Consider the following 230,686-nt stretch of genomic DNA (forward strand, 5'->3'; position numbering starts at 1 on the left):
AGATTTTGAGCTGCTTCTGAAAAACTTCCTTCTTCTGATAAAATAAATTGATTTTTTAGAGGAATTTGCTTATATTTTTTATTGAATGATAAAATCCCCACTTCATTAATTTCTAATTCTTTACTTGCTTCATATTCTTTCAACATTTGCTCAATATTTCCCAAACGCATTTTTATTTTAGGTGCATAATGACTCAAAAGCATTCCAGAAGAAGCTACTTTTGTGATTTCTTCTTTTTTATTTTTGTCTTGAGCTTTATCAGAATGAGGATTTGAATTTGAATGTTCTTTCACAATCAGTTTTCCTATAACTTTCTCTAGTTCTTCTATTGCTATTCCTCCTTTTCTAAAAACTGTCAGTTGTCCATTTTCTTCGCCTACAATAGTAGATTCTACACCTATTTTACAGCTTCCTCCATCTAAAATATAATTTACTTTTTTGCCTAATTGCTCAAAAACATGGTTTGCTGTTGTCGGACTAATGTATCCAAAAGGATTTGCACTAGGTGCAGCTAGTGGAAAATCAAGACTTTTGAGAAGCTCCAAAGTAAGACCATGGTTTGGAATACGAACAGCGACGTGTGGAAGTCCACTCGTTACAAGGTCTGGAATAATTGATTTTCTAGGTAAAAGAAGCGTCAAAGCACCTGCCCAAAACTGTTTTCCTAGTTCTTCTGCCCAACTTGGAAAATCAGTTGTCCAGCTTTTAATTTTATCGATATTGTCTGTATGGACAATCAGAGGGTCAAAAGTAGGACGATTTTTGGCTTCAAAAATTTTGGCAACAGCCTTTATATCAAAAGCATTGGCTGCCAAACCATAAACTGTTTCAGTAGGAATAGCAACTAAATTTCCTTTTTCTAAATTTTCTTTCGCAATTTTTATATTGCATCCAATAATTGATTTTTGATTCAAAATGTAATCTAGTTTTTTCTTTAAAATGAATGAAAGATTATGTATTAATGTTATGTGTCGTTGGTGAGACACCAACAACAGCAAAAATTATATTACTTGTCTTGTAGAGGATGTCCTATACTAAAAAAAAATGTTCGTAATTTATCAAATATTGTACAATCTGTTTTTATGTTATCTTGAGAATCATTTTCTATTCTATCACAAGACAAACAAACATTTAATAAAGATATTATATTGTGATTACTATCATAAAATACAATCATTTCTCTAAAAACTGGCGCACACATCCAATCATATTGTTGACTAAAATCTGTACTTAAAATTTGCTGTAAAACTTCATATTCGGTACTATTTTTTATAAAAACACCAGTTTCTTTTGCTGTTGGATGAGGAAGACCTGTTTTTACTAACAGTTCTTTTGTTCCCCTAATCATTAGGCTTAATACTTTACTTCTTTCTATTTCATCTATTATATTTTTTAGTTTGACATTCAACTCATCATTATAACTTCTACTTTCTTCTAATCTAAGAAGAGAATAGGTTTTGAAATATGAAAAGTTTAAATTTTCAATAAATTCTTTTGTAGTCATAATTATTTTTATACCCTAAGATTCTTCAAAGACTCTTAGGGTTTGAGTTTAATCTATTTTCCTTCCAAATAATCTCTCAAATACTCAAATTCTGCTGTCAAATCTTTGTCTTTGGTAAGATTTGCTCTAGCAATTCGGTTTCCATCTGTAAAATTATGCTCTTTCAAATAAGAAGGATTATCTTCAAATAATAAATACGGCAAAACTTGATCTATAAGTTCTCTACCAAAATCTCTTGAGGCATCTCTAGGAAGTTCACAAGGCAAATTATCAACTGCCATAACTGTTATATTTTTTTCATCAGAAAATGGTTTTTCTTCACTTTCTGTTTCTACATTATAATCATAAAATGGCTCTGCAATAGTAGAAGGACGACTTGTAGAAGGAATAGAACCTTCAATATCACACGTAATATCTGCTATCACTTTGATTTTAAAATCATTTTGTTTCATTTCTTCTTTAGTAAACAAAACAGGCGATTTTGGATTCCAATAGGCAGCAGCAATCAGTAAATCAGTCTTTTTAGCAAAGTCTGAAAAATGACTATTGTAGTCTGTGGCATTATTATAAAAATCTTTCAAGTCAAAATCTTTATTTTCTTTTGTTTGTCCTTTTTTAAAATGATAATCCTGTGAGCGAAGACGAGTAAAAACAGCTTCATCAAATTCTTTATTCAAATAATCTTCTGGACTGACTTCCTTTATTTTCATTCCTTCCAAAACTTCTACCGAACCTTTTGCAACTCTTCCACCTCCTGTAACGGCAATTTTGATAGTTGGAAGTTTTACTTTCTCAAATTCGCTCCACATTTCATCCATATCAAAACATTCATTGGCAGGTTTCAAATCAAATAAATCAAAACGCTTTCCATAGGTCAAAATCCCATTATATGCTCCTACAATTCCTGCATAACGACCAAAAGCAATCACTCTTTGTCCTGCTGCATTTGTCAGAACCTCATAATCTATAAGACGAATATTTTTTTCTATAATTTTTTCTAATAAATCTCTATTATACGGCTGTTTTTTGATGGTATGAGAGAAAAACAAATAGGTTTTGCCTTCAATAAGTTGAGGTTTAGGAACTTCTTTTACACCTAAAAGAATACTCGCTTCATTTATATCTTCTGTAACTCTACAACCTACTTTTTCGTACTCTTCATCTGAAAAACAACGAATTGGACTAGGCTGAACCAATATTTCGAAATCTTTATCAGTAATTCTATATTTATCTAAAACTTCTTTGCACTGTTTGGGAGTAAGGGCGACACGACGGTCTGGTGGTGTTTTGCCTTCACGAATAAGAGCTATTTTTTGCATAAAAAAGAAAAGGTGTTTTTGTGTGTTAAATTCAATTTTGATGCAAATTACAAAAAAATATTCCTTCTTTTACTCCTCTGTTTACTCATCGTCTAAAGTTTGTAAAAAAGCAATTACATCTTTGATTTCTTGTTGTGAAATGTTTTTACCTTTCTTTGTCATTTAAAAGATAGAGATTTATAGCTCCAATAGGTTCAGTAATTTTAAAGTTTCTATCATTTATTTGTACCAAAAGTAATAATTTTTTTCCGTGAGCAAATTTTTGTCTGCCTTGCTCTGCAAAAACATCCAAAAGCATTGTTATACTCCATTTATCTAAGTGGTTCAAGTGTCTGAAAACTATTAATGTACCTTCATCACTTACCTCATAATCACGTAAACAATCATTGAGAGCATCAAAGTTTTTACCATAATAATCTGGGAAGTTTAATTTATGTTGAAGGTCATAGTGTAACTCTGCTTTATTTGATAAAAAATCTCCTTCAAACTCTATTATCTCATAATTTTTATCTTTCAATAATTCAATATCATAGTCCATGATACTTTCTTTATGGTATAATCTTACACAACCATTACTTATTATGTTTAAATCTATATTCTTATCTCGTATCTGTTGCCATTTTTTGGCTTTTTCTTCGTAGGTTTCCATTTAAAAAAATTAAAAAGTATACAACTTAAGTTTATGCAAATTACAAAAAAATATTCCTTCTTTTACTCCTCTGTTTACTCATCGTCTAAAGTTCGTAGAAAAGCAATTACATCTTTGATTTCTTGTTCTGATAGATTCAAAGGTTCGGCTGGTAGAGTTTGATATTCCAAATCAATTCCGATTCCTGCGCCTCCACCACGGTTATAAAAGTCCATTACTTGTTCTAATGTTTGATAAACGCCATTGTGCATATAAGGAGCTGTTTTTGAGATATTTCGAAGTGTTGGAGTTTTGAAAAAATGCTTTCTTTCTTCGGTCTGAAAAACGTTGTATCTTCCAAAATCAGTATCAATTTTTGCATTGAGAGTATCGTTTTTTGAAGGAACACCAATAAGCTCAATTTCAGATTCTCTAAACGAAGAAGGAACAGTTCCATTGAAAAGAGGTGCAAAATGACAGGTCGCACAAGCAGCTTTTCCCATAAAAAGATTGAAACCATTGATTTCATTTTGTGTAAAAGAATTTTCTGTTCCTTTCATATTTCTGTCTAATTTAGAAGAAAAAGGCGAAAGACTACGGATATAATCTGCCATTGCTGTTCTGATATTTTGTTCTGTCAAACTATCTGAATAAAGTTTTGAAAACTGCTGAACATAAACAGGATTTTCTTTGACAGCTTTTAATAAAATTTCTGCATTGGTATGAAATTCTGTTTCATTATTGATAACTGATACAATTTGCCCTTCCAAGCTTCCTGCTCTATTATCATAAAAAAAACCTTTTTGAAGTGCTGCATAAGTTAGTGTTGGACTGTTTCTTTTTTGTCCTTCAGGAATTTTCTTTCCATCTGTAAATGCTCGGCTTTGCTGATGACAGGTTGCACAACTCATTTTTTTGTTGCTTGAAAGATTTACATCATTAAAAAGCTGTTTTCCCAAAACGATTTTATCTTTGGAAATTTGTCCTAATTTTTGGTCAGAAAAGAAATTTAGATTGAATGTAGAATCTGAAAAAAGCGAAGTTGCATCGTTTTGAAAGGCAAGTTCTAAAGGAAAATCTATTTTCCAGTCTTTTACTGTTTTGTTCCAAAGCTGAATTTGTGATTCTGTGTGATTTTTTATGAATGAATATCTATCAAAATTTTCAAAATTGGTTTTGTCATCTTCATTTAAAAACTGAATACTTTTCTTTAGTGATTCTTTCCATTCTTGATAAAGTTGCTGGTCTTCAAATTGAGTTTCAAAGAAAGATAAATAGTTTTCTAACTCTTGATAAACGATTTTATTGTCATAAAGAGAAATTCCAGAAGGCGAGTCAAAACCTGTAACTCCTGTCAAGGCAACTCTAAAAATAGCATCTCTAAAAAGCCACAAAAAATGATAATTTTTATACACAGAAAGATTTGTATTCCTTTCAATCAATCGAAGACGTTGAAGCGTTTTGTCAGCATTTTTTTGAATTTTTTTGACTATTTCTTTTTCTATATTTCCAGTTGGATTGATTTCTAAAAACAAAAGCTCTTCCAATACTTGAAAACCAAAAGGCTCATTTATTTTGATATTGGTAGCATCTTCTTCTTCTACTTTCAAAAGATTTGGAGAGATAAGTGTTTTGTAATTATTTGCATCCACAAAAGATAAAATCGGTTCTATTTTCTTAAAATTATTTCTCGCTTCTCTATAATGTTCTTGACTTTTTTGGATATGAATTTTATTATAAGCTGTGTCTTTATCAATAAAATTGAGTGCTTTTTTGGTAGCTTCTAAATTATTGATACAGTTTTCTATATTCGATAAATAGATCGCTTCTATTTCTTTGAATGGATTTTTAGTTTCTTGAAGATTATTTTTTTGAGAAGTTTCTTTTTGTGAATTGGTACAAGAAACAACAAAAAGTAAACTAGAAAATAAAGTAAGGAGGGAAATTGGGAATTTCATTTGAGGTAATTAAAAAATCCTCGCTGACGGTTCAGACCTCAACGACGGTTAGTATTTGTAATATAAATTATCAAAAACCCTAAGAAAAAATTGAATAATTCAATAGTTTCTTAGGGCTGTTTTAGTAAATAAGAATAGAAAAATTATCTTCCTAAACCATTTACAATAAATAACATACTTCCTTCTTTTGTACTTGCATCCACATCTGAAACAGCATTTGGATCTGTAAAAGGAATTCCGTCAGCACTTTCCCAACCGTGATTTTGAGTAATTACTAAGAATGTTTCATCAACTCCTACAATATCAGAAACATCAATCATTCCTGTAATTTCCCAAACTCCATTTTCTGTTCCATACCCTTGTGCTGCTGCTGTAACTTGGTCACATTCCAAAACTACTTTTAATGCTCCTGTTCTCAAATCATATTGATATAAACGTGCGTAATGTGTTTTGTCTTCTGTATCAAAGTAGCCATTTGGATCTTCTTGAATATAAGCATAATTTTCAGTTACTAGGATATTATCTGGGCTATGAAATGCTTTTGCTTTTCCATCTAATTTGTCACCATCTAATACACAAGTGATTTTACCTGCCTTAGTTGGATCTTCTGGATTCATTTCTAGTTTATAAACACGTCCATAAAAAGTTCCTTTTCCTTCTAAACCATCTTTTTTACGACCTGTAACACAAAAATAAACTTCTCTGTTGTTGTTTGCAGAACCTCTTCTCCAGTCAATATCTTCTACTCTTGAGAATCCCATTGTACCTTTTTGTTTGGCTTCTGCATCTAACAAATCAATATTTGTTTCATTGAGTTCTACGAATTCCATGTCATAAGAAGTCCCTTCTTTCATATCCATTTCATAATTGATACCATTTGAAGTTACTTTTAGTCCGTAAAGTTTTCCACCTTCTAAATCACCTCTATCACCAACATACATTCCTAATTGTCCTGATGGTATAGCATCATCTGAATGATCATCACCAATAAAAACAACTGTTTTGTTAGCATAAGCATCTTTTCCAATTGGAACAGCATTTTCTGTCGACCATTGTCCCATTGCAGTAAGCATACGAGGCGAAGAAGCCGAAGTTGCACTTTTGAAAGGGTCAGTAGCAAAAACACCTTTAGATGCGCCTCCCCATTCTCCACCAGACAAATACAAAGGACCAAAACCATGTTCTTGAGGAGTAATAAGAGTTCCCGAACATTGAGCTGTTGAAGCTGTTGCTTGTGCGTTGAGGATATACTCACCTTTTACAGGTTTGAATGTTTTGTCAAGCGTAATTCTAGCAATAGAATAATCAGATTCAATATTATTGATGAGTGTAAAAGTTCCATCAGCATTTTTCAACAAGCCAGCACCATCAGCCATTGAGCCATAAACGAAATTAGGACTTTCGCTTAATTTGTCTTCTGAAGTAAGCAAAGGCATCACTTTTACACTAGAAAATTCAGAAGAAAGTTTTAAAAATGAAGGTGTAATAGAATGAGCAGCCAATTCTACATCTGTAGTGATTACATCAGGTGTATCATTATCGTCGTCTTTACAAGCTGTTGTTAGATTTAAACCTACAAAAGCAAGAGTTAATAAAGTAAATTTTGAAGTTTTCATTTTGATAATATTGAAATAGTAAATTTTTGAATGAGCATTTAGTGTTTTTGTTTGATGCTGCAAACTTACTATTCCAGCCTTACCTACTGATTAACTTCTGACTAAGAAATTGCACTTTTTTGATATACTTTGTTTGGTTTTTCTTAACAAAAAATTTATCCTTTACATAAAAAGAATTCATTAAAATCGGGTTCTTCGCTGATTTCTAGCTTAATATCTCCTACTTGGATAAGTTCTAAGATTGCCAAAAAGTTAAAAACGACCAAAACACGGTTTCCACTTTCTTTCAAGACTTCCAAAAAATTTACTCTTTCATTATTCAAAACCTTCTGAATCAAATAGGCTCTTTGATTATTTACGCTGTATGGATAGGGTTTTATATTACTTAGTTTTGGCTGTGAAAGCTCATGCAATTCCATTACGTTTTGGAAGGCTTTCAATAATTTATATAAATCTACATCTTCCAAATCTACATCTTCTGGACGTACTTTTGAAAGGGTTTTGAGTTCTGAAATAATATTTCCTCTCGTTTCTCTAGCCAAAGAATCATCTTCCAAATTAGAAAGCTGCTGAATAACAGGGCGATAACGCTTGTATTCTAAAAGCTGTTGGATAAGTTCTTTTCTTGGGTCAATGATATTTCCTTCTTCATCTACCTGCTCACGAGGAAGTAACATTTTTGCTTTTATCTGCATGAGTGTTGCAGCCACTACAATAAATTCACTTGCCAGTTCGATATTCATTTTTTCTAGCGCACGAATGTACTCCAAAAAATCAGTCGTTACTTTGGTAATCGGAATATCATAAATGTCTAATTCGTCCCTCTCAATAAAGAAAAGTAACAAATCAAATGCGCCTTCAAAAACGGGTATTTTTATTTCGTACATGGATGCAAAGTTAGAAGTATGAAGTTAAATTTTAGAAGTTATTTGATAGGTGTAATAAAAAAATAAGTCTAATTAAATTTCTGTTATGTAGATTTTACTTCATAATATCGATTAATTGCCTTATTAATTACTAATAATAAATCATTTCCATGGTATTGAATTGTGCCTTCTATAGATTTTACCCTACTAATTACAACTGTAATTGTATCTTTTTCTCTCGCTCCATCAAGTTTAACCAGAACAATATTACTCTCTTCTTTTATTTTTTCTAATTGCTCAAAGGCTTCTTCTAGGTTATACTTCATTGTTTTTTAGTTAAAAAAAGTAATTAAATTTATGACTTCTTTCTATTCTCAATAAATAATTTTTCTCGTTCTAATTCTGCTTTTAGTTCTTCTTCGGTAGGGAGATAAAGCATGTATTTTAGAATTCGTGACGCAGTGCGTCACAAATTGATAAAAGAGAATAGAATCAGAATTTATCTAATTTCTACTCTCTCTTTTTTCAATCTTGAAAGAAATATTAAAACTCCAAATCGTCTTCATCGAATTCTAATTTTTCGTCGCATTCAAAACAAAAGAGTTCGATTGCACTGTCATCTTCTACCAACATCGATTCTTGAAAGATAAGTTTTCCATCTTCTGCCGAAAACACATCAAAATGATTGGGTTTGGTTACAAACTCGTTGCTACCACAAGATTCACAAATATATTTTTCTGTTGCCATATTTTTTAATAAACTGGTTTTTTAGTTCTTTTTCCAAACGCTAAAGTGTATGGTACATTTTTGCACATTAAAAATGTACGCTACATATCGATACATTTTTTTTCAAATTTACACACAAAAAAGCGTATTGTAGTAAAATACAATATGCTTTTTTTATAAAAATCTGTGTTATGTAATTTTTTAATTTTCAATAACAAGTTTGCGTTCGATAATCTGATTTCCAATTTTAATTTTGAGATTATAAATACCATTTTTCAAGAAATCAGTTTGGTATTTAATGGTTTGTTTTCCTACTTCGTATTCTCCTTTTACAACTTCATAACTCTCTAAAGTTTGAAGGTTATACATTTGGATTTCTACTTCTGATTTTTCTTTTATATCTAAATCAATATTTACAAAATCTGAAGTAGGATTAGGGAAAATATTTATTTTAATTTCTTCTACTGGCTTTTCTATTTTCTCTTCTTTGATTTCTTTCTTTTTGGTTGTGATAATAATTACACCATTTACTGCTCTACAACCATAAAGAGCTGTTGCAGTTGCTCCTTTTAAAATAGTAATTGATTCAATATCATTTGCATTAATTTTAATTAAAACTAATGAATCATTTTCTTGCGGAACTCCATCTATTACATATAAGGGTTTACCATCATTAGCAACAAATGATGAAGGACAAAATCTTGGATTACGTTCAAAAATTCTCTCTTCTTTGTTATTATTTATAGCTTGAGTTGTATCCTTTACTATTTGGTTTGTACTGTCTGTTTTAGTAGAAGATGATGAGATTTGAAAACAGCTTATTTTACCTTCTAACATTTTGACTATTTCACTTTGCCCAAAAACTAAATTTTCCTGTTCTCCAATAAAAAATAAAACAGAAATTATAAAAATGATTTGATAGATTTTTTTCATAAGATTAATTTTAAGATAATTTGTATTTCATTCTTAAATCATACGCACAAAAAAAGCGAATTGCAGCAAGGCAATTCGCTTTTTTTGTGATTTATAAATTAATCGGCTAATAAATGATTATTAAATTCGTAATTTTTAATTCGTAATTCGTAATTGTTCCTTATCTTCTAGTTTTGATATTTGCAATTGAATCAATTCTATCTTGAGCAATCTGAATGGCTACATCTTGAGCATTTTTGTTTTCAGAAACAGAAGTATTGATTACCTCCAAACACATATCGTATAAACGCTCTGTTTTCTGAACCACCCACTCACGAGGCAGTGAAGCAAATTCAGAATAAACATTAATAACACCACCTGAATTAATCAAAAAGTCGGGAACATAAATAATTCCACGCTCAAGACATGCATTTCCATGAATCGTTTCGTCTTTAAGCTGATTGTTTGCACAACCTGCAATAATTTGACATTTCAAACGGCTCAAAGTCTCATCATTTACAGTTGCTCCCAATGCACATGGAGAATAAATATCTACATCTAAATCATAAATTTCTTCTAGACCTACAATTTCTACTTTGTATTTTTTTGCAATATCCATCAAACGATCTTCATAAACATCAGTAACATAGATTTTTGCACCTTCTTTTGATAAATGTTCGATGATATATTCGCCTACGTGTCCAGCACCTTGAATAGACACTTTTTTGCCTTCTAAACTATCACTTCCATACATTTTTTTGGCTGCTGCTTTCATTCCCATATAAGTTCCAAGAGCTGTAAATGGAGAAGGGTCACCCGAACCACCACGATTTTCATCTAAACCAGTTACGTGTTTGGTTTCCATAGCAATATAACTCATATCAACTGTTGTCATTCCTACATCTTCGGCTGTGATGTATTTTCCGTTAAGGCTTTCTACGAATTTACCAAAACGACGCAATAAAGCTTCATTTTTTTGAGTACGTGCATCGCCAATAATAACAGCTTTTCCACCACCTAGATTAAGTCCAGCGATAGAGTTTTTATAAGACATACCACGAGAAAGACGAAGTGCATCAGTTACAGCTTCATTGCTAGTAGCATAATTCCACATTCTAGTTCCACCCAAGGCAGGTCCTAAAACAGTAGAGTGAATACCAATAATTGCACGAAGACCAGAGTGCTCATCTTGACAAAAAACGAGATTTTCGTGTCCCATTTTTTGCATGATTTCCATTACAGAATCATTTGTCGGAGTTGTGAGTGTTTGTACCATAATATAAGAGGAAAAAGTAGGTGTGTGTTTAGCTTCGCTGAGGGCTAAAGCCGTTGAGTATTTTTTATTGGAAAAGATTAAGTTTTATTTTTTCTATTTTTTTGATAAAGTAATTTCAGAAATTAATCACTATCAGTACACCTTTAAGGGGGTCAGATAGTTTTTGTTAGAACTGTACTGACACTTTTGATGTGTCTAACAGCTTACTTTACGATAGTTGTCTATACAACTAGTGATTAAAAGAATTAAATAACGTGGTTTATATAATTTATTACACCAAACCAAATATAATTTTGAAGTCCGTTTTTTAATAGAATTTTATTTGTAAAGATACGTTTAGTAACTCTTAGTTCACAAAAATATAATAATTATTGAATAAATCGCTATTTCATTGATAATCAGTTAGTAATAAAAGCATTTTTTACAAAAACTCTATTCTGCAAAATCTATTTATTACAAAATAATAATCTATTAACAAGGAACATAACATTGTTAATAAATTGTTAAGCAAATTAAATTCAATAGGAAATTTTTTTTTGATTTTTTATAAAAAATTTCGTTTTTTTTATTCTGAATTAACCTTTGTGATGAATTTTGCGTTAGTTTGTCTTTATTATCCACTCAAAAATGCTATGAAATACATTCGGAAATTATTGAATCCACTTATTCCTTTTCTTGTTTTGCTTCTTATTGTTGCTAAGATGAGCTATGACCATTTTTCAAAGTTAGAAGATTATACGGTACAAGAGAATGAACTTTTAGATGCTAACATTAAGCAAATCAGAGAAATACAGAAAAAATATCTGCATAATCATGAATATTATGAAGCCCTTTTTCCTTCTATAAGTGGGTATTGTTCTATAAACAAAAGAACACGAGGAAAAATTGATTCTCTTAAAATTATATATGAGATTTACTCCAAATATCTACAAGAAAATAGAGAGAAATTTATTATGCATAAAACTACTTTCGGAAATACTAAATACAGGATAGATGGACAGATTGTAGAACTTTTTGAAAATTATATTTCTGATATGAAAGCATTAGACAACACTCTTTCTATATTTTTCAAAGGTTATAAATTTAATAATGCCATATCAGCAACTGAAGTTCAACGTCTGTATGTATGCACTAACGAACAAAATTTACTCTATATTTTGAATTTATTTGAAGCAGAGATGAGTAAAATATATTATGATGCAGTTGTAGAACTTGTTTACCAAAAACTTTACCTATCTGAGGCTGATTACATACAAAAAAATGCTAAAGTTGTTCCATTTTTAAAGACAGACAGTAGTCTTTTGAACATAGAAAGTTCTATATTTTTTCCTTTAGACTCTCAAGAAGGTAAAATATCAAGTCCTGATAAATTAAATTATAAACTTTCAGAAGACAATTACTTTATAGTTTTGAAAAGTTACAAAAACGGAGATAGAATAGCTTTTACAAGACAAATTAATGATTGTGATACTACAGTAATTACTCGCCTTAATAAATAGATAAATTTATGAAAAAGTTTAAACTCATATTAGGAGCTATACTATGGATAATAGTGATTTTTTCTAGTATATATCTTTACGATTTTTCAGAACAAAAAGAAGATTTTATTTCTATATATACTCGCACAGATAGCACTTTTTTGAAAGATATTTTAGCTAATTATGATATAGATAAAAGTAGAGAGAAATATTATTGGCATATTACAAAAACTGATAATGGTTACTTTTCTCGTCGTAAACTTGATACATTTTCTGTAAAAAATATAAAATCTTATTCTGTTTTAGATTCTTTAAAAGAAAATCATTTGATTACTTTAAATTCTATTTTGGATAACCTTCCAAATGATGTAGATAAAAACTCTATCAAACAAAATAAGGTAACTTCAATAGGAGAGAATACAAATAATCCAAAAATAAAAGAGCTTTATGAAATTTGGCTTTCTAGAATATACGAAAAAGCTTGGATAGATAAGATGAAAAAATATAAAAGCTATAGTGAAGGTATTTATTTATACAAACTAGAAGGCGATTCACTAGGACTTGGGCTAGATGTCGCAAATATTTCAAAAATATACCTAAAACAAGAAACAGAAATCAATGAAGACCAAAATAAATTCTCCATTACCACGCATTATTTTGGAAGAGATACATTGACAGTGAAGAAAAATTATCGCATCACAACTCCAAAAGGACAGAAAATAAAGCCTTTTGATTATGAAGAAATAAAATAAAAATTTATGTCAGAATATATTGTATCAAAATCATATCAAAACGAGGATTTTACAGAAAATGAGTTGCCAAAAGGAGAATATGAAGAATGTACTTTTCTGAATTGTATCTTTTCTCATAGCAATTTATCACATAATACATTTATTAATTGTAGCTTTGAAAACTGTGATTTGAGTAGTGCAATACTAGGAAATACCTCTTTTCAAGAAACAAAGTTCAAAAACTCTAAACTCTTAGGTCTTCAATTTTCAGATTGCAATCCTTTTTTATTGGTTTTACATTTTGAAAACTGTTTGATTGATTTTTCTTCCTTTTATCAACTCAACCTCAAAGATGCTACGTTCAAAAACTCAACACTAAAAGAAGTAGATTTTACAGAATGTAATCTCAAAAATATAGCTTTTCAAGACTGTGAACTAGTAGGAGCAGTTTTCGAAAATACAATTTTAGAAGGAACAGACTTTAGAAATGCAACTAATTATTCTATTAACCTAGCCAAAAATAAAGTCAAAAAAGCTAAGTTTTCAAGTTATGGAATAAAAGGACTTTTGGATAGCTATGATATTTTGATTGAATAATTGATGTTACGCAAGAATAAAACTTTTATAAATTACTTTCATAAATAAATGAAACGCACGATTTTAATCGTGGTAAAACAGGTAGAGAAAGGTAGAAAACAGCACGCTTTGTTTTGTTTTACCATAACTAAAGTTATGGGTTTCATTTTGGCTGCGTAATATCATTGAATAGTTTTTAAAACTAAAAAAGTCCTTTCCCATTTTAAAAACAGAAAAGGACTTTATCTTTTTATAAAAATAGCTCTGTTTACTTTACCAAATGAGGATCTACCATTGAGCGAAGACCTGCAAGAGGCATCATACCCGACTGACGAGCCACTGCTTCTCCGTTCTTGAAAACGATAAAAGTAGGAATTCCACGCACATTAAATGTAGAAGCAACAGCAGGATTGGTATCTACATTTATCTTAATTACTTTTACTTTTTCTCCCATCTCAGAAGAAAAGTCAGTAATCACAGGTGTCATTGCCTGACAAGGACCACACCAGTCTGCATAAAAATCTACTAAAACAGGTGTTTCTGATTGAATAATATCTTGAAATGATGGTTTAACGTCCATAATATTAAGTTTTTAATGTTTTATAATTGAGTTGAAAAAATGAGTTGAGAAATTTGATGCTCCTAACTTAATTCAAATTAAGTTATACAAACATATCAACATTCTTTCATATATACGTTTTTTATCATAAAAGGTTTTATTGGGCTAAACTATTTCTCTCTTCAGATTATTAAAGTAATATAAAAAATCTACTCCTGAACTGATAAGCTCTATTTATTCAAAATCCGTTAAATCTTATTAAAAGCCTTCAAAAATTGTTTTTATTCTATTTGCTTGAGTGAAATATGAGTTATCTTAGGAAGAATTACGAATTAAAAATCACGAATTGTGAATTTAAATCTCTGTTTATCAACAAATTAAAAATAGCAATTTATTTAATTTCTATTGCTCAGTAACATCATCAGATTTTTTATTAAAATAATTTTCTATATAAAATTGTTTTTCAACAACTTTACTTAATTTTGTTTGATTAAGAAGAAGTTAACTTATAAAGATAAATCAGTAAATCAATTTAAGAATCAATCATTATCTAATTTATAGTATAGTTTTATGTCAGAAAGTAATTCAGAGTCTTCTAATGAGCGTCTTATCTACACACGTAGTACGCCTAAAGAAAATAAAGCAAAAACAAAGTCGGATACTTCTATTTCAGCAGCTCAAATCAAATTACCAATTTTTACAGCCATTGCTTTAGGAGTAGGATTAATTTTTGGCGCACGTTTTTTTGGTAGTCAAGACAACTCATTTACAACTTCCTTAATTGGTCTACAAACAGAAGAGAGTGCATCTGACCAAGCAAAAAAAATGCGTCAAGTGCTTTCTTATATTGAAGATTATTATGTAGATACTGTCAATTTAACAGATATTACAGACCACGGAATAAAAGAAATGCTATCCAAACTTGATCCTCATACAAGTTATATTCCTGCAAAAGATGTAGAAATAATGAACTCTCAATTAGAAGGCGATTTTGAAGGAATAGGTGTTGAGTTTGTGCTTTTTGAAGATACAATTCAAGTGATTATGCCAATTCCGAACAGTCCATCTTCACGAGCAGGAATAGAAGCAGGAGACAGAATTATAAAGGTAGATGATACGCCAGTTGCCAATGTAAAGATTGATAATAGAAAAGTTTTTGATTTGCTACGTGGAAAGAAAAACTCAAAAGTAAACTTGACTGTTTTTCGTCCTTATCAAAATAAAGAATTAGTTTTGACCGTTGAGCGTGGCACAATTCCTACCCATACAGTAGAAGTAGGTTATATGCTTACTCCAAAAACAGGTTATATAAAAGTTTCTCGTTTTGGAATGAATACTTTTAAGGAATTTGAAACACAATTAAATAAACTTCTTCGTGAAGGAATGAAAGATTTAGTTTTAGATTTGCGTGGAAATCCAGGTGGTTATATGGATCAAGCTGTCAGAATGGTTGATGAGCTTTTGGCAGGAACAGAAATGATTGTTTATACTGATGGAAAAAAAGACCGTTTTGATAGTGAAGAAAAAGCACACCGAAAAGGAAATTTTGAAGAAAATGCTGTAATAGTTTTATTAGATGAAGGAAGTGCTTCTGCTTCTGAAATTGTAGCTGGTGCTTTACAAGACAATGATAGAGCTTTGATTGTTGGAAGGCGTTCGTTTGGTAAAGGGTTGGTTCAGAAACCAATTACACTTCGTGATGGCTCAGAACTTCGTCTTACTATTTCAAGATATTATACACCAAGTGGTCGTAGCATTCAAAAGCCATATAGCGACACAACAGATTATAGTTTGGAGATTATGGAACGTTATACCAATGGCGAATTATATCAAGCTGATAGTTCAAAAATGAATACAGAGAAAAAATATAAGACGCTTCATGGAAGAACTGTTTATGGAAGTGGTGGAATAATGCCTGATATTTTTGTATCAAGAGATACTTCTTATTTTACGCCTTATGTCGATTCACTTTACTCTAAAAGTGTGGTAAGAAACTGGACAAGTACCTACTATAATCTCAATAAAGAGAAATTTAAAGCGATGAAAGTGAATGAATTTATTTCTAACTTTACTATTGATAAAAAACTAGAAAACGACTTTTTAAATTTTGCCAAAAATCAAAAAGTAATTTTTAATGATGCTCAATATCAAATTTCAAGAAGTTTTATTTTGAATCAAATAAAAGCAAGTTTAGCAAAACTAAATTGGCAATATGAAGGATATTATCCTGTTTTAAATCAAGAAGATAAAGAAATCAAAGTTGCTTTAGAAAACCTTGGAAAAGCAGAAGAACTCAAAAAATATTATTTGATAAAGGAATAAATATTTTTTTTAGAGAATAGTTTGAATTTTTTTAAGACAAAACCTTCTTAATTATAAAATTGAGAAGGTTTTGTGCTTTTTCTTGAAGTTGTCGGTGTGGACACCGACAACGGCTTATAACCATAACCTGCTTTTACACAAAAAACTGCCTTTGTTTCACCAATGAGAAAGGCAGAATCCTCAAATTCGCTTTAGTAGTACTTTTATTTATAGTCATCTATTTTTCACTTTCCTTCTTTTGTTAATACTCAACCGTCGTTGAGACTCAAATGAAGTCGTCAACGAGGTTGTGATACTTTAAAAAGGAGGTTCATCATCAAAATCTACTGATTTTTTATTCTTCAAATCATCAGCAATTGGATTCATATTATTTCCTTTACTTTGGAGAGTCGTAAATCCATCATCTATTGGAGGCATATTTGAAAGATTATCATTTGCATTTGGAAAACCACTATCATAACCTGTATTTCCTGCTGAAAAGCTTCCCTCATCCAAATCTTGAAATTTTGTATATTTTCCTACAAACTGTAAAGTAACCGTTTCCAAACTACCATGACGATTTTTTGCAATTATTACTTCGGCTGTTCCCTGTGTAGGATTTCCCATTTCATCTTGCGTAATTTCATAATATTCAGGACGATAAAGGAAAATTACCATATCTGCATCTTGCTCAATACTTCCACTTTCCCTCAAATCTGAAAGCATTGGTTTTTTATCTCCACCACGAGTTTCTACGGCACGAGAAAGCTGAGAAAGTGCCATTACAGGAACGTCAAGCTCTTTTGCAAGCTGTTTTAAAGCTCTTGAAATACCTGCAATTTCTTGCTCACGATTTCCTCCTCCTTTTCCAGAATCGCCAGACATAAGTTGCAAATAATCAATGACAATCATATCCAAATTATGCTGAGATTTTAATCTTCTCGCCTTTGCACGAAGTTCTAACATCGTGATAGCTGGGGTGTCATCAATAAAAATCTTGGATGCTGAAAGTTGAGTAGTTCGGTGGACAAGTTGCGCCCATTCGTGGTCTGCAATACTTCCATTACGCAATTTCTGACTTTCTACTTCTGCTTCTGAGGACATCATACGAGTCAAAAGCTGTTCGGCTGACATCTCCAATGAGAAAATAGCAACACAATGGTCATATTTTACAGCTGCATTTGCCAAAGCTGAAAGAACGAAAGCTGTATTATGTGTAAGTGTAAAATCATCAGTTACATACAAACTATCAGCACTATCAATTTTGATACAGGCAGCTTCTTTTTTTCCAACAAAATCTATTTTGGTAATGTACTTAAAGAGTGGCGAGAGGCTATTATTAGTAGTCGTTTGTGCGCCTATTTCCAAATCTAAAAGATTAGCAGGAAGTTCAAACTCTAAATAAAAATAATTCTCTCCTTTTTCATTTTTCTTTTCTGCAACAAGAACCATTCCTCCCAAAGAGCGAATCAAAAAAACAAAATCATCTTTAATTCTGATTGAATCTGTCTTATATTTTCCTTTTGAATCATTATCCAAACGCCCTGAAAAAGCCAACATTCCTTCTAAAAGTTCGGTTCGTTGTCGCACACTTGACCATAAATATTCTTTAGGAATAAAAGGATCTTCTGAAAAATTGACCATTTGGTCACCAAAGGCATTTTGTAGTTTTTCGTATGTTTCTGCCATTCTTTCGCTGGTCTTAAATGCTTCTTTATTGGCTAAAAGACTCGTTTGACTTTGATTGGCTACAAAAAGACCTACTAAATAACTACTCAAAGGCAACTTTTTTTCTTCCCATTGAATGGGCATAACCATCGGAATATAATGGTTTGGTTTGCCTGAGCCTGTCAGAAGTGTATTTTTGATTTGAGATAAAGAACGAACAGCTAGTTTATTTTCAGACTGTTGAAAAGTTATCCATAAATGTTCGTCACAACATTCAGTACTTGTATTATCTTCAAAAGTTACCTTATAAATTGATTTTTTACCTTGTGGAAAAACGTCTTTTACTTTATGGAATTTGCCATCACTTCCTGCCAAAACATCATCTTTTTTTACTTCTCCCATTGTTTTCCAACCATTTTGAGAGAGAAGTTTTGCATCCACAGGTTGTGCCTTTCCCATACCAGGGCGAGCTGCCAAGATAATCAAATCCGAACGCTGCCAACCTGCTGTTATTCTATCCAAAGCTGTAAATCCACTCTGAATTCCTGTAATACCTGTTTTATTTTTTCGCTTTTCTTCTAAATCTTTGAGTGTGTTTAAGTACACGGAAGCCATATCAGAGGTTCTTTTTCTGACATTATCTTCTGTTATTTCGAAAAGTTCACTCTGAGTTTCATCTAAAAGCTCAAAAGCATCTTTTGTATCTTCGAAGGCATTTTGGCGAACTGTCGAAGCGACGCCAATCATTTTTCTTTTGATAGCACGTTCCACCACTTCATGCGCATGATAGACAACATTTGCAGACGAACTTACTTCTGTTGTCAATCGAACAAGCGCATACGCACCTCCAACAATTTCTAAATTTCCATTTTTTTCTAATTGTGTTCTGACTGTCAGAAGGTCAATTGGAGAACCTTTTGCAGAAAGTTCTAGCATCGCTTGATAAATAAGCTGATGGGCATCTTTATAAAAACTATCTGCCTTCAAAATATCGACTACATCTTCAAAAGCCTTTCTTTCTAATAAAAGCGCACCCAAAATAGCCTCTTCCAAAGGAATTGATTGAGGTGGAAGTTTACCCATTTCATTGGATAAATCGTTCGCAAAACCATTTTGCTTTTTTTTATTGAAAGAACCTTTTTTAGAAAAATTATTGGTTTTATTATCCATTTTTTTGAAGATGTATTTATATAAAACTATTTTGACTATTCTAACGCTTAAATCTACGTCACAACTATTTATTTTTTTGGAAGCGTTTTTAATACAAATTTACTAAAAATAATAGCACAAACTAAAAATTTTTGGGTTTTAATTTGTTGTTAACTTTAGGGTACTGAAAAAATATATAGGCACAAAAATAGAGCTTCACTTTTGAAACTCTGTTTTTTTGATTTGGAATGGATATTATCAACTACAAATATCTAGTTTTTTAAGTCGGCAGAGCCGAATTGGAATTGGAATTATTTAATGCTAACTTTTATCTAAAAAACCATCATAAATCCATATTAAAAGTCTAAATAGTAAAATTGAAGATATGTAAATAGATAATCCTATTATAGGAACAGGATAGTAATCTTTAAAATTCTTATTATTAATTATCAGTAAATAAATACTACCAACACCATATGTAATAGTCATAAACATATTAACTGCTAACCATACTGATAAAAGTCGTAAAAGACCTTTATTTACAGTATTAAACCTTTCAAACCAAATCAAAATAAATTTTCTTTCCATAAAATAAATTATTAATTAAAAAAACAAAATAATGTATAAAATATCTCAATAGTTTACATTTCTTCATAATCTATATTTATACTATTTTCAACATATTTAATATTTGAATGTCCTATTTTTTTAATAGCCTCTTTTTTAATAGACTCGAAATGTCCATCTTCAATGTCTCTGATAACATAATCTTCATTCGCAGTTGCTTCTTGTGAATTATATGATATGATGTGAAATTGATTATTCTTTTTATCAAGCCATTTACTTGTAGAGTTGAATGAATAGTGAGGCATAATCTGATTGTTTTAATTATAAATAAAAAAACTGCACTTGAATCATTTTTTTTTGTAGTAGTATGCTAACGAATATAACCCACAATTTTTCTACAAAAGCTAGGCAAGTAATAAATTAAGAGATAAGAACTTTTGGATAGCCTAGTAAGGCAAAGTAAAACTATTTAATAGCCATTTTAAACTCTACTTCAATATTTAGTTCTTTATAGAATTCTTTCAAATCTGTTAGCAAACTTTCTTTTTGGGATTGATATTGCTCTACTCCAAACTCGTCTTTAATTTCCTTTTTAATGGAAATCATTTGCTCTGTTTTTAAAACCCATTCAAGATTTTCAGTAATAGCACTAATTAAATTTTCTTTTTTGTTAGTTATTTGAAAACTCATTATTTATTTATGATTAATTTGAATAAATGATTTAAGATATTTTCTTCTCCTCCTATCGTGTTTAGGATTAGTTTTACTAAACCAGTTATACCAGTATGCTGAATCTGCTTGAAAAGAAAAGTATTTTGGATGATTTTCAGGATAAATGGCTACAAAACGAGTATCTAAATTAAATTTCTCTTTAATAATCTCATTTTTTAGTTTATTTGAAGAAGCTGCAACTTTTTCATAAACTTCAAAATCTACAAAACTAACTATGTCAATATCTTTTGGGTCAGTTTTTCTCGTTACATAACTTCCATCAATCCACTGATAGAAATCTATTTTACCTAAAATATCTATCAAATAGCTATTATACTTTACGTAATTATCCGATAATAGTTTTCGTTCTTTAGTAAAAGCAAATGTTTCAACAAAAGTATCGAAATCAATTTGTATAGGAGAAGTTCCTATTAAATTTCCTCTTGAATTAAAATCTAAACTCATTTTATAATTTGTGTTTTTGTAGTATAAACTAAAAACTTGTGCGTAAATTTGTTGTATCATTATTTCCCTAAACTACATAAAATAATTCATAGACTAAAGTCTATGGTACGTTTTCGCACTCTAAAGAGTACGCTACATTTTATTATGAAAAAATTATCTTATTCTCTACTTATAACTTTCTTATTTCTAATTTCCTTCAAAAGTCATTCTCAAAATATTGGTCTTGGTTTTTTGTTTCGTCCTAATATTACGCTCGGAACGGCTATTGTTCCTACTCAAAACGTAGAAGATAGTTTGAAATTTGGAATCAATCGTTTTTATGCAAATTTAGTTGTTCCGTTGAGTGGAAAATTGAAGTTAGATTTAAAGAATATCAATGCTTCTTTTACGCAGCATTTTCTGACAGTCAATACAGGTTTGAGATTACCACAAGGAAATTTAGTAGAGGATAATACTAAAATTTATAATTTCTCGGCAGGAATTACAGGCGTTCATGCAAATATTCGTAGTGGTGTTTGGTTTTATACAGTCAATGGTGGAATTGTACAAGATATTCAGAAACTAAATGAGTCTAGTCCATTTTTTACGGCTGCTGGTGCGTATATTCGTGTAAAAGGAATTTATAAGCACAATATTTATGGAGTAGCTTTGCTCTATCAATACGAACGTTTTTTGCCTGTTCCTATTTTGGGAATCAATCGTAGATACAATAAAAAATGGTTTTTGGAGCTGCTTTTACCTGCACAAGGTGCAATGCGTTATCAATTTAGCAAAAAGTTTAAAGCTGGTGTTTTGGTCGGTTTGGGGAGTTTTCGTGCTGGTGTAAATAGTTCTACAAGTATTACTTTACCAAGTTTAACTTCAGGAGGAAAAGGAAATTTGAATCTTAATTATACTGAACTTAAAATTACTTCAGTATCTGAATTGAAAATCAAAAATGGAATCTTTTTAAGTAGTGAAATAGGCGTTTCGACAGCTCGTTCTCTTTCTTTTTTGCGTACTGCTGAAAATCAAATTAGTTTTGGAGCTTCTACTGTTCCTTATGGGGCAATAAATCTGCATATTGATTTACAAAAAGCTAAAACCAGTCCGATTAGTTCTCGTCTTTTTGGGAATGATTTTTAAGTAATATTACTGGTTCAAGCGTCGACGCTTGAACCAGTAATTTACACTACTTCTCCACCACAGCAAAGAAATCAAAACATTTATCAGCATCCTCAGAGATAAAATAATCATCCATTGTAACCGAGCCCACTAAAGAATTATCTTGTTCTTGTAATTTTTTACGGTTCATTCTATTCAAAATATCATACGGAATTTGAAGAATTTGTCTAGGCAAGTTTTGTTCTAAATTAAAAATATCTAGCTTTTTGTATTTAGCAACTGATGCCTTGTTTTGATTGTAATATTCCCAAACTTTTTCATTTCCTGTAATTCCTTTCAAATCTACTTTAGAAAAATATTTCTTTAAAAGTGTTTCTAATTCCTGCGCTGTATATTCTCTTGTGTGCCACGGATTGCGAGTAAGCGAAAGTTTGATATTTGGCGTTGTCAGAATCATTTTGCCCCCTTTTTTCAAAACTCGTTGAATTTCTTTTAGGTAAAAATTATCATCTTCGATATGCTCAATGACTTGTTGTGTAACAACAGTATCAAAACTTTCATCTGCTTGATTGGCAAACGGAGGAATATTTTGATTCAGAAAAGTAAATTCTGGATGCTGTTTTTGTAAGTGATTGATGAGTTCTTGGTTTTTGTCAAGAGCTGTATAATGCGTACAATGAGGTTTGAAAAGCTCTGCACCTTTCCCTACACCACAACCCGTTTCCAAAATGCTTCCACTTACATGTTTGACAGTTTGGTGATAAGCAAAAAGCAAACGCTGATGAATTACGTTATCGCTAGGAATGGTATAAGCTGTTATTTCTGTTGTTTTGAACATATATGTAGTTGACAGTTTAGCTTCGCTGATTTACAATTCCAAACTGTCGTTTTTTTGAAAGATTATTAATTTCGAACACTTAAAAAGTATTCGCTACTTATTACAAAGGTCTTAATTTTTCTTGTAAAAACGCTATAAAATGGCTTGATAAAATCTCAAATTCACATTTTATAGATTTTTTGACTACATTTTAATAGAAATTGATGAAAAATTTAAAATTTATTTATGCAAATTTCTAATTTCTTGCATCTGCTTAGTATAAAAACAGAAAAATTACGAATCACAATCAAACAACTATCAGAAACCTTAAAAAATTTAATTATGAAAACTACTTTGAAATTTTCGCTTTATGTTTGGATACTTTTTATTCCATTTTTGAGTGCTTGTGGTCAGTCAGGTTCTTCTTATAAAACAGAATCTACTGCTGATTATGCTGCCACAGAAGAAGCCACAATGGCTACATTTGTAAATCAACAAGACGGAACAGAAGGAGGTACTTCTAATGAACCTATTGTACAAGGTTTACATGTCATCAAGACTGGCAATATGCAGATTCAAGTACAGGATTTGGATAAAGCAAAAGAAATAGTCTTGCAGAAAGTAAAAGCAAATAAAGGATTTACATCAGCAGCTAATTATAATGATTATAGCTATCAAAAAACACAAAATATAACAATTCGTGTCGCTTCAAGTAACTTTGAAAACTTAATGAAAGAGCTTGCTAATATTGGTTTTGTAGAAAACCAGTCACAGAATTCACAAGATGTAAGTGAAGAATTTGTAGATATTGAAGCTCGTTTAAAAACAAAAAAAGAAGTAGAAAATCGTTATACTCAGCTTTTAAAAGATGCCAAAACTATTTCTGAAATTTTGGAAATTGAAGACAAACTACGTGTCATTCGTGAAGAAATAGAAGCAAAAGAAGGGCGTCTGCGTTATCTGAAAGACCAAGTTTCATTAAGTACAATTAATCTAACACTTACTCAAAAATTAGAGAATTATTCAAAACCACCAGAACGTTCATTTTTTAGTCGTCTCTTCGAAAACATGGGTGAAGGTTGGGATGATTTCTTGATGTTTGTAGTTGGAGTAATGCGTCTGTGGGTATTTTGGATTGTCTTGGCAGGAATTATTTTTATTATTGCAAAATGGAGAAAGGCTAGGAAGAAATAAATTTTGATTCTGCTAACTCTTTAGCGAAACACTGTGTTTTCAGTTGAGGTTCGCTGAGGACTACGTCATTCTCAGCCTAAGAAATACTAGAATCATGATGTAGCTTGAATTAAGTTGCGCTTAAGTCACTGTAAAAACATCTTGTTCTATTTTTTTAACTACTTGTCTAGTTATAAAAAAAGCCTTCATGTCATAAATGAAGGCTTTTTTGTACTTATTTATAAGTTATGCTATAAATTAGTTTCTAACAACTCTGAGAACTTTAGTTTGTTTGTTAGAAATAACTTCTATAAAATAGACACCTACTTTTTGATTTTGTAAATTAAAGGTAGTTTCTAAATTTGCACCTTCTTTATTTTGCTCTTGTACTTCAATAACTCTACCCAATACATCCATCAGACGAAGAGTTACTGCTCCTTTAACTTCTTGGTTTGTCCAAGCTACAGTTACTTTTCCGTTACTTGGATTTGGATAAGCTGTTAATTTTTCATTCAAATCTACTTGATTTTGATTAGCTACTTTAGATGCTATTCTACCAGAAGTTTCACAAAAAGATGTTTGTACCTGACCTGTATTTCCTGATGCTGAATAAATAGCTACATCAGCTACTAAGGTTTCGCTCTCATCAATAGCATATTCTTGCACAACAACTCCATTTTTATAAAATTTCATTTGGCTACCTTCTCTTGCTACCGTAAATACATCTCCTTTTTGATAAGGAACTGGTGTACCACTTTGGTAATTATAACTTGGAACAGCACTTGAATTAGCTACAAAATACCACGCATAATTAATAGATGTATAAGATGCTACTGTATTAGGAGTTGCTAACCCTACCATATAGTAAGTTTTGTTATCAACAATAGTATTACTTACCCATCCATCATTGTTACTTGCAATCTCTTGTGTTGAAGTAGCTCCACTTGTCCAACTTGAAGTAGCACTTACTTTAGTGAAGATATTATTTGATAAACCTATATCTACTGCATTGTCAATACCAATAGAGTAACCAATAGCCACATATTTGGTACGAGAGCCATATGTTCCAGAAGCTGTAACAGAGTAAATACCTGTATTCTTATTTGAAACATTAGGAGTAGTTTCTGCCCCTACTCCTGACCATAAATAACTAGTAATACCTGTCTCACCCAATAAAGTTGTTGTTGCAGCACCCATTCCATCAGTAGGACAATTATTAGAAGTAATAGAACTAACTTCTAAAGTTATAGGACAAGTTATAAATTGTATTTGAGGAATAATAGTACCACTAGTATATGCTGAAACATCAACTATTAAATCGCCTGTTGTGACTCCAGGAACTGTTCTAAATGCCACTCCATTTTTAGAGTAAACAAGAGTTGTTCCTGTACGCTCTATGCTGAAAATATCTCCTATATCATAAGTACCAAAAGAACCATCACCACCATATAAAAGTCCATTTTCATAAACTACAAAACTTCCCGCATTAGTAAGGTAAATAGCAAAACGAATCTGATTAAAACCTACTCTTCCCTTATTATAGGAAAGCCCAACCATATAGTTATATGATTCAGAATCTGATGCAGTAAATGCTATACCTCCGTTACCTGTAACCTTTTCTTCTGAAAATGCTTTACTTGTCCAACCTGTAGTTGCTGATTTAACAAGCTCTTTATTTGCATTTACAGTAAATTGGGTTAAGTCTGATGCATTCCAAGTTAAATCATATCCTACTTCATAAGTAGCTGTATAGTCAACACCATTATCAGTAATAGTAACTGTATATTCTCCTGCTGAAAGTCCAGAAATAGTTGATGTAGTAGCTCCTCCTGGAGACCATGAATAAGTTGCACTACCACTGCCTCCTGTCACTACTAGTTCTATCTCACCAGTAGATGTTCCTGCACAACTTGCTCCAGTTATTCTAGCAAAATAAGTTGGAGGAGTTACTATAACTGGACAAGTAAATTCTATTTTTGGAAGAGTAGCAGGATCATAAGATGATACATCAGCTATCAAACCACCAGTAGGTACACCAGTAGTAACAGTTCTAAATACAACTCCATTTTTAGAATACTCAACTGTAGTTCCAATACGTTCTACCTTGAAAATATCTCCAATTTGAAAAGAGCCAAATGAACCTTTACTTGACCCAGACTCATATACTTCAGCTTGACCACTACCTAAATAAAGAGCATAGTCGATACTAGCAAAACCTGTTGCTCCTTGATCAGGTGAAAGTCCCATCATATACCTTTTGTTAGTAGCAGTTGCTGTCAAGACAATACCACCATCACCTGTGATTTGCTCATTGGAAAATGCCTTAGTATTCCATGCTGTAGTACCAGCTTTAACTAATTGATTATTTCCATTGACAGTAAAACCTACCTCTCCAGTCCAAGTTAATGTAGCACCTACAAAATAGCTACTTGTATAATCGATACCTAAATCTGTAATAGTAACTTCATACTCTCCTACTGTCAAATTAGAGATATCTTTATTAGTAGATATTTCTCCATCTGATGGTACTCTAGTCCATGAATACGTTTGTGCTCCACTAAAGTCATTTAAAGTTAAAGTAATTGCTCCTGTACTAGCACCACAGCTTGTACCAGTTATGTTGGCAGAATAAGTTGGAGGAATAACTGGAGGAGTAGTTGAACAAGTAAACTGTACTTGAGGAAGGGTAGCAGGATCATAAGATGATACATCAGCTATCAAACCACCAGTAGGTACACCAGTAGTAACAGTTCTAAATACAACTCCATTTTTAGAATACTCAACTGTAGTTCCAATACGTTCTACCTTGAAAATATCTCCAATTTGAAAAGAGCCAAATGAACCTTTACTTGACCCAGACTCATATACTTCGGCTTGACCACTACCTAAATAAAGAGCATAGTCGATACTAGCAAAACCTGTTGCTCCTTGATCAGGTGAAAGTCCCATCATATACCTTTTGTTAGTAGCAGTTACTGTCAAGACAATACCACCATTACCTGTGATTTGCTCATTGGAAAATGCCTTAGTATTCCATGCTGTAGTACCAGCTTTAACTAATTGATTATTTCCATTGACAGTAAAACCTACCTCTCCAGTCCAAGTTAATGTAGATCCTACAGCATATCTAGCAGTATAATCAGTGCCTGCATCTGTAATAGTAACTTCATACTCTCCTACTTCTAAGCTAGAAATATCTTGATTAGTAGATATTTCTGAAGTTGTTGGTACTGTGTTCCATGAGTATGTGGTAGGTCCAGTTAACCCTGTTACTACCAAATCAATAGCTCCTGTAGATCCTCCTGCACAAGAAGTACTTGTTATATTAGCAGAATAATTTACTTGAGCAAAACTTGTTGAGGTAGTTATGAGTAAAAATAAAGTCAAAATCCAATATCTTTTACAAGATAAATAACTAGAAAAGTAATTCATAAAAAGGTGTTTTAAAGTAGACAAATAAAAAAACGTTTCAAAAAAATCGTATAACTTATGAACTAGGAGTTAGTATAGTATTCTTACACTTTTAATTACTTTTAAATTTAGGAACAAAAATTTAGTATTTAGCTAAGTTTGAGTAAAGTATTATAATGTTTATAAACCTAGCACTATTTTCTCAAACAAATATATCAAAACTAAATTCATTATTTAAACTTAAAAGGTTATTATTTACATAATAAGTTTATATTAAAATTGAAATATAACTTTTCTAATTTTTTTTCTAAAGTAAATCATAGTTACAAAAATTTCATAAAACCTGTTTGTAAATTACCTCATTTTTAATTAAAAAACAAGCCTATCGACTAAGTATTATCATATATATATTGTAGATAATTATTATGTCTTTAGTTTCTAAAAATGAGCATTCATACTCAAGGTTTTGAGGTAAAATATTTATTTTTTTCTGATTAGAGTACAGCTGAAAAATATAGACTAAGAATTTAATTATGGTACATTTTCATTAAATCCTTTTCTTTAGTGAGATTAATGCTAGGTCAAAAAAGACACAACTTTCACATTAAAACTTATTGTCTCTATCGCTAGATACCAATATATGTATTACACACTCTAAATTTTAAAGTCTAGCCGTTACTTTCGATTTATCAAACTTTCCTTTAATATCATAAATCACTGTCTTTTCATGTTTTAGATTTTCAAAATCTAATGATTCAAACTCTTTGTGAGAAACAGCCAAAACGATAGCATCATAATTATTAGTAGGTTCTTTTATCAGATCAAGATTATATTCATGTTTTACTTCGATTGCATCTGCCCAAGGATCATGAACTTCTACATTTGCACCAAAATCTTGAAATTCTCTGATTACATCAATTACTCTTGAGTTTCTAATATCAGGACAATTTTCCTTAAAAGTAATTCCTAAAACTAAAATTCGTGCCCCTTTTACACTACTACTTCGTTGAATCATTAGCTTTACCACTTTTGCAGCTACAAAAACGCCCATAGTATCATTGATTCTTCTTCCTGCCAAAATCACTTCTGGATGATACCCTAAACTTTCAGCTTTGTAAGTCAAATAATAAGGATCTACTCCTATACAATGTCCACCTACTAACCCAGGTCTAAAGGGTAAGAAATTCCATTTTGTACCTGCAGCTTCCAAAACCTCTAGTGTGTCAATGTCCATTTTATCAAAAATAAGTGCTAGTTCATTGACAAAAGCAATATTCAAATCTCGTTGTGCATTTTCTATAACTTTTGATGCTTCGGCTACTTTGATGGAAGAGGCAAGATGTGTTCCTGCTGTGATAATTGAGCCATAAAGTATATTGAGTTCTTGAGCAATTTTTGGAGTGCTCCCACTCACTACTTTTTTGATTTTAGAAATTGTATGTTCTTTGTCACCAGGGTTGATGCGCTCAGGAGAATATCCACAAAAGAAATCTTTATTAAACTTAAGTCCACTTTCTTTCTCTAAAATAGGCACACAATCTTCTTCTGTACATCCAGGATAGACTGTTGATTCATAGACTACAATGTCACCCTTTTTAAGAACCTTTCCTACTGTTTTTGAAGCTGAAAGAATAGGTTTTAAATCAGGCTTTTTATACAAATCAACAGGTGTGGGAACAGTTACAATATAAATTGTAGCTTCTTTGAGCTTTTCAACACTAGCAGTAAAAGAAAGTTGGTGGGACTCTTTTAATTCCTCAGTATTTACTTCAAGAGTTCGGTCATATCCTTTTTTGAGTTCGTCAATACGTTTTTTATTAATATCAAAACCAATAGTAGTATATTTTTTACCAAACTCAACCGCCAAAGGCAATCCTACATAACCCAAACCAATAATTGCTAATTTATATGTCATAAAAAGAGGACTTTGTTTTATCTCTTAAATCAAGGGAAGAATTGAAAACAAATTATATGTGTTTTCAATCTACAAAGTAGCTAATTTTTACTTATATAAAAAAATGAGTAAAAAATTATTTAATTATCCCTATTGAGATTTTTTCAACTCCTCTATTTGTTTTAGTATTTGGTCAGCTTCAGCAGTCTTGAGGTCACTGGCTTTTCTGTCTGAACGAGAAAGTTTGAAGGCTTCTTCTATGTTTTTTTTATATATTTCTGTTAATTTATCAATTTTTGCTTGAATTGGGTCTTTTTTCTTAAATAAGTCAAACATATTTTTAGTTAGTTAATGGTTTTATATAATGATTTCATTCTTGATGTTCTGCTAACGGCTTGTATATCTTTTTGTTTTAATGCTTTCTAAGCCCACAAAAAAAGTCACCAACAAAATAAATTTTGCTAATGACTTTTACATAAACATACTAAAATCTATATTTATACTGTTTAGAAGCGAAGTTCTACTAATTCCCAAAACTCTTTTACTTCATCATTCTGAAAATTCCAATCATATTTCATAATATAATTATTTTTCAAGAACATAATTGCCTCTTTATGTGTAGCACAACGATCAATTCCTGTAAGTGCATCTTCTAACTCATCTTGATTATTACCAAATAATTTCTTAGTAAAAAGAAATTTTTGATTAAGTGTAATGAGTTCCTTTATCGTCTTTCCAGAAGGAGCAAAACGCTCTGCAAAAGTAGGTGCATCAGCATCAGCACCTGTAGTATATTTATCAGCAAAAGTAGTAGCTTTAGCTTCCTCAATTGGTTTAGAAATTACATTTGTAGCTGTTACTGGTCTAGTATTTTTGTTCTCTTCGCTCATAAAATAGGGTGCAGCATAACTATTTTTTTCTTCAGCTACTTCCTCACGTTTATAGGATTTGAACAATGGAGCATCTTCCTTTGGACTTTCTTGTATTTTTCTCTCTACTGGCTCTACTGACTTTTCTATTTTCTTTTCTATATGCATTACTTCAGAGGGAGCAAAGTTATTACTCTTTTCGGTTTCTTCTTCAAAGGAAGTATCAAAAAAACTTTTAGCTTCTTCCTTTTGAATATTTTTTTCAATAACAGGTTCAGGAGCTTTTTCTTCTACTTTTTCAGGTTGCTTTGCTTGGTCAGTAAATGTTACAAACTCTTGAATTTTAAGAGGTACAATATCTCCTAATTGACGCAAAACAGTCTTTGGATCATCATATTCTACGTTATTATCTACAATATTTCCAATTGTATCAATTGCTTTTGTGACCGAAATCATTCCAGCATCACTTTTTTCTTCTAGTCCTTTTACAATCTGCTCAAACAAAACTTTATGTGTCTTGACATATTTCAAAGCAGGTTTGAATTCTTCATTGATACGGATTGTAGCACCATTTTTTGCTAATTTCTGAACTTCTTGTTCATAAAAGACATAAGGAGCTAAAAGTAATTGAATGGTATCAGCAACAGATTGTGTAACTAACTTTTCAAAAGTGGACTCATCAATAGAAATATTTCTAGAAAGCATATTCATAAGTTTCTCTAAGAGAGCCTTAATTTCTGGATTTTCATAATCAAAAAATGGACTTTTGATTTTAGCATTATCAGCTTGCCAGTTTTCGAAAAGTATTTTGATAATAAATAAATTTACCTGTTTGATTCCACAAAAATCTGTAAGTTGAGAACCTGTTATGCGCTGATGTTTTGCAAAAAACTCCGAACAAACGGCTTTAGCAAATGATTCAGCATAAGCCAGAACAGCGTTATTATTTAATTTACTTGCCATAATTTTATTAGTAATTGGGTTTGGATATTATTTTTTGATGGATTGAATTCTATTTTTTGAGTTTTAGATATATTAACTTTTTACTTGAAATTGCAAGTTCGTAAAAATGATAATTAATACCTTATTTTGATGTATTTTTCAAAGACTTTTTTTAAATAATTTCTTTAAAAACTTTAGTTTTATAATTTTTGAGAGTTAAATCTAAAATTTTATCTAAAAATACAAAAACAATTTGAACTCTATTTCATTTTAATAGGCTAAATAATGAAGCTACCTAGAGCTATTATTTTTCAAATAGTATACAAAACATTTTTTTCTTATTCTGTTTTTAAATTTAGTTTCTTAATTTCCAAAATATTGCCAACAATGCCAAAAATTACAATTCAGAACATGAACGCCGTAGAATTTTCGGCAGACACAAAAAAAAGTTTGTTACAAAACATTTTAGATGAGCAAATAGACTGGCTGCACTCTTGTGGAGGAAAAGGAAAATGCACAACTTGCAAAATGATTATTAAAGAAGGTGGCGAAAATCTTACACCAAAAGGTAGTGTAGAAAAGAACTTTTTTGCATTAGAAAAGCTAAAAGAAAATGAGCGTTTGGCGTGTCAATGTAGCTTTAAAAATAAGGTAGAACAAGACACAAAATTAGTAATTTGTGTAGGTAATGAAAACAAACTACCCCATATTGAATATTCAGCTTGCTAGAAATATAACACACTGAAAATAAAAAGATTATCGTTAGTTCAAAAAGCCACATTCTATTTTAAGAATATGGCTTTTTGTTTTCGAACAGACTGTTAAGACTCTCACCTATTACTTTGCAAAGAGTTGGTCTATATTTTTAAAGGCTTTAAACTCTAAAGCATTATTTTCTGGATCTAAAAAAAACATAGTTGCTTGTTCGCCTACTTTTCCTTCAAAACGCAAATAAGGTTCAATAACAAACTTTATATTTTGAGATTTTAATTTTGCAGAAAGTTCTTCCCAAGTATCCCACTCCAAGACCACTCCAAAATGAGGAACAGGAACATCATGTCCATCCACAGGATTCGAAGCTGTTTTTTCTGCTACAAATTCACTTTGTGGTTTTTGATGAATAACAAGCTGATGACCAAAAAAATTAAAGTCTACCCAATGTGTATCACTTCGTCCTTCCGAACATCCCAAGACATCTCTATAAAATTGACGGCATTTTTCTAAATCAATGACAGGAATAGCTAAATGAAAAGGTTGCATAGAAATGGTAAATTATTAATGGTAAATGAATACAAACAACTAACTAAACTTTTAATTAAAAAGTTGTGTAGTTTATTTATTTCTCATTCCATAGGAGTAATTATGAATTAAAGTATTAGAAATTATTTTTTAATAAATTTCTTTGTCAAAACCTCTCCTGTCTGTACATTAGAAACTCTCAAGATATATAATCCTTTCGAAAAGTTAGATAGGTTTTGATTAAAATTCTGAATTCCTTTTTGATAACTTTCAGTAGTTGCAGCAACAGACTTTCCATTGCTATCAAAAATTTCTATTTGAAGTTCTGAATTAGAAGAAGGAACTGCAAAAACAAAATTAATTGAGTTTTGAGCAGGATTTGGATACATCTTTTGAATCTCAAAACTTGTAATTATACCTTGATTATCAATGGCTATTGTTTTGGTATAAGTAAATGTTCCATCCAAATCTACTTGTTTCAATCTATAATAGTTTATTCCTATCTGTGGTTCAGCATCCCAATACTGATAGAGTTGATTTTCCATTTTTTTATTTCCAGACTTCAATTCTCCAATTTTGATAAAATCCATTGCATCACTACTTCTTTCTATTTCAAAATGAGAAGTATTAAACTCTCTAGCTGTTGCCCAATGCAATAAGTTTTGTTCTTTTACTTTTTCGCCTCCAAATTCGGTTAGTTCTAAAGGTAAGACAACACAATCTAAGCCTGCTGTTCCTGAAAAACCAATGTCAAAACCAATACCTGTGGCACTAAAGTTATTAATTACAATATAATATCTTTCTCCAGCAATTACATTCAAATCACTGTTAAAAGGATTTCCTGGACCAGGTGGTTGAGAGTTATTTGTTCCTCCGTTTGCTGTACTTATACCTGTTGTTCCTCCTGCTCCAGTACTAGAACTAGCATTACAAGACACACTATTTCCTCCAACTACATCTGCACACGTATTAGCACGAAAAAGATTAAAATCATAGTCATCTCCTCCTGGATTTTGAGAATCTATTATTAATCCTAGAGTTCCAGTAGTTTGAATCTCAAAATTTAGCCAAATAGATTGTAATTCTGTTTCGTCAACCCCTCCTGTAAAACAATTTCCAATATTGCTATCTACTGCACCAGGACCAAAACTATTTGTATTAAAAGAAGAACTGCTACATAAAGGAAAACTGACATCACAATCTGAATATTGGTTTTGAACACAAATATTCATTGTTCCTTCTCCACCATTTTTTCTCCAAACTCTCAAATAATAGGTATTTCCACCTACTAATCCATATTCTAATATTTGAGACATATTTCCTGTTCCACTATTGTCATCACAAGCGACAAAAGTAAGTGTACCACAAGTTCCATCTGTTGAACGATACAATTCCATTCCACTATCTGTAATAGAGCCAGCTTGTGTATTTATAACAGCTTGACCTCCAGCAGGAGCAATAAATTTATACCACACATCTTGAGAACCCGTTCCTCCTCCACAAGTAGGATTTGGCAAACCACTATAAGTAGCATTTACATTGGTGATTGAAGAAAATGTACACTCAAATTGCCCCACAGGTAAATCAAATGCTCCTGTACATTCGTCATTGGCTGGTGGTGGTGGTGGTGGATCTCCAAAAACACACATATTCCCAGTCATATTTCCACTACTACCATCATTAAAACGTATTATTCTTATCAAATAAGTTACTCCTACTACAGTAGTTATCACCATTGACTCTGTTCCTCCATTACCGAAAGCATCTGCACAAGCACCTGCTATCTGTGTACCTCCACAACCACCTTGATAAACAGCTATGGCAACGTCTCTAGCACTAGCTGCTGCTACAGTTGTCGAAGTAGAATTTGCTACAAAAGAGACCCAACCGTCTTCTCTAATATTACCATTAGTGACACATGATGTGTTGGCAACAGTATTATCCCTTGTGAAACTTCCAGGAACAGAAAATGGAATAGCTACACAAGTAGTTGAAGGGGAAATGGAAGTAGCAGTAGCACAAGTATTAGACTGTGCATTTGTATTTGTAGTGAAAAAGCAAAACAGTAAAGTAATTGCTAAGTAATAAAATAAGTAGTTTCTATTTTTCATATTTTTTCTAATAATTAAGCGACCTCATGATATAAAATAACGTAGAGCTAGTAATAGGTATTGCACTATGCCTGAACAAATTACACTTTTTAGTAGCTTCAAAAAAATTACTTTTTAACGAATTTCTCTGTCAAAACTTGCCCTGTTTTAAGATTTGAAATTCTCACAATATATAACCCTTTTACAAAAGAAGATAGATTTTGATTAAAACTCTGAATTCCCTTTTGATAATTTTCAGTAGTTGCAACAACAGACTTTCCATTGTTATCAAAAATTTCTATTTGAAGTTCTGAATTAGAAGCAGGAACTGCAAAAACAAGATTAATTGCATTTTGAGCAGGGTTTGGATATATTTTATGAATCTCAAAATTTGTAATTATTCCTTGATTATCAACATTAATGGTTTTGGTATAGGTAAAAGTGCCATCCAAATCTACTTGCTTTAGTCTATAATAATTGATTCCTATTTGTGGTTCTTTATCCCAATACTGATAAATTTGATTTTCATTTTTTTTATTTCCACATTTTAGCTCTCCAATGTTTATAAAATCCATTGCATCATTACTTCTTTCAATTTCAAAATGAGAGGTATTGAATTCTCTAGCTGTTGCCCAATGCAATAGATTTTGATCTTTTACTTTTTCTCCTCTAAATTCGGTAAGTTCTAAAGGCAAGACAACACAATCTAGTCCTGCTGTTCCTGTAAAATCAAGATCAAATCCTGAACTAGAATTTTCAAAGTTATTGATTAATAGAAAATAACGTTCTCCTGCTAATACAGGAATATCTGCATTAATATTTGTTCCTCCTGCATTTTGTGAATTAGAACTACCTCCATTTGCTCCTGTATCTCCAGGGCTTACATCATCTGAATAGTTACAAGATATTACTGTACCATTTGCATTGATATTCGTACAAAAAGAACCTTCATCTCTATATAAAATAAAATCATAATCATCCGAATCTACTTGTGGAGAAATAATAAATTGCAAATCACCAGAAGTTTGTATCTCAAAATTTACCCATACAGATTGTCTTTCTGTATTATCACTTCCTGTGAAACAATTCCCTACATTAGTATCTGTATTACCTTCGCCAAAACTATTTGTATTAAATGAGGAACTACTACATAAAGGCAAACTTACATCACAGTCTGAATATTGATTTTGAACACAAATGTCCAATGTTCCTTCTCCTCCTCCAAACTCCCACACACGTAAATAATATGTATCTCCTCCTGTTAAATTATATTCTAATATCCTTGGCATTGTTCCAGCTCCCCCATCATCATCACATTCTACTGAGGCAAGTGAGCCACAAGTTCCATCAGGAGCGTGATAAAGTTCCATTACAGCGTCTGTAATAGAGCCTGCTTGTGTATCAATAACAACCTGCCCTCCAGCAGGAGCTACAAATTTGTACCAAACATCTTGAGCACCTGCTGCAGTACATGAAGGGTCACCACCAAAAGTATTACTATATGTACCTCCTGTATTTGTTATTTCTCCAAAAGTACATTCAAACTGTCCTACATTTAAATCAAAAGCTCCTGTACATTCATCGTTGGCTGGAGGAGATGACAGACAAATATTTCCATCCATTGAATTTGTAGCTGCAAGATTATTTCCTCTACGTGTGAGTCGGACAAAATAAATATCTCCATTTATGGTAGGAACAGTTAATATTTCTGTTTGATTATTTCCTCCTCCTGCATTTGTACAATTTTCTTCTACTAAAGCCCCACAAGCTCCTGAATAAACTGCTAAGACTAAATTTCTATTAGTTGTTGCTTCAATTGTAACATCATTTCCATTTCCTTGAAAAGAAAACCAACCATCTCTCACTGTGTTAGTTGCATCTAATCCTCCACAACTTATAGTTTCTCCACTAGGAGTAAATGCTGGAAAAGTTATTGAATACGAAGGATTAGCACAATTTGGCAAAACATCAAGCAATGGAGCTCCTGCACAAGTATTTGATTGTGCATATATATTTGAATTGAAAAAGCAAGGCAGTAAAATAATTATTAAAAATTCAAGTAAGTATTTCTTGTTTCTCATAAGTAGTTAAGTGTTTTAATTTATGTTTTTGCTAAAAATAATCATAAATTTTATTTTTAGAGTAATTTTATCATAAAAAACACTAATTTACTAAAAAAAGAATCAAACAATCACAATATCAATCAGTTACGCTGAGTTATTTTGAAGCCAACACGAGGAATATTCTCTATTTGGATAGTATCATCTTCTTTCAAATATTTGCGAAGTCTTGAAATAAAAACATCCAAACTCCTTCCCAAAAAATAATCATCATCACCCCAAAGTTTGTTTAGAATAAATTCTCTTCTCAAAACTTGTTCTTTATTCTGACAAAACAGATTTAATAATTCGCTTTCTCTTGAAGTAAGTGTATATTTTTTTTGAGAAGGAGAAAGTAAAGACAAATTTTTCACATCAAAAAGATAACTTCCTAATTCTATAGTAGTATTTTCTGAAATAAAATTTTGAGCAGAATTAGCTTGAGAGCCAACTGAACGCCTTAAAAATATTTCTATTTTCAAAACTAACTCTTCTATGCTAAAAGGCTTTGTAAGGTAATCATCAGCACCAATTCGGAGTGCATGCAGACGGTCTTCTTGAAGAGATTTGGCAGTCAGAAAAAGAATAGGAATGTCTTTATTTTTTGCTCTTACTTTTTTGGCTAACTCAAAACCATCTAGTTTTGGAAGCATAACATCAAAAATACATAAGTCAAAATTATTTTCTACAAAAATTTCAAAGGCTGTTTGTCCATCTTTTATCCATTCAATTTGGTAGCCTTCTAAACTCAAGTGGTCTTTTACTACAAAACCTAATGTAGCATCGTCTTCTACAAATAATATTTTTTTTTGACTTTGTATGTTCATTTTATAGATAATATTTATTTCAAATGAATACGAATAAAGGCTGTAGATTTTTCAAGTGCATCTAAAATATTAGCTTCATTAAATCCATGTCCCTCTTCTGGATAAATATAATATTCGTTTGTAACATTAAACTGACTTAGAGTTTCTTTTAACACTTCGCCTTGTTGAAAAGGAACTAATGTATCTACACCACCATAGAACATAATAGTAGGAGGAGATTGAGAATTAATAGCATACTTTGGACTAATATTTTCAAAATAAGTAGCATCATTTTCAACTGTTTTTCCTGTCAAAAGTTGTATTGCTAAAGCAATTTGTTGAGTTTCTGGATTTGGGCTATTCGTGTAGGAAGAATGTAGAAAATCAGTAGGCCCTACTACATCACAAACTACCTTTACTTGATTTTCTTTATCATACTTATAACTGTACAACATGGATAAATGCGCTCCTGCACTTACTCCCACAAAGGCATATTGATTCAAAATTCCGTATTCTTGACTTTTATTTTTTAAATCCTCAATTATACTTTTTATATCCTCAATTTGCATAGGAAAAGGTTCTCTAGTGAAATTGGCTAGTCTATAATTGATATTTACGACTGCATATTCAGGTGCAAAAGTTTTTAGATAATCATAAATTCCATTCATATCAGCCTTATCTCCTTCTACCCAAGCTCCTCCGTGTACTAAAACAACTACTTTGGTTTTAGCAGAACTACGTTGTTTGGGCAAATAAATATCGTATTTTTGCTGTGCGTCGTCTCCATAAGCAACATCTTGAAGTTCTTTTTCTTGTTCAAAGGTAGTAGTTTCTTTTTCAGAATTAGTGTCTTCACAAGATGACAAGAAAATCACAAAAATAAATAGATATAAAAAATATTTTTTTTTCATTATTTCAAAGTTTAATTAATTCAAAAAATTCGTTTTTGCTCAACTGTCAACAAGGTCTGAACCGTTGTTGAGGATTTATGAAACCTTATCTTACCCTAGAAAAAGCCTCAAAAACCCAGTTCAAAATCACCATCATAAATGCTTGAAGAGGAACACCAATCACAAAAGGTACAAAATAATTCATCAGTCGCCATGACTCTTCTACTTTATAATAATGTTTTCTACTCCACCAACAATACCAGTATTCAGAACAACAGGTGCGACACAATTCATCTGTTCCAAATAAAAATTCACTCAAAACAAGCGAAGGGATAACAACAATAAGTGTAGCAAAAATAACTTTATTATGGAAGACAAAAGGTAGACTTTTACCTTTTTTCTTACGATTTCTTGCTGTTCTTTTTTCTGTCAGTTTGGGGAAAAGTTTGCGTTTGAATCCCCACATTATCACTAAAGTAGTCAGAATAGGCACAAACCAATACAAATGACCATAATGAATATGTTCTTTTACAAGCCAACGAGTATGATTGTCAATTTGTGCGGTCAGCACTTTTGCATTAAACCAACTTAACATAAAGCCAATAAAAACAAATACAAAGGTGAAAAGCAAAAAATCAGAAAGCCAAGGTTTTTTGGTTTGAGGAAGAATATAGTTTTTATAAAATGCTTTTAATGAGTGTTTTATTGTCCAAAAAGTTTCGTTAAATGCTCCAGTAAACTTTGAAGAAGTAGAAAAAGAAGGCAAATTATCGATTTCTATATATTGCCTTCCATTTTTTTCAGGTTTGGTTTTATAATACGCATTTAATTTTTGAGAAGTAACCCAAACATATTTTCCATAGAGTTGATTATCATAAGACTTGCCTTGCTCAACAGCTTCTAAAAATGCTCTTTTTCCTACATCTGCACGTTTGCATTCTATAATTACCTCATCGTTTTGATGCTGATTATCTGAAAAAATCACAATATCCACAAATCTATAGCTAGAACCCATCTTTACTTTGCGTTCAAAAGCTATTCTACTAGGAGAGTATTTTTTTTCAGTCACCAATTTTATATATGCCCATGCTCTGACTTCTTCTTCAGGTTCCCAACGTAAGCGCATAGATTGATGAGGATAAAAAACATAACGGTCTGTTCCTGTTCCATCGAAACGAATGAGTCCTTCCAAAACACCTTGTTTGAGTATTTCAGTCATTTTGTAAGGGTCTAATGATTTTACAGATTTTCTATTGTTTCTTTTTGAAGTAGAATTTGTAGCCAATTTATTGAAAGAGTTGAATGTGTAAGTTGGATAGAATTGAGCTAGGATACAGCTAAACTAAAGTTAATACTAAAAATCCGTTTTTTTTACTAAAAATCCTAACTTTCATTTATCAAAATGACATCTTTTGCTATTTTTTTTGGCAAAAAAGCAAATTATGTGATTTGTTATAAGCAATTTTATCCTAAAACTCTCTCCCTTTCCATTTTACTTTTTTAGTTTTCAAAAAATGAATTCCTACTAAGAGATATAAAAATTGTTCTAGTAGACAAAAAAGAAAAACTTGCAAAAAAATAGACAAAGAAATTTTGAGCTTTAATTTTACCAAAAATGAAAGAATTAATAAATAATTAATCCCCAAAATAGTAAAAACAGCTAGAATCAAATAACTATTCCCACCCAAAAATATTCCTACTACTATCCCTATAAAAAAAATAATTCGAAACAAATAAGTAATTAAAAGTCCTTTTTTGATAAAATTAGAAAACTGCCATGCACCACAAAACCAACGATGATGCTGCAAAATCCAATCTTTTAGAGTGAGTTCGGCTTCTGTAAAAGCTAGAGATTTTGAATTGAAAAGTTGAAGGAAAAATTGATTTTTATTTTTTTGTGGATTGCTTACTTGTCTGACACTCTGAAGTGTCTGACAATTTTGTTTTTTTTGCTGTTGTCTCCACCAACAACCATTTATATAATTTTGAAAGGCTTTAAAAAGAGCTACATCTTCGGTTACTGAAAATTGAATGTTTTCGTAGCCTCCTAGTTCTTGATAGATTTTTTTATCAAATGCAAGATTATTTCCCATTGCTGTTTGTGGAAAACCTAACTTTGAGAAAATAGCTAAAACTCCCTGTCCGAAAATCCAATCTATTGTTTGAAAATTAGTAAAAAATGATTCTTGATTAATCTTGGGAATTGTCGTTCCCATTACCATTTTTATACTCTCTTTTTGATAGTATTTTTTTATTAATTCTTGCAGCCAATTTTGGTTTACAAGAATATCAGCATCAAGCAAAATAAGCGTTTCTCCTTCTGATTGATTAATTAATTGATGAATAACATTTACTTTGCCTTTCAGATTATTTTGATTTATTTTATTTAATACTTTATCAATTTTGAAATAGGTATAATTTGTATTCTGATTTTTCTTAATAAATTCATTTATAATTTCTGCGCTTTTATCATCAGAATTATCATCTCCAAGTAGAATTTCTATTTCAAAATTATTTTTATTCTTTTCACCTTGGTAAAACTCGTTTATAGCCCTTTTTAAATTCTCTAAACAAGACAAAATTATTCTTTCTTCATTTCGTAGAGCTATTAAAATACTTATTTTTTTCATTTGAAATTATAAGTTATGGGTTGTCACTTTAGAATAGAGGGAGAATGATAATTAAAAAACTCTTGCCTTATCCTTTTACAAAATACCTTCAATTTCTCTCCAACAAGCAATATCATAACTAGCGACAGAATGTTGAGGTGTTTTTTTTAATGGATTATAAAAAATAGTTTTCATTCCTAAAGAGCGTGCGCCCAAAATATCAGCGTCAAAACTATCTCCAATCATAATAGAGTTTTGAGGTGTAGCGTTAGAGATAGCGAGTGCATGATTGAAAATAATAGGATTAGGTTTGGTAAATCCTGTACAATCTGATGTAACAATATTCTTAAAAAAATGCAAAATACCTGAATGTTCTAATTTTAGTTTTTGGCTTTCCTCAAAACCATTGGTAAGGATATGAAGTTGATAACCTTTAGATTGCAAATAAGTAAGCATTTCTAAAACAAAAGGTAAAAGATTGGTCTGACGAGGGCAATTATATTGATATTCGTTTTCTAATTCTTCCAAAAGATTAGTGTATAGATTCCTATCAAATAGTTCTTCTTTCTTTTTCATTTTATGTAGCTCTTCAAAGATATGTGTAAAACGACGTTGTCTTATCTTTACTTTGTCTACCAAGCCTTCATGATGTTGTTTCCAAAGAAATTTAGTCGTAGTTTGGAAGGCTTTCAAAAAATCGTCAAAACTTATTTTTTCATTATTAATAATTTTATCAGATAATTCATACTTTTGATACAAACTAAATAAAGTTTGTTTAGAATTTTGCTCAAAATCCCATAATGTATGGTCGAGATCAAAGAAGATATTCAACATAATATTCCCAGCAGAAATACTACGCTCAATATGGCGAGTAGAGGTGATGTGGTTCATACTAAATTTGCGTGGCGAAGGTTATGGATTCATGTAAGTCATAAAACAATTTCTTACCTAGAACAACTAAAAATAGGAAAAGTTATTTTACGTCTGTTTGTTTTTTCATTTATTATTTTTAGTATTTGGGTCTGTAACCTAATTTGGTTTAAACCTTTTAGTGTTGAGCTATTTTATGAGCGCATGTTTATAGAATATGGACAAGATGACCCAGAGCTTATGAGTCGTCTGCATCTTTTAGACAATTATGGAATAACTTATTACAATAGCCTCTTGACAGATATTTCTGATGAGGAACGTGATAGGCGTTATGAAGAAAGTATTGTTCGCAATTTTGAAATGCTCAGAACTTACAAACGTTCCCAACAAAACGAAGAAGAACTATTATCCACTGAAATATTAGACTGGTATTTAGAATTAGAAATTTATAGAAATGCTTTCCGTCAGTACGAATATCCTGTAAATCATATTACAGGCATTCAAGTGGAGCTACCTCGTTTTATGATGGAGGTACATCAAATTGAAACGCTTGGAGATGCAGAAGACTATTTAGAACGTTTATCAAAATTTGATGATAAATTTGACCAACTTATTCAGCTTTTACAATCAAGAAAAGAATCAAATGTAATTCCTCCTCGCTTTATATTAGAGCGTGTAATCGAAGAAACAAAAGATTTTATTGCTAGAAATGTAGAATATAATGTATTGTATAGAGATTTTTCTCGTAAAGTAGAGTATTCAGACCGAATTTTGCCCCTTGCAAAACATGAACTACAAGTAGAAGCAAAAGAAATAATAGAAGATGATGTTTTTCCTGCTTATCAAAAACTATTAAATTATTTAGAAGAAGAAATTGAATTATCAAATAATGATGCTGGAGTTTGGAAATTGGGCTATGATAGCGCAACAGCAATCATGTATTATAATACAATGCTGATGGTTCATGCTCATATTTCACAAGAAGAGTCGGCAGAAGAATACCATTTTAGAGGATTAGGAGAAATTAGTGATTTAAAAGAAGAACTAACAGGTATTTTTGATTCCTTAAATTTCCCACAAAAAGATTCTATTTCAAAAAATTTAGCTAAAATAAATAATCGTTTGCCTACTGATTTCAATATTGGTAATAATGATAAAAATTATTTAGCCACTTATCAGCACTACTCAGATTCTGCTTTTGAGGCTTTTGATAATTTCTTCTTGCATCAACCCAAAGACCCACTTAAATTAGTACGTGTGCCTTTACCTTTAGAAAATAGTGCGCCTTTATTGGAGTTTCATGGAGGACACGATAAAACACGCCCAGCCTTATATATTAATCTAAAAAATGCTGAAACTATTCCTCAAAATAAGATTCCAGTTTGGGTATATGAAAAAGCAGGAGGACGTTATATACAATCTTGGTACGAACAACAACTTACAGACATACCTACTTTTAGAAAAGTTTTGCAGTTTGATGTCTATTATGAAGGATGGGAGGGATATTTTGCTGATTTACTGACCGAACAGAATAGGAATTCTATTAATTACTACGATGACTTATATGTCAAGATTGGAAAAATTCAGAATGAACTTTTTATTACTTCGCTTTTGGTAGTGGATACGGGAATCCATCTAAAGCAATGGACTAGAGAAGAAGCGATTGATTTTTTGGTAGCAAATACAGGACTTCCTAGAGAAGACATGAGAGATGAAGTTGATAAAATAGTAGTTCGCCCTGCACAAGCTACCATTTATAAAATAGGGAAAATATACTTCAATAACTTAAGAGAGTATACAGAAGATGCCTTAGAAGAAAATTTTAACCTTAAAGAGTTTCATGAAATTTTATTAAAAAATGGACATATTCCTCTTCCTGTTTTGAAAAAGCAGGTAGAACATTTTGTTACTGAAAAAAAGAAACTCATCAGAGAAGCAGAAATGAAACAAGAAGAAGCTAAAGAAGAGGAAAAGGGAAAGTCTTAATAAATATTTTAAAAAAACTTCATAAAAACTTGCATTATCAAAATTTAATTTCTATATTGTATCAAGTTACAGAATTAAAAAACACAAACGGTGATTTTTAAAGAATATCAAATCATTTACTTTTAAGATTTGTTTCTAATAAATATATTAAAATCGTTAATCTATTTTAGAAACTCTTACTAAATTGTTGATAAGTTTCATCTCATCTAAATTAAAGTAGTATTACTTTTGAGACCTTCAAATTTGTTTGAAAAGGTAATAGTACAAAACAATTTTGCTACACATATAAAGTAAATTATTGTAACTCTCAGTTTATGTAGTTCTTTCTAATATAAATCATTCAATCGGGATTTTTTAGTTTTAGAAAACCTACTTCATTTTTATTCGTATTTTTAATTTCAATTAAAATTATATGGTATAAAAAATATTCAGATTTGTTTTTTAGAAAAAGTTTATCTGTGCAAAAATAGAATAACTTGATGTTTTGTTAGAAAATTAGTAGTAAAAAGACTTAGGTAAAATCTAAGTATATATAGTTATGAATAGCTTAAATAACTCTTCATAAATTCTTTTAAGAATCTTTTAAAAATAATTTTCTGTTTCTAATTTTATATGAATAAGAAAACATATAAAACGATAACAAAACTCTTATGAAACGTTCAAAATAATAATGCAGCATATTATAGTATGCAATTATTTCCTTTGGAGAGTAATGAAAGCCAAATACTTTGCTTTTAACCTTTCATATCAAAGCGACCACATTAGTTTTAATTTTGAAGTCTAGTAATTTGTGATTCTTGTTTTAGCATACATTAAAAAAAAGATAGACAGTTTATTTTCAAAAAACATTTCAATCTGTTATTATTTACTCAATTTATTGATAGTAATAACTTCATTTGTATCTTTACTTATGTTTCACCTTTAGAGCCCCGAAAATTTGCTCAACTTATTTGTTAATTTCAACTTGAGATGTATTTCTCTTGCTCTAAATTCAGGTCTCAACTAATAAAGTAAGCACACAGGAAATCAGATAATGTATCATTGATTTAATATAGTAAACAAGTAAAATTTGTTTTCGTATCCTTTACAAAATCTATTTCACGATAATTCGTCATTCTCGCTTACTTGTCAGATAAAATGAAATTTATCTAGTTGTATTTTATCCTGTCTAACCTACCAAATCAATTTTATTTGACTAATAGTTATTTATGTATTGATAGTTTGAGTTAGAATCAATTTAGGACAAAAAAACAGCGAACAAAGTCAGTTTTATTTATTGTATTTTTATTAAAATTTGTTCATTTGTTATGAAAGCATCTTATATAGAATAATCCTTACTATTTCATAAATAGTAGGGATTATTTTTTTGTAAAAAACATTCTGTAGAAAAAATCAGTTTATGAGTAATAGTACTATTTTTCATTAAAACTAAATCAAACAATGTTTATCAAATCAATTTTTTTATCTGTTATCCTAATTTTTTCAACTTCTATTTTATTTTCAAGCTGTAAAAGCAATAAGAAAACATCAAATCTTACTGACAACCAAAAATTAGCTAGAGTTTGGATGATGACAGATATGAATCTAAATGATGGAAATAATTTTTCAAAAGAAGACTTTATAAAAGCTAAAGCTAAAGTAGACCTTACAAAACTAAAAGAAATCACGACTGACTTGGATGGTAAAAGAATTGCCCAAGGAAATGCCTTTATGGGTTGTAATAGTATTTTTTTCACAGTCTCTACAAGTGCACAAAATGAAAATAAGAACAATATAACTTTTTCACAAGCAGGAATGACCAAAATGGCATGTCAGGAAAATATGGAGTTAGAAGCCAGCTTTGGAAAAAATATTTCTAACATGACAACTTACCAATTAGAAGGTCAATTTTTAACTCTTTCTTCGGAAGACGGAAAAAGAATGAAATTTGTGGCTCAAGATTGGGATTAATCAAAATAGAAAAAAGGAAATAATTTTTAACCTTTTTATTTCTATTCTCTATCTCTATTCTTTGCCTATATTTGTGCTATGCAATCAACACTTTACTTTTTAGATATTTTTTTAGCTGATTTTTTTTCTTATTCAAGAAAAGTCAGCTTTTCTTTGTTTATCTTTTTTTTTGGAATCTTTTTTTTACCTTCTCTATCAAAGGCACAAACGAATACAAATGTTCTTTGGGCAAGCGAAGTAATTGATTTTTCTTCTGAATATTTCGATGAAAATAATCCTACTCAAAACACAGCAAAACAAATTTTGGGCAAGCCTAATGTTCTTCCTGCTATTTGGCAAAGTCCGTGTGCTTGGTCACCAGCTCGTCCAGAAGCTCGTCAGGATGAATGGATAAAAGTAGGTTTTGAAAAAGCTATTTTTGTAAAGCAAATTGCCATTGCCGAGAGTTTTGGTGCAGGTGCAATTTCAGCAATTATTCTTTATGATTTGCAAGATAAAGGACATTTAGTTTATAAAAATCAGCGAACTCAGCCAGCTCCTATACAAGGACAGTTACTCAACATTTATCTAAAACAAAAGACTACTTACAAAGTAAAATCTGTAAAAATTAAACTCAATACAATTGATGTTGGAGGTTGGAATAATATTGATGCGATTGGAATTTCTGAAAGTGATATTCCTATAAAAGCAGAAATAAATATTACAAAAGATATTCCTTTTAACGAAACAGAACGTCTTCCAAGAACTGTAAACTCTCCATATAGTGAAATTTTGCCTATTATTTCTCCTGATGGAAAAACACTTTTTTTTGATAGAAAAGATCATCCACAAAATACACCTTCTATCTCAGCAGGAAAAGAAAATGATGATGTTTGGTTTTCTCGTCATATTTCAGATACGGTGTGGAGTGAAGCACAGCGATTAAGTGAACCTGTCAATAACAATCAGCATAATTATGTTTGCTCGGTAACACCTGATGGAAATGTTATTTTGCTTGCCAATGCTTATTTGCCTTCTGGAAAAATGGAACAAGGCGCATCAATTTCTTATAAAACGATTGATGGTTCGTGGTCATATCCTGAGCCTTTAAAAATAAAAGATTTTTATAATACTGATAAATACGCAGAGATTTGTCTTTCGCCAAACCGAAAAGTTTTGATTATGGCAATACGTAGAGAAGACACTTTTGGCTCAAGAGATTTGTATGTTAGCTTTCTACAAAAAGATAATTCGTGGTCTGTTCCAAAAAATATGGGTTCTATGCTCAATTCGGCAGCTTCTGAAATTACTCCTACACTTTCATCAGATAACAAAACACTTTATTTTGCTTCAGATGGCAGAAGTGGTTATGGAAGTTTTGATATGTATGTAAGTAGAAGATTAGATGATACGTGGACAAATTGGAGTGAGCCATTAAACTTAGGAAATGTCTTAAATTCAGCAGGTTGGGATGCAGGTTATTCCATTGATGCCAGTGGAGAATATGCCTATTTTGCATCTTCAAAACATTCAAACAAAACTACTGCTTCTGAATTGGATATTTATCGTGCAAAACTTCATGTAGAAGTTCGTCCAGATCCTATTTTGCTTATTTCGGGAACAGTTTATAATTCCAAAACGAAAGAACCAATTGGTGCAGAGATTTTTTATGAGATGTTGCCATCAGGAGAAAATGCAGGAACAGCTCAAGCAGACCCACAAACAGGAAATTATAAAATTGCTCTTCCTCCAAATTCAAATTATGGTTTCTTGGCAAAATCAAGAGGTTTTGTTTCGGTAAGTGAAAATATTGATGCCACAGGAAATGAAGTATATAAAGAAATAAAAAGAGATTTGTATCTTACTCCTATTGAAGTAGGACAAAAAATTCGTTTGAATAATGTCTTTTTTAGACAAGGTACAAATAAATTATTGACAGAGTCTTATCCCGAACTTGACCGATTAGTTTTATTTATGCTAGAAAACCCTACCATAACTATTGAAGTAGAAGGACATACAGACCTTGAAGGAATACCAACTATGAATATGAAACTTTCTGCACTGCGAGTAAAAGCCATTCAAGATTATTTAGTTAATAAAAAAATTGATAAAAAACGCATCGAAACTCGTCCGTATGGAAGTACAAATCCAATTACAAGAAAACGAGATGAAGAAAGTAAAAAACTGAATCGTAGAGTAGAATTTAAGATTTTGAGTTATTAAACTTTTCAAAGTTTTTTATTTATATAGAATACCAACGTTTCAAAGACGACAGAGACCACAATAGAGAACATAAAGCCAATGCAACTATGTAGTATTTGCACATTTTGAGGAAGTGATTTTAGTTTCAAAAAAAAATAACATTGCAAGCAAAATAAATCACAAATTAATTTCTATCTTTGCAGTCTGTTCAACTACATCTAACATATTATCTAGGTCTTAAAAGGCTAACTATACTTATTCAATCCACATAAGTAATGCACTACAAATCCACAAATTAGTGCAATTAGATAATCATGTCTGTATTTTTATAAAAATTAATTTACAAATTAATTCCTTTTATGTTTTGTCTGATTTTTCGACGAAAATAGAAGTTAAATATAAAAAAATGAATAGCAAACAACTCATAAATAGAGATATAGAATTATTTTATGAAAAGGCATCTGAAGAAACTAGACTTGAAAAAGGAATGGGAGTATTCGAATTTGAACGAGTAAAAACTTTAATTACGAAATACCTTCCTTTATCGTCATCTGTAATACTAGATATCGGAGGGGGAACAGGTAAATATGCTGAATGGCTTTCACAAAAAACACACATAGTACATTTGGTAGAGCCTGTTCGAAAGCACGTAAAAATAGCTATAAGTAGAGCAAATAAATTGAAAAATAAATATTCTGTTCATCTAGGTAAAGCTCAAAGTTTAGATTTTCCAACTAATTTTGCTGATATAGTGTTATTACACGGTCCTCTTTACCATCTTCAAAATCAAGAAGAACGAGAAAAAGCTATTTTAGAAGCAAAAAGAGTAGTAAAACCGAATGGTATTATTTTAGGATTTGCAATCAATTATACAGCATCAACTTTAGTAGGGCTTTTACAGGGATTAATTCACAAACAATCCTTTTTTGAAATGTGCAAAGAAGAAATAACAAAAGGTATTCATAACCCTCCTTATAATTTTCCTTGGCTTTTAGCAGAAGCATATTATCACACACCAAAACAGTTAAAAGAAGAATTTGAAAATCAAGAACTTATATGTTTAAATATGTATGCCGTTGAGGGTATTATTTGGTTGGATAAAAATTATTTTGCTAATATGTTAAATTCCAAAAAAAGGCAGACGTTATTAGAGTTACTAGAACTTACTCAAAACGACTCTAATTTATTGTCTATTAGTCCTCATATAATGATTGCTGCACAAAAACTTAAAACTTAATAATATGAATGATAAACAAAAATATTACAACGCCTTAAAAATAAATAATCGATATCATAACGAAATCGATATTGGAGAGCAGCTTGGTTTTGATGAAGAAACTACAAGAAGAATAATTAGTATTCTCCTTAAAGAACACAAAATCCAATATGTTACAAACGGTATATGTAATTACAAAGTAATTAAAAAAAGAGCTAAAAAATAAATTGTTAATTGTTGTTGGCGTTTTTGATACAATTACACCAACAACATATTTAAACCTTCAAAACCTCCAAACTCTCCTCTTTATCTCTAGCTAGTTGTGCTTTTAGCTCATCTAAAGAACTATATTTTTCTTCTGGACGCAAATATTTCACAAACTGCAATGTCAGATTTTTATCACAAATAGCTGTATCAAAAATGTTTTAAAACTATTTCAAATCCTCAATCAATCCTTCAACTACTTTCATTAATTTATCTGCTGTTTCAAGGTCACTTTGATTTGTAATTACAGAAATTCCTAAATCATATTTTGGTAAAATAAATAACCAATTTTGACTTCCAAAAGCTCCTCCATGCATACTAAAGTAGGTTGCGTGTTCTTCACTATTTCGAATAGGTAAATAATAAGCTATTTGTCTATTTCCATTTTTATAAAGAACAGTATGTGCTTCTAAAACAATACTATTAGAAGTATCTAATTGGAGTTCCATATAGTTTACCAAATCAGGCATTGTTGTTTTCACTCCCCCATCAGCACCAAACAAGACAACTTCATGAGGTACAAGTTTTCCTGTCATTCCATAACCATTAGCTAAATAAACTTTTTGCTCATCTGAAAGATTAATTTGTGTATTTTTCATATTAGCTTTACTGCTAAAATATTCTTTTACTATTTCATTAAATGATTTATTATAAACATTTTCTAGTATTTTTGCCATAAGTTCTGTATCAACATTAGAGTATTCGTATGTTGAGCCAGGAATAGTATCTAATTTAATTTTATGTAAATCTAAGAAAAAGTCATTTTTACTATAATTTTTTTGAATCTCATAAACTTTAAATGGTAAACTTTCATTAAAGTCAGAGAATAGGGCATTTATACTTTCAGGTAAAAATTTTGACATTCCACTCGTATGTGTTAGTAGATGTTTAATTTTTATAGGTTTTCCATCGTACTCAAAATTTGGAAAGTCTTCTTTTAAATATTTTCTTATATCATCTTCTAGGTTTATTTTTTCTTCAACAACTGCATTTGCTACCAAAATACCAGTAAAAGTTTTGCTTACTGAAGCAATTTCATAGATAGTTTTATCTGTAGGTTTATTAGCTTTACCTTTATCTAACTCTCCATAATGTCCTGTATATTTTTTACCATCTTTGCATATTCCAATTGATGCAGAACTAATTTTGGGGTCATCAATCAAAGAACTTGCATGTCTATCCATAGAGATTTGAACTGAATCAACAGAGGAATTAGATGTTATTTTTCCTGAACTCTTACAATTGGAAAGTAAGATAATAATTAGAAATAAAGTGATTTTGAGTTTCATTTGAGAATGTGTTTAAGTGATTGTTAGTGAGATGCCTTTTTTGTAGTTATGGTTGCAAACAATTAAATTTCACCTAAACCTTCAAAACCTCCAAACTCTCCTCTTTATCCTTAGCAAGTTGTGCTTTTAGCTCATCTAAAGAACTATATTTTTCTTCTGGACGCAAATATTTCACAAACTGCAAAGTCAAATCTTTATCATAAATATCTTTATCAAAATCAAAAATATTTACTTCAATGGTTTGTTTAAGATTTTTTCCTATCGTCGGACGAACACCAATACTTAGCATTCCACCATAATATTCATATTTATGATAAATTCGGACGGCATAAATTCCCTGTTTTGGAATAAGTTTGTGTTTGTCGGTCAGCTTTAGATTTGCTGTTGGATAGCCGATTGTTCTTCCAATTTGCTTTCCTTTTACTACTTTTCCAGTAATTGAAAATTCATAGCCCAAAAGTTCGTTTGCTGTTTGTATATCTCCATCAAAAAGAGCTTTTCTAATTCTTGTACTACTGATTGCATTGTCTTCAATGTCTTGTCTTGGAATTTCTTCTACTTTAAATCCAAATCTATCTTCATTTTCTTTCAAGTAATCAAATCCTCCTTCTCTATTTTTCCCAAAACGATGGTCGTAACCAATCACAAATTGACGAGTTTGTAGCTTTTTTTGAATAATTCGTTTGATGAAATTTTCAGAAGAAGTTTCTGCAAACTTTTTAGTAAACGGAATTACACACAAATGGTCAATTCCTAAATCTTCTAACAAAATGATTTTTTCTTCTAATGAAGTCAGTAACTTTAAGTCTTTTTGGTCTGGGAAAAGAACCAAACGAGGATGAGGGTGATAGGTCAGAACCACAGTTTGAGCATTTGGAGTGCGTTTTTTGAGGTCGACAACACGCTGAATAATTTTTTGATGTCCTAAATGTACGCCGTCAAACGTTCCACTTGTCAGGATTGTATGTTGAAGTTCGGGAAACTCTGAAACCTTACGGTAAATTTTCATCTAGGAAGAAACAGATTTATTAGTAGAAATTTGGAAATAAAAGCAAAGATAAAGTATTCAATTACGAATAAAAAACTAAAAATCCAAAGCAATAACTAAAATACGTATTTTTTCGTTAGTCTACTACTTTTACAGACTTTCAAATGAGATTGAAATTTGAGTTGAAATTTTGTACTTTTATAATAAATTAGACTATAAAAATTACACTAAGAACAGAAATAATAAATTGATAACAGAATGAAATTAGACGAAGCAAAAGCAAAATTTATTCAAGCTTGGGGTGTTTTGGGAACAAGTTGGGGGATTAGCCGAACAATGGCACAGATTCATGCACTCTTGTTAGTTTCTGCTGAGCCTCTTAGCGCACAAGAAATTATAGATACTTTATCAGTTTCTCAAGGAAGCGCAAATATGAATTTGAGAGCCTTAATAGACTGGCAACTTATCGAAAAAACAGTCAAGATAGGAGAACGAAAAGAATATTTTTCTGCTGAAAAAGATATGTGGGAAATTACAAGACGAGTAATGAGAGAACGCAGAAAACGAGAATTAGAGCCTATTTTGAAAATGTTGGAAGATGTGAAAAATATAGAACTTTCAGAAAAAGATAAAAAAGAATTAGAAACAAATGGACTGTTAGAACAAAAAAATAAAGAAGTAGAAGAGTTTAAAGAAATGATGGAACAAATCGATTCATTTGCTAGTCGTGCCGAAAAAGCATTAGATGTAATGATAAAAGCCTCTGAATCTAAGATTGTTGAGCGATTCTTGAAATAACGATTAGTTGTTAGTGATAAATTATTAGTTAAATACAAATTACCTTTATAATTGAATATTATTTAAAAATGAAAAACTCTTGGAATCTTAAAAATAAAAAAGCCTTTGTTACAGGTGGCTCAAAAGGAATCGGAAAAGCAACTGTTATTGAGTTTTTAGAACTGGGTGCAGATGTTTTATTTTCGGCTCGTAATGAAGATGAAATTCAAAATTTAGAAAAAGAACTTAAAAAAGAGTTTCCAAACTCGTTTGTAAAAGGACTAAAAGCAGATGTTACAAGCAAAAGAGAGCGAAAAACTATTTCTGATTGGATAGAAAAAAACTTTCAAAAACTAGATATTTTGGTAAATAATGCAGGAATAAATATCAGAAAATCAGCTTTAGAATATAGCGAAGAAGAATATCGTAAAATACTGGAAATCAATTTGATAGCTCCTTTTGAAGTTTCAAGAATTTTATATCCATTACTCCAAAAATCTCAAACTGCATCTGTTATCAATGTGGGTTCAGTAGCAGGAAGTCAGGATGTAAATAGTGGTTTACCGTATGCAATGTCAAAAGGTGGAATCAATCAACAAACACGTAGTTTTGCCGTTGAGTGGGCAAAAGAAAACATTCGTGTAAATACTGTTTCGCCTTGGTACACCAAAACACCACTTACAGAAGCAGTATTTGAAAATAAAGAAAAATTAGAAAATATACTTTTAAGAACGCCCTTGGGAAGAATAGCTGATGCAGAAGAAATGGCTTCTGTAATTGCATTTTTGGCAATGGATAAATCTTCCTATCTGACAGGACAAAATATTACTATGGATGGTGGAATGAGTGTGAGTGTTTTTTAGGGTTTACATATTGGAAATTTTCTCTTCTTCTAATTCAATATTGTTTATTAGATTGTCATAATCTTGCTTATTTTCCATTGTAAGCCATTTATATATAAATGTATTTCTCTTTTTTTGAGTTATATTGAATGCAATCTTGTCAGTTCTCCTAATAAACTCACTTCTAAGTTTTTGAATATACCTTTGGGTTGAATATTTAACAATAAGTATGAAAGTAAAAAAACATATGATATATATTGTATATTTATAAATATTGAGTTGTTTCTCTTCGTGCTGACTTATATCTTCTTTGGCTATTATTAGACTTTTAGAAATTGAATCTAAATGATTCTTTCTTTGAGATGACTCATAGTTTAATACCAGTAAAGAATCCTTTGATAAATATGAAGTGTTTTCAATAGAGTCATTTATCAAATAACTTAGCCTATTTTGTATATTCCTATTATGGTCAAGATTTTCTTCAATATTCTGCTCCACAAAACTAATTTTATTTTCTAAAATAGATGACATTAATAATGTCATTACTGAACCAGTCATCACTAAGTTAATTGAAGTAGATAAAAAAATAATAACTAAGATATGACCTATTAAATTATCACTTTGAGGATAAATATTTTTAGCAGCTTCTACTATAAGAAAATTTCTATAAGATTTAGAAACATGACTTAAAGTTTTTACCATCCAATCGCCTATTTTACGGAAGAAAGGAACTAAAATAAATGTAACTACTAGACTTACTAATATAGCTGATAAACTAATTTCTATTTTTGTATTTATAAAATCCATTTTCTTGTTTTTTATTTTTTTATCAAAAATAAACAAAATAATTTATTTCATCTTAGGATAACAAAAATAGTTTTTAGTAACAGCTTGTGTAAGTGACTGTAAATAAGGAATATCGGAAGCATTTGTAATGTCTATCACTTCGCCATTTTTTTTCAAAATACAAATTTCTTCGCCTGTTCCCAGTGCGTAAGCTGAGTTACTAATCTTTCCTTCACAGACTAAAAAAGACAATTCTTTATCGCTTATTCCAAACTGTTTTTTCACCTTTTCTTTTATTTCTTGTTTAAAATTTTGGTCTAATTCTTCTGTCGTTAAATGCGTTTTGAAAAGACGACGATTGACTAACATATTACTAAGAGAAGACAGAATTTTATCCTCACTTTTTGTCCAAACTTTTATACTTGTCCAAATATCATAATCATCTAATTGAACAAAATAATCTAAAACGCTTTTATCATTTTTAAATTGATTTAAAGTAATTTCATTTTCTAAGAAAAAAGAAAGTGAAGGAGTAGCAAATAATTTTGTATCATTTTGCACCAAAAATCTAGCTCTTCGAATGGTTTGAATGAGCATTTGTTCCGTCGAAACAGTTGTTTTGTGTAAATAAACCTGCCAATACATCATTCTACGAGCATTCAAAAAATGTTCGATGCTATAAACACCTTTTTCTTCTACAACTAATTTGTCATCACTCAGATTAAGCATTCTGATAATTCGTTCTCCTCCAATTGTTCCTTCCGAAACGCCTGTAAAAAAACAATCTCGCTGCAAATAGTCCATTCTATCTACATCTAACTGTCCAGAAACAAGCTGATGAAAAAATGGACGATGATAATTTCCTTTAAAAATTTCTATTGCTGTTTTGAGTTGTCCATTAAATTCTTCATCTAATTTTTCCATGAGCAAAAGTGATAATTCTTCATGATGACAATCTTTCAAAATCGTACATTCTAGCGCATGAGAAAAAGCACCATGACCAATATCGTGCAGCAAAATAGCAATCAAAGCCGATTCGTATTCTTTATGAGAAATTTTATGCTCCTTTAATCGCAATGTATCCAAAGCCATTCGCATCAAATTCATTGCGCCCAAAGCATGATGAAAACGAGTATGCAATGCCCCTGGATAAACAAATTCTGTAAGTCCTAACTGCTTTATTCTTCTCAAACGTTGAAAATAAGGATGATTGATAAGTTTCAGAATTAGTTTTGTAGGAATTCGAATAAAACCATGAACAGGATCGTTAATGATTTTTCTTTGTTGTGGATAATCGCTCATAAAGGAATAAATTTTTGTTTTTTATTCTCAACGAGGTCAACGCCTTGTTGACGGTTGGAAATATAGCAAAATAAACTGTCGTTGAAGTTCAAATGAAGCCGTCAACGAGGATTAAAAGAATGATAGAATAGATATACAAAAATACAAAGAAAAAAACGCTTCGAAGTTTATAAATTTATTTTTGAGTTCTCACAATATGCCACAAAATCATAGTAAGGAGAAAGACAATATTCTCCTCCTTGAGTTCACTTAATCCTAAGTTCACGTTATTTGTCTATTCGTCTTGCTAATTTTGAAGCTATTATGCTTATTATGAATATTTGTAAGGCGTGAAATAACATGAGTGGCAATAATATTAATCCTACTGGGTAAGTGGCAGGAAATAAAATTTTAGAAAATATTGTGCCGTGTACTAATGATTTTTTAGTTCCACAAAATTGTGCTGTAATGCTATCTTCCTGATTAAAATTTAATTTTTTAGCAAGATAGCCAGTCAAATAATACATAAAATAAAATAGCAAAATTACAGCTAAGGCAATAATTAAAAGGTCTTTTACTTGTAACGAACTAAATACATTGTCTTCAAACGACTCTGAAAAACTTCGATATATAATCAATAAAATAATAGATTTGTCGAAGGTAGCTAACTGTTTTTGATATTTTATCGCATATTTCCCTAGAAATTTTTGTAACACAAATCCCATCACAACTGGAATAAGTATCTCTGTGAAAAGTTTAATGTAAATGACTCCTAAACTAAAATCGGTATTTTCTTGTGTTAAAAACAATCCCATCCAAAGTGGCGTAATGACAATACCTATCAGTCCTGAAATACTTGCATTAAATATAGCTGCTGGAATATTTCCTCTTGCCATTGAAACCATTACTACTGAAGATGATACAGTGGATGGTAATGCTGCTAAAAAGAATAAAGATAACCACAATGTTTGACCTTGTTCTGTATTTATAAATGGATAAAATAACAGTACAAGTAGTGGAAAAACAAAAAATGTGGAAAGTTGCACTACAATATGTAGTTTCCAATTTTTCAAGCCATTCTTTAGTTTTTCAGGACTTAATTTTAATCCATAAAAGAAAAAAATCAGTGCAATACCAATACTTCCAATTATATCAAGAGGTATAGGGCTTGTTTTGCTTCCCCATTGAGGTATAAAATAGGCAATTACAATTACACTAATTATTGCCAAAATAAATTTATCAATCTTTATTTTCATTTGCTATACAAAATTTGAAATACAGTTATGTGTTGGGATTATATAATTAAAGTTTCAATAAAAATACTCAAAAAGACAAAGTCAGTTGCATACCTATTTTGTTACTTGTTTCTGTATTTGGCTGGCTGCTTAGATTAGAAACTTGTAAACCTAATAATCTAATACCTATTTTTAATGGAAAAATACTTCGAAGTAATGGTATATAAATTTTTGCTAAATCGTCTTCAGTCTGTAATCCTTCAAGGCTGGTCTGACTACGAGTAATCTGTTTAAAATCTGCATATTTTATTTTGAGAGTAAGTGTTCTGCCTTGTATATTTCTGTCTAAAAGTAGTGGCGATAATTTTTGTGTAATTTTTTGGAGAGCTTCTATCATTTCATTTTCTTCAAACAAATCTTCCGAAAAAGTCCGTTCTGCTCCAATAGATTTGCGAATACGATTTGGATTTACAGGACGGTAATCTTGTCCTTGAGCAATATGAAAATAAAACCCTCCTGCTTTACCAAAGTGTTTGAGTAAATCGTTCTTTTGCCATTTTTTCAAATCTTTTCCTGTATAAATACCTAATTGGTGCATTTTTTTGGCTGTTACTTTGCCAATGCCATGAAATTTTTTGATAGGAAGTTCATCTATAAACATTGAAGAATCAGCAGGAACAATAGTAAATAATCCATTTGGTTTGTTAAAATCAGAAGCTATTTTGGCTAAAAATTTATTGAAGGATATTCCAGCAGAAGCTGTTAATTGAGTTTTGGCTTTTATTTCTTCTTTAATTTGACGAGCGAGCAAAGTAGCAGAAGGAAATTGCTTTTTGTTTTGTGTTACATCTAAATACGCTTCATCTAAAGAAAGAGGTTCTATCAAATCTGTATATTCTGAAAAAATTTCTCTAATCTGTAACGAAACTTCTCTATATACTTCAAAACGAGGACGTACAAAAATCAAGTGAGGGCATTTTTGCAATGCAATTTTAGAAGACATGGCAGAATAAACTCCATACTTACGTGCTTCATAACTTGCTGCTGCTACTACACCTCGTTTGCCATCTCCACCCACAGCAACAGGTTTTCCTTTTAGTTCGGGATTGTCTCTTTGCTCTACTGAAGCAAAAAAAGCATCCATATCTATATGTATTATTTTACGAAGTGAAGCTGTCAATTTACTTTATATTTTGTGATAGGCTAAAAACCGAACTCAACAAGAAAAGGTTTAGCTTTTATTGGTCTTAATTATGATTCTGAGTAGCTCAAAAAGAGTAGAATTTTATTTAGAAGTTCTTTTTTATTTTTAATTATAAAAATGATTTTAGTGGAAATTCATAAATTGCGTAACTAAAATAAACTATCAAAACTAACAAGGATTCGACTACTTAAATAAAGAAGGCAACTAAAAGGATTCGACTACTTAAATAAAGAAGGCAACTAATCAAAAATTAAATTCATAAAATGGAGATTAAATACATAAATAGAGCTACTGGTAAGATAAAAATTGAGCATCCTCCAGCAGAGGGATTAATAAACTTTTTATATAATAATTCATTTGGAGAAAAATTAATTTTACCTATAGCCAAACAAAAATTTATAACACAATTGTATGGCAAAATGATGGAGAGTTCGTCTTCTATAAATAGAATTCAATCCTTTATTGATGCTGCAAACATAGATATGAGTCAGTTTAAGAAAGATGTAAGCGCATTCAAATCTTTTAATGATTTTTTTTATAGAGAATTGAAGGAAGGTGCTCGCAAAATTGAGGAAGGTCTTGTTTCACCTGGTGATGGGAGGATTTTAGCTTTTGAAAAGATTTCAGAAGTCAATAGTTTTTATGTAAAAGGACGAGAGTTTACGCTAACAGAATTTTTAAAAGATAATGAATTGGTAGATAAGTATAAAGATGCTTCAATGGTTATTTTACGTTTAGCTCCTGAAGACTATCACAGATACCATTTTCCATTTAAAGGAATTCCATCAAAATCAAAGGAGATAAAAGGAACATATTATTCGGTTTCTCCAATTGGTTTGCGTGATAATTTTACGAAAGTTTTTTGTGAGAATAAAAAAGAAACATGTGAATTAAAAACAGAAAATAAAGGGGATATATTAATTATTCCTGTTGGTGCTACAATGGTTGGAAGTCTCAATTCGACTTATCAACCCAATACAGTTGTAGAAAAAGGAGATGAGATGGGCTATTTCGCCTTTGGAGGTTCTACTATCGTATTGTTGTTTGATTCTACTTATTTTAAAATAGATGAAGATTTACTCCAAAACACTAAGAATGATTTGGAAACGTATGTAAAAATGGGTGAAAAAATAGGACAGGTAATTTAAGCTGATAGATATTTTTGTAGTAATAATTCTTATTTCTCTCTTCCACTAATCTAAGGAAGACTAAAAAATAAATTTACATTTTTAGCTATCTATAAAAACAGGGTTGAAACCCTGTTTACTAATGCCTGAATTTTTCAAAGTGTAAATTTATTCATTTTATATTCCTAAGCAAATTCTTGCTCTTGTCAGTTTCTCAAAAAACATAGAAAAAACAAAAAAGCATTGTTCATACAAACAATGCTTTTTTCAGTAAGGGGAAAGATAATACAGTCTTGAATTTCTTTAAAGCATACCTTTTGATGAGTTGCTTTACTTCTTTATACCCAAAACTTATTTTTATCACCCTCTGATTTTAAAATATTTTACTAAAAAATGTTAATACAAAGTAAAACAGACATCCTGTCTGTTGAATTTCTAAACAGACAGAGATGTCTCTTTTACAAAATACTATTTACAATCTCCAAAATCTGTTCTGTTTTTATGCTCTCTGCACATTCAAAATGACCTTTTGGACAAGATTTAAAGCCGTGCAAACCACAAGGGCGACAATCTAACTGTTTTTGAGTTTCGACAATAAATGATTTATCAGAAAGAGGAGTAAATCCAAAAGCAGGAACAGTCGAACAAAAAACGGCACAAACAGGCGCATTGACAGACGAAGCCAAATGCAAAGGCGCAGAATCATTTGCCAAAACAAGTTTTGCATGTTCCATTAAAGCAGCCGATTGCATCAAGGATAATTTTCCTGCTAAGTTTACAACTTTGAATTTTAAATTATTTTGATTTAATTCTTTTAATTTTGTTTCTATTGTATCAATTATTTTCTGACAATTTTCTGCATCTGATGGCGCACCTAACAAATAAATGGTAAAGTTTTGAGGTAAAATAGTTTCGTTTTCTAAAAGAAATTTTTCTATAAAGTCAATCCATTTATGCAAAGGAAATTGTTTGGTAAACCAAACCGAAGTAGGCGCAATACAAATAAAATCATTTTTGATAAACTCCTTTATTTTATCTTTATCAGACTGAGAAGGATATAATTTTGGCTTCAAAATTTCATTTATTTTTATACTCTCTAATACTTTGCTATTTCTCTCTATTTCATGAGGCGAGTTTTTGTCTGTCGTAATTACGTGTTCATATTTGTGCGTAAAAGCCCAAGAAAACGGATTTTTCTTAAATCCAGCTTTTATTTCTGCCTTCGAAAAAGCTGTCAGAAGTCCTGTTGCTCCAAAACGCTGTAAGTTCAGAACAGCATCATAATTAGTTTTTCTGACCTTTTTTATAAGGTCAAAAAGACTTTTATATTTATTTTTTTTATCCCAAATCAAAACTTCATTCAATAAAGGATGTTCTTGAAGTAAATTTTCGTTTCCTTTTCGCAATAAAAAATCAATTTTTGCAGAAGGATATTTTTTATAGATAGATTCAATAAGCGAAGTAGCCAAAATTACATCGCCTATAAAAGCTGTTTGTATTAGTAGAATTTTCATTAAATTATCATTTTACTAGCGCAAGATTCTATCTTGTGCTTATCACTTCGCAAGTATATGCTTGCTGCAACAGAGCGTCCAAGCAACATGCTTGAACGATTATATTTTTTTCAAATTTACTCTATTCTTTTCAAATGTTAGATTATAAAATTTCATACACACAAGCGCATCATCATTTTATCAATATTGAACTTACCATAAATCACGTAGATGATATTATGGAAAAAGAACTTTCACTTCAACTTCCTGCGTGGCGACCGGGGCGTTATACACTTCAAAATTTTGCCAAAAATATAGCTCAATTTAATGTTTTTGATGAAAACGACAAGCCCTTAGAATTCTCAAAAGCTACAAAAGATAATTGGAGAGTAAAAACAGATGGCGCAAAGACAGTAAAAGTTCATTATACCTACTATGCCAATCAAATGGATGCAGGAGGTTGTTATGTAGACGAAAAACAAATTTATTTGAATTTCATTTGTTGTTGTTTAGAAGTCAAAAATCGCCCAGATTCTATGTACAGAATGCATGTAGAAATGCCTTCTCGCTATAAAATTGCCTGTGCATTAGAACAAAAAATTGAAAAAACACAAGACAAGGACAAGAGTTTTCTGATTGCTGAAAACTTCTTTCATCTTATAGATTCGCCTTTAATTGCCTCTGACACATTACAACATAAAAGTTATAAAGTAGCCAATTCGGAAGCAAATTTTCATATTTGGATTCAAGGAGATTGGAACATTAATTTTGAAAAAGCAGTAGATGAATTTCAAAAATTTACGCAAGACCAAATAGCTCTTTTCAAAGATTTCCCAAGTACAGATTATCATTTTATGTTCCAGATTTTGCCATACCCAAAGTATCATGGTGTAGAACATTGCCATTCTACTGTCATTACATTGGGAGCAGATTATGATATGGATGGAGTAGTTCGTTATAACGACTTTTTGGGAATTAGTTCGCATGAGCTTTTTCACTTTTGGAATATTATGCGTATTCGTCCGAAAGAACTTATGCCTTACGATTTGTCTAAAGAAACCTATTTTAAGACTGGTTTTGTAGCTGAAGGATTAACTACTTATTATGGCGATTATATTTTGTGTAGAAGTGGTGTTTGGTCGCAAGAATATTATCTTAAAGACTTTGAAACTTTACTAAAAAGACATTTTCATAATAATGGAAGACTTAATCTTTCTGTTGCTGATTCGTCGTATGATTTGTGGCTTGATGGCTATGAATTGGGTATTCCGAACCGAAAATCTTCAATTTATGTAGAAGGTGCAATGGCTGCTTTTATCTTGGATATGAAAATCAGAAAGTCTAGCAATAATGAAAAATCATTGGATAATGTAATGGTAAAAATGTGGGAAGATTTTGGCAAAAAAGAAATTGGATATTCGTTAGAAGATTACCACAATGTAGTTGATGAAGTAGCAGGCGAGCATATCAAAGATTATTTTGAGAAATGTATTTATTCACCAAATGCTTTAAATACCTATTTGAAAGAAGCCTTTGACTATATCGGAATTGAGAAAGAGTTTATCCATAACGACAATGAAATAGAAAGAAGATTAGGCTTAAAAACAGTCTTTCAAACCAATGGAGTGAATAATGGATATTTTGTAGTGGGCTTTTCTCCAACAAGTGAAGTAGCCAAATTCTTGACTGTCAATGATGAGATTGTAGCTATTGATTCTTATAAATTGGATGCTATCAATCCAAATACAATTTTGAAAAAAGCTGTTAAAGAAGGAAAATCAGAGATAGAAATTTCATTTTTTAGAGATAATCAACTTCATACTATCAAAACAAAATATGATGAAAATCAATATCCCAATATTAAATTGACTGTAAAGGAAGATGCAAGTGAAGAACAAAAAGAGAACTTGAAAAAATGGCTGATGCCTTTGGTATAACTTCGAAACCCTAAGGGTCTTGAAGACCCTTAGGGTTTAAATTTCGCAAAATTGAATAAATATGAAAAATAAAAAAAGAACAGGTTCGATATTACTTCTAATTGGAGTTTTTATTCTCTTTAGAAAAGTAAAAGTTCACTTTAGGTGTTTTGGAGGATATTCAGATGATTCTTTAGGAATACTTTTTAGTAGTTTGATAGTAATTATAGTTGGTTTATTTTTTCTTCCTATAAAAACCTTAAAAAAAAATTATTTTACCTCAGTCCACAATATTCTTATTTTTTTTGTATAGATTGGTGGAGATATTTGAAATTAATACCACTGAAATTAACTACAAAATAATGAAGCCTAGGATACAAATAGTGTTGGTAATGAGTTTGTTTTTTTTCTTACCACAATTTACAAATGCTCAAAGCAATAAAAACATTCAATTTTTATCAAAAGCGGGCGTTTTAGATAGTTTATATTCCAAAACTCTAAAAGAATATAGGCAGTTTTATGTGCAACTTCCTCAGGGGTATGATGCTACTAAAAATGACAAATATCCCGTTGCTTTTATTTTAGATGGAGAAGTATTTTTGCCTACTGTTCATAATGTGCAAAATTTTTATAGTGGTGGGTTTACACCTGAAATGGTTCTGATTGGCATTTCAAATGCTGATAACAGAATGAGAGATTTGACAACTTCCAAAATAAAAGAGATGAATGGAATGCCATTTAATCAAGAAAACGGAGAAGCAGCTAATTTTAGTAATTTTATAGAAAAAGAACTAATTCCATTCATAGAAAATAAATATCCTGTAACTAATTTCAGGACATTAATTGGTCATTCCTATGGTGGTTTGTTTACACTTCATACATTTCTCCATAAGCCAAATTTATTTTCTAATTATATTGCCATAGACCCAAGTGTGGATTGGGATAATCAAAAGTTATTAACTAAAGCTAAAGAAAAACTGGCAAGTAATGATTATAAAGAAAAGTCTTTATTTATGTCTTTAGGTGGACAATTACACTGGCAGAAACCAGAAATAACTATTGATAATGTGATGAAAGATACATCAGATTTTACTTTGTTTGGAAGGTCTAATATTATGTTTTCAGATATGATAAAACAAAATAAGGTAGATGGGTTAGCTTTTGAATGGAAATTTTATCCTAGAGATTTGCACGGTACAATTCCTTTTCCTTCTATAATGGATGGATTAATTTCTGTTTTTCAATGGTATCAAATGGAAAACACTCAAAAATTTAACCTGCCAACAACTTCAACAGAAGAGTTATCCAAAATAATAAAATATCGTGCAGAGAAGCTAGAAAAGTATTTTGGATATTCAGTTCCACCCTATCCTGAATTTCTTTTAAATATGTCTGGTTATATGAGTATGGATATGGAGCAAATGAAAAGAGCTAAAATGTTCTTTGAGTTTGCTATTGAATATTATCCAAAAAATGCCAATGCTTATGATTCTATGGCTGATTATTACGAAAGAAATGGTGATAATACTACTGCTATAAAATTTATTGAGAAGGCTCTTGAAATAAATGATGATGAGTATTACAAAAAAAGAATGGAAGAACTAAAGAAAAAATAGATAATTATTTACTCTAAAGCAAGGGTTTAACTTGTATCTAGCACTAGAATAATTATTCTTTTCTACTCCAAAAAATAGCACTACTAACACCTCAAGTATTGCGTTTTCTTAAATGGCAATTAGATAATCGCCACTCATTCTCATGGAAAGCTCTCTAAAAGCTATGTTTTTTTCGTAGTTTTGTACTTTCAATTTTCTCCAAAAACAAAAAATTATGACGCTCTACGAACGCCTACAAAAAGAAACTTTCCTTATTGCTGGTCCTTGTGTAATCGAAAACGAAGAACTACTCTTTGAGGTAGCCGAACACATGGTTGAGCTTTCCAAAAAAATGGGTTTTCTTTATATTTTTAAAGCCTCTTTCGATAAAGCAAACCGTACTTCTATGGAATCTTACCGAGGTCCTGGTTTAGAAAAAGGATTGGAAGCTCTAGTCAAAATCAAAAATAAATATCAAATTCCGATTACTACTGATATTCATGAAGCCTATCAAGCCGAAATTGCTGCTGAAGTAGTTGATATCCTTCAAATTCCTGCTTTTTTGTGCCGTCAGACCGACCTTTTAATTAAATCAGGAGAAACAGGAAAAATTGTAAATATCAAAAAAGCACAATTCTTAACAGGTAGAGATATGGTTTATCCTGCAAAAAAAGTAGAAAGTACAGGCAATCATCAAATTATGCTAACTGAACGTGGAACAAGTTTTGGAAATCATAATCTTGTTGTTGATTTTAGAAATATAATTGATATGAAAGAAATGGGTTATCCTGTCGTGATGGATGTAACTCATTCAGTTCAGAAACCAAGCGCAAACAACGGAACAACTGGAGGAAATAGAGAATATATTCCTTATTTTTCGAAGGCTGCTGCTGCTATGGGAGTAAAAGGCTTTTTTATGGAAACACATCCTAACCCTGACAGCGCACTTTCTGATGGTCCTAATATGGTAGAATTGGCAAATATGGAAAATGTATTGAAAGAAACTTTCAATCATATTATGGTATAAATAAAATTTTAAAAAAGCCTCATTTTTTGTAATAACAAAACAAAAAGTCTTTTAAGTAATTCTATAATGGAATTACTTTTTTTTATTCTAAAAATTCTGAAAAAATAAATACATCATGAAAACGCTTTATTTTATCACAGGTACAAGCAGTGGCATTGGCAACGCACTTACAAATCATATTTTATCAACTGAACAAGATATTTTGGTAGAAGGAATTTCTCGTACTCAAACTATTCATCATGGCAACTACAAACACCATACTTTTGATTTATCAAAAATAGATGAATTAATTGGCTTCTTTGGAAAGTTAGATTTAGAAAAAAGAATAAAAAGTAAAATTGAGAAAGTTGTTTTGATAAATAATGCAGGAACTTTAGGACAAGTAGGTCATGTAGGCAAAATTCCTAGTCAAGATATTGTCAAGACGATGAATATCAATACAATTGCTCCCTTCGTTTTGATGAATGAGTTTTTGCATACATTTGATAATCAAACTTTTGGAAATATAGAAAAAGTAATAATTAATATTTCTTCTGGTGCTGGAAAGCGTCCGATTGATGGGTGGTCTGTCTATTGTGCGTCTAAAGCTGGTCTGAATCTTTTCGCAGAAGTAGTTAAGGAAGAAGAGAAAATATTGAATCAAAATACGCAAATCTTTAATATTTCGGTAGGTGTTGTTGATACAAACATGCAAGGAGAGATTAGAAAGACGACTCAAAATGAATTTTCAAGTGTAGAATACTTCAAAGAATTAAAGGATAATAATCAACTTGCAAGTCCTGAATTTGTAGCTGAAAAAATTTATTCTATTATAGAAAAACCACAAAACTTTGAGGATATTTGGCAGAAATTGCAGTAACAAACAATTACGAATTTTGTATGATTTGGCTTTACCAAAGTTTTGGTTTTATGATAAAAGGCAGGATAATGACGAATTGCAACTTCTTATTTTAGAACAAACCTGTCTAATTAACCGTAAAATGATAAAAAAACCTCAAAATTTTTGCAACAATGAAACAGCATCAAAATAAAAAAGAAGACAAAGAAGTAGAAAAAAATTCTACTCAAGAAGAGAAAACTCATATTGAAAATTCAAAAGATAAAATTACAGAACTTTCAGAAGAAGAACAAGAAGAGTTGAGAGCAGAAGCTAGAGAACGTTATAATCGTTTGTTGGGGTGTGGTGGGTAATTTTTTTCAAAACAAACCCTCGTCGTAGTTCAATAGAAACCAACGACGAGAGCTTGTTAGGTTTACATTTCGTAAGGAAAAGGGTCAATAAATTTGGCTTTCGAATCAAATAATTTTTGTTCATTTTGTTGTAATAAACAGTCTTCAAGTTCGGCTATCATTTTTTCTTTGTCTATATCTTGTCCAATAAATACAAGTTCGTTCATTCTATCTCCCCATTTTTTAGTCCATCTACTTTCAATTTCTTCTCTATTAAAAGCAAAAGATTGATATTTCATTCGTTCTGAAAAAGGCATACTTGCCCACCAAACACCTGCTCTTTCGATACGAGAAGAACCTCCAGCTTGACTAAAATTAATCGCATCGTTAGGTCTTGATGCTAACCAAAATAATCCTTTTGCTCTAATAACTCCACTTGGATAGGCTTTACTCAGATAATTCCAAAATCGTTGTGGATGAAATGGTTTTTGATTCCTAAATACAAAAGATGAAATACCATATTCTTCCGTTTCAGGAGTATGTTCTCCTGCTTGTAACTCTTTCTGCCAACCAGCCGAATTTTGAGCTTCTTCAAAGTCAAAAAGTTTAGTATTCAAAATTTCTTTTGGTTCTATTTTGCTAAACGATGAAGTAATTATTTTTGCAGCAGGATTGAGCTTTTGAAGCATTGCCTTTAATGTGCCTAATTTAGTCTCATCAACCAAATCTGTTTTGTTCAAAATAATTACATTAGCAAACTCTATTTGGTCAGTCAGTAGATTTACAATAGTACGATAATCACCTTCCATATCGGTTAGTTTTCTGTCCAAAAGCAATTCATTTGTTCCAAAATCTTTAAAGAAATTAAAACAATCTACAACGGTTACTAATGTATCTATGTAACTAAATTTAGATAAATCAATTCCTTTTTCCTCATCTACAAAACTAAATGTTTGTGCCACAGGAACAGGTTCGCCAATGCCTGTATTTTCGATAAGCAAATAATCAAATCTATTTTCATTAGCAAGTTTTTCTACTTCTACCATCAAATCTTCTCGCAACGTACAACAAATACATCCATTACTCATCTCTACGAGCTTTTCTTCTGTACGTGAAAGCGTATTTTGACTTTTTACTAAGTTGGCGTCTATATTTACTTCACTCATATCATTGACAATAACGGCTACTTTTAAGCCTTCTTTATTGTGTAAAATGTGATTGAGAAGTGTCGTTTTTCCTGCGCCCAAAAAGCCACTCAATAAGGTTACAGGGAGTTTTTTTACTGTTTTTGTGATTTTCATTTTGAATAAAATAAATATGTTATTAATGAATAAAATTAATGTTGAGTAGTCGTAATTTTACATGTCTGACAATATCTTATATTCAAAATATGTCCGATAATGATAAGTATCGCAAAAAAATAAGCTACATATTCTAATCCTTCATGAGCATCTTCAAATAAAGTAGAAAGTGAAAAAGCAATAAAAGAAAACCACAATAGAATATTTATTTTTTTATTCGAACTCTTCTTAGTCGTTTTTAGAATTGCCAAAAAAGAAATTAAAAGAAAGAAATAAGTAAAAATGGGTTGAGTAACAAAACTCATTTCAAAGGCTATAAATACAGGAGTAAGCATACAATGTATCATACAAGTACAAGAACTTATTATGCCTGTTATATCTGCCAAATTATATTTTTTCATGAGGTTATTTTTTTGGTATCAGAGTATTCTATCAAATAAAAGCAGTACGAATTAGAATAATTCTGATTTTTTTCAAAAATTATTACTAAATGCAACAATGTTGCAAAAATAACATTTATATTTTTAAATGCAACATTGTTGCAAAAACAAAGTCAATATAATTTGTATTGACATAATTTATTTTTATTTAATGTGCAGCATTCATGAAAAATACCGTAGCAAAAACCCAAATTAAAGAATTAATTGAGTCTTCGTCTGTGGCATTATCGCCCAACGAAATAAAAAAAATAGTAAAAAAAGTATGTAGTAAAGTAACAGTCTATCGTATTTTGGATAGATTAGTAGATGAGGAGTTCATTCATAAAGTCATGACACCTGAAGGAGGAGTCAAATATGCAGCGACTTCTAAGTATTGCGAAAATTACAAACCTAATCATGTTCATTTTAGCTGTAAAAAATGCAATAGAATTACCTGTCTCAAACATATTGAAGCTACTTGTAAATTACACAAAGCATACGAAGTGGAAGAAGTATATTGTACAATAGTGGGAATTTGTCCCAGATGTGAAAAGTAATAAAAAAGGTCTTTTATTTCTAGTTTACCTAAAATCACTGGCAAGAGCTTTAAATAATTGAGTTTTTTTCAACCGTCAACGAGACATAAAGCCGTCGTTGAGGGTTGAAGAATTGTATTTAACTGGTAACTAAATAACTGATTACTGGTAACTGGCTAGTATCCTCCTTGAAATTTACGTACTCCCCACTCAAAACTTGCAAAACCAACAATCAAAAGCATAATCCACCACAGATTAATGACATCTGAAAGCTGTTCACTTCTAAAAACAGTTGGTGTCGGAATCTGATTTTGCAGAGAGTCTTGTAAAACTTGTAGATTAGAAAGTGTATAAAAATTACCTTTATTTTGCTGTGCGAGTCTTCGCATGACACCAAAATCTGCTGTTGCATTTAGGCTTTCCAGTTTTATTTCTTTTACTGTAAATTGTCCGATTGAAACTTCTGTTTTTCCGTCTAGTTGAGTAGTTGCTTTAAAGGAATATGCACCCTCTGGAAGCGCAGAAGCCGAATATCTAAATGGCGAAGAATTGTTTGTAAAGGTATAAGTACTTGTTTTTCCTTCTTCATCTTTGATTTCTAAACGAATATTTTGTCCTAAAAGAGGTTCATAAATCGCATTATAAACTTCTACATCAAAACTTACTCCATCAGAAGTAGAAAATTGAGAAGCTGTTGGGGCAACTCTAAAACGTCTTTTATCTTCTTTTGTAGAAAGATATTGAATAATTTTACTCAAAAGGGCATCATATCCTTCTTGGTTTTTATTGTCTGCATATTCATTCAAACGCCATTTCCATGTGTTTTCAGCAAGCCACACTCCTGTTTTTTTGCCATTTTGTTCACTCATCACAACTAAAGGTTTTTTAGTCTGAATATTTCCCACTCGTTGATACAGCATTATTTCAGCCTGTGAAGAAATTTCATAATCAGCAAAAGGAACGAGTGCAGGAGGATAGGAAGCAAAACGACTTTTTTGTTCATCTGTCAGATAAAACTTTGAAAAATTAGAGTTCCAAAACGGAATTACTTTATCGGATTGATTTCCTAAAGGACGAATTTTTACGCCAGTATTTAATGAATTAAATACATTGTAGTTGCTTTGCGCTCCAATAATGAAGAGTTCGGCAGAAGTCATTTTTCTAAGTTTTTCTAAAATAGGCAACGGTTTTCCCATTTTATCAGGAAATTGATGATAAATAATAAGGTCATATTTATCCTCTAATTTAGTTGAACTCAGATAAGGCAAATAAATATAAGGCAAGTAAATATCAAACTTATAATTTTCATTTTTTTCTATTGCTGCACGAAAGGCTTTTATATCTGGATGAGGCGCAGCAGCCACCAAAAGAATTTTTTCTTTACTATCAATTATATCAATATAAGCATGTGCTGTGTTATTTTGAGTAGTAAACTCTCCTTCTTGTGGCACAATTGTAACAACATAATGCTGAATACCTTTTGAGATTGCTTTTACCAAAAACTCAATGCTTTTAAGGTCGTTTTGATTCGAACTAAACTTCACTTTTTGAGTAGAAATAGTCTTTCCATTTTGTGATAAAACGGCTGTAACTTCCCTGTTTTCAAAACCTGTATGCGTAACTTCTGCTACTATTGGAAATTGATTTCCTAAATAAGCCATTTTGTTATGAAAAAGACTTTTAAGAATAATATCCTTTTTTGGAACAGTATCTCCCACTCCAATAGTTTGAAGTGAAAAAGAATAAGGAGAAATATCAGGCGCAAGTCCTTGATTATAAGCACCATCAGAAAGCAAAACTACATTTGAAAGATTGCGATTTTCGAATTCACTTTGAATGCTTTTTAATAAATCACTAATTGGCGAAGAAGTATAATTGAAATTTATTTTATCAGAATTATCTTTTATACTGTCATTTTCTATATTATTTAGTGTCTTAAACTCTACATCAAATCCTTTTTCTTGCAGGTTTTGAGCCGTTTTTTGGATAGAATTTAGAGCTTCATTTATTTTGGTAGAATCTTCTTGTAATAAAATAGAAGCCGAATTATCAATCGCAAAAACAACCGTCGGATTTTCGTAACGAGTAATAAATTGCTGCATCAAAAGTCCTATCAACAGGATTGCAAGAACAGAAACCCACAAAAAACGAATGGCAGCCAATACTTTTTGCCAGCTTTTGCCCCAAGGCGAACTTCTTTTGTAATACAACAAAGCTGCATAACCTGCTCCTAAAAGCAAAGCTACAATTATCCAAGCACTAGAATATTCTGTTAAAAAGATAGGCATTTATGTTAATGAAATTACGAATGACAAATTAAAAATTACGAGAAAATACATTTTTAACCACAGAGAATGAAGAGTTTAAGGAGAAATGAAAATCAGTGTGGCTAAAATACATTTTCCAAAACGAAAATACACAATTCTACTTCTTTTAAGAAACAAAAAACAAAACCTTATGAATTTTTGAGGTTCATAAGGCTTTATCTATTCTTATAAAGTACAATTCTGAAATTAATTGTTACTATTATAACTTCCAAGCGAAACCTAAAGTTGGAGCTAATGATGGAGTAAATGGACTTATCTGTACTGGTTTGAAAGTAAGTGAAGAAGGTTTAATATTTTGATAGAAGTTTTTTTCTGTTTTATCATCCAAACGAGAGTTATATTCTGCTAGACGATTTTTTATAGGAGTTCTTGAAAGGATGACTAATTGCCTTCCTCCATACCACCCTGCTCCTCCCATTAAAATACCAGCTAACCCTATTTCAGAACCACTACCTAATGTAAGTATGACTCCTGAAACACCCACAAACAACCCTACTCCTTGAAAGGCTCTTCCTACTCCTGTTCCTATTCTAGACTTATCGATTGCTTGTACTATTTTTTTTTCGCCTAAATCTTTCATTAACTTTCTCCCTTCTGTCATAGAAATAGCTTTTTTCTCACCCTCAATATAAAAAATAGCTTTTCTTCTATGAAACTCTATAGGCTGTTTTTTCCAATCACTGTTATATATATCAAATAACGCATATATCTTTCCATTAATATCAATAGTAGATATTTGAATACTGTTCTCAACATTGATAGTTGAATTTATATTTTTTTCTCTCTGTTCGTTTCCATACACTCGTTGTTTAAAAAAGACTTGTGCTGACACTGAAAAGCAAATTAAATTACTTAAAAAAAGTAAAATGAAATATTTCATGGTTGTATATTGTTTTAGTAAATAAATAATTCTTTTAATTTTTTCTGCCAAGTATCTTCTTCGTCATAGTAGGAACTACCTGTTCGTATAAACTCCTTTGTAACTAATCCATTTTGTAGATTTTGTACTTGCATAAATACACCATAATCGTCTTTATCTAAAATGACAATTATACGAGCTAAATATTTTGTGCTGTATTTTTCTTGTAATTTTTTGAGCTGAGGAATATCAACTAGTTTCATTTGTTGTACTGCATCTCTACTATAATATGAACCTAATGAAAAGTAAAGACTAGCCAAATCATTATATTTTTCTACATCTTGAGCTGTGAAAGCATCAGGTGCTATGCAAGAGAACCTACGCTCTTCGTTTCTCATTACATTGTATTCTTTTACTTTTGTTGTTAGCTCTTTTTGTTCTTTATCAAAAAAATCTATCCAAGACTCTTTCTTTTTCTTTGCACCAATTTTGACTAAAACAGGACGCACTAAAAGCATATTTTCTTTTAAAATAAAATCGGGAGTACCAGGAGTTACTCTGAAAGAAGATGTAGAATGATCATAAATATCTGCTTCTTTAGTAATGTATTCGTTAAACACTCTATCAATTTCTTCTTGTTCCTCAAGGGTGTTTATTTCTGAATATCCCAATTCGAAGAGTTTTTTCAAACCTTTTTTTAATCCACTCCCTTCATGTAATAGCTCTCCATCCTTTACCTTTTGATTGTTTTTTATTTTTATCAAAGCCTCTTTCATTACTCCTAGTTCCACTAATTCTCTAAGAGAAACAATGTAATTTCTATCATCAGTAGATTGGTACATATACTCACCAGTTATACTTTCTTCATTGAGATTTAGTGTCCCAATTTGTAATTTTTCTTCAAAAAACAATTTTGGAACAAAATAATAAAAATACTCATACTCCTTATACTTATCAGCAAATTCTATCAAATGAGAAGCTGCCAAAACGGCTAATTGGTCGTGATGTAAATCTTCTAAAGCATAAAACCAATTTCTACCTTTCCAATTAATCTCATTATAAGGATGTTCTAAATAAATTCGTGTTCCATAAATATCATAAGCTGCCAAACCGTACAGAGCTTTTACAATACAAAGTTCTGAATATTTACTTTTGCCGTATTGAGATTCCAAAATCAAAGCTGTATAGATAGCATCTACAAATTGTTCTTCTTGTAAATAAAGATTACAAAGTTCGAAACGAGCTATTTTTTGAGCTAACTTAAAACGGTCTTCTGAAACTAAATATTTATCGCCTTTATTTTCAGATTTTGAAGCCATTTTTGTCAAGGCAATTTTCTTTCTTTCTTCAATATCTGGGTGGGTTTGTAGTGTTTTTATTTTTTCTATTTCCTTCGCACTAAGTTTTGGCATTTCTACAAAATGAGTAACATCTCTATAATAAAAACTATCAGGTAGATTGACATACGAATTATTTAGAAACTTACTTTCAAAAACAAGTGTATCAAAAGGATAGCGAGAGTTTTTCAAGGCTTCAAAAGCAGCTACGGCTTCTGATAAATCATAAGAGGTTTTACTAAAAATATCCCATCCTTCATCATCAGCTTCTATTTCTTGTTCTTTGGAATAAGAACTCTTCTTTGCCTGTTCTTCGTAAAGTGATTTTGACCTAGAAAGCAAACGGGCAATACTTCCTTTACTTTCATTTCTTACTTCTTCATTATAAAGAAACTGATTAATACTATGTTTTTTGGTAAAATGAGTAATTTCATGAGCTAGAATAAAGGCAAGTTGTGCTTCATTATCTAAGTGAGCCAAAAGTCCTAAATTGACAAAAATAAATCCTTCTGGCGTAGTAAAAGCATTTACAGAATGTTCTTTGGTTACATAAAAATAGATTTTTCCCTGTAAATCTGGGTAGTTTTCTAATACTTTATTACCTACCTCTTGTACATAAGTAGTAATTGTGTCTCCAAACAAAACCGAACCACTCCAAAGAAGTTGATTCAAATGGTAACTAGAAATCACATCAAACTTATCTTTATTCTCTTCTAAATCTTTATCGACAGTAAGAATATTCTTTTCTCTTTTTGTTTCATAAAAATCACTCGTACGTTTCAAAAATGGCTTTGGAATTTCTCCTTTTGCTTCTAAAGTTTGGTAGTTATTGAAGTCTAAAGTAGTCTTTTGAGCAAAACTATGCGAACTAGTAAACAGAAGCAACAAAAATATGCTACTAAAAACAATGCGATAAATAGAAGTAGAATTCATTCGACAGAATATGAAACTTTTTTGATAAATAAATTAAGAACTACAAAAGTAAGGTTTTATTTAAAAAATAATCTGTAAATTTTAAAAAAAATTAAAAAAAAGAATCTTCTAATTTTTCAGCAATTTTCTCAAACGACCAATTTTGAATAATTTGATAAGATATTTCACCCATTTCTTTTGCTTGTTGTTGCGATTTAATTTTATTCATAGCTTCTTTCAAAGATTCTATATTTTCACTTTGAAAAACAAAACCATTTTCATTATTTTCTTTGTCTGATTGAATCAAATCTACTGCACAACCTACTTTTGTACTGGCAATAACTGCTTTTTTGGCTGCCATTGCCTCATTGATGGCAAGCCCCCAAGTTTCGCCAGCACCTTTTGAAGGAAGCACAAACACATCACACAACAGATAAACAATTGGCATTTTAGATTGATTCTGAAAAGGCAAAAAATAAATATTTTGATATGATTCTGATTTTTGTTTTAGTTCGTTTTCTAATTCTCCATTTCCTAAGAAAATCAAATATTCTTTATTTTTTTCTTGCTCTTTTTTTTCATTTTGCCTTTGAATAAATGCTTCTAAAAGTAATAGAGGTGATTTTTTGGGTTCAAATTTTCCTGCAAAAAGCCATACTAATTCAGTTTCTTTTATCCCTAATTCTTTTCTCCATTGTTTTGCTAATTCTGTGTTTTTTTCTGTTGGTTTAAAGCGAGAGTTGTCGATGGCGTGTGGAGCAAAAGTGAGTTTTTTGTCATTTAATGCTGCCTGTTGGTAGTAATTTTTATTATTTGTTCCGACAAAAAATGCTTTATCAATATGAGAATAGAGCCAAGTAAGAAAGACTTTACGAGCTATCTTTTTTGGAAATGAAATTTCATCTAATAGATGAGAATCGCCACGAAACCAAATAGGAGTTTTATTTTTGAAATGACGAATAACTTTCAAATGACTTTTATAGCTCCAACCAAAAACCAAAATTGCATCAGGATTATAGTTTTTAATTTCTTGAATAATAATTGGGTTATCAATTCCTTTAAAGTGATGTGAGCCTTTATCTTCTGCTATGTTTTCTAAAAACTGATACTTATATCCTTCCAAAAGAGGAATATCCCATTCTATTTTTTTGCCAAAACCTTTATCAAATTTATCTTTTAAGGCATCTTTTCCCCACGTATAAAAGACACAGATTTCTATCTTTTTTCGATCAGAAAGCAATTTGAAAATAGGTGCATAATACTGAATTGGATGAGTGGTAATAATGGCTAGTTTTTTCATATTTTTTTAAGTCACTTCGTTAAAGTGTTTGCTAGTTTATTATTTTATCAAAAAATTCAGCTTGTTTTCTTGTCATTTCTTTAGCTGTATAAGGTTCAAATTCTTGCCAATTGGTTTTTGGTTTTTGGACAATATTTCCTAAAAAATCAGTAAAAATTTGATAAGCCTCTTGTATTTTTTCTTGGTTATACTTTTCTTCCAAAAAAGGAATTACTACTCCAGCATTTGTCTTTCGGAGAATAGTAACAGCACTACTTTTTTCATAAAAAACAGCACAGATTGGTTTTTTAGAAAGAATATAAGGATACAGTTTTGAAGCAGTATAATCTTTATCAATAGTTCCAAATATCAAAAGTCCGTCAGCTTTTTGCAAAATATTTAATACCTTTAGGTAATCTATTCGCTTTACATGTTCGTTTACAATGCTCTCTAATCCAAATTCTTTGGCAATAGTCAGAAGTCTAGGAACAGGATTTAAAGGGTCATAATTTGTACCAATAAAATAAAGTTTTAATTTCGAATAAAGCTCTTTTTTCTCTATTAATCCTTTTTTAATTACTTCAAAAAGAATACTTGATGAAGTTCGCATATACTCGCCTGCTACACCTGCATATACTAAATTGATATTTCCTTCATTTTGAGTAAAAAATGGGTTTTGATATTCTAAAGTAGCAGCTACTTCAAAATCTTTATCAAAAGCTCCAAAAGGAAGTGTGATACAATTATGAGGTGTAATATTTTGATAGCGTTCTTGTAATGTCTTGCAATATCCTTCCGAAACTGAAACGATACCATTTACTTTTTTCATAGCAATCGGTTCAAGGAATTTATGTAAACGATACGAAAACCAAAACTTTGCAGGACGTTCAGATTTTGGACGAGACAGATAATACTCTGAATGCCAAGGGTCTTGCATATCAATTATATAAGGAACATCAAACTTTTTTTTCCAATATGCTCCCAAAACACAGATAGGAAAAACAGTAGTAGAAAAGTAAATAAGCTCAATCGGATTACCTTCTTTTTTCTTTTGTCTGATAATCTGATTTACTTTTTTTCTATAAAAATACATAGAACGCAAAGCCAAATCTCCTAAACCTACTTTTCGTGTATATTTGGTAGAAAATGCTTTTACATGATGAATTTCTAAATCATTAGGAATAGTTTTCAGCAAAATTTCTTCTTTTGGAAATTCTGTAAAATTAGGCTCTACACCTACTATAATCGGATTCCAGCCAAAGTCTTTCCAATAATTTACACCTTGTCGAACACGATGCATATCGACAGCATTATTAGGAACAAAAGTAGGAGAAATAATAAGAAGGTTTTTCATTTTATGCTATTAATTCAAAGTCTTTTCTAGTAGTTGTATAAATTTTTGCCCTTCAATAGTCCAATTATATTTGGTTTCAGAGAGTTTTTTAGAAGCTCTTTTTTGATTTTCTAATAAGGTATTTTCTTTATTCTGTTTGCTATTGGCTAGTAACTCTATTTTATGAGCAAAATCTTTTGTGTTTTGAATATCTATCAAAAAACCAATTTCAGTATGTTTTGCCATAATCCATTTTTGAGCCTGTGTATCAGAAGCCAAAATAGTTAAACCTGTGTTTATATATTGAAAAATTTTGTTTGTAATACATAAATCTCTATTTACAGTTTCTATAAGTTCCAATGCTAGTCCTACATCATGTTCAGCTGTTCTAGAAGCAAGTTCTTGATTAGAAACTAATTTATGAAAGAATATATTTTGTCTTACATTTTGAGATTTGGCTAAAGAATGAAAATAGGCTATCGTTTCTTTACTTGCCTCTCCTCTTAAATGTAGTTCTATATCATTTCTATCTAATAAATTTAGTGCTTCAATGACCTGTTCGATACCTCTTCCCTTTCCTGTAGTTTGAGAAAACCAATAGAGAGATAAATTATTAGTGTTTTTTCGGTCTTTATATTCTTTACGTTCTGCATCTTTTATATCCTCAAAAACATTTAATATTGGAGTGATTATAGGTAGATTTTGATAGAGGTTATTATAAAAATCTATATATAAAGGGCTTGCAGCCGTAATATAATCAGCTTTTGGAAAATATTTTTTTTCTATATCTATAATATTCTTTTCTCCTTCTTTTAGTGTTTTAGCTGTAATAAAAGCGTACGCATCTTCGATATCTATTGCAAATTTTGCCTTATTTTTTTGTGCTACTTTATAGACTAATGGTGTAAGATAAATATTATGATTAATATACATATTAGCTTTTATATTCTTCAATAAAGTGTAAAAAGGAAGCCAAAAAGGAGTATTTATACTTATTTTTCCATACTCAAAAGAATTTGCTAAACTTGGTGCTAGTTTGGCTATATGATGAAAAAGTGTTCCAAAAATATAAAGTAATTTCTTTTTGTAGAACGGATAAATATAGGTTTGCCAAGACGGATTTTGAGCTAAGAGTTGGTTTTCGAAAGGCACTAATTTTTCTAGTGTTTGGATAGACACAATAGAAACAGTATATCCTTTTTGAGTAGCTAAAGTAGCCTCTTTGATTAATCTAGGATTAGAAGAAAGATGTCCTGCCGAAATAAAGCAAATATGTTTTTTTGTATTATTTAGTTCTTTGTTTGTCATGATGAATCAAAATCTGTTCTTTTACTGTTGTAGCTGTTTTGTTTCTAAAATTTTCCCACTGCCAATTTTTGGCTGTTTGTATGGCTTCATAGCCTATTTTGGGAAGCAAATTTCTGTTTTCTACACACCATTTCATTTGTTGTAATAAAGCATCTTCATCTCCTACTGGCACAATCCAACCATTTTTTTGATGTGTTATAAAATCAGGTGCCATACTATTTTGAGTAGTAATTACAGGTACACCTTGCGACATAGATTCAGAAATAACCATGGCAAAACCATCAGCTAAAGTAGGCAGTACAAAAACATCAGCTTCTTTATAAAGTTGCATCAATTCATCTCTAGGAATGCTATCTTTAATCTTGACACTTCCTTGTAAGTCGTGTGTCAGATTTTTAGGCAAAGAGCTTCTGCCAATGAGCCACAATTCAGCTTCTTGTGATGAAAAATTTGCTTTTCGCCACGCATTATACAACAAATGTACACCTTTCCGAAGATTTTGAGTTCCTGCATTTAGAAAAATAACTGGTTTTTGCTTTGTTGCTCCTAATTTTGATTTATTATCTGTATTTATTTCTGTTAAAATTTTGGGAAATCCATGAGGAATAACTTGTATTTTTTTATCATCAATATCAGCAGCAATAAGAGTACGCTTAGTAAAAGACGAATTACAGATTACTAAATCAGCTAACTGAAGCTCTTCATCTTTTCGCTGATTGTACTTATCATATTTTTTATCTACTAAAATATTAGTTTCATCAGATCGTAGTTCAGGATACTTTTCTAGCTGTTGTTTAACAATGGGAGCAAAGAAAGAATGGTGCTGGCTAGGTTGTTCGAAAATAGTAAAGATTCCTTTTTGCTTTGCTTTTTGAAGACTAGATAGAGCAGCATGTTCATAGACATGAATTGCATCAATTTTTTGTTTTTTAGACTCTTGTGCAATTACACTTGCTACCCAATTATCAAAGGCAAGTTCTGACCACTCCCAAATATGATGAGTAACCATAGGAGAAGCATAACGACTTGAAAAAAGGCGAATTAATTCTCTGTAAGGATATAATTTTAGTTTTTCGAAAGGTAATTCATTAATTGCTTTCCGACTTATATCTCTTTTGAGCTGGGGAACTATTTTTGTAATAAAATTGGATAGAAAATATTTTTCATGAGATACAAAAGTAGTCAAGAAATACTCTAGCATATCATTTTCTAGATAAGACAAAGCTGATTGTCTTACAAAAATACCAGCTCCTGGGTGGGCATGTATAACTTTTACTTTTTTACTCTCTTTATTTTCCATCATTTACTTCACTTATTTTTTGATATATATTTAGTCTCTTTGCCTACTTCTTTAGTAGTTTTAGAGGACTTTATATTTCTCTCAAAGTAGAGATTAATTTTGGCTATGTTGCTATTTTTAGTGTTTTTTTAGAAATCTATAGCATTAAATTATAAGACTCCATTTTTTATCCTCTACGAGTTCTAGCACTCTTTATATAAAGAAGTTATTTAAGAATAGAATACGTGTATTTGTTGATGTCACTACGCTAAAACACCAACAAAAGCTAGTTTATTTTTCCTTAGAATTAGGTTTGCAAATCCAATTCTAAGGAAAAATTTGCATTCTTAAACAATTTCAAAATATAATTTTTATAAGTGTTATACTAAAAATAAAGACTTAATTGCTTATTTATTTTTAAAACAACCTCTAAGTTATATACACAATGAATTTTGTTCCTCTATTTAAAAGTAATACTTACTAACCAATATTCTTCCCATATACATTACTCCTGACATGCTATGCAAAGCTATTAAAAACCATATAATTATTTTTTTAAAATCTAATGGTTCTGTTAAGGTACGTTTCATAGACTCTATTCCAAATACCAAAAACATAATATAATTACACATAGTAACTTGCCAAATAAAATTACCAGATGGGGCAATAGAACCATTATGTACTTCTGCAAATAAAATAAAGATAATAAGAGCAAGTATAGAAAAAATCAGAGATAAATACACTATACTACTACGTTTTTTATAAAAAATAAGATATAAAATTGGTAATATAGCCACAGAAAAAAATGAAAGTATAGGAGCTAATATAGGATTACCCAGTTGCAATTGCCATACAGAAAAAGGAGAAAATATAATACTTGGTTGGTTTGCTTGTGCATAATCACCTCCATAGGTGGAGTGGAATAATATTATAGAATGTACTAATAATAAGACAAAAGGGATTATACAAGCTGGTAGAGCCAACCAAAAGTTTTTTGTTAATTTATACTTATAGAAAATACAACAAAAATAAATAGGCGAAAAACATAAAGTAAAGTTCGGTTTGACAAAAAAACAAGTTACAGCTAGTATAATAATTAAAGTATTTAGTCCTTTTCGATTCAGAAAGACTTTTTTATATGCCAAATAAAACAGAAGCACACAAAAGGGTAACATAAAAGTAGTGGTAGAATTATGCCAAGTATTAGGAGATAATTCACCCATATAGAAATTTAAGTGATTTCTATTTAAAATGGTATTAAATGGAATATGACCTACAAAACATATTCCTATCGCTAAATAAGTAATATACTTATCAAAAACCTTTGTATCTATGTTGTAAATAACTAAATAATCTTCTATAACCCATTTACTTATGCTATATTTTGCAGCCCATGATAAAGAAAGCACAATAGCAGAAACAAAACCCAACCATTGAAGATTAGCATAAAACCCTCCCAATACTATGATTGTACCAAAGTATAAAAAATTTAGAGGAGCATGAGATAACCCTTGTTCTATCCATAGTTTGGCAAATCCAGCATGTGGTTTTATGTCTGTGAAATTTTTACCTGCTAAAGCTGGATGCAATAAATAAACATACATTAAAAATGCAACAAAAAATATTACGTAAAAAAATTTATCTTTCAAAACAAATTTTACTATTGCTGATATTTTTTCTTTATTCATTTTTTTCTTATAAATAATATAGATTCACAAAGATAAATATATTTTCACCATTTCTCTTCCTACCTCTTTCGTAGTTCTAGGAGCTTGCAGGTTTCTTTTAAGTTTACGAACTAATTCTGTTTGATGAGCTACTTTTAGTAGTATATTTTTAAGTCCATTATTATTGTTGTGTGCATACAAAAATCCTGTTTTATTATCTTCAACAAGTTCTGCCAAACCTCCAATATTTGCCCCAATAATCGGAATTTGATTTGCAAAAGCTTCATAAGCTACAATAGGACCTGTTTCTAGCCACGTAGAAGGAATACATAGATAGTCTAGTTTTGCCATAAATAGACTTACCTTTTCTGCTGGTAGACTTTCTTGATAAATTATATTAGGCAAAGATTTTATTTGTTCTTGTAGTTGCTTGTAATAATCAAGGTGAAGCTCTTGCTTGACGGCTACAATATGAAGTTCAAGTTTTATATCTGTATTTTCTCTCACTACTTTTTCATAGGCATCTAACAAAATATGAAGTCCTTTTATGGGTTCTAGTCTTCCAATAAAACCTATTTTGATGTTGTGAGAATCATCTTGCAGCTCTACGCTTTCTGTTTTAATTTGACTTTCTAAGTAGCTTGTACTTACTCCTTGTCTACAAATTTTCAAATGATTTGGAGAAACATTATTTATCAAAAAGGCATTGTAGAGCCACTGACAAACTGCAATAATATGATTTGTATTTTCTTCTAATTCTTGAAGCGTGTTTTTTTTCTGACTAACAATGCTAAATTGAGGTATTTTTTTTTCTAATAAACTAGATACAAAATTTGATTTAGCAAGCGTTCCTGTAACTTCTGCCACTATTTTATTTTTGTGTCTCTGTTGGGCATAACAATATCCACAAGTCGAATTGTGTAGTTTCCCATTACAGACTTTATTAGGATATTGTATAAAATCACCTTTAGGACAAATAATACCTGGGATATGTGCCGTAAAAAGTGTTTTGATTCCTTTTTCTTTTGCTATTTTGAGATGACGATAATTGAGTGTTGTGGAAAGTGTATGCAAATGAAAAATATCAGGTTTTAGTTTGTTCAATAACTCTTCAAAATTTTGCCACCCTCTACAAATTACTTTATCTGTTATTTCTTCGTGGCTTAATTCTTTAGGAACTTCAAACCTGTATACTGTATATTCTTTTCCTTTTACATCATTATTTTGATAAGAATAATTTCCTGTTGCTTTACAGTCTTCGGACGAACTAGGCGCAATAATACTAACTTCTATATTTTGAGAAACAAGATAAGTAGCCAAATCGTGTACATATTTTTCTGTTCCTCCAATAGAATCGGGATAATAATAACCTACACCTAATGCAATTTTCATGACTTAAATAGTTTTTTGAATATCGTTTTTTTTAGTGACTTTATAATTTATTTCTCCCTAACTTTTCGATATTTGTTTGCTAATCTTTCAGCCTTTGCGTAGCCTAAAACAGAACTCAAATATTTCATTCCTTTTGATTTTTGAGGAATAAAATGAGGTTCTATTTCATAAATTTTAGAAATTGCTTCTTCGAAAAGTCTTTTTTCATCATTCAATCCAAATACCTGAATACAATATCTATAACAAGAAATAATAGCATCTGCTTTATCTTTTCTAGTTGCTAGTTCTGCTTTCCATAACTCATGGATTTGTTTGGCATTTGTAAAAACATCAGTTACAAACTTTACTTCGCCATGGCGTTGTGATAGTGATGTACCTTCTGAAACTCTATATTCTGCCATTACTCCCTCAGTATAAACAAATTTACCTTTATGAATAGCTGCATCTAAAAAATAACGAGCATCTTGAATGATTGGTAAATCCATGTTCCAACTTCCTATTTTATGGACAATAGATTTAGAATATAAAATAGTCGCAGGAGGACACCAAAAGTCTGTAAAAAGAGCCACTTCTTCATCTCCTTCTATTTGTCTTTCTGTTTTATCCAAAAGGGTTTTAGTATTATTTCTTTCAGAAAATTTTTGCCAATCTCCATACGCTATATCAGCTTTATTTTCTTCCAATGCTTTATATTGAATTTCTATTTTTTGAGAAGTAAGCAAATCATCACTATCCAAATATTGAATATATTCTCCTTTTGCTATATTTCTACCTGTTTCTCTAGCAGCACTTACTCCTCTATTAGGTGTATCTATCAAAGTAATTTGATCTTGCTTCTCATATTCTCTTAAAATAGATAGAGTATTATCTGTTGAGCCATCATTAATCAGTATTATTTCTAGATTTTCTATTCCAATACTTTGATTAAATACACTCTCTAAAGTTTCTTTTATAAAAGATTCACAATTATAAGCAGGAATAATAACAGAAATGAGTTTCATAGTTGGTTGTGTTTTTGTTGGTGTCGTTTCACTAAAACACCAACAAAGGCTGTGGAAATGAGTTTTACTTTCATTTTTTTAAATATTATTCTACATCTAAAAATACTTGTTCTTTAAGCCATTTTGTCGTCAGTTCCATTCCTTCTTGAAAATCAATTTTTGGATTCCAATTCAATTGGTCTTTTGCTTTTTGAGAAGAGAATTTTGTTGGAGTATCAGCAAATAAACTATTGAGCCAGTTTGGAGGATTGAAAGTTGGTTCACTTGGCTTCATTATAGAAGTAAAATCTGCTGTATTTTCTCTATGTTGATAGACTGTTTGCTTTACGTTTGGTGTAATTGATAAAGCTATTTTTTTGAGTGATTTCAAAGAAGGATTACGATTTATGATTTCCATCATTTCATAACTTCCAAGCAGACTTTTGGCTGTAACTATAAGATTTTCTGATTTAGTAAAACTTCCTTTTTCTAGTTCATTTTTCGTCAGAGAAGGAATATTCTGAGCTTTATCTAATAGAAGAGGAGTCAAAAACTCTTTCCAAGTCGTATATCCATCATTGATAATATAATTTTCGCCATGTGCCTTTGGTGTATGCAAGGCTAGTAACATTGCTTCTAAAAGATTATCAATATAGACATAATTTGCAATTCCTTGTCCATTGTTTATCCAAGTAAAACGATTTACATCTCTTAAAAAATAAGGCAGTGTTGTATAAGTTTTGCCCTCTACTCCATATACACACGTCGGATTTACGATAGAAAGATGTAATTCTGGGTGTTTTTTTGCCCAGTTTAACGCCCATTTTTGCATAACAGCTTTAGTCGCACCATAATTTTGCCCCGCAGGAACTACTTTTTTATCATTCCAAGACTCATCGACAACTCCATTTGTAGCTGGTGATGTAGGAAATCCATATACATTCATAGTACTTGTAATGACTATTCCTTTTACTCCATTTTCTGTTGCAGCTTTTACTAAATTTTTTGTTCCATTTACATTTACTTCATAGGCATTACTTCCATCAGCAGCTACTGCCAAATGAAAAATATACTCTTTTCCTTTTGTAGCTTCTTTTACAGCTTCATAATCTAATAAGTTTAGACGAGGCATTTCTACATTTTCCCATCTTGAAATAGAAGCACAATTTCGGTAATGTCTGACAGGTGCAGTGATTTGATGTCCTTCTTCTGCCAAACGATTTATTAAAGCTGTTCCTATGAAACCTGTTCCTCCTGTAATGAAGTATTTACTAGCCTCTTTACTTATAAAAGAAGTAGAAGTATTTCGTTTTTTGTATGCCCATTCTACTAAAGCTACTGTTTTTGAGGCTTGCTTAGCATCCACATAGTTAATTTCTTTTTCACCTTCTTTTTTAGCTTTTACTGCTTGAGCAAAGTCATAAATTTGTTGTACAAAGGCAGCTTCAAATGTATGAGTAAGTAGATCAGAAGCTGAAAAAGGTTCTTCATTTCGTAGTGTGCGAACAGATAAATCTTTTTTGTTTTGAAAGAATGCTTTTTCAAAATTATCTTTTGCTATCCATGCTTTCCCATTCTCTCCAATTATTTCAAGTCTATTTTTTAACGTATGTGTACGAGAAAACTCTAAAGTAACAGGAACATTTTCTTTTGTTTTAAGAGAATAGGTACAATTTGCTTCTGTTCTCCCTTTCCAATCTTCTTGATATTCAATAGGTTCTAAGTCTCCAAAAAGGCTATATAACATATCCAAATAATGAATACCCATATCAGCCAAAACGCCTCCATTTTTTCCATTATAAAAATCATAACTATCAGCTACCCAAGCAAAATTTCCTCCATCAGCTACTTTTATCTCTTTTATATTTCCTATTATATTATTCTCAACAATAAACTGTAATGATTTCAGACTTGCTAATTTTCTTCTAACCATGGCAGCAGCTACAATTACATTTTTTTGTTTTGCTTGCTCATAAAGCTCTAAAGAACTCTCTTTATCCAAAGTCAGAGGTTTTTCACACAAAACATCAAGTCCTTTTTCAATACAGATTTGCATTGCCTTAAAATGCAAAAAATTAGGTAATGCAATAATTACTAATGTTGGTCTATCTTTCTTTGGAGTATACTTATTCAAAAAGCTTTCAAAATCTTCTTGAACTACATTCACACCAAAATGATTCAATTTTTCTTGCTCTTTTTCAGAAGGTTCTATGATAGATATATTCTCTTTTAGGTCTAAATCTGTTTGTAGAATTTGAAAAACTGGAATATAGAATTCTTGAATGACAGCTCCACCTCCTAGTATAACCCAATCAAAACTTTCAATCATTTTTGCTTTATTTTTTATGCTTGTATTAGAAGGAGAAATTGTAGTCATGAATAGTGAAAATTAGTTCGTATTTTAAATTAAATGATTTCGTATTATTTTGTAATACTATTTTATAAATAATGATTTTACTTTATTAGCTTGAAAAAACAATTTCATTCCTTTTTCTACACCAAAAAAATAACACCAGCCTGTTAGTCCTGTGCTTTTGAAGTTGGAAGCTGTTTTGAGTTGTTTTCTTTGTATGCTTTGATAGATATATTTTTCAATAGTCAAATTGTTTTGAAATGCTTGATATACAAAATTCATAAGTTGATAATTAAGAGCTTCTGTCTTTTGATAATCAATTTTATTATTTTGTTTCAACATTTGATAAAGACGAGCAAAAAACTTTGCTGAATTAATTGGCTCATAATGATTATAAGCTGTTGTGATTCTATCCTCATTTTCATAGTCGTTTATTTGGCTGACGTAATAGTCTGTAAAAGTACAAGAAAAATTATACTCTAGCAGAAGTCTGAAGAAATAATCTACTACTTCCCATACTTTCATGGTTTCATCCCATTTTATTTTATTGTTTCTCACCATTACAGCAGAAATAGGCCACCATTTTTTTATAAGACTTGCTATTGGGTTGTCTAAATATTCAAAAAAAGAAAAATCATTTTTTAAAAGTTCTTTCTTTGTATTTAGTGTTGTAAGCCCTACTACAACATCAGTATTTGTCTCTTTTTGTAATTCTACGAGATGAAAAATTGAATTAGGAAGTAGAATATCATCAGCATCTAAAAAGATAAAGAAATCTCCTTTAGCAATTTCTAATCCTGCATTTCGGGCAGCACAAACACCTTTGTTTTCTTGAAAGATAGGTTTGATTTGAGATAATTGGTGTGATAAATTTTCAACTACTTTCTTAGAAGTATCTTTAGAGCCATCATCAATAACTATTATTTCTACATTCTGATATGTTTCCTGAATACAAGAGTGTATAGCATTTTCTATAAAATGTTCTCCATTATAACAAGGAATAATTATAGAAATCAAAGGCGTTTTCATATAAATAATTATTTTCTTAAAAAGAGATTATAGAATTTTTTTTGAGGAAAAAATCGCATTGGAAAACTATGGTTTATTAAAAAATTGTACATTTTTAAATATAGAAAGCTGATATTTTTTTTACTTTCAAACCTATTATTTTTTGTAAAAAGAGGGTATTTATAATGCTTTAAATCCTCTCCTCTTTCGCTAATATAATAACCATAAATAATTGCAGCTTCTTTAGATAAAGGCTTGAGAGTTTTGTTTTTTAGTGTTTCTATCAAATTTTCAAAAGAGCTTGGAAAGTAGGCAGCATTTGGAATATTTTTATAAAATGCTGAACCATATACTATTGAAGGTTTTCCCCAAAAAGTTGCTTCTATCCCTGTCGTAGACCCAAAGCTAAGTACTTTATCACTCTCTTTCATAAGTGCATAAGTATCTATATCTTCGGCTGGAAGAATAACTTCTACATTAGTATATTTTTGAGGTATCTGAATTATTTTTTGAACTTCAGCTGAATCAATTAAGTTTTTTTGATTCGGATGTACTCTGATATAGAAAACATAGTCTGGATTATTTTTATTAAAGTCTTCTATTACTTGATTCATAATATCACTCTGTCTTCCATACGTTTTCCAAATATCATTGCCTAATGAAGCTATTTCATCTTCTGATGAATTAAAAATAGAAATGATATGTTTTCCGTCTTCTTTATACTTTTGGAAACTTTCTGGTAATTTATGTTTCTTTTGATGTCCAATATAATTAATATCTATTTTATCTTTGGCAACGCTTCCTTGTTTTCTGTTTATAAACCAATCTGTTCCTTTTTCTTGAGATTCTTTAGGATTTTTATTAGTAAAATCTACTGCAAGTTGTCCACTTAAATTAGTATCGTGAGGCAATGTATTTTCAAAAGTTGTATATTTATTAATTGTACTTCCTACCTCATAAGTGGTAAAAGGTATATTTTGATTTTTACAATATTCTAAAACAGTTCTATACTCTACAACTCTTCCATTATAAAAATATACCTTATCAGGTTTTACCTCCTTAAATATTGGAATTATCGAATCAATTATTGTATGGGCTGTATTTGTTATGGCTTTTAAGAGTTCTTTATTGTCCTTTATATCGGCATCTACATCTCTTGTAGAAGAAATAAAAGAGGAAGCAATACCTATTCCTAAATTTATATCTCTATAGGTATAAGATTTTACTTCTTCTATATGTTTTGAGGCTTCGAAAGGATAAGGTTTGGCTGTATTTTTCTTTAAAAAAAACATATTCTTCTCTCCTATTTGTAAATCTTTTAGAATTGTTCTTTGTTGATATTGACATTTGATACAAGTGATATGAGACTCCTTATTTTTGATGGCAAAACAGTGATCTATACTTGCATTACAACCTATAAAATAGATTTCATTACCTTTCTCTTTTTCTAGTTTAACCAATTCTGCTGTTTCAGCTAACATATCCTCATATGAAGCTACAGTATTAAAGAACAAGCTTTTCATTAACTTATAGTTTTAAATATTTTTTCATTCATTAACTCTAAAACTCTCTCCACCTGCTCTTCAAATTCTAAATTGGTAGTATCGATTTCAATAGCATCATCAGCTTTACGAAGAGGACTTTCCTGACGAGTAGAATCTATCAAATCTCGCTTTTCAAGATTATTAATGATTTCAGAAAGCTCTACATTTTGTCCTAAACCTTCCAATTCCTTTTGACGACGTAAAGCTCTAGTAGCCACTTGTGCCGTCATAAATACTTTAAGCTCTGCATTAGGAAAGACAACTGTTCCGATATCTCTTCCATCCATAACAATACCTTTGTTATTTCCCATCAAACGCTGCTGTGCCACCAAGAAATGACGCACTTCTGCAATCGTACTTACCTGACTTACACGCTCTGAAATGTGCATTTGACGAATAAGTGATTCTACATTTTCGCCATTTAAAAAAATATGGCTACTTTTAGTTTCTTCATCAAACTTAAATTCTAATAAAATAGAAGTGAGTGCTTTTCTGACCTGTTCTTTGTCTGTATGTTCGATACGATGACGATAAAAATAGAGTGTTACAGCTCTATACATAGCTCCTGTATCAATATAGGCATAACTTAAACGAGAAGCGACAGTTTTTGCAGTGCTACTCTTACCACAGCCTGAGTAACCATCAATGGCAATGATGATGTTTTTAGTTTGTATATCCTGATTAGAGTGACTCATAACTTTTAATATCTTTCTATTTAAAAAATAACATGGTGCAAAGGTACAAAACTTATATAAATAATTTTACACTGTCCCCATTTCAAAACAAAGTCATTTTGTTAATTCTAATTTATAAATGTAATTTTACTGTATTGATTCTAAAAATATTTTTTTTGCTAAAAACCTAAATGAAAAACTACCTTTCAATTTTAAAGCAATCAGCAAATAAATTGCGTTTATTATTCAGTTTTCCAAGAGGAGAATCGAAGATAATACGTTTTTGTCGTGTGTTGTGGTGGATAACAGGCATAGGACTTATGAGTATAATCTTATTTTTTGCTGCCATTGCTTTTAATTGGTTTGGCTTTTTTGGTACAATTCCATCTTTGAAAGCTCTTGAGAATCCAAAAACGCCTTTACCTTCTGTCGTTTATACAGCTGATAGCATAGAAGTAGCTCGTTATTATAGTCAGAACAAAACACCTTTAAAATATGAAGATATAGACTCAATGACAATCTTTTCTCTTTTGGCTACCGAAGATGCTCGTTTTGAAAATCATTCAGGTATTGATGCAGAGGCTACTTTTGGTATTTTCTTAGCTCTTTTAAAAGGAGATAACAGAGGAGGCAGTACAATCAGTCAGCAACTCGCTAAAAATATGTTTGATACTCGTTCGCAAGAAAACGTAGGAAAACTAGGCGATAAAGGACTATTAAGTACCATTGTAGCAAAGGCAAAAGAATGGATTATGGCTGTTCGTTTAGAGCGTTCCTATACAAAAAGTGAGATTTTGACAATGTATCTCAATGAAGTTACCTTTGGAAATAATACTTTTGGACTTCATGCAGCAGCAAAGAAATATTTTTCTACTTCTCCTGATAGTTTAGAAATTCATCAATCAGCTCTACTAGTTGGTCTTTTGAAAGCTCCTTCTACTTATAATCCTCTTCGTAATCCTGAAAAGGCAATAAATAGACGAAATACGGTTTTGAATCAGATGAGAAAATATAAGTATCTAACTCGCCACTTAGTAGATTCTCTTAAAGAGTTACCTTTAGACTTAACTATTTTTTATGAAGTAGCCGAAACAGGAAATAGCACCTACTATAAAAACTATGTCACACAAAAGTTGAAAAATTGGTGTGATAAAAACGGATATGATTTATATGCAGACGGATTAGAAATTTACCTTACCATTGATTCCAAAATTCAAGCCCATGCAGAGGCAGCCATAGCCAAACAAATGCCTGTTCTTCAAGAAAAATTTCATCAGCAATGGAAAGGTTTAGTTCCTTGGACAGATAGTAACAAAAAACCAATTGAAAATTATATTGAGAATAATATAGCCAAAACAGATTACTACAAATATTTAGTAGAAAAATATGGAAAACAAAGCGATTCTATTCAAATTTTGCTAGAAAAACCTAAAAAAATGACGGTTTTTAGTTGGGAAAATATAAGTCATAGAAAAGACACTACACTTTCTAGTATTGATTCTATAAAATATTATAAGCAAATTATGAGGGCAGGAATGGTTTCTTTAGACCCTTATAGTGGACATATAAAAGCGTGGGTAGGTGGTCTTGATTTTGAATATTTCAAGTATGACCAAGTAAAACAAGCCAAAAGACAACCAGGTTCGACATTCAAAATGTTTGTCTATGCAACTGCTATTGATTCATTAAATATGTCTCCTTGTGATACAATTTTAGATACCAATCCTATTATTAGATACGAAGAAAATGGCGAACAGAAAATTTGGACTCCTCATAATGCCGACTGGACAAACACCAATAGAAATATGACTTTAAGACATGCTATGGGGCGTTCGATAAATACTGTAACAGCCAAACTAACCGAGAAAGTAGGTTGGACAACTGTTGCTCATTATGCTAAAAAAATGGGAATTACTTCACCTTTAGCAGAAGTTCCTTCTATTGGATTAGGCTCTAGTGATGTATCACTCTTCGAAATGGCTGGAGCTTATGCAACAATTATGAATGGTGGAATGTGGCAAGAACCTCAGATTTTATGGCAGGTAAAAGACAAACATGGCAAAACCCTTCATTATTTTCATGGCGAATCTCATCGTGCTTTATCCAAAGAATCAGCTTGGCTAATGGGTTATATGCTCAAAGGAGGTACACAAGAACCACACGGAACATCATTAGGTCTGTGGTCGTATGGCATTTTGGGAAATAACAATGATGTAGGAGGTAAAACAGGAACTTCTTCCAATTTTGCAGACGGTTGGTATATGGGTGTAACAAGAGATTTGGTAACTGGTGTTTGGGTAGGAGGAGAAGACAGAGCTATTCGTTTCCGTACCTCCGATGTAGGAGAAGGCTCAAAGACAGCACTTCCTATTTTTGGACTCTATATGCAAAGTCTTTATGCTGATAAAACTTCTGGAATCAGAAAAGCTCCTTTTTTACAGCCTTCTGTCGAAATAAAACGTCGTTATTATTGTCCTACACCTTATTATGAGCGTTATCCTGAAAAAGATAGTACATTAGTAGAGGAAGCTGTTGAGTAAAAATTGAATAAAAAAATATTTTATGCAAGGAATATACAAACTACCAAAAGGTTGGGCTATATTTATGGGTATAGCAGGAGTTTTATTTATAGGGTTAGGCATAGGACTAATGCTGATTCCTTATTATTCAGAAAGCAAAGGAGAAGATATTTGGATAGCTTACTTATTATTATTCTCTATATTTACTTTACCCATTTCAGCATTGGGAATAGTAAGTCTATTTGAAGTTTTTTATGCAAAATTTGTCATTGAAGAAGACAGAGTTTATTCAAAAGGACTTTTTAATAATTATTCTTTTTCCTTTGATGAGATTACAGGATTTAATAAAACTCAAAACTATGTTTCTGTTTTTTCTGGTAAAAAGCGTATGCGAATTTCTAAGTATTTAAAAGATATTGATAAGATACATGCTTGGCTAGATACAAAGTTTCCCAACCTAGATACCATAAGACAAGAGGAAGAAAAAGCAGAAGTAATGAAAAATGCCGATGTTCTTCTTTCTCCATCTTATCAACAAAAATTAAAAACGGCAAAATATGTAACTTATTCATACAATGCTTTAGCTATTGGTAATTCAATGTGGTTAGCTTTTTATCCAAAACCTTATAATTTTGCTGTTTTGGCAGGTATTATTGTTGTGTTGATAGGCATCTTAATTCCCAAATTTTCGTCTGGTCTAATCGCTTATACAGATTCGAAGAGTGATAAAAGACCTACTACAGCGATAGGTTTTACTTTACCGTGTTTGATAGTAGGCTTACGGGCTATGCTTGATGTAAATATATTTGATTATTCTCCTATTTGGACTCCTTCTCTTGTATTAGCTACTCTACTGACTTTAGTAATATCAATAGGAAAAGATTTTATTGTAAAGAAAGTAAGTAGTTATTTTCGTGCTTTGTTTCTTTGGGTACTTTTCTTTGGATATAGTTTTGGTGCAATAACACTCACTAATACTATTTATGATGACACTCCAGCAAAAAAATACAAAGCCCAAATTATAGATAAAAGAATAAGCTCTGGTGATGTAACTACCTATCACTTTGAACTAAATAAATGGCATGAAACAGCTCCAGCAGATGATATACAAGTTTCAGAAGATATGTATTATGAGTTAGAAAAAAATGATAGTATAGATATATATCTAAAAGAAGGAAAATTTGGTATTCCTTGGCTGATACCTAATTAGATAATTTCTAAAAAAATAACCAAAAACCCTCAACGTAAAACCAAATCATTACGTTCTACTTTTATAAACTTCAAAAAAAATGTATATTCTATAAAACAGACATTTATCCTATCTAAAAAATAAGCTGTAAAAGTTTTCTATGCCTTCTACAAACCGTTCTCGTAGTTCACGAAGAAGAAAAGTAAAATATGACTCTTGGCGCAGACGAAATGCACGTCGTACATTTCGTTTTATCAATAGTCTTATTTTGGTAATTTCGGTAATTTCTTATTTATCGGTTCTTGTTTCCCCTGAATATTTTTGGATTTCAGGTTTTGTATCAATGCTTATTCCTTTTTGTTTAATAGCCAATGTATTTTTTGTTTTTCTTTGGTGGTGGCGCAAAAGATGGTACGCACTTTATTCCTTATTTGTTTTGATTATAGGTTTTCCATTTTGGCAAGCCAGCATAAGTTTGGGAGGAGTTTGGAAAGAAGACGTAGAAAAAAGTAAAAAATCTTTATCTGTTTTGTCTTATAACGTACGAGAATTTGATGTCTATCAAGAGAGAGATAATAAGCATACAATAACAAAGAATACAATTAAGTGGATAAAAAATGACACTTCAGAGATAAAATGTATTCAAGATTTTTATAATTCAGAAAGTGCCAAAACGTTTAATACTAGAGAACAATTATCAGCACAAGATTCAGACAACCCTTATTACTTTCATGTTCGTTATACCTCTGCTAATCATAATAAGGGACAGTTTGGTATAGCTATTTTTTCAAAATATCCATTTATAAGTAAAGGAGAAGTTCCTTTTAGAGTTCGAACTGATAATGGTGCTATTTTCGCTGATATAGTAAAAGGAAAAGATACAATCAGAATTTATAATGTTCATTTAGAATCAATGAGTATCAATCAAAATGAACTTCAACTCATAGACCAGCCCGAACAAACTTTTTGGTATGCAGGCAAACGGCTCAAAAGAGGCTTTTCTATGCGAGCGCAGCAGGTTCAGACTATTATCAATCATATAGCAACAAGTCCATATCCAGTTATTTTGTGTGGCGATTTGAACGATTTGCCTTATAGTTATACCTATTTCAAACTTCGTAGAAACCTCAAAAACTCTTTTGAGAGTAAAGGATTAGGAACAGGATTTACTTTCAATGGGAAATTATTTTTTCTTAGAATAGACAATCAGTTTTATGATAGTGAAAAGTTAGATTGTATTTACTTCAATACTCATAGAGAAGTTCCTTTTTCAGATCATTATCCTGTTCGTGCAGTTTATGAAATAGAATAAGAAAAAAATTATGTTTTTGAGCATAAATGACTTTCGAAAGTTAAAATGTTTTGATTTTTTGGTATTCTATTCTTTATTTTTGCTTAAAAAAAGCGTTATTTGTAGTATGAAAGAAGAAAAAGAAAAAATAATAGAAGTAAAGGCAAAGCTCAATTTTGAAGAATATCTTCGACTAAATTTTTCGCTATTATTACGTAGCAAAATGGTTTGGTTGAGTATTTTTTTAGCGACCATGCTCATCGTAATGCTTTTAGAGAAACGTATTACAGATGGACAATGGGCTGACTCAGACCTAAAACTTGGTTTACTTTTAAGTTTGATGGTGGTTTTATTTTTAGTTTTACCCATCCTTACTTATTTGAGGACAAAGACGTATTTCGAAAAAAATCCTTCTCTTTCAGAATTAACTACATTTTATTTTGAACCTGAACGCATAGAAGTAGTTACTTTAGAGAGTCATACCACTCTTACTTGGCGAAGAATATATAAAATAAGAGAATTCAAACATTATTTGCTTATTTATCAAAATAGGCATATTGTGTATGTTGTTCCAAAAAAATCATTTGATTCTGTTTCAGATATGGACGCAGTAAAAGAAATGATTCGCACCAAAACAAGATTAGGATATAGGCTCAAGGACTAATTTTGAACCAATAAAAATTTATGAACAGGTCGAAATAATAATTTTTCTCTAATTTATAATTAATTCTATATGCTTTGTTCTGTTTCTAGTTTTGGTTTAGTTTTACTTTTTTTAATTATAGGAGCTTTTTTTGCTCTAATTTCTTTGAGCATTGGAAAAATCTTTCGCCCCCATAATCCAACAAAAGAAAAACTATCTACTTATGAATGTGGAGAAGAAACTGTAATTGGAAGTTGGGGTAAGTTTAATATTCGTTTTTATTTGATAGCCTTAGTTTTTGTACTCTTTGAAGTAGAAATTATATTTTTATTTCCTTGGTCAAAAATCTTGATTGATTCTAAATTACAAGCAATAGAAAGTAGTTGGAAAATATATGCGTTCACAGAAGGGTTATTATTTATTCTTATATTAGTAATTGGTTTGGCGTATCTTTGGAAAAATAATTTGTTAGATTGGCAGTTTGATTTTTTACAGAAAGATGAAAAACAAGTATATATATCCAAAAACTTGATACCATCTCAACAAGGCACAAACGAAAAACTAGATATAACAAAAGATTCTAAAAAGGCTATTCCTAACTCTATTTATCAAAAAATAAATACACGTTACACCTAAAGAATTATTATTTAATTAAAATGAATTTGAACAGATAACATCTCACTTTTTATCAAAATCATTATCTAATAACCTCATTATGACTTGGATTAAATTACTTCTTAGCCTAGGTACTGCTTTTGCAGTCTGTTTACTCCTCATTCCCGAAATCATCAAGATTGCTAATGCTCGCAACATACACGATGTACCCAATGAACGAAAAGTTCATACTGGTAAAATTTGTTCTTTTGGAGGAGTAGGAATTTTTTTTGGTTTTATTATTTCTACATTAGTATGGTCTTTTGTAGATATGACGCTGAATATGGAATTTTTACTTGGTGCTGTCTTGGTTATGGTAGTAGTAGGTATGCGAGATGATTTTTTACCTTTGAGTGCTTTTTGGAAATTGATAGGGCAATTTGTAGCAATAGCTGTACTTCTAATTGGGGATATTCGTATTTATTCTCTATATGGTTTTTTGGGAGTATATGAATTACATATCATTTTTAGCTATTTAGTTACTGGTTTTATAGTCATTGTAATTACAAATGCTTTTAATTTAATTGATGGAATTGATGGATTAGCAGGTTCGGTTGCCTTAATTGTTTTTAGTTTTTTCGGACTTTGGTTTGCCTTAGAGGGTAGTTTTGCCCTTTCGGCTATGTGCTTGGCTGTTTTGGGAAGTGTAGGAGGTTTTTTGTATTATAATTACAGTCCTGCCAGAATTTTTATGGGCGACACAGGCTCTTTAATGCTTGGTTTTTTAGCTACTGGTCTTTTAATTATTTTTCTGAATAAAAATGCAGCTTTACCTGAAACAAGCGAGTTACATATTGTTGCTCCTTTGGCTTTGCTTTCTGCTCTGATGGTTTATCCTCTTTTTGATACTATTCGTGTCTTTATGCTGAGAGCTTTGTCTGGGCGTTCTCCTCTTTCACCTGACCGTAATCATATTCATCACTTGCTTTTAGACATCGGTTGTAGTCATTATTATATTGTAGGAATTGTGATTTTTTTGAATATTTTATTTGTGTTTATTTTTACTTTTATCGGACAAATGGGCTATTTATCTGATAATTGGCTAGTTCCTATCATTGTTCTGACAGCAAGTAGTTTAGCTGTTTTTTTACATAGAAAAGTAAAACGAAAACGAGAAACAGTAAATATTTAAAGAGGTCTATAACAGATTTATTCATCTGAGTAAATCTTAGCTACTTGTAATTTATAATTCAAGCTAAATAAAAAAAACAGTATTCCATTTCAGAGAATACTGTTTTTTGTTGAAAAATGTTATTTTATTATCAATTCTTGTTTAGGCTTCTTCCTGTTTTTGTTCTGCCATAATAGTTTCTTTGTCTTGAATTTGATAGTTCTTTAACCACTCTTTTGCTTCCTCAAGATTATCGAAAAAGTGCATAGTATAATTATTATCAGTCATCTCTTCTCCTATCTTTTTGACAGCAAGTTGATTGAAAACATCTTTTGACATCACCACAGCAGCCGTTCTGATGCCAGACTCTAAAAGACGAGGAAACCAATCTTCATTTGTCCATTTTTGGTCTTCTGGCGTAATAGCTCCCATTTCTGCCATGTTTGCAAGCCACCTAGTAACTTCTTTTTCTTTCACTTTCTCCAGTCCTGTATTCATTCCGTGTCTGTACTTTTGGGAAGTGGCAAAACCAATCCATTGCATATGAATACAATTTGTATCTTCGTCATGATGAATAGTAAGGTGTTTTTCTTCAAATAAAGGCATATTATAAAAATTAATATAAATAGTAGTAGTTGATTAATCAAAGCAGAATTTGTTTATCACTACAATTTATATATTTTACTAAAGAATTAAAAATTTAGATTTCATTATTTATTTGCCATATTCCATCAAGAAATCAGCTACCTGTTCTATGAGTTCTTTAGAATGAGTTGGGAAATTAGCAATACGGATTTGAGAATCTTTAAAATTCCCATATCCTTTTCCAATTATAATTCCCTTTTTTTCTAAAAAAGCAACCACATCAGAAGAAGTTCCTTTCTCTACATTTGCTACAATAACTGTTTTAGAGCGTTGAGATTTTTCTTTTACTAAAGGCGATAAAAACTCAGATTGCTCTAAAGTATGATACAATAATTCTGCTTTATAATCAGTTTCTCTTCGAATCATCGCAATTCCCTTTCTATTCATTGCTTCAATTACTTTTCCCAATACAAAAATGGCTAAAACATTTGGCGTTTCAGGAGTTTGATTGTCTTTAGCATATTTATCAAGTTCTAAAAGAGAGTGATATGTTCCGATGCTTTTACCTTTGGCTTCTAATTGTTGAGCTTTATCAATCATTTTTTGATTATAAACCCAAACACCTAATCCAGCAGGAACACCAAAACCTTTTTGTACAGAAAAATAAACAGAATCTATTACAGAAAAATCAAGATTGGCGTAAGGCAATGAAGAAACAGCATCGACAACGATAAGTTTGTCTTTATTTAGTTCTCTAATCTTTGCAATATTTTCGATGGTAAACTGAACACCACTGCTTGTTTCGTTCTGAATAACAGCAATAAGCTCAGCAGAATCAGAAACATCAATATTTTCTACTAAAAAACCCTCACTAAACTCAACTTCATATTTAGATGGGCTAAGATTGAGCTGCTCAGCAAACTGATAAAATTTCTTTGAAAAAGACCCATTTACTAAATGAAAACTTTCTTTTTCTACACAATTTTGAAGAATTCGTTCCCAAATTTCATTGGCAGAACCTGTAAAGGCAATAGAAAAATTATCAGGAATTTGTAAAAGTTCTCTAAGCTGTGTAGTTGTATGCTCAAAAATTGCTTTAAAATCTTTACTACGATGCGAAATTGCCGTTATTTTTTTTTGTAAGGCTTCTTTTATAGCTTCTTCTACTATAAAATAATTTTCAGATGGTCCAGGTGTAAGATAGATTTTCATAAATTATTTAATTTTTCAGATAAGCATTTTGCATCATTTCAAAGGCTTGCAATTTGAGTTTTTGTAGGTCTTGAATCGCCATTCCTTCAGTAGAAATAGGTTCTAAAAATTCTACTTCAACAAATCCTGCTTTTACTCTCCAACTATTTTTAGGAAGCATTTTTCGTGTATTTTTTATTACAATAGGCGCAATAGGAGTTTGGGTTTCGATAGCAACTAAGAAAGCTCCTTCATGAAAACGCAACATATCATGCCCTGAATTATTCATTGTTCCTTCTGGAAAAATCATTACATGAATCTGTTTTCTTAGTTTTTCTTTTACTTGTCTTAGACTACGCCTTTTACTTTCCATACTACTTCTATCAACGATAACACCAATGTATTTGAATATTAGACCAAAAACAGGCATTTTCAAAATCTCAATTTTTCCTAAAGCTCTAAACTGATTTGGAATAGCAAGAGTAATAGCTGGTGAATCTAAAAATGAATTGTGGTTAGCTACAAAAATATAGGGTTGATTTTTTTGAAGTGTTTTTTTGTTTTTTATTTTATAAATAATTCCACTCAAGAAACTAAAACTAAAACCCCAAATCTTCATGATTTTGAAAGCAAAAGTTCCACCTCTTTTCTCATCAATCAAGATTGGAATAATAATAAAAGGCGCACAAACGACCATAATCCAAAAAAAATTAAAGAACGTCCACATCGAAAATGCAATTTGAAAAAGGGTAGTAAAAGGACGCATCAAAACTGTAAGTCCTCTATCTTCAATATAAAGCAAAAATGAATTTCTCAATTCATATAATTTTTCCTGTATCATAATTTAAAAATTCGTTTTTTTTTTCTAGCAAGAAATAGAGGTTATTGTTGTTTATTGGTATTGTTAAGCTAAAATACCAACAAAGATTATGTTAGTTTTTTGGTCAGTTTTACTAAAAACGGTTAGAAAAAGAAACTTCAAACTAACCTATTTTAAAATACTATAACGCAAAAAATTCAATAAAAAATCAAATAATTACAAATATAAGTACAAATAAAGTATCTACCCACAAAAAAACTACTTGAAATAGTTAAATTATTTTTTATAATTATTCTTTTACTGCTTTTGGCTTCCACTCTTCCAAAAACTGCTCAATGGTCTGTGCTTCTTCAATGTTGAAGTCGCCTATTTTTGTACGACGAAGTCCTGAAAGATGTGCGCCTGTTTCTAATTTTTGTCCTAAGTCATGGGCTAAACTTCTGATATAAGTTCCTTTACTACAAACAATTCTCAAAGAAATAATTGCTTCATTTTCTGATAAATTGGATTCTGTTATTTCTAATTCTGAAATTGTTACTTTTCTTGATTTGAGTTTGACTTCTTCGCCTTCTCGGGCAGATTGATAGGCTCTTTTTCCATTTACTTGAACAGCCGAAAAAATAGGTGGAATTTGGTCTATTTCTCCCTGAAAGTCTTTTAATGCACTTTCAATTTTTTCTAGGGTAAGATTAGAAACCTCTTTTTGATTTTCTAATTCTGATTCCAAATCATAAGAAGCTGTCGTAAAACCAAAGGTAATTTGAGCAACATATTCTTTTTCTTGTCCTTGAAAATCTTCAATTTGCTTTGTCATTTTGCCCGAACAGAGAATTAGTAAACCTGTTGCTAAAGGATCAAGCGTTCCTGCATGTCCGACTTTTACTTTTTTCTTTTGTTCATATTTTTTGATAGCATAACGGATTTTGTTTACTACATCAAAAGACGACCAAGTAAGAGGTTTGTCTATCAAAATTACTTTTCCTTGTGAAAATATTCCTTGTTCTTCTTGCATTTTTCTTTACTCCTATTTTATAAATTTATTTTTAAGAAATATTCTCTATTTCTTTGTCATTCCCTTCCTCTTGATTTTTTCTTATTTCTTTATAAAGTGTATTTTCTATTCGTTTATCAGGAACAATCCATAAAAAAGCAACACCTAAATATATAGAAATAGAAATCCATTGACTTACAAAAGAAAGAGGAACGGCAAGAGCATACAAAACTAGTGAAATTTTACTTTTATAGTTTTTTCCAATAGCTTTATTTAATACTGAGTCTTTCCCATGAATTTTGAGAATCAAATATTGCAAAATGAAATAAGCAACAGCACTCATAAACAAAACCACTCCATATAAGGCACTTGGAACAGCTGAAAAACTAGTTCTTCCTACCCAACCAGAAGCAAAAGGAATCAAAGAAAGCCAAAAAAGCAAATGTAGATTTGCCCAAAGCACTTTTCCATTTACATACTCAGTAGCTTGAAATAGATGATGATGATTGTTCCAATAAATCCCTAAATATAAAAAACTCAAAATATAACTTAAAAAAATAGTATATACTTCACCCAAATCGTGTAAAGCAGCCTCTGCCGGAACTTTCATCTCTAAAACCATAATGGTGATAAGGATTGCCAAAACACCATCACTAAACGCTTCTAACCTACTTGATTTCACTTGCTTCTATTATAAAGATAAACTTGAAAAAATTATTTATTCAATGCCATGAGTTGTTTCTACATTGGCATCATTCCAGCTTTCAATTCCTCCATCTAGTTCAATGATATGTTCGAAACCCATTTCTTTTGCTTTTTCTACAGCTTTTGCACTACGTCCACCTGATTTGCAGTAGATAAAAAGTGGCTTATTTTTTTCCAACTTATTCAATTCTTCTCCAAAACTAGCATCATTAAAATTAATGTTTTTTGCTTTAGAAATATTTCCTTGTTCATATTCTTGAGTTGTCCTGACATCAATGAGATTAAAACTCTTCAACTCTGTCATTTCAACTGCAAAATCCTGAGGTATTAACTTTTCTATTTTTTGAGGGGAAGTATTTTCTGTAGAACTTTTATTTTCATCTTTGTTATTGGTACAAGAAAATAATAAACTAATGATGATTAGAAGAAAGAATATATTTTTCATTTTGTATTTGTTTTTTTGTAGGGAAAAATAATTTTTGATTGTTTAAATAGCGTGTGCAGTTTCCATTTTGGCTTCTTTCCAACTTTCCATTCCACCATCTAATTCGATAATGCGTTCGAAACCCATTTCTTTTGCTTTTTCTACAGCTTTTGTACTACGTCCACCTGATTTACAGTAAATGAGTAATGGTTTAATTCGTTCTAGTTTATCTAATTCTTCTTCAAAATTACTTGCATTAATGTCTATATTTTTGGCTCTCGGAATACTTGCCTGATCAAATTCTTTTGGTGTTCTGACATCAACAATATTATAAACTCTCAATTCAGTCATTTTATTACTAAATTCTTGAACTTCAAGTTTCTCTATTTTCTGATGTATAGTATATTCTGTATTTTCTTCTACAACTTTCGTATTTGTAGAGGTTTCCTCAGTTTTTTTAGTTTCATTACAAGAAGTAAAAAAAATAAATAGACTAAAGAGAAGTAAGATTGATTTTTGCATTTTTTTATATTCTTAATTAATTATTTTTTTTATAAAAAACAACAGCCTTTTTAAAATAAAAAGACTGTTTATAAATTTTATTCAGAAAATATAGTTTACACGTTTACGTGTCTTTCAGCGTGGTAGGAAGAGCGAACTAAAGCACCCGATTCTACATATTTTAACCCTCGTTTTAAGCCCTCTTCTCTGTAAAAGTCAAAAACTTCTGGATGTACGTATTCAGTAACAGCAAGGTGCATTCTTGTAGGCTGCATATATTGTCCGATTGTCAGAATATCACAACCATTTTTTACAAGGTCGTCCATTGTTTTCAAAACTTCTTCGTTTGTTTCTCCCAAACCTACCATAATTCCTGTTTTGGTACGCTTTCCATATTCTTTTGTACGCTTGATTTGCTCTAAACTACGTGCATAACGAGCCTGTGGACGTACACGTTTGTAAAGTTTTTCAACTGTTTCTATATTATGAGAAACTACTTCTTGTCCTGCCGAAATCATTACTTCTAAAGCTTCCCAGTTTGCTTTTGTATCTGGAATAAGCGTTTCTATGGTTGTAGATGGAGAAAGCTCTTTTGTAAATTTTACGGTATTGTGCCAAATTTCTGCTCCTCTATCTTTGAGTTCATCACGATTTACAGAAGTAATAACAGCATGTTTGACTTTCATAAGACTGATTGCTTCAGCTACTCTTCTTGGCTCATCAGTATCATATTCAGGTGGTCTTCCTGTCTGAACAGCACAAAAAGAACAACCACGAGTACAAACATTTCCCAAAATCATAAAAGTTGCTGTACCTGCCCCCCAACATTCGCCCATATTCGGACAATTTCCACTTTGGCAAATAGTATGTAATTTATGTTTACTCACAAGCTCATTTACTTGTTTGTAATTTTCTCCAACAGGCAAACGGACACGTAACCAATCAGGTTTTTTGCCATTTAATTCTTCTGGAGTTTTATTTTTTTCGTTTATATTTATAACTGGTAATTCTATCATATATATAAGAAGACAGTTTTAAAGCTGTCTATTTTAAGTAATTTTATATTCTCAAACACCTTTTAAGGCATTTGCTTCTTTTAGACAAAGATACAAAACTCTACTCTTTTTATCATACTTTTGTGTATTGATAATCTATCGTCTTACTTAGTGTTTCGCCTTCGTAATGACGTTCTCTTATCAGTTTGGCATCTTTAAAAATAGATACTTTTTTGGTAAAAGTATTATTTGTAGAATTTGTTTTTATTTCAGACTTAGCAAACGGACTCATAAAATTTTGATTGATTATTTGCCATAATGTTCCATCTTGATAAATATATTCTAAACTAGAATAGGAAAGTAAATTTTCTCCTTCTCTCACTTCAGTTCTGACAAAAGTAGGTGCATTTGTTTTTTCTTGATACGAATAAAAAACGACAGTTTGAGTATTAGTTTCGTAATTAGTATAATGTGTTTTTTGAAGCAAAACTTGATTATTTACTCCTTTTGTATAGGTATAAATTTTATCTTCTAATGGCTTTTTGTCATCTATAAAAACGACTTCTTTAGTTCGCTGACGTGTATTTTCATCAAAATAAGTAATATATTTTTTATGGACAGGGTTTTGTATCTTTTTATTTCCTCTAAAAATAAAACCTAAAGTTGGTGTTATTTTGCCATCTTTTGTAGGTTCGTAAAAATTAACTACTTCTCTACCAAAAATACTATCAAAAGCTGTATAAGAATACAAAATTCGCCTTACAAGTTCTTTATTATGATAGATTTTTTCTTCTGTAATTTTTCCTCTTTCATCTTTGTATGAAATTCGTTTTTGTTCTCCCCAAACTGGATGTGTGATAATAGTTGTGGGTTCTGAACCATATAAATATTTTACATTTACAATTCCTTCTGTTGTATATACGTCAAGTCTTTTCAACCTAGCAAGTGTATCATAAATATAGTTCGTTTTCAGGTCTTGTAAAGGTTCTTCAACACTCATTAATCTTCCTTGATTGTCATAATTATGAACGCTATGTTTTTGAGAAGCTTTGTCTGAGGTAGTAGTTTGCCAAGCAACGATTTGATTTTGGGCAAGCGTTTTTGTAAAAAACAGGCTAAAAAGTAACGCAAAAAATAAATTCAATGTACGCATAAGTGATAAAATTTGGTTTTTCTTTCTGATATTTTCTCTTTACAACCTCAACGTAGAATAATAGTTTTTTGATACAACTTTATGAAGCAAAATTATAATCTGTAATGTATGTAGTAGAAAAAATGTATTTCATCTTTAATTACCTTGAAGTTTATACTCTACCAACCCTAGAAATTTAATAAAAACAAATCATTTTACCTTTAGTTAATCAATACATAGAAAATCTAGTAATTAAATTAAAAAACGTTTAACAAAACTATCTAAAATTATGGCAAGTACATTCATAGTCGTCTATAAAAACGGTGAAACCAAAGACTTAGAAGCTCAAAACAAAGCAGACCTTATTGTGGAATATTTTGAAGGCAACAGACAAAAATTTAAAGATGAAGTAAAACTCATTCGTTGGCAACAAGGAACAGTTAGCTACTCAGAAGATATAGAAAATGGAGAAATAGATGAAAATATTGCTACTGCTGACACCAACCCTTATGGCTGGAGAAATGAAGCAAATGAAGCAGGAAAGCCTATTGATACAGAGGAAGATGTCGATAATATACCCAAATCAACAGATAGATTATAGTTTTGATTATTTTTACAGTCTAATTTTATTCAAAATTGAATTCAAATTGTTACCTTTGTAGCACTTTTAAAAAATTCAAAATTCATTTTCTGTTAATTTTTTCTCAAAATAATTATGGTGCATACTGCAAACCTCTCTACAGACCGTATTTCTGAACTTCTAGGTCAAGATTCTGAAACTCTTCTTAATTTTTCTACACCTGCTATTTCAAAAGAGCGTTTACACGTTCCTAGTCCTGATTTTGTAGATAAAATTTTTACTAACTCAAATCGCAATCCACAAGTTTTGCGTAGTTTGGGACAGCTTTATGGTTCAGGTCGTTTGGCTAATACAGGTTATGTTTCTATTCTTCCTGTTGATCAAGGCATCGAACATACAGGAGGCGCATCTTTTGCACCAAATCCAGATTATTTTGATCCAGAAAACATTGTAAAATTGGCTATTGCAGGAGGCTGTAATGCTGTTGCGACCACTTTTGGCAATCTTGCTTTAATGTCAAGAAAATATGCTCATAAAATTCCTTTTATTGTAAAAATCAATCACAACGAACTGCTTACTTACCCAAATAAATTTGACCAAATTATGTTTGGTTCGGTAGAAAGTGCATGGAATATGGGTGCAGTCGCTGTTGGAGCAACTATTTATTTTGGTTCAGAAGAATCTACTCGTCAAATTCAAGAAGTAGCTGCAGCTTTTGAAAGAGCGCACGAACTTGGAATGGCTACAATTCTTTGGTGTTATGCTCGTAATAGCAACTTTAAAAAAGATGGCGTAGATTATCATGTGGCTGCTGACCTTACAGGACAAGCAAATCACTTAGGCGTAACTATTCAAGCTGATATTATCAAACAAAAATTACCTGAAAACAACGGTGCTTTTAATAATATCGCTTTTGCAAAAACACATAAAAAAGTATATTCAGACCTTTCTTCTGATAACCCTATTGACCTGTGTCGTTATCAAGTAGCTAACTGTTATATGGGTAGAATTGGTCTTATCAACTCTGGAGGTGCATCTTCTGGAGCATCAGATATGGCAGAGGCAGTAAAAACAGCAGTTATCAACAAACGTGCTGGTGGTTCTGGACTTATTTCTGGACGTAAAGCATTTCAAAGACCATTCAATGAAGGAGTTGAACTTCTTAATGCAATCCAAGATGTTTATTTGAATGACGGAATTACGATTGCATAATTTTTGAGTTTAAATCTTTTATAAAAATAGAAACCTGTTTATTTCTTTTGAGGTAAGCAGGTTTTTTTGTACCAAATGGCTTAGATCCTCGTTAGGATTAGTTTGTAACTAAAACCTATCAGCTACATATCATTAATAACAATTTTCATTTAATATCAATGGAATATAAAAGTAGTTTTGTTGCTTATTCTTAAAAATAGTAATGCCTAAAAAATTTCCATTGTGAGAAATCATTAATAACTCTTCTAAATCATTAACATAACGATTATTATTAACGTCAATATTTACTCCTACTGGATTGCATAAAAAATTAGCTATAATCTTATCTTTTCTAAGAATACTAAATTTTATCGAATCTATTGTTTCACCAATGTATTTAATTGAATGAATATTATTTTTGTTTTTATTAGGATTACAATCTACTCTTAAAACTTTCATTTTAGATATATCCACATTATTGATAAGTAATGTATTACATTTTTGAGATTTATAAGAAAATTGAACAAAACATAAAATAATGATTGACAATAACCCTAAACACTTATTTTTCAATATTGAAATGTGTACTATTCTAATTAAATTTTTAGATTTCATAATTGATATTATTCTGATTGAGAAATTGGTATTTAATTTTTATAGGGCTTCCCCCAATATTTTATGAAAGTCCTAACTATTTCAGTTTGAATAAATTATTGGCTAAATTATAGAATATTTTTTTACTTTAACTTAGTCACTTATGAAATTCTTAGATTCTTTACTTCCGACCAAAGAGGTAGTTTATCAAACCTCACTTTCTTCTCAAAAGGTAATACAGAGAATAGAAAGTAAAATTAGCGCAAGACCTATCAGAAAATCAATATTTGATGCCATTCCTCTGAGTTATTATGGAAAAGTCGAAGGAAATACATTTGAGTTAGGAAGGCGTTCAAGAGGCAACAAAGACCGACCACCAAGAGCGCAAGGAGTGATTGAATCAAACTCAGATAAAACGATTGTGAGAGCAAACATTAATGCAAATAGAAAACTTAAATCAGGCATGATTTTTATGATAGTACTTATTAATATATCTGCTCTACCCCTTTTCTTTGCAGTTCTTGACAATGATTCTGAAAGTTATGAGCTTCTTGGTTTATTTATCTTTATGCCTATTTTTTTTAGCTTTGGCTTTTTGGTAAATTATTTAATATTGATAAATCGTAATAATAAATTCGCTAAATACATTGCAACACTCATAGATGGAAAAATTATTAAATAAATGATTCCACGAATTCAAAATTATCGTTTTTCTGAAAAAATTGGTAACTTGCCTTACTATAAAATCTATACTCAATTTCAATTAGATTTTAGCAAAAAATATTCTAAATAGACACAAAAAAGCACAAACGCCAACTTCTATATAAATTTATAATTATGAGCGACGCAAAAAATACAACCAAAACGACAGCCAAAAAGCCTGTTCGTAAAGCAGCAGCAAAAAAAACAACTGCTAAAACTCCTGCAAAAAAGCAATCTTCTTTTTCAAAAGAGGTTTATATGAAATGGTACGAAGATATGCAGCTTATGCGTAAATTCGAAGAAAAAGCAGGACAGCTTTACGGACAGCAAAAAATCAGAGGTTTTTGTCACTTGTATATTGGACAAGAAGCCTGTGTAGCTGGCGCAGTTTCGGCACTTACAAAAGATGATAAATGGATAACAGCTTACCGTGACCATGCTCATCCACTTGGTTTGGGAACTTCGCCAAATGCAGTGATGGCAGAGCTTTTTGGTAAAGAAACTGGTTGCTCAAAAGGAAAAGGTGGTTCGATGCACATGTTTGACAAAGAGGTCAATTTTATGGGTGGACACGGAATTGTTGGAGCGCAAGTTCCACTCGGTGCAGGAATTGGTTTTGCAGAAATGTACAACGAGACTGGAAACCTTTGTATCTGTTATATGGGTGATGGTGCAGTTCGTCAAGGAGCAATCCATGAAGCCTTTAATATGGCAATGCTTTGGAAAATTCCTGTCATTTTTGTGATTGAAAACAATGGTTATGCTATGGGAACTTCTGTAAGCAGAACTTCAAATGTAATTGATTTATCAACTCTTGGAGAATCGTATGATATGCCTTCTGAAGCTGTTGATGCAATGAGTGTGGAAGCTGTTCACGAAGCGGTTGCAAGAGCTGCTGATCGTGCTAGAAGTGGTGAAGGTCCTACTCTTTTGGAGTTCAGAACATATCGTTATAAAGGACACTCTATGTCTGACCCTGCAAAATACCGTACTCGTGAAGAAGTAAACGAATACCGTAAAAAAGACCCAATAGAGCAAGTAAAAGATGTTATTTTGGAAAAAAAATATGCTTCACAAGAAGATTTAGATAAAATTGATGCAGACATCAAAGAAAGAGTAGAAGCCTCTGTAAAATTTGCAGAAGAATCTGATTTCCCAGATGCAAAAGAAGCATTTACAGATATTTATAAACAAGAAGATTATCCATTTATTATGGATTAATTTATTTCTAAACCCTAAGGGTCTTCGAAGAGCCTTAGGGTTTAAATTCTATTTTTAATGAAGAAAAAAGAGGTCGTAAAACAGAGTTATCAATCACAGGAATACGATAAAATTTTTAAGGAAAATATCGAAGAATTGATTATCCCTTTTGCTGAAAAGCTATTGAATATCAATCCTAAGAATTTACGAGAAATTCCGAATGATTTACAAACTACTTTAGAGCGAAAGCCTGATTTTTTGAAAAAGGTGATTGCAGATAAATCACAAAAGGAGAAAATAAAAGATTTTATCCTTCATATAGAATTTCAAACTGTTGATGAGAAAGATATGGCTCATCGTATGAATGAATATTATGCTATTCTGTATAGAAAACATAAATTAGATGTTCATCAGTATGTCTTTTTCATTGGAACAGGAAAAGCCAAAATGAAACAAATTATTGAAGCTAAAAATTTATCTTTTCGTTTTGAGGTAATTAACATGCAGGATTTTAGTTATGAATTATTCCTAAATTCTAATAAACCAGAAGAGGTTATTTTGGCGATTTTGGCAGATTTTGGAAAAACAGATTCAGATACTATTATCAAAAATATTCTTCAAAAAATAAAAGACCTTCCAATTGAAAACTCTATTCAAAAAAAGACCGTTATACAGTTAGAAGTTTTATCTAAATTAAGAAAATTACAATCACAAATAATTGAACAATTGAATGCTATGGCACTAACATATAATATCGAAGAGGATTTGAGGTATAAGCAAGGAGAACTAAAAAGAGCAGTAGAATCTATTACAGAAATGCTCAAGGATGGATTAGCCTATGAAAAAATAGCAAAGTATGCTAAAGTATCAAAAGAATTTGTAGAAGAAATCGCAAAGCAAATTAAAAAATAATTGTGTTTAGTTAATCAGAAATCATTCATTAAAAAATCATGCAAAAACTCGTTTGGATAGTCGCTTTTTTAGGTCTTTCGCTTGGTCAAGAGTGGTGGAATCCTGTATATATATTCCAAACCAATAGCGCAAAGAAAAAAGCTACTCAGTTATACGAAGATAAAAACTATAAAGAAGCAGCCTCAGAACTTCTTTATATGAATAATATTTGGAAATTAGAAGAACCAATAGTTACTCTTAATTTGGCACATGCTTATTTTGAGCAGCAAGATACGTCTGCCATTTCTTCAGCTCTGACCTATTATTCACAAGCTGTAAATAGCAAGAATGATAAAGTACGCAGCATTGCAAACCTTCAAGTAGGAATTTTGAAGGCAAAACGTGCAGGTTCGGAAAAAACTAAACCAAAAGACAAAAAGAAAATTTATGAAGATGCTTTAGTTAATTTTAAAAATGCTCTTCGTGCTGATGAGTATAATGAAGAAGCTCGTTTTGATTATGAACTCTTGAAACGTCTTTTAGAAATTGAAATGCAAAAACAAGAGCAAGAGCAAAAGGATAAAAGTGAAGACCAAAAAGAAGAACAAGAACAGCAAGAACAAGACGAACAAAAAAGTGAGGAAGACCAAAATCAGGATGAGCAAGACGGACAAGAAAACAAAGAGCAAGACCAAAGTAAAGAAGAAAAAGATGCTCAAAAACAAGCTCAACAACAAAAGTCTGCTGCCGATAAACTGAAAGATATGGATATTTCACAAGAAAAAGCTGAACAGATTTTGGATGCTATGAAGCAAAATGAAGCACAATATTTACAACAACAACAACGCAAAGGCAAGAAACCACGTAAAACAGGAAAGCCAGACTGGTAAAGATTAATTGTCGTTGGTGAAACATCAATAATGGCAGAAATCGAATACCCAAAAACGGTAAGATGTCTATCATAAAAATAAAAATATAGCCGTTGCTTGTGAGGACACAAGCAACATAATACATACCATGCAATACAAAGATTATTATAAAATTCTTGGTCTTCGAAAAAATGCAAGTGCCGAAGAAATAAAAAAAAAATATAGAGAACTTGCTAAAAAATATCATCCTGATCGTAATCCAAATGATATTTTGGCTGAAAAAAGATTTAAAGATCTCAATGAAGCTCATGATATTTTGAGTGACCCAACAAAAAGGGCGCAATATGATTTGATGGGCAAAAATTGGGGAAGCTATAGCAAATTTGCTGATAAAGCAAAAAGTGCATACCAAAAAACACAAGAAAAAGACTTTGAGTTTAAAGACCTTTTCACAAGAGAGCGCATGAGTGAAGCTTTCAAAAATGTGGTTGATTTGGGAAGAGAAACTATCTTTAAAAACGAAAAAGAGACAACAGGAATAAAAAGAAAACCCAAAGAAAAAGAAATCAAAACAAGTATTTCTTTAGAGGAAGCATACGCAGGAACTACACGAGTAATTACAGTAAATAAAAATCGTATTCGCTTAAAACTAAAAGAAGGAATTGCTGATGGTCAGAAACTAAAACTAGGAGCAAAGGGGGAAAAAGATGAAGATATTGTAGTAGTTGTTGAGATAGATGAAAATAAAGATTTTACAAGAGAAGAAAACGATTTGCACACAACAGCAAAAGTTTCTTTGTATGAGGCTATGTTGGGAGGAAAGATTTCTGTTCCGACAATGAAAGGCAAAATCTTATTTCCTATTGCTGCCGAAACTGCTAACGGAAAAGTATTTCGTATTAAAGGAAAAGGGATGCCAGTTTATAACCAAGCTGGTCAGTTTGGCGATTTATATATCAAAATTGAAGTTGAGCTTCCTCAAAATTTATCTCCAAGAGAGAAAGAGCTTTTCCAAGAATTATCAAAATTATAATATTATTTATTTTTAAACCCTAAGGATCTCTTCAAAAATCCTTAGGGTTTATTATGTTAATACAGAAAGATGTCCAAAAATTCCAATTCAACCAACTCATTAGGCGATTTATTAAGTGATTTACAACGTAATCAATTAGGCGCAAAAAAAAATTCTCCAAAAATTCCCAATCCAATTTATATTAAATCCTTCGAAGAGCTGGAAAAAGTGGCTTCAAAGTGGAAAAAATGTCCTCAAATTGCCATTGACACCGAATTTGATGATAATAATAATTATTATGGCAGGCATTTGTGCTTAGTTCAGATTTATGACAAAGACAAAATTTATTTGATTGATACTGTCAAATTAGAAGGAAATATTCAGCCTTTACTTTCTGTTTTAGAAAATCCGAATGTTGAAAAGTTGTTTCATAGCTCTTCTTCCGATTTGATTGTGATAGGAGATGTCTATAATTGTTCTATCAAAAACATTCAGGATACAGCTCTTATGTATCGTTTTTTACTCAAGTCTAGCAACGATATTGGGCTTCAAAGTCTTGTAGAAGAAAAATTAGGTATTGAATTAGAAAAACAAGAACAGGTTTCAGATTGGGCAAAACGTCCTCTTTCAAAGTCACAACTTATTTATGCAGCTACTGATGTAGTTTATTTGTTCGAACTCTTTGAAATTCTAAAAAAAGAACTTCAAGAATTAGACAGATGGAAATGGTACGATGAAGAGAGAGAGAAATTAGAAGAAATTGGAACAGAAAACTCCGACAAAAGTGTAGATAATGGAAATAATTTGGAAGATAAAAATACTGCTACAGCTCTAAAAGCAGCCATTAAATACAAATTTCCAGAAGAAAATACTGTTCGCTTCGCTATGTATTGGAATCTTAGAGATGCAATAGCAAAAAATGTAAATCGTCCTCATTACAGAGTGATTTCAAATAATCGTTTGGCAGAACTTGTCGTAAAGCCTCCTCAAAAACTAGAAGAGTGGGAAACTCTGCGTGGTTCTTCTCATCATTTCAAGAAACGTGCAGACGAGTTTTTTGAGCTTTCAAAAATAGATTTATCAGATAGAAAAAATCGTTTTTTTAGAGAATTAGACAAACGAGCAGAAGAAAAAGAAGAGTATTATCAAGAGAAAAAACAGCATCAGAGAATACTTCATCAACGAGAAATTATATTTACTAATCTGCGTGATGCACTTACAGACTATAAAGGATTAAATGTTCAGTCGCTTATTCTATCTAACAAAAACAAAAATGATGTTCTTTGGCATGGGATAGAAATTGTTGCCAATACTTGGAAAATGGAAGTTTTACAAGAAATTGCGAAAGAAAAGGAATGGAATATTGATGTTTTGAAAGGAAGTTTGAAAAAATAATTTTTGAATGATATTCTTAATCTCTATATTTTTTCTTTTCTACAAAAAATAATAAAGAAACTCCGAAGGAAAATGAAATATTCTTTTGGAGTATTTTTTTTTCTATTCTAAAAACTCCTTTTAAGATGGAATCTAAAAAATGATTTGATTTATAAATTTCAAAATCAGAACCTGAGCCTTTTCGTATAAATTGCTTCGGAATCAGAAAGTTTAGTTTTCTGAAAAGCCAAATAGGAATAAATAAAAAAGAATTAAAATACGTTTTTCTAAGAATCTTGAAAGAAGAATTATTATCTATATTTTCACTTTGCAAATCAAATAAATTTAAAACCTCATTCATTTTATATCTTTTAAAATGCTGATTTACTTCATCGTGATGACTCCACAGGCTTTGAAAAGCAGGAACTGTAATACAAATTTTTCCATTTTCTTTACAAACTCTATTCATTTCTGAAATTGCTCTTTTATCATCTTTTACGTGTTCGACAACATCAAAAGCACAAACCCAATCAAAACTATTCTCTTCGAAGGGCAATTCTAAAATAGAACCTTCAATGACTTCTATATTTAATTTTTGTCGTACAAATTCAGCACAAATAGCATCATATTCTACTGAAGTTACTTCTCCAAATTGAGAAAGCATTTCGGAAGTTTTCCCTGTTGCTATTCCTATATTTAAGATTTTTAGCTTTTGATTATTTGATAGAATTAGTTTTTGAAGCTCTTGTTTCAAGATTTCTAAACGCACCACAAACCACCAATGATTTCGTTCTAAGTGATAATAATTTTTATAATAATCTTGATTCAAAATACTGTAACTGATTAGCGAGTGATTTGTATGATATTTATGATGAAAGGCAGGATGATGAAAGTAGGTAAAGCAAATACGAAATACTTTTTAACCATAGAGGTTGAAGAGTTTAGAGAGAATGAAAATACAAAATACCCTTTTAAACACAGAGTTTTAGAGAACACAGAGAATGAAAATACAGATTCCATAAAATTATAAAATCTGTATTTTGCCTTTACTTCTGACTTCTAAAATCTAACTTCTAACTTTATTTTAAGGAATCCATTTGATGTCTTTAAAATCTGGTTTTCTTTTCTCCAAAAAGGCATTTCTTCCTTCTTTTGCTTCGTCGGTCATATAGGCTAAGCGAGTTGCTTCTCCTGCAAATACTTGTTGTCCGACCATTCCGTCGTCAGTTAAATTGAAGGCAAATTTGAGCATTTTGATAGACGTAGGTGATTTCTCCAAAATTTCTTGCGCCCACTCATACGCTGTGTCTTCCAATTCTTCGTGAGGAATAACAGCATTTACCATTCCCATATCGCAGGCTTCTTGTGCCGAATAATTACGACCCAAAAAGAAAATTTCTCTTGCTCTTTTTTGTCCGACCATTTTAGCCAAATACGCAGAACCATAACCACCGTCAAAACTGGTTACATCAGCATCAGTTTGTTTGAAAATAGCGTGTTCTTTACTCGCCAAAGTCAAATCACAAACAACATGCAAACTATGTCCACCACCAACAGCCCAACCATTCACAACAGCAATAACAGCCTTTGGCATAAAACGCATAAGACGCTGAACTTCCAAAATATTAAGTCTTGGCATTCCATCTTCGCCTACATAGCCTTGATGTCCTCGTGTACGCTGGTCGCCACCACTACAAAATGAATAAACTCCATCTTTTGGTGAAGGACCTTCTGAAGAAAGCAAAACTACTCCGATAGAAGTATCTTCTCTAGCATCTAAAAAAGCTCTGTATAATTCGGTTACTGTTTGTGGACGAAAGGCATTTCTGACTTCTGGACGGTTGAAGGCAATACGAGCCACTCCGTTTGATTTTTTGTAGGTAATATCTTCAAATTTGATAGTATTTGATTCAGTACCTAATTCCTCAATGACTTTCCAGTCTGCTTTTTGATTCATATTTTTGTTTTTAAAGTGAGTTTTTAATACCTTCAATAAATAATTTATCTAAAAAGTATCTCTATATAGTGTTAATAATAAGATTATGCGAACTATTGTTTTTAAATCGAATGAGGAACAAGATATAAAATTATTGATAGCTTTGGCAAATCGATTAGGTATTTTATATCAAGAAATAGAAGAAGAAAATTCTGAAAAAGAAGAATTTATTGATTCTGATACTTCTTTGTTGTATGAAAGTTTAGAATTAGATGATTCTTCCATGATTATGAGCTATGATGAATATGAAAAAGCAGATAAAAGTATAGAAATTTCAGAACAAAAAACAGATAGAGAATTAGCTAAAACTTCTTTTGGTGCTTTGGAAGATGATGATGAACAAACAATAGAAGAACTTTTAAATATGCTTACTCCATGAATTACATTTTAGATACAAATATTCTTATTTTACTTGTAAAGAGTAGAATTTTCGCAGAGTTCTTTGATGAAAATTACTTTTCCAATACTGATAATACATTTTTCTATACTCATATTACTTTGGGGGAGATAGATTCAATTTCTAAGCAAAATCAATGGGGACAAAAAAGATTAATTTTACTCAAAAATCTTTTGAAAGGATTTAATCTTGTCAAATCTACTTCTATCGATGTTGTGCAAAATTATGGAACTATTGATGCGTATAGTCAAGGAAAATTGAAAAACAACCCTCTTCCTATTGGAATGAGTGCAAGAAACATGGGCAAAAATGACTTATGGATAGCAGCATCAGCTATTGTACTCAAAGCTACTTTGCTAACAACGGATAAAGATTTTGACCATTTATCTCCTAATTTTATAAATATAGATTTGATAGATATAAGTACATTTTATTGAAATCTACTTCCCTTTCATTTCTTGTTCTTCCAAATATTTATCAAGATATTCTATATTTCCATATTGACTACAAATCGGACATTCCAATGGATTATGACTTCTTGCAGGACAGTATTCTCTACCAAAATAAATAATTTGAATATGTAGGTCGTTCCAGTTTTTCTTAGGAAAAAGTGCTTTCAGATCTTTTTCTGTTTGAACTACATTTTTTCCGTTTGAAAGTCCCCAACGATACGCCAGTCTGTGAATATGCGTATCGACAGGAAAAGCAGGCTGCCCAAAATATTGCGACACCACAACAGAAGCCGTTTTGTGTCCCACCCCTGGTAATTCTTCCAAAAGCTCCATTTTATCAGGAACTTCGCCACTATATTTTTCTAATAAAATCTCTGAAAGTCTGTGAATTGCCTTTGATTTATTGTTTGAAAGCCCACAAGGACGAATGATACTTTTTATTTGTTCTGTGGTAAGTTGTACCATTTTATTTGGTGTATCAGCTTCTTCAAATAAAATTGGCGTAACTTGATTTACTCGTTTGTCAGTACATTGAGCAGAAAGCAAAACTGAAATAAGTAAAGTATAAGCGTCTTGGTGGTCTAATGGAACAGCAGGATTTGGATACAATTCTTTCAAAATCTTAGCTATTGCATTTGCTTTTTTTTGTGGTGGATAGTTTACTGATTTTGGGAATTTTATTTTCATAATAGAGAACAGGAAATAGAAATTGGGGAATGAAAAATCATATTTTACTAAAGTATAAAAAAAGTCAGTAAGAAATTGTTTTATCTTACTGACTTTTATTTGTTTTAATTTTTTACCTCAATCTCTCCTTTCACAACAGCTTCCTCCAAAGTCAGAGGAGCTTTTTTATCTTCTTCTTTTGCTTGCTGTACTTTTTCAATAGATTCTTTTGTAATAAATCCTTGTGAGGCTGCATGCAAAGCTACCAAACCCGAATCAGCTATTAGTTGAAAAGGAACATTGAATTCTTTTTCTGCCTTTGTGGCAATTTTATCTACTTCTGCATCTCTAGCGTTGTCACTTACATCACGAATATAAATTGCTTTTATTCGTTCTGGAAACTCTTGAAGCATTTTATAATAAATTTCGGCATCGTGCTGTCCACTATCTCCTATCAAAATAAATTTCAGATTGGGATAATAACTAAAAATACGTTTTATTTTTTCTTCTTTATGGCTATGGTCGCCTTTGAAAAACATTTTATCATCCAATCCTAAATCTCTCAAAAGTAAAGGAGCTTTTGGAAGATTTCTTATTTCAAAAAAATCAGTTAGTAAATCGTACAAATTCCACATACTACTAGAAACAAAATACAATGGATTTTGCTGACTACCATCACTTCCTTTTACAAGTGCTTCATAGAGTTCTCCGACTCCTAAAAATGGTTTTCTAAGATGTGCATTTCCTAAAAAAGTGAGCTTTGCAGAAGCCAACATGCTTGTGGCTTGTGTTTGCAAAACAGTATCATCAATATCTGAAATAATTCCAAATTCTTTTAAATCATCATGAATTTGAACTTCTCCTAAAGCAGTCACATCACCTTGATTTGGTCTTACATTTTCTAAAAGTTTGAATTCTACTTTTTCCCACATAGATTCATGGGGTGTGATAGGTTCTGACAATTCTATTTCCGTAAAAAAATACCCTTCTTCATCTGTTTTAGTTTCTTTTGTAATTCCTTGATACGTTACTGAAAGTCGCACATTTGGAATTTCATCGCTTTCTAACCTTCTATATGTATTAAGAATATTATCCCAAAACTTATCATCTTCTTTTACATTGACTTTTTCATCTTCCAATACTCTACCCCAAAAAAAGGCTTTTTGAGTATTTCCAAAACTGCGATAAGGTAAAATCATGACAGGTTCATCTAATCCTAAACGAGTTTTGAGATTTGTTTTGAGAATATCCCATTTTTGTTCTCCTTGATGAGATACTTTGTGAATAATATCTTTTAGATTCATAATTTTTAGAGTGTTTGGTGTTATTAATTTTTTTTAGTGTTTATATTTCTCCTCGTTTCCATTTCAAGAAAGGAGATGTTTTTTGATTTAGATAACCATGATAACTAGAAGCTAGAAACAGTATAATGGCACTAATAAGAGCAACATAAGCAATTGAAGGCTCAAAATTCCATTGACGATAAGCAATAGCTCCCAATGCCCAAACACCAACCATTGCAGTTTCTCTCAAATTTCTTTTGGCAATTAAAAATAAGTACAAACCTGTTGCAGCTATAATCATCAAAACAGTCCAAGTAGAAGCAAACAAAGGTTCTCCTTGCCAGCCAATACTTACAAAAAATGAAGACACATTTGCAATAGACGCCACCATAATCCAGCCCAAATAGGTAACAATAGGCCACCACACAAAGGCAATAATTCGGACAGGAGCATCCCAAATTTCTAAACGTAAATTTTTGGTAAGTTGAATAAGCGAAAGCAACAGAAAAAACATAACCATAACAGAAAGTGCAACATATTCGTTTAGCCAAACATATACCCAAGCAGCATTACAGAGATTAGCTACAATAAGCCAAAAACTAGTTTCATGAATCGTTTTAATGAAAATATTATTAGAATTATCATAATCACTTTTAGAACCTTTAAATTTGTAAAGGACATACCATTGAAAACCTACAAATGCAAAAAGCATCAAAAATATAAGTCCCCAAATAGAAAAAGCATAACTTGCAGGAACAAAAAGCGTTTCGTATTTTTTGCTGATTTCTCCAATCGTTTTGCCTCCAAAAAAACCTGTATTGGATAAATAATTTAGAAATACTGTAAAAATTAGGGTGAGTGTATTAAATAATACAAGTAATTTAGTTTTCATAATGTGTGTTCTAGTTAAAAAAATATTCTACCAAGAGTTCAAAAAAAATATCCTTTAAAAAATAGTTTAAAAAATTTTATCAATCATTAAACAAAAGATATGAAACCCTTACTCTATATAAGCCTTCTACAAGGTAATTTGTTTTGGGAAAATCCTATTCAAAATAAAAAGCATTTTGAAGAGATATTTTCTTCTTTACTTACAAATAATCAATCTCAAAAACTTCCTAACTCAAATATTGAGGATTTTGACAGAACAAATAATGCAGATATTGTAGTTTTACCTGAAATGTTTACTACTGGTTTTACTATGAATATAGATTTAGCAGAAAACTTTAAACAAAGTAGTACACTCAACTGGCTAAAAGAACAAACCAAGAAATATGATATTGCCATTACTGGAAGTATAATTATAGAAGAAAATAATAAATTTTATAATCGTTTGTTTTTTGTAGAACCAAATGGAGACTTCCAAACCTACGATAAAAAGCATCTTTTCAGAATGGCAGGTGAGCATAAAGTATTTTCGGCAGGTAAACAATTACCTATTTTTGAATATAAAGGATGGAAAATTTGTCCACAGATTTGTTATGATTTGCGTTTTCCTGTTTTTTCTAGAAATGATTTAATGGTTGATGAAAATGGAATAGCTACTTCTGGCTATGATATTTTATTGTATGTAGCAAACTTTCCTGCAGCTCGTAAATTGGCTTGGAATAGCCTTTTGCCTGCTCGGGCTATCGAAAACTCTTGTTATTGTGTGGGTTTAAATCGCATAGGAAAAGATGGAAAAGAAATTGAGTACAATGGAGATTCAGCTATTTACACTCCTAAAGGAGAAAAATTAAATTCTATTACTAAAGAATTTGAAAACACACAAATTTTATCTTATTCTGTTTCGGCAATGGATTTGCAGGACTATAGAAAGAAATTTGCCGTTTATTTAGATAATGATACATTTGAATTAAAATAGATTTGAAAAGATATATATGAAAACAACTTTTTTTTATTTATCACTGTTTTTTTGTTTTTCTACAACACTTCTTTTTGCTAAGCCTGTACAAAGTCAGACAAATATATTAACATATAGATTGTTGTATCGTTTCATTGATAAAGACACAGGTAAACCTATTGATGGTGTAAATGTACGCATTCTAAACACGAGCAATAACTCTGAGCAAGTAACAATCACTACAAAAGATGGAGAAACACTTGTCTATTTAGAGCCTGAAACTACTTTTTTGATTCGTGCTTATAATAGACATTATTTTTCTACGGATACTATTCGTTTACACACCCAAAAACTTCCCTCCGATATAGCTAAAGAAGATAAAAGGCGAAATATTAAAAGAGATATTCCTTTAGAAAAAATAAATATAGGTGTAGTAAAAAAGCTAATTGGTGTTCATTTTTCACCTAATAGTGACAAGGTTTTGCCTGAGTCTACACTTATTTTGAAACGATTAGCTTATATGATGCGCATAAACCCAAGTATAAAAATAGAAGTTGCTGCCCATACTGATTCTAGAGGAGAAGATGAATATAATCTTGAACTTACACAAAGGCAAGCAAACTCATTAAAAGAATTTTTGATAGAACAAGGAATTGCACAAGATAGGATAAAAGCAAGAGGATTTGGAGAAAGTCAGTTAATCAATCAATGTAAAAATGATATAAAATGTAGCTCATCAGAACATATACAAAATAGAAGAATAGAATATGTTATTATTAAAATAGAATAATTTGGAAAAACTACAATAATACACAATTTAACATATATTTTTTATTTAGAATCAATATAAATTGATTACATTAACAAGTTTGCACCAAACATATATTTTTTTTTAAGGTTTTTAAGCTATATTTAAATAATCAGGAAATATAACCTATGAATCAGCTTAAATAACTTAACCTCTTTTATGCAAAAAAATAATATAAAGCGATTGAAGAAAATAGCCATTTGGACAGCTAGTATTTTTAGTGTATTGATGGTAGTTTTAGTAGTTCATATTTATCTTGTTACTCGTCCTAAAGCACCACTACCTAGTGAACAAATTTTTTTGAGTCGTATTGATTTTGAAAAAAGTGTAGATTCTCTTGAAGCTATACGTATTATGAACCATGTACAAGCAATGAAAGGCATAACAAGTGCTCATTTTAATCATGAAGCTGGCTTGTTTGCTTATGGTTATCAAAAAGGATTACAAACTCCTGAAGCCGTTCATGAAGAGGTAACTAAATTTACTACTCTCAAATCTAAACGTCACATTGTATCAGAAGAAGATCTAGCTAAAGGTTGTCCTGCTTTTGATAAATCTAGCTTTACATATAAGTTTGGAGAATTTGTAAAAAACGTATTTCATTAATTTTCAACTAATACTCTTTTTGCGCTATAAAGAAAATTACAAGATAGTTTTCACTTCTTAATTCAATTATTTTTCACACAAAATTAAATTTTATCAAGATATAACTCTGATATATTTTTTTGTATTACTTTAAATTTAAAAAAAAATTATGAACCTATTAAGATTTCATTCAAGAATTAATCAACTAGTTATGTTATTGCTAGTTGGCTTTTTAGCATTTTCTATTTCGTCATGTAAAGATGATGATGATGACGATGAGCAAGTAGATACTCCAACTCTGTATGATAGAGTAGGTGGTACAGAGATGGTAACTGATCCAGTGAATGGAGGTCAGATTCAAAAGGGGCGTCTTACTTTACGTGCTGTTGTTGATTCAGCAGGTCCTATTATTGTTACTGACCCTAGATTAGCTGGAGATTTCCAAATTCTTTTAGCAGAACTTAATGATGGAAACACAAGTGGATTAGCTGCACTTAGTAAAAACTTGACTGACTTTTTTGTAGTTGCTACTAGTGGAGGCGAAGTAGGCTCTTACACAGGTCTTAACATGAAAGATGCTCATGATCCTGCCATAAATGATGATAGATTAGTTTCAAAATCAACTGATGCAGAAATGGATGCATTTATAGAAGATGTTGGAAAATCATTAGCCAAGAATGGTGTTACAGATCAAGCTCTTATTAATGATTTAGTAGCTTTGTTAGAAACATTACGTGGTGATATCGTTCAAGAATAAAAAGTTATTTGTATTCAATAACTGAAAATATAAAAAAGTTTAGCAGAGCTTAAATTAAGTTTTGCTAAACTTTTTTTGTCAACTGTATTAAAAGTACTAGCTACACATACTTTTATTTTTATAGAAATAAATAGGCTTTACTTTTAATAATTTATAAAAAACATCCTTCACTTAGTATGAATAATCATAATAAATAAAGGATATTTTTTGTGATTGTATTTTTTGCTTGTTTACATCACTTTTAATTTCTGTCCTATATTGAGTTTATCAGAACGTAAATTATTTAGTTCTTTTAGTCTTGATACCGTAATTCCTGCATTATTTGCAATTCCCCAAAGTGTATCACCATATTTTACGACATGATAAGAAGAACTTGACTTACCTGAATTAGAAGCCGTTGATTTAGTGGTAGAAGTTTTATTTGAAGCTGTTACAGCAGAATTATTTGTAGAGCTTTGTTTTACTCCATACATAACTATTTTTTGTCCAATATTTATTCTTGAACCTGAGATTCCATTCCAACGTCTAAGAGAAGAGATAGAAGTATGATATTTTACTGCAATTCCTCCAAGTGTTTCACCTTTTCTTACTGTATGATATGATTTAGAACCAGAAGATTTTGGAGTATATGTTTTTTGAGTAGTTGTTCTTGCAGAAGCTGTATAACTCTGTGCTGTTGATGTATTTGATACTTTTGTAGTTTTATAACTACTTATAGAAGCTGTATGAGAAGCTGTTGAGTGGCTACTTGTATAATTTTTATTCTGACAAGCTACTAAAATTTCTTCTTGACCTTTCCAAAAGAAATCTGCTCTATTTTTAGGAATTCTGATTGGATGTTCTCTCGCATAATGAGGAATTATTCCTTTTTTTGCTTCTGGATTCATTGCCTTTAAATCAGTTGCACACATACGAAGTTCATCAGCTAACTTATCCAAATTTACATACTGACTAACAAAAACAGTATCATATTCAATGGCATAAATAGGCTCTTCTACTACCATTCCATGGTCTTCTGCATAATTGAAAAGATAAGCATAAGTAGTATAAAGAGGAACATAGGCACGAGTTTCTCTTGGTAAATAATTATAGATTTCCCAAAAAGTTTTTTTGCCAGAACGGCGCATTGCTTTCTGTACATTTCCAGGTCCACAGTTGTAAGCAGCAATGGCAAGTTCCCAATCTCCATCAAAGAAATTATTCAAATATTTTAAATATTTACAGGCTGCAATAGTCGAAGAGGTAGGGTCCATTCTTTCATCAATATAAAAGTTTTGATTCAGACCAAAGACTTTTCCTGTACGTGGCATAAATTGCCAAAGTCCAACAGCACCTGCATGAGAACGAACTTGTGTTTTGAAAGCCGATTCTACCACAACTAAATATTTTAGTTCTTCGGGCATTCCTTGTTCTTTCAAAATTTTCTCAAAAAGTGGAAAATATTCGTTTGACTTTGCAATTAAAGTATTTGTGTAATTATAATACTTTACACCATATTTTTCAATAAAATTTCTTACTTCAGGTGTATAATTGAAAGGAACTTCTTTTTCAATTGCCTTCATACGAGCAGCCACCTCTTTATCAGAAAGGGCATTTCTGAAATTTCTAGCTAAATCTAGCCCTTCTAAAAATTCAATAGTAGAGTCTTGATGATCAAAAAATAATTCTGCATCTACCATCAATGCTTCATCACTCACAATTTCTTCTATTTCATTGAGGTATTCAACAGGCTGACCAGAAATATATGAAACAAAATCAGCCAACAGATGATAAGAGAAGCGTTTTTGGTCTTGCAAATCACTAGAATCAGAAGGTGTAAGAGGGCTTCCTACAATTAAGCGTTCGACAGAAGGAGGCGCACCTGCTGGCGCAAACATCGATTCTTTTAGTTGATGCGAATTCCATTTTATAGTATCAGAGTTTGAATAATAATGAAAAGTCTGATTTGTAAAAGGTTTGTTGTTTGTTAGAAATGTAGTTTCTAAAAAAGTAGTATTGTTTAAAGCATTTATTTCTTGTTTTTTAGTATGGACTGTTTGATTGTCGTCATTTAGTAGACTAGAAGTGGTTATATTTTTTATAGTAAAGTTGTAGGGTTCGTATTTTAATCCATTTTGTGCTACTGAAAAATCAGCAGTACAAAAAACGAATGCAGAAGCTAAAAAGAATTTGATAACAGAAGTTGTTTTTGTTGATATACTACTATTATTTAATTCTTTTTGAGTAGATAATTTGCCTATTAGCATAAATGAAAAATTTTTTGCGTAAAATTATACGTTTTTAGAATTTGACTGTAAAGATACCTCAAAGAATAAATAAATACAATTAACTGATTATCAAATAATTAGTTTATTTTTATTATTCCATTGGTTACAATTGTATTTATTTTGTATAACTTCGTTTTTATGTTAAATTATTTTAAATAATTTACTCAAAACAAAATTATATTTTTCTTACTGACAAATATCTTATTTTTTTTGATAGGAAATCGAATTGATAACTTATTTTTTTAATGATTTAGTCCAAATCACTAATTAATTTGTTAGAAATAGTACACAAATTAATCCTAAGTAGGTCTAAATTCAATTAGTATAGTGTATTGGTATGTTGTTTTCGATAAAATTACCAAACTCATCGGTTTAATTCAAATAGTTTTAGATTATTTTAGAGCTTATTGATCGAAAAGCAAAAAAATCAACTCATAGTAGTATTTATAAATTTTGATAGTATCTTAACTAAGAATTGTATTTTGCAGTATTATTCAGATTATTTTCATATTTTAGTTTAATAGTTTTATTACAGTTTTTTTTAGCCTCTTTGATATCCATGAAAGCAATTATTCCCGTAGCAGGAGCAGGTACACGCTTGCGTCCACATACTCACACTCAACCCAAACCCCTTGTTCCGATAGCAGGAAAACCTATTTTAGGACATATTATTGATAATTTATATGAAAATGGAATACGAGATTTTTTATTTGTTATTGGTTATTTAGGAAACAAGATTGAAGAATATGTAGTAAATACTTATAAAGATAGAATCAATGCAGAGTTTGTTTTACAAGAGCCTCGTATTGGTTCGGCTCATGCACTTTGGATAGCTCGTGATTTTATTAAAGACGACAAAGAATTATTAATTGTATTGGGAGACACAATTGTAGAGATGAATTATTCTAATTTCTTTAACATTAAAAATAGTGTTGTAGCTGTCAGAAAAGTTGATAATCCACGTATTTTCGGAATTGTAGAACCCGACAAACATGGAATAATCAAAAAACTCATTGAAAAGCCTCGCATTCCAAAATCTAATTTGGCTTTAGTAGGTGCATATAAAATTTCAAATATACCCTTACTTTTAGATGCCATAAAGACAATTATGAGTCATTCAGCTTCTGCAAATAGCTCTTGGGAATATCATTTGACAGATGCTCTTATGGAAATGGTCAATCAAGGAGAGAAAATTACTTTTATGGAAGTAGATAATTGGTTTGATTGTGGAAAGAAAGATACTTTATTAGAAGCTAATGCTAGTTTATTGAGAAGACATGGTTTTGAAACTTCTGTTTCGACAGATTATCCAAAATGTATTATTATTCAACCTGTTCGTTTTGGAAAGCAATGTAAGCTAGAAAATTCTATTATTGGACCTAATGTAGCAATTGGCGACCATACACATATTTCAAATTCTATTATTCAAAATAGCATTATTGGTTCTTTTTCTGAGCTTTCTCATGCAACACTCAACAAATCTATTATAGGCAGTGATTCTATTCTTAAAGGATTGGTACAAAGTCTTAATATTGGAGACAGTACTGAAATTGACTTTACAAGCAATGAATAACGAGGCAATAGCAATAGAGAATAAATGAAATTACTAATTTTACCAATTATCAACTGTCAATTATATTTAATTACATTCAAAATAGCATTCATTGGGGCGTTACAGACCTCATGCACACACAAGAAGCAGCAAGAATAAGGCTCATAAACTTAGTCTGTCTTTCTTTGTGCAGTGTTTTTTTAGGGGGAATAATTGTCTTATTTTTTTTAAATACATTTTGGACATCTAAGCTAATAGTAAATATTGCTCTAACAATGTTAGGCTTTATATTACCTATAGTTTTTAATAAATTTCATAAAGTAGATTTAGCCAAAATATTTTTTGTCTTTCAAATTATTATTTCTCACTTTATTTTCTTTTTGGTATTTGATAGAGAACCTGCTATGAGAGCCTTTATTTTACCAATTAGTATTATTATTATTATGCTCTTTTCTAGTCAGGAGCAAAGTTTACAACTTTTTTTCTTACTCGCTTTTGGAGCTATTTTGGGTTGGATAGAATTTTTGCCGAAAGGTTTTTCAGAACTTAGTGTTTATATGCCTGCTTCTACGGCTGCTTTTTTTAAGATTATTATTTGGGTAATGGCAGTCTGTATGAATCTCTTAATTGTAGCTACGGCTATGCGAATGGTTAGTCAGAGTGAAGATTTGTTGAGAAATTTACTTATAGAAGCTAATAAACAAAATGATGCACTTCAAGATCAAGATAATTCTTTTAAAGAAAATCAAGAAGAATTATTAGCTATGAATCAGGAATTGATGAACCAAAGAGAACGACTTGAAGAACTTATTGCAGAAAGAAGCACAAGATTAAGATATACAGAAGCACAGCTTTTAAAACAAGTAGAAGACCTTGCAGAATCTGAAAAAGAACTTCGAAAATATGCTGAAGAGATGCAGATTACCAACGAAAGATTAGCTGCTGCAAAATCAAAATTACAATATACATTAGAACGAGAACGAGAGGTAAATGAACAATTAGCCACAACAATTACAGAGCTAAAATCTACACAGGCACAACTTACACAAGCCGAAAAAATGGCAAGCCTAGGACAACTTACAGCAGGGATTGCTCACGAGATAAACAACCCAATCAATTTTGTTTATGCTGGAATGGATGCCCTTCATACTAATATAGAAGAGCTTTTATCTTGGACAAGTAAAGAAAATATTAGTGAAGAGTTTTATGAAGAATACGATGAATTGATAGATGAAACACGAACCTTATTAAAAGATATTCAGATTGGAGCGATGCGTACTTTCGAAATTGTGAAAGGTTTGCGTAATTTTTCTAGATTAGATGAAGAAGAAATTAGAAAAACTCATATCAACGATCATATCTCAACAACACTTATTCTTTTAAGAAATCAAATTAAAGAAAATGGAATTATAGTCAATAGAGAATTAGATTTTTCTATACACCCAATAGAATGTTATCCAGGGCAACTCAATCAAGTTTTGATGAATATTTGTAATAATGCTATTCAAGCTATCATCGAACAAAAGCAAAAAACAGAAAACAATAGAAGTCCTGTTCTAAGTATTAAAACTAGAAATAATGAAAATTACATTACTTTGATAATAGCTGACAACGGTTCTGGAATGAGTGAAGAAGTAAAAAAACGAATTTTTGAGCCTTTTTATACAACTAAAAATGTTGGAGAAGGTACAGGTTTGGGAATGTCGATTACTTACGGAATTATAGAAAAACATAACGGAAAAATTTCAGTAGAAAGTAAAATAGGAGAGGGAACAAGTTTTGAAATACAGCTACCAAAACAGCTAATGAATAATTAATGTAAATCTGCTTTTCTATTTAGAATATTATAAGAATAGATGTTTTTATTAAAAATTTTGTAATTCAGGATTCTACTATGACTAAATTTTTATTTTTATTTGTTTGCATGGGAGTTATTTTACCTTTCATTTTTCTGAAAGATGTGTATCCTTTTCATCGTTTTGGAATGTTTGCAGAGCCTGTAAAACATCAATCTCAATATGAAAAGTTTTATATTTTCTATAAACTAAAAAGCCAAAATAAATTTACAGAATTAAACCCACAATCTATTCCTCTCAATGCAAATGCTTTTGAAATGCAACTTCGAAAACATCATTATCAAAAAAAACACGCTATTTTTATAACTATTTTTGAGGATATAATAAAGAATAAAATAAACTTGAAAGAAGATGAAAAATTAGAATGGAAATGGTATCATGTTATTCAAAAACAAGATTCGAAAAATGAAATAGATTCACTATGTGTATTTTCAAATTAAGTTTTAAACCTTATCACGGTTTGTATTAAGGTAGTTCAAACTTCCAGTCTGAACATCAAAAACAGTATTTTATCAAATTCAACAGTCTGGAAGACTGTTATACAAAAATAAACGTGATAACCTTTTTTAACTAATGGATTTTATTAAAAAAAATAGATTTTGGATTCTTGTTTCTTTACTTGTTTTATCTCAACTGTTATATTGGTTTTGGATTCGAAACTATACATTAGCTTATTTTGACAAAAACACTAATTCTGTCACTTGGTTTTCAGACTTAGTAGAAAGTCTTTATCCACGCCTAAAAACAGAAAAATATCGTTTTGAATCTTCTTTTTTTATCAAAAAATCTGACCAAATAGCGATTCGTTTTTTAGTTATAGGTTTTATTCTATCTCTCTTTCTACTTCCAAAAATCTATAAAAAGACAAAATTATTATTCATTAAGAATACTATTTATTCTCAAAAAATAACGCCAACACACCAAGCCCTTTTAGTAATTTATTTTTTGACTTCAAATAGTTTACTTTCCAATGAATGGCTAGAAATTCTTACAGAATATAATCAGATAGCTGTTTTGTATGAACCTATTTCATTTTACAAATTGTTATCTTCTTCTTTTCCTTCCCTTTTCTTCCTCAAAAAAGCATTCAGTTTTTTCACAATCATAACAGGAATAGGAATTAGTTTTGGTTTGCTTTCATTGTTCTTTCAAAGAAAAATTTTATTTAAAACTATACTATTTTTCTGTGTAACCTTGAGTTCTATTTTATTTATTTATCTACAAGGTTTTTTATATGGATTTGGAAAAATAGAACATACTTATGCTACTTGGAACTGGGTTTGTATTCTGCTTCCTTTTTGGATGTATCAAACAAATTTCAAAAAATCAGATTCAACTACTATTCTAATTCCTCAAAATTATTTTCTTTTTTTGGCTGTTGGTTTGGTTTACACTTCTTCTGGACTAGAAAAAATATTTATTGGAGGTGGGAGCTGGATAAATGGAAATGTTTTTTTGAGCTACTTGAAAACCTCTCCTACCGATTGGGGACAAAATTTATCAAATTATCCTTTTTTAGTTACATTTTTTTCTATTCTTGTAATTTTTTGGGAAAGTAGCTTTTTACTTATTCTCCATCAAAACAAATATATTAGACTTACTTTTATTTTTATAGGAGTTTGCTTTCACATAGGAACATTTTTTTTTCTTGGTGTAGGACATTATTTTTCACCTTGGATTTGGGTTTATGTTTTTTTGTTACCTGTGTTTGAGGAAAAAAGACTATAACTGAAAGTTGGTAAAACTAAATATAAATTCTTTTTTCAGTTTATTCCTATCAAAAATCCTTACTACAATAAAGTAATAAGGACTTTTGATGATTTTTGTACGTAATTTTTAATTCGTAATTGACTATTGAGGAAGTGATGCCTTAAATGCTGAATAATTGTTTCCACTTGGTTGTATGCTACATCCCTCTTCTCTAGCTTTATTATTTATCGCTTCTACTCTGTTGTCTGGATTTGGGTGTGTACTCAAAAACTCTGGTGGCGAACTGCTTTGTCCTTCATTAATTATTTTCTGGAAAAATCCTGCTGCTCCATTAGACTGATATTCTGTATCACAAAGATATTTTACCGAAAAATCATCTGCTTCACGTTCTGCATCTCTGCCATATTTAAGACTAAGCAAACCTTTTGCAATTCCAGCAAGTTGTCCTTGATCTTCTCCAAAGAAAATAGCAAAAAGAGTTTCATACCCATATTGCTTTGTCATTTGGTCGGTTACGTGGCGTTTGTCTGCATGAGCTATTTCGTGTCCCATCACACCAGCAAGCTGATCTTCTGTATCTAAATATTTTATAAGTCCTGTATATACATAAATATATCCACCAGGGGCGCAAAAAGCATTTAGTGTTTCATCATCTTGAATAATTTTGACTTGCCAAGGAAATTCTGTACGATAACGAATATCATTTGAAGCCAACACTTTTTCAGTAAGTCTTCTTATATATGCATAAGCTGTATCATAGTCTTGTTCGTTTAAAACAATCACAGAAGAATCCCCTTCTATTTCGGCTGCTACTTGCTGACCAATTTTGAGGTCTTCATTGATAGAAAAAAAGTTAATGCCTCCATCTTTATCACAAGAACCTAGAAAGAGTAAAAGACTGAATAAAAAAGGTAGGCTAAAAAATGATTTTAATTTTGTCATAATTTTCTGAATAATTTTGATAGAATGTTTAGTGAATGAAAAAAAATTCAAAACCCTTAGGGTTTAGGAATATAAACGCTAAACTTTTTACTTATGTTTTTGAGAAGCTAAAAAATAAAAATTCGTTTCTCTACTTTCCCCCCCTAGAAGAAGAACGAGAACGAGATGAAGACGAACTAGAACGGCTAGTTCGTGATGATGAACTACTAGAAGAACTTCGGCTACTAGAAGAACGATAACCACTACTAGAACTTGAAGAGCTTCTTGAAGATGATGAGCTAGAAGAATATCCTTTACTTGAACGACTAGCCGTTGAGGTAGAGCGTCCATATGTACTACGATTTGAAGCCGTTGAGGTACTTGTATAACTACTGCGTTTCATAGGTTGTTTTCCATAATACCAACTTTTACTACTTGTACTGGCTGTACTTTTAGTAGAAGAACGAGAAGGAACGCTTTTGGCATAAAACCAGCTTTTTTGAGAACGATTATTTACCGTTTGTTGAAAACGAGGTGTTTGTCTGACTGCCGATTTCAAAGGAACATAAACGCTTCCATAATAAGGACGGTTAGAAGTTCGGTAATAACGATTATAGGTAGAATAGTCATCTCTATAAATACGATTTGAATTGAAAAGTGTACTCAAAAGTGCATATTTACCATAAAACTCCCAAAAAGAACCTTCATCATTTTGTTTCCATGTTCCATATTGAGAATTTCCCACATAATTACTGTAACCTGCTTGAGTAATTTGTTGTCCTTTATTAGACAAAATTTCCATTCCTACATCATCTAAAAAGAAATTATAGGTACTATCAGTTACCTTCAAAAAGTCAGTTGTTTTTGTAGTAGGCGCAGTTCCATTTTGATAGACAATAGTATATTTAAATTTTTTATTAGTTTCTTCTGAATCAGACAAAATAACTGAATAAGTTGATTTATTATTCAAATAAGGAGAAAGTTGTTTTTTAACCTCTGTATAGGCTTCTGTTCTTTTTTTGACTAAATAAGAGTCTTTATGTTCTTTCTCTAATTTTTGAGAAATTTCTGTTATTTTTTTATTTGAATCATCGTAATGAGGAGATTGTGGAGGAATTTGAGCAAAAAAGTGTAAAGATTCATCAAGATTTCCTGCTTTATACTCTTCAGTTCCCATGTTGTAAGCTACTTCTTGATTGAGATTTTCAAGTTCTGTTTTGGCTGCTGGTGCATACGTACTTGTAGAATCTACTTCCAAAAGAAGTTTGGTAACTCTTTCTACATTTTGCATTTCTCCATTCATATAAGTAAGCAGAGCAAATTTTTCATGTTTTTTAGCAGCTTCTAATCGGCTGTGATTTATAGGTTCTTTAAGCTCATTTTTATATCTTTCTTTTTCTGCAATATCCATTTTATTGTATAATGTAAGTGCTTCTGAATACTCTTTTTCATTATATTTTTGTAGAGAAGCTGGTTTGTAAAGAGAGCTTATTTTGGTTTGATAGCCTTTGTAACCTTCATCTTTATAATCAAAAACTGAATATAATTTTATAGCTTCAGATGGATCTTGGTTTTCTAATTTTTGAGCTATGGAACTTATTTTCTCTTTTACTATTATTTTGCTTTTAGCAATTTCTGTTTCTAAAGACACAGGAGTAATTCTATAAAATCCATATCTTCCATCTATACTTTTTAGATTTTTAAAAGAAATTAATAAAGAATCTATATTGTCACTTTTGATTGCTTTTTTAGCTCGTTCTAAAGTCGGAATAGCTTCTTTTTTTATACGTTCTATATCTGATTTACTTGCCCATGCTTCGTAATTGTGTGTATCAAAAAAACCTTCTTTAGTAGTTTGATAAATAGCCAAAGCCTTCTCAAACTTTCCTTCCTTATACAAAACATCTGCTTTTTCAATGATACTTTTGTTAGTAAAATATTCGTAGCCATAAATGCTTCCTGCAATCAGAAGAAGGACAGAAAGAACAATAAAGAAAATTTTAGATTTAGACATTTTTGAAGAGGTTTTGAAAGTAAATTTGGTGTTATTTTTTTTGATAGGAATTTAACCTAGTTTAAGATACTAAAAATAAAATAATTCTCAAAAAATCCTTTTTCAAGACAACAACCACGCAGAATAAAATTTCGTATAAATAACACAAAACAATCTATTATTTTGGTAAATATTAATATATTCTATAAAAACTTAATAAAAATCAATTTTAATCAATTTTAATAGAATTTATGGCGTGTTTTGTGCAACTGCTTAAAGTAAGTATCACTTCTTTAAAATAAGTAGTAATTATAGAATTCCTTCCCTATACTACTCTTAAAGTTGATACACATATTGATAAAATAAAAATCCTGTCTTAATAAAAAGATTATTATAGCTGCTTACTTATTATAATTATAAAATTACCATGAAAATTAAAAGAATTGATAGAATTAAGTTAAAATCCAAAAAATGGTGGTTTCGCCTTTATTTTCTTTTCTTTATCTGTATTTCTTTATTTGCATTAAAACAAATTGCCTTAGAATATTTTATTATTCCTACTTCCTCTATGGAGGGTTCACTTTTACGAGGAGACAAAATTGTTTGTAACAAACTTCCTTTTGGAGCAATGATTCCTCATAAAAAACAGAATTCAGCTACCAAAAAGGCAAGTTTTGATATTGATGTTTTTAGTTTTCTACCTGATAGATTACCCAAACTAAGAGAAGTAGAAGCAAATGAAGTAATTATTTTTTACTATCCGTTGGATAGTGCTGAAAATATAGAAGACAAAACATGTTATATCAAACGCTGTGTGGGTGTCGCAGGAGATAGAATTCAGATTATGCGTCAAGATATTTTTAGGAATGGAGAATGGCAGCCCAATGCTTCCGATATGCAGCTTAGTTATATCGTCAAGACAAGTGAGAAGCCTGAAACTATGTTTCATCATACCGATGTACAGACATGGAAAGAAATCGAAACAGAAAGTAAAGAAGTAAAACGCATAAAAAACATCAAGAAAAGCAAGAAAAAAAAGGGAAGAAATAAAAAAGTAGAAGACGTAATTAAGGATACACCTCAAACAAAAACCTATTTACTTTATACCACTCCAAAACAAGCCAATCAGTTACGACAAGATTTGAGAATTGAAGAAATTACACCTAAATTTTTCGAACAAAATGATATTTCTGATAACTCAATGACTGAAAATAGTAAAAAATTAGGGTGGAATAGAGATTATTTTGGTTCGTATTATATCCCTAAAAAAGGAGATACCATTGCTATGCATGAAGGAACACTACTTTTATACGAGAATATTATCAAAAACTACGAATACAATAAAAAAGTAGAAGTAATTAATAATAAATTAATGATTGATGGAAAAATTGTTGAAAATTATATTTTCAAACAAAATTATTACTTTGTATTAGGAGATAATCGTCATAATTCTTCTGACTCCCGCATGTGGGGACTTGTGCCTGAGGATCATCTTATCGGAACGCCTTTAGTTATTTATCACTCTCAAACACCAGCAGATGGAATAAAAGATTGGGCAAGGGTTCGTTGGGAACGTTTTTTTAAGTGGGTAGATTAGAATTTAGAAATTTCTTCTTATTGTTTGTTGGTGTCGCTGTCGCTAAAACACCAACAATGGCAGTGTTCTTTTTTTATAAGAAAGCCCTGAATGAAGATAAAAAAGTTGATTTAGATTAGATAAAAATTTGTACTTTAGCTTTTTCCTTATCTCCATTACAGAATAAGGTTTATTTATTATTTCAACAACTTCAAAAAGGATAAATTTCCTAAAAATTTTGAATACTTTTTCTTATGAGTCATAAAGTAAGTGCTGTTTTGATTGCCTACAATGAAGCAAATATAATTGAAGAAACTCTAAAAGCTCTCACTTGGTGTGATGAAATCGTAGTGGTGGATTCTGGCAGCACTGATAAAAGTCAAGAAATTTATGCTAAATATAATTGTAAAATTTTAATAAGAGAGTTTGATGGTTTTGGTACTCAAAAAGATTTTGCCTTTTCACAAGCAAAAAATGATTGGATTCTTTCTATGGATGCTGATGAAGTTCTTTCAAAAAAATTACAAGATGAAATACAAGAAGTATTAAGTCAAGAAACTATACAAGAGAGTGCATTTAACTTACCACGCACCTTAATTTTTTTAGATAAAAGAATTAGTTCGGAAACAAAAACACCTTGTCTTAGACTATTTAATAAAAATAAAGGAGGCGTTACTTTAGATAAAGTACACGAAACAATAAGAGTAGAAGGAAAAATAAGCAATTTCAAAAATGAGATGTTGCATTATAGTTATAGAAATATACATGATTACTTCAATAAATTTAATCGTTATACTACTTTGGCATCTGAAGAATATATTGAGAATGGAAAAAGTAAATCTAAATTTATGATAATAGTTCGTTTGCCTATTACATTTATCCAATTTTATATTATTAGAGGTTGTTTCTTAAACGGATTTGCAGGATTTATATGGTCACTCTTTTCTGCCTTTTATCCTGTAGTAAAATATACCAAACTTGTAGAATTAAAAATGCAGAGAAAATAATCTAGATAAAAATTAGTATTTTAGCTACACTCTAATTCAATTTATCATTTCAGATTATGTTATTTTTATGACAAAAGATGCTTTTATTTCGTATGGAAGAAAAGAAAGTTTGGGCTTTGTCGGAAGGTTGTATCAATCTTTGAAGCTAAAAGGCTATGAAGTTTGGTTCGATAAAGTCAATATTCCTGATGGCGATGACTATTCCAAACGTATTTCTCATGGAATTGAGTCAGCTCATAATTTTATACTTATTCTTGCTCCTCGTTGTCTTACTTCTGCATACTGTTTGATAGAATTAGAATATGCTAGAAAGTTAGGCAAACGAATAATTCCTATTGATCAAAATGTTATTTTTGATACAAAAGATGCACCTTTATCTTATGAAGAACGTAGTGTTTTGGTTCAATTTTATGAGGCGAATGGAATGAATGTCTTGCCTATTTTTTCTAAAAAAGATGTTCTGAATCGTTCGCATGAACTTTTGGGCAAAACTGATTGGGTTCATGCTCGTCAGCAACTTTCAGAAGATGCTATTAATCAGCTTTACAACTGGCAACTGACTTATGAAAACAGTTGGCGAAAACATGAAGAAATAGAATTTATAAAAGAAAATCCACTTCCTGTTTTTGGAAAAGATATTGATCATTTTGAAGATGGTTTTGAAAGTATTTTAAAAGTTATTGAAACTCAAAAAGAATACGTTTATCTCCATACAGAATTACTTCAAAAAGCTCTCTTATGGTCAAATCATAGAAGACAAACCAACCTCTTGCTAGTAGGAAAAGAACGTCAAGAAGCACAAAGTTGGCTTACTCAAGATTTTATTGCTCCCAAACAGCCTCCTTGTTTGCCTTCCGTTTTACATAGCGAATTTATTACTGAATCAAAGAAAAATGCTGATAATTTGATGTCAGAGATTTTCTTATGTTTTTCAGCGCAAGAAAAAAAACAAACTGAAAAAATCAGAAAAGGATTAATAAAAGCGGGAATTACAGTTGTTTTGCCTAATAATTCGATACATAGAGAAACGCAAAAAGGATTTGATACTTCTACTTATACAGAAGAAATAAAAGAACAAATTGCTCACGCTGATAATTTTGTTTTTGTGCTTTCGCCTGCTGCTGTTCAAAATTCAGAGTGTTTGAGAGAACTCCGTTTTGCAATTACTTTTCATAAAAGAATTATTGTTGTGTTGGCAAAAGAAGTCAATATAGACCAATTACCAGAGCAATTGCGTTTGCTTTCTTCCTCTTACATTGACTTGACAGATAACCGAACAGAAGATAATTTTACAGATAATTTAGACTTTGAAAAAGATTTGAATGAGCTTATCTGTATTGTTGAGGACAATTATGACTATTACAGAAATCATAAACGCTATCTTGCACAGGCTTTAAAATGGGAAGAACAACATCAAAACGATGCCATTTTATTGCGTGGACATAATTTAGAAAAGGCTCAAACGTGGCTTAATCAAGGTAAATTGCAAGGAAACAATACCACAAATACAAAATTAAATACACCTACTGACTTACACGAAAAATTCATTGAAGAAAGTATTACCAAAATAGGAACACTTAGTAGTGAAGTTTTTATTTCATATTCTCGTACAGATGGCGATTTTGCTCGTTGGCTCAACGAAGAACTTCAACTCAATGGCAGAACAACGTGGTTTGATCAAGAATGTATTCCTGCTGGTTCAGATTTTGGCTTAGAAATAAAAAATGGCATCGAAACTTCAGATAATTTCTTATTTATTCTTTCTCCTGCTTCCATTTCTTCTCCTTATTGTAAAGATGAAGTCCTTCATGCTTTATCAATGGGAAAACGGATTATTTTAGTTCGCTTTCAAGCTGTGAAAGAAATACCTAGTTATTTTCCTAGCCATATTCAATGGATAGATTTTTCTAAAAATGGATTACAAAACGACATCAATACTGATAATGGACAGCAATTTAGAGAACTGCTACGAACACTAAACACAGACCGAGAACACACACAAAAGCATTCAAAATACCAACAAAAAGCCTTAGAATGGAATAAAAATGAAAAAAATTATGCTTTTCTTTTAATAGGAAACGAACTTGCTATTGCTGAAAATTGGTTAGAGGAGTGCAAAAAACATAATAAAATCCCGACTTCGACTCCTATTCAAAAAGAATTTATTTTAGAGAGTATAAGGTCGGTTGCATTACAAAAAAGAAAACAAGAAAAAACAATTTTGAGATTGCGTGTTTTACTTACTCTTTCCGTAATTGCACTTTTAGGTGCTTGTGGCTTAGGACTTTGGGTACACTCATTAAATATGAAAAATAAATCTCAATTAAGAGCGTTAGAAATAGCCCAAGATTCTTTGATACGAACCAACGAGAAAGAAAAAGCATTAAAATTTCAAAATTATTTTCAAACAGCCAACTACCAAAAATCTTCTACTAAGTATGAGGACGCAATAAAAAACTATGAGATTGCTTTAGATTTTGCAGATTCAAGTCAGACTATAAAAGTAAATCAAGAAATAAAAGAAATAGAAACTATTATGCCAAAGAAAGAAACTTTCTTCAAATTGGTAGAAGATGGCGAAAACGCCTTTAAGAAAAAACAATTTTTACGTGCATACAACTACTACAAACAAGCTGATTCGATTGGTTACAACTCTGCTTTAGTCAAAACACATTTAGAAGTTTTAGATGAGTATGTAAAACTAGAAGTAAATAAAATGAAACAAGAAACTGTATATTTATTGGACAATAACAAAGATAAACAGGCTTATGAAAAAATAATTAATGCTCTTCTTCTTGCCCCAAATGACACTTCGCTTCTTAGTTTAGAAAAACGAGTGATGCGCCAAATGTTAGGAACAGAGTAAAACTGACTGTTTGATTTAGGTTATTTTTTTAATTCTTAAATGCAACCAAATCTTACTTAGTCGAGTCCTCATAATAAATACATAAAGAAACATACTATTTTTGCTTATTTTTTGTACTTTTACTACCTATTTCACTCTATTATTTCTGTTCTAATTTTGATATTTCTAAATATAGCTATGATGAAAACCAATTTCTTATCAATATTCTTACTTTGTTTTATTTTAATAAATAGTTTATTTCTATTTTCTTGCTCTGAAGCATTTTCACAGCGAACTTGCCAAACTTTCGAAACAGAGCAGTATCTACAAAATAAAGATAAATCAGGTGGAAGTGAAGCCTTTGAAAATAAGCTAAAAAAATATATCAATCAGAAAAAAGAAGCTCAAAAAAATAACCCTTTACTGCATAAAGTAGAAAGAACAGAGTCTACCTATAGAATTCCTATTATTATTCATGTAATCCACAATGGAGAACCAATAGGAGAAGGAGCAAATATTTCGGCTGCACAAATTTATGGACAAATAGAAGTATTAAATGAAGATTTTAACTTTAGAAATTCTGATAAAGACGAAACGCTAGATATTTTTAAAAGTGTAGCTGCTAACCCAAGTATTGAGTTTGTACCTGCAACGGTTGATCCAGAAGGAAGACCTCTAAAGGAGGTTGGAATTACTCGTGCAAAAGGTTGCCTTACAAGTTGGAATGACTTTACATTTAATGCTTTGGCAAAACCTAATACAGTTTGGGATCCAAATCAATATTTTAATATTTGGGTAACAAAATATGATGAACTTGGTTATGCACAATTTCCTAATTTATCTGGTTTGGGTGGTATAAAAGAAGATGAAGGAGAAGCAAATACAGATGGAATAGTTGTTAGATATATAAACTTTGGCTCAATAGAAAAAACGCCTAACATTCCTCAACTCATTGAAGGTAGTCCATTTAACTTAGGACGAACTGCCACTCACGAAATAGGTCATTTTTTTGGTCTTTTGCATACGTGGGGAGAAGAAATTCCATTGAGTTGTGCAACAGATGATTTTTGTGATGACACGCCCAATACTTCAAAAAAACAAAGAGGTTGTAATCTAAATGAACCTTCTTGTGAAGCAGGCAAAATAGTAATGACACAAAACTTTATGGAATACACTGACGATAGATGTATGACACTTTTTACAGCTGACCAAGTAGAGCGCATGCAGGCTGTTTTGGAAATTTCGCCTCGCAGAAAAGAACTTTTAAACTCTTCTGTTGCAGATCCTCTAGGTAAAAGTGTCTTTTCTATTTTTGAACCTTCAAAAACAAGAGTAATTAAAAACGGAAAAATCAAATTTAATAATCAATCCATAGCTACTGGAAATGCTCAAATTCAAGGTTATGAATGGACTTTTGAAGGAGGAAATCCTGCTACATCTACTGAAAAAAATCCTTCTGTTACTTATTCACAAATAGGTAGTTTTACAGCTACCTTAAAAGTTATTGGGGGTGATGTTGCAGATAAAACAAGAACTGTACAGATTGAAGTAATAGATGATAATCTAACAGCTTTAGATGAAACACTATTAGATTTTGAAGACAGAAGTCTTACAAAAGAAGGTTGGAGCTTTGAACGAACAGATATAACAAATTGGAGACTTTTTGCAGATGGTTCTTATGGCTCAAGTGAATTTTCTATCTATGCTGGTAATAAAACCAACCGTTCTTGTGAAGCAGAACTCACTTTTATATCTCCATTTATTAAAGTGCCAAGTAGCCGTGTTATTGAAGTGCGTTTTGATGTTGCGTATGGTTTTGATAAAAACAAAATTTCAGATTCTTTAGAGATTTCTTATACTACTGATGCAGGAAATAAATTTTTGACCGTTTGGAAAAAAGGGGGAGAAGAGCTGCAAACAGCAATTAATCAAACAGCAGCCTTTAATCCATTACCAGCTCAATGGAATTCATATACATTCTATATAGAAGCAGAAGAAGGTTCTCGTTTTATGCAAGTGAAATTCAGAAATATAGGAGCAAATAATAATAATCTGTATTTGGATAATTTGCGTATTCGTCAAACTAATAATTTACAGCCTCCAGTTGTTGATTTTGATATTAATTACCCTTTGGTTTTACTTTCTGAAAAAGCTCATTTTTTTTCACAAACAGATTTTGGAATAGATTTTAATTGGACAATCGAAGGAAATACAACATTGCAGGCAAGTGGACTTTCTCCCCAAATTTCATTTACTCAAGAAGGAATTTATGACGTTACTCTTCAATCTTCTAATCCTTTAGGCACAAGAGAGAGTAAAAAAACTGATATTATTGAGGTTATTAAAGGAAAAAAAGTAAGCAATATTACCTCTAAAAATTTAAAAGCAGAAGTAATAAATAATAAACCACTGGCAGGACACGATGAAAAAAGCACCATAAGTAAAGCTGAATATTTTAGTGATTTTGGCTCTGTTAGTAAACTATATGCTGTCGATATTTTTTTCGCAGATGCAGCTATAAGAAACCTCAATACAACTTTTGATGTTGTGATGTGGTCAGTAGATAGCGATGGAAAACCAAACGAAGAATTGTATCGCCAAAAAGTGCTTTATTCACTTATAGATAGAGATATTTTTAGAAGAAGACAGTTTACAAGAGTCGTTTTTGATGAGCCACAAAGTGTTCCTTCACAGTTTTTTATTAGTGTAGAATTGGAATATGAAAGTCTAAATAGATTCACTATTTTTACAGAAAAGAAACAAGAAGGAAAAGGGTGGGAAAGAAAAGCCAATGGTGATTGGCTTTCGTATGCTGCTAGTCGTGGAGAGAATTATTCGAATGCAATATCTGTAGTTTTATCTCTTGATGGAGTTCTAAGCAATGATGATGAAAATGTGAGTGATTTAGTAAATCTATATCCTAACCCAAATCAGGGAAGTTTTAGTTTGGAAACACAGAATTTGAGAGTACAATCAATTGAAATTTATAATTCTATTGGTCAAATAGTGTATCAAAAAAATGTCCCAAACACCTTTATTTCTAACTTTGATATTCAATTAAAACGCCCTTCAAACGGAATGTATTTAGTCAGAATTCAAACTCAAAAAGGAATTATTACTCAAAAATTAATTATCCAAAATTAAATAGCACTTTGTAAGAGTATTTTTTAATTTAATTTTAGTTAAAAATTTCATAAAAGTAGTATTTTTGCTAAACGAGAATAAATTTTGTTCTTTTGTAAATTATAATATACTCACAAATAGCCATTACTTACAAGTCATACCGTTATGATGCCTTTTTACGAAAGCCCTGACAAATCCATTACTTCTTTTGTTAATAACAAAGAGGAGTATATACTTATTAAGATGGAGGGCGATATAAATGAAGAAGAATATAAAGAAGTTTTTATGCTTCTTTTAGACCCAGAAAAAACACAAGGTTATAATAAAGTTTTATTTAATCAAGAAAATGTAGGAAATGTTTCTTCCAAATCAAGAGCTTGGTTAGTCTTAAAATTTATGCCGATGCTTCAAAAACAACTAGGAACAAACTTTGAAGTTGCAGTAATAAAATCAAGTACAACCTTTCAACGCATTGCAGCACAAGTATTACTTAAATCACTTATGGCAATTAATAATAAATTTAGAATTGCTTATTTTGAAGAAAGAGCAGTAGCAAAAGAATGGCTAGTTTCTAAAAAGAAATAAAAATCTCTTTTTTAGACAATAATAAAAAGTAAACAGGCATTTTATTCTTATATTTAGAATGAAATGCTTTTTTTATATAATTTTCTGTAATTATGATAGCTAACAAACCTATTCAACATTCCATTTCACTTATTCATTTTACAATAGGGGTATTTTGTTTGAGTATTTTTGTATTATATCTATCAAATGAAGCAAAGTGGTCTTTGTATTCATTGATTAGAAAAAAAGAGTCTTTTTTTGTGATTTTGCTTGGAGTTATTAGTTTATTTTCATTTTTTGGAGCATTGAGCTGGCTAACTACCTCATCAAAAACTTCTAAGAACATTTCTTACCTTCTCTCTTTTTTTTTCTTGATAGAATATATCGCTATTCTTTTTATATCCTCTACTTCAAGAGAATTTGTCATTGCATTAACTCCAACTGTCACTCCTGCTGTTTTTTTATTTCTGTTAGCTTTCTCAAAAATCAGTCAATTTCAAGAAAATAAAATTGAGTACGCTGAATATAATGACTATTTAGATGCCGATTTTTTAGTTGATAAAGAAGAAGATACTACTACTACCTTTTGGAAACCTAATCGTATTGTTTCTCTTACTTCTTTTATACTTGCCATTTTGTTATTTCCTTTACTAATGTCTGCTGGCGCACCTACTTGGACAATTGCCATTCCTAGTACATTTCTAGTTCTTTGTGTAGTGCTTTGGTTATTTCCAAAAATAGGCAGTTGGGTTTCTGCCATATTAGGTATATTAATGGGTATTGGTTTAATAGGCTTATTTATGTTTTTAATATTTAATAAGCCTTTTAATGGTGAAAAAGACAAAATGTATATACTTGGTTTTATATTTCTATTAGTATTGAGTGTTACGTCCTTGGGTTGGGGATTAGCTATGTTTCTTTTGAGTAAAGAAGCACAACGAGAATGGAAAAGGTAAAACAAAAAAACCACTAACAAATGAATGCTAGTGGCTTTTATATAAGTAAAAATTTTCAGCCATTACTAATTAATCACTAAAAATTTATTACTATTAATAACGGTAATATGTTGGCTTATAAGGACCTTCTGGAGTTACGCCAATATATTCAGCTTGCTCTTGAGAAAGTTCTTCTAATTCAATGCTTAATTTAGAAAGGTGCAAACGAGCAACTTTTTCGTCTAAGTGCATAGGAAGTGTATAAACTTCATTTTTATAAGCATCACGATTAGTATATAATTCTAATTGAGCCAATACTTGGTTTGTGAATGAGCTAGACATTACAAAAGAAGGGTGTCCTGTTGCACAACCTAAGTTTACCAAACGTCCTTCTGCCAAAACAAGAACTTGCTTGTCATTTTCTAAAGTATACAAATCCACTTGAGGTTTGATTTCTACTTTAGATTTTCCGTAAGTTCCGTTAAGCCATGCCATATCGATTTCGTTGTCGAAGTGTCCGATATTACAAACGATAGCTTTATCTTTCATGTTTAAGAAATGCTCGCTAGTCAAGATGTCTTTATTACCTGTTGCAGTAACGATAATATCAGCTTCTTTAACAGCATTTATCATTTTCTTAACTTCAAAACCGTCCATTGCAGCTTGAAGCGCACAAATTGGATCAACTTCAGTAACGATAACTCTTGCACCAGCACCACGAAGAGAAGCAGCAGAACCTTTTCCTACATCGCCATAACCACCTACAACAGCTACTTTACCAGCCATCATAACGTCAGTAGCACGACGAATCGCATCTACACAAGACTCACGACAACCATATTTGTTATCAAATTTAGATTTTGTAACTGAGTCATTTACGTTGATACAAGGCAATGGCAAAGTTCCTTTACGCATACGCTCATACAAACGGTGAACACCAGTTGTAGTTTCTTCAGAGATACCACCAATACCAGCAACTAATTCAGGATAACGATCCAAAACCATGTTAGTAAGGTCGCCACCGTCGTCAAGAATCATGTTTAATGGCTTACGATTTTCGCCTTCTCCAAAGAAAAGAGTTTGTTCGATACACCAGTCAAATTCTTCCTCATTCATACCTTTCCAAGCAAACACAGGAACACCTGTTGCAGCGATAGCAGCAGCAGCTTGATCTTGTGTTGAAAAGATATTACAAGAAGACCACGTAACTTCTGCACCAAGTGCAGTAAGCGTTTCTATCAAGACAGCAGTTTGGATTGTCATGTGAAGACAACCAGCAATGCGTGCGCCTTTAAGTGGCTGAGAATCTCCGTACTCTTCACGAAGAGCCATAAGTCCAGGCATTTCTGCTTCTGCTAATTGCATTTCACGACGACCCCATTCTGCAAGAGTGATGTCTTTTACTTTATAACGAGTGGCTTTTGTTGTTTCGACCATTTGGTTTTAACTAGTTTATTTTAAAAATTATAATTTAACTCAGCTTATTAGCCTAAGTTTATATTCTTGTTTATCAATCAGTTGTGGATAGTTTTTGTTTTGATAATTATTAAAAAAAACAGAATTTATTTTAAATGCTTAAAAAACATATCTATCTGTAAATGAGTGAGTTGCAAATTTCGTAAATACTTTTGACAATACAAAATTACACAGTAAAAAAATGTATTCCTAATTTAGCTTTTATACTATGTGTTCGTTGTTAGAGAAAAGTAAAAAGACTAATTATCACATAAATCTATAACTGTATATTTATTAGTTTTTGTGATTTGTATAATAATTTGTCTTATTGTAGTTCTTAAAATCACTTTACGCTATACACTACTAATATTCACTATTATGAAATTTACTTTATTCACTATTATTTTTTCGTCTTTTATTTGTTTTTCTTATGGACAAAATTTAGATAAACTAAGTTATCAAGAATTAGATAGTATTGGTTTAGATTTATTAGAAGATGAAAACTATAAAAAAGCTGAAAAATATTTTCAAGCCTCACTTTTAAAGATTGAAAATGAATTTGGTAAACAAGATACACTCTATTCTAATGTTCAAATCCATTTAGCATACTTATATATGGAAGAGTTACGCTACCCAGAGGCTAAATCAATTTTAGAAGAAGCTAAAAACATCAATAAAAATGTAGTTGGAACAAATCACTACAATTATGCTCGTTCTTGTTATTATTTAGCCAATTTTTACTTAGTAAATGCAAATTATGTCAAAGCTGAAAACCTTTTTACGGAAACAAGAACGATTTATGAACAGTTAGGAGAAAAAGAGAATGAATTTTATTTTCGTGTTTTAAGAGGACTTGCAGACATATATTACGAACAATCTTTATACAAAAAATCAGAACCCATTTACCTAGAGTTACAATCGCTTATTGAGAAGAAATTAGGTAAAAATGATTTGTGGTATGGCATAATATCTGAAGATTTGGCAAATCTTTACTCAGACCAAGGAGAATTTGAGAAATCTGAAGAATTATATTTTAAGGCAATGGAAATTTATGAAAAAAAGTTTGGACAGCAAGATGAAGGATATTCTTCTATTTGCAATAACTTAGGTAATTTATATTCAGACCAAAAAATGTATGAAAAAGCAGAACTTTATTATAAAAAAGCTATCAAAATAGATAAAAAAATTTTCAGCAAAAATGACCCTATATTTGCTGATGATATAAATAATATAGCTGACTTATATACAATGCAAGGCAAATACAAAAAAGCTGAAAAATTTCATAAACAAGCTCTTTCTATCTATCAACAAGCTCTTGGAAAAGATCATCCAGATTATGCCCTTTCTTGTTTCAATTTAGCAAACCTTTACAAGGTTCAACAATACTATCAAACAGCTGATAGTTTTTATAAAGAAGCAATAAGAAACAAGAAAAAACAAATTAACATGTTATTTCCCACACTTTCAGAAGAAGAGAAAAACTTATATTATAACGATATAGTGTTTGTATTTGAGGACTTTACAGATTATGCAGTCTCTTATTATCCTCAAAATAAAAAAATGAGTGGGCAACTTTTCGATGAAATACTCTTTACAAAAGGAATTATATTTTCTTCTACTCAAAAAATGAAAAAGCAGATTTTGAATAGTAATGACCAACAACTCATCAAACAATATGAAAATTGGAAAAAGAAAAAAGAAAATTATATCAGTCTTCTACAAACTCCAATAGAAGAGCGAGACAATAGTGTAGATATGCAAAAAATAGCTTTTGATATCAACGAACTAGAACGAGAAATTTCCAAAAAATCGGCTTCATTTAAACAAAATACCACAAAAAAAGAATACAAATGGCAACAAGTCAGAGAAAGTATTACTGATAAAGAAGCTGCCATCGAAATGCTTCATTTGATAAAATACGATAGGGAAGGAAACGAAATAGATACAGTATACGTGGCACTTATTGTGACAAAAGAAACACAAGAAAATCCAGAACTTCTAGTTTTGGAGAATGGACAAGAACTAGAAAACGGAGCTTTATTTTTTTATCAAAACAATATTGATTTTCAATTAGAAAATAAGGAATCATACAATCAATATTGGAAACCAATTCAAGATAAATTAGATAGTCTATCAGAAGAAGGATACTCAAAAATCTATTTTTCGCCTGATGGTGTCTATCACAAAGTGAATATAAATACACTTTTAAACCCCAAAACAGACAAATATCTGTTAGAAGAACAAAGTATTCAACTCATTACTAGCAGTAGAGATTTGATAGAGCGCAAAGAAAAAGGAGAACAAAGTACAGATTTGAGCAAAAATTTTGCAGACTACAAAACTTATTTATTGGGTTATCCTTCTTATAATCTGAATGGCAAAGACACTCTAAAAGTAAATGGTGAAGACAGAAGTCTGAATGGTTTACAACGTGTTGTGGGACAGCAAACGGTTGTTCCAGTATTAGAAGGTACAAAAGTAGAAACCAATGAAATCAATGATTTATTTTATAAAAAGAATGTAAAAACAATATTACTACAAAACAAAGAAGCCACAGAAGAAAATATAAAAGACCTCCAAAATCCTACTATTTTACACTTTGCAACACATGGTTTTTTCATCAATGAAATTCCAAAGAGCAAAGTAACCACAATGCAAGAAGCAGAAGATAGAAATTTATTAGAAAATCCATTTCTTAGAAGTGGTCTTTTACTTGCAGGTTGCCAAAATCCACAAACAGGACAAGAAGATGGAATTCTATCAGCCGAAGAAGCCATGAACCTCAATCTTGATGAAACTGAATTAGTCGTTTTATCAGCTTGTGAAACAGGTCTAGGAGATATTCATAATGGAGAAGGTGTTTATGGACTTCAACGAGCATTTCGACAAGCAGGAGCAAAAACACTTATTATGTCGCTTTGGAAAGTCAGCGATGAAGCTACACAGCTTTTGATGGTTACTTTTTATGATAATCTATTAAGTGGAAAATCAAAACGAGAAGCCTTCAAAATTGCTCAACTAAAACTCAAATCAACATATTCTGAACCGTATTATTGGGAAGCTTTTGTGATGGTGGGGGAGTAACAACAATTTTATTTTTAAAACCTAAAAAAGCCTTATAAAATTTCTATAAAAGAAACTTTATAAGGCTTTAAATTTATTTATCAAAAATATAGAACTTCAAATTTATGTAGTTTATAGTAATTAGCTACCTTTCAACTCATAATTTTTGATTTTTAATCAAATTATGACCAAAGTTTATAAGCATAATCATTTTTCTCAATCATAAAATCAGCAATTTCATGACGAAGTTCACGCTGATTGATTGGTTCGTGCTTAGTGAAACGTTTTAAGCCCATCAAAAGAACACGCATTTCATCACCTTTTACAAAGCAAGAGATTGCTTCACGTCCTTTTTCTTCTAATTTATTTACTGCTAATTGAAGGTAAAGAGTCGCTAATTTTGCTTTAATTCCATCAACGCTTTCTCCATGATGACGAACTAATTTCTCAGCACGAAGAATAGCAGCCTCTGCTGCATATACTTCAATAATCATATCAGCAACTGCCATAAGCAAGATTTGCTCATCATTAAGTTTTGCACCAAATGTTTGAGCAGCTTTTCCTGCTACCATCAAAACAGCTTTTTTCATGCGAGCGATAAGCTCTTTTTCTGATGCAAAAGGCTGAGTACGGTCAATATTTGCAGGAGCTGGCATTTGAAGAAGTTCTTTTCCTACTGCCATTGCATGAGAAAAAACATCTAAATCACCTTTTGCAGCACGTTTCATAATCATACCTACCAAAAGCATACGATTGATTTCATTTGTACCTTCATAGATACGTGCAATACGTGCATCACGATATGCACGAGCCATTGGAGCATCTTCTGAGAAGCCCATTCCTCCATAAATCTGAACGCCTTCGTCTACTACATAATCAAGTGTTTCAGAACCATGAACTTTAGCAATTGCACATTCAATAGCAAATTCTTCTACACCTTTAAGTTTAGATTCAGCTACATCCATACCTGATTTACGTAGGTAGGTAATACGATCATCAATATCTTGACCTGCTGTATAACATAATGATTCAGTCGCATAATTACGAGCTGTCATTTCTGCTAATTTATACTTAATAGCTCCAAAAGAAGAAATAGGAGTATTAAATTGCTTGCGCTCATTAGAATAACGAACTGAATGACGGATTACTTGACGACAACCATTAAGAACACCAGCACCCAATTTGATACGACCAATATTCAAAATATTTACAGCAATTTTGAAACCGTTGCCACGCTCAGAAAGCATATTTTCAACAGGAACAACTGTGTCATTAAAGAATACTTGACGAGTAGAAGAACCTTTGATACCTAATTTTTGCTCTTCTTCGTTCATTGTAATTCCACCAAAAGCACTCTCAACAATAAATGCAGAAAGGTTTTTGTCGTCTTCGATACGAGCAAAAACAATCATTACATCTGCAAAACCTGCATTTGTAATCCACATTTTTTGTCCTGTAATAGAATATGATTTTCCATCTGCTGACAAAACAGCTTTAGTTTTTCCAGAGTTTGCATCCGAACCTGCATCAGGCTCAGTCAAACAATAAGATGCTTTCCACTCGCCACTAGCAAGTTTAGGAATATATTTTTTCTTCTGTTCTTCATTACCATAATACAAAATTGGAAGTGTTCCAATTCCTGTATGCGCTCCGTAAGCTGTTGAGAATGAACCTGCTGAACCTACAACATCGGCAATAAGCATTGTTGTATTAAAGTCCATTCCAAGTCCTCCCAAAGATTCTGGAACACCAATTCCTAAAAGACCTAATTCTCCAGCTTTATCCAAAAGTGAAGGCATAAGTTTTGGATCATTCATCTTATCAATTTTCTCTGCAATAGGAGTAATTTCCATATCAACAAAATCATCAGTGGCTTTCGCCATCATTTGTTGTTCTTCTGAAAACTCCTCAGGAATAAACATATCTTCTGCTGATGTTTCTTTAATCAAAAACTCACCACCTCTTAAGGCTTCTTTCAATGCTTCTTGTTCTGCTACGTTTGACATATATGTTTTTTGTTTGGGTAGTAAAAACTCCTCTATCTATTTAAGTGAACAGAATGAATTTTTAAAACAGTTTATAGTATATTATTTTTTTGAGTATGAATCTGCATACAGTCTTCGTAATTCTTTGTTGCTAATTTATCTTTCTTCAAACTGTGTGTGAGTTTGTTTGTAAATACAGAACAGAAGTCAATTACTCTCCTTTTGTATGCTTGCATACCATTATCACAAATTTAGTAAAATAAACGTATGCACGACGAATAATGTTAGAGAAAAGTCGAAAAAAATCGACTTTTTTTTAAAATTTTATGAATTAATTTTGTCAAAGGCTTTTTTGAGCGAATAAAGTTTTCATTAAACTCTATTTTTTTGATAGAATGAAAGGATATTTAGAGAAATAAGGAAATGACTTTAGGTCAGTTATGTTACTCAATTATTTAATGAGAAAAACAGCAAACATATCACTCTATTTTACTTTTATTGACGTGTCAGTTCTTGAATCAATTCTTTGTGTTGTGGATATTGATTAGATAACTTATCTGCGTATGCTAACTCAAAGTCAGCAAAATCAAATCCTGGTGCAACTGTACAGCCCGATAAAGTAAAACCATTTGGGTTCTGACAACGTGAAGCAAACCAAACACCAGCAGGAATAATGACTTGAGGAAATTGATTTTTTTCAATATCTATTCCTAATACCTTTTCATGGAGATTTCCTACCTCATCAAAAAAGAAAATAGAAAGTGGGTCTCCATCATAAAAATGCCAAAGCTCATCAGAAGCTATGCGATGAAAAGCTGAAAATGTAGAACCAGTCAATAAAAAATATATAGCTGTACTGTATGAACAACTTCCAGTAAAACGTTCAGATAAAGAGTTTTTAGGAATAACTCCGTCAGCACGGTAATTTTCTGCATAAAAACCTCCTTCAGGATGAGACTGTAGATTTAATTTTTCAATCCAATATTCTTGATTGTGATGATTCATTATTGACTTTTTTTGAGTAAAATTAGTATACGAACACTTATTTTTACTTTACAAATTCAATTTTTAAAGTCATTTTTCCAAATTATTTATTAAAAATAATTAAGATCAACTTAGGATTAGAAATATTCTATGTCGTTGTTGAGCCACCCACAAAAAAAAATTCTTAAAACTTTATCTACCTTTTTTGTTATTTATTAACACCCTCTTCATTTCTGATTCCCCTTTAAGCTAAAATAATATATTATGAACGAATTTAAAACCGAAGATTACAATTTTTCGAATGATTATTTTTCTATTAATACAGATAATTTTCCTTATGTGTATATAAAATTTGAAGCTAAACAACCTACAGAGGAAGAATTTGAAGAATATATTAAATATGCAGCCAAAATATTTTTACAAAATCAACCTTATGTCATAATTTTGAATTTGTCCAAAACAGGATATTTGAAAACTAAATACAGAGTTCAGGTGGCTAATTGGTTTAAAGAACATCAAACTCACGTTTCTAAATTTTGTAAAGGAACAGCACACATTACCGATTCGGCAGTTCATAAATTTTTATTACAAGGCATATTTGCTATTCAAAAACCTCCTTACGAATATATTGTAGTAAAAGAAGAAGAAAAGGCGTATGAGTGGCTTAAAGAACAACTACAACAATAAATACTTACTTACAATAGCTTAATAATCCCACAAAAAAGCCTCAAATTCAATCAATTTTTCGTGGTATTGCATAGATTTTATAATCGCTTCTCTTTGGGTATCATATTGGTCTTGAAAAGAATCATCTTTAAAATTGTCATACTTGACAATATAGCCATGAAAAAAACGAGAATCCATCAGTGTTTCTAAATTGGGAATATGTCCGTTACTTTTTGTTGTTTCGATGACTACATAATCTTCTTTGAGTGGACGATATAATTTTTCAATAATTTCTTTATATGAAAATGACACTACCTTTTGTGTAAATCTATTTTTGTTTTGTGGCAAAATAAGTGTAAAAGCAATCACATCATGAACCATTCTTGAGTGCTGAATATCCAAAATATAATCTTCCTTAATTTCTAAAATAGAAAGCTCTGAAAAGTCAATTAGTTTTTGTGTTGAATCATTTTGAATAGAATTATCAGAATTGAATGCAAACTTAGCTGTTTCATTTTCAAAATTCTCTTCTATTTTCAAATTTTCTAAAAGCTCATTTTTTGATAAAATAGTTTCTAACTTATCATTTGTATAAGCTGTAATTTTTCCTTCCAAAGCATTTCCTATCAAAAATTTAGAAAGCTCATGACCTGCATACCAAAGAGGTAAATTTGCTTTTTGATTAAAAGAAACTTGCAACCAAATTGATTTTTGGAAAGCAATATGTGATTTTGGAATTGGACGAAGCGAGAAAGGATTTATTTCATCTTGAATGATTTTTTCTGTTTTTGTTGTTTCTATATTATTTTCATTTGGGCGTAATGCGTTTTGAGCCAAACAAAAATTACTTGTAGCCAGTACAAGTAATAGAGTGTTAAAAAATAGCTTTTTCATAATTGGTTGTTTTTTAATAAAACAGGGTTTTAACCCTGTTTTGATAATGCGTATAATTTAATTTTCCCATAAATTACTCTCATATTCTATCATATTTGCTTGATAATTTTGAGAAGCTAAAAGTGCCTCATGTTGGTCATCATACATATCCATAATATGCTCATCTTTTCCGTTTGCATATTTTATAAGTGTTCCATTTGCAAGCATCAAATCAAAGGCTTCTTCTAAGTTTCGATGTGCTTGATTATTTCTCTCGTTATAATAGATAGCCGAAGAATTATCTCTAAAAAGATTTTGGACTAGTTCTTTGTAAGAGAATGTCGCAATCGTTTTTTCAAGTCCTGTCACTGGATTCATTTCGGCAGGAATAATAATACTAATTGTCTGAATATCATTAATCATTCGGCTACGAGTTTTATCAAAAAATACGTCTGTTTTTATTTCTAATGTATAAAGTTGATTTGCATAAAATTCTTGTGATTCTACTCCTGACTCTTCTTCAGTTGCCCAAATATCATCATTGTTCCAAACGTCATTTTGTTGCTCAAAAATTACTTGTTCTATTCCATCGTATTGAATATCATCACTAGGAATTTGAATATTACTCAAAAAATCTTCTTGACTCATACGAGTTTGAAGAGAATCATTTTGATAGGGACGTATAATTCCTAGTTTTACTGCATCAATAATAATTCCTGTAATTTCATTTCCTGTTGCAAAAAACGGACGGTTTTGTTTTTGTTTTAACGAAATTCTGTGCCAAAGACTTTTTTGATACATAATATGAGACTCATGAATAGGACGAACTGAGTTATGATTGTAGCCATCATTTGCATAAGCTCCATATTCTTGAGCCTTCGAAAACGAAGTTGTAAAAAGAGAAGAAAATAAAGACACAGAAAGTCCAGCCCACAAAAGAGTTTTTGTTGATTTTTTCATTGCTATAAAAGTTAAATTGTTTTTTGTAGATTAAAATAATTACAAAATAGAAATTCATTTTTGATTAAATAATTTCATAAAGTATTTTGTAGTTATACCTTTATAACGGAGGTTCTTTGTTTTATTGCATCTAATTTTGAAAAACTTCTAGTTTATTTAATTTCTCTTTATAGATGCGTATCAAATTACTTCTTTTCTAAACTCTTAGATTGAATTGTGGTCGGATTATTCAATATATTTTTCTTTTGGATATTTCCTCCACTTTCAAGGTTTTCATCTTTTGTATTGAGAATAGGTTTAGAGTCAGAAAAACCGTTTTTTTTTAATAATAGCAGGGAAAACAGTAGAGAATACACAAGAATAATCTATACCTATTTTTGGGTAGTCTTCTTGGTGTTAGTTACTACTTTTTCTGCTAAAATCTCTTCTAATTCTTTACACATTTGATTAAACTTCCTTTTGTGTTCGAACTTAGAAAGAATGAAAAATACAATACCCATTACCAAAGGAATAAAACCAAGTTCTGCATTTCCATCAGGATTATAAGAAGCTGCAATAATAGCAGAAATGCAAATAATAGGCAAGAATATCAAGTATAAAGTATCTTGTAAAAACGTATAGGACTGAACTTTTAAAGTGTTTTTATTTGCTGTTTTAGCTAATGCTTTAATTGTTGCACTTTCTCCAAAAGTTCTTTTTTTATGTTCCCTTCTAAAACTTTTGATATAAATTACTCCATTTTCATCAAATTGAAATTCTGTCTTTTCAGTTGAAATAGATTGACCTTTGAATTTTTCTAATTTAATGAGAGAACTATTCTCTATCGTTTTTCCAAAACTTTTGATACCCAAAGAGAATATAAATTTCACATTACTATACAGTCCAACTTTTTCTAAAATGATAATAGGAACTGCAATAGTCAAACAATAGATACTATAGGTAAAAAAGTTGATGGTAAGTTGTTCCATTCTATTAGACTATTTTTTATTCAAACTCTTAGACTGAATTGTAGTCGGATTATTCAATATATTTTTCTTTTGGATATTTTCTTCACTTTCAAGGTTTTCATCTTCTTTTGTAGAAATAGGCTCAAAAGTCAAAAAAACAGTCTTTTTGGTAAGATTTTCCAAGAAAGGTTGTAGCATTGTCTTTGCCATAGCTTGTGTCTGAACTAATATTCCAGATTCTAGGGCAGCTTTTTCGATTTGTTTTTCAGCTTTTGCAAAGGCTTCTCCTACCAAATTATCATCTTGCATAAAAGGCAACGATTCCGAATCATAAACCTTAGATTTTTGGTGGTCTATTTTGTAATAACATAATTCAGGTGCAGGTAAATGAACATAAATAGAATCACCTACTTCTGTAATATCTTCAGCTTTTATGCGTGTCAAATCCATACAACCCACAGCTTCAGCAGCTACAATCAATAACACTTTTGAATCTAAAACAGAACTATATCCATTTTTTTGCTTGTGTTCGACAACGTCTTTAAAGTTATATTTTACCAATTCTAGTTTACCTAGACTTTCTACTTCTTCTAAAACAGTTTTGAAACTTGTCTCTGTAACTGTTTCTCTAGGTTGTAATAATTCCTTAGCATCTTTTCGAAGAATGGTATAATATACTCCAAGTCCGAGTAAAAGTACAATTAAAAGAGCAGTAAGAGCTTTGATGAAATTAGTCATGTTTCAATTACGAATTAAAAATTACGAAAAATACAAATATATAAACTTTAACTTCACTTACTTCTAAAATATAACCTCTCACTCTCATTCAACTGGTAACTGATTACTGCTCACTGATAACTGTAAAATCACATTCCTTTCTGTGCTGCTGCAATCAAACTAATATCTTTAAAACGCATATTGAATTTTTTACTCAAGTGTTGGTTTGTCAAACCTCCTTGATAACTATAAACACCTTTTGCAAAACCCATATCAGCATAAATCATTTCTTCGATACTTCCTAGCTCTCCAGCACGCAGCAGCAAAGGAGCAAAAATATTACTTAGTGCATTAGTTGCCGTTCTTGCTACACGAGAAGGAATATTTGGAACACAGTAATGAATGACATCATATTTTTTATAAATTGGCTTATGATGCGAAGTTGTTTCAGAAGTTTCGATACAACCTCCATAATCAATACTGACATCAATAATTATAGAATTTGGTTTCATGCGAGATACCATTTCTTCTGTAACGACAGAAGGTGTTCTTCCGTTTTCTGGACGAATTGCTCCCACTACTACATCAGCTTCTTCTAAAGCTGTTTTTAGAGTTCCCAAATCAAAAATAGAAGTAAAAAGATGGGGCTGCAAAAGATTATATTTTATTCTTCGAAGCATTGGGACACTACTATCAAAAACCTTTACACTTGCGCCAAGTCCTAAGGCTGTTCTGGCTGCATATTCTCCAACTGTTCCCGAACCCAAAACAACTACATTTGTAGGAGCAACACCTGTAATTCCCCCTAAAATAATTCCTTGCCCTTCATTGGCACTACTTAAATATTCGGCTGCAATGAGCATCACTGTACTTCCTGCAATCTCACTCATGGAACGAACAACAGGCAAACCACCTTCTTTGTCTTCAAGCATTTCGTAAGCAATAGCTGTAATTTTTTTACGATTTATGGCGTGCAAATATTCAGGGGTTACATTAGCTAGATGCAAAGTAGAAATTAGCGTTTTTTTGCTTTGCATTTCCTCCAATTCCTTTAAAGTAGGAGGTGCTACTTTCAAAACAATTTCAGATTGAAAAACTTCTTTTGAAGAATATTTTATTTGTGCTCCTGCGTCGCTGTATTCGTGGTCAGTATATTTACATTTTTCGCCTGCACCTGTTTCGATGACTACTTCATGTCCGTTTGCTACCAACAAGCGAACGGCTTCTGGACGCATAGCAACCCTAAACTCATCGTGATTGGTTTCCTTTGGGATTCCAATAGTAAGTTGTTGATTACGCTCACGTACTTTGGCGAGCATTTCTTGAGGTTGATAATATTCGTACTGTTGTACTAATTTTTTGATGGCATCATCTTGAGTCATAAGCTACGCACAGTTAAAATCCGTGAATTGGTAGTTTGATTTACTTCTATATCTATTTGCAAATAGTGTTCTGGCAAAAAAGGTTCTATTTTAGAAGCCCATTCTATAAAACAATAATTTCCATTTTCTTCTGCTTTTTCAAAATATTCTTCTATTCCTAACTCTAAAACTTCATTAGGGTTATTGATTCTATAAAAATCACAGTGATAGATGATTTTTGATTCTTGATTATCATAATTTCCTTCATACTCATTTATGAGTGCAAAAGTAGGGCTACTAACAGTTTCTTTTACACCTAACTCTTTGCAAACAGCTTTTGTAAAAGTAGTTTTTCCAGCTCCTAAATCACCTTCTAATATCCAAATACGCTTGTTTAGTTTGTTAGCTAAATCAATAACCTTTTGAGCTACTTGTGGTAGTTCAGCAATAGATTTACATTCAAATTGTGTAGAATGGGAAGAAGAATTAGATAAAGAGCTAGTCATTTTTTAAGAAAAAGTAGAACAAAAACAAGTTAGAGTTAAATTTTTATCGAAGATACGCAGAATTTGAGAATTTTTGATAGAATCTCAATGAAATTTCTAATTCAATTTAAAACTAATTGTCTCTAACAGTTTAAAAATACCCATTTATACGTATAGCATTTTTTTTGTATTTTACTTAACTTTATTGACAAATAAAAAACTATTTACCTTTTTAATTTTTCCAATTTATCAATCAAAATTATTTTAATTATGAAATCACATCATTTTTTATTTACATTAAAAGGAATTTTCTTTTCCTTTATTTTGCTCTCATTTATTGTAGGCTGTTCTAAAAAGGACGAAGAAGAAGAAACTCCAAAAGTTCCCACACCCGATTTTTCATTTACTCCTGTTAGTCCAAAAGTAGATGAGGCTGTTACATTCAACAATACAAGTACAAACGCAACTACTTTTGTTTGGTCAGCAGAAGGCACAGATTTTAATTCTACTGACAAAAATCCGACATTTACTTTTACAGAAGTGGGTGATTTTGATGTAAAATTAGTTGCCACAGGAGAAGGAGGAAGTAAAGAAATTATTAAGCAAGTTAGTGTTGCACCAGCAGACAATACTACTCCAGCATCTATTGCAGCATTTAGCTTTTCTCCTACTACTCCACAAACAGGACAAGAAGTAAGTTTTACAAATGAGAGTACAAATGCAACTTCTTATCAGTGGTCAGCAGAAGGAACGAGTTTTAGTTCCACAGAGGAAAATCCAAAATTTACTTTTGATACAGCAGGAGATATTAATGTAAAACTTGTAGCCACAGGAGAAGGTGGTACAAACGAAACTATCAAGAAAATTACGATAAGTGAAGCCACACAAACTCCACCTGTCGCAGCCTTTAGTTTTTCTCCAACTACTCCACAAACAGGACAAGAGGTAAGTTTTACAAATGAAAGTACAAATGCAACTTCTTACCAGTGGTCAGCAGAAGGAACAAGTTTTAGCTCAACAGAAGAAAACCCTAAATTTACTTTTGATACAGCAGGAGAAATTAATGTAAAACTTGTAGCTACTGGAGAAGGAGGAACAAATGAAACCATCCAAAAAGTTACTGTAACAGCATCTACACCAGCTCCTGTGGCAGCATTTAGCTTTACACCAGAAAACCCAAAGGCAGGAGAAGAAGTGACTTTCATAAATGAAAGTACAAATGCAACTTCTTATCAGTGGTCAGCAGAAGGTACAAGTTTCAGTTCTACAGAAGAAAATCCAAAATTTACTTTTGATACAGAAGGAGATATTAATGTAAAATTAGTGGTTTCTAATTCGGCAGGAACGAGTGAACAATCTACTACTGTTGTTATTGCACCAGCAGCTGGAGGAGGAAATGCAAATCCATGTAATTTGCCTGAATGTTATGTAGAAAAAACTACTACTGTCAGTTCTGGTTTTACAACTACCGTAACATACACTTATACAGTTGTAAATGGAATAAAAAAGATTTCTTCTGTCTCTACAGCTAGTATTGCAGGAACTTTAGTTACAAGTTTCCAATATAATGCACAAGGACTAAAAACAAGAACAGAAACAAAAGTCGGAGGTTCATTACAAAATTATGTTGAATTTCAATATAGCAATAATAACAAAACTGTAAGAGGAAATAATTACGATGCAACAGGAACTCTGACAGATTACGGCATTGAGGAATATGATGCAAATAATCGCTTAGTTCGTACAGAGAATTATACAACAGCAGGAGTATTGAATAGTTATGTGGTATTTTCTAACTTTTTAGCTATTGAAGGAAGTTTTCCACAGCTTGTACAAACTTATGATGCAAATAATACAATTACTCAAACAGATACACACACCTATCAAGATTGCCAACTTAAAAAGACAGTTTCAAAAGATGGAAATGGAACTACTATAGGTGAAATAAATAATACTATTGATGCAAGAGGATTATTACGTACTAGTGTAGCAACTATTTTTGTCCAAGGAACTACTATTACAAGTAATACACAATATCAATATGATTGTGACTAAGAAAATTTGAAATAATAGCAATAAAAAATCTAACTGATAATCAAATCAGTTAGATTTTTTATTGCTCTTTATCTATACCTCTTTAAGGTTCAATTTGAAAACCTACTACAATTACATCATCAATTTGTTTGTTATTTCCTTTCCAATCTTCAAAGTGTTGTGCAAGAAGCTGTCTTTGTTTTACCATGGGTTCATTATGAATTTCTAAAAGAAGGCTTTTAAATCTTTTTATCATAAATTTTCTTCCTTGCTTTCCTCCAAACTGATCTACATAACCATCAGAAAAAATATAAAACGAAGTAGGTTTGGTAATATCAATTTGGTGTGAAGTATATGAATTTTCAGCATTGGTTTGAAAACCTCCTACTGAGTGTTTGTCTCCTTTTACTTCAACCATTTTTTCATCTTGAATATATAAAAGAGGTCGTTTTGCACCTGCAAAAGTAACTTGATTCTTTTCTAAATCAATTACACAAATAGAAATATCCATTCCATCTTTATTCTCTGTACTAGATTGTCGTAAAGCTCTTCGAATCTGTCCATGTAAACGACTCAAAATAGAATCAGCCTTTGTAACTCCCTGTAAATTGACAATCTGATTGAGATAAGAATCTCCTAAAATAGACATAAATGCACCTGGAACACCATGTCCTGTACAGTCAGCAGCAGCTAAAACAATTTGATTATCTTTTTGAGCAAACCAATAAAAATCTCCTGAAACAATATCTCTAGGTTTATAAAGAACAAAACAATTAGGCACACTACGTTTGAAAGAGCGTAAGTCTGGTAAAACGGCATCTTGAATGCGTCTAGCATAGTTTATACTAGAAGTAATATCATTATTTCGCTTTTCCATCAATCCTTTTTGTTCCATTAAAGTAGTATTGATAGCTTCAATTTCTTCTTTTTGTTGTTCTATTTCTACAGTTCTTTGTTTTACTTTTTTCTCCAAAAGAGTAGTTGTTTCTTTTTGTAGCTCTAAGTTTTCAGCAAGGGCATCTGATTTTTCTCTCTCCAAACGATTGACTTGATAACCAATACCAAGTGCGTAAAATACAAGTTGAACTACTACTCCACCCTGAAAAAAATACATAAACATGTCCGAATTAACAATAGATTCTCCTTGTGTATTTATCAAATAAGAAAGAGCATAAAAAATAGCTCCAATAAACAAACCACTTGTAGCAATTAGGTAATAACGAGCAGCAGAATACCCTTTTCGGAAGGTAAGAATACCTAATATGAATCCTAAAATGGTTGCAATTATACCTATAAAAACAATTATTATTTGAGCAGATTTGTAAGGACTAAAATTATCGCTCCAAACAGGATATTGCAAAAACAAATGATCTGCAATAAATATAATTACCACTATAACTAGAGCGTAATTTATTATCTTAATAAATTTGTTCCATTTTGGTAATAATTCTTTTATATTCAAGAAACTTCTTAAAAACAAAAGCCCTCCTCCTATCATAAAAAGATGAGAAATAACAATAAAAGAACGAATCAGATGATGTGAGGTTGGAAAAAGAAAATAAATATATCTATAATAATAAAAAACATTCAGTTGAATACCTATAATCATTATCACATAATACAAATATAATTTATCTCTGATAATAAAAAATAACAACAGATTGTAGAAAGCCATCACCCACAAGATTCCTTGAAAAATTCCTTGTGCATAAGTAAACTCATCAGCTCCTTTACTTACGCTTACAGCATCCCCTATAGAAGCTAAAATATACTTAGGATGAAAACGCAATTCATTTGAATGTAGGCGAAGATAAACAATAGCTTCTTCTTGAGCAGCAACATCAATATAAAAATAATTACGCCATTGTTTGACAGGTTTTTCTTTAGGATCTATGTCTGTACCTGAATGCTCTATGTGGAAGGCATCATCCTCTACAGAACGATAAAACGTAATTTCTGACCAAGCATCAAAAACAGAACCAATTTGTAAAGCTATTACTTCATCTCTTACACCATTTCCAACTAACTTTAAACGCAACCAATAATATGCTCCTACTTCCATATTTGAAGCACTGATAGTATTGGCAGAAAATAAATTGCTTGTATTAGTTGCAATTTCTTCAATAGATATTTTACCATCTGTTGTGTCTTTCCAAACACCTAAGTTTTCTTTAATAGTAATATAATTCTTTTCTTGAATAGGTGGTTTTATGGGTAAGACATACTTGAATGTCAAATTATTCTTTTCAGACAAAAAATAATTGTACTCTTTTTTATTTATGTCTTTATAAAAATTGATCAATGAATCTAAAATAGAAAATTGACGTAGTGAATCTGATTCAGTAATTTTGGATTTACTTATTATTTCTTTTAATTCTGTTTTTAAATTCAAAACAGAGATTTGTTCTTTTTGAAGAGAATCAGAAAAAATAGTAGTCGTGTCTTGCTGACCATATACATTAACAAATGTAAATACGTTTAATAAAAATAACAATAAAAAGGGGAGTAAAGAGCCTTTCGGCATAATAGTAAAGGGTTATGAACGTAATTAGTATAAAGTTTATATCATTAAAAGTATTTTTATGTTAGCTAGGATTTTTAATTAAAATAAAAAAACAGTTTTTTTATTTTAAGTCTACCTTTATTTTTTAACAGCTCATGACACACGATTTGTACATGCGCTGTATTTTTAAATTAGTTGAATTGTACTAAAATCTTTTTGTTAATTAGTTTTTCTAATGCGCTAATAGGAATAGATGTTTTTGAAAGCTGCAATTCAGAATCAGAATTCATAGCAACAGGGGAATTGCTAATGTCTTTTGATACAGGATTAGTTCGCTTATTTTGGCTATTAGACAAATATAACTTTTTTGGAACAGAAAAATAAGTAATTGTTTCATAAAGTAGGTCAGATACAGGAAAAAAACGATAAGTATATTTATCAAAGAGTGTATATTTTACATTTTGCTCTCCATCTTTTTTACTTTCGATAAGTGCAAATTGTGCTTCATTAAAAATATACTCAGAATTTAATTTTTCTTTTGTGATTTTTTCTGAGTTTTGTTTTTGTGATTCTTTTTCCAAATAAATCGGTTTTTTAAGGTTTTCAAAAGATTTATTCACAAAAATCCAACCTTCCCATTGGTTTGCTTGGGCATTAATATCTTGCTGATTCTTTTTCTTAGAAATTTCTTTTTCTAAAATAGAATACAATTTCTGCATTGTGTGTGCTGCAAATTCTTCTTTTGATTTATTTTCCTTCTCAGCATTTCCCTTTACAGAATTTGGTGGATAAATCGCTGGTAGGAGTTCAAATTTTCTTTTCAAACTATACTCTATACTTTCATCCACTCTACTTGAAATGACAGGAACAATTGGTACTTGACAAGCATACGATAAAAAAGCAACTCCTTGCTTTACAAGTAACCTTTCATTTAAGAAATTCACTTGAACAGTATTTTGATTTTCTTTTTTTGATTCTTTAGTATTTATACCTGTATTACCATCAGGATAAACAATCAAGGAGTTGCCTTGCTTTAGCATTCTGATAGCACTCCAAATGCCTTTATTTTCCTCTACATTTATAAATTGTATTTTAGATTTTAAAATTCTTTTTTGTTGAATTTCTATTTGCTGAGAAAATTTTTGATGAACTTTTAAAGAATCATCTGCTTTTCTATTCCTGAGAGTTTGATTGAGCAAAAAGCCAAAATCTAAATCATTATAAGTGAGTAAAGTCAGAAGTGAAGAATAAGAACCCAAATGAAAACAACAAAATAGAAAAGGCTTTCCATTTTTAGCTTGCTGAAGAATATCTGTTTTATCAATAACTTCAAAATTAGGAGCAAAAAGTGCTGGATTTTGTTCTTCTATATTTAATAATTGAAGATTAAAAAGCAGTTTTTCAAAAATAGATTTATGATGCGAATAAGGAATTTGGGGCATCAAACGAGACAAATTCGCTGAAGTAAAAGCAAATAAATAACTATTTTTTTTATAAAAAGCGATTTCTTCTTCTTGATTACTAAAACTAAAAGAACGTTTTAACTCCTCTATTTCTTTGAAAATAGCTGAAGGGTTTTGAGAAGAAGTAGAATTACTCATAAGCTAAGAGAAAGTAAGCAAGTGAAATATTCTTAGGAATATAAAATGAATAAATTTACACTTTGGAAAATTCATGCATTAATAAACAGGGTTAAAACCCTGTTCAATTAAAAAAATACCTTTTATGATTTTTTACAAAGATATGTTTTCAAAAATAGACTATGAATTATAAATTGGACAGGTTTCAACCCTGTTTTTATAAATAGCTAAAAATGTGAATTTATTTTTTCTGCGTTTCTTAAGTAAAAAAGCATAATCCTTTTAATAAAATTATGCTATAAATTACAAAATTATTTTGAATACTTAAAATACTCAGAGGCTTTATTATTTGAATAGTCCTATATTGTTTTATGTTACTCTACTTTTTCAATTTTACCTGAACCTGATACATTCCATTGAACTTCTGCATTACCTTTCACACGGACTACTCCACTTCCACTTACTTGTGCATTTAGAGTTGCTTTTGAAGGAGTATTTACATCATCTGTAGCCGTTAGCTCAATACTTCCAGAGCCAACTATTTCTGCTGTACTTGTTAAGACAGGTAATAAAAATGCTTTTATATTGCCTGAACCACTAACATTCAAGCTATTTTCTGTAGCTATTCCTCTAAAAAGAATAGTTCCTGAACCTTCAAGAATGGCAGTTACTTTATTTGCTACCTCCAATTCTAATTCGATATTTCCTGAACCTTTTAGTTTGGCAGTACAATTTCCTGTTGTTATAATAGGGTTATTTGGTGTGGTAAGAATATTTCCAGAGCCATTTAAAATAAATTCTACGTTTTCTATATTTTCTACATTGCTAATACGAGCTATATCTTGTAATACAATATCACCAGAACCACTCAAAACGATTTGAGAAAGTACTGGTGTACGAATCTCAATTATTACTTCTTCACTTGTATTATAACATTCATCATTGTCAATAATGAGGCTATTTCCTATAATATTTGTTTGGATAAAACTGATGATATTTTCTTGTGCCATAACAGAAACAGACTGTGTCTTGATGCTAGAATCTTGAAAAACATTTACAATAAAGTTTCCTCTTGATTCGATGGCTGTAAATTTAGATATAGTTCTACTTTCAGTTATCACATCTCCTTGTCCATCTTTACAGACGCTATCAGTTAGACTACAAGATGTTGAAAGTAGAAACAAAACAAATAGAGGTAAAAAATAGATTTTGAAATGATTTTGCATGATGAATAGTATTTAGTGTTTTTTTATATTTAGATAGCTTTTTTTAAAGACGTTCTTTATAGTGTATTCTCCCTACCTTATTAAAACAAAAAAGGGTATTTTAGAAAAATTTAACTTTAAAAAATCCCTTCAAAATAAATTTAAAGGGATTTATACTTTATCAGATTTTCATACTTGTTTATTGTAAAACATGAATCCAACCTCTACAAGTATCTCCATCAGGAGAAGTTAGATAATAATAATACATTGCTGGTTTGGCTTTATTTCCCCAATCATTGTTATAATCATCAGCAGAAAAAACTTCTGTTCCCCAACGGTCATAAATTTGAAGCTTCCAGCCTACATTAGCCTTATCTAACACAAAAGTTTCATTGAGTCCATCTCCATTTGGCGTAATTACATTAGGAGGTAAAACATTATCGACAGTAACTGTAGTTGTTTGTTCTTGGTCACAAACTCCATTTGAAGCCTTCAAAGTAATTGTATATGTTCCTGCTTGTGTATAAGTATATTCTGTTGGGTTGGATACATTGATAGAATCTCCATTTCCCAAATCCCATACCCAGTCACCATTTCCAGTATTTTTACCATTAAAAAGAATAGTAGCAGGTGCACCACATTCAGGTGAATGTTGAACATCAAAATCAAGAACTAATTTATCCACAATTGTGACTGTAACTGTACTGTCTGTAAAACAACCTCCATCAAGGTTAGAAATTCGAACATTATAGATGGTCGTTTGGTCTGGTGAAGCAATTGGATTTCTGATAGTTGGGTCGCTCAACCCTGTTGTTGGTGTCCACTCAAATAGATTTCCACCTACTACATTAAGTTGGGCATTTTCACCTCTACAAATAGTTGGGCTTTCAGGCATTCTGATTGTGGATAAAAACACATTATTATCATCAATGACTGAGTTTGCATCATTCTGTGTAGAATCTTGACAAAGTGCATTTTCTACTTTTAATGTAATTGGATAAACACCTTCACTAGCATACTGAAAAGAAGGAGGATTGCGAAGTGTTGAGGTTCTTCCATCTCCAAAATCCCAAAAGAAAGAGGTAGCACCAACCGAATTATTTATTATTTGCACAAGTGGGATTTTGTCACATCTATCTATAATAACCACTTCAAAATCAGGTTTTAATTCTTCTAAAACAGTAATTGTGACCTCTTCTTCTCTAATACAACCACTTGCAGTTGTGATACTTACAGTATATGTAGTCGTTTGGGTAGGAGAAGCAATAGGATTTGAAATAGTAGGATCGCTTAATCCTGCTGTTGGAGTCCATTGGTAAGAAATACCTTTTCCTACTTCTAATGGTAAAGACTGCCCTAAACAAATAGATTTATCTGGAGAAATAAAGAAATTGTTTGTAGAGTAATCAAATTCTTTAACAAGAGAATCTGAACAAGCAATGTTATTTACTATCAATTTTACTTCATAATTTCCATCTGTGTTATAAGCTATATTTGTAGGGTTTTGTGCTGTAGAAGTTTGTCCATTTCCAAAATCCCAAAAGTAAGAAGTTGCTCCAATCGTATTATTTACTATACTAATTGTCGGAAACTCCTCACAATTATTAGATTGTATAATATCAAAATTTGGAATTATCTCTTCTCCTACTACTATTTCTATTTGACGCTCTTCTTCACATCCATTATTTCCTGTTACTTTTACAGTATAGGTAGTTGTTTCTGTAGGTGAAGCAATAGGATTTCCAATAGTTGCATCATTTAATCCTGTTGTTGGAGTCCATTGATAAGAAACTCCTCCTGTTACATTGAATTGCACAGACTGTCCTGCACAAATAGTAGAATCACCTATATCATAAACAAAAGCATCCTCAGTAATGACAATTTGTTTTTCAACAGAATCTCTGAGAGTACAGGATTCACTCTCAGTTACTAATTTTATGATATAAGTTCCTGCTGTATAATTTTGAATAGATGGATTTTGTTCTGTAGAAGTTTGACCATTTCCAAAGTCCCAAAGATAGGAAGTAGCTCCAACTGTATTATTTACAAATTCTACTTTTCCTATTTCTGTACAAAGAGTAGATTGTATAATATCAAAATTAGGAATCATTTCTTCTTCGACCACAATTTCAATCTGACGTTCTTGTTCACATCCACTACTTCCTACTACTTTTATAGTATATGTAGTGGTTTCTGTTGGAGATGCAATCGGATTTCCGATAGTTGCATTGCTCAATCCTGTTGCTGGTGTCCATTGATAAGATGCTCCTCCACTTACGTTAAGTTGTACGGATTCTCCAAAACAAATTGTGGTATCTGATGAGAAATTAAAATCAAATGTATCTGTATCAATTACAAATTGCCTTTCAACAGTATCCTTAGCATTACAAAGGCTATTTGTTGCTATTAATTTGATTGTATAAGTTCCTGATGAGTAACTTTGAGTAGGTGGATTTTGTGCTGTGGAAGTTTGTCCATTTCCAAAATCCCAAAAATAAGAGGTGGCATTTTGAGTTGTATTGATAATACTTACAGTAGAATCATTAGCACAAGGGTCACCAAGAGTCAGTCCAAAACTTGTAATAAGCTCTGGTAAGACTGTTACTTTAGTAGTAAGATTTTGACGACATCCTGCTGCGTTCTGTACAGTTAGTGTATAAGTTGTTGTTGTACTTGGGCTTGCAATTGGGTTTGCGATTCTAGGATTAGATAACCCTGCTATTGGTGTCCACAGATAATTTGTTCCTCCAGTAGCACTTAATTGTGTTGATTGTCCTTTGCAAATGGTTACATCAGGTGAAACAGTAAAATCAGCAGGTGAAACCACAATATCAAGATAAGCTGTATCTTTTTTAATACATAAAATAGGATTTGTAGCTATCAACCTAACTTGGTATGTTCCTGCGACAGTAAAGGTAAAAGGAACATTATCATCTTGTGTAGAAATTCCTAAACCTCCAAAGTCCCATTCATAGGTAACTCCTTCAATGCTTTGATTTACAAATGTAGTTGAGAAAGGAACACATCCTGTAAGATTACCATCATTTGTATTAAAATCAGCCTTTAATATTCCCATTTCTATTTTAAACGCTGCATTATTACAATTGGGACTATTGTTTCGGTTAGAAAAAGCTCCAGGAGTAGTAATAAATCCACTTCCACTACATGCACAAACAGCTTGATAGATAGTTCCTGTTTTTTTATCAAAACGACTTGTTCCTCCATCTACGTGTTCTCTTCCTTCTCCCCTTCCTCCAAAGAAACTACCATATATTAAATTTTGAGCATTTTGATCTAAAATCATTGTGTAAAAATCATTTCCATCTGTATCGCTTTGAAGCGCATTAGAAGTAACAGGCATTCCTGTTGTACTAATGTTGTCCAAATAATTATCTGGTCTTCCTTGATAAATGCTAGGACTTCCCCAACCTGCCAAATAAATATATCCACAATCATTTATCATAAAAGCAGTAGGTGTAATATTGGGGTCAAAATCTTGACTTCCAATCGTTGTTGCCCAAACAATATTGTTCAGGTTAGAAGATACTTTTCGAATAAATAATCCACCTCTAGCATTCGAATAGACACCAGAGGTAACAGGTTGTGAACCTTGTGTTTGTCCAAATATATATACAGATCCACTAGCATCTACATCCACATAATAGGCTTGATCATAAAAAGGAGTTCCTAAATAACTAGCTCCTTGCCAAGCAAAGTTAGAAGCATAACGTACGACAAAACCATCTATTTCTCCTCTATAGTTGCTTTGCATGGTAGCTGCGTGAGTTATTAAGTCACTACTTAATGTTCCACCCACAACATAAATATCTCCTCGTTTAGAAATTTGTATTCCAAAAGCTGCATCTATATTATTTCCTCCAATATATGTACTCCATAAAAGAGAGCTTAAAGTAGGGTCAAATTTCGCACCTATTCCTTCTTGTCTTCCTTGAAAAGTAGTTCTATGAGCTGAAACTAATGGAAAATTATTTGAGTTAGTTGTGCTGGCAATATAAATATTATCTAAATCATCAATATTTATTTCTGCTCTAATCTCATCTCCATAATTTTTCACTAATGGATTATCAGTAAAGCTGTCAAAATTAAGAGAATTTATTCCATCATTACCTTGTCCTCCTAAAAAAGTAGAACCTACAAGTCTACTCCCACTTACATTAAGTTTAGAAACAAAAATATCAGAACCATTTGTAAAATCATAGCCTAATACATTTGTAGTTGTTCCTCCTGCAAAAGTATTATCATAAGAAGATGATGTAGTAGGAAAGTTTGAAGAACCTGTCGTTCCTAATATTATCAATTCGTTTCTACTATTTACTACCATGCTAGAAGGAACATCTGCTAAATCCCCACCTAAAAAGGTAGCATAAAAAACACCTGTTCCTTGTGAGTTATATTTTAAAATAGCTACATCTACGACTCCTCCAAAAGTAACATCAAAAGCTCCTGTAGTAGTAGGAAAACCAGCACCAAAAGAAGTACCTCCAGAATATAAATTTCCTGCATCATCATAAGTTGCTGTATTTCCCCAGTTATCTGAAAAAGCACCTGAGAAAGTAGAAAAAATCAAAACAGGATCAATGATTAGTTCATATTTTTTATTGTATCCTTCTGGAAATTCGAAAGTAATTTGAGGAGATTTGTCTTTTTTATTGCCTTCTGCATATTTGAGAACAAACTTTGAAGGAACTTCTACTTTTTTTCCATCAATGATTTGATACGAATAAGGAGCTTGTTCGATGACTTTATTGACAGAAGTTTGAATATGCAAATGTCCACTTTCTAAACTCACTTTATCAGCATACTTATAATTCATTGCAATTTTTGAAGGATTTGCACCAGCCGAAACAATAAAATCATATTTCAGATGATCTTCCTTCAAATACAAATGAAGGTTAATATTTGGATATAAATCCTTATAGGTCAGTTCTCCAAATCCTTGTGCATTTTCTGCCCATTTACTAGGATCATTTCCTAAAATATAATTAAATTTTGTATCACTAACTTGCTCAGAAATGATTTGTGGAGAGGGATTTGAATTTTCAAATTCTACCTCAAAAGAATGTGCTTTAATAGTAGAAGAAATTTCTTCATTAGGCTCATGTCCTTCATGCTCCTCTTCTCCATGAACATGTAGTAATTTTAAAGCATTTGCATCATAAAAAGAATACTGCAATGAGTTTTGACGCATAAACAAGAAACCCGATGGAATAGTGGCTCTATATTTTACAACTTCATCCCATTGATTTTTATTTTCAATGAAAGTAAGTGGTGTTTTTGCTTTAGGAGCGTTCATTGCTGCTTCTTTTGTATGATTATGCTCATCAGAAACAGAATGATTTGAAAGGGGAGAATTTAGTCTATCTTGTGCAAAAGAAATTAAAGGCATAAAACAAATTAGCCAAACTAAAGACAAGAAACGAAACGAAAAGATATTTTTTTTCATTTGTAAAAATAATTGAAAGACTTTAAATCAAAACAAGTAATCAAAAGTCAGGTAAAAATACTATTTTTATAAAAATTGTTAAAAAATCAATTTGCTCTCAATTTTGAGATATTTTGATTTCTAATTAATTTATTTTTAGTGAGTTATATTTTGGCATTCAGATAACTAATGAAGCTATATCAAGTCCCATAATGTATCATGTATAAACATAAAGTGAGCTTTTAAATACCAATAGCTTAACATAGAGATTGAAAATTATATATCAGTAAATTTGAAAATTACCATACATAAAAGTAGTAATCTAAAAAAAAGCATATAACAAATATAGTCATTTTCTAATATCGTTTCTATAAAGGTAATAGAGTTTTATAAAATGCACTCCTGATTTTAAAATCTTTTCTGAAGCAACTTGACTCTACATATAGAATAATTTTGGGTATTTCATTATAAAAAATTCAATACTTGTTTTTACAGCATCTGCAAGTGTAAAACTTTGATTATCAAAATCTACGACCAGTTTATTATTCGGAATAATACTGTGTTTGCTTCGGTCAATCATTTTTGCACCAAACGGAGCATAATTTATCTTTTGTGTATCAAATAAAAATATTACTTGCATAAAATCGTGTTCATAAGGTTTCCAAACATATCCTTGTTTTTCTGCATAACGAATGCGAACACGAGCATTTTTATTATTGGTATTGTCTATTTCATCCTCAATCATGATATGAGTAGAATAAACTTCCATCATTTTGGCTTCTCCTTCTAGCAGTGTATTTTTTCTCCAAATTACTAAGCTATACCAATCATCACCCTTTTCAGAAACAGAATATTTGTAGCTAGAGCCTTGATAATCAAATTGAGCTTCAAAATTGTAAGGGTCTATGGAAGAACTTGAAAGTGTATCTAAACTGTTTTCTGATTTCTCATCTTGAGCAAAAATAGAGTTTTGAGAAGAAATAAAGGTAGCAAGAAAACAAAAACATAAGATAAATTGAATAATTTTCATAAATATAAATTAGTTAAAATAAAGTTATTAAAACTGTTTTTAGGAATAATATTAAAAAACAAGGCTAAAAAGAAGAGTGAATACATTACTATTCAAAATCCACTTTTTAGCCTTATTAAAATTAGATGATATTTCAACTATTTTTTATAAAAATCCTTTTATGATTTTCCAAATATCATTTCCAAAAACAAAAATCATCAAACAAAGAATAAGAACCATTCCTACTTTTTGGGCAATTTCTAGGAATTTATCTGAAGGAGGACGACCTGTAATCATTTCATAAAGAAGGAACATAACATGTCCTCCATCAAGTGCAGGAATTGGTAGAAGGTTCATCAGAGCCAAAACCATTGACAAAAACCCTGTGATTCTCCAAAAACGATAGGCATCGAATTCCATTCCAAAAATCATTACCATTCCAATAGGACCACTCAAAGAATCAGAAGCATTAATATCTCCTTTTGCCATTTTTTTGTATGCCATTGCCTGTACTCCAATTACACCAAAAGCAGTTTCTGTTCCCACTTGTAAAGACTCTGAGAAACTATACGGACGTTCTACAAAGTTTATTTCTTTATTTATTCCTACTCCGATTGTACTGTCTTTTGCAACTGTAATAGGCAAATTCATTGTCTTACCCTCTCTTTCTACTACAAAAGTAAGTTGTTTACCTGCATTTTGATGCAATAATGCTTGAAAAGTATCGAAATCTGGTGTTGGTGTTTCATTTACTTTTACTACTCTATCCTTCGATTTTAGTCCTGCTTTGTCTGCATTTCTATCTGGTGCAATTGCACCAATCAAGAAAGGATATTTTCCATCACGCATTGTCAAAAATCCTTTTGCTTCATCTTTATCTGAGCTATAGACTTGTAAAAATTCGCTTGTAATCGGAATTTTCATTTCCTGTCCATTTCTTTCAATAGTATAATATGAATTATCGTTTAAGATAAAAGCTGGATCTAATAAATCTCTAAACGATTTTGGTGTTTCTCCATTGATATTGATTATTTTGTCACCTGTTTCTAACCCAAGACTTTTCCCAAGCTCATTTACTTCAATTCCGTATTTATTTACTTCATCTATTGGAATATATTTTTCGCCATACGTAAAAGCAATAGCAATCATTATCAAAACACCTAAGACCACATTAAAGATAATTCCTCCTAACATAATGATAAGACGCTGCCAAGCTGGTTTTGAACGAAATTCATAGGGTTGAGGCTCACCTTTCATTTGGTCAGTGTCTAAAGATTCGTCAATCATACCTGTAATTTTGACGTAGCCACCCAAAGGCAAAGCACTCAAACAATATTCTGTTTCTCCATATTTAAAACCAAATATTTTTGGAGGAAAACCAATAGAAAATTTTTCTACTCTAACTCCAAAATATTTTGCAGCCAACAAATGCCCCAATTCGTGCAATCCTACTAAAATAGAAAGCGAAGCCAAAAGCTGCAAAATTCCAATAATTACTCCTTGTATATCCAAAATTTATAATTTAATTTTTTGTTATTATCAGTTTATCTACATTCTTTCCAAAATCGTACAAAAGTAGATGGTATTAATTTGTAAAGATAGTTCTTTTAATTTTTTTTACCAATTTCGGACAACTTGGCATTTACTTTAACTGTTCTACTATAATTTTGAATTTTTAGTAGGTTTTGTACTCATTTTCTCAGCTTTCCATTCCTGATCAATTTCCTCTATACTTTGTTGTGCAGGAGGACTAAAACCAAATTCTTTTTCTTCTAACTCTTTGAGTTGCCACTGTTTGATGGCTACTTGTTTTTTGATAAGCTCTAAGGCTTCATTTATCATTCCTTTGGTTATCATGCCAAACTGTTCTTGAGATTTTGAATCGATAAGTAATGCTTCTACTAAAATTTCCGTTACTTCTTTCAAAATTCTGTTCTCTTCAACCGTTGTAGCATCTTCTACAAGCTGATTGACAACATTAAAAACAATATCTGCAATAGCTCTTTCTAGGTTTTGAGAAATAAATTCGCCCATAATCGGAACTTTTCCTATCGTTTTTATTTCTGCATTTTTCTCTACAGCTTCATTGATAAGCGTTTCTACATAGCGTTTGAGTTCATACTTATAGGTTGGATAATTTTTGGCAGCCACCACTTGCACACGTTTTGTAAGCCAAGTTGTCAAAAGATTGGAGCGAGGACGAACTACATCTTCTACTATTTTTTCTACAATCGGACTTCCCTTCATTACTTCTCCCTGCACTTCATTCAATACATTAATTACAACTCTGTCTGAAACTTCTTCAACAAAAATGGAAAAATATTTTCCTAGTGTTTTATAAATATAGGTATTTGAAAGATTGATAACTTCCATTAAGTGAAGTTTGTAAAGAATAGCAAACAAACGCAATACCCGAAATGAACGAAACGAAGGCAAACAACCCAAAACATCGTACCAATGAATAAAAGGATAAAAAAACCAACGGTGATACGTATTTAGATAAATAGCAATTGACCAACGAACCAAAATATCACTTACAAAAATGCCTACAAACACTAAGTCTATCAACGCAAAATTTTTGAAGACATAGACATTATAAAAATCATAAAATGAGGTAAGATAAGTTTTGAGAAAATCTTGAACAAGCTCAGCAGTAAACAAAAAATTGAAAATAATCAGAGTGAGATTTATCAAAACTAATATCAAAACGCCAATATCTGCTATGACTTGTGCTGTTGAAACTTTATCTTTTTGTAAATTAGAGAGATTTATCATTTTTATTAAATTTTTGTTTAGACCCTAAGGGTTTTTGAAAACCCTTAGGGTCTTGAACTCATTCTCTTTTTACCAAATTTACCTCAAATTTTATGAAAACAAATAATAGATTAACTTTATCGTTCATTTTTATTTTATTTTTCTTTAGTTCTGTTTCTTTAGCGCAAAACAGAGCCAATTATAATTATGGAAATTCGAATTATGACGCTGAAAAAAAACCAAATCAAGAACTTCCTCAAACAACAATTTTAGGATCTAGTCTACAAGAATTAGAAGCAAATGTTTTGATGAATGTAACGGCAGATGAATATGTGGCAATGTTTCATATCGAACAAAAAGGAAAAGAGCTTAAAGATGTACAGGAAAATATGGACAAACGAATAGCTAACTTTCAAAAAGGATTAATAGAGTTAGGAATCAAAGAAAACGAAATGATTATTGATTTTCTTTCGCTTGTTCCAGAATACGAATACGATGTTGAGAAAAAATTCTTTAGCAGAACCTATAATGAAGTTCCTGTGGGTTTTGAGCTTAAAAAGAATGTTCATGTTCGCTTCAAAGACAATAAAATTTTAGATAAAATAATTGCCAAAGCTGCCGAAAATGAAATTTATGATTTATCTAAAGTAGAATATTTTATCAAAGATACAGACATTCTCTATCAAAAATTACGTAAAAAGGCCTTTGAAATTATTGCTAAAAAAGAAAAACTCTATGATAGTTTGAATATAAAGTTATCTAAAGCTGAAAAAGTAGCTGATGAAAATTTTCAGACTTTTTTTCCTTTTGATAGATACCGTTCCTATGAAGCGATTTCGAAAGGAAAAACTTCTTTTTCAAAAAACTACAAAGTAAATGATAAAAATCGTTCGCCAAGTGCTTTCTATGAAAAACTAGATTATGACAATATAGAATGTATTATTAATCCGACTATTTTAGAACCTGCTGTTCAGTTATTTTTTACACTGAAAGTTCGTTATACTTTACCAAAAGAAGAAAAAGACGATAAAACAATTTATATTCTGACTCCAACAGGAGAACTCAAAAAGGTAAATTTGAAAGAGTAGAAATTTAACTAGGTCGTCGGTGAAACACCGACAACGGCAAAGAGTTATACTTTTTTCCATAAAGCAGAATTTGCAAGTTCTGTTTTATGGAAAAATAGTTGTTGTCAAATAACCTCAACAATTTGTCAAAAAAAACGTATTCTATAAAAAAGCACAAAATACTGATTTTAAAATATGACAATCTTAGAAAAGACATTATCTAATTTAGAAAAAGATATACAATACAAATGTAAGGATACAGCATGGAACCATCTTTGGACGCTTTTTAGTTTTACTGAAAAGTATGCTGGAATAGTTGATAAAAAAGGTTTCAAAATTTGGAAATACAGCAGACAGCAAGGGATATTTTACTTTACCATTATAGGAAAAATAATAGAAGTAGACGGAAATGAAAAGTTAATTCTTGATACAAAAATCAATAAATTTGCTAAGACTTTAGCACTTCTGTTTTTCTTTGCCCTCCTTTATTTCTTGTTCGATTCACCAATACAATATAAACAAGCCTATGATGGAAGTTATTATTTTTGGCATATTGACTGGAAAGAAATAATCAGAATGGTTTTGTATGTGTTTGGGCTTTTGTGTATTCTTATTCCTGTATTTTATTATGTACATAGAGTTAGAAACAAAGAAGAGATAGAGAATTTAAAGCAAAGGTTTTCAGTTTATTCTAACTCAACAAATCAGGATTATTTTTAATATATTCTTTAATCAGACGAGTACGATTTGCACCAATCAATTCCTTTAATTCTTCATCAGAAGTAACTGCAATTTTCTTAATCGATTTATATTCTAAAAGTAGTTTTTCAATAGTTGCTCTTCCTACTCCTTTTACATTTTCTAATGGATTTCGAAGGGCATTTTTGCTTCTGATATCTCTATGAAAAGTAATAGCAAAACGGTGGGCTTCATTACGCAAATGTTGAATTAGCTTTAAAGAAGGTGATTTTTTATTGATATAAATAGGATGTTGGTCTTCGGGATAAAAAACTTCTTCCAAACGCTTTGCAATTCCAACAATCGGAATTTTGCCATACACACCCAAATCTTTTAAAGCCTGCGCTCCAAAACTTAGCTGTCCTTTTCCACCATCAACAATTACTAAATTTGGCAAAGGTTGTTTTTCTTCTAAAAGTCTTCTATAACGACGATAAACCACTTCGTACATTGTCGCAAAATCGTTTGCTCCTTCTACTGTTTTTACATGATATTTTCTGTAATTTCTCTTTGAAGGCTTTCCATTCATAAAACAAACCATCGAAGAAACTGGATTTGTACCTTGTAAGTTAGAATTATCAAAACATTCAACATGCAAAGGCAATTCTTTCAAACCCAAATCTTTTTGAAGAGCTTCGACGGCTGCCAATCCTCTTTCTTGTTTTTTTTCTGCAAAATCTAGCTTTTTACGTAATCTTTCCTTTTTGAAATAACCTACATTTTTGAGTGATAAATCTAATAGTTTACGTAAATCTCCTATTTTAGGATTAATTACTTCTACTTTTGGCAAAGGAACTTCTGCCAAAATATTACTCACAATTCTTTGCGCCTCACTTCCAAAACGCTGTCTGAACTCTACAGCTACCATTGGCAAAATATCTTCTAGTGTTTCTTCAAGACGTTTTTTATAGGATTCATTGGCTGTATAAACGATACTTCCATCTTCAATTTTGAGATAATTTACATAAACAGTTGCTTCATCATCTAAGAGCGCAATTACTTCTGTATCTGAAATATTTGGGTTTGTAATAAGCGATTTACTTTGATAGGTATGAAGTGCTTCCCATTTTTCTTTTGCTTTTTGAGCTTCTTCAAACTCCATTTTTTCGGCTGCCGATTTCATTTTTGTTTTGAAATATTCTTTTGCTCGGCTCGTTTTTCCAGCCAAAATATTTCTAATTTGTTCAATATCTTTCAAATAATCCTCTTCCTCTTGCAAACCTTCACAAGGTCCTTTGCAGTTTTTGATGTGATATTCTAAACAGACTCTATATTTTTTTTCTCGTATGTTTTCTTCACTCAAATTATAAGAACAAGTTCGAAGTGTATATAATTTCTTTATGAGTTCATTGAGAGCATATAGTGTTTTTCCATTTGTATAAGGTCCATAATTTGTTCCTTGTCTTTTATTTGGAGTTCTAGTTGTAAAAACTCTAGGAAAAGGTTCATCTGTAATACAGATATACGGGTACGATTTGCCATCTTTTAATAAAATATTGTATTTAGGTTGATGTGCCTTTATCAAATTATTTTCTAAAAGTAGTGCATCAGCTTCACTATCGACAATTGTAATTTCTATATTTCTGATTTCACGAACAAGCTGCCGAGTTTTTCGATCATATTGATGCGATTTGGTGAAATAACTAGAAACTCGTTTGCGTAATTCCTTCGCTTTTCCCACATAAATAATCTCATTACTCTCATCTTTATATTTGTAAATCCCTGGTTGGCGAGGAATATTTCTGATAATATCTTTTAGATGTTCTCTTAACTCGTCTTTTGTTTTTGGATTTGATTGGCTCATAATTTTCTATCAAAAATTCTGTATTTATTCCACTTTTTATTCTAACTCAAAAAATAGCTTTTTGTCTTTTGATTTTATTTTTTTCAATAAAAAACCTGTATTCCTTTAATTTAGGCTTACAGGTTTGAACTTCCTAAGTTTAGAAAATAAATAATGTCTTTTATCAGAGTAGTTACTCCACTATTTTAAGACAACAACAACTTCTTTCCATATTTTTTATCTAATTCTGTAAAAGCAATTTGTCTTTTAGAAGAAGATTTTGAAACTCTTACTTTTTCAGCCATTTTTTTATATTCTTTGATGATGGTGCGTTCTTCTTGTGGCTCAAAGAAATAAATATACCCAGCCGACATTCCTTTGAGTGTTTCCTCTTCATCGTTCAAATCAATAAAATCTCCCAGAAAAGGAATAAAACGAAAGAACATCAAGAAATTCATATTAACAGGATTTTTATCTATAGATTGGGTAAGAGTCTTGTCTATAATGGCAATTTCTTGTCCTTCATTTACACCCAAAACATCATCAAAATAAATAATTCCTTCTTCTACATCTATATCTACAATTCGGAAAAGCGATGTATACGATTTTTCAAAAGAAGGAACAAACTTATTTAATAAAGCAGCTTCATTTGCTTCTGCTTGTTCTTTTAAGTAAATTTCATAGGCTTTATATTTATTTACTCGTTGCTCTAAAAGAACATAATCTGTAAAACAATTTCTGTGAGCAGTAGTAGCAAAATTAATTTTAGTAGCATTTTCATTGTTGATACTACCAAAAGCAGGAACAGCTTCTTGTACAAAATATCCATTATAGGCATCAAAAACAGCTTGAAGACTTTTTTTCATATCTTCAGCAAAAGTCTTGTAATAATTGAGTGTGTAATTTTCCATATTATTTCTATAAAGTCGATATAACTTTTATTTTAAGGTCTTTAGATTAAAATGTCATTGAGCCTACAAAAGTACAAAAAAACTATGGTTCAGAACATCACATAAAAAAGAAGATACTAGTCTAGTCTTTTTTTATTGAAAAAAAATAGGGCATTTGTAAAACACAAAATCCAATTAGCTTTTTTGAAGTAATTGGATTGAGTAAATTTATTGATTTTTAATTTAGTTGTGATTTTAAGCTATTAAAAATGAAATCCAACTGTTGCCACTACATTAGTTGTTGTATTTTTTATATCAATAGTAGGATTAGAATTATCAGACAAATTATAAGGTGTATAAGCCGTATTAGTCGCTTGTTGAACCACTGCCAAATCTATATAAAATGCCTTTTTATGAATACCCAAACCACCTGAAATACGAGTTTGAAAGGCATCATCATTTTCATTGCGAAACTCTTCCTTTCTTGTATTTCCATATAGTCCAACTCCACCACGTAAATAAAATGTATTCAGACGAAGCTCTGCACCTAAACGATAATTCATAGTAGAAGCATATAGATTTTTGATAGTTTGATTATCTGCTGTAAAATTAAATTCTTGAGGAGGAGTAAGCAATTTTGAAGATTCATAATTAATGAAATCTACATCAGCACTAATAAAACCAAACTTTCCTACAAAAAATGCAGCTCCTAAAGAAGCACGCAGTGGAGTTGTCATATTATATGTACTTTCTATATCAAGTGTAGTTCCATTGACATCATTCAAAACAATTGGGTCTCCATTTCCATCATCTCCAAAATAAAAATTATTATATAGTGCATTCAAACTTGCATTATATGTATCATTTACAGAAAAATAGGTTGGTGTTGTAATACTTGCTCCTACACGAACAGCATACACAGGACGGTAAATAACTCCTGCTGTAAGATTTACACCTGTTCCAGAAATAGATAAATTTTCTCCAATTATTAAACTGTTCAATGATTTTATTTGAGTTGGATCTGTTGGTTCGCCTGTTACAGTTTCTTCATAGCGTTTTTCTTCACTATATTTGAATGATTGAATTCCTAAGCCTGCACCAAAAAATAACTTATCATTATAATTTCCCCCATAAGAAAAATTCCATTGACTTTGAGAACCTGAATAATCTATTGTTTCACGTTGCAAAGTAGGTGCAACAGGTACAATTGAATAATATGTATTTTGTCCTCCATTATCATAATCAAAGTCCTCATTGATTAAATAGGCATCATAAGCTAGAGCTAATAAATCAGTTGCTCCTTCTGATGGATAAATAGAATTCCAAGGAATTCCATCAGCTTGATTTAAAAAATAATCTATAATAGAATTTTGAGAATTTGTACCTTCATAACTTGTACGTCTGTGAAAGCTATTCAAACGACTATAAGAAATAGAAAATGCTCCACCTTTATATCCTGATGAATTATTTGAAGGCAAAACAAACGCTCCTCCTAATTGGGCAAAGTTAAAATTTAGTTTTGCATCTTCTGTTGGTGCATTTTGAGAGCCTAAATTATAAGTAGCGTCAGAACCTAAAAAAGAAAGTGACGGTGAAAATGTAATTTCAGAACGCTGCAAAAATCCTAAACCAGCAGGATTGACAGAAGCCGAACTAATATCTCCACCAATGGCTGTGGCAGCACCACCAATACCTTGAATACGTGCATTTGCTCCCATGGTAGGAATAGTTTGAGCAAAACGATTGGCATCAATATAATACCCAAAAGCTCCTGATGCTACTGGATTATCTTGAGCAGAAGCAAAATGCGAATAAAATAAAGTAGTAGTTAGAGCAGCTATTCCTATAATTTTCTTTAGAGAAAATTTATTTGGTTGTATAATTTTTATAGTTTTCATTGTATAAGTTAGTTTTAGTAAAATCAATATCTAAAAAGTGTATAGAAAATGAGTAGAATAAAAACGTTTTTCTATGTAGTTTAAAAAGTAGATGCAAAAAACATTCAAAAGGTCGCATCAGTCTATCATAAATACCTAACAAACAGAATTAAAAATAGTTAATATCAAAATAATACTACTACAACTTTAACAACTAAATTATCAATAAAACTTTATCCCTGAAAAAATTTACTTTTGCAAAAATCTATTGATATAAAACCTCTAAAAATCTCAAAATTTCTTTCTTTGTATTAAAGCTATGTAAACAAATTCTTAGTCGTTCATCTCCTTTTTTTACAGTCGGACTTTTTATAGCACGAACTTCAAAACCTTCTTTTTGTAATTTTGAAGCTACTTTTTGACATTCTTCATTTCCCTTTATTGGAATAATCTGAATAGGTGTTTTTGAAGTATTAAAATTTCTATCAGAGTGTAAATCTAAAAAATATTTACTTTGTAAAACAAATAACTCTATATTATCAGAAAGTTTTTCATTTAATTCTTTTTGATGAATTTGAAGAAAATCTATTGCTTTTTTAACAGAAACTAATTGATAAAGTGGTGGTGCAGTTGTATAAATAAAAGGTAAAGCAAAATTTATAAGATAATTTATAAGTAGTTCACTTCCCAAAATGACAGCTCCCTGTATTCCAAAAGCTTTTCCAAATGTGTTTACTCTAGCAAAAACTCGTTTTTCTAATCCCAATTCTGCAACTAAACCATTTCCATTTTTTCCAAAAATCCCTGTACTGTGTGCTTCATCTACAACTACATTTGCATTGTATTTTTCACAAATTTCTACCAGTTTTAGTAGTGGACAAATATCTCCATCCATTGAATAAACTGATTCTACAACTACTAAAATAGTTTGATTTGGATTTATTTGATTCTTGTCTTTTATATATAAAATTTTCTTTTCTAAATCTTCTAAATTATTATGCTTAAATGAAAAATGACTTGCATTACTTAATCTATAACCTTCCTTTAAAGAAGCATGAACCAAACTATCATATAAAATCACATCATTATGTGTCAAAATAGAGGACAAAAGGGCAACATTTGCATGATAGCCTGAGCCAAACAAGAGAGCTTTTTCTGCATCAAAGAAATGAGCTAACTGAATTTCTACCTCTTCAAAATACTCATTATGTCCAGATAAAAGACGAGAACCTGTCGAACCATTCCGAGAGATTTTGAAACGATTACTTTGCAATTTATATTCTTCTAAAATAGAATTTTGTAATTCTTCACTACGAGCCAAACCCAAATAATCATTCGAAAAAAAATCGATATTATTTGAGTTTGATACAACTAATGAACGCAAATTATTTTCATTTTTGCGTTTATCTAATTGGTTTTGAAGGTGGCTTTCTAAATTATTTTTCAAAAGAAATTCGTGATGCTGTTCTTGTTTAAGCATACAAGAGTTTGTATTGGGGATAGTGTAATAAAATTTTTAAACAGAAAAAAAGACTTCATTCCACTTAGAATAAAGTCTTTTTTAATAATAACATTCGCTAAGAGCCATTTACTTGATTGTACTCAAAGCAGCTTCGTCAATTGAACTAACATCTTCTTCTTTAGTCATGTTTCCATCCTTATCAAAACGAAGTGCTTTTGTTTCACTAATAAAAGCTAAAAAAGTAGTTCCTGCTTCATTTTCTATTCTTCTGATATGTCCATTTTTACCAGCATGATTAGCTGAAATATATTCTTCGATTTTAGCTGGAGCAGTACCTGGATTAAGAGAAATAATAGTATCAATCCATTTTCCACTTGCATCAAAACGAGCTGATTTTACTTCATTTTCTTGTTGAAAGATAATATTATGTTCTCCATTGATTTCGTGGCAACTAATAACTTTAGCACCTGCAAATTTTTGTTCGAAAGTAGATTTTACATTAGCAGGAAGTGTCTGAGCAAATGCAAATGCATGACCTCCAAAAGCAAAAAGAAGAACAAATGAGAGTGAAGCGATAAATTTTAACATAATTAGTATAATATAAAAGATATTAGAATGATGGATAGTATTTTTATTTTTTTAAACTTCTTTGAAGCTATAAATTATTTCGATGAAACTAAGACAATTATCGTGCAAAGGAGTTAATTCTTTTTAAGAAATAAAATAATTGAATCTGATTGACATGTAACAAAATATAACAATTATGATAATAACATATTCTGAGAGCTTTAAATTAATAAGGATAACAAGACATTGTAATTTTTCTTCTATCGTTTATAAAAGGATTTACAATTCTTTTACTATGATGTTAATAGAACTAATTGCTATACTTTTTCAATTACTAAGGGTTATTTTAGTTCGATAAGTTACAGAAATACTTTTGATATTGCAATTTATCTTATTAAAATTTTAGCGTAAGGCTTTGTCTAATTCTGAATCTGTTTTTAACCAAATTCGTTTTAGATAGCTCTTTTTGATAATTTAACTTGCTACAAAAATAATATAATTTATTGATTATCAAAAAGTTATCAATATTATTTTGCAAGAAAAATCAATACTTTTTATCGTTTGATTCTTTTTCATAAAAAAGTCTATCACTAACTTTGTTAAAAAAATAATTTTAGTTTGCGTATTTTTGTAGAATAGAATATGAAAGAATAATAAATTATTAGAAATGAAAAAAGAACTCTCCTTTGTACTTCCTCCAGAAATTGCCTTTGAAAAAGAAGCCTTCGAAAAGTTTATTTATAAAAAATTGGATATTTCTTCACCTACAGAAGACGTAACTATCAGACAAACTCGTCGGTCTTTAGATGCTCGTCAGCGAGATTTGAAGGTCAATGTGTGGGCAGAAGTTTTTATAAACGAAAAAGCAACTCCAACTATTTCTTACAAAAGAGAATATCCAAGTGTCAAGAATGCACCACAAGCAATTATTGTAGGAGCAGGACCAGCAGGCATGTTTGCTGCTTTAAGATTAGTAGAGTTGGGTATAAAACCTATTTTGATAGAACGAGGAAAAGATGTCAAAAAACGAGTTTCAGATATTGCAGCTATTAGTCGTCGTCATATTGTCAATCCAGATTCTAATTATTGCTTTGGAGAAGGAGGTGCAGGAACATATTCAGATGGAAAACTCTACACAAGAGCCAAAAAACGAGGAGATTGGCGTAGAGTTTTAGAGATTTTTGTAGCACATGGAGCAAGTGAAGATATTTTGATAGACAATCATCCTCATATTGGAACAAATAAATTGCCTAGAATTGTAGCCGAAATGCGGCAAAGTATTTTAGATGCAGGAGGAGAAGTTTTGTTTGAAACCAAGGTAACTGATTTCATTATAGCAAAAGGAAAAGAAGAAGAACTCAAAGGCGTAGTTTTAGAAAATGGTGATAAAATAGAAGGAATAGGAGTTATTTTGGCAACAGGACATTCAGCTAGAGATATTTTTGAACTTTTGGATAGAAAACAAATTCTGATTGAAGCCAAACCTTTTGCTATTGGAGTTCGTGTGGAGCATCAACAAAAACTAATTGATAAAATTCAATACAAACGAGACGAACGTGAAAAATATTTACCTGCTGCATCTTATTCTCTTGTTCAACAAGTGCCTTTTGATAATTTAGAAAAAGGTGTTTTTTCTTTTTGTATGTGTCCAGGGGGCTTTATTGTTCCTGCTGCTACATTGCAAGGTGAAGTGGTGGTAAATGGAATGTCGCCGTCAAAGCGAAATTCAAAATATGCTAACTCTGGAATTGTGGTAGCGATAGATGAACGAGAATGGAATAAAAAATATGCAAAAAAAGGAGCTTTAGCAGGACTTTATTATCAAGAAGAAATCGAAAAAAATGCCTGTCAAGTGGCAGGAAACACACAAGCTGCACCAGCACAACGACTAATAGACTTCACACAAAAGAAAATATCTTCATCACTTTTAGATACTTCTTATCAACCTGGACTAATTTCGGTAGAAATGGGAAAAGTATTACCTCCTGAAATTGTAGAACGTTTGAGAATTGGTTTTAAGGCTTTTGATAAAAAAATGAAAGGTTTTCTAACCAATGAAGCGCAAATTGTAGGTGTAGAAAGTCGTACTTCTTCACCTGTTCGTATTCCTAGAGAAAGGCAAACTAATGAACATACTATTTTAAAACGTTTTTTTCCGTGTGGAGAAGGTGCAGGTTATGCTGGTGGAATTGCGTCAGCTGCTATGGATGGAGAAAGATGTGCTGAGAAATTGGCAGAATTGTATGGGAAATAAGTATGTAATTAAGAAGGAGAGAAAAATGTATTTTCTGAAAACAAACTATACTACCCTTTTAGTGATTACTCCTTTTAAAATAATTTACGCAAAAAATAAATTTCAAAATGAAACAAGTCTTATTTTTATTATTAGCTATTTTCATACTTCTTCTAAGCTCTTGTAAAAAGGAAGAAGAGTTGACTAATGAACAAAAACTGATAGGCAGATGGCTTTACGAAGAAGTAGAACAACAGGATTATAATGGAACAAATTTGGTATATGCAGAAACAGTAGATATGGACATAATTATAGAGTTTAAGTCTGACAGCACTTCAGAATCTTTATTTAGAGGACGTAGTGGGTACACATCAATAGGTGGAGGACTTTGGCGATTCTTAGATAATGGAGAAAAATTATTCTTTACGAATCCGTTAGTAGGTATTTATGTAGGCTTTACTGCAACAGTTCAAGAGTTAACTGAAAATAGATTTCATATTTTTTATGAAAATAATATAAGGCGAGATGGAGTTTTGTATAGAAGAGAAACACATATAAGAATGTCTAAATTGGAGTAAGGCAACACATCATAAGATGTAAAATCAAGTTTTTTATAGATAGAAGAAACAATAAACTATATTATTCAAAAAAACCGTTTAAAAATTTAGTTTTTGAAACAGTTTTTCAAAAAAACCAAAATATTTAGCCTTTGTTGGTGTTTTAGTGTAACGACACCAAAAAAATATATTTTCTTCACCTGTTCGTATTCCTAGAGAAAGAGAAACTAACGAGCATCCTATTTTGAAACGTTTTTTTCCGTGTGGTGAAGTGGCAGGTTATGCTGGTCGAATTGCGTCAGCTGTTATGGATGGAGAAAGGTGTGTTGAGAGGTTGGCAAAATTATATGGAAAGTAATTGCAGCATTTTTAGTATCTTTTACGTTATATTTTTAACTTATTTTACAAATCTATTATTTATTAATCTAAAATAACTTCAAATGAAAAATCTATCATTTCTATTAATCGCTTTTTGTATTTTATGTTTTAGCTCTTGTAAAAAAGATGAAGAATTATCAACTAAAGATAAAATTGTTGGGGAATGGCAATATGAATCTTTAAAATATGAAGTATATATAAATGAAGAACTTGTAGATAGTGGGCTAGATTCACTTGTAGGTTCAACCATCGAATTTAAAAGCAATGAAACTCTAATTTCTAGTTTTATAGATGAAAATGGAGATGTTCAAACTGATAATGATATTTGGGTATTACTAGAAGAGGAAAATAAAATCATAATTGGTGATATTGGAGATAGAGATATATTGGAAATACAAGAACTCACAGAATCTACAATGATTTTGATACAAAACATAGAAGTTACAGGTAGTGGAAGTGGTAATGACTTTTATCGTCGCAGAGATGAAGTGAGTCTAACAAAAAAATAATGAAAAAACCGTTTCAAAACTAAATTTTGAAACGGTTTTTGTTAAATTTTGCCTTTGGAAGACTAAAAAAATAAATTTACATTTTTAGCTATCTATAAAACAGGGTTTCAACCCTGTTTATTAATGCGTGAATTTTTCAAAGTGTAAATTTATTCATTTTATATTCCTTTGTTGGTGTTTTAGTGTAACGACACCAACAAAATATATTTAGAATTTCTCTAAGTTAGAGAAAAAGAAACTTCCTTCAATTTGTGCATTCTCATCAGAATCAGAACCATGAACAGCATTTGCTTCAATAGATTCGCCATATTTTGCACGAATAGTTCCAGCTTCAGCATCTTTAGGATTAGTTGCTCCGATAAGTTTACGAAAATCTTCAACTGCATTGTCTTTCTCCAAGATAGCAGCAACAATATTTCCAGAAGACATATACTTACAAAGGTCGCCATAAAAAGGACGCTCTTTGTGTACTTCGTAAAACTGTCCAGCACGCTCTTCAGAAAGACGAGTAATTTTTGCAGCTACCAAACGGAAACCTGCAGCTTCAATCATTGCTAAAACATTGCCTGTATTGTTTGCGCCAAAAGCGTCAGGCTTAATCATTGTGAAAGTACGGTTAGTTGCCATAATTTTTCTAATTCAATTTTAAGTAAAAAATATTTTTGTGATTTTTCTTCTAATATTCAATTACAAGAAAAAATCAATGGCGCAAAAGTACACTTTTTTATCCAAAAATAAGAATTGATAGACATAAATTATTTTCATTAGAAAGGCTAGTTTTTATCTGATAGGACAACAAAATTTTAATGAATTAAAAACTCTTAGAATAATTTAATTTTGCAGGAATAAAATTCAATTATATATTTTTTTTCTAAAAAAAGTAATGTTACTTTATATTTTTTTTAAGATTATTTAAATAATACTGATTACCTTTGCATTTGTATTTATTAACCTCAATATTACATCTAAAAATTTACTAATGAGTTACTCTACTTTCTGCAAATATTATTTTGATAAAATATTATTTGTAGGCATTTTGCTTGCTTGTTTTATAACAGCTACCAACTATTCTTATTCTCAAAATGATTCTGCAAGTATAAATTTTGAAGAATATCAACCCTTACAATCCAAAGGAACTGTTCCTCAAGATTTTCTACTCTCTGTAAGTGAACGTTATGTAGCCAAAAATCAGGCTATTGGAGAAAATATAGATAAAAAAACAGCTAAAAATATTGATCAATTTAACCTTCAAAGTAGCTTTTCTCTCAAGCAATTATTGTGGAGTGGAAATGTACTTTTTGGAGATGAGGTAAGTGAATATTTAAATGAAATTGCTTCTAAATTATTGAAAGATGATGACGAGTTACGCAATAAAGTTCGTTTTTACATTGTAAAATCGCCTGTTCCAAATGCTTTTGCAAATCCTGATGGAGCGATTTTTATTAATTTAGGCTTAGTGGCTCGTGCTGAAAATGAGGCTCAATTAGCTTATATTTTAGCTCACGAAATTACACATTATGTAAAACAGCATAGTATCAATCAATTTCTTTTTGGGAAAGAAGTCAATAGCAAGAAAAAGAAAAATGCCTTTCGTTTTGATAACAAATCAGATGAGCTTTATGCCAAAAGACTTGCACAAAGTAATTATTCAAAAGAACACGAAATAGAGGCTGATACGTATGGTTGGGAGCTTTTCAAAAACACAGAATATGACCTTTTGGCAGCAGCAAAAACATTTGATATGCTTCAAAACACTCGTCAGCCATTTGACACATTAGTTTTTGAAAGTAAATTCTTAAATAATTCTTACATTGAGCTTCCTGATAGTACATACTATATAGATACAGTTCATATTGTAGAGCGTGAAGAATTGGACTCAGCAGAATTAGAAGAACTTTTAGCATTGAGTACGCACCCAAGCGCAGCCGAAAGACAGGAATTAGCGATGAAAAGAATGAACGAAAGTGGAACGACAAATGGAGGAAAAGAATACGTGATTTCTAAAGAAAAATTTGAACTTGTACAGAAAATAGCTCGTTTTGAGCTTTGTCAATTATATCTTTCTGATGCAAAATACATAGATGCGCTGTATCATACTTTATTACTTCAAGAACAATATGGAGATAGTAAATATGTTCAGATGTCGCTTACAAAGGCTTTATATGGAATTGCAAAATACGATAATGCAAAAGCTCGTATCTATTTAGATCAACTCTATAGCCGAATGGATTGGAAGGGTAGAAATTGGTATTTTGCTTTAGAAGAATTAGATGATTATCAGCTTACTGTTTTGGCTTTAGCACATTGTTTTGAAATGCTGGATAAATATCCTAGTGAGGCTTATCTCAAAAATGCAATTCCTAGCCTTTTGATGGATATGAAATTACATTACGATGATTTTAGTAAAGGAAAAACAGTAGGCAAAAAGAAAAATCAAATCAATTATACAGAAGATTTGATGTATCCAGCTTGGCAAAAAGTTCAAGCTCATGCAGAATTTGAAGAGTTACGCAAACAAGGAGACAGACTTTATTTGGAGCATCAAAAAAATGAAAATAGAAGAGAAGAGGGAATGTCTGATGTGGAAGCCAAACGATTGAGTGATAACCTTACTCAAGGATATGCACTAGGAATTAATAAAATTATTATGGTAAATCCATTTTATGTCCGTTTAGATACTCGTAAAAAACAACCATTAGATATTTTTACTACTGACAGTATGCAAAATGTATTTAATCAAGAATTAGAGCAGAATAGTGAAAATCTCAAACTAGATATTGTTTCTTTAAACCCAAGTGCTTTTGGAGAAAATGACGCTGAAAAATTTAATGATTTGGCTATCATCAACTCATGGTATAAAGAAATGGGAGAGTCTAATGTAGATATGATTGCAAGTAACTATGATGCCTTACAAGATTTATCAAAGAAGCATGATACTCCTTATCTTACTAGAATGGCTGTAATAGATGCAAAAGTAAAATTCAGAACTGCCCCAGTATTTATGTCTGTTTTTTTCCTTCCTGTTCTTCCTTATGTAGTTTACCGTCAAGCTACTAGACACGAATCTATTTATATTACACTTATGCATGACATCAATACAGGAGAAGTGAAAATGATTCAAGGAAATAAGTCTAATACTTCTATCAAGAAGAAAAACTTATCTGATATTACTCGTTCACACCTTTTCCAAATCAAACGTAAAAAAAGATAATCATTTTTAAACTTATTTCTTAAAAAAACATTTTATGAAAAATATATTTATTTTGAGTGTGTTTGCTATTTTATTTTTTATGGCAAATACTGCACAAGCACAAGACTATTTCAAAGAGCGTCGCTATGAAGGAATTGATTTTACTAAACGTAATGCAAAAAAATACTACGTTACTATCTCACGTAAAAAATATGAGTTAGTGAATAAAGAAGAAGAGTTATTTTTAGGTCAGAAAATCTCTTTTGACAAAGGTCAGCGACTTTTTTATATAAAAAGACAAAAGAAAGCCATGACCTTTAAAGAGACAATCAACTTTATGAAATATGTAGGAAATAAAAAATCTGCCAAAGAACTAAAAGACAGTTGGAATTTACATAAAGCAGGTTCTATTTCAGGAATAACAGGAAGCCTTGCCATAATAATAGGTGGGTTTATGCTGACTACTTGGGGAGATGAGGAAGAGACTAGACTTGTAAATGAAGGTTTTATTTTAATAGGTTCTGGAGCTGCTCTTTATGGAACAGGTTATTTGTTACAATTAAAAGCTGATAAAAATGTCAAGAAAACTATTCGCTATCACAATAAAAATGTACGCAAGTTTTCAAAACCTGTAATTGCAAAAAATGATTTTATGCCTTCTAATTTGGGTTTTAAATCTGTTCGTACAAACTTATTAAATCCAACTCCTGTGCCTACTTTGAGCATGTCTTGGAATTTCTAATCCTTTGGAAATAACTTAAGTTGTGTATAACAGACTTCCTAGTCTGTTTGGATGTAAAAATTTGAATTAGATAGCAGAAAAAAGGTAATTGAAATAATAAGAATTTCGATTACCTTTTTTTATTAATATAGAACTAGATTGGTTTTACTTTTCTACTCCAAACATTTCCATTACTTCTTCTGAAACTCCCATTGCAGAAAAACCTCCATCATGGAAAAGGTTTTGCATCGTTACTTTTTTAGTAAAATCTGAGAAAAGAGAAATTACAAAATCAGCACACTCTTGAGCAGAAGCATTGCCTAAAGGAGACATTTTATCAGCATAACTCATAAAAGCATCAAAACCACCTACCCCAGTTCCTGCTGTTGTTGCAGTTGGAGATTGTGAAACTGTGTTTACTCTTACTTTTTTAGATTTACCCAAACGGTAGCCATAACTACGAGCAATAGATTCTAAAACTGCCTTTGCATGTGCCATATCACTATAATCAGGAAATGTTCTTTGTGCAGCAATATAAGTAAGAGCAACAATAGAAGCTTCATCATTCAAAACATCCATTTTTTCAGCTACTTGAAGCATTTTATGGAAAGAAAGTCCTGAAATATCAATCGCTTGTAATGTCCAAGCGTGATTCAAATCGCCATAATCTTTTTTCTTACGAACATTTGGACTCATTCCGATAGAATGCAATGCAAAATCAAGTTTTCCTCCCAAATGTTCAGTAGCTTTTTCGTACAAGTTTTCCCAGTCTGCTATCGAAGTAGCATCAGCAGGAATAACAATTGTATTACATTTATCAGCTAGTTCTTGAATTGTTCCCATTCTAAGCGCAACAGGAGCGTTGGTTAAGACAAACTTTGCGCCTTCTGCATGTGCTGTTTCTGCAATTTTCCATGCAATAGAATTTTCGTCTAAAGCTCCTGAAATAATACCTACTTTTCCTTTGAGTAAATTATACATAAGTTTCTTAATTGTGTTTGCTAAGTTAGAATCCTCGTTGATGCTTTACAACTCAACAACGGATAATTATATATTGAATTAATTTAAACTAGATTTTATCTGAATCATCATTCCATAAACAATCAATGTTTGTGCTGCCACATAAGTAAACATTACAAAAACAGGTGCATAAGGAATAGTAAAGTTTTTGACAAAAATATCTATTGCAAGTAACGAATCTGAAACCATAAATAAAAATGCACCGAAAAAAACATATTCAGCACTTGCTTTCAAAACCTTTCCTGTACGTTCCATTGCCATAAAAGCCATCGTTACAATAACTAAAACATATAGAGGAACAGCCACCAACATAACAGTATCTAACCACTTGTATAAAAATGTAAGCATCAAAATAGCTGTTCCAACAAAAGGAATAGCACGAATAAGTAATGTTTTGGTTGCACCTAATTCTTTATTTTGCAATGATTTTTTGAAAGTAAGAATATACAAGATGTGAGAAACCAAAAAACTGCCCAAACCAAGCATAAAAAATAATGGATTGTAGGATTGAAAGAGCAACAAAACATCACCTAACCAAGCCAAAAAAAGTGCTATCATAATAAAATTGATAAGGCTTTTCTTAAAAGATTTATTTACTTCTTTAGTATTGAGATAAAAATAAATTCCTAAAATAGGAATAAGAAATGGTTTAGACGCTAATTCTAATACAAAATCATATTTATAATTAGCATACAAATTTAAGACTGTGAAAAAAGCCAATATATAAAGCAGCCAAGTGTGTTTCGATTCAAAGTATTTCATTATTGGAGTTCACCGTTTTAATTTTTTGTTTAATTCTTTAGAAAGTTCAAAAATACTCTTTTTTCTATTGTATATCATTCTGTAAATGATTTTTTCCACAAAAAAACCTAAGAATTTCTAATAAATAGAATTCTTAGGTTTTTAGTTAGAAACAAAAAGCTATATTGTTAAGCTAAAGTTTGTAAAGTTTAGATTACTTAACTTCTACTTCAGCACCAGCTTCTTGAAGTCTTTTAGACATATCATCAGCTTCAGCTTTAGATGCGCCTTCTTTAACTGCTTTAGGAGCAGTATCAACTAATTCTTTCGCTTCTTTCAAGCCAAGACCTGTAAGTTCACGAACTAATTTTACAACTGCTAATTTAGATCCACCAGCAGCTTTCAAAATTACGTCAAATTCTGTTTGCTCTTCTGCTTCTTCAGCAGTAGCACCAGGAGCTGCCATCATTACAGCACCACCACCAGCAGGCTCTATGCCATACTCGTCTTTCAAAATGTCTGCAAGCTCGTTAGCTTCTTTTACTGTAAGACCAACAAGTTGTTCTGCGATTGCTTTCAAATCTGCCATTATAGTATCTATTTAATTGAGGTTCGTAAATAAATAAGTCTTCTAAAAATAAAGACTTACTGTATGTAAAAAGGTTGAATAAAGAAGTTTTGATTTGAATAAAATCACAGACTTAATTTATTCGGTTAAAAAAGAAATACAACTTGGAAGCAGTATTTTGAATAAATAATCAGAGTATTGAAGTAGTTTCTTCCCTAGTTGCCATTTTGTATAAATAATTATACAACTACTAACTTTGATTATTATTATAATTGTCTTTTTATAGAGATTTCATAAAGTAAAATTTCTACAAATAGATAGTTATTACTCGCCTTTTTCAGCAATTCCTTTAACCATCGCTGCAATACGACCACCACCACTGATAACAGCAGAAGTAAGACGACGAGCAGGAGATTGAAGAAGCATAATAACTTCGCCCAATACTTCATCTTTAGATTTGATTTCACTTAACATTTCTAGTTGGTTTTCACCAATGAAAAGTGCTGTTTCTACTGATGCAGCTTTGAATTTAGGCTTATCTGATTTGTTCTTTTTACGGAAATCTTTAATGATTTGCGCTGGAAGTTTTGCAGTTTCAGGAGAGAACATAATAGCAGAGAAGCCTCTTAAAGCTCCTTTTTCTACTAATGGTTCGAAGTCTCCTTCAATTTGCTCTAATGCTTTACGAATAAGTGTATTTTTAGCTACACGGTATTCTATGCCTTTCTCAAAACAAGCACGGCGAAGTGCATTTGTTTGAGCAACACTCATTCCAGAAGAATCAGTTACATAGAAATTCGCTGAATTAGAAAACTTCTCCACCAAATCCTTAACTACTTGTGTTTTTTGATCACGATTCATAGTATTATTGAGTTTTGTGGTGGAATAAATTATAGACCTTTGATAGACGATTTGTCAATCTTTACAGATGGACTCATTGTTGTCGAAAGGTGGACACTTTTCATATAAGTACCTTTTGCAGTTGCAGGCTTCAAACGAATAAGCGTAGTGAGTAATTCACTTGCATTTTCTTTAAGTTGTTGCGCTGTAAAAGAAGATTTACCAATACTTGCATGAATAATACCCGTTTTATCAACACGGAAGTCAATTTTACCAGCCTTTACGTCCGTAACAGCTTTAGCTACGTCCATTGTAACAGTACCAGCTTTCGGGTTTGGCATAAGCCCACGAGGACCTAATACTCTACCCAAACGACCGACTTTCGCCATTACAGTTGGCATTGTAATAATAACATCCATATCTGTCCAGCCACCTTCAATTTTAGCGATATAATCGTCTAAACCTACCATGTCAGCACCTGCTTCTTTGGCTTCGGCTTCTTTGTCTGGAGTAACAAGAGCAAGTACACGTACCTGCTTACCTGTTCCGTGAGGAAGAGTAACCACACCACGAACCATTTGGTCTGCTTTACGTGGATCTACACCTAGACGTACATCAATATCAACAGAAGCATCAAATTTAGCAAGGTTAATTTCCTTTACTAATTCAGTTGCTTTGTCTAAGACATACTCTGCTTGTGCATCGTATTTTGCAAGAGCTTCCTTACGTTTTTTAGTTAATTTTGCCATAACATTATTGTAGTCAAACGATCAAATTTAATTAATCTCCTACGTTTAATTTTGTGAATAAAAATATTCTTTTCCTCTACTACTTTGTAATTAAAATTTTAATTATTCAGCAGTTTCCCAAGGAGCTTTTCCAGTAACGTTCAGACCCATGCTTCTAGCCGTACCAGCTACCATTTTCATAGCAGAATGTACAGTAAAGGCATTTAAGTCTGGCATTTTCGTTTCGGCAATAGTCTGGATTTGATCCCAAGTTACTTTACCTACTTTTTCACGATTTGGAACGCCTGATCCTTTTTTCACTTTTGAAGCCTCAATTAAGAGAGCCGCAGCAGGAGGAGTTTTGATGATAAAGTCAAAAGAACGATCGCCAAAAACTGTAATCTCTACTGGCAAAGTTTGTCCCATACGGTCTTGAGTCAGCGCATTGAAACGCTTACAAAATTCCATAATATTGACACCTTTTGCACCAAGAGCAGGACCTACTGGAGGAGCAGGATTAGCTTGACCACCTTTTACTATGACTTTAAGTTTAGCACTTATTTCCTTTGCCATGATTGTGAAACGGTTGTTGTGATGTAATTATTGAATTATTTAAAATAAACTAGCCATCTTAAATAACTTCAAGTAACTACTTTACAGATTACTAACAAATGCTACAATACTGATAATTTAGTTTGTTAAAAGTTTGGGAGATAATCGTGGAAGCTTCATATCTAAAAACTATAATTTTAACTACTAAATTTTTTGGAGACAAATCTATAAGTAAGTTGTAGCTCTTAGTTTATAGATTTATATTTTTAAGAATTTTGAATAATTACTTTCCATTTATTCAAAATGATTTTTTCTTTTATTACAGAACTACTCTTCTTTTTGTACTTGAGAATAGTTTAGTTCTACTGGCGTACTTCTTCCGAAAATCTTAACAATTACACTCAGTTTTTTCTTTTCTTCTTGATGTTCCTCAATAGTTCCATTAAAACCAGCAAAAGGACCTTCCATTACTTTAATAGATTCCCCTACCATAAATTGAGTATCATCTTTTACTTCATCTTGATCTGCAGCTTCTACTTTTCCTAAGATGCGAGCTACTTCTGAATCTCTCATTGGAAGAGGCTTATCAGTTAGAGGTTGTCCGTCTACTCTTAAAAATCCAATAACACTTGGAAGATTGATCAATTGGTGAATAAGTTCTCCACTATTTGGCGAGTCTAAATCTACGTGTACAAGGACATAACCAGGTAAATAATTACGTTCAACAGCTACTTTTTTTGTTTTTCCATCTTTCGCTTTACGAATTTGGAATACTTTTTCAGTAGGGTTGATGATTTGACCAAAATATTCTTGTAGATTATTGATAACTATATCTTTTTCAAGATATTCTTTCACGCTGCGTTCTTTTCCAGAAACAACACGCAAAATGTACCATTTGAGTTCGCCCATAATTTTTTAGGAGTGAGTTGTAAATTGTTGGTAATTTTTTGAAGTGTAATTCCTTTTTATTGGAATGAGTTATAAATCTCACCTAAACCAAATTGGAAGGCTTGATCCATTGCAAAAACGATAAGTGCAAAGATAAGTGATGCAACAAGTACAACTACAGAAGTCTGTTGAAGACTTTTGAATGAAGACCAAGTTACATGTTCGGTCATCTCATCACGAGATTCTTGCAAAAATTCGATTACTTTTTTCATACTGAATTTAATTTGTCTTATCGGTAAGTTAGTCTTTAGACTTTTTTCTTAGAATAAATTCTATTAGAGCAAAAAAAACTCTAAAAAAAGTGAGTTTGATAGATTTTACGTTCATTAAAAACGTGCTATCAAACTCACTATATTGTAAATATTTAGAAAAAATCAATCAATTTATACTAAATCAAATTACATATTATTTGCACGAGCGGAGGGGCTCGAACCCACGACCTGCGGTTTTGGAGACCGCTGCTCTGCCAACTGAGCTACACTCGTATATTATTAGTTGCCTTTAATGAAGTGCAAAATTACAATTTATTTTTGAATTTGCAAATTTATTTTAAAAATATTATTGTATTAGAATTTTAACTTTCCAGCATAGCTTGATAATAGCTTTACCTCAAAAAAAGAGGTTGACCTTTTCGGACAACCTCTTTTAAGTTTATTGTTTAATGAGAGTTCAATTATTTAGTATCCCACCACAACTTTGTATTCAATACATCTGCTCCTTGACTAGATACAGCTTGAGTATAATTTGCTTTATTTGAAGATTGCTCATTAAGAGGATAAGGGATGCGAGTAGGAATTTCTCCATTTCCTTCTAATGCACCAGCAGCAGGCTCTTGAAGAATACCAAAGTCAAGACGACGATATTCAGCCCATGCCTCTAGCCCCTGCATATAAAGAGCTATCCACTTTTGTTGTCCTATGATTACATTCCACTCTTCACCACTAGCTTTCAATGCTGAGTAATTAACAGTTGGCTGAGCAATGTAAGCAGCTATATCTGAATCTGATAAGCTACCACCACTCCAATAATTCATAGATGCTGTAATACCTTGGTTATAGTATTCTGCTGCTGAACCTGCCGAAACAAACCCTCTTTCAACGCCTTCTGCTAATAAGAACTGTACTTCTGCATAAGTCATAAGTATTCCTGGAGATGTTGGTTGTAAAACTAACTGAGATGGTTGTGAAATACCTTCATCAGCAGTATTTGCTGCATCATTCTCTGTTAATCCATATACTTCTCCTACGTATTGTACATTAAGAGGATCACTAGGAGAGCTTGATACTGTTGGTGCACCATAAAAAGCAATTCTTGGATCATTTAGTTCTAATAATTCATTTACGAAGACGTTACTCATGGCAAAATCTGCACGAGTTTTACGATCTTGATTTAAAGGATTATTATTAGGAGCTGCTGAAAGATAATTAAATAAAGCATTATCAGCACTACTTTGAAATACACCAGCAGATACTGCTGACGAAACTGTTTGTTGAGATAATGATGGAGATACATCAGCAATTCTCATTCCTACTCTTAATTTCAAAGAATTACCGAATAAACGCCACTTATTCATATCACCATTATATATAGCATCACCTGCTACTGCAGTACCACTTGGATTAATAGCTGCTATTGCTTCATTAAGTTCGTTTATAATACCAGTATATATTTCTTCTTGCGAATCATATTTTGGATATAAAAACTCATCAGGATTTCCCGCTTGAGAATAAGGAGCTGCTCCCCATGTATCCGTAATCACTTGATACATATAGGCACGCAAAATCTTCGCTACTGCAATTTGATTTTCAGGAGCTCCAAATCCTTCATAGTCCTCAGGACTCTCTGTATTCAAACGAATGATTTCATTTAAATCAGTTATTACACCTGCATAATAGAGAGACCATAAGGTATTGGTTTGTGCGGTACGAAATGCATAACGACTTTCAGAAGAATATTGATTAGATGCCCAATACTGAGAAAGTTGCATTCCTCTTCTTCCATTTGCCCATTCATCCCAAATATTATCCACTAACACTTTTTCTGCTGATGTAAGCAAGAAAGAAGTAGATGCTTTACTAGGTTCGTTAGGATCTACATTAGTGTCTTCTGGTGGGTTACAACCAAACATAAAAGTTGCTAAAGAAGCTGCTACTAAAGTATGTTTATATTTTTTTATTATTTTTATCATCTTGAGTGTAAATTTTATAATTAGAACAGAGAATAGTTTAGAAAGAAAGACTTAAGTTGAATCCCCAACTACGTTCGCCTGGAAGCTGTCCACCTTCAAAACCTTGAACATTACCTGCACTTACACCATCTTGAGGATCAATATGTGGTGTATTACGGAATAAAATGGCTACATTTCTAGCAACGAATGATAAAGAAGCTCTCTGGAATGGAGTTTTGCTAGTTAATGTTTTAGGAAAAGTATAACCAAATTGAATCTCACGAAGTTTGACGTAACTAGCATCAAAAACATTTAGAGAAGAACTTGCACGATAATAATCTTGTCCCCAAGTAACTGCATCAACTACTGTTGCATTTTGGCTACCATCAGAAATAGGATATCCATCCTCATTAACTCCTGTTTGAACTACAGCATCAATAATGACACCATCTTCACGCATAGAGCCTTCTGCTGTTTCTTCCAAAACGCCACTATAATGTCCCCACATATTAGTTAAAGAATATATACTACCACCCATTTGTCCATCAATTAATACACTTAACATAAAGTTTTTATAGTTGAAAGTATTATTGATACCACCTGTCCAATCAGCCATAATTGAAGGACCTACACCTAAAGTAGGTTCTAAAACATAACGTCCGTTTGTACCTACAATATAGCTACCATCTGTATGCTTTGCTATTGTAGGACCTACAAATACTCCATAAGCTTCTCCCTCACGAGCTTCTAAGAATACTCCAAAAAGACTAGCCAAACGAAGTGTACTTACTCCTTCAGTTAATTCAACAACTTTATTTCTATTTCTCGCCCAGTTAATAGTTGCATCCCAAGTAAAACCAGAAGGAAGACGCAATACTTTTAAGTTTAACATTGCTTCTATACCTTTATTTGATACAGAACCAGCATTAATAACAGTAGTAGTATAACCAGTAGTTGGAGAAACAGGAACTCCAAAGATTTGGTCTTCTGTTGTAGAGTTGTAGTAAGTTACGTCAAGACTAACTCTGTTTTTGAAAAGACTAACTTCTGTTCCAATTTCCCAAGAATTAGTTTTCTCTGGAAGCAAGTTAGGATTATTTCTTGCGTTAGGAACCGTCATGTTACCATTACTACCAAAGTTTTGTTCTACTTCATAAGTCGTTGCAATACGATATGGATCGGTATCATTACCTACTTGACCATAACCAGCACGAATTTTTCCGAAAGTAAGCCAGTCAGCTTCAAGTTTTTCAGAGAAAATAAAACTACCTGTAACCGAAGGATAGAAATAAGAGTTATTGCCACTTGGAAGAGTCGAAGACCAGTCATTTCTACCTGTAACATCTAAGTAGAAAGTAGATTGATAACCAAATGAAGCACTAGCAAAAATAGAGTTTACTATTTTTTCACTACTGAAATCTATAACCTCTGGAGTACCTGCAGAGTTACCTATATTGAAATAATTAGGAACATTCAAACCATCTTGTGTACCTGCAAAATTACGATTATAAGCTCTGAAACGTCTATTAGCTCCAAGCATAGCAACTAAACTCAATGATTCTGTTAAGTTACGATTAGCATTAAGAATGAAATCAAAGTTATTATCTGTAACCGTACGTACATCTTCTCTGTAAAGAGGAATATCTACAGAACCTATTGCTATTCTTTCTTCTCTACGGTCAGTATATGTATCAACCAAGCCACGCCCAGTAGCACTTAACCAAGGCAAAATCTGATAAGTTAGGGTAGCATTACCATAAATTCTATCTCTTTGGTCTTCTGAATAGTTTTGATTTATTGTATAAAATGGATTATCAAAATAATTAGCAGCAGGATTATTTGCACTCTTTCTATTCCAAGTAATTTGAGAACCATCACTAGCTATATAGTTGTTACGTAAACGTTCGGTATCTAATTGACGTTGATACCACTGATTAAACATAGACATAATACCTGCACCATATCCCGTTTGAGGACGTCCTTTTCCTTGTTGATTTACATAGTTGAAACCTACACTAGCACTCAACTTATCAGATAGTTTTGAGCTACCATTGAAGCTAAGTGTATTACGTTTAATTTCTGAACCAGGATAAGTTCCTTGCTGATCCACATTTGTATAAGACAATCTAAAAGTAGCTGCTTCACTACCTCCAGAAAGAGCTAAACTGTTACTAAACATACTTCCTGTTTCAAAAAAGTTTCTCACATTATCAGGACTCGCTACTAAAGGGCGTGCCTTACCAAAGTTCTCTGTATCTTCAGGATTAAAACTATCCCAATGACGAGCCATAATAGACCCATCTAAAGGCGCACCCCAACTACCATCTAATCCGTAATTAAGAATAGTATTTCCATTCTCATCTGTTACAGGATTTCCATCTGCATCAGTTAATATAGCTGCTCCATATTTGTTTTGATAATCTGGTAATATATATACATTTTGAAATTGAATTCCACTATTAAAAGTTACACCAATTCCTTTACGTTTTGTACCTTTTTTTGTAGTGATAAGAATAACACCATTTTGTCCACGTGAACCATATAAAGCACTTGCAACAGCACCTTTCAAAACGTTTACAGATTCAATGTCATTTGGATTGATGTCTTGAGCAGCATTACCGTAATCAATACCTCCACCACCACGAGCTTGGTCAGTAGTTGTAAAATTTGAATTATCAATAGGTACACCATCTACAACAAATAGAGGTTGATTTTCACCTGTGATAGAGCTATTACCTCTAATAACAACACGAGAAGAACCACCAATAGAATTAGAGCCAGTGATTTGAACACCAGCAATTTTTCCATTCAGAGAGTTTACTACGTTCATTTCTCTAGCTTGAGTAAGATCATCTCCTTTTATTTCTTGAGTTGCATAACCTAAAGATTGTTTTTCTCTAGACACTCCAAATCCAGTAACAACAACAGTTTCCAATTGTGAATCTTCAGCTAGTGTTACATCAATACTTGTACGACCTGCTATTTCTACTTCTTGTGTAGCATATCCTACAAAACGAAATACAAGTATTTCACTTCCAGCAGGTACGGTAATAGAGTATTTACCCTCTAAATCGGTAGTTGTACCTGTATTTGTTCCTTTTACCTGTACAGTTGCACCAGGTAAACCACCTTGAACGGCGTCTATTACTGTACCAGTAATTGTTTGTTGTGCCCAAGCTGAACCGATCAGCATAAGACTCATTAGCGCACTTAGTAATAATTTTCTCTTCATGAGATTAGTTAATGTTAGTTTGAATAAACAATTGATCAGAATTAAATTTTTTGTAATTATTTTTTATAAAAATTGTGAAGTATAATATAGAAATAATGTTACTACAGTACAATTTTACTAAAAAATGTTAAAATTAAATATATTCAAAACTGACTTTTCTTTAAAAGAAAAAAAAATATAAAAATGTTTTTTTGTTATTTCTCAAACAATTATTTAGTTAGTTAAATACATAACCCAAATAAAAAAATGATTAAATCTTTAAATTCAATTTTATATCTTTTCATAAAAGTATGTTATATCTCTTAATAATCCAAAATAAATGCTAATAATTTACTAATTATTATGGCTAATTTAAAATATGATTTTAGTAGTGATTTTTATATTAAAAAAAAAATGATTATAAAACTTGCAGTTAAACTGCTATGATTACAGATTTCTGCGTGAATAATATAATGTTTTCTAGTAACATAAAAAAAGAGACTCATCATTTTGATGAATCTCTTTTTTTATAACATTATTATGTGTTTATAATAATTCTACTATTTGTCCCACCATACAGGAGTTAATACATCTGCTATGTTAGGAACATTGGTAGGGTTTCTATCTAGTTCAGACTGTGGATAAGGATAACGTAAAGGAATACCTCCTATAAAACCATTTGATACAGGAGTAATATTTGGATATCCAGTCCTTCTCCATTCTGCCCAAAGTTCTACTCCTTGATTAAATAAAGCTAGATATTTTTGTTGATAAATAGCTGTAAGTTTATCGCTTGCACTTGCAAAATTAGCAGAACTACTCAAATAATCATCTGAGCCACTTACATCATATTGTGCAAAAGCAGCTCTTACACCATTTTCATAATGAGCTTGAGCATCTGTACCTATACCAAAACGTTGTGCAGCTTCTGCTTTCAAAAACTCAACTTCTGCATAAGTTAATAAATATACTGGAGCTGTTGGATCGTCTATTAATTTAGAATTCATAATAGAATAGCCATCAGGGTACAATACATCATTTCCATTAGGAGTTCCTTTTATTTCAGTAAACCCATCTTCTGTGTTAGGCTGAAAATAAGCGGTTAACCTTGGGTCATTGAGAGAATTAAGTAAATTTACTATAGTGGTACTTGCTGAAAAATCACCTCTTCTTGAACCACTTGCATGCCATCCCCAAAGAGGATTTTCGTTAGTAGGACTAGAGCTATAATCTAATTTTAGACTTTCCTCATTTGATGAAATCATTGGACTATTAATTATAGCACTTAATCCTTGTTTGGCAGTTGCTTCATTCACCTCAGTCATTCTCATATATAAACGAAGTTTTAAACTATTGGCATATTTTCTCCATAGTTCAATATCTCCTCCATAATACAAATCTGAGCTTCCAAATGTTTCTCCACCTTCTTGCAAACCTGAAAGACCTTCATCTAATAATGCGATAATTGCTGGATAAATAGTTTCTTGAGCATCATAAGTAGGAGCTAATACTTCTCCTCCTTTTACAGCATCTGAAAAAGGAATATCTCCCCAAGAATCTGTGATTACACTAAATACATGAGCTTTAAGGATTTTACCCATAGCTACATAATTAGGACGTTCTTCAGCTTCTCCATTTTTTATGACAGTTTCTATGTCTATTAAAGCACCTTCATAGAAGTCACCCCATATTGCATCTCCATCAGTAGGCAAAAATTGATAGCGATCTTCTTTGAAATACTGACTGTAGCTAGGCGCAATTGCTTGAGTCCAAAACATACCACGTCTATTCATAGAACCTCCTACCAGTGTAGTAAACCTTACTTGTGCAGCAGGAACTAGACTTTTCGTTGGAACTTTTGTTGGCGAATTCGGATTTTCGTTTACATCTATCCAATCTTCACAAGAAGAAAATGATAGTGTTACCATGAATGCCATTACTATGGCAATTAATTTATTTGTTATCATTAGTTTTATATTTTATATTTCTGGTTTAGAAGTTTAAAGAGCTACACGTAAGTTAACACCTAGACTTTTTGTACTAGGAATGCTTCCATATTCATATCCCATTATATTAGAAACTGTACCAATAGTAGCTAATTCAGGATCTACATGTTTAGATTCTGATTGCATCCAAAGATTACGTCCTACAATAGCTACAGAAATAGCTTTAAATGGAGTACGACTTACTACAGATTTTGGTAAACTATAGCCTAAACGTAGTTCTCTTAATTTAATAAAACTAGCATCTAAAAGAGTAGCACGAAGATCAAATATTCTATCTTCCCAATACTGTTCAGCTGTTATCTCTATATCATTAGGAAGAAATGTTCCATCACCGTTATCTATTACACCATCTAAAACGAATGGTGTTTCACGATTTGCTAAAGTTTCTTCTACTTGTCCTGCATAACGCAATACGCTTGTAGTTAAAGACCTAAATTTACCACCTTGGCGTATATCAAATAAGAAACTTAATTGAAATCCTTTAAAGTTAAATTCATTTTGGAAACCTAACATAAAATCAGGATTTGTATTACCTTGTATAGTAGACTCTGAAGAAACAGCAGGAAGTCCTGTATTAGGATTAATAATTGCTCTTCCATCATCTGTTCTGGCATAATCAGGACCAAACCAACTACCAAATGCTTCACCTACTCTCAATACTTGACCACCACCTAAACTAAGATCTGTATCATTGTATGTTTTTAATACTTCATTTCGATTACGAGTATAATTTAACATTGTATTCCAAGAAAAGCCAGACGCAGTACGTATAGGTGTACCAGTAATAGCAAGTTCGATACCTCTATTGCGAATATCACCAGCATTTAATGTTAGAGTAGAATAACCTGTTGATTCAGGAATAGTAACATTAATTATTTGATCACGACTGTTTGCATTATAGTAAGTTAAATCTACTCCAAGTCTATTGTCTAAGAAACGTAAATCTAAACCAAACTCATAAGAAGTTGTAATTTCAGGACTTAATGTTGGATTACCAATAGATGAACCTACTGTAAATCCAGGTGTTCCATTAAAAGGAAAATTAATATCATTATTAGCTGGGAAATTATCAATTACAGGACGAGAATAGGTAGATGCTAATTGATATGGGGTAGCATCACGACCTGCTTGTCCCCAACTTGCTCTTACTTTACCAAAAGAAAGAATTTCATCATTCAAATCAAATGCATCTGAAAATACAAAACTAGAAGATATAGATGGATAGAAGAATGAATTATTATCTTTAGGTAATGTAGAAGACCAGTCATTACGAGCACTTACTGTAAGGAATAGATAATTACGATAGCTTAAATCAACAGTAGTAAAAATACCATATAGACGATACTCAGTTAGAGTATTACTTCTATCTGTTATATTTTCCAAATTAGAGGCAGAGTAAAAATCTGGAGTAATTAAACCAGTGCCATCAAAGAATAACCTTTTTGTACGATTGTCAATAGAGTTATTTCCAATAATTGCTGTAAGATTTATGTCTTCAGAAAGCTTACGATTAATAGTCAATAATAAATCTGTATTTATATTACGAACATTATAATTGTCTTCATAAAAACCACCAGAAGCTCTATCATCAGAACCTACTGCATATAATTGGCGACGTGAGTCACTATATACATCAGCTCCTAAACGTGCTGTAAAAGTTAACCAACTCAATATATCATATCCAGCCTCTACATTACCTATCAAGCGATTACGATCTTGAGAAAATGTATTTTCTTCTAATGCAAAGTGAGGATTATCAAAATAGTTTATCCATTTACGTTGAATATTTAGAGGATCTTGTGTTCCTTCTGAATTACGATAATCTTTTAATTCATTCCAATCTAGAGTACGAGGTGCCCACATAAACATAATAGGAATAGATGCTCCTCCTTGACCTTGTACACCCAAGTTGTCAGAATTGCTACGTACATAAGATGCTGAAGATCTTACAGTTAATTTAGGTGCTAATTTACCTCCTGCATTAAAAGTAAAAGTATTTCTAGTTAAATCAGTATTAGGTAAAATACCTGTTTGTGTAAAGTTTGTATAACCTAAACGGTAGTCAATATCTTGTCCACTACCAGCTATAGAAATACTATTTACCCAGTTTTCTCCTGTTTCATAGAAATCTTTAATATTATCTGGTCTAGCTACTAAATCAACTACATCACCTTTCCAATCTGTCACTCCTTTTGAGTCAGCAGAGCCAATTCGTGGTCCCCAACTCGCATCAATGATTTCATATTGACCATTAAGACCTTGAGCATACTCATTTTGATATTGAGGAAGGAGTAAAGGACTAGAAAATGTAGCTGAAGAGTTAAATTCTACAGAAAGTTTTTTACCTGTTCCTTTTTTAGTAGTAATTATAATTACGCCATTTGCAGCACGAGATCCATATAAGGCTGTAGCTGAAGGTCCTTTAAGAACAGACATTGACTCTATATCATTAGGATTAATGTCAATAGCTGCATTACCTACAGCAGCACCATCTCTAGTATTAGTAGTTCCTCTAAAAGTACTATTATTTATAGGAATACCATCTATAACATATAAAGGTTGGTTGTTTCCATTAACAGATGACATTCCACGAATAATAACATTAGTAGGTCCACCAACTGTTCCTGAAGTATTTATTACCTGAACACCTGCTAGTTTACCACTCATATTATTAAGAGCATTTCCATCTGGAGCTTTGATTAATTCTGAACCACTAATGTCTTGTACAGCATACCCCAAAGCTTTTTTCTCTTTTGCGATGCCTATTGCTGTAATTATAACTTCGCCTAAAATATCTTCAGCTAGTGTTACATCAATAGTTGTACGATTATCTATTGTTTCCTCTTTCGTAGTATATCCTACAAAGCGAAAAACAAGTATTTCACTTCCTTCAGGTACAGTAATAGAGTATTTACCCTCTAAATCGGTAGTTGTACCTGTATTTGTTCCTTTTACCTGTACAGTTGCACCAGGTAAACCACCTTGAACGGCGTCTATTACTGTACCAGTAATTGTTCGCTGTGCCCATGCTGAACCAACCAGCATAAGACTCATTAGCGCACTTAGTAATAATTTTCTCTTCATGAGATTAGTGAATTTTAATTTAAATAAATAATCAATTTTAAATATTCGGAAGGTCGATTGTTTGTTTACAAAATTGTTTAACAGAATATAAATAAACTGTTAAATTATTGTTACTGAAAAAAGCACTCTTAAATCGTCAAAAAAAGCACAATTTCCATAAAGATAATTTTATCAAAAAAGCTTATTTAAGCCTTATACAAATAATTAATTGGTCATTAAATCAATACACCAAATAAAAAAATGAGTAAGGCTTTACATACAGCTTTCTATTTTTTTATAAAAGTATATCATATCTCTTAATAATCCAAAACAAATACTAATAAATTATTAATTATCATAGCTAATTTATAATGAATTTAAAATATATAGTTGATAGTAATACTTTTACAGTATAATAAAACACATATTTTAATTCCATTTTATACAATTTACATGTTGATTTAAAATCTTTCATTTACTAAGAGATGAAAATTGACATTCTTTTTTAAACTTAATATTGGGCAATAATGAATTTACATTTCAGGTAAAATACCTAAAATTAATATACATGGATTTGGTGGTTATTAAATAGCTTTTAGAATAAAAATACTACTCATATATAAATCCTACTTGAATGTAAGTTAAAAAATAAGCATAACTAAGTTTAGAAGTTACGCACTCTAAACTCACATAACATTCTAATTAGCTAATAATCAATTGTTTAGAAAAACTTATTTTTTTTAGCAAAAATTTAAAATATAGAACTCAAAACAAATTATAAGTCGCTAAAAATCAATCATTTAAAAATAACGTAATATTTAGGTGCGTAACTCCTATAATTTAATTTCGTAATTTTGAACTTTAGTTATTTCTAACTCTTCAACTTTTTATTTATTCTATGATTTACTTAGATAATTATTCATTTGCTGACAAAACAGCTCTAGTTCGTGTAGATTTTAATGTTCCTTTAAAAGATGAAAATGGTAATTTTATAATTACAGATGACACTCGTTTAAAGGCTGCTTTGCCTACTCTCAAAAAAATACTAAAAGATGGAGGCAAAATTGTTTTGATGTCGCATTTGGGCAGACCCAAAAATGAAGGAGAAACACAAGAAGAAGGAAAAGGAGAAAATAAATTTTCTTTGAAACATATTGTAAAATACTTGAAAGAACATCTGAAGACAGAGGTAAAATTTGTAGAAGATATTACAAGTGATAAAGCCTTAGAAGAATCTAAAGAACTCAAAAAAGGTGAAGTTCTTTTATTAGAAAATGTCCGTTTTTATAAAGCAGAAACCAAAACAGAAAACGATAATCATACAGAATTTGCTAAAAAATTGGCTCTTTATGGAGATGTATATGTCAATGATGCCTTCGGAACAGCACACAGAAAACATGCCTCAACAGCAACAGTAGCTGATTTTTTTGATAAAAAAGATAGAGTTTGTGGCTATGTAATGCAACAAGAGCTAGAAAATGCCAAGAAAGTATTAGGAAATCCAGAACGCCCTTTTGTGGCAATTATGGGAGGTGCAAAAATTTCTGATAAAATAATGGTTATTGAGAAATTATTAGACAAGGTAGATGCTCTTATTATAGGAGGTGGAATGGCATATACGTTTTTTAAAGCAGAAGGAGGAAAAATTGGAAGTTCGTTAGTAGAAGAGGATAAATTAGAATTGGCTAGTGAACTTTTAAAGAAGGCAAAAGAGAAAAATGTAAAAATTTATTTACCAAAAGATTCTGTTGCAGCCGATAAATTTGATAATAATGCCAATACAAAACTTGTAAATAACAATGAAATACCAGATGGATTTATGGGATTAGATATTGGAAAAGAAGCACAAGAAGAGTTTTCTAATGTGTTGAGAAATGCAAAAACAATCATGTGGAATGGTCCAATGGGAGTTTTTGAGATGTCAAATTTTGCAACAGGAACTAAGAAAATTGCTGAAGCTGTAGTGCAAGCAACAGAAAATGGAGCATATTCACTTATTGGAGGAGGAGATTCGGCAGCAGCTATCAACCAAATGAATGCAGGAGATAAAGTTTCTTATGTTTCGACAGGTGGTGGTGCACTTTTAGAATATTTGGAAGGAAAAGAATTACCAGGAGTCTCAGTCCTCTGACAAAAGATTTTGAAACGAGATAAAAAAAAGCCATAATTGAGTTTCTTACAAAATTTTTTTCACAAAATTTTCTCAATTATGGCAAAAGCAAAGTATGCTTCTAGTGGTAAAGTTACAAAATTAGTTACTGTTTTATCTTCTCATTTAACAGAGTTTCATTTTGCACGAGTTCAATTTATAGGTCTTTTTGTAATAGCTGTTATAAAAGTAGGATTAGGAGGGTTGATTCAAATTGCTACAGCTTTTGAACGGAATGTAGAATGCAGCTCCTCTTTACGTCGTATTGAACGCTTTTTAAATCACTATAACCTTGATTTTAAGGCAATTACTCGTTTAATTGTTTCTTTACAAGGTATTGATAAGTGGAAGGATATTGTTTTATGTCTTGACCGTTCCAATTGGAAAGTGGGTAAAAAAAATATAAATATTTTGTTACTTTCAGCAGCTTATAAGAATGTTTCAGTGCCTCTTATTTGGTCTGTTTTTCCAAAAAAAGGAAACTCTTCTACTGAAGAACGCATCGAATTAATAGAACGTTTTTTATCTATTTTTCCTAACCTATCTATTTCTTCTATTGTAGCAGATAGAGAGTTTGTAGGTCAAAAATGGTTTACTTATTTATCAGGAAAAAACTTTGATTTTGTAATGCGACTAAAGTCTAATTTTAAAGCGACTAGAAAAGGTAAAACAAAGTCAATTGCAGCATGGTGTAGAGGACTGGCTATTTCAGAAACGTATCATTTAGAGGGTGTTTTTATAGTCAATGGTGTAGAAGTATATTTATCTGTAAGCAGAACACAAAAAGGATATATTTATCTAGCTTCACCTGTTTTTTTAGAAAACGCTTTTGAAATTTATAAACAACGTTGGGAAATAGAAACGCTGTTTAAAGCACTAAAAACACAAGGTTTTAAGCTAGAAAATACAAAATTGACAGAACCAGAGAAAATAGCTAAATTACTTGCTCTTTGTTCTATTGCATTTGTTTGGTGTTACAAAGTAGGGGAGTGGAAACATAAAAAAACGAAAATAAGAGTCTGTTCAAATGGATATAATGAATACTCTTTTTTCCGATATGGATTACTAGAAATCAAAAAAATACTCAATAATCCAATGAGTAAAGAAACTAAATTCAATCAGAAAATTAAAGTTTTGTCAATGGAGTGAGACCAGGAGTAACAGCTTTAGAAGGATAATTTTTTAGTTATTATTGACTTAACCCTAAGAGATTTAAATTGAGATTTAAATTTCTTAGGGTTTTTTAGTAGATAGAATTTTTCTATTTGATTTAGCTTTTTATTATATTGAGATAAAATTATTCTACTCTACAAATACACATACAAACAATATACTTATGAGGACTATGCAACAATGGCTTGATAAATATGGAGAAAGCCATCAAAATCACACCAATAAAATGATTCATTGGATTTGTGTGCCTACTATTTTTTTTAGTGTGTTAGGACTTCTTTGGAGCATTCCACATCAATTTTTGATGGATTTATTCCCATTTATGGGGAGTTTTGCTAATTTTGCGACTATTTTTTGTATTGCTTGTTCTATTTTTTATTTGCGTCTGTCTTTTCCTATTTTTTTAGGAATGATTGGAATAGCTATTGTTTATCTCTCAATTTGTAATTGGATTTATACTACTCCTAATCTCTCTCTTTGGGTGGTCTCACTAACTATTTTCGTGGTAGCTTGGATAGGGCAATTTATTGGACATAAAATTGAAGGCGAAAAACCTTCTTTTATCGATGATTTGAAATTCCTTTTGATTGGTCCTGCTTGGTTACTTTCTTTTGTTTTTCGTAATTTGGGAATAAAATATTAATTTATCAGTAGTCAGACATAATCAACAAATATTTTTTGTTACTCTACACATATAAAGTGCTGCTATATCCAAATAAAAAAAGCTATACAATTTCTCGTATAGCTTTTCTAGTTCTTAGCTTATTTTATTCTATCAATTTTTATCTAAAGGAATCACTTTACCAGGTTGTTGTCTATCTACAACTCCTTTTTCTACAAGCATGTGTTGTATTTGTTCGGCTTTCTTTTTACTCCAATAATTTCCGTACAAAATTTTGAATGTAAAATCAGGACCATAATGATCAACTTTTATGTAAGCTTCTCTATATCCTTCTTCGATAAGCATTTCACAAAACTCTTGTGCTCCTTCTTGTTCTGGAAAATCTGTTAGATGAATTACCCAACGCCGTTTATCTATCCTATGTCCTTTGTGGTCATACATAAAATCATTTTTGGGGTCAAAGGGTTGATAAGGAGGATAGAAAGTGGCAATTTCTAATACTTTATTATCTTTTTTGAATGGCATAAACCAATCATATTGCAAGACAGAAAATTCTTGTATATCTTCATCCACAGGTTTTACATACAAATAATAGGGATTTCCATCTTCTTCTTTTTCCATTCTTGCAAGGTCTCCATTTACTGTTGGCGTGTAAACAGTTATAAGAATATTCGAACGACGATCATCTTCTGGTGATTCTACAAAACTCTCAGGCATTTTTGGCAGAGCTGTAAGAACATCCATTTTTCCATCAAAGTTAAAATCACCAAATGATTCTATTCCTGGCAAAATACTATTAAAAGCATAAGCTACTACCTTATTGGGGTCAGTAATATCAAATAGATTATAACATTTGAAACGACAACCTTTGGTCATACATTCCTCACTCAAAGTATAAAAACAAAGATATTTCCTACCCAAAAAATCAAATTCATATACATCCAAAAAAATACTTAAATATTGAACTAATGAACGCTCAATACTACAATAAAATTTAAAGTGTTGTCCATTTATATAAACTCCTGTTGGAGCTGGATTTATAATTGGATGATACTGAGGTCCATTAAGTACATATAAAGCAATCGGAATACTAGACCCTTGATAATCTGTAAAACTAGTGTCCTTCTTTTCTCTAGGAAGTGAAGGAGTAGGGTGCATTGTAATAGTAACAGGTTCTTGACTAAGTTGTGCTATTTTATAATCTTGTGCCAAAACAGAAGATTTAAGTAGCATAAGTGAACCAATAAATAAAATAAATACGATTATATTTTTCATAAACTGCATTTTTTCACTTTATTAAATAAGCAGACTTTATAGTATAATTTTAAGGATGTTTTTTTTGTATTCTTATCTTCAAAACGCTAGATTTTAGCAAAAGTTATATTTATTGATAATGAATACTGAGAATTAAATAATAAGTTTAAAAGTTATGTTTAAAACTCTGTCTTCATATTTATTAATTTTCCATTTACTCCTGCTTTCTTTAAGTCTAATTGTAGCTTTTGTATTTTTTCTTTGTTTTGATAATTTCCAGCTAAGACTAAGAAATGCAGATCCCGATTGTATTGATCAATGTAAACAAAAACATCTTCTAAACCTCCCTGCATCAAGTATTCACAATAATCTAAAGCTCCTTCAATTTCATCAAATTCTGCTACTTGGACTGCCCATAAATTCTGAGGAACTCGGTAGCCTTTAGCATCATATAAAAATGGTTCTTTAGGGTCAAATGACACATAAGGAGCATAATAAGGCGTAATAGGAGCAATTTTTCCAGATTGATCTTTCAATGGAATAAACCAATCATTTTGTACGACTTCAAAACCCGAAAACTCTTCGTCTGTTCCTTTAATAAACAAATAATAACTGTTTCCTTCGTGCTTTATATCAACTGCCTTTCCTTCTTTATCAAATGAAAATACAGTAACTAATCCATAAAGTGATTTATCTTCTGTTGGAATTTTGTCTTCTTCAATATTAGGAGGAAGTTGAGAAGCTACACGAATAAAATCCATTACACCATCACTATTATAGTCTCCAAAAGTAAATGTTTCACCATATACACTTGCAAAAGAGTTAGCTGTTACATTATTAGGGTCTGTAATATCATATAAATTGTAACAACGATACAAACAACCTTTATGCAAACAATCTTCTCTAAAACTAAAGAAGCAAAGATATTTTCTTCCCAAATATTCAAATTCATAAATATCTAAAAAGTTAGAAATATTTTTCTGACTTCCTCTTTCAGCATCACAATAAAACCCATATTCTTTTCCATTAATTAAAAGTCCTGTTGGATTAGGATTTAAAATATGATGGTATTGAGGTCCATTAACAAAATAAACCGAAAAATTTCCATACAAGCCAGAATATACTGTAAGGGTAGTATCTCCTTTTTCATCAAAGCCTGAAGGCAAAGGATGAGACTTTACTTCTACTTGTTCTTGAACGAGCATAGGAAAAGTATAAATAGCTTGTGCTTTACTGTTTTGATGAAAAGCCAAAACAGTTAAAACAAAGAGTAATAATAGAATATTTTTTTTCATAATTAAAGAATATTTTGAAAATGATTAGTAAAAATCAAATTATAATCAGAGTGAAGTATTTTAAGATAGTATTTTACAGATAATATAGAAAAGTTTAAAAAATGGAATTAAAGAAGCTATTTTGATTTCTCTAATCAAAGGTATATATCCAAAATACGAACCAAAAATGTTATTTGTATCTTTCTAGATTTATTTTAAGGTTCAATTTAACTAAAAATATAAAAAACAGGAAACATAGTATTGATTGCCCCATTTCTTTACTCTTCATTTTTTTTTGCTTTGTTATTTAATTCCTCAATATGATGATATGTACTATGCAAGTTATTTAGCTGAGCTAATAGTTGTTGGTCAGTCATTTTTTTCTCTTGTACTAAAGTATGCAAATCTTTACTTTGTTTCACTAATTTTTGTAAGGTATTTTGAAGTTCAGTTTTCAACTTTTGAGTCTCATTTTTCTCGAAATAAGCTGGTAATTTAGAGTTCAAAAGATTTTCAGCAGCTTCTACAAGCTCATCAGAATCATTTTTGACAGGCTCAAAATCTCCATCCTCAGCAGGATGAAAAGTAAGTGCAATAGCTTGATGAAATACTTCTAGCTCTTCCCAAACATCTATTTGAACAAATGAACTAAAAGCTATAAAAATAAACGCTAAAGTAAGGGATGAAAATAAATGTTTCATGTTTTTAAATAATTTGAGATAAAAAATATATACTAAACACTTGTCTTATTTTGTTTTTGACTTTTGTAAAATGTAGTCAATTCTTTTACACGCTCATCAAAAGTAGTTTCTTCAAGATTGAATTCATTTAGAATTACTTTTGAGAAAAATTCTTTAATATTTTCTGTGTGATTCGTTCTTCGTCCGTTAGTAAGATTAATAAAAACAAGTTTCATCCAAAGAAGTGATTTTAATTGCGTTTCGTCTTTGTTAAGCATTCGACATTCAATCATCAAATTTGAGTCATCATAAAAAACAGTTGCTGTTCGGATTACAATTTCTTCTCCATAAACAGCTGAACGCAAATATGCCAATTCTTGTTTCTGAACTACCCAACCTTTTTTTTCTTCATTTATAAAATCTACCAATCTCCACCCATAATCATAAGTTACTTGATTATCTCTTCCATCAAGAAAATAATCTAAATATCTGCCATTGTTAAGATGCCCATAAGGGTCGCAATCTTGAAAACGAACCAGCATTTCTGTTTTTGATAATGGATTTATTTTGTGTTTGGGCTGAGGAAGTTGCATAACTAAATAATGAAATGAGTAAATTGAATAATTTATAAGATTACAAATCTACCTAATTTTGATTAAAATTTTATATCTAATTCTCTAAAATTCAACTTCTTTATTCTATTTGAAAATTATTATTATTGACACTAAAAAACGCACAAAACTTTATAAATTTTATGCGTTTTATTTACTTACTAATCAAAAAATTAGTTTCTACTATAATTCGGAGCTTCACGAGTTATCATTACATCGTGGGGATGACTTTCTCTCATTCCTGCATTGGTAATTTTGACAAACTGTGCTTTTTGCAAATCTTCAATTGAAGCTGCACCACAATAGCCCATTCCTGCTTTAAGTCCACCCACAAGTTGATAAATCACTTCAGCAGCTTTTCCTTTGTAGGCAACTCTTCCAGTAATTCCTTCTGGAACAAGTTTTTTAATATCATCTTCTGTATCTTGGAAATAACGGTCTTTTGAGCCATCTTCCATTGCTTCTATCGAACCCATTCCACGATAATATTTGAATTTTCTTCCTTCATAAATTATCATTTCCCCAGGTGCTTCGTCTGTTCCTGCCAAAAGTGAACCTATCATAATACAAGATGCACCTGCTGCAATAGCTTTGACTAAATCTCCTGAAAAACGTACTCCTCCATCTGCAATAATTGGAACTCCTGTTCCTTTTACAGCCTCAGCAGCTTCAAAAACAGCCGATAATTGTGGCATTCCTACTCCTGCAATGATTCTAGTTGTACAGATACTTCCAGGTCCTACACCTACTTTTACAGCATCTGCACCTGCCTCTGCAAGAGCTTTTGCACCTGCACCTGTGGCTACATTTCCTACAATAACTTGAAGTTTTGGATAAGTAGATTTTACCTTTTTGAGCATTTCTATAACACCTTTTGAGTGTCCGTGAGCTGTATCAATCGTTATAACATCAACGGCAGATTTTACAAGTGCAGCAACTCTTTCTAAAGTATCACCAGTAACACCAACGGCAGCACCTACACGCAAGCGACCACGTTCGTCTTTACAGGCATTTGGTCTATCACTATTTTTGAGAATATCTTTGTAGGTAATAAGTCCTACAAGATTGTTTTCATCATCAATAATTAATAGCTTTTCGATTTTATTTGCATCTAAAATTGATTCTGCTTGTTGCAAATCAACACCTTCTTTTGCTGTAATCAGATTTTTAGAGGTCATTATATCTGAAACAGGAAGCGAAAGGTTTTTCTGAAAACGCAAATCTCTATTTGTAAGGATGCCAATCAATTTTTTGTTTTCATCAATAACAGGGATTCCACCAATTTTGAATTCTTTCATCAAGCGATTTGCATCAGCAAGGGTTTGGTTAGGAAAAACAGTTACTGGGTCGGTAATCATTCCACTTTCCGAACGTTTTACTTTTCTTACCTGTTCAGCTTGACGTGCAATGCTCATATTTTTATGAATAAAAGCAATTCCTCCTTCTTGAGCAATAGCAATTGCCATTTCAGCCTCGCTAACCGTATCCATTGCAGCCGAAACAATCGGAACATTCAATGTAATTGTTTTGGTAAGTCTAGTTTTGGTTTGCGTATTTCTTGGAAGAGTTTCAGAGTAAGCAGGTACGAGCAATACGTCATCGTAAGTGAGAGCTTCCATTAAGAATTTGGAAGCAAAAGCATCAGAAAAACTCTGGCTTTGTAAGTTTGGGTGGCTAGTTGTAGCTGCACCGTTTTGGGTTGTGGAATTTTCAGGCATGTGCAAATAATGTAATGTTTCTATTTGCCATACAAAATTAAGGAATTATTTGGATTTACAAGTATTTAGATGAAATATTATTTTACAATTAAAACTACTTAACTAATTCTTAACACTAAGAAATTAGTTGACCTTTTATTTTTTGGTCAAAAACTTGGTTAATAAAATAATTGAAAGTAAAAATAAACTATTGATAAAGCATTAACTAGATTCATTATCCATCTTATGATTTTAAATTTGACAAAAAATGAATTACTTTTTAGTATTTTTGTAAAAGGAGTATTTGAACCAAATTAATTACTAATCATTGAACATTAATCACTAAAAAATTGCAATTTCCTTCTATCAACCGTCCTTTTTCCAAAAAACGTATTGGCTCTTATCCATATATAGGTGTACTGGTTAATATTACGTTGGCACTTTTTATTACTGGACTTTTGGGTTTAATTCTGATTTATACCTATCAATTTTCTATCAGAACTAAAGAAAACGTTGAAGTTGAAGTGTATTTGCGTAGGGATGTAAATGAAAATCAGCGTTTGAGTATTCAGAAAAAGCTCACTCAATTAGATTTTGTCTTAAAAGATGAAAAAGGAAAACCTCGCATTCGTTTTATGGCAAGTGAAGAAGCAGCTAAAATGATGCGTCAAGAAGCAGGAGTAGAATTTGAAGAGTTTTTAGTTGGAGAAAATCGTTTGCCTGATGCCTATTATATCAATGTAGAAGAATCGTATTATCAGAAGGACAAAATGGCTCTGTTAAAAGCACAAATTGAAAGTATAGAAGGCGTTTATGAAGTAGATTTTAAAGATAAATACATAGAAGAAATCACCAAAAATCTCCAAACGATTAGTTATATTTTCTTTGCTTTTGCACTTGTTTTCTTTGTTGCTGCTATTATTTTGATTGATAGTGGTGTTCGTTTGGCTCTTTTTTCACAGCGTTTTCTGATTCGAAGTATGCAACTTGTTGGAGCAACACCCTTTTTTATCAAAAAACCTTTTCTTCGTCGTGCTTTTATTCACGGAATAATTGGGGGAATAATCGCTTATATTTTGGTACTTATTCTTGCTAAAGGTTTTGCTTTATGGATTCCAGAACTTAATGCTTTTGATTATATGGGTTCTATTCTTGGTCTTGGCTTCATAATTTTAGTTTTAGGAATAAGTATAAATACAATTAGTGCTTACATTGCTGTGAGCAAATATTTGTATATGCGATTGGATGATTTGTATTAAAAATTTCAACAAACTAAGAAGTCTGTGATACATTGCAACTAGAACCAATTTATTTTCGTTTAGACAAACAACTAGAGAAACGAATAGATTGTAAAAACACCAAATTTCAGAATTTTCTTTTATTTCTCTATCTTGTAAATGCCCTTAAACTAGGGCTTGTTTTAAATTTAGACGAATAATTAGCTACGCTGAACTACGTTTGACAATGAAAAAATATATTCCTTTCTTTCTTATTTTTTGCTTTTACTTTTTAGTTAATCTTTCAGTAATTGCACAAACAGCTTCTATACCTCATTCTTTGGATGAAGCAATTTCACTTTTCAATGCAGGAAATCATAGTGAGGCTAAAACACTATTACGCCAAAATTTAGAGTACGACCCAGAGGATTCAGATTCTCGTTCTGTCTTGGGAAAAATGAATTATCATTTAGGCGAATGGCAAAGTGCAATTGATATTTGGAGCGAAGGATTGAATGGAAAACCCTCTGATTATGTTTTTCACATGAATATCGGAAATGTTTTTTATGAAAAAGCAGAGCAAAATGCACCTTCTATTTATTTGACCACCTATTCAGAAGAAGATATAAAAGAAAAACCAACACTCTACGAACAAGATTTTCTAGAAAATACTTCTACTTCCTTTCTAAAATATTGGCAGAAAGGAATTAATGCCTATCAAGCTGCCTACGAAATTTATCCTTATGAAGAATATGTTTTAGAAAGATTAGTTGACCTCTATGAAATGAATAGGGAGTTTTATAATTCATTTTTATATTACAAGCAACTAGCAGAGCTTTACCCAGAAAATAGTTATTACCTCACAAATGCTGCTATTTATCAAGCTAAAATAAAGACTTCTAGTCAAAAAGAACAAGATTCTTTGGAAAGTTTAGTAATTGAAAGGCTGAATTATTCTTTAGAAGTTGATGCTCATAACCCTGACACATACAGAGAATTAGCTCGTATTTTAGCAAATAGAGAAAGTTCTGAGAAAGAGAAACAAGAAGAAAATGAAGATAATTCTCAAGAAAAAATAACAGATGAAATTACACCTTCTTTAGAAATTACGCAAAAAGCTAATTTTTATGCTTCAATTCCTAAATATGCACGTTTTGAATTTTCAAATGAAAAAGCGTTACTTTTAGATAGATTATTAACAAAAAGTTATAGTCAGAAAAAAAATTGGTCTATGCTAATAGATTCTTTGACAAACTCTATTTCTGAAAAAGATTTTATCACTCAAAACTTATTGATTACTGTTTTGGCGGCTGATGCTTCTGACTCTGAACTATTGCGTACTTTTGATAATTACTATTCCTTAGTAAAAGAACGAAAAAATATCATTAATTCACTTGCAAGCACAAATAATGGTCAATGGCTTTTGGTTCAACTCTTAGGAGAAACTAAAGAAATCAATTTGACACGAGAAGTAACAACTACTTTAGTTAGAAAAAAATCGCCTAATATGCATGATGTTTTGATTGGTTTATTAGAATATGATTATTTACCAGAATCAATGGATATTGCAAAAAATTTATCAAAACTAAATGATGAAAGAAGTAGAACAGCACTTATAAAAGAACTTTATTTGCCTCTTCCAAAAACATCTGAAAAATGGAAAAACAAAACCTATTATGCACTACAAGTTCGCCAAATGCGTGCTATTATAGCACTTTCTTCATTAGAAAAAGATGAGGAAATAAAGCAAGAGTTAGTAAAAGGTTTGGAGCGTCAAGAGGTGCGTTTGTTTTGTGCTGTGGCTCTATATTCTCAAACTAGAAATACAGATTATCTAAAACTTGCCAAAAAATACAAGCCTAAAAAAGTTCCTTTCCCAGAATTAGGACAGTTTTTGAAACAATTTAATAATTCGAAAGCTAATTCTTTGGGAGATAAGTTGATTAAGGGCTAAACGAAATACGAAAATATTAAATTCATCAATCCACCTCCAAAAACTTAACAGCTTTTTTATAGTCTTGAAAAACTTTTGTATTGATTTCTATACTTGTTTTTACTTCAACGATAGAAATTCGACTTCGTTTTTCTACATCTAACTCTAGTTTTTCTAAGGCTTCTTGAAATTCAATTTTACTTTTATCTTCACAAAAAGTATATTCTAACTCAAATTCTTTACTCAAACTTTGGGCATTCAGAGGTTGTTTGATTACAAAAAACTCATCTGATTCGGGTTGTTTAGCAGCATCTGGAAGCATTTTAAAAATTCCTCCTCCATGATTATTGAGTAGAATTACAATCAGATTTTTTGGTAAATAATTATTCCAAAACGCATTTCTATCGTAGAAAAAAGCAACATCACCAGTCAATAAAATATTCAATGTTTCATCGTCTGCAAGAGCGTGTCCTATGGCTGTACTTGTTGAGCCATCAATTCCACTCGTACCCCGATTAGAGAAAATTTCAATTTCTTTATTTGCATCTTTATCTAAGTTTAGATAATTGGCATAACGCACACTCATACTGTTTGCCAAATGAAAATTAGAACGTTGTGGTAAGTGTTCCATCAATCTCTTAACGGCTTCAAACTCTGAAAAAGGTTGCTCTTCGAAAAAATGAGCGTTTAATTTCTTAATTTCTGCATCTGTTCCACGCCAATTATCAACAAAGAAAGATTGACGATAAGATTCTGCAAAACGAGTCTGTTTTTCCAAAACCTTTCTGAAAAAATAGGATGGATTAAGAGGAATTACTTTTGTAAGCGACTGAAAAGTATCAGCAGCAATTCCAGCAGGTTGAATGTGCCAATGCTCAATAGCAGGATATTCACGTAAAAATTTTTTAAGATTTTTTGATATGACTGATTTTCCAAATGTAATCAATAATTCGGGTCTGAGTTCTTCTAAACTTTCTCTATTCATCAAAAACACATCTTGATGCTGAATACTATTTTTTACAATATGAAGATTTGAAATTACATCAGCCACAACAGTAACCTCCAAACCATTAAGCGCATAAATCAAACGCTCATCATAACGCATTTGTCCTCCAACAATCAATTTTTTTTCTGTTCTATTCCACACTTCTAAAAGCTGTTCCCAATGCTGTGTTCGTATTTTTGGACGGCTATGAATTTGTTCGATAATCTTTACATCATTATCATATTTTATTTGGTTTTCATACAAACTATTTATATCATCTTCTTCATTCGTAACTTCAATAGGTGGATAAAATGGCTCACGAAAAGGTGCATTGATATGAACAGGCGCAGCAGGATAGGTTTGACAAAGATTAATTGCCTCTGAAATAGTGCGTTCGATATGCCAAACAGCATCTTCATGTGACAAATCTACTGGCAATGTATAGCTTTCTTTTACATGCTTTCCGTAGATATTTGTTTGTCTGATTGTCTGTCCATCAAACTGGTCTATCCATTCTGGAGGACGGTCAGCCGTCAAGACAAGCAGAGGAATTTGTTGAAAATAGGCTTCTGCAATTGCTGGAGCATAATTGTAGGCAGCAGAACCCGAAGTACAAATCAAAACAACAGGTTTATTGGTCTGCTGTGCAATTCCTAAAGCTATAAAAGCAGCAGAACGCTCATCAGCCACTACTTTGCAATTCAAATTTTTATGCCTTACAAAAGCTAGTGTAAGAGGAGCAGACCGAGAACCAGGTGAAATGATTACGTTTTCGATGCCGTGTCTGTGGCAAATATGAGCAATATTCCAAATGGGTTGAAGAGCGTAAGACATAATTAAATTGACAATTATAAATTAAAAATTACGAATAGATTAACTATACAGTTTATTAATGATACTCCTTATAAGGTATGTTTTGATTTGACAAATTTAATCAATTTGAAACTATCTAGATTATAAAATTAGATTATTAATCTTATTTAATCTCTTGTTTGTCGTTTAGTTTTCACACTTTGGCATATTAATAGCTATTTAACTCATTGTGATTGCCACGAGATTGGTAATTTTTTCATGGCTATAAAAAAGAGGTTTCGGCATGTTCTGAAGCCTTTTTTTCTGTGGTTTATGAAACTCTATACTCTCTCAAAAATCATATCTAAGATTAACTAAAAAATTTCGTTTATTCATTCTATAATCAAAACGATAAGAATTATTTTTTATGAGATAGTTATCTTTGTCAGCAAGATTTGTAATTAGAAGACCTAGTTCTAAATAAGGTGTAAAACGATAGGCAAATTTTGTATCTACAGTTGCCCAAGCTGCTACATTTTCTGGACGAAAATCTTTTGTTCGCTCAGTAATATCTGAACTTCTACGCATAACTTCACTTTGTACGTGAACCATTGCCGAACCTAAAAATTTATTTTTTTCATAACTAAAACCAACATTCAAACTATGTGCAGGATACCAAGTCAGTTTATCAGGACTTTCTGTAATTGTGGTATCTCTAATGGTTTCGTTTAGGCGTTGAACAAAAGAATAATTTCCCATAATCTGAAATTCGGAAGAAATAGATGATTCAATCTCATATTCGATTCCAAAATTAGTCAAGCTATACAAATTTGTACTCAAATTAGCATTAGCAACACTATAAGCAATGATGTCTTCAAAATTGGTATAAAAGGTATTTAATCGCATAATCGTCTTTTTGGAAGCCTGCCACTCCCCAACTAACTCAAATGTAGTGATAGATTCTGCCGAAAGTTCGTTGATATTCGAAGCAAGTGAATACGTATTTGCCCCAAACATTTCAGTAGGAGTAGGCGTGCGAAATGCCCTTCCTCCAAGAGCTTTAACAGTAAGTGTAGGCATGGCATGAAAAACAAGTCCTACTCTTGGACTAAACTGTTCAAAAGACTTTGATTCTTCGCTTCTTTCTAATGAATAAATATCTGTATAATTGAAAAATTGATTGTCATAACGAAGTGTAACTGTCGCTTGTAGAAGTCCATTCAAAACTCTAGGCGATGTATATTGAGCAAATAAAGCAAGATTTATCAGAGGTTTTGATGCTATAAACTCCAACCACGCATTCATTGGCTGAGGATCATTATCTTGAAAAGGAGAAAAATCTGAATTCAAATCAATATTTGAAGTATGAGCATCATCTCCATCATAATAAAATACATTTCCTTCTATACCTGCAAGAAACACCGACTCTTTTCCTAACGAATATTTGTATTGCATTCTACCAAAAACATCTTCTGCACTTGTTTTCAAATATTCTGTAACCCCTAATGGATAAAAATTATCAAGCGCACCATCAGGATAATAACGCATATTCCAATCCACAGCATGACGCTGATAACGCACAACATATTCTTGTACTAACTTTTTATTCAAATGTCCACTTGTATAACGCAAAGATAGCATTTTCCGATTTTCTTTAATGGCTTCTGGTTGATCTGGAATAAAAAACAACCAACCATGTCCTGTTTCAAGCTCCCAATCGTGCTGATGATATTGTAATTCGAAACCTGATAATTTCCCTCTTCCCTCTAGCTTTCCAAAAAGATAATAGCTATTTCTTTTATCATTTATTTCTTGTTTCAAAAAATTACCTGCATCATCTGTTCTTTCTGAATCATCAAAGGATAAATATTCGTTTCCTAGTGTAGAAAAAGAATTAAAAGCCACAACAGCAGCCAAGACATCACTTTCTCCACCGACTACCACATCATAAATTTGTTTGTTATTGCTTCCCAAACGAATCTGAGCCATTCCATTTTGTCTAAAATCAGAAGGAGAAACAGTATTTATTCCCACTGCTCCATTCATTGCATTTGCACCATACAAAGCCGAAACAGGTCCCCGAATGAGTTCTATTGATTTAGAAAAAACTAAAGGAGTAACCTCAGAAGTATAAGCTGTTCCATACAAATTATCATTATAAGGAACACCATCTACCAAAATAAGCAAATGATTATTATTCCAACCTTCATACACTCCTCTAGAACTTACCGTTTTTCTATCATAATCTTGTGAAGGTGAAAATCCAGCTTGTCTGTACAAAACATCATTCAGACTCACCCAACCATATTTATTTATTTTTTCTTGTGAAATAACTTTTACAATACTAGGTGCATCAAGTACACGCTGCTCTATTTTGGAAGCAGAAGAAACTTTTCCTGTCAGTAAGTTTTCTTCAGGTTGTAAAAGTTCATCAATACTCAATTGATAGAGTGAAGAATCACTTTGAGCTAATAATGAAAATGAAATAGATAGAAAAATTGATACAAAAATGCATGTCAAGTAATGTTTTTTCATGAAAAACAAGGTGTAAAGTAATGTAGTTACAATGTTACTTACTTCAAGATAAGAATTTATTTTGTTTCATGGTAGTGTAAATAATTATTTTTAAAATTTAAATTGTAGCACAATACATCAAAAAATTAGACTATAAGAAGAATAGAAAAATTATTTACTCATCAACATACAGCTTTCTACTAATTTCAAAAATTCGCTTCGATAACCTTCTATATCTTGTCCTTTTGCATTTTTGGCTAATTCTATTACATTTTGATAATCAGCATTTGATTTGTATTCCGAATTTCTCAAAATCATTCCAAAACTAGCCACAGCAGCCGAAAAACGAAAATTATCAGACGTTTTGGATAAAGCTATATTTTCATCTTTTAATGGACTGACAATCAATTTACTTTTGGTTTCATCAGGCTTTTTGTAGCGTAACTTCAAGTTCAAAAGCTCGTCAGAAGAAGCCACAGCCGTATAATTTGAACTTATTTTAGAGTTATTTTGATAACGTAAATCATCTACTGAAGTCAAAAATTCACTTTTTACACCAACAGGAATAATTTCGTACAATGCCGTTACAGTATGTCCTGCGCCAAGCTCTCCAGCATCTTTTTTATCATCATTGAAATCTTCTTTTTTGAGCATTCTGTTTTCATAACCAATAAGACGATAAGCAGCTACTTTTGTAGGATTAAATTCAATTTGAAGTTTGACATCTTTTGCAATTGTAAAAAGCGTTGCTCTCATTTCCTTCACAAATACTTTTTTTGCTTCTTGAATATTATCGATATAAAAATAATTTCCATTTCCTGCATTGCTCAACTCTTCCATTTGGTAATCTTTATAATTTCCCATTCCAAAACCACAAACGGTCAAGAAAATATCGTCATTTCGTTTGCTTTCAATAAGTTTTACAAGGTCGTCAGCCGAATTAACACCCACATTAAAATCGCCATCTGTACACAAAATGATTCTATTATTTCCATTTTTGATAAAATTTTCTTGTGCAATTTTATAAGCTAAAGTTATTCCTGCTCCTCCTGCTGTACTTCCACCTGCCGAAACATTTTCTAAGGCATTCAAGATTTTAGCTTTTTCTTTTACTGAAGTAGAAGGCAAAACCAAACCAGCAGCACCAGCATAAGCAACAATCGAAATACGGTCTTTTTCATTCATTTCTTCCAAAAGCATTTTCAAAGAAGAACGCAAAAGAGGGAGTTTGTTTGGGTCTTCCATCGAACCCGAAGCATCAATCAAAAAGACAAGATTAGAAGCCGATAAATTCTTGTAATCCAATTCTTTTCCTTGAATTCCGATATGAACTAATTTGTGTTTTGTGTTCCAAGGTGCAGCCGAAATTTCTGTACTTACAGAAAAAGGAACATCGTTTTTTGGTTGTGGATAATCGTAATCAAAATAATTGATAAACTCTTCGATACGAACAGCATCAGGATTTGGAAGCTGTCCAGACTGAATAAAACGACGAGCAGTAGTATAAGAAGCATTATCAACATCAATAGAAAAAGTAGAAAGAGCTTGATTTTTGGGTTGGATAAATTTATTTTCTACTAATTTTTGATAGTTTTCGGTGTTTGTATTTTTTACATCATCTTTTCTAGGAGCTTCTATCGCTGTTACATCAGTTACAATATTATCGATTTCTATTTCGACATCTTCTATCTTTATTTCAATATTTTCATCTAATTCTAAATCATTTTCTACCTCTATTATTTCTTCTGGAGATATGGGCGTTGGAATATTTGTAAGTGGAACATCTATAATTTCCTGATCTTTATCAGAACTAACCAAAACAGTAGAATCAGCCATTAGATTGCTATTTGAAGCTGTTTTTTGATTAGAACAAGCTGAAAGAATAGCTAAAAAGGCAGCTAGAAAAGCGAGGATTAAAATTTGTTTTTGAGTTTTCATAAAAAGTAGTTTTTGAGTTGTAGAAATATAAAATTTTGGAATCTCATTTTTACGTTAAACATTATCACGATTATTTACAGATTTGATAATCAGAAAGTCTTATTTTTCCATAGCGTAGGGTTTGCAAACCCTACGTTATGTAAAAATGAACATTACTAAATTAAGTGTGATAATATTTATTAGATGAAATTTCTAATGAGTTTCCATGTTTCTACAATCACTTTTTTTTGAAAAAGACACATACAATTCAAAGAAAAAACAAAGTTGAACTCAAATAATCTTACTTTACCTCATCTCTAGCTTCAATAGCTACTAACTTCGGAATACCTGCTATATCTTCTATAATCATCTCTATAATTTTTCCATCTTCAAAACGATAGTGAAAAGAAAAAAGTTGATTATCAATACCTTTTACTTTTGCTACAGGAACTCTTGTGAATAATACATATTCTTGTGAGAGGTTCACAATATTGCGTATCTTATCTGCTATGAGTTTAAATTCATCAGGTGTAGCTCGCCAATATAAGTGTTGAGAAGAGTGTTCTTGCCAAACAACGTCTTCTAAATTTTCCTTGAGTAGGTCTATAATAATGTGTCCTTCATCTTCAGCTTTCGTAAGAAAAAATAGATTAGACATCTCATATTGCTGTTTTTGTGATATTCTATACGAAATATAGTTCTTTATTTTTTCTTTATACTCAATAGCCTCATCTACAAACATAACCTGCAATTTCACTAGGTTTTCTTCTTCTACAATATCAAAACTTATTTTACTTAAAATGGTAGTATCACTTGTTTCTAAACTTTGTAATAGAACATTTTTATCATTTGTATAAATTAACTCCCTTATAAATCTCTTATTTTCTTCGGAAGTAGGATAAATACTTATACTAATTTTCGAATCTTGATAGACTGTTTCTTTCTGATAAGGCTTAACGGTACAAGAAAAAAAAGTTGATACAAGAAAGAATAATATGAGAATTTGCTTTATCATGATTTCGAATGTTTTTTAAGTAGAAAATAGTAAAAACCCTAAGGGTCTTCGAAGACCCTTAGGGTTTAATAATAGCTCAAAAATCAACTTCTTAAATATGAATTACTTCTCCATACGCTGCTGCTGCTGCTTCCATAACAGCTTCTGACATTGTTGGGTGTGGATGAACCGATTTTACGATTTCCATTCCTGTTGTTTCTAATTTTCTTGCCACAACAGCTTCTGCAATCATTTCAGTTACATTTGCACCTATCATGTGTGCGCCTAGCCATTCGCCATATTTTGCATCAAAGATTACTTTTACAAAACCTTCTTTTGCACCTGCTGCACTTGCTTTTCCTGATGCAGAGAATGGGAATTTGCCTACTTTAATTTCATAACCTGCTTCTTTTGCTTGTGCTTCTGTCATTCCTACTGAAGAAATTTCTGGCTGACAGTACGTACATCCAGGGATATTTCCGTAGTTTAATGGCTCTGGATGATGTCCTGCAATTTTCTCTACACAAATAATTCCTTCTGCGCTTGCTACGTGTGCAAGAGCAGGTCCGTGTACAATGTCCCCAATCGCATAAACGCCATCAACTGAAGTTTTGTAATAGTCATCAACAACAACTTTTCCTTTTTCAGTTTTTACGCCTGTGCTTTCTAAGCCAATTCCTTCTAAGTTTGTAGAAACTCCAACAGCAGAAAGAACTACATCACATTCGATGATTTCTTCGCCTTTTTTAGTTTTGACAGTTACTTTACAACCTGTTCCAGAAGTATCTACTTTTGTTACTTCTGAAGAAGTCATTACTTTCATTCCTTTTTTCTTGTATTGTCTTTCTAGTTCTTTAGAAACATCTGCATCTTCAACAGGAACGATTCTGTCCATAAATTCTACAATTGTTACTTCTGTTCCGATAGAATTATAAAGATAAGCAAACTCTACTCCGATAGCTCCAGAACCTACCACAACCATTTTTTTAGGTTGTTTTTCTAAAGACATCGCTTTACGGTATTCAATGATTTTTTTACCATCAATAGGAAGATTTGGTAATTCTCTTGCACGTCCACCTGTTGCAAGGATTATACTCTTTGCTTCATAAATTTCTTTTTTTCCATCTTGAGTGGTTACTTCTACTTTGCCTTTTCCAGCTAGTTTTCCGAAGCCCATTATTTTATCAATTTTATTCTTTTTGAATAAAAACTCAATTCCTTTGCTCATTCCACCAGCTACATTTCGGCTACGACCAATCATATCGCCAAAATTTACTTTAGATTCGCCTACTTCGATGCCATATTCTTTGGCATGTTGAACATATTCGAATACTTGAGCAGACTTTAAAAGTGCTTTTGTAGGAATACAGCCCCAATTTAGACAGATTCCACCAAGTGATTCTTTTTCGATAACGCCTACTTTTAGTCCGAGTTGAGAAGCACGAATTGCAGCTACATAACCACCAGGTCCTGAACCGATTACTAATAAATCATAAGTTGCCATAAATATATTGATTGGATTAAGGTTTTTAAATTCTAATATACTTCAAAGATAAGACTTGAAAAGCAATAAAAAAAAATTGGCAACCTTAACTAATTACTTTCTACAAAATCTAGTTCAAGCATCTAAGCTTGAACTAGAAATTAAAACTTAGTTATCCCATAGAATAAAAAAAACGTTCTTCTGTAATTTTGCCATTTTCTACTTTATAGACAGCCAATTCTTCGTCTTTTACTCTTCCTCTGTCTTTGAAAGTGGCATCAAAAGCCATTGTACAAGAAAAATGGTTTCCTGCTACAATAGGTTCAGAAACTTCTGCAAAGTGCATTTCTTCCAAATTATTTGCCCATTCTTCTCCTTTTTTACCAATGGCTTCCATTCCTTGTACTTTGTTGTTAGGAAATAGTTCGGGTTCAATGCTAAAAGCATCTTGATGATACAGTTCTTTGTGAGCTTGCTCATAATTTCCCTCTCGGCAAAGCTCTACTAAACGGTTTGCAATTTTTTCTGTTGTCATGATTGAAATAATTTTTTGATAAACTAATTAAGTTATGAAAAATATAGCTGGTAGAAACTGATGGTTCTCTGACAATTTTTGCATTATGTCGTTGGTGGGGACACCAACAACGGCAGGTTTGCAAAAATTGTCAAACAACCAAACTGCTCACAAGATAAAAAATTTAAATCAAAAAAGCCAATTAAAATAGCATTGCTAAAAAAATTAACATAAAATTCAAACTTCTGAAAATTGTTTTTATACAGTTTTCAGTTCAGTTTCTCTTTCCATCAAGAAATTGATTGCAAAACGTATCAGACTACTCATTCTTACTACAAAAACAACTACTCCTAAGAGTGTAATGGTAAGCAATACAGATTGAAGAATAATTTTGAGATATTGAGAAATAAGTGTTGCTGATTGCCAATTTTCATAAAACGAGACTAAAATAGTTGGAAGCATTGGTGTAAATTTCCAAACCATGATTGATAGAAAAACAAACCAAAAGCTAAAGAAGATAATTGTTCCAATAGAAAAAAAAGAAAGTGCATAAAATTGCAGTTTAGTTTTTGTAATCTGACGAGCTTTGTGAATAGAAAGTGATTTAAAAATAGCTGATAAAAATTGATTTGATTTTTTGCGCAGATTTGGTAGTTCAAAGCCATCACTAAAAATCCAGTATCCATCTGCTTTCATAAAAGGAACAAAAGAATAAATCAATCGAATAAAGTTCATTGTTACAACTCCTGACCAAATGTGAGTAGAGCCAATATTAAAATAATCTAATAAAATAAAAAGACTTCCTGCAATCCATTGAAAATAAACACCTCCCAAATTAATAATCATTCTTTTTTTGGGTTGAAGCTTCCAAGCCTCACTAATTTGAGTAAAAAAAACAGGATAAACCAAATAAAAACCATAACCAATTTTGGGCGCACGAATTCCGAAATGCAAAGCAGCAGCAGCATGACCAATTTCGTGAAAAACAAATATAAAAATGATTAGGAAATAAAGTGACATATATTCTAAAGCTGAAGAATCTACCCATATTTTACTATGTTCTCCAAAAATAGAATGAGAAGAAAGGTAAAAAATATGCATAAAAAGCCCAGTCAAAACAAATAAGGCAGCTACCCATTTTTGATATAAAAATTTAAAAACAGAAGCTATAAAATTTGTCTGTGATTCATTTAAAAGTGTTTTTTGAGTTTTTATAGAATCAGCATCATAACTAAGCTCTTCACTTTTTGAGGTTTCAATTTCATTTATATTTTTCAAAACACCTAGAGGAATTATTTTTTTATCAATAATCATCTCTATATCTTGAAGAGTTAGCTTTTTATAGGCTTGATGTTTCGTAACTTGGGAATGAACTTGAAGAAGAGATTTATTTTCATTGAGTTCTACCAAAATTTCTTTAATAAGCAATCCACAATAAAACTGCTTTTTTCCATATAAAACCAAAAACTGTTTATGAGATTCTTCAAAGTCTGTTTTCTCAATTCGAATAGAATCTGTCAATAAATAAGGGGAAGGAGTAGAAGTTGTCTGCATATTTTTAATTAAGAATCTGAAATATTAATTAGCATATATTTATTATCTTGGAATAACAATATACTTATTTTTTAGATTATTTTGATTGAATAGAGATTAAAATTTTGAGGTAACAAATTATTTATCAACTAATCCTTATTTTTGTTTTTATTATTCTTCCAAAATTAATTTTATTACAATTATGATAATTTCATTCATCAGCCGAAAAGGTGGAACAGGCAAAACAACAAATATTATGCACCTTGCCACTACACTTGCCAGCCAAAAAAAACGGGTCATACTCATAGAAACAGATACTAACTATACGCTCACAACACTTAGAAAAATGGAGCTTTTCAAAAAGAAGATTGCTGAAAATGATGCTCCTTTTCCTATTGTTGGCTCAACAGATGAACATATTATCGACAATCTCAAAAAATTTAAGAAGAGTAAAAAATATGATTATATTTTGGTTGATAGTGCAGGAAAAACAACTGATGAAGCGATAAGAAAACTGTGTTTAGAATCTGATTTGGTAGTTGTTCCTACAAGTCTTTCTCAGAATGATTTATTGGTAGCTTATCAGACCTTGCAAGACTTAAAACCTGCACAAGAAATTAATAAAAAATTAAAAATAGCTATTCTGCCTAGCCGAATTCATAACAGAACTAATCAAACGACAGTAGAGAATGCACTTTCTAGTTTAGATTCAATTATTATTTCTCCTTTTGTAGTTTCAAAAAATAAGATGGCAGAGTTTTCTACTTTAAGTCCTATTGCAGAATATAAAGAAATTGCGAAAAATATTGTATCTTTGCTCAATAAATAAAAAATATAACTAACACACAATCAAGCATTTATCTAAAATATTTTTTTTAGTGAAAACAATCCAAAACTCGTTTACTTTAGTCTAATTCCTATTACAACTATGGCAAAAAACAGCACACTCGCAGATTTAGATGCTTTTTTGAAAGAACAAGAAACTTCTTCAACTACTACAACACAAAAAGCTCCCTCAAAAGAAGAATTTGTAAATAAAAATCCTCATCAGATTGTAGAAACTGAAATTTTAGCACAGAAAAGTACAACTGGTGCAAAACAAGAAAGCAAAAAGCTAGATACTACCGTTGAAATAAAAACGGCGACTAAAAATGTAGCTCCAAAACACATCAATAATCTTGTTCCAGATGCAAAGGAAGAAACTTCAACAATGGTACAATGGGCAAAAGCAATTGATGAAACTGTAAAAGGAAGTGAAATGCTTCGTTCTGTTCCTCTTTTATCAGATATTACAGAAAGTGGTACTGAACAATTGAAAGCCACTGAAAAATTCTTAGAAACTTCTCAAAATATTTGGAAGAAATTTTGGAGTTAATAAAATAAAACATCCTTTTTATAAGAAAAACTAAACCAATCTTTGAGTAAAAATCAGAGATTGGTTTTTTGTGTTATTTGATTGAAATACTATAACTGATTAGCGAGTGATTTTTATGATTTGTATGATTAAATGCAGGATAAATACGAATTACTTTTTTAATGATTATCTAGATTCAATTTTTAGAGGAGTTTTTGATTTTATCCAACCTGAAAAGTATAGCCGTTCATTTGGCGTACCAATCATGGAATCAAAAATTCTACGATGTATAGCTTTTGGAGGAAAAACGATTAGATACCAATATACTTCATCTACAAATCTTGTAGCCAATACTCTACCTGTTTGTTTAGGTGGTATTACAGCTATTGTATTTTCATCATAATAATATTGCATAATACTATCTTTACCAGTAGTATAATCTACCATTTCAACAAAATCACCATAAGTTCTAGGGTTGTATCCAAACAAATATACAGTATCTGTGGTGGTAAAAATTATATTTTCTTTTAATTCTGTTGCACCTTTTACATAACGATCCTTTTTTAAATAACATATTTGTTCTCTTAAAAATAGACTGTCACTTTCATAAGCATAAACATCATTACAAATGAAATAATTATCACAGCAACCACTTGATTCTACTTCTATTAATAAGATTTGATTTTCATCCCTAGAAACTTTTATAACATTCCCCCAATCAAATATTTTACATATTTTGTATTTTCCATCTCTGTTTAATCCCCAAACAGATGAACGATTTCTTTCCATTACAGGCAGCTCTTTAGTCATTGGTTGCACTACAACATCTACTATTCCATCATTTTTAGAACTAAAAAGAAGCATATCTTTTGTAGGAGACCACCCTACTTCGCCATCATATAAAGAGTCTGGTATAACAACCCACACATTATATAAGTTAATCGTTTTTCTCGCATTTTCGTGAACAAGTAGATTTTCACAACTACGAAGAATTTTCAACTTTTTATAGAATGCGACATCTGCTGTATCAGTTTCTAACTTTACTTTTACAAAACCGTCATAACTATAATATTGCCCAAATCCCTCAAACACTATTCCCAAAAAGAGAAAAGAAAACAGCATCAAAACTTTGATTTTCATAGTTATTTTTAATTTATTAATTTTGTTTTTAGCCGAAAACTAAAGTTTACGGTACTTTATTTCTCATTCTAAAGAATGAGCTACATTTACTCGCTTATCAGTATTTCTACACGTCGGTTTTTGCTTCGTCCGTTTTCTGTAGCATTGGTTTGTGTAGGATTTTGTTCGCCTTTTGGAATAATTTTAATTTTAGATTTGTCAATTCCTTTGCTTTCTAGGAAATTTTGAACGGATAAAAGTCTTTTTTGTGATAGATTTTCATTGTACTCATTACTTCCCTTTGAATCGGTATGACCTGTAAGAATTATTTTTTGAGAATTATTTTTCTCTGGATTTTGATTAAAAACAGCAATAAGATTTTCTAAAACTTGAATAGAATTTTGGTCTAATTCATCTGAATCAAAAGCAAAATAAACGATTTCTAATTTTGTGATTTTCTCCGTTTTTGCTATTTCTTCTTTACAATCGTTTATCTGTGTTTTTCCTAACTCAATTTTAGTATATTTTTTTATTGATGGAATTTCTATCTTTTTAGTTTCAAAAAACAGTTCTTGTTCGAATCCTTTTTCGGTTTCTATGATTTGTTTGTACGATTTTTTGGTTTTTGGAGGATTAGAAACTAGTAAAACATACTCGCCTTTATTTCTTGCATTGGTAAAACTAACACTAATTTCTTTGTCATTTTCATCATACAAACTCACTTTTGCATCAATCGGGTTTTCATCACAACCCACAATATTTCCTTCTAAAAGCAAAACAGGTGAAGGTTTTATCTCAGGCGAAGCATTGATTAAATCGGCATAAAAAATATCGCCTTCTCTCACAAAATAGGCAGCCTCCCCAGAAGCCGTCAAAACAAAACCATAATCATCTTTATCAGTATTGAAAGGCGCACCAATATTAAAAATCTCAATTGCATTTCCATTCTCATCAAGCAAAGCCTTAAAAATATCAAGTCCACCAAAACCACCATAACCATCAGAAGCAAAATAAATCGTTTTGTTATCAGCAGCTAAAAAAACCGAACGCTCATTTTTGGGCGTAGAAATAGGCATTTCTGTGCAAACTGTCCATTTTCCAGTCGAATCTTTTTTACTCCAATACAAATCCATATCTCCACTATAGTTTGCACCAGCAGCCACAATAAACATATTAAAATCAGAAGAAACACTCATTCCGTCGGTTGCATAGCCACCATATTTTGAAAACTCTCTTCTAAAAAAACTATTTATTCCTTGTCCTAACCCTTTTATGTTTGTCCAAGAATTACCTTTTGTTTTTGTTTCGTATTTAGCTTGATAATAAGGACCTCCTTCTGACATCCAATTTCTTCGCCACGACTGAAAAACTACCTGTTGTCCATCTTGGCTTACAAAAGGTTCGTCTTCTCCTGAAGAACTATTTATTGCTTTTAAGTTTTGGGCTGTTGTCCATTTCCCAGTGGAATCTTTTTTAGAAAAATAAATGTCTCCATCATAACGAACTTGATTTTTATAGATTCCAGATTTTATAGACCAACTTTCGCCTCCTCTACTGCTCATAAAAAATAGATATTTTCCGTCTGGGGTAACCGATAGATTTGTTTCTCTACTTTCAGAATTCAAAACCTCAATCGCTTCAATATGAACAGAATCTGGATGTTTTAAAATCTTTGGAAGATTCTTAGAATCTTGAGCAGAAAGAAAACTAACTTTGAAAATCAGAATTATTGATAATATAGATAGAAAATAGAGTTTATTTACTTTCATTTGGAATCGGATTGGGAGAGTTTTTTTGATAGAAGAACGGAAACAAGGTATGAATATTTTGCGATTTTTCACTAAATGAAAAAAGCATTTTATTCCCTACAATGAGCAAGAATAAAATGCCTTTTATGATTATTATTTTTTGACAATAAAATTACTCAATAATCCTCATTTCTACTCTTCTATTTTTTTGTCTTGATGATTCACTAGTGTTATCTGAAATGGGTTTTGTTCCTCCGTAGGCTTTTGTTTCTATTCTATTAGCTTCTATATTTTTTCTCATCAAATAAAGTTTTACAGCATCAGC

The 230,686-nt window shown here is 31.2% G+C and carries 188 protein-coding genes and 1 tRNA gene (2 of these 189 running past the window's edge); 68 read left to right on the top strand and 121 right to left on the bottom strand.

Features of this window, described 5'->3' with window-relative positions; genetic code table 11:
- The 11 genes from V9L04_RS04815 to V9L04_RS04865 all read right to left on the bottom strand — a co-directional run.
- On the bottom strand, positions 1-914 hold the 5' portion of the coding sequence (locus V9L04_RS04815) for an L-threonylcarbamoyladenylate synthase (RefSeq protein ID WP_338792946.1). Its footprint begins 118 nt before the window's first position; the window shows 914 of its 1,032 coding nt (coding positions 1-914); the start codon lies at positions 912-914; the stop codon falls past the left edge of the window.
- 92 nt (positions 915-1,006) lie between these two features.
- Positions 1,007-1,504 carry a hypothetical protein gene (locus V9L04_RS04820; protein WP_338792947.1) on the bottom strand — a complete coding sequence of 166 codons (498 nt, stop codon included), beginning with the start codon at positions 1,502-1,504 and terminating at the stop codon, positions 1,007-1,009.
- A 53-nt stretch (positions 1,505-1,557) separates the two neighbouring features.
- The gene (locus V9L04_RS04825; RefSeq protein WP_338792948.1) at positions 1,558-2,823 is read right to left on the bottom strand and encodes an NAD(P)-dependent oxidoreductase; all 1,266 of its coding nucleotides are present in this window, start codon (positions 2,821-2,823) and stop codon (positions 1,558-1,560) included.
- Positions 2,824-2,968: 145 nt separating this feature from the next.
- The gene (locus V9L04_RS04830) at positions 2,969-3,472 is read right to left on the bottom strand and encodes a barstar family protein (RefSeq protein ID WP_338792949.1); all 504 of its coding nucleotides are present in this window, start codon (positions 3,470-3,472) and stop codon (positions 2,969-2,971) included.
- A 74-nt stretch (positions 3,473-3,546) separates the two neighbouring features.
- Entirely contained in the window at positions 3,547-5,409 is a 1,863-nt protein-coding gene (locus V9L04_RS04835; RefSeq protein ID WP_338792950.1) for a cytochrome c peroxidase, read from the bottom strand.
- 143 nt (positions 5,410-5,552) lie between these two features.
- Positions 5,553-7,025, bottom strand: a complete 1,473-nt coding sequence (locus V9L04_RS04840; RefSeq protein WP_338792951.1) for an alkaline phosphatase PhoX — start codon at positions 7,023-7,025, stop codon at positions 5,553-5,555.
- A 155-nt stretch (positions 7,026-7,180) separates the two neighbouring features.
- Positions 7,181-7,912 carry a segregation/condensation protein A gene (locus tag V9L04_RS04845; protein ID WP_338792952.1) on the bottom strand — a complete coding sequence of 244 codons (732 nt, stop codon included), beginning with the start codon at positions 7,910-7,912 and terminating at the stop codon, positions 7,181-7,183.
- 83 nt (positions 7,913-7,995) lie between these two features.
- Positions 7,996-8,217 carry a hypothetical protein gene (locus tag V9L04_RS04850; protein ID WP_338792953.1) on the bottom strand — a complete coding sequence of 74 codons (222 nt, stop codon included), beginning with the start codon at positions 8,215-8,217 and terminating at the stop codon, positions 7,996-7,998.
- Between the two features lie 217 nt (positions 8,218-8,434).
- A complete protein-coding gene (locus tag V9L04_RS04855; RefSeq protein WP_338792954.1) occupies positions 8,435-8,638 on the bottom strand; it encodes a hypothetical protein in 204 nt (67 codons plus the stop codon).
- 180 nt (positions 8,639-8,818) lie between these two features.
- Positions 8,819-9,550, bottom strand: coding sequence for a TonB-dependent receptor plug domain-containing protein (locus V9L04_RS04860; RefSeq protein ID WP_338792955.1), 732 nt, complete (start codon positions 9,548-9,550; stop codon positions 8,819-8,821).
- A gap of 160 nt (positions 9,551-9,710) precedes the next feature.
- Positions 9,711-10,805: a Glu/Leu/Phe/Val dehydrogenase gene (locus V9L04_RS04865; RefSeq protein WP_338792956.1), complete on the bottom strand. Its 1,095-nt coding sequence runs from the start codon at positions 10,803-10,805 to the stop codon at positions 9,711-9,713.
- 587 nt (positions 10,806-11,392) lie between these two features.
- Between V9L04_RS04865 and V9L04_RS04870 the strand changes: the two genes are divergently transcribed.
- From V9L04_RS04870 to V9L04_RS04880, 3 genes are read left to right on the top strand one after another with little or no spacing between them, the layout of a single operon-like run.
- A complete protein-coding gene (locus tag V9L04_RS04870) occupies positions 11,393-12,304 on the top strand; it encodes a hypothetical protein (RefSeq protein ID WP_338792957.1) in 912 nt (303 codons plus the stop codon).
- Between the two features lie 8 nt (positions 12,305-12,312).
- Complete coding sequence (locus V9L04_RS04875) at positions 12,313-13,035, top strand: hypothetical protein (protein ID WP_338792958.1); 723 nt, start codon at positions 12,313-12,315, stop codon at positions 13,033-13,035.
- Between the two features lie 6 nt (positions 13,036-13,041).
- Entirely contained in the window at positions 13,042-13,611 is a 570-nt protein-coding gene (locus tag V9L04_RS04880; RefSeq protein ID WP_338792959.1) for a pentapeptide repeat-containing protein, read from the top strand.
- A 247-nt stretch (positions 13,612-13,858) separates the two neighbouring features.
- Here V9L04_RS04880 and trxA read toward each other — a convergent pair whose 3' ends face one another.
- Positions 13,859-14,170, bottom strand: a complete 312-nt coding sequence (trxA, locus tag V9L04_RS04885) for a thioredoxin (protein WP_338792960.1) — start codon at positions 14,168-14,170, stop codon at positions 13,859-13,861.
- A 549-nt stretch (positions 14,171-14,719) separates the two neighbouring features.
- Here trxA and V9L04_RS04890 point away from each other — a divergent pair.
- Positions 14,720-16,471 carry a S41 family peptidase gene (locus tag V9L04_RS04890; protein WP_338792961.1) on the top strand — a complete coding sequence of 584 codons (1,752 nt, stop codon included), beginning with the start codon at positions 14,720-14,722 and terminating at the stop codon, positions 16,469-16,471.
- A gap of 297 nt (positions 16,472-16,768) precedes the next feature.
- Here V9L04_RS04890 and dnaB read toward each other — a convergent pair whose 3' ends face one another.
- The 4 genes from dnaB to V9L04_RS04910 form a co-directional block, all read right to left on the bottom strand.
- Positions 16,769-19,288 (bottom strand): replicative DNA helicase, encoded by a 2,520-nt coding sequence (gene dnaB, locus V9L04_RS04895; RefSeq protein ID WP_338792962.1) that lies wholly within the window; start codon positions 19,286-19,288, stop codon positions 16,769-16,771.
- A 620-nt stretch (positions 19,289-19,908) separates the two neighbouring features.
- Entirely contained in the window at positions 19,909-20,139 is a 231-nt protein-coding gene (locus tag V9L04_RS04900; RefSeq protein ID WP_338792963.1) for a hypothetical protein, read from the bottom strand.
- 160 nt (positions 20,140-20,299) lie between these two features.
- Positions 20,300-20,524 carry a hypothetical protein gene (locus tag V9L04_RS04905; protein ID WP_338792964.1) on the bottom strand — a complete coding sequence of 75 codons (225 nt, stop codon included), beginning with the start codon at positions 20,522-20,524 and terminating at the stop codon, positions 20,300-20,302.
- Between the two features lie 3 nt (positions 20,525-20,527).
- Positions 20,528-21,010, bottom strand: coding sequence for a hypothetical protein (locus tag V9L04_RS04910; RefSeq protein ID WP_338792965.1), 483 nt, complete (start codon positions 21,008-21,010; stop codon positions 20,528-20,530).
- 144 nt (positions 21,011-21,154) lie between these two features.
- On the opposite strand from V9L04_RS04910, the gene V9L04_RS04915 reads away from it, so the two are divergent.
- Positions 21,155-22,135: a DUF6268 family outer membrane beta-barrel protein gene (locus tag V9L04_RS04915; protein WP_338792966.1), complete on the top strand. Its 981-nt coding sequence runs from the start codon at positions 21,155-21,157 to the stop codon at positions 22,133-22,135.
- A gap of 46 nt (positions 22,136-22,181) precedes the next feature.
- Here V9L04_RS04915 and V9L04_RS04920 read toward each other — a convergent pair whose 3' ends face one another.
- On the bottom strand, positions 22,182-22,952 hold the full coding sequence (locus V9L04_RS04920) for a class I SAM-dependent methyltransferase (protein ID WP_338792967.1): 771 nt from the start codon (positions 22,950-22,952) through the stop codon (positions 22,182-22,184).
- Positions 22,953-23,273: 321 nt separating this feature from the next.
- On the opposite strand from V9L04_RS04920, the gene V9L04_RS04925 reads away from it, so the two are divergent.
- Complete coding sequence (locus V9L04_RS04925; RefSeq protein ID WP_338792968.1) at positions 23,274-24,125, top strand: DUF4349 domain-containing protein; 852 nt, start codon at positions 23,274-23,276, stop codon at positions 24,123-24,125.
- A gap of 237 nt (positions 24,126-24,362) precedes the next feature.
- Here V9L04_RS04925 and V9L04_RS04930 read toward each other — a convergent pair whose 3' ends face one another.
- The 4 genes from V9L04_RS04930 to V9L04_RS04945 all read right to left on the bottom strand — a co-directional run bounded on the left by V9L04_RS04930 (position 24,363) and on the right by V9L04_RS04945 (position 31,241).
- Positions 24,363-27,536 carry a T9SS type A sorting domain-containing protein gene (locus tag V9L04_RS04930; protein WP_338792969.1) on the bottom strand — a complete coding sequence of 1,058 codons (3,174 nt, stop codon included), beginning with the start codon at positions 27,534-27,536 and terminating at the stop codon, positions 24,363-24,365.
- Between the two features lie 640 nt (positions 27,537-28,176).
- Positions 28,177-29,430: a nucleotide sugar dehydrogenase gene (locus V9L04_RS04935; RefSeq protein WP_338792970.1), complete on the bottom strand. Its 1,254-nt coding sequence runs from the start codon at positions 29,428-29,430 to the stop codon at positions 28,177-28,179.
- Between the two features lie 129 nt (positions 29,431-29,559).
- Entirely contained in the window at positions 29,560-29,745 is a 186-nt protein-coding gene (locus V9L04_RS04940; protein ID WP_338792971.1) for a Lacal_2735 family protein, read from the bottom strand.
- Positions 29,746-29,915: 170 nt separating this feature from the next.
- Positions 29,916-31,241, bottom strand: a complete 1,326-nt coding sequence (locus tag V9L04_RS04945) for a hypothetical protein (RefSeq protein ID WP_338792972.1) — start codon at positions 31,239-31,241, stop codon at positions 29,916-29,918.
- A gap of 366 nt (positions 31,242-31,607) precedes the next feature.
- On the opposite strand from V9L04_RS04945, the gene V9L04_RS04950 reads away from it, so the two are divergent.
- The gene (locus tag V9L04_RS04950) at positions 31,608-31,949 is read left to right on the top strand and encodes a 2Fe-2S iron-sulfur cluster-binding protein (protein ID WP_338792973.1); all 342 of its coding nucleotides are present in this window, start codon (positions 31,608-31,610) and stop codon (positions 31,947-31,949) included.
- Between the two features lie 108 nt (positions 31,950-32,057).
- On the opposite strand, the gene V9L04_RS04955 is transcribed toward V9L04_RS04950, so the two are convergent.
- From V9L04_RS04955 to V9L04_RS04990, 8 genes are all read right to left on the bottom strand, one after another.
- Positions 32,058-32,480, bottom strand: coding sequence for a VOC family protein (locus tag V9L04_RS04955; RefSeq protein ID WP_338792974.1), 423 nt, complete (start codon positions 32,478-32,480; stop codon positions 32,058-32,060).
- A gap of 122 nt (positions 32,481-32,602) precedes the next feature.
- On the bottom strand, positions 32,603-34,570 hold the full coding sequence (locus V9L04_RS04960; RefSeq protein ID WP_338792975.1) for a T9SS type A sorting domain-containing protein: 1,968 nt from the start codon (positions 34,568-34,570) through the stop codon (positions 32,603-32,605).
- 107 nt (positions 34,571-34,677) lie between these two features.
- Entirely contained in the window at positions 34,678-36,630 is a 1,953-nt protein-coding gene (locus tag V9L04_RS04965; protein ID WP_338792976.1) for a T9SS type A sorting domain-containing protein, read from the bottom strand.
- Positions 36,631-36,752: 122 nt separating this feature from the next.
- Positions 36,753-37,475: a response regulator transcription factor gene (locus tag V9L04_RS04970; RefSeq protein WP_338792977.1), complete on the bottom strand. Its 723-nt coding sequence runs from the start codon at positions 37,473-37,475 to the stop codon at positions 36,753-36,755.
- A 14-nt stretch (positions 37,476-37,489) separates the two neighbouring features.
- Positions 37,490-38,365, bottom strand: a complete 876-nt coding sequence (locus V9L04_RS04975) for an alpha/beta hydrolase (protein ID WP_338792978.1) — start codon at positions 38,363-38,365, stop codon at positions 37,490-37,492.
- An 85-nt stretch (positions 38,366-38,450) separates the two neighbouring features.
- Complete coding sequence (locus V9L04_RS04980) at positions 38,451-39,629, bottom strand: type I restriction enzyme HsdR N-terminal domain-containing protein (protein WP_338792979.1); 1,179 nt, start codon at positions 39,627-39,629, stop codon at positions 38,451-38,453.
- Positions 39,630-39,813: 184 nt separating this feature from the next.
- Complete coding sequence (locus V9L04_RS04985; protein ID WP_338792980.1) at positions 39,814-40,974, bottom strand: glycosyltransferase; 1,161 nt, start codon at positions 40,972-40,974, stop codon at positions 39,814-39,816.
- Positions 40,975-41,049: 75 nt separating this feature from the next.
- Positions 41,050-41,844: a YjjG family noncanonical pyrimidine nucleotidase gene (locus V9L04_RS04990; RefSeq protein ID WP_338792981.1), complete on the bottom strand. Its 795-nt coding sequence runs from the start codon at positions 41,842-41,844 to the stop codon at positions 41,050-41,052.
- Between V9L04_RS04990 and V9L04_RS04995 the strand changes: the two genes are divergently transcribed.
- From V9L04_RS04995 to V9L04_RS05015, 5 genes are all read left to right on the top strand, one after another.
- The gene (locus tag V9L04_RS04995; RefSeq protein WP_338792982.1) at positions 41,818-43,809 is read left to right on the top strand and encodes a DUF885 domain-containing protein; all 1,992 of its coding nucleotides are present in this window, start codon (positions 41,818-41,820) and stop codon (positions 43,807-43,809) included. The two genes, V9L04_RS04990 and V9L04_RS04995, sit on opposite strands and share 27 nt — an antisense overlap.
- A 1,440-nt stretch (positions 43,810-45,249) precedes the next feature.
- The gene (locus V9L04_RS05000) at positions 45,250-45,759 is read left to right on the top strand and encodes an META domain-containing protein (protein WP_338792983.1); all 510 of its coding nucleotides are present in this window, start codon (positions 45,250-45,252) and stop codon (positions 45,757-45,759) included.
- A gap of 78 nt (positions 45,760-45,837) precedes the next feature.
- Complete coding sequence (locus V9L04_RS05005) at positions 45,838-47,961, top strand: OmpA family protein (RefSeq protein WP_338792984.1); 2,124 nt, start codon at positions 45,838-45,840, stop codon at positions 47,959-47,961.
- A 385-nt stretch (positions 47,962-48,346) separates the two neighbouring features.
- Complete coding sequence (locus V9L04_RS05010; protein WP_338792985.1) at positions 48,347-49,177, top strand: class I SAM-dependent methyltransferase; 831 nt, start codon at positions 48,347-48,349, stop codon at positions 49,175-49,177.
- Positions 49,178-49,181: 4 nt separating this feature from the next.
- Positions 49,182-49,382 (top strand): hypothetical protein, encoded by a 201-nt coding sequence (locus V9L04_RS05015; RefSeq protein WP_338792986.1) that lies wholly within the window; start codon positions 49,182-49,184, stop codon positions 49,380-49,382.
- 49 nt (positions 49,383-49,431) lie between these two features.
- Here V9L04_RS05015 and V9L04_RS05020 read toward each other — a convergent pair whose 3' ends face one another.
- The 3 genes from V9L04_RS05020 to V9L04_RS05030 form a co-directional block, all read right to left on the bottom strand.
- On the bottom strand, positions 49,432-49,578 hold the full coding sequence (locus tag V9L04_RS05020; RefSeq protein WP_338794185.1) for a riboflavin kinase: 147 nt from the start codon (positions 49,576-49,578) through the stop codon (positions 49,432-49,434).
- A 9-nt stretch (positions 49,579-49,587) separates the two neighbouring features.
- A complete protein-coding gene (locus tag V9L04_RS05025) occupies positions 49,588-50,709 on the bottom strand; it encodes a serine hydrolase domain-containing protein (protein ID WP_338792987.1) in 1,122 nt (373 codons plus the stop codon).
- A gap of 73 nt (positions 50,710-50,782) precedes the next feature.
- The gene (locus V9L04_RS05030; RefSeq protein ID WP_338792988.1) at positions 50,783-51,718 is read right to left on the bottom strand and encodes a bifunctional riboflavin kinase/FAD synthetase; all 936 of its coding nucleotides are present in this window, start codon (positions 51,716-51,718) and stop codon (positions 50,783-50,785) included.
- Positions 51,719-51,955: 237 nt separating this feature from the next.
- Between V9L04_RS05030 and V9L04_RS05035 the strand changes: the two genes are divergently transcribed.
- Both V9L04_RS05035 and V9L04_RS05040 read left to right on the top strand, forming a co-directional pair.
- Positions 51,956-52,495, top strand: a complete 540-nt coding sequence (locus V9L04_RS05035) for a transcriptional regulator (protein WP_338792989.1) — start codon at positions 51,956-51,958, stop codon at positions 52,493-52,495.
- A gap of 68 nt (positions 52,496-52,563) precedes the next feature.
- The gene (locus tag V9L04_RS05040) at positions 52,564-53,337 is read left to right on the top strand and encodes an SDR family oxidoreductase (RefSeq protein WP_338792990.1); all 774 of its coding nucleotides are present in this window, start codon (positions 52,564-52,566) and stop codon (positions 53,335-53,337) included.
- Between the two features lie 3 nt (positions 53,338-53,340).
- Here the strand turns inward: V9L04_RS05040 and V9L04_RS05045 are convergent, their stop codons facing one another.
- The 4 genes from V9L04_RS05045 to dinB form a co-directional block, all read right to left on the bottom strand.
- Positions 53,341-54,123, bottom strand: coding sequence for a hypothetical protein (locus tag V9L04_RS05045; RefSeq protein WP_338792991.1), 783 nt, complete (start codon positions 54,121-54,123; stop codon positions 53,341-53,343).
- 42 nt (positions 54,124-54,165) lie between these two features.
- Positions 54,166-55,404: an HD domain-containing protein gene (locus tag V9L04_RS05050; RefSeq protein WP_338792992.1), complete on the bottom strand. Its 1,239-nt coding sequence runs from the start codon at positions 55,402-55,404 to the stop codon at positions 54,166-54,168.
- A 266-nt stretch (positions 55,405-55,670) separates the two neighbouring features.
- Positions 55,671-56,639: a bile acid:sodium symporter family protein gene (locus tag V9L04_RS05055; RefSeq protein ID WP_338792993.1), complete on the bottom strand. Its 969-nt coding sequence runs from the start codon at positions 56,637-56,639 to the stop codon at positions 55,671-55,673.
- A 67-nt stretch (positions 56,640-56,706) separates the two neighbouring features.
- Positions 56,707-57,798 carry a DNA polymerase IV gene (gene dinB, locus V9L04_RS05060; protein ID WP_338792994.1) on the bottom strand — a complete coding sequence of 364 codons (1,092 nt, stop codon included), beginning with the start codon at positions 57,796-57,798 and terminating at the stop codon, positions 56,707-56,709.
- Between the two features lie 287 nt (positions 57,799-58,085).
- Between dinB and V9L04_RS05065 the strand changes: the two genes are divergently transcribed.
- Positions 58,086-58,970 carry a phosphatidylserine decarboxylase gene (locus V9L04_RS05065; protein WP_338792995.1) on the top strand — a complete coding sequence of 295 codons (885 nt, stop codon included), beginning with the start codon at positions 58,086-58,088 and terminating at the stop codon, positions 58,968-58,970.
- 437 nt (positions 58,971-59,407) lie between these two features.
- Here the strand turns inward: V9L04_RS05065 and V9L04_RS05070 are convergent, their stop codons facing one another.
- Positions 59,408-60,463 carry a glycosyltransferase family 9 protein gene (locus tag V9L04_RS05070; RefSeq protein WP_338792996.1) on the bottom strand — a complete coding sequence of 352 codons (1,056 nt, stop codon included), beginning with the start codon at positions 60,461-60,463 and terminating at the stop codon, positions 59,408-59,410.
- 134 nt (positions 60,464-60,597) lie between these two features.
- Here V9L04_RS05070 and V9L04_RS05075 point away from each other — a divergent pair, with 134 nt between their 5' ends.
- The 5 genes from V9L04_RS05075 (at position 60,598) to V9L04_RS05095 (ending at position 66,171) form a co-directional block, all read left to right on the top strand.
- Positions 60,598-62,379, top strand: a complete 1,782-nt coding sequence (locus tag V9L04_RS05075; RefSeq protein ID WP_338792997.1) for a M61 family peptidase — start codon at positions 60,598-60,600, stop codon at positions 62,377-62,379.
- A gap of 371 nt (positions 62,380-62,750) precedes the next feature.
- Positions 62,751-63,974, top strand: a complete 1,224-nt coding sequence (locus V9L04_RS05080; RefSeq protein ID WP_338792998.1) for an alpha/beta hydrolase-fold protein — start codon at positions 62,751-62,753, stop codon at positions 63,972-63,974.
- 214 nt (positions 63,975-64,188) lie between these two features.
- The gene (kdsA, locus tag V9L04_RS05085; protein ID WP_338792999.1) at positions 64,189-64,980 is read left to right on the top strand and encodes a 3-deoxy-8-phosphooctulonate synthase; all 792 of its coding nucleotides are present in this window, start codon (positions 64,189-64,191) and stop codon (positions 64,978-64,980) included.
- Positions 64,981-65,095: 115 nt separating this feature from the next.
- On the top strand, positions 65,096-65,839 hold the full coding sequence (locus tag V9L04_RS05090; RefSeq protein WP_338793000.1) for an SDR family NAD(P)-dependent oxidoreductase: 744 nt from the start codon (positions 65,096-65,098) through the stop codon (positions 65,837-65,839).
- A gap of 152 nt (positions 65,840-65,991) precedes the next feature.
- A complete protein-coding gene (locus V9L04_RS05095) occupies positions 65,992-66,171 on the top strand; it encodes a hypothetical protein (protein ID WP_338793001.1) in 180 nt (59 codons plus the stop codon).
- A gap of 62 nt (positions 66,172-66,233) precedes the next feature.
- On the opposite strand, the gene V9L04_RS05100 is transcribed toward V9L04_RS05095, so the two are convergent.
- Positions 66,234-67,451, bottom strand: coding sequence for a GTP-binding protein (locus V9L04_RS05100; protein ID WP_338793002.1), 1,218 nt, complete (start codon positions 67,449-67,451; stop codon positions 66,234-66,236).
- Positions 67,452-67,486: 35 nt separating this feature from the next.
- Positions 67,487-67,852, bottom strand: a complete 366-nt coding sequence (locus tag V9L04_RS05105) for a MerC domain-containing protein (protein WP_338793003.1) — start codon at positions 67,850-67,852, stop codon at positions 67,487-67,489.
- A gap of 203 nt (positions 67,853-68,055) precedes the next feature.
- Between V9L04_RS05105 and V9L04_RS05110 the strand changes: the two genes are divergently transcribed.
- Positions 68,056-68,427: a transcriptional repressor gene (locus tag V9L04_RS05110; protein ID WP_338793004.1), complete on the top strand. Its 372-nt coding sequence runs from the start codon at positions 68,056-68,058 to the stop codon at positions 68,425-68,427.
- A 155-nt stretch (positions 68,428-68,582) separates the two neighbouring features.
- Here the strand turns inward: V9L04_RS05110 and V9L04_RS05115 are convergent, their stop codons facing one another.
- The 14 genes from V9L04_RS05115 to cmk form a co-directional block, all read right to left on the bottom strand.
- Positions 68,583-70,694, bottom strand: coding sequence for a VWA domain-containing protein (locus V9L04_RS05115; RefSeq protein ID WP_338793005.1), 2,112 nt, complete (start codon positions 70,692-70,694; stop codon positions 68,583-68,585).
- A 238-nt stretch (positions 70,695-70,932) separates the two neighbouring features.
- Entirely contained in the window at positions 70,933-71,613 is a 681-nt protein-coding gene (locus V9L04_RS05120; protein WP_338793006.1) for a hypothetical protein, read from the bottom strand.
- A gap of 14 nt (positions 71,614-71,627) precedes the next feature.
- On the bottom strand, positions 71,628-73,862 hold the full coding sequence (locus V9L04_RS05125; protein ID WP_338793007.1) for a M48 family metallopeptidase: 2,235 nt from the start codon (positions 73,860-73,862) through the stop codon (positions 71,628-71,630).
- A 91-nt stretch (positions 73,863-73,953) separates the two neighbouring features.
- Positions 73,954-75,141 carry a glycosyltransferase family 4 protein gene (locus V9L04_RS05130; RefSeq protein ID WP_338793008.1) on the bottom strand — a complete coding sequence of 396 codons (1,188 nt, stop codon included), beginning with the start codon at positions 75,139-75,141 and terminating at the stop codon, positions 73,954-73,956.
- 31 nt (positions 75,142-75,172) lie between these two features.
- Positions 75,173-76,474 carry a hypothetical protein gene (locus V9L04_RS05135; RefSeq protein ID WP_338793009.1) on the bottom strand — a complete coding sequence of 434 codons (1,302 nt, stop codon included), beginning with the start codon at positions 76,472-76,474 and terminating at the stop codon, positions 75,173-75,175.
- Positions 76,475-76,483: 9 nt separating this feature from the next.
- The gene (locus tag V9L04_RS05140; protein WP_338793010.1) at positions 76,484-77,761 is read right to left on the bottom strand and encodes a hypothetical protein; all 1,278 of its coding nucleotides are present in this window, start codon (positions 77,759-77,761) and stop codon (positions 76,484-76,486) included.
- On the bottom strand, positions 77,739-79,064 hold the full coding sequence (locus tag V9L04_RS05145; protein WP_338793011.1) for a glycosyltransferase: 1,326 nt from the start codon (positions 79,062-79,064) through the stop codon (positions 77,739-77,741). Before V9L04_RS05145 ends, V9L04_RS05140 begins: the two co-directional genes overlap by 23 nt.
- Before the next feature lie 440 nt (positions 79,065-79,504).
- Positions 79,505-80,728, bottom strand: coding sequence for a hypothetical protein (locus tag V9L04_RS05150; protein ID WP_338793012.1), 1,224 nt, complete (start codon positions 80,726-80,728; stop codon positions 79,505-79,507).
- 24 nt (positions 80,729-80,752) lie between these two features.
- Entirely contained in the window at positions 80,753-82,099 is a 1,347-nt protein-coding gene (locus tag V9L04_RS05155; RefSeq protein ID WP_338793013.1) for a glycosyltransferase, read from the bottom strand.
- 47 nt (positions 82,100-82,146) lie between these two features.
- Positions 82,147-83,100, bottom strand: coding sequence for a glycosyltransferase family 2 protein (locus tag V9L04_RS05160; RefSeq protein WP_338793014.1), 954 nt, complete (start codon positions 83,098-83,100; stop codon positions 82,147-82,149).
- Positions 83,101-83,185: 85 nt separating this feature from the next.
- Complete coding sequence (locus tag V9L04_RS05165; protein WP_338793015.1) at positions 83,186-85,456, bottom strand: NAD-dependent epimerase/dehydratase family protein; 2,271 nt, start codon at positions 85,454-85,456, stop codon at positions 83,186-83,188.
- A gap of 57 nt (positions 85,457-85,513) precedes the next feature.
- On the bottom strand, positions 85,514-86,461 hold the full coding sequence (locus V9L04_RS05170; protein WP_338793016.1) for a glycosyltransferase family 2 protein: 948 nt from the start codon (positions 86,459-86,461) through the stop codon (positions 85,514-85,516).
- Positions 86,462-86,469: 8 nt separating this feature from the next.
- On the bottom strand, positions 86,470-87,963 hold the full coding sequence (locus tag V9L04_RS05175; RefSeq protein ID WP_338793017.1) for a hypothetical protein: 1,494 nt from the start codon (positions 87,961-87,963) through the stop codon (positions 86,470-86,472).
- Positions 87,963-88,679 carry a (d)CMP kinase gene (gene cmk / locus V9L04_RS05180; RefSeq protein WP_338793018.1) on the bottom strand — a complete coding sequence of 239 codons (717 nt, stop codon included), beginning with the start codon at positions 88,677-88,679 and terminating at the stop codon, positions 87,963-87,965. The genes V9L04_RS05175 and cmk overlap by 1 nt, the downstream gene beginning before the upstream one ends.
- Before the next feature lie 170 nt (positions 88,680-88,849).
- Here cmk and V9L04_RS05185 point away from each other — a divergent pair, with 170 nt between their 5' ends.
- From V9L04_RS05185 to V9L04_RS05210, 6 genes are all read left to right on the top strand, one after another.
- On the top strand, positions 88,850-91,198 hold the full coding sequence (locus V9L04_RS05185; RefSeq protein ID WP_338793019.1) for a transglycosylase domain-containing protein: 2,349 nt from the start codon (positions 88,850-88,852) through the stop codon (positions 91,196-91,198).
- A 22-nt stretch (positions 91,199-91,220) separates the two neighbouring features.
- Positions 91,221-92,387 carry a hypothetical protein gene (locus V9L04_RS05190; RefSeq protein ID WP_338793020.1) on the top strand — a complete coding sequence of 389 codons (1,167 nt, stop codon included), beginning with the start codon at positions 91,221-91,223 and terminating at the stop codon, positions 92,385-92,387.
- A gap of 139 nt (positions 92,388-92,526) precedes the next feature.
- Entirely contained in the window at positions 92,527-93,678 is a 1,152-nt protein-coding gene (locus tag V9L04_RS05195; protein WP_338793021.1) for an endonuclease/exonuclease/phosphatase family protein, read from the top strand.
- A 106-nt stretch (positions 93,679-93,784) separates the two neighbouring features.
- Entirely contained in the window at positions 93,785-94,321 is a 537-nt protein-coding gene (locus tag V9L04_RS05200) for a YcxB family protein (RefSeq protein WP_338793022.1), read from the top strand.
- 69 nt (positions 94,322-94,390) lie between these two features.
- Positions 94,391-94,936, top strand: coding sequence for an NADH-quinone oxidoreductase subunit A (ndhC, locus tag V9L04_RS05205; protein WP_338793023.1), 546 nt, complete (start codon positions 94,391-94,393; stop codon positions 94,934-94,936).
- Positions 94,937-95,015: 79 nt separating this feature from the next.
- Positions 95,016-96,086, top strand: coding sequence for an MraY family glycosyltransferase (locus tag V9L04_RS05210; protein ID WP_338793024.1), 1,071 nt, complete (start codon positions 95,016-95,018; stop codon positions 96,084-96,086).
- A gap of 141 nt (positions 96,087-96,227) precedes the next feature.
- Here the strand turns inward: V9L04_RS05210 and V9L04_RS05215 are convergent, their stop codons facing one another.
- From V9L04_RS05215 to V9L04_RS05255, 9 genes are all read right to left on the bottom strand, one after another.
- Positions 96,228-96,671 carry an STAS/SEC14 domain-containing protein gene (locus tag V9L04_RS05215; protein WP_338793025.1) on the bottom strand — a complete coding sequence of 148 codons (444 nt, stop codon included), beginning with the start codon at positions 96,669-96,671 and terminating at the stop codon, positions 96,228-96,230.
- A 108-nt stretch (positions 96,672-96,779) separates the two neighbouring features.
- Entirely contained in the window at positions 96,780-97,862 is a 1,083-nt protein-coding gene (locus V9L04_RS05220; RefSeq protein WP_338793026.1) for an aminotransferase class V-fold PLP-dependent enzyme, read from the bottom strand.
- A 7-nt stretch (positions 97,863-97,869) separates the two neighbouring features.
- The gene (locus V9L04_RS05225) at positions 97,870-98,682 is read right to left on the bottom strand and encodes a lysophospholipid acyltransferase family protein (RefSeq protein WP_338793027.1); all 813 of its coding nucleotides are present in this window, start codon (positions 98,680-98,682) and stop codon (positions 97,870-97,872) included.
- A gap of 268 nt (positions 98,683-98,950) precedes the next feature.
- Positions 98,951-99,673 carry a tRNA pseudouridine(55) synthase TruB gene (gene truB / locus V9L04_RS05230; protein ID WP_338793028.1) on the bottom strand — a complete coding sequence of 241 codons (723 nt, stop codon included), beginning with the start codon at positions 99,671-99,673 and terminating at the stop codon, positions 98,951-98,953.
- A 31-nt stretch (positions 99,674-99,704) separates the two neighbouring features.
- On the bottom strand, positions 99,705-100,334 hold the full coding sequence (locus V9L04_RS05235; RefSeq protein ID WP_338793029.1) for a TMEM175 family protein: 630 nt from the start codon (positions 100,332-100,334) through the stop codon (positions 99,705-99,707).
- A gap of 36 nt (positions 100,335-100,370) precedes the next feature.
- Positions 100,371-100,802, bottom strand: a complete 432-nt coding sequence (locus tag V9L04_RS05240) for a rhodanese-like domain-containing protein (protein ID WP_338793030.1) — start codon at positions 100,800-100,802, stop codon at positions 100,371-100,373.
- Between the two features lie 42 nt (positions 100,803-100,844).
- Entirely contained in the window at positions 100,845-101,303 is a 459-nt protein-coding gene (locus tag V9L04_RS05245; protein ID WP_338793031.1) for a rhodanese-like domain-containing protein, read from the bottom strand.
- A 95-nt stretch (positions 101,304-101,398) separates the two neighbouring features.
- A complete protein-coding gene (lipA, locus tag V9L04_RS05250; RefSeq protein WP_338793032.1) occupies positions 101,399-102,298 on the bottom strand; it encodes a lipoyl synthase in 900 nt (299 codons plus the stop codon).
- A 112-nt stretch (positions 102,299-102,410) separates the two neighbouring features.
- Positions 102,411-103,430, bottom strand: a complete 1,020-nt coding sequence (locus tag V9L04_RS05255) for a hypothetical protein (RefSeq protein WP_338793033.1) — start codon at positions 103,428-103,430, stop codon at positions 102,411-102,413.
- A gap of 268 nt (positions 103,431-103,698) precedes the next feature.
- Between V9L04_RS05255 and V9L04_RS05260 the strand changes: the two genes are divergently transcribed.
- Positions 103,699-104,010, top strand: a complete 312-nt coding sequence (locus V9L04_RS05260) for a hypothetical protein (RefSeq protein ID WP_338793034.1) — start codon at positions 103,699-103,701, stop codon at positions 104,008-104,010.
- 114 nt (positions 104,011-104,124) lie between these two features.
- Complete coding sequence (locus V9L04_RS05265; protein WP_338793035.1) at positions 104,125-105,201, top strand: class I fructose-bisphosphate aldolase; 1,077 nt, start codon at positions 104,125-104,127, stop codon at positions 105,199-105,201.
- A 132-nt stretch (positions 105,202-105,333) separates the two neighbouring features.
- Here V9L04_RS05265 and V9L04_RS05270 read toward each other — a convergent pair whose 3' ends face one another.
- Positions 105,334-105,795 carry a hypothetical protein gene (locus tag V9L04_RS05270; protein WP_338793036.1) on the bottom strand — a complete coding sequence of 154 codons (462 nt, stop codon included), beginning with the start codon at positions 105,793-105,795 and terminating at the stop codon, positions 105,334-105,336.
- Between the two features lie 142 nt (positions 105,796-105,937).
- Here V9L04_RS05270 and V9L04_RS05275 point away from each other — a divergent pair, with 142 nt between their 5' ends.
- The 6 genes from V9L04_RS05275 (at position 105,938) to V9L04_RS05300 (ending at position 111,843) form a co-directional block, all read left to right on the top strand.
- On the top strand, positions 105,938-106,456 hold the full coding sequence (locus tag V9L04_RS05275) for a hypothetical protein (RefSeq protein WP_338793038.1): 519 nt from the start codon (positions 105,938-105,940) through the stop codon (positions 106,454-106,456).
- A 155-nt stretch (positions 106,457-106,611) separates the two neighbouring features.
- Positions 106,612-107,697 (top strand): pyruvate dehydrogenase (acetyl-transferring) E1 component subunit alpha, encoded by a 1,086-nt coding sequence (gene pdhA / locus V9L04_RS05280; RefSeq protein WP_338793039.1) that lies wholly within the window; start codon positions 106,612-106,614, stop codon positions 107,695-107,697.
- 57 nt (positions 107,698-107,754) lie between these two features.
- A complete protein-coding gene (locus tag V9L04_RS05285) occupies positions 107,755-108,588 on the top strand; it encodes a hypothetical protein (protein ID WP_338793040.1) in 834 nt (277 codons plus the stop codon).
- A gap of 38 nt (positions 108,589-108,626) precedes the next feature.
- Positions 108,627-109,457, top strand: coding sequence for a hypothetical protein (locus tag V9L04_RS05290; protein ID WP_338793042.1), 831 nt, complete (start codon positions 108,627-108,629; stop codon positions 109,455-109,457).
- A 127-nt stretch (positions 109,458-109,584) separates the two neighbouring features.
- Positions 109,585-110,469: a DnaJ C-terminal domain-containing protein gene (locus V9L04_RS05295; protein ID WP_338793043.1), complete on the top strand. Its 885-nt coding sequence runs from the start codon at positions 109,585-109,587 to the stop codon at positions 110,467-110,469.
- Positions 110,470-110,538: 69 nt separating this feature from the next.
- On the top strand, positions 110,539-111,843 hold the full coding sequence (locus V9L04_RS05300; protein WP_338793044.1) for a ribonuclease D: 1,305 nt from the start codon (positions 110,539-110,541) through the stop codon (positions 111,841-111,843).
- A gap of 16 nt (positions 111,844-111,859) precedes the next feature.
- On the opposite strand, the gene V9L04_RS05305 is transcribed toward V9L04_RS05300, so the two are convergent.
- Both V9L04_RS05305 and V9L04_RS05310 read right to left on the bottom strand, forming a co-directional pair.
- A complete protein-coding gene (locus V9L04_RS05305; RefSeq protein ID WP_338793045.1) occupies positions 111,860-112,651 on the bottom strand; it encodes a class I SAM-dependent methyltransferase in 792 nt (263 codons plus the stop codon).
- Positions 112,652-112,906: 255 nt separating this feature from the next.
- Complete coding sequence (locus V9L04_RS05310) at positions 112,907-113,779, bottom strand: 1,4-dihydroxy-2-naphthoyl-CoA synthase (protein ID WP_338793046.1); 873 nt, start codon at positions 113,777-113,779, stop codon at positions 112,907-112,909.
- Between the two features lie 85 nt (positions 113,780-113,864).
- Between V9L04_RS05310 and V9L04_RS05315 the strand changes: the two genes are divergently transcribed.
- Complete coding sequence (locus V9L04_RS05315) at positions 113,865-114,197, top strand: hypothetical protein (RefSeq protein ID WP_338793047.1); 333 nt, start codon at positions 113,865-113,867, stop codon at positions 114,195-114,197.
- Positions 114,194-114,652: a PIN domain-containing protein gene (locus V9L04_RS05320; RefSeq protein WP_338793048.1), complete on the top strand. Its 459-nt coding sequence runs from the start codon at positions 114,194-114,196 to the stop codon at positions 114,650-114,652. Before V9L04_RS05315 ends, V9L04_RS05320 begins: the two co-directional genes overlap by 4 nt.
- A 3-nt stretch (positions 114,653-114,655) precedes the next feature.
- Here the strand turns inward: V9L04_RS05320 and nth are convergent, their stop codons facing one another.
- The 3 genes from nth to V9L04_RS05335 form a co-directional block, all read right to left on the bottom strand.
- Positions 114,656-115,354, bottom strand: a complete 699-nt coding sequence (gene nth, locus V9L04_RS05325) for an endonuclease III (protein WP_338793049.1) — start codon at positions 115,352-115,354, stop codon at positions 114,656-114,658.
- A gap of 104 nt (positions 115,355-115,458) precedes the next feature.
- The gene (locus V9L04_RS05330; protein ID WP_338793050.1) at positions 115,459-116,637 is read right to left on the bottom strand and encodes a phosphatase domain-containing protein; all 1,179 of its coding nucleotides are present in this window, start codon (positions 116,635-116,637) and stop codon (positions 115,459-115,461) included.
- 40 nt (positions 116,638-116,677) lie between these two features.
- Positions 116,678-117,508 carry a hypothetical protein gene (locus V9L04_RS05335; RefSeq protein ID WP_338793051.1) on the bottom strand — a complete coding sequence of 277 codons (831 nt, stop codon included), beginning with the start codon at positions 117,506-117,508 and terminating at the stop codon, positions 116,678-116,680.
- 99 nt (positions 117,509-117,607) lie between these two features.
- Between V9L04_RS05335 and V9L04_RS05340 the strand changes: the two genes are divergently transcribed.
- From V9L04_RS05340 to V9L04_RS05355, 4 genes are all read left to right on the top strand, one after another.
- On the top strand, positions 117,608-118,480 hold the full coding sequence (locus V9L04_RS05340) for a nitrilase family protein (RefSeq protein WP_338793052.1): 873 nt from the start codon (positions 117,608-117,610) through the stop codon (positions 118,478-118,480).
- 16 nt (positions 118,481-118,496) lie between these two features.
- Complete coding sequence (locus V9L04_RS05345) at positions 118,497-119,249, top strand: OmpA family protein (RefSeq protein ID WP_338793053.1); 753 nt, start codon at positions 118,497-118,499, stop codon at positions 119,247-119,249.
- A gap of 177 nt (positions 119,250-119,426) precedes the next feature.
- Entirely contained in the window at positions 119,427-119,873 is a 447-nt protein-coding gene (locus V9L04_RS05350; protein ID WP_338793054.1) for a hypothetical protein, read from the top strand.
- A gap of 148 nt (positions 119,874-120,021) precedes the next feature.
- Positions 120,022-120,609: a hypothetical protein gene (locus V9L04_RS05355; RefSeq protein ID WP_338793055.1), complete on the top strand. Its 588-nt coding sequence runs from the start codon at positions 120,022-120,024 to the stop codon at positions 120,607-120,609.
- Between the two features lie 230 nt (positions 120,610-120,839).
- Here the strand turns inward: V9L04_RS05355 and V9L04_RS05360 are convergent, their stop codons facing one another.
- Positions 120,840-122,855, bottom strand: coding sequence for a LysM peptidoglycan-binding domain-containing protein (locus tag V9L04_RS05360; RefSeq protein ID WP_338793056.1), 2,016 nt, complete (start codon positions 122,853-122,855; stop codon positions 120,840-120,842).
- Between the two features lie 580 nt (positions 122,856-123,435).
- Here V9L04_RS05360 and V9L04_RS05365 point away from each other — a divergent pair.
- From V9L04_RS05365 to V9L04_RS05380, 4 genes are all read left to right on the top strand, one after another.
- Positions 123,436-124,449: a sugar phosphate nucleotidyltransferase gene (locus V9L04_RS05365; protein ID WP_338793057.1), complete on the top strand. Its 1,014-nt coding sequence runs from the start codon at positions 123,436-123,438 to the stop codon at positions 124,447-124,449.
- Positions 124,450-124,559: 110 nt separating this feature from the next.
- Positions 124,560-126,245: an ATP-binding protein gene (locus V9L04_RS05370; RefSeq protein WP_338793058.1), complete on the top strand. Its 1,686-nt coding sequence runs from the start codon at positions 124,560-124,562 to the stop codon at positions 126,243-126,245.
- A 77-nt stretch (positions 126,246-126,322) separates the two neighbouring features.
- Entirely contained in the window at positions 126,323-126,724 is a 402-nt protein-coding gene (locus tag V9L04_RS05375; RefSeq protein ID WP_338793059.1) for a hypothetical protein, read from the top strand.
- 133 nt (positions 126,725-126,857) lie between these two features.
- Positions 126,858-128,012 (top strand): hypothetical protein, encoded by a 1,155-nt coding sequence (locus tag V9L04_RS05380; protein ID WP_338793061.1) that lies wholly within the window; start codon positions 126,858-126,860, stop codon positions 128,010-128,012.
- A 123-nt stretch (positions 128,013-128,135) separates the two neighbouring features.
- On the opposite strand, the gene V9L04_RS05385 is transcribed toward V9L04_RS05380, so the two are convergent.
- Positions 128,136-128,936 carry a M48 family metallopeptidase gene (locus V9L04_RS05385; RefSeq protein WP_338793062.1) on the bottom strand — a complete coding sequence of 267 codons (801 nt, stop codon included), beginning with the start codon at positions 128,934-128,936 and terminating at the stop codon, positions 128,136-128,138.
- Positions 128,937-129,066: 130 nt separating this feature from the next.
- The gene (locus tag V9L04_RS05390; RefSeq protein ID WP_338793063.1) at positions 129,067-130,929 is read right to left on the bottom strand and encodes a hypothetical protein; all 1,863 of its coding nucleotides are present in this window, start codon (positions 130,927-130,929) and stop codon (positions 129,067-129,069) included.
- A gap of 406 nt (positions 130,930-131,335) precedes the next feature.
- Between V9L04_RS05390 and lepB the strand changes: the two genes are divergently transcribed.
- The 6 genes from lepB (at position 131,336) to V9L04_RS05420 (ending at position 140,979) form a co-directional block, all read left to right on the top strand.
- Complete coding sequence (lepB, locus tag V9L04_RS05395) at positions 131,336-132,505, top strand: signal peptidase I (RefSeq protein WP_338793064.1); 1,170 nt, start codon at positions 131,336-131,338, stop codon at positions 132,503-132,505.
- 233 nt (positions 132,506-132,738) lie between these two features.
- Positions 132,739-133,491 (top strand): glycosyltransferase family 2 protein, encoded by a 753-nt coding sequence (locus tag V9L04_RS05400; protein WP_338793065.1) that lies wholly within the window; start codon positions 132,739-132,741, stop codon positions 133,489-133,491.
- 67 nt (positions 133,492-133,558) lie between these two features.
- Positions 133,559-136,357 (top strand): toll/interleukin-1 receptor domain-containing protein, encoded by a 2,799-nt coding sequence (locus tag V9L04_RS05405; protein WP_338793066.1) that lies wholly within the window; start codon positions 133,559-133,561, stop codon positions 136,355-136,357.
- A 177-nt stretch (positions 136,358-136,534) separates the two neighbouring features.
- Entirely contained in the window at positions 136,535-139,480 is a 2,946-nt protein-coding gene (locus V9L04_RS05410) for a M43 family zinc metalloprotease (protein ID WP_338793067.1), read from the top strand.
- Positions 139,481-139,624: 144 nt separating this feature from the next.
- A complete protein-coding gene (locus tag V9L04_RS05415; protein ID WP_338793068.1) occupies positions 139,625-140,044 on the top strand; it encodes an STAS/SEC14 domain-containing protein in 420 nt (139 codons plus the stop codon).
- Positions 140,045-140,136: 92 nt separating this feature from the next.
- On the top strand, positions 140,137-140,979 hold the full coding sequence (locus V9L04_RS05420) for a hypothetical protein (protein WP_338793069.1): 843 nt from the start codon (positions 140,137-140,139) through the stop codon (positions 140,977-140,979).
- 93 nt (positions 140,980-141,072) lie between these two features.
- Here the strand turns inward: V9L04_RS05420 and ahcY are convergent, their stop codons facing one another.
- Positions 141,073-142,395 (bottom strand): adenosylhomocysteinase, encoded by a 1,323-nt coding sequence (gene ahcY / locus V9L04_RS05425; RefSeq protein WP_338793070.1) that lies wholly within the window; start codon positions 142,393-142,395, stop codon positions 141,073-141,075.
- Positions 142,396-142,791: 396 nt separating this feature from the next.
- Between ahcY and V9L04_RS05430 the strand changes: the two genes are divergently transcribed.
- Positions 142,792-145,497 carry a CHAT domain-containing tetratricopeptide repeat protein gene (locus V9L04_RS05430; RefSeq protein ID WP_338793071.1) on the top strand — a complete coding sequence of 902 codons (2,706 nt, stop codon included), beginning with the start codon at positions 142,792-142,794 and terminating at the stop codon, positions 145,495-145,497.
- 161 nt (positions 145,498-145,658) lie between these two features.
- Here the strand turns inward: V9L04_RS05430 and V9L04_RS05435 are convergent, their stop codons facing one another.
- Together V9L04_RS05435 and V9L04_RS05440 are read right to left on the bottom strand one after the other, a co-directional pair.
- Positions 145,659-147,482 carry an acyl-CoA dehydrogenase family protein gene (locus tag V9L04_RS05435; protein WP_338793072.1) on the bottom strand — a complete coding sequence of 608 codons (1,824 nt, stop codon included), beginning with the start codon at positions 147,480-147,482 and terminating at the stop codon, positions 145,659-145,661.
- Positions 147,483-147,956: 474 nt separating this feature from the next.
- On the bottom strand, positions 147,957-148,466 hold the full coding sequence (locus V9L04_RS05440) for a cupin domain-containing protein (RefSeq protein ID WP_338793073.1): 510 nt from the start codon (positions 148,464-148,466) through the stop codon (positions 147,957-147,959).
- Between the two features lie 243 nt (positions 148,467-148,709).
- On the opposite strand from V9L04_RS05440, the gene V9L04_RS05445 reads away from it, so the two are divergent.
- Positions 148,710-149,132, top strand: coding sequence for a hypothetical protein (locus V9L04_RS05445; protein WP_338793074.1), 423 nt, complete (start codon positions 148,710-148,712; stop codon positions 149,130-149,132).
- Between the two features lie 18 nt (positions 149,133-149,150).
- Here V9L04_RS05445 and gldN (V9L04_RS05450) read toward each other — a convergent pair whose 3' ends face one another.
- The 6 genes from gldN (V9L04_RS05450) to tsaE form a co-directional block, all read right to left on the bottom strand.
- Positions 149,151-150,005, bottom strand: a complete 855-nt coding sequence (gene gldN / locus V9L04_RS05450) for a gliding motility protein GldN (protein ID WP_338793075.1) — start codon at positions 150,003-150,005, stop codon at positions 149,151-149,153.
- Between the two features lie 57 nt (positions 150,006-150,062).
- Positions 150,063-150,944, bottom strand: coding sequence for a gliding motility protein GldN (gene gldN / locus V9L04_RS05455; protein WP_338793076.1), 882 nt, complete (start codon positions 150,942-150,944; stop codon positions 150,063-150,065).
- A gap of 371 nt (positions 150,945-151,315) precedes the next feature.
- Positions 151,316-151,912 carry a hypothetical protein gene (locus V9L04_RS05460; protein WP_338793077.1) on the bottom strand — a complete coding sequence of 199 codons (597 nt, stop codon included), beginning with the start codon at positions 151,910-151,912 and terminating at the stop codon, positions 151,316-151,318.
- Between the two features lie 9 nt (positions 151,913-151,921).
- A complete protein-coding gene (locus tag V9L04_RS05465; RefSeq protein ID WP_338793078.1) occupies positions 151,922-152,629 on the bottom strand; it encodes a DUF4230 domain-containing protein in 708 nt (235 codons plus the stop codon).
- Between the two features lie 128 nt (positions 152,630-152,757).
- Entirely contained in the window at positions 152,758-153,990 is a 1,233-nt protein-coding gene (locus V9L04_RS05470; RefSeq protein WP_338793079.1) for an alanine dehydrogenase, read from the bottom strand.
- Positions 153,987-154,475: a tRNA (adenosine(37)-N6)-threonylcarbamoyltransferase complex ATPase subunit type 1 TsaE gene (tsaE, locus tag V9L04_RS05475; RefSeq protein WP_338793080.1), complete on the bottom strand. Its 489-nt coding sequence runs from the start codon at positions 154,473-154,475 to the stop codon at positions 153,987-153,989. The genes V9L04_RS05470 and tsaE overlap by 4 nt, the downstream gene beginning before the upstream one ends.
- A 249-nt stretch (positions 154,476-154,724) precedes the next feature.
- On the opposite strand from tsaE, the gene V9L04_RS05480 reads away from it, so the two are divergent.
- The gene (locus tag V9L04_RS05480; protein WP_338793081.1) at positions 154,725-156,509 is read left to right on the top strand and encodes a PKD domain-containing protein; all 1,785 of its coding nucleotides are present in this window, start codon (positions 154,725-154,727) and stop codon (positions 156,507-156,509) included.
- An 82-nt stretch (positions 156,510-156,591) separates the two neighbouring features.
- Here V9L04_RS05480 and V9L04_RS05485 read toward each other — a convergent pair whose 3' ends face one another.
- The 7 genes from V9L04_RS05485 to V9L04_RS05515 all read right to left on the bottom strand — a co-directional run bounded on the left by V9L04_RS05485 (position 156,592) and on the right by V9L04_RS05515 (position 171,003).
- Positions 156,592-159,012, bottom strand: a complete 2,421-nt coding sequence (locus tag V9L04_RS05485) for a 7TM diverse intracellular signaling domain-containing protein (RefSeq protein ID WP_338793082.1) — start codon at positions 159,010-159,012, stop codon at positions 156,592-156,594.
- 170 nt (positions 159,013-159,182) lie between these two features.
- Positions 159,183-160,592: a hypothetical protein gene (locus tag V9L04_RS05490; protein ID WP_338793083.1), complete on the bottom strand. Its 1,410-nt coding sequence runs from the start codon at positions 160,590-160,592 to the stop codon at positions 159,183-159,185.
- A 353-nt stretch (positions 160,593-160,945) separates the two neighbouring features.
- Complete coding sequence (locus tag V9L04_RS05495) at positions 160,946-161,797, bottom strand: DUF2807 domain-containing protein (protein ID WP_338793084.1); 852 nt, start codon at positions 161,795-161,797, stop codon at positions 160,946-160,948.
- Between the two features lie 178 nt (positions 161,798-161,975).
- Entirely contained in the window at positions 161,976-167,240 is a 5,265-nt protein-coding gene (locus V9L04_RS05500) for a PKD domain-containing protein (protein ID WP_338793085.1), read from the bottom strand.
- Positions 167,241-167,655: 415 nt separating this feature from the next.
- Positions 167,656-168,249: a hypothetical protein gene (locus V9L04_RS05505; RefSeq protein WP_338793086.1), complete on the bottom strand. Its 594-nt coding sequence runs from the start codon at positions 168,247-168,249 to the stop codon at positions 167,656-167,658.
- Between the two features lie 144 nt (positions 168,250-168,393).
- Complete coding sequence (gene rseP / locus V9L04_RS05510; RefSeq protein WP_338793087.1) at positions 168,394-169,740, bottom strand: RIP metalloprotease RseP; 1,347 nt, start codon at positions 169,738-169,740, stop codon at positions 168,394-168,396.
- 147 nt (positions 169,741-169,887) lie between these two features.
- The gene (locus V9L04_RS05515) at positions 169,888-171,003 is read right to left on the bottom strand and encodes a hypothetical protein (protein WP_338793088.1); all 1,116 of its coding nucleotides are present in this window, start codon (positions 171,001-171,003) and stop codon (positions 169,888-169,890) included.
- 92 nt (positions 171,004-171,095) lie between these two features.
- Here V9L04_RS05515 and V9L04_RS05520 point away from each other — a divergent pair, with 92 nt between their 5' ends.
- Together V9L04_RS05520 and V9L04_RS05525 are read left to right on the top strand one after the other, a co-directional pair.
- A complete protein-coding gene (locus tag V9L04_RS05520) occupies positions 171,096-172,070 on the top strand; it encodes an SIMPL domain-containing protein (protein ID WP_338793089.1) in 975 nt (324 codons plus the stop codon).
- Between the two features lie 174 nt (positions 172,071-172,244).
- Complete coding sequence (locus tag V9L04_RS05525) at positions 172,245-172,769, top strand: hypothetical protein (protein ID WP_338793091.1); 525 nt, start codon at positions 172,245-172,247, stop codon at positions 172,767-172,769.
- Here V9L04_RS05525 and uvrC read toward each other — a convergent pair.
- The 5 genes from uvrC to V9L04_RS05550 all read right to left on the bottom strand — a co-directional run bounded on the left by uvrC (position 172,741) and on the right by V9L04_RS05550 (position 179,387).
- Positions 172,741-174,591, bottom strand: coding sequence for an excinuclease ABC subunit UvrC (gene uvrC / locus V9L04_RS05530; protein ID WP_338793092.1), 1,851 nt, complete (start codon positions 174,589-174,591; stop codon positions 172,741-172,743). The two genes, V9L04_RS05525 and uvrC, sit on opposite strands and share 29 nt — an antisense overlap.
- A gap of 185 nt (positions 174,592-174,776) precedes the next feature.
- Positions 174,777-175,481: a hypothetical protein gene (locus V9L04_RS05535; RefSeq protein ID WP_338793093.1), complete on the bottom strand. Its 705-nt coding sequence runs from the start codon at positions 175,479-175,481 to the stop codon at positions 174,777-174,779.
- Positions 175,482-175,723: 242 nt separating this feature from the next.
- Complete coding sequence (locus V9L04_RS05540) at positions 175,724-177,358, bottom strand: hypothetical protein (RefSeq protein WP_338793094.1); 1,635 nt, start codon at positions 177,356-177,358, stop codon at positions 175,724-175,726.
- A 244-nt stretch (positions 177,359-177,602) separates the two neighbouring features.
- A complete protein-coding gene (locus V9L04_RS05545) occupies positions 177,603-178,817 on the bottom strand; it encodes an 8-amino-7-oxononanoate synthase (protein WP_338793095.1) in 1,215 nt (404 codons plus the stop codon).
- A 108-nt stretch (positions 178,818-178,925) separates the two neighbouring features.
- Positions 178,926-179,387 (bottom strand): PepSY-like domain-containing protein, encoded by a 462-nt coding sequence (locus V9L04_RS05550; RefSeq protein WP_338793096.1) that lies wholly within the window; start codon positions 179,385-179,387, stop codon positions 178,926-178,928.
- Positions 179,388-180,033: 646 nt separating this feature from the next.
- Between V9L04_RS05550 and V9L04_RS05555 the strand changes: the two genes are divergently transcribed.
- The 3 genes from V9L04_RS05555 to V9L04_RS05565 all read left to right on the top strand — a co-directional run bounded on the left by V9L04_RS05555 (position 180,034) and on the right by V9L04_RS05565 (position 183,043).
- Positions 180,034-181,620: an FAD-dependent protein gene (locus V9L04_RS05555; RefSeq protein ID WP_338793097.1), complete on the top strand. Its 1,587-nt coding sequence runs from the start codon at positions 180,034-180,036 to the stop codon at positions 181,618-181,620.
- Between the two features lie 107 nt (positions 181,621-181,727).
- Complete coding sequence (locus V9L04_RS05560; RefSeq protein ID WP_338793098.1) at positions 181,728-182,177, top strand: hypothetical protein; 450 nt, start codon at positions 181,728-181,730, stop codon at positions 182,175-182,177.
- Between the two features lie 419 nt (positions 182,178-182,596).
- Complete coding sequence (locus tag V9L04_RS05565) at positions 182,597-183,043, top strand: hypothetical protein (RefSeq protein WP_338793099.1); 447 nt, start codon at positions 182,597-182,599, stop codon at positions 183,041-183,043.
- A 207-nt stretch (positions 183,044-183,250) separates the two neighbouring features.
- On the opposite strand, the gene V9L04_RS05570 is transcribed toward V9L04_RS05565, so the two are convergent.
- Complete coding sequence (locus tag V9L04_RS05570; RefSeq protein ID WP_338793100.1) at positions 183,251-183,670, bottom strand: nucleoside-diphosphate kinase; 420 nt, start codon at positions 183,668-183,670, stop codon at positions 183,251-183,253.
- Between the two features lie 352 nt (positions 183,671-184,022).
- On the opposite strand from V9L04_RS05570, the gene V9L04_RS05575 reads away from it, so the two are divergent.
- The gene (locus V9L04_RS05575) at positions 184,023-186,254 is read left to right on the top strand and encodes a M48 family metallopeptidase (RefSeq protein ID WP_338793101.1); all 2,232 of its coding nucleotides are present in this window, start codon (positions 184,023-184,025) and stop codon (positions 186,252-186,254) included.
- A gap of 34 nt (positions 186,255-186,288) precedes the next feature.
- Complete coding sequence (locus V9L04_RS05580) at positions 186,289-186,975, top strand: hypothetical protein (RefSeq protein ID WP_338793102.1); 687 nt, start codon at positions 186,289-186,291, stop codon at positions 186,973-186,975.
- Between the two features lie 144 nt (positions 186,976-187,119).
- On the opposite strand, the gene V9L04_RS05585 is transcribed toward V9L04_RS05580, so the two are convergent.
- The 13 genes from V9L04_RS05585 to V9L04_RS05645 form a co-directional block, all read right to left on the bottom strand.
- Complete coding sequence (locus V9L04_RS05585; RefSeq protein WP_338793103.1) at positions 187,120-187,935, bottom strand: SDR family oxidoreductase; 816 nt, start codon at positions 187,933-187,935, stop codon at positions 187,120-187,122.
- 78 nt (positions 187,936-188,013) lie between these two features.
- Complete coding sequence (locus V9L04_RS05590) at positions 188,014-188,736, bottom strand: lysoplasmalogenase (RefSeq protein WP_338793104.1); 723 nt, start codon at positions 188,734-188,736, stop codon at positions 188,014-188,016.
- A 193-nt stretch (positions 188,737-188,929) separates the two neighbouring features.
- A complete protein-coding gene (gene rplL / locus V9L04_RS05595) occupies positions 188,930-189,304 on the bottom strand; it encodes a 50S ribosomal protein L7/L12 (RefSeq protein ID WP_338793105.1) in 375 nt (124 codons plus the stop codon).
- Positions 189,305-189,607: 303 nt separating this feature from the next.
- Positions 189,608-190,144, bottom strand: a complete 537-nt coding sequence (gene rplJ / locus V9L04_RS05600) for a 50S ribosomal protein L10 (protein WP_338793106.1) — start codon at positions 190,142-190,144, stop codon at positions 189,608-189,610.
- A gap of 29 nt (positions 190,145-190,173) precedes the next feature.
- The gene (gene rplA, locus V9L04_RS05605) at positions 190,174-190,872 is read right to left on the bottom strand and encodes a 50S ribosomal protein L1 (RefSeq protein ID WP_338793107.1); all 699 of its coding nucleotides are present in this window, start codon (positions 190,870-190,872) and stop codon (positions 190,174-190,176) included.
- Positions 190,873-190,974: 102 nt separating this feature from the next.
- Complete coding sequence (gene rplK, locus V9L04_RS05610) at positions 190,975-191,424, bottom strand: 50S ribosomal protein L11 (protein WP_338761422.1); 450 nt, start codon at positions 191,422-191,424, stop codon at positions 190,975-190,977.
- Between the two features lie 306 nt (positions 191,425-191,730).
- On the bottom strand, positions 191,731-192,312 hold the full coding sequence (nusG, locus tag V9L04_RS05615; RefSeq protein ID WP_338793108.1) for a transcription termination/antitermination protein NusG: 582 nt from the start codon (positions 192,310-192,312) through the stop codon (positions 191,731-191,733).
- A 56-nt stretch (positions 192,313-192,368) separates the two neighbouring features.
- Positions 192,369-192,563: a preprotein translocase subunit SecE gene (secE, locus tag V9L04_RS05620; protein ID WP_338793109.1), complete on the bottom strand. Its 195-nt coding sequence runs from the start codon at positions 192,561-192,563 to the stop codon at positions 192,369-192,371.
- Positions 192,564-192,763: 200 nt separating this feature from the next.
- Positions 192,764-192,836: transfer RNA gene (locus tag V9L04_RS05625), tRNA-Trp, on the bottom strand.
- Between the two features lie 188 nt (positions 192,837-193,024).
- Positions 193,025-194,539, bottom strand: a complete 1,515-nt coding sequence (locus V9L04_RS05630) for a SusD/RagB family nutrient-binding outer membrane lipoprotein (RefSeq protein WP_338793110.1) — start codon at positions 194,537-194,539, stop codon at positions 193,025-193,027.
- Between the two features lie 37 nt (positions 194,540-194,576).
- The gene (locus tag V9L04_RS05635) at positions 194,577-197,750 is read right to left on the bottom strand and encodes a SusC/RagA family TonB-linked outer membrane protein (protein ID WP_338793111.1); all 3,174 of its coding nucleotides are present in this window, start codon (positions 197,748-197,750) and stop codon (positions 194,577-194,579) included.
- 539 nt (positions 197,751-198,289) lie between these two features.
- Entirely contained in the window at positions 198,290-199,696 is a 1,407-nt protein-coding gene (locus tag V9L04_RS05640) for a SusD/RagB family nutrient-binding outer membrane lipoprotein (protein WP_338793112.1), read from the bottom strand.
- A 33-nt stretch (positions 199,697-199,729) separates the two neighbouring features.
- Positions 199,730-202,819, bottom strand: a complete 3,090-nt coding sequence (locus tag V9L04_RS05645) for a SusC/RagA family TonB-linked outer membrane protein (RefSeq protein WP_338793113.1) — start codon at positions 202,817-202,819, stop codon at positions 199,730-199,732.
- An 877-nt stretch (positions 202,820-203,696) separates the two neighbouring features.
- Between V9L04_RS05645 and V9L04_RS05650 the strand changes: the two genes are divergently transcribed.
- The 3 genes from V9L04_RS05650 to V9L04_RS05660 all read left to right on the top strand — a co-directional run bounded on the left by V9L04_RS05650 (position 203,697) and on the right by V9L04_RS05660 (position 206,763).
- A complete protein-coding gene (locus V9L04_RS05650) occupies positions 203,697-204,929 on the top strand; it encodes a phosphoglycerate kinase (RefSeq protein WP_338793114.1) in 1,233 nt (410 codons plus the stop codon).
- Between the two features lie 78 nt (positions 204,930-205,007).
- A complete protein-coding gene (locus V9L04_RS05655; RefSeq protein WP_338791486.1) occupies positions 205,008-206,096 on the top strand; it encodes an IS4 family transposase in 1,089 nt (362 codons plus the stop codon).
- A 196-nt stretch (positions 206,097-206,292) separates the two neighbouring features.
- Entirely contained in the window at positions 206,293-206,763 is a 471-nt protein-coding gene (locus V9L04_RS05660; RefSeq protein ID WP_338793115.1) for an Mpo1-like protein, read from the top strand.
- Positions 206,764-206,895: 132 nt separating this feature from the next.
- Here V9L04_RS05660 and V9L04_RS05665 read toward each other — a convergent pair whose 3' ends face one another.
- The 5 genes from V9L04_RS05665 to guaB form a co-directional block, all read right to left on the bottom strand.
- On the bottom strand, positions 206,896-208,017 hold the full coding sequence (locus V9L04_RS05665; protein WP_338793116.1) for a hypothetical protein: 1,122 nt from the start codon (positions 208,015-208,017) through the stop codon (positions 206,896-206,898).
- A 158-nt stretch (positions 208,018-208,175) separates the two neighbouring features.
- Positions 208,176-209,291, bottom strand: a complete 1,116-nt coding sequence (locus V9L04_RS05670) for an SPOR domain-containing protein (protein ID WP_338793117.1) — start codon at positions 209,289-209,291, stop codon at positions 208,176-208,178.
- 257 nt (positions 209,292-209,548) lie between these two features.
- Complete coding sequence (locus V9L04_RS05675; RefSeq protein ID WP_338793118.1) at positions 209,549-209,971, bottom strand: hypothetical protein; 423 nt, start codon at positions 209,969-209,971, stop codon at positions 209,549-209,551.
- Positions 209,972-210,003: 32 nt separating this feature from the next.
- Positions 210,004-210,543 carry an acyl-CoA thioesterase gene (locus tag V9L04_RS05680; protein WP_338793119.1) on the bottom strand — a complete coding sequence of 180 codons (540 nt, stop codon included), beginning with the start codon at positions 210,541-210,543 and terminating at the stop codon, positions 210,004-210,006.
- Positions 210,544-210,734: 191 nt separating this feature from the next.
- Positions 210,735-212,180 (bottom strand): IMP dehydrogenase, encoded by a 1,446-nt coding sequence (guaB, locus tag V9L04_RS05685; RefSeq protein ID WP_338794186.1) that lies wholly within the window; start codon positions 212,178-212,180, stop codon positions 210,735-210,737.
- A 428-nt stretch (positions 212,181-212,608) separates the two neighbouring features.
- Between guaB and V9L04_RS05690 the strand changes: the two genes are divergently transcribed.
- Together V9L04_RS05690 and V9L04_RS05695 are read left to right on the top strand one after the other, a co-directional pair.
- Entirely contained in the window at positions 212,609-213,517 is a 909-nt protein-coding gene (locus tag V9L04_RS05690) for a permease-like cell division protein FtsX (protein WP_338793120.1), read from the top strand.
- A gap of 205 nt (positions 213,518-213,722) precedes the next feature.
- Positions 213,723-215,429, top strand: a complete 1,707-nt coding sequence (locus V9L04_RS05695) for a hypothetical protein (protein ID WP_338793121.1) — start codon at positions 213,723-213,725, stop codon at positions 215,427-215,429.
- A 25-nt stretch (positions 215,430-215,454) separates the two neighbouring features.
- Here V9L04_RS05695 and menD read toward each other — a convergent pair whose 3' ends face one another.
- From menD to V9L04_RS05730, 7 genes are all read right to left on the bottom strand, one after another.
- Positions 215,455-217,227, bottom strand: a complete 1,773-nt coding sequence (gene menD / locus V9L04_RS05700; RefSeq protein WP_338793122.1) for a 2-succinyl-5-enolpyruvyl-6-hydroxy-3-cyclohexene-1-carboxylic-acid synthase — start codon at positions 217,225-217,227, stop codon at positions 215,455-215,457.
- A 309-nt stretch (positions 217,228-217,536) separates the two neighbouring features.
- Complete coding sequence (locus V9L04_RS05705) at positions 217,537-219,720, bottom strand: TonB-dependent receptor (protein WP_338793123.1); 2,184 nt, start codon at positions 219,718-219,720, stop codon at positions 217,537-217,539.
- 150 nt (positions 219,721-219,870) lie between these two features.
- Positions 219,871-221,637: a VWA domain-containing protein gene (locus tag V9L04_RS05710; protein WP_338793124.1), complete on the bottom strand. Its 1,767-nt coding sequence runs from the start codon at positions 221,635-221,637 to the stop codon at positions 219,871-219,873.
- Positions 221,638-221,917: 280 nt separating this feature from the next.
- Entirely contained in the window at positions 221,918-222,631 is a 714-nt protein-coding gene (locus V9L04_RS05715; RefSeq protein ID WP_338793125.1) for a hypothetical protein, read from the bottom strand.
- 91 nt (positions 222,632-222,722) lie between these two features.
- On the bottom strand, positions 222,723-224,114 hold the full coding sequence (gene lpdA, locus V9L04_RS05720) for a dihydrolipoyl dehydrogenase (protein WP_338793126.1): 1,392 nt from the start codon (positions 224,112-224,114) through the stop codon (positions 222,723-222,725).
- A 151-nt stretch (positions 224,115-224,265) separates the two neighbouring features.
- Entirely contained in the window at positions 224,266-224,628 is a 363-nt protein-coding gene (locus tag V9L04_RS05725; RefSeq protein WP_338793127.1) for a nuclear transport factor 2 family protein, read from the bottom strand.
- A 237-nt stretch (positions 224,629-224,865) separates the two neighbouring features.
- Positions 224,866-226,161, bottom strand: a complete 1,296-nt coding sequence (locus V9L04_RS05730; protein ID WP_338793128.1) for a hypothetical protein — start codon at positions 226,159-226,161, stop codon at positions 224,866-224,868.
- A 181-nt stretch (positions 226,162-226,342) separates the two neighbouring features.
- Here V9L04_RS05730 and V9L04_RS05735 point away from each other — a divergent pair, with 181 nt between their 5' ends.
- Both V9L04_RS05735 and V9L04_RS05740 read left to right on the top strand, forming a co-directional pair.
- Complete coding sequence (locus V9L04_RS05735; protein WP_338793129.1) at positions 226,343-226,969, top strand: ParA family protein; 627 nt, start codon at positions 226,343-226,345, stop codon at positions 226,967-226,969.
- 99 nt (positions 226,970-227,068) lie between these two features.
- Positions 227,069-227,515 carry a hypothetical protein gene (locus V9L04_RS05740; RefSeq protein ID WP_338793130.1) on the top strand — a complete coding sequence of 149 codons (447 nt, stop codon included), beginning with the start codon at positions 227,069-227,071 and terminating at the stop codon, positions 227,513-227,515.
- 165 nt (positions 227,516-227,680) lie between these two features.
- Here V9L04_RS05740 and V9L04_RS05745 read toward each other — a convergent pair whose 3' ends face one another.
- The 3 genes from V9L04_RS05745 to V9L04_RS05755 all read right to left on the bottom strand — a co-directional run.
- A complete protein-coding gene (locus V9L04_RS05745) occupies positions 227,681-228,616 on the bottom strand; it encodes a hypothetical protein (protein ID WP_338793131.1) in 936 nt (311 codons plus the stop codon).
- 104 nt (positions 228,617-228,720) lie between these two features.
- Complete coding sequence (locus V9L04_RS05750) at positions 228,721-230,382, bottom strand: OmpA family protein (protein WP_338793132.1); 1,662 nt, start codon at positions 230,380-230,382, stop codon at positions 228,721-228,723.
- Positions 230,383-230,533: 151 nt separating this feature from the next.
- A protein-coding gene (locus V9L04_RS05755) for an OmpA family protein (protein ID WP_338793133.1) crosses the window boundary here: on the bottom strand, positions 230,534-230,686 show its end. The gene runs 1,212 nt beyond the window's last position; 153 of the gene's 1,365 nt are visible here — the last part of the coding sequence; its start codon lies beyond the right edge, outside the window — the gene reads right to left on this strand; its stop codon occupies positions 230,534-230,536.

It is taken from the genome of Bernardetia sp. MNP-M8 (genome assembly GCF_037126285.1).
Taxonomy (GTDB): Bacteria; Bacteroidota; Bacteroidia; order Cytophagales; family Bernardetiaceae; genus Bernardetia.

Bases quoted from the DNA above. Each gene is read 5' to 3' on its own strand.
- V9L04_RS04995 (WP_338792982.1), top strand. From the start codon at position 41,818: ATGGCGAGTAGAGGTGATGTGGTTCATACTAAATTTGCGTGGCGAAGG.
- V9L04_RS05110 (WP_338793004.1), top strand. From the start codon at position 68,056: ATGAAAAATACCGTAGCAAAAACCCAAATTAAAGAATTAATTGAGTCT.
- V9L04_RS05140 (WP_338793010.1), bottom strand. From the start codon at position 77,761: ATGACAAACAAAGAACTAAATAATACAAAAAAACATATTTGCTTTATT.
- V9L04_RS05080 (WP_338792998.1), top strand. From the start codon at position 62,751: ATGAGTTTGTTTTTTTTCTTACCACAATTTACAAATGCTCAAAGCAAT.
- V9L04_RS05710 (WP_338793124.1), bottom strand. From the start codon at position 221,637: ATGAAAACTCAAAAACAAATTTTAATCCTCGCTTTTCTAGCTGCCTTT.
- V9L04_RS04940 (WP_338792971.1), bottom strand. From the start codon at position 29,745: ATGTTTGACTTATTTAAGAAAAAAGACCCAATTCAAGCAAAAATTGAT.
- V9L04_RS05295 (WP_338793043.1), top strand. From the start codon at position 109,585: ATGCAATACAAAGATTATTATAAAATTCTTGGTCTTCGAAAAAATGCA.
- V9L04_RS05145 (WP_338793011.1), bottom strand. From the start codon at position 79,064: ATGATGGAAAATAAAGAGAGTAAAAAAGTAAAAGTTATACATGCCCAC.
- V9L04_RS04825 (WP_338792948.1), bottom strand. From the start codon at position 2,823: ATGCAAAAAATAGCTCTTATTCGTGAAGGCAAAACACCACCAGACCGT.
- V9L04_RS05485 (WP_338793082.1), bottom strand. From the start codon at position 159,012: ATGCCGAAAGGCTCTTTACTCCCCTTTTTATTGTTATTTTTATTAAAC.
- V9L04_RS04925 (WP_338792968.1), top strand. From the start codon at position 23,274: ATGAAAACTACTTTGAAATTTTCGCTTTATGTTTGGATACTTTTTATT.
- V9L04_RS05010 (WP_338792985.1), top strand. From the start codon at position 48,347: ATGAATAGCAAACAACTCATAAATAGAGATATAGAATTATTTTATGAA.
- V9L04_RS05725 (WP_338793127.1), bottom strand. From the start codon at position 224,628: ATGACAACAGAAAAAATTGCAAACCGTTTAGTAGAGCTTTGCCGAGAG.
- guaB (WP_338794186.1), bottom strand. From the start codon at position 212,180: ATGGAAGCTCTCACTTACGATGACGTATTGCTCGTACCTGCTTACTCT.
- V9L04_RS04970 (WP_338792977.1), bottom strand. From the start codon at position 37,475: ATGAACATACAAAGTCAAAAAAAAATATTATTTGTAGAAGACGATGCT.
- V9L04_RS05275 (WP_338793038.1), top strand. From the start codon at position 105,938: ATGAAATTCTTAGATTCTTTACTTCCGACCAAAGAGGTAGTTTATCAA.
- V9L04_RS05675 (WP_338793118.1), bottom strand. From the start codon at position 209,971: ATGAAACATTTATTTTCATCCCTTACTTTAGCGTTTATTTTTATAGCT.
- V9L04_RS04875 (WP_338792958.1), top strand. From the start codon at position 12,313: ATGAAAAAGTTTAAACTCATATTAGGAGCTATACTATGGATAATAGTG.
- V9L04_RS05665 (WP_338793116.1), bottom strand. From the start codon at position 208,017: ATGAAAAATATAATCGTATTTATTTTATTTATTGGTTCACTTATGCTA.
- V9L04_RS05045 (WP_338792991.1), bottom strand. From the start codon at position 54,123: ATGGATTTTATAAATACAAAAATAGAAATTAGTTTATCAGCTATATTA.
- V9L04_RS04845 (WP_338792952.1), bottom strand. From the start codon at position 7,912: ATGTACGAAATAAAAATACCCGTTTTTGAAGGCGCATTTGATTTGTTA.
- V9L04_RS04865 (WP_338792956.1), bottom strand. From the start codon at position 10,805: ATGGTACAAACACTCACAACTCCGACAAATGATTCTGTAATGGAAATC.
- V9L04_RS05535 (WP_338793093.1), bottom strand. From the start codon at position 175,481: ATGGAAAATTACACACTCAATTATTACAAGACTTTTGCTGAAGATATG.
- V9L04_RS05465 (WP_338793078.1), bottom strand. From the start codon at position 152,629: ATGACTAATTTCATCAAAGCTCTTACTGCTCTTTTAATTGTACTTTTA.
- V9L04_RS05285 (WP_338793040.1), top strand. From the start codon at position 107,755: ATGAAGAAAAAAGAGGTCGTAAAACAGAGTTATCAATCACAGGAATAC.
- V9L04_RS05125 (WP_338793007.1), bottom strand. From the start codon at position 73,862: ATGAATTCTACTTCTATTTATCGCATTGTTTTTAGTAGCATATTTTTG.
- V9L04_RS05335 (WP_338793051.1), bottom strand. From the start codon at position 117,508: ATGAAAACTAAATTACTTGTATTATTTAATACACTCACCCTAATTTTT.
- V9L04_RS05035 (WP_338792989.1), top strand. From the start codon at position 51,956: ATGAAATTAGACGAAGCAAAAGCAAAATTTATTCAAGCTTGGGGTGTT.
- V9L04_RS05705 (WP_338793123.1), bottom strand. From the start codon at position 219,720: ATGAAAAAACATTACTTGACATGCATTTTTGTATCAATTTTTCTATCT.
- rplL (WP_338793105.1), bottom strand. From the start codon at position 189,304: ATGGCAGATTTGAAAGCAATCGCAGAACAACTTGTTGGTCTTACAGTA.
- V9L04_RS05025 (WP_338792987.1), bottom strand. From the start codon at position 50,709: ATGAAACTCAAAATCACTTTATTTCTAATTATTATCTTACTTTCCAAT.
- V9L04_RS05695 (WP_338793121.1), top strand. From the start codon at position 213,723: ATGAAAAAATATATTCCTTTCTTTCTTATTTTTTGCTTTTACTTTTTA.
- V9L04_RS05330 (WP_338793050.1), bottom strand. From the start codon at position 116,637: ATGAATCTAAAAGATATTATTCACAAAGTATCTCATCAAGGAGAACAA.
- V9L04_RS05540 (WP_338793094.1), bottom strand. From the start codon at position 177,358: ATGAAAACTATAAAAATTATACAACCAAATAAATTTTCTCTAAAGAAA.
- V9L04_RS05360 (WP_338793056.1), bottom strand. From the start codon at position 122,855: ATGCTAATAGGCAAATTATCTACTCAAAAAGAATTAAATAATAGTAGT.
- V9L04_RS04935 (WP_338792970.1), bottom strand. From the start codon at position 29,430: ATGACATATAAATTAGCAATTATTGGTTTGGGTTATGTAGGATTGCCT.
- V9L04_RS05495 (WP_338793084.1), bottom strand. From the start codon at position 161,797: ATGCAAAATCATTTCAAAATCTATTTTTTACCTCTATTTGTTTTGTTT.
- V9L04_RS05245 (WP_338793031.1), bottom strand. From the start codon at position 101,303: ATGCAAAAATCAATCTTACTTCTCTTTAGTCTATTTATTTTTTTTACT.
- V9L04_RS05555 (WP_338793097.1), top strand. From the start codon at position 180,034: ATGAAAAAAGAACTCTCCTTTGTACTTCCTCCAGAAATTGCCTTTGAA.
- uvrC (WP_338793092.1), bottom strand. From the start codon at position 174,591: ATGAGCCAATCAAATCCAAAAACAAAAGACGAGTTAAGAGAACATCTA.
- V9L04_RS05370 (WP_338793058.1), top strand. From the start codon at position 124,560: ATGCACACACAAGAAGCAGCAAGAATAAGGCTCATAAACTTAGTCTGT.
- V9L04_RS05440 (WP_338793073.1), bottom strand. From the start codon at position 148,466: ATGAATCATCACAATCAAGAATATTGGATTGAAAAATTAAATCTACAG.
- rplA (WP_338793107.1), bottom strand. From the start codon at position 190,872: ATGGCAAAATTAACTAAAAAACGTAAGGAAGCTCTTGCAAAATACGAT.
- V9L04_RS05040 (WP_338792990.1), top strand. From the start codon at position 52,564: ATGAAAAACTCTTGGAATCTTAAAAATAAAAAAGCCTTTGTTACAGGT.
- V9L04_RS05390 (WP_338793063.1), bottom strand. From the start codon at position 130,929: ATGTCTAAATCTAAAATTTTCTTTATTGTTCTTTCTGTCCTTCTTCTG.
- V9L04_RS05300 (WP_338793044.1), top strand. From the start codon at position 110,539: ATGTCCAAAAATTCCAATTCAACCAACTCATTAGGCGATTTATTAAGT.
- secE (WP_338793109.1), bottom strand. From the start codon at position 192,563: ATGAAAAAAGTAATCGAATTTTTGCAAGAATCTCGTGATGAGATGACC.
- menD (WP_338793122.1), bottom strand. From the start codon at position 217,227: ATGTCTTACGCTCTTCAACCCATTTGGAATATTGCTCATATTTGCCAC.
- lpdA (WP_338793126.1), bottom strand. From the start codon at position 224,114: ATGGCAACTTATGATTTATTAGTAATCGGTTCAGGACCTGGTGGTTAT.
- V9L04_RS05415 (WP_338793068.1), top strand. From the start codon at position 139,625: ATGATGCCTTTTTACGAAAGCCCTGACAAATCCATTACTTCTTTTGTT.
- V9L04_RS05120 (WP_338793006.1), bottom strand. From the start codon at position 71,613: ATGAAATATTTCATTTTACTTTTTTTAAGTAATTTAATTTGCTTTTCA.
- V9L04_RS05745 (WP_338793131.1), bottom strand. From the start codon at position 228,616: ATGCTGTTTTCTTTTCTCTTTTTGGGAATAGTGTTTGAGGGATTTGGG.
- V9L04_RS04985 (WP_338792980.1), bottom strand. From the start codon at position 40,974: ATGAAAAAAATAAGTATTTTAATAGCTCTACGAAATGAAGAAAGAATA.
- V9L04_RS05400 (WP_338793065.1), top strand. From the start codon at position 132,739: ATGAGTCATAAAGTAAGTGCTGTTTTGATTGCCTACAATGAAGCAAAT.
- ahcY (WP_338793070.1), bottom strand. From the start codon at position 142,395: ATGGTCGAAACAACAAAAGCCACTCGTTATAAAGTAAAAGACATCACT.
- V9L04_RS05100 (WP_338793002.1), bottom strand. From the start codon at position 67,451: ATGAAAATCACAAAAACAGTAAAAAAACTCCCTGTAACCTTATTGAGT.
- truB (WP_338793028.1), bottom strand. From the start codon at position 99,673: ATGCAAGAAGAACAAGGAATATTTTCACAAGGAAAAGTAATTTTGATA.
- V9L04_RS05310 (WP_338793046.1), bottom strand. From the start codon at position 113,779: ATGAATCAAAAAGCAGACTGGAAAGTCATTGAGGAATTAGGTACTGAA.
- V9L04_RS04955 (WP_338792974.1), bottom strand. From the start codon at position 32,480: ATGCAACCTTTTCATTTAGCTATTCCTGTCATTGATTTAGAAAAATGC.
- V9L04_RS05050 (WP_338792992.1), bottom strand. From the start codon at position 55,404: ATGAGCGATTATCCACAACAAAGAAAAATCATTAACGATCCTGTTCAT.
- gldN (WP_338793075.1), bottom strand. From the start codon at position 150,005: ATGAAAAAGCTATTTTTTAACACTCTATTACTTGTACTGGCTACAAGT.
- V9L04_RS05070 (WP_338792996.1), bottom strand. From the start codon at position 60,463: ATGAAAATTCTACTAATACAAACAGCTTTTATAGGCGATGTAATTTTG.
- V9L04_RS05520 (WP_338793089.1), top strand. From the start codon at position 171,096: ATGAAAACAAATAATAGATTAACTTTATCGTTCATTTTTATTTTATTT.
- V9L04_RS05655 (WP_338791486.1), top strand. From the start codon at position 205,008: ATGGCAAAAGCAAAGTATGCTTCTAGTGGTAAAGTTACAAAATTAGTT.
- V9L04_RS05670 (WP_338793117.1), bottom strand. From the start codon at position 209,291: ATGAAAAAAAATATTCTATTATTACTCTTTGTTTTAACTGTTTTGGCT.
- V9L04_RS04860 (WP_338792955.1), bottom strand. From the start codon at position 9,550: ATGAAAAAAATCTATCAAATCATTTTTATAATTTCTGTTTTATTTTTT.
- V9L04_RS05065 (WP_338792995.1), top strand. From the start codon at position 58,086: ATGGAGATTAAATACATAAATAGAGCTACTGGTAAGATAAAAATTGAG.
- V9L04_RS05355 (WP_338793055.1), top strand. From the start codon at position 120,022: ATGAACCTATTAAGATTTCATTCAAGAATTAATCAACTAGTTATGTTA.
- V9L04_RS04915 (WP_338792966.1), top strand. From the start codon at position 21,155: ATGAAAAAATTATCTTATTCTCTACTTATAACTTTCTTATTTCTAATT.
- V9L04_RS04990 (WP_338792981.1), bottom strand. From the start codon at position 41,844: ATGAACCACATCACCTCTACTCGCCATATTGAGCGTAGTATTTCTGCT.
- V9L04_RS04945 (WP_338792972.1), bottom strand. From the start codon at position 31,241: ATGGCAAGTAAATTAAATAATAACGCTGTTCTGGCTTATGCTGAATCA.
- V9L04_RS05630 (WP_338793110.1), bottom strand. From the start codon at position 194,539: ATGATAAAAATAATAAAAAAATATAAACATACTTTAGTAGCAGCTTCT.
- ndhC (WP_338793023.1), top strand. From the start codon at position 94,391: ATGCTTTGTTCTGTTTCTAGTTTTGGTTTAGTTTTACTTTTTTTAATT.
- V9L04_RS05135 (WP_338793009.1), bottom strand. From the start codon at position 76,474: ATGAAAAACCTTCTTATTATTTCTCCTACTTTTGTTCCTAATAATGCT.
- V9L04_RS05130 (WP_338793008.1), bottom strand. From the start codon at position 75,141: ATGAAAAAACTAGCCATTATTACCACTCATCCAATTCAGTATTATGCA.
- V9L04_RS04910 (WP_338792965.1), bottom strand. From the start codon at position 21,010: ATGAGTTTAGATTTTAATTCAAGAGGAAATTTAATAGGAACTTCTCCT.
- V9L04_RS05260 (WP_338793034.1), top strand. From the start codon at position 103,699: ATGGCAAGTACATTCATAGTCGTCTATAAAAACGGTGAAACCAAAGAC.
- trxA (WP_338792960.1), bottom strand. From the start codon at position 14,170: ATGGACGTTAAACCATCATTTCAAGATATTATTCAATCAGAAACACCT.
- V9L04_RS05075 (WP_338792997.1), top strand. From the start codon at position 60,598: ATGTTAGATTATAAAATTTCATACACACAAGCGCATCATCATTTTATC.
- V9L04_RS05680 (WP_338793119.1), bottom strand. From the start codon at position 210,543: ATGCAACTTCCTCAGCCCAAACACAAAATAAATCCATTATCAAAAACA.
- V9L04_RS05155 (WP_338793013.1), bottom strand. From the start codon at position 82,099: ATGAAAATTGCATTAGGTGTAGGTTATTATTATCCCGATTCTATTGGA.
- V9L04_RS04830 (WP_338792949.1), bottom strand. From the start codon at position 3,472: ATGGAAACCTACGAAGAAAAAGCCAAAAAATGGCAACAGATACGAGAT.
- V9L04_RS04900 (WP_338792963.1), bottom strand. From the start codon at position 20,139: ATGCCTCACTATTCATTCAACTCTACAAGTAAATGGCTTGATAAAAAG.
- V9L04_RS05095 (WP_338793001.1), top strand. From the start codon at position 65,992: ATGAAACAGCATCAAAATAAAAAAGAAGACAAAGAAGTAGAAAAAAAT.
- kdsA (WP_338792999.1), top strand. From the start codon at position 64,189: ATGACGCTCTACGAACGCCTACAAAAAGAAACTTTCCTTATTGCTGGT.
- V9L04_RS05320 (WP_338793048.1), top strand. From the start codon at position 114,194: ATGAATTACATTTTAGATACAAATATTCTTATTTTACTTGTAAAGAGT.
- rplJ (WP_338793106.1), bottom strand. From the start codon at position 190,144: ATGAATCGTGATCAAAAAACACAAGTAGTTAAGGATTTGGTGGAGAAG.
- V9L04_RS05090 (WP_338793000.1), top strand. From the start codon at position 65,096: ATGAAAACGCTTTATTTTATCACAGGTACAAGCAGTGGCATTGGCAAC.
- lipA (WP_338793032.1), bottom strand. From the start codon at position 102,298: ATGATAGAATTACCAGTTATAAATATAAACGAAAAAAATAAAACTCCA.
- V9L04_RS05525 (WP_338793091.1), top strand. From the start codon at position 172,245: ATGACAATCTTAGAAAAGACATTATCTAATTTAGAAAAAGATATACAA.
- V9L04_RS05350 (WP_338793054.1), top strand. From the start codon at position 119,427: ATGCAAAAAAATAATATAAAGCGATTGAAGAAAATAGCCATTTGGACA.
- V9L04_RS05645 (WP_338793113.1), bottom strand. From the start codon at position 202,819: ATGAAGAGAAAATTATTACTAAGTGCGCTAATGAGTCTTATGCTGGTT.
- V9L04_RS05215 (WP_338793025.1), bottom strand. From the start codon at position 96,671: ATGCCTTTATTTGAAGAAAAACACCTTACTATTCATCATGACGAAGAT.
- V9L04_RS05405 (WP_338793066.1), top strand. From the start codon at position 133,559: ATGACAAAAGATGCTTTTATTTCGTATGGAAGAAAAGAAAGTTTGGGC.
- V9L04_RS05165 (WP_338793015.1), bottom strand. From the start codon at position 85,456: ATGACTACAATTTCTCCTTCTAATACAAGCATAAAAAATAAAGCAAAA.
- V9L04_RS04905 (WP_338792964.1), bottom strand. From the start codon at position 20,524: ATGAGTTTTCAAATAACTAACAAAAAAGAAAATTTAATTAGTGCTATT.
- V9L04_RS04950 (WP_338792973.1), top strand. From the start codon at position 31,608: ATGCCAAAAATTACAATTCAGAACATGAACGCCGTAGAATTTTCGGCA.
- V9L04_RS04890 (WP_338792961.1), top strand. From the start codon at position 14,720: ATGTCAGAAAGTAATTCAGAGTCTTCTAATGAGCGTCTTATCTACACA.
- V9L04_RS05315 (WP_338793047.1), top strand. From the start codon at position 113,865: ATGCGAACTATTGTTTTTAAATCGAATGAGGAACAAGATATAAAATTA.
- V9L04_RS05030 (WP_338792988.1), bottom strand. From the start codon at position 51,718: ATGAAAATTTACCGTAAGGTTTCAGAGTTTCCCGAACTTCAACATACA.
- V9L04_RS04870 (WP_338792957.1), top strand. From the start codon at position 11,393: ATGAATTTTGCGTTAGTTTGTCTTTATTATCCACTCAAAAATGCTATG.
- dnaB (WP_338792962.1), bottom strand. From the start codon at position 19,288: ATGGATAATAAAACCAATAATTTTTCTAAAAAAGGTTCTTTCAATAAA.
- V9L04_RS05730 (WP_338793128.1), bottom strand. From the start codon at position 226,161: ATGCAGACAACTTCTACTCCTTCCCCTTATTTATTGACAGATTCTATT.
- V9L04_RS04855 (WP_338792954.1), bottom strand. From the start codon at position 8,638: ATGGCAACAGAAAAATATATTTGTGAATCTTGTGGTAGCAACGAGTTT.
- V9L04_RS05740 (WP_338793130.1), top strand. From the start codon at position 227,069: ATGGCAAAAAACAGCACACTCGCAGATTTAGATGCTTTTTTGAAAGAA.
- V9L04_RS05490 (WP_338793083.1), bottom strand. From the start codon at position 160,592: ATGAGTAATTCTACTTCTTCTCAAAACCCTTCAGCTATTTTCAAAGAA.
- V9L04_RS05560 (WP_338793098.1), top strand. From the start codon at position 181,728: ATGAAACAAGTCTTATTTTTATTATTAGCTATTTTCATACTTCTTCTA.
- V9L04_RS05715 (WP_338793125.1), bottom strand. From the start codon at position 222,631: ATGATAAAGCAAATTCTCATATTATTCTTTCTTGTATCAACTTTTTTT.
- nusG (WP_338793108.1), bottom strand. From the start codon at position 192,312: ATGGGCGAACTCAAATGGTACATTTTGCGTGTTGTTTCTGGAAAAGAA.
- V9L04_RS05345 (WP_338793053.1), top strand. From the start codon at position 118,497: ATGAAAACAACTTTTTTTTATTTATCACTGTTTTTTTGTTTTTCTACA.
- tsaE (WP_338793080.1), bottom strand. From the start codon at position 154,475: ATGACTAGCTCTTTATCTAATTCTTCTTCCCATTCTACACAATTTGAA.
- V9L04_RS04835 (WP_338792950.1), bottom strand. From the start codon at position 5,409: ATGAAATTCCCAATTTCCCTCCTTACTTTATTTTCTAGTTTACTTTTT.
- V9L04_RS05435 (WP_338793072.1), bottom strand. From the start codon at position 147,482: ATGTCAAACGTAGCAGAACAAGAAGCATTGAAAGAAGCCTTAAGAGGT.
- V9L04_RS05220 (WP_338793026.1), bottom strand. From the start codon at position 97,862: ATGAAAATCTATCTTACACCTGGACCATCTGAAAATTATTTTATAGTA.
- V9L04_RS05265 (WP_338793035.1), top strand. From the start codon at position 104,125: ATGGTGCATACTGCAAACCTCTCTACAGACCGTATTTCTGAACTTCTA.
- V9L04_RS04820 (WP_338792947.1), bottom strand. From the start codon at position 1,504: ATGACTACAAAAGAATTTATTGAAAATTTAAACTTTTCATATTTCAAA.
- V9L04_RS05650 (WP_338793114.1), top strand. From the start codon at position 203,697: ATGATTTACTTAGATAATTATTCATTTGCTGACAAAACAGCTCTAGTT.
- V9L04_RS05505 (WP_338793086.1), bottom strand. From the start codon at position 168,249: ATGAAAATTATTCAATTTATCTTATGTTTTTGTTTTCTTGCTACCTTT.
- V9L04_RS05255 (WP_338793033.1), bottom strand. From the start codon at position 103,430: ATGCGTACATTGAATTTATTTTTTGCGTTACTTTTTAGCCTGTTTTTT.
- V9L04_RS05005 (WP_338792984.1), top strand. From the start codon at position 45,838: ATGCAATCAACACTTTACTTTTTAGATATTTTTTTAGCTGATTTTTTT.
- V9L04_RS05545 (WP_338793095.1), bottom strand. From the start codon at position 178,817: ATGCTTAAACAAGAACAGCATCACGAATTTCTTTTGAAAAATAATTTA.
- rplK (WP_338761422.1), bottom strand. From the start codon at position 191,424: ATGGCAAAGGAAATAAGTGCTAAACTTAAAGTCATAGTAAAAGGTGGT.
- V9L04_RS05410 (WP_338793067.1), top strand. From the start codon at position 136,535: ATGATGAAAACCAATTTCTTATCAATATTCTTACTTTGTTTTATTTTA.
- V9L04_RS05290 (WP_338793042.1), top strand. From the start codon at position 108,627: ATGCAAAAACTCGTTTGGATAGTCGCTTTTTTAGGTCTTTCGCTTGGT.
- V9L04_RS05565 (WP_338793099.1), top strand. From the start codon at position 182,597: ATGAAAAATCTATCATTTCTATTAATCGCTTTTTGTATTTTATGTTTT.
- V9L04_RS05000 (WP_338792983.1), top strand. From the start codon at position 45,250: ATGTTTATCAAATCAATTTTTTTATCTGTTATCCTAATTTTTTCAACT.
- V9L04_RS04975 (WP_338792978.1), bottom strand. From the start codon at position 38,365: ATGAAAAAAAAATATTTTTTATATCTATTTATTTTTGTGATTTTCTTG.
- V9L04_RS05150 (WP_338793012.1), bottom strand. From the start codon at position 80,728: ATGAATAAAGAAAAAATATCAGCAATAGTAAAATTTGTTTTGAAAGAT.
- V9L04_RS05185 (WP_338793019.1), top strand. From the start codon at position 88,850: ATGAAAAACTACCTTTCAATTTTAAAGCAATCAGCAAATAAATTGCGT.
- cmk (WP_338793018.1), bottom strand. From the start codon at position 88,679: ATGAGTCACTCTAATCAGGATATACAAACTAAAAACATCATCATTGCC.
- V9L04_RS05515 (WP_338793088.1), bottom strand. From the start codon at position 171,003: ATGATAAATCTCTCTAATTTACAAAAAGATAAAGTTTCAACAGCACAA.
- V9L04_RS05105 (WP_338793003.1), bottom strand. From the start codon at position 67,852: ATGAAAAAATATAATTTGGCAGATATAACAGGCATAATAAGTTCTTGT.
- V9L04_RS05195 (WP_338793021.1), top strand. From the start codon at position 92,527: ATGCCTTCTACAAACCGTTCTCGTAGTTCACGAAGAAGAAAAGTAAAA.
- V9L04_RS05160 (WP_338793014.1), bottom strand. From the start codon at position 83,100: ATGAAACTCATTTCTGTTATTATTCCTGCTTATAATTGTGAATCTTTT.
- V9L04_RS05190 (WP_338793020.1), top strand. From the start codon at position 91,221: ATGCAAGGAATATACAAACTACCAAAAGGTTGGGCTATATTTATGGGT.
- V9L04_RS05580 (WP_338793102.1), top strand. From the start codon at position 186,289: ATGAAAAATATATTTATTTTGAGTGTGTTTGCTATTTTATTTTTTATG.
- V9L04_RS05385 (WP_338793062.1), bottom strand. From the start codon at position 128,936: ATGACAAAATTAAAATCATTTTTTAGCCTACCTTTTTTATTCAGTCTT.
- V9L04_RS04960 (WP_338792975.1), bottom strand. From the start codon at position 34,570: ATGAAAAATAGAAACTACTTATTTTATTACTTAGCAATTACTTTACTG.
- V9L04_RS05115 (WP_338793005.1), bottom strand. From the start codon at position 70,694: ATGCCTATCTTTTTAACAGAATATTCTAGTGCTTGGATAATTGTAGCT.
- gldN (WP_338793076.1), bottom strand. From the start codon at position 150,944: ATGAAAAAATCAACAAAAACTCTTTTGTGGGCTGGACTTTCTGTGTCT.
- V9L04_RS05055 (WP_338792993.1), bottom strand. From the start codon at position 56,639: ATGAAAATAAAGATTGATAAATTTATTTTGGCAATAATTAGTGTAATT.
- V9L04_RS05240 (WP_338793030.1), bottom strand. From the start codon at position 100,802: ATGAAAAATATATTCTTTCTTCTAATCATCATTAGTTTATTATTTTCT.
- V9L04_RS05570 (WP_338793100.1), bottom strand. From the start codon at position 183,670: ATGGCAACTAACCGTACTTTCACAATGATTAAGCCTGACGCTTTTGGC.
- V9L04_RS05590 (WP_338793104.1), bottom strand. From the start codon at position 188,736: ATGAAATACTTTGAATCGAAACACACTTGGCTGCTTTATATATTGGCT.
- V9L04_RS05210 (WP_338793024.1), top strand. From the start codon at position 95,016: ATGACTTGGATTAAATTACTTCTTAGCCTAGGTACTGCTTTTGCAGTC.
- V9L04_RS04965 (WP_338792976.1), bottom strand. From the start codon at position 36,630: ATGAGAAACAAGAAATACTTACTTGAATTTTTAATAATTATTTTACTG.
- V9L04_RS05375 (WP_338793059.1), top strand. From the start codon at position 126,323: ATGACTAAATTTTTATTTTTATTTGTTTGCATGGGAGTTATTTTACCT.
- V9L04_RS05225 (WP_338793027.1), bottom strand. From the start codon at position 98,682: ATGATACAGGAAAAATTATATGAATTGAGAAATTCATTTTTGCTTTAT.
- lepB (WP_338793064.1), top strand. From the start codon at position 131,336: ATGAAAATTAAAAGAATTGATAGAATTAAGTTAAAATCCAAAAAATGG.
- V9L04_RS05270 (WP_338793036.1), bottom strand. From the start codon at position 105,795: ATGAAATCTAAAAATTTAATTAGAATAGTACACATTTCAATATTGAAA.
- V9L04_RS05470 (WP_338793079.1), bottom strand. From the start codon at position 153,990: ATGACTCAAGATGATGCCATCAAAAAATTAGTACAACAGTACGAATAT.
- V9L04_RS05640 (WP_338793112.1), bottom strand. From the start codon at position 199,696: ATGATAACAAATAAATTAATTGCCATAGTAATGGCATTCATGGTAACA.
- V9L04_RS05635 (WP_338793111.1), bottom strand. From the start codon at position 197,750: ATGAAGAGAAAATTATTACTAAGTGCGCTAATGAGTCTTATGCTGATC.
- V9L04_RS04850 (WP_338792953.1), bottom strand. From the start codon at position 8,217: ATGAAGTATAACCTAGAAGAAGCCTTTGAGCAATTAGAAAAAATAAAA.
- V9L04_RS04840 (WP_338792951.1), bottom strand. From the start codon at position 7,025: ATGAAAACTTCAAAATTTACTTTATTAACTCTTGCTTTTGTAGGTTTA.
- V9L04_RS05735 (WP_338793129.1), top strand. From the start codon at position 226,343: ATGATAATTTCATTCATCAGCCGAAAAGGTGGAACAGGCAAAACAACA.
- V9L04_RS05445 (WP_338793074.1), top strand. From the start codon at position 148,710: ATGAACGAATTTAAAACCGAAGATTACAATTTTTCGAATGATTATTTT.
- V9L04_RS05175 (WP_338793017.1), bottom strand. From the start codon at position 87,963: ATGAAAAGCTTGTTCTTTAATACTGTAGCTTCATATGAGGATATGTTA.
- V9L04_RS04930 (WP_338792969.1), bottom strand. From the start codon at position 27,536: ATGAATTACTTTTCTAGTTATTTATCTTGTAAAAGATATTGGATTTTG.
- V9L04_RS05460 (WP_338793077.1), bottom strand. From the start codon at position 151,912: ATGGAACAACTTACCATCAACTTTTTTACCTATAGTATCTATTGTTTG.
- V9L04_RS05015 (WP_338792986.1), top strand. From the start codon at position 49,182: ATGAATGATAAACAAAAATATTACAACGCCTTAAAAATAAATAATCGA.
- V9L04_RS05380 (WP_338793061.1), top strand. From the start codon at position 126,858: ATGGATTTTATTAAAAAAAATAGATTTTGGATTCTTGTTTCTTTACTT.
- V9L04_RS05500 (WP_338793085.1), bottom strand. From the start codon at position 167,240: ATGAAAAAAAATATCTTTTCGTTTCGTTTCTTGTCTTTAGTTTGGCTA.
- V9L04_RS05660 (WP_338793115.1), top strand. From the start codon at position 206,293: ATGCAACAATGGCTTGATAAATATGGAGAAAGCCATCAAAATCACACC.
- V9L04_RS05750 (WP_338793132.1), bottom strand. From the start codon at position 230,382: ATGAAAGTAAATAAACTCTATTTTCTATCTATATTATCAATAATTCTG.
- V9L04_RS05550 (WP_338793096.1), bottom strand. From the start codon at position 179,387: ATGTTAAAATTTATCGCTTCACTCTCATTTGTTCTTCTTTTTGCTTTT.
- V9L04_RS05480 (WP_338793081.1), top strand. From the start codon at position 154,725: ATGAAATCACATCATTTTTTATTTACATTAAAAGGAATTTTCTTTTCC.
- V9L04_RS05365 (WP_338793057.1), top strand. From the start codon at position 123,436: ATGAAAGCAATTATTCCCGTAGCAGGAGCAGGTACACGCTTGCGTCCA.
- V9L04_RS04920 (WP_338792967.1), bottom strand. From the start codon at position 22,952: ATGTTCAAAACAACAGAAATAACAGCTTATACCATTCCTAGCGATAAC.
- V9L04_RS05170 (WP_338793016.1), bottom strand. From the start codon at position 86,461: ATGAAAACGCCTTTGATTTCTATAATTATTCCTTGTTATAATGGAGAA.
- V9L04_RS05340 (WP_338793052.1), top strand. From the start codon at position 117,608: ATGAAACCCTTACTCTATATAAGCCTTCTACAAGGTAATTTGTTTTGG.
- pdhA (WP_338793039.1), top strand. From the start codon at position 106,612: ATGAGCGACGCAAAAAATACAACCAAAACGACAGCCAAAAAGCCTGTT.
- nth (WP_338793049.1), bottom strand. From the start codon at position 115,354: ATGAAAATAAAATTCCCAAAATCAGTAAACTATCCACCACAAAAAAAA.
- V9L04_RS05585 (WP_338793103.1), bottom strand. From the start codon at position 187,935: ATGTATAATTTACTCAAAGGAAAAGTAGGTATTATTTCAGGAGCTTTA.
- V9L04_RS05420 (WP_338793069.1), top strand. From the start codon at position 140,137: ATGATAGCTAACAAACCTATTCAACATTCCATTTCACTTATTCATTTT.
- V9L04_RS05575 (WP_338793101.1), top strand. From the start codon at position 184,023: ATGAGTTACTCTACTTTCTGCAAATATTATTTTGATAAAATATTATTT.
- V9L04_RS04880 (WP_338792959.1), top strand. From the start codon at position 13,042: ATGTCAGAATATATTGTATCAAAATCATATCAAAACGAGGATTTTACA.
- V9L04_RS05200 (WP_338793022.1), top strand. From the start codon at position 93,785: ATGAAAGAAGAAAAAGAAAAAATAATAGAAGTAAAGGCAAAGCTCAAT.
- V9L04_RS05430 (WP_338793071.1), top strand. From the start codon at position 142,792: ATGAAATTTACTTTATTCACTATTATTTTTTCGTCTTTTATTTGTTTT.